Source organism: Rhizobium sp. 16-488-2b (assembly GCF_017741815.1).
GTDB lineage: Bacteria > Pseudomonadota > Alphaproteobacteria > Rhizobiales > Rhizobiaceae > Rhizobium.
Genome location: NZ_JAGHMF010000034.1, coordinates 57,672 through 288,357 on the forward strand (window position 1 = coordinate 57,672; position 230,686 = coordinate 288,357).

206 protein-coding genes and 2 pseudogenes (2 of these 208 only partly in view) are annotated in these 230,686 nt (G+C 61.7%); 84 read left to right on the forward strand and 124 right to left on the reverse strand.

Annotated features, from left to right (window positions below):
- From J5286_RS23760 to J5286_RS23770, 3 genes are all read right to left on the reverse strand, one after another.
- Window positions 1–3,143 carry the 5' portion of an efflux RND transporter permease subunit gene (locus J5286_RS23760; RefSeq protein WP_209192207.1) on the reverse strand. It extends 22 nt beyond the left edge of the window, so the window shows 3,143 of its 3,165 coding nt (coding positions 1–3,143); it begins with the start codon at window positions 3,141–3,143; its stop codon lies beyond the left edge, outside the window.
- A 13-nt stretch (window positions 3,144–3,156) separates the two neighbouring features.
- Window positions 3,157–4,353 carry an efflux RND transporter periplasmic adaptor subunit gene (locus J5286_RS23765; RefSeq protein WP_209192209.1) on the reverse strand — a complete coding sequence of 399 codons (1,197 nt, stop codon included), beginning with the start codon at window positions 4,351–4,353 and terminating at the stop codon, window positions 3,157–3,159.
- A 161-nt stretch (window positions 4,354–4,514) separates the two neighbouring features.
- Window positions 4,515–5,279, reverse strand: a complete 765-nt coding sequence (locus J5286_RS23770) for an SH3 domain-containing protein (protein WP_209192211.1) — start codon at window positions 5,277–5,279, stop codon at window positions 4,515–4,517.
- Between the two features lie 251 nt (window positions 5,280–5,530).
- On the opposite strand from J5286_RS23770, the gene J5286_RS23775 reads away from it, so the two are divergent.
- The 4 genes from J5286_RS23775 to J5286_RS23790 all read left to right on the forward strand — a co-directional run bounded on the left by J5286_RS23775 (window position 5,531) and on the right by J5286_RS23790 (window position 8,750).
- On the forward strand, window positions 5,531–6,232 hold the full coding sequence (locus J5286_RS23775) for a DUF3313 domain-containing protein (RefSeq protein ID WP_209192213.1): 702 nt from the start codon (window positions 5,531–5,533) through the stop codon (window positions 6,230–6,232).
- A gap of 108 nt (window positions 6,233–6,340) precedes the next feature.
- Window positions 6,341–7,060, forward strand: a complete 720-nt coding sequence (locus J5286_RS23780) for a response regulator (protein ID WP_209192214.1) — start codon at window positions 6,341–6,343, stop codon at window positions 7,058–7,060.
- On the forward strand, window positions 7,061–8,398 hold the full coding sequence (locus J5286_RS23785; protein WP_209192215.1) for an ATP-binding protein: 1,338 nt from the start codon (window positions 7,061–7,063) through the stop codon (window positions 8,396–8,398).
- 91 nt (window positions 8,399–8,489) lie between these two features.
- Entirely contained in the window at window positions 8,490–8,750 is a 261-nt protein-coding gene (locus tag J5286_RS23790) for a hypothetical protein (RefSeq protein ID WP_209192216.1), read from the forward strand.
- A gap of 115 nt (window positions 8,751–8,865) precedes the next feature.
- Here the strand turns inward: J5286_RS23790 and J5286_RS23795 are convergent, their stop codons facing one another.
- Both J5286_RS23795 and J5286_RS23800 read right to left on the reverse strand, forming a co-directional pair.
- Window positions 8,866–9,186, reverse strand: coding sequence for a hypothetical protein (locus tag J5286_RS23795; RefSeq protein WP_209192217.1), 321 nt, complete (start codon window positions 9,184–9,186; stop codon window positions 8,866–8,868).
- Between the two features lie 119 nt (window positions 9,187–9,305).
- Window positions 9,306–9,545 (reverse strand): cysteine rich repeat-containing protein, encoded by a 240-nt coding sequence (locus J5286_RS23800; RefSeq protein WP_209192218.1) that lies wholly within the window; start codon window positions 9,543–9,545, stop codon window positions 9,306–9,308.
- Window positions 9,546–10,014: 469 nt separating this feature from the next.
- Between J5286_RS23800 and J5286_RS23805 the strand changes: the two genes are divergently transcribed.
- The 9 genes from J5286_RS23805 (at window position 10,015) to J5286_RS23845 (ending at window position 17,851) form a co-directional block, all read left to right on the forward strand.
- A complete protein-coding gene (locus tag J5286_RS23805; RefSeq protein ID WP_209192219.1) occupies window positions 10,015–11,451 on the forward strand; it encodes a GntP family permease in 1,437 nt (478 codons plus the stop codon).
- Between the two features lie 97 nt (window positions 11,452–11,548).
- On the forward strand, window positions 11,549–12,127 hold the full coding sequence (locus tag J5286_RS23810) for a HupE/UreJ family protein (RefSeq protein ID WP_209192220.1): 579 nt from the start codon (window positions 11,549–11,551) through the stop codon (window positions 12,125–12,127).
- Between the two features lie 71 nt (window positions 12,128–12,198).
- Window positions 12,199–12,897 (forward strand): urease accessory protein UreF, encoded by a 699-nt coding sequence (locus J5286_RS23815; RefSeq protein WP_348529285.1) that lies wholly within the window; start codon window positions 12,199–12,201, stop codon window positions 12,895–12,897.
- Window positions 12,898–12,960: 63 nt separating this feature from the next.
- Window positions 12,961–13,482 (forward strand): YqhA family protein, encoded by a 522-nt coding sequence (locus tag J5286_RS23820; protein WP_112820696.1) that lies wholly within the window; start codon window positions 12,961–12,963, stop codon window positions 13,480–13,482.
- Window positions 13,483–13,587: 105 nt separating this feature from the next.
- Window positions 13,588–14,412 carry an urease accessory protein UreD gene (locus J5286_RS23825; protein ID WP_209192221.1) on the forward strand — a complete coding sequence of 275 codons (825 nt, stop codon included), beginning with the start codon at window positions 13,588–13,590 and terminating at the stop codon, window positions 14,410–14,412.
- Window positions 14,413–14,436: 24 nt separating this feature from the next.
- Entirely contained in the window at window positions 14,437–14,739 is a 303-nt protein-coding gene (gene ureA, locus J5286_RS23830; protein WP_018897749.1) for an urease subunit gamma, read from the forward strand.
- A gap of 10 nt (window positions 14,740–14,749) precedes the next feature.
- Window positions 14,750–15,055 (forward strand): urease subunit beta, encoded by a 306-nt coding sequence (locus J5286_RS23835; protein ID WP_037179617.1) that lies wholly within the window; start codon window positions 14,750–14,752, stop codon window positions 15,053–15,055.
- Between the two features lie 9 nt (window positions 15,056–15,064).
- On the forward strand, window positions 15,065–16,768 hold the full coding sequence (gene ureC / locus J5286_RS23840) for an urease subunit alpha (protein WP_112532952.1): 1,704 nt from the start codon (window positions 15,065–15,067) through the stop codon (window positions 16,766–16,768).
- 102 nt (window positions 16,769–16,870) lie between these two features.
- Window positions 16,871–17,851 carry an urea transporter gene (locus J5286_RS23845; RefSeq protein ID WP_209192222.1) on the forward strand — a complete coding sequence of 327 codons (981 nt, stop codon included), beginning with the start codon at window positions 16,871–16,873 and terminating at the stop codon, window positions 17,849–17,851.
- A gap of 48 nt (window positions 17,852–17,899) precedes the next feature.
- Here J5286_RS23845 and J5286_RS23850 read toward each other — a convergent pair whose 3' ends face one another.
- From J5286_RS23850 to J5286_RS23875, 6 genes are all read right to left on the reverse strand, one after another.
- Entirely contained in the window at window positions 17,900–21,046 is a 3,147-nt protein-coding gene (locus tag J5286_RS23850; protein WP_209192223.1) for an efflux RND transporter permease subunit, read from the reverse strand.
- Entirely contained in the window at window positions 21,043–22,080 is a 1,038-nt protein-coding gene (locus J5286_RS23855) for an efflux RND transporter periplasmic adaptor subunit (protein ID WP_348529286.1), read from the reverse strand. Before J5286_RS23855 ends, J5286_RS23850 begins: the two co-directional genes overlap by 4 nt.
- Before the next feature lie 377 nt (window positions 22,081–22,457).
- On the reverse strand, window positions 22,458–23,507 hold the full coding sequence (locus tag J5286_RS23860; protein WP_209192225.1) for a helix-turn-helix domain-containing protein: 1,050 nt from the start codon (window positions 23,505–23,507) through the stop codon (window positions 22,458–22,460).
- Window positions 23,508–23,885: 378 nt separating this feature from the next.
- Window positions 23,886–24,542 (reverse strand): helix-turn-helix domain-containing protein, encoded by a 657-nt coding sequence (locus J5286_RS23865; protein WP_209192227.1) that lies wholly within the window; start codon window positions 24,540–24,542, stop codon window positions 23,886–23,888.
- 395 nt (window positions 24,543–24,937) lie between these two features.
- Window positions 24,938–26,380 (reverse strand): metal-dependent hydrolase family protein, encoded by a 1,443-nt coding sequence (locus J5286_RS23870; protein ID WP_209192229.1) that lies wholly within the window; start codon window positions 26,378–26,380, stop codon window positions 24,938–24,940.
- A gap of 108 nt (window positions 26,381–26,488) precedes the next feature.
- Window positions 26,489–28,318, reverse strand: coding sequence for an SLC13 family permease (locus tag J5286_RS23875; protein WP_209192231.1), 1,830 nt, complete (start codon window positions 28,316–28,318; stop codon window positions 26,489–26,491).
- A gap of 330 nt (window positions 28,319–28,648) precedes the next feature.
- Between J5286_RS23875 and J5286_RS23880 the strand changes: the two genes are divergently transcribed.
- The 4 genes from J5286_RS23880 to J5286_RS23895 all read left to right on the forward strand — a co-directional run bounded on the left by J5286_RS23880 (window position 28,649) and on the right by J5286_RS23895 (window position 33,482).
- Window positions 28,649–29,761: an alpha/beta hydrolase gene (locus J5286_RS23880; RefSeq protein WP_245206512.1), complete on the forward strand. Its 1,113-nt coding sequence runs from the start codon at window positions 28,649–28,651 to the stop codon at window positions 29,759–29,761.
- Between the two features lie 139 nt (window positions 29,762–29,900).
- Entirely contained in the window at window positions 29,901–30,422 is a 522-nt protein-coding gene (locus tag J5286_RS23885; protein WP_209192235.1) for a DUF1269 domain-containing protein, read from the forward strand.
- 57 nt (window positions 30,423–30,479) lie between these two features.
- Window positions 30,480–32,294, forward strand: coding sequence for an SLC13 family permease (locus J5286_RS23890; RefSeq protein WP_209192237.1), 1,815 nt, complete (start codon window positions 30,480–30,482; stop codon window positions 32,292–32,294).
- Window positions 32,295–32,444: 150 nt separating this feature from the next.
- Window positions 32,445–33,482 carry an AI-2E family transporter gene (locus tag J5286_RS23895; protein ID WP_209192239.1) on the forward strand — a complete coding sequence of 346 codons (1,038 nt, stop codon included), beginning with the start codon at window positions 32,445–32,447 and terminating at the stop codon, window positions 33,480–33,482.
- A 19-nt stretch (window positions 33,483–33,501) separates the two neighbouring features.
- Here J5286_RS23895 and J5286_RS23900 read toward each other — a convergent pair whose 3' ends face one another.
- The 3 genes from J5286_RS23900 to J5286_RS23910 all read right to left on the reverse strand — a co-directional run bounded on the left by J5286_RS23900 (window position 33,502) and on the right by J5286_RS23910 (window position 35,687).
- On the reverse strand, window positions 33,502–33,807 hold the full coding sequence (locus tag J5286_RS23900) for a hypothetical protein (RefSeq protein WP_209192240.1): 306 nt from the start codon (window positions 33,805–33,807) through the stop codon (window positions 33,502–33,504).
- Between the two features lie 237 nt (window positions 33,808–34,044).
- Window positions 34,045–35,076 carry an NAD-dependent epimerase/dehydratase family protein gene (locus J5286_RS23905; protein WP_245206513.1) on the reverse strand — a complete coding sequence of 344 codons (1,032 nt, stop codon included), beginning with the start codon at window positions 35,074–35,076 and terminating at the stop codon, window positions 34,045–34,047.
- Window positions 35,077–35,102: 26 nt separating this feature from the next.
- Window positions 35,103–35,687: a TetR/AcrR family transcriptional regulator gene (locus J5286_RS23910; protein ID WP_209192242.1), complete on the reverse strand. Its 585-nt coding sequence runs from the start codon at window positions 35,685–35,687 to the stop codon at window positions 35,103–35,105.
- 207 nt (window positions 35,688–35,894) lie between these two features.
- Here J5286_RS23910 and J5286_RS23915 point away from each other — a divergent pair, with 207 nt between their 5' ends.
- Window positions 35,895–36,389 carry a GNAT family N-acetyltransferase gene (locus J5286_RS23915; RefSeq protein WP_209192244.1) on the forward strand — a complete coding sequence of 165 codons (495 nt, stop codon included), beginning with the start codon at window positions 35,895–35,897 and terminating at the stop codon, window positions 36,387–36,389.
- 23 nt (window positions 36,390–36,412) lie between these two features.
- On the opposite strand, the gene J5286_RS23920 is transcribed toward J5286_RS23915, so the two are convergent.
- The 10 genes from J5286_RS23920 to pcaD all read right to left on the reverse strand — a co-directional run bounded on the left by J5286_RS23920 (window position 36,413) and on the right by pcaD (window position 44,955).
- On the reverse strand, window positions 36,413–37,129 hold the full coding sequence (locus J5286_RS23920; protein WP_209192246.1) for an ABC transporter ATP-binding protein: 717 nt from the start codon (window positions 37,127–37,129) through the stop codon (window positions 36,413–36,415).
- On the reverse strand, window positions 37,110–37,874 hold the full coding sequence (locus J5286_RS23925) for an ABC transporter ATP-binding protein (RefSeq protein WP_209192248.1): 765 nt from the start codon (window positions 37,872–37,874) through the stop codon (window positions 37,110–37,112). The genes J5286_RS23920 and J5286_RS23925 overlap by 20 nt, the downstream gene beginning before the upstream one ends.
- On the reverse strand, window positions 37,871–38,878 hold the full coding sequence (locus J5286_RS23930) for a branched-chain amino acid ABC transporter permease (RefSeq protein WP_209192250.1): 1,008 nt from the start codon (window positions 38,876–38,878) through the stop codon (window positions 37,871–37,873). Before J5286_RS23930 ends, J5286_RS23925 begins: the two co-directional genes overlap by 4 nt.
- A 1-nt stretch (window position 38,879) precedes the next feature.
- Window positions 38,880–39,743 (reverse strand): branched-chain amino acid ABC transporter permease, encoded by an 864-nt coding sequence (locus tag J5286_RS23935; RefSeq protein WP_018897878.1) that lies wholly within the window; start codon window positions 39,741–39,743, stop codon window positions 38,880–38,882.
- A gap of 226 nt (window positions 39,744–39,969) precedes the next feature.
- A complete protein-coding gene (locus J5286_RS23940) occupies window positions 39,970–41,142 on the reverse strand; it encodes an ABC transporter substrate-binding protein (RefSeq protein WP_209192251.1) in 1,173 nt (390 codons plus the stop codon).
- Between the two features lie 125 nt (window positions 41,143–41,267).
- Window positions 41,268–42,317, reverse strand: coding sequence for a 3-carboxy-cis,cis-muconate cycloisomerase (locus J5286_RS23945; protein WP_209192252.1), 1,050 nt, complete (start codon window positions 42,315–42,317; stop codon window positions 41,268–41,270).
- A 58-nt stretch (window positions 42,318–42,375) separates the two neighbouring features.
- Window positions 42,376–42,990, reverse strand: a complete 615-nt coding sequence (gene pcaG, locus J5286_RS23950) for a protocatechuate 3,4-dioxygenase subunit alpha (RefSeq protein WP_209192253.1) — start codon at window positions 42,988–42,990, stop codon at window positions 42,376–42,378.
- A complete protein-coding gene (pcaH, locus tag J5286_RS23955) occupies window positions 42,990–43,739 on the reverse strand; it encodes a protocatechuate 3,4-dioxygenase subunit beta (protein ID WP_209192254.1) in 750 nt (249 codons plus the stop codon). Before pcaH ends, pcaG begins: the two co-directional genes overlap by 1 nt.
- Window positions 43,740–43,748: 9 nt before the next feature.
- Entirely contained in the window at window positions 43,749–44,153 is a 405-nt protein-coding gene (pcaC, locus tag J5286_RS23960; protein WP_209192255.1) for a 4-carboxymuconolactone decarboxylase, read from the reverse strand.
- Complete coding sequence (gene pcaD / locus J5286_RS23965; protein ID WP_209192256.1) at window positions 44,146–44,955, reverse strand: 3-oxoadipate enol-lactonase; 810 nt, start codon at window positions 44,953–44,955, stop codon at window positions 44,146–44,148. The genes pcaC and pcaD overlap by 8 nt, the downstream gene beginning before the upstream one ends.
- Before the next feature lie 93 nt (window positions 44,956–45,048).
- Between pcaD and pcaQ the strand changes: the two genes are divergently transcribed.
- Window positions 45,049–46,014: a pca operon transcription factor PcaQ gene (pcaQ, locus tag J5286_RS23970; RefSeq protein WP_209192257.1), complete on the forward strand. Its 966-nt coding sequence runs from the start codon at window positions 45,049–45,051 to the stop codon at window positions 46,012–46,014.
- On the opposite strand, the gene pobA is transcribed toward pcaQ, so the two are convergent.
- Both pobA and J5286_RS23980 read right to left on the reverse strand, forming a co-directional pair.
- Window positions 45,993–47,165, reverse strand: a complete 1,173-nt coding sequence (gene pobA, locus J5286_RS23975; protein WP_209192259.1) for a 4-hydroxybenzoate 3-monooxygenase — start codon at window positions 47,163–47,165, stop codon at window positions 45,993–45,995. The genes pcaQ and pobA overlap by 22 nt on opposite strands.
- A gap of 135 nt (window positions 47,166–47,300) precedes the next feature.
- Window positions 47,301–47,978, reverse strand: coding sequence for a GntR family transcriptional regulator (locus J5286_RS23980; RefSeq protein WP_209192261.1), 678 nt, complete (start codon window positions 47,976–47,978; stop codon window positions 47,301–47,303).
- A 158-nt stretch (window positions 47,979–48,136) separates the two neighbouring features.
- Here J5286_RS23980 and J5286_RS23985 point away from each other — a divergent pair, with 158 nt between their 5' ends.
- Window positions 48,137–48,811 (forward strand): GntR family transcriptional regulator, encoded by a 675-nt coding sequence (locus J5286_RS23985; RefSeq protein ID WP_209192263.1) that lies wholly within the window; start codon window positions 48,137–48,139, stop codon window positions 48,809–48,811.
- A gap of 15 nt (window positions 48,812–48,826) precedes the next feature.
- Here J5286_RS23985 and J5286_RS23990 read toward each other — a convergent pair whose 3' ends face one another.
- On the reverse strand, window positions 48,827–50,722 hold the full coding sequence (locus tag J5286_RS23990) for a bifunctional sugar phosphate isomerase/epimerase/4-hydroxyphenylpyruvate dioxygenase family protein (protein ID WP_209192265.1): 1,896 nt from the start codon (window positions 50,720–50,722) through the stop codon (window positions 48,827–48,829).
- A 206-nt stretch (window positions 50,723–50,928) separates the two neighbouring features.
- Between J5286_RS23990 and J5286_RS23995 the strand changes: the two genes are divergently transcribed.
- The 6 genes from J5286_RS23995 to J5286_RS24020 all read left to right on the forward strand — a co-directional run bounded on the left by J5286_RS23995 (window position 50,929) and on the right by J5286_RS24020 (window position 55,292).
- Window positions 50,929–51,759 carry a transporter substrate-binding domain-containing protein gene (locus tag J5286_RS23995; protein WP_112435479.1) on the forward strand — a complete coding sequence of 277 codons (831 nt, stop codon included), beginning with the start codon at window positions 50,929–50,931 and terminating at the stop codon, window positions 51,757–51,759.
- A gap of 98 nt (window positions 51,760–51,857) precedes the next feature.
- The gene (gene aroQ / locus J5286_RS24000; protein ID WP_209192266.1) at window positions 51,858–52,304 is read left to right on the forward strand and encodes a type II 3-dehydroquinate dehydratase; all 447 of its coding nucleotides are present in this window, start codon (window positions 51,858–51,860) and stop codon (window positions 52,302–52,304) included.
- A 28-nt stretch (window positions 52,305–52,332) separates the two neighbouring features.
- A complete protein-coding gene (locus J5286_RS24005; protein WP_209192268.1) occupies window positions 52,333–53,001 on the forward strand; it encodes an amino acid ABC transporter permease in 669 nt (222 codons plus the stop codon).
- Window positions 53,002–53,010: 9 nt separating this feature from the next.
- Window positions 53,011–53,652 carry an amino acid ABC transporter permease gene (locus J5286_RS24010; RefSeq protein ID WP_047514238.1) on the forward strand — a complete coding sequence of 214 codons (642 nt, stop codon included), beginning with the start codon at window positions 53,011–53,013 and terminating at the stop codon, window positions 53,650–53,652.
- 69 nt (window positions 53,653–53,721) lie between these two features.
- Complete coding sequence (locus tag J5286_RS24015) at window positions 53,722–54,450, forward strand: amino acid ABC transporter ATP-binding protein (protein WP_209192965.1); 729 nt, start codon at window positions 53,722–53,724, stop codon at window positions 54,448–54,450.
- 11 nt (window positions 54,451–54,461) lie between these two features.
- Entirely contained in the window at window positions 54,462–55,292 is an 831-nt protein-coding gene (locus J5286_RS24020) for a shikimate dehydrogenase family protein (RefSeq protein ID WP_209192270.1), read from the forward strand.
- A 33-nt stretch (window positions 55,293–55,325) separates the two neighbouring features.
- On the opposite strand, the gene J5286_RS24025 is transcribed toward J5286_RS24020, so the two are convergent.
- The 13 genes from J5286_RS24025 to J5286_RS24085 all read right to left on the reverse strand — a co-directional run bounded on the left by J5286_RS24025 (window position 55,326) and on the right by J5286_RS24085 (window position 67,643).
- Window positions 55,326–56,093 (reverse strand): anti-sigma factor family protein, encoded by a 768-nt coding sequence (locus J5286_RS24025; protein ID WP_209192272.1) that lies wholly within the window; start codon window positions 56,091–56,093, stop codon window positions 55,326–55,328.
- Window positions 56,090–56,617 (reverse strand): RNA polymerase sigma factor, encoded by a 528-nt coding sequence (locus J5286_RS24030; RefSeq protein WP_209192274.1) that lies wholly within the window; start codon window positions 56,615–56,617, stop codon window positions 56,090–56,092. The genes J5286_RS24025 and J5286_RS24030 overlap by 4 nt, the downstream gene beginning before the upstream one ends.
- Window positions 56,618–56,688: 71 nt before the next feature.
- A complete protein-coding gene (locus tag J5286_RS24035; RefSeq protein WP_209192276.1) occupies window positions 56,689–58,146 on the reverse strand; it encodes a YncE family protein in 1,458 nt (485 codons plus the stop codon).
- A 16-nt stretch (window positions 58,147–58,162) separates the two neighbouring features.
- On the reverse strand, window positions 58,163–58,654 hold the full coding sequence (locus tag J5286_RS24040; protein ID WP_209192278.1) for a DUF305 domain-containing protein: 492 nt from the start codon (window positions 58,652–58,654) through the stop codon (window positions 58,163–58,165).
- A gap of 76 nt (window positions 58,655–58,730) precedes the next feature.
- Window positions 58,731–59,174 (reverse strand): nuclear transport factor 2 family protein, encoded by a 444-nt coding sequence (locus tag J5286_RS24045; protein WP_209192279.1) that lies wholly within the window; start codon window positions 59,172–59,174, stop codon window positions 58,731–58,733.
- A 29-nt stretch (window positions 59,175–59,203) separates the two neighbouring features.
- Window positions 59,204–60,472 (reverse strand): epoxide hydrolase family protein, encoded by a 1,269-nt coding sequence (locus J5286_RS24050; protein WP_209192281.1) that lies wholly within the window; start codon window positions 60,470–60,472, stop codon window positions 59,204–59,206.
- 95 nt (window positions 60,473–60,567) lie between these two features.
- Complete coding sequence (locus J5286_RS24055; RefSeq protein WP_209192283.1) at window positions 60,568–60,921, reverse strand: putative quinol monooxygenase; 354 nt, start codon at window positions 60,919–60,921, stop codon at window positions 60,568–60,570.
- Window positions 60,922–60,970: 49 nt separating this feature from the next.
- Window positions 60,971–61,972, reverse strand: coding sequence for a zinc-binding dehydrogenase (locus J5286_RS24060; RefSeq protein WP_209192284.1), 1,002 nt, complete (start codon window positions 61,970–61,972; stop codon window positions 60,971–60,973).
- 58 nt (window positions 61,973–62,030) lie between these two features.
- Entirely contained in the window at window positions 62,031–62,786 is a 756-nt protein-coding gene (locus tag J5286_RS24065; RefSeq protein WP_112949331.1) for an SDR family NAD(P)-dependent oxidoreductase, read from the reverse strand.
- Window positions 62,787–62,953: 167 nt separating this feature from the next.
- Entirely contained in the window at window positions 62,954–63,895 is a 942-nt protein-coding gene (locus J5286_RS24070) for a LysR family transcriptional regulator (protein WP_209192285.1), read from the reverse strand.
- A 142-nt stretch (window positions 63,896–64,037) separates the two neighbouring features.
- Entirely contained in the window at window positions 64,038–64,586 is a 549-nt protein-coding gene (locus J5286_RS24075) for a YceI family protein (protein WP_209192286.1), read from the reverse strand.
- Between the two features lie 281 nt (window positions 64,587–64,867).
- Window positions 64,868–64,963 carry a pyrroloquinoline quinone precursor peptide PqqA gene (gene pqqA / locus J5286_RS24080; RefSeq protein WP_018897871.1) on the reverse strand — a complete coding sequence of 32 codons (96 nt, stop codon included), beginning with the start codon at window positions 64,961–64,963 and terminating at the stop codon, window positions 64,868–64,870.
- 148 nt (window positions 64,964–65,111) lie between these two features.
- Window positions 65,112–67,643 carry a membrane-bound PQQ-dependent dehydrogenase, glucose/quinate/shikimate family gene (locus J5286_RS24085; RefSeq protein WP_280638496.1) on the reverse strand — a complete coding sequence of 844 codons (2,532 nt, stop codon included), beginning with the start codon at window positions 67,641–67,643 and terminating at the stop codon, window positions 65,112–65,114.
- A gap of 93 nt (window positions 67,644–67,736) precedes the next feature.
- On the opposite strand from J5286_RS24085, the gene J5286_RS24090 reads away from it, so the two are divergent.
- On the forward strand, window positions 67,737–68,615 hold the full coding sequence (locus J5286_RS24090) for a LysR substrate-binding domain-containing protein (RefSeq protein WP_209192287.1): 879 nt from the start codon (window positions 67,737–67,739) through the stop codon (window positions 68,613–68,615).
- On the opposite strand, the gene J5286_RS24095 is transcribed toward J5286_RS24090, so the two are convergent.
- The 17 genes from J5286_RS24095 to J5286_RS24175 form a co-directional block, all read right to left on the reverse strand.
- Window positions 68,602–69,900 carry an amidohydrolase family protein gene (locus J5286_RS24095; protein WP_209192288.1) on the reverse strand — a complete coding sequence of 433 codons (1,299 nt, stop codon included), beginning with the start codon at window positions 69,898–69,900 and terminating at the stop codon, window positions 68,602–68,604. The genes J5286_RS24090 and J5286_RS24095 overlap by 14 nt on opposite strands.
- Window positions 69,897–71,474 carry a gamma-glutamyltransferase family protein gene (locus tag J5286_RS24100; protein WP_209192289.1) on the reverse strand — a complete coding sequence of 526 codons (1,578 nt, stop codon included), beginning with the start codon at window positions 71,472–71,474 and terminating at the stop codon, window positions 69,897–69,899. The genes J5286_RS24095 and J5286_RS24100 overlap by 4 nt, the downstream gene beginning before the upstream one ends.
- The gene (locus J5286_RS24105; RefSeq protein WP_209192291.1) at window positions 71,474–72,667 is read right to left on the reverse strand and encodes an amidohydrolase family protein; all 1,194 of its coding nucleotides are present in this window, start codon (window positions 72,665–72,667) and stop codon (window positions 71,474–71,476) included. The genes J5286_RS24100 and J5286_RS24105 overlap by 1 nt, the downstream gene beginning before the upstream one ends.
- A gap of 99 nt (window positions 72,668–72,766) precedes the next feature.
- A complete protein-coding gene (locus tag J5286_RS24110) occupies window positions 72,767–73,867 on the reverse strand; it encodes a BMP family ABC transporter substrate-binding protein (RefSeq protein ID WP_209192293.1) in 1,101 nt (366 codons plus the stop codon).
- Between the two features lie 46 nt (window positions 73,868–73,913).
- Window positions 73,914–74,834 carry an ABC transporter permease gene (locus J5286_RS24115; protein WP_209192295.1) on the reverse strand — a complete coding sequence of 307 codons (921 nt, stop codon included), beginning with the start codon at window positions 74,832–74,834 and terminating at the stop codon, window positions 73,914–73,916.
- Window positions 74,834–75,910, reverse strand: a complete 1,077-nt coding sequence (locus tag J5286_RS24120) for an ABC transporter permease (protein ID WP_209192296.1) — start codon at window positions 75,908–75,910, stop codon at window positions 74,834–74,836. The genes J5286_RS24115 and J5286_RS24120 overlap by 1 nt, the downstream gene beginning before the upstream one ends.
- Window positions 75,900–77,471: an ABC transporter ATP-binding protein gene (locus tag J5286_RS24125; RefSeq protein ID WP_209215387.1), complete on the reverse strand. Its 1,572-nt coding sequence runs from the start codon at window positions 77,469–77,471 to the stop codon at window positions 75,900–75,902. The genes J5286_RS24120 and J5286_RS24125 overlap by 11 nt, the downstream gene beginning before the upstream one ends.
- Before the next feature lie 223 nt (window positions 77,472–77,694).
- A complete protein-coding gene (locus J5286_RS24130) occupies window positions 77,695–78,393 on the reverse strand; it encodes a GntR family transcriptional regulator (RefSeq protein WP_209192300.1) in 699 nt (232 codons plus the stop codon).
- 200 nt (window positions 78,394–78,593) lie between these two features.
- Window positions 78,594–79,991 (reverse strand): LLM class flavin-dependent oxidoreductase, encoded by a 1,398-nt coding sequence (locus J5286_RS24135; protein WP_209192302.1) that lies wholly within the window; start codon window positions 79,989–79,991, stop codon window positions 78,594–78,596.
- A gap of 34 nt (window positions 79,992–80,025) precedes the next feature.
- Complete coding sequence (locus J5286_RS24140) at window positions 80,026–81,024, reverse strand: ABC transporter permease (protein ID WP_209192304.1); 999 nt, start codon at window positions 81,022–81,024, stop codon at window positions 80,026–80,028.
- 2 nt (window positions 81,025–81,026) lie between these two features.
- On the reverse strand, window positions 81,027–82,049 hold the full coding sequence (locus tag J5286_RS24145; protein ID WP_209192306.1) for an ABC transporter permease: 1,023 nt from the start codon (window positions 82,047–82,049) through the stop codon (window positions 81,027–81,029).
- Complete coding sequence (locus tag J5286_RS24150; protein ID WP_209192308.1) at window positions 82,039–83,589, reverse strand: sugar ABC transporter ATP-binding protein; 1,551 nt, start codon at window positions 83,587–83,589, stop codon at window positions 82,039–82,041. Before J5286_RS24150 ends, J5286_RS24145 begins: the two co-directional genes overlap by 11 nt.
- A 59-nt stretch (window positions 83,590–83,648) precedes the next feature.
- A complete protein-coding gene (locus J5286_RS24155) occupies window positions 83,649–84,665 on the reverse strand; it encodes a sugar ABC transporter substrate-binding protein (RefSeq protein WP_209192310.1) in 1,017 nt (338 codons plus the stop codon).
- Window positions 84,666–84,890: 225 nt separating this feature from the next.
- Window positions 84,891–86,147 carry an LVIVD repeat-containing protein gene (locus J5286_RS24160; RefSeq protein WP_209192312.1) on the reverse strand — a complete coding sequence of 419 codons (1,257 nt, stop codon included), beginning with the start codon at window positions 86,145–86,147 and terminating at the stop codon, window positions 84,891–84,893.
- 75 nt (window positions 86,148–86,222) lie between these two features.
- A complete protein-coding gene (locus J5286_RS24165) occupies window positions 86,223–87,263 on the reverse strand; it encodes a substrate-binding domain-containing protein (protein WP_209192314.1) in 1,041 nt (346 codons plus the stop codon).
- Between the two features lie 43 nt (window positions 87,264–87,306).
- A complete protein-coding gene (locus J5286_RS24170; protein ID WP_209192316.1) occupies window positions 87,307–88,353 on the reverse strand; it encodes an ABC transporter permease in 1,047 nt (348 codons plus the stop codon).
- The gene (locus tag J5286_RS24175; RefSeq protein WP_209192320.1) at window positions 88,350–89,831 is read right to left on the reverse strand and encodes a sugar ABC transporter ATP-binding protein; all 1,482 of its coding nucleotides are present in this window, start codon (window positions 89,829–89,831) and stop codon (window positions 88,350–88,352) included. The genes J5286_RS24170 and J5286_RS24175 overlap by 4 nt, the downstream gene beginning before the upstream one ends.
- 308 nt (window positions 89,832–90,139) lie before the next feature.
- Here J5286_RS24175 and J5286_RS24180 point away from each other — a divergent pair, with 308 nt between their 5' ends.
- Together J5286_RS24180 and J5286_RS24185 are read left to right on the forward strand one after the other, a co-directional pair.
- Window positions 90,140–91,186 (forward strand): substrate-binding domain-containing protein, encoded by a 1,047-nt coding sequence (locus J5286_RS24180; protein WP_209192323.1) that lies wholly within the window; start codon window positions 90,140–90,142, stop codon window positions 91,184–91,186.
- A 63-nt stretch (window positions 91,187–91,249) separates the two neighbouring features.
- On the forward strand, window positions 91,250–92,461 hold the full coding sequence (locus J5286_RS24185; protein ID WP_209192325.1) for an acyl-CoA dehydrogenase family protein: 1,212 nt from the start codon (window positions 91,250–91,252) through the stop codon (window positions 92,459–92,461).
- 63 nt (window positions 92,462–92,524) lie between these two features.
- Here the strand turns inward: J5286_RS24185 and J5286_RS24190 are convergent, their stop codons facing one another.
- Window positions 92,525–93,742, reverse strand: a complete 1,218-nt coding sequence (locus J5286_RS24190; protein ID WP_209192329.1) for an SfnB family sulfur acquisition oxidoreductase — start codon at window positions 93,740–93,742, stop codon at window positions 92,525–92,527.
- Between the two features lie 114 nt (window positions 93,743–93,856).
- On the reverse strand, window positions 93,857–94,816 hold the full coding sequence (locus J5286_RS24195) for a hydrogen peroxide-inducible genes activator (protein ID WP_209192331.1): 960 nt from the start codon (window positions 94,814–94,816) through the stop codon (window positions 93,857–93,859).
- Between the two features lie 178 nt (window positions 94,817–94,994).
- Between J5286_RS24195 and katG the strand changes: the two genes are divergently transcribed.
- Complete coding sequence (gene katG / locus J5286_RS24200; RefSeq protein WP_209192334.1) at window positions 94,995–97,169, forward strand: catalase/peroxidase HPI; 2,175 nt, start codon at window positions 94,995–94,997, stop codon at window positions 97,167–97,169.
- A 116-nt stretch (window positions 97,170–97,285) separates the two neighbouring features.
- Here the strand turns inward: katG and J5286_RS24205 are convergent, their stop codons facing one another.
- Window positions 97,286–97,477: a hypothetical protein gene (locus J5286_RS24205; protein ID WP_209192336.1), complete on the reverse strand. Its 192-nt coding sequence runs from the start codon at window positions 97,475–97,477 to the stop codon at window positions 97,286–97,288.
- 194 nt (window positions 97,478–97,671) lie between these two features.
- On the opposite strand from J5286_RS24205, the gene J5286_RS24210 reads away from it, so the two are divergent.
- From J5286_RS24210 to J5286_RS24220, 3 genes are all read left to right on the forward strand, one after another.
- On the forward strand, window positions 97,672–98,565 hold the full coding sequence (locus tag J5286_RS24210; RefSeq protein ID WP_209192338.1) for a fructose bisphosphate aldolase: 894 nt from the start codon (window positions 97,672–97,674) through the stop codon (window positions 98,563–98,565).
- A gap of 320 nt (window positions 98,566–98,885) precedes the next feature.
- The gene (locus tag J5286_RS24215) at window positions 98,886–100,967 is read left to right on the forward strand and encodes a methyl-accepting chemotaxis protein (protein ID WP_209192967.1); all 2,082 of its coding nucleotides are present in this window, start codon (window positions 98,886–98,888) and stop codon (window positions 100,965–100,967) included.
- A gap of 161 nt (window positions 100,968–101,128) precedes the next feature.
- A complete protein-coding gene (locus J5286_RS24220) occupies window positions 101,129–102,535 on the forward strand; it encodes an adenylate/guanylate cyclase domain-containing protein (RefSeq protein ID WP_209192339.1) in 1,407 nt (468 codons plus the stop codon).
- Between the two features lie 20 nt (window positions 102,536–102,555).
- On the opposite strand, the gene J5286_RS24225 is transcribed toward J5286_RS24220, so the two are convergent.
- A complete protein-coding gene (locus J5286_RS24225; protein WP_245206517.1) occupies window positions 102,556–103,290 on the reverse strand; it encodes a FadR/GntR family transcriptional regulator in 735 nt (244 codons plus the stop codon).
- Between the two features lie 288 nt (window positions 103,291–103,578).
- Here J5286_RS24225 and J5286_RS24230 point away from each other — a divergent pair, with 288 nt between their 5' ends.
- From J5286_RS24230 to J5286_RS31370, 9 genes are all read left to right on the forward strand, one after another.
- Window positions 103,579–104,559, forward strand: coding sequence for a substrate-binding domain-containing protein (locus J5286_RS24230; protein ID WP_209192342.1), 981 nt, complete (start codon window positions 103,579–103,581; stop codon window positions 104,557–104,559).
- A gap of 74 nt (window positions 104,560–104,633) precedes the next feature.
- Entirely contained in the window at window positions 104,634–106,160 is a 1,527-nt protein-coding gene (locus tag J5286_RS24235; protein WP_209192344.1) for a sugar ABC transporter ATP-binding protein, read from the forward strand.
- Window positions 106,161–106,171: 11 nt separating this feature from the next.
- Window positions 106,172–107,173 carry an ABC transporter permease gene (locus tag J5286_RS24240; RefSeq protein ID WP_112536412.1) on the forward strand — a complete coding sequence of 334 codons (1,002 nt, stop codon included), beginning with the start codon at window positions 106,172–106,174 and terminating at the stop codon, window positions 107,171–107,173.
- Between the two features lie 4 nt (window positions 107,174–107,177).
- Window positions 107,178–108,068, forward strand: coding sequence for an aldose 1-epimerase (locus J5286_RS24245; RefSeq protein ID WP_209192345.1), 891 nt, complete (start codon window positions 107,178–107,180; stop codon window positions 108,066–108,068).
- Between the two features lie 24 nt (window positions 108,069–108,092).
- A complete protein-coding gene (locus J5286_RS24250) occupies window positions 108,093–109,718 on the forward strand; it encodes a GMC family oxidoreductase (protein WP_209192347.1) in 1,626 nt (541 codons plus the stop codon).
- A 13-nt stretch (window positions 109,719–109,731) separates the two neighbouring features.
- The gene (gene dgoD, locus J5286_RS24255; protein WP_209192348.1) at window positions 109,732–110,880 is read left to right on the forward strand and encodes a galactonate dehydratase; all 1,149 of its coding nucleotides are present in this window, start codon (window positions 109,732–109,734) and stop codon (window positions 110,878–110,880) included.
- Window positions 110,881–110,891: 11 nt separating this feature from the next.
- Window positions 110,892–111,671 (forward strand): SDR family oxidoreductase, encoded by a 780-nt coding sequence (locus tag J5286_RS24260; protein WP_209192350.1) that lies wholly within the window; start codon window positions 110,892–110,894, stop codon window positions 111,669–111,671.
- Between the two features lie 105 nt (window positions 111,672–111,776).
- The gene (locus J5286_RS24265) at window positions 111,777–112,553 is read left to right on the forward strand and encodes a metallophosphoesterase (RefSeq protein WP_209192351.1); all 777 of its coding nucleotides are present in this window, start codon (window positions 111,777–111,779) and stop codon (window positions 112,551–112,553) included.
- 330 nt (window positions 112,554–112,883) lie between these two features.
- Entirely contained in the window at window positions 112,884–114,044 is a 1,161-nt protein-coding gene (locus tag J5286_RS31370; RefSeq protein ID WP_245206518.1) for a hypothetical protein, read from the forward strand.
- Window positions 114,045–114,091: 47 nt separating this feature from the next.
- Here J5286_RS31370 and J5286_RS24275 read toward each other — a convergent pair whose 3' ends face one another.
- Entirely contained in the window at window positions 114,092–114,793 is a 702-nt protein-coding gene (locus tag J5286_RS24275) for a GntR family transcriptional regulator (protein WP_018901644.1), read from the reverse strand.
- Between the two features lie 121 nt (window positions 114,794–114,914).
- Between J5286_RS24275 and J5286_RS24280 the strand changes: the two genes are divergently transcribed.
- The 7 genes from J5286_RS24280 (at window position 114,915) to J5286_RS24310 (ending at window position 121,323) form a co-directional block, all read left to right on the forward strand.
- Window positions 114,915–116,429: an aldehyde dehydrogenase family protein gene (locus J5286_RS24280; protein ID WP_209192352.1), complete on the forward strand. Its 1,515-nt coding sequence runs from the start codon at window positions 114,915–114,917 to the stop codon at window positions 116,427–116,429.
- A gap of 152 nt (window positions 116,430–116,581) precedes the next feature.
- The gene (locus J5286_RS24285; RefSeq protein WP_209192354.1) at window positions 116,582–117,532 is read left to right on the forward strand and encodes a sugar ABC transporter substrate-binding protein; all 951 of its coding nucleotides are present in this window, start codon (window positions 116,582–116,584) and stop codon (window positions 117,530–117,532) included.
- Between the two features lie 69 nt (window positions 117,533–117,601).
- The gene (locus J5286_RS24290; protein WP_209192355.1) at window positions 117,602–118,621 is read left to right on the forward strand and encodes an ABC transporter permease; all 1,020 of its coding nucleotides are present in this window, start codon (window positions 117,602–117,604) and stop codon (window positions 118,619–118,621) included.
- Window positions 118,621–119,358 (forward strand): ATP-binding cassette domain-containing protein, encoded by a 738-nt coding sequence (locus tag J5286_RS24295; protein WP_016554332.1) that lies wholly within the window; start codon window positions 118,621–118,623, stop codon window positions 119,356–119,358. The genes J5286_RS24290 and J5286_RS24295 overlap by 1 nt, the downstream gene beginning before the upstream one ends.
- A gap of 31 nt (window positions 119,359–119,389) precedes the next feature.
- Window positions 119,390–120,232 (forward strand): 5-dehydro-4-deoxy-D-glucuronate isomerase, encoded by an 843-nt coding sequence (gene kduI / locus J5286_RS24300; RefSeq protein ID WP_209192356.1) that lies wholly within the window; start codon window positions 119,390–119,392, stop codon window positions 120,230–120,232.
- Window positions 120,229–120,984, forward strand: a complete 756-nt coding sequence (kduD, locus tag J5286_RS24305) for a 2-dehydro-3-deoxy-D-gluconate 5-dehydrogenase KduD (RefSeq protein ID WP_209192357.1) — start codon at window positions 120,229–120,231, stop codon at window positions 120,982–120,984. The genes kduI and kduD overlap by 4 nt, the downstream gene beginning before the upstream one ends.
- Window positions 120,985–120,987: 3 nt before the next feature.
- The gene (locus J5286_RS24310; RefSeq protein ID WP_449090035.1) at window positions 120,988–121,323 is read left to right on the forward strand and encodes a cupin domain-containing protein; all 336 of its coding nucleotides are present in this window, start codon (window positions 120,988–120,990) and stop codon (window positions 121,321–121,323) included.
- A gap of 10 nt (window positions 121,324–121,333) precedes the next feature.
- Here J5286_RS24310 and J5286_RS24315 read toward each other — a convergent pair whose 3' ends face one another.
- On the reverse strand, window positions 121,334–124,444 hold the full coding sequence (locus J5286_RS24315) for an autotransporter outer membrane beta-barrel domain-containing protein (RefSeq protein WP_245206521.1): 3,111 nt from the start codon (window positions 124,442–124,444) through the stop codon (window positions 121,334–121,336).
- Between the two features lie 338 nt (window positions 124,445–124,782).
- On the opposite strand from J5286_RS24315, the gene J5286_RS24320 reads away from it, so the two are divergent.
- The gene (locus J5286_RS24320; protein WP_209192360.1) at window positions 124,783–125,700 is read left to right on the forward strand and encodes a DMT family transporter; all 918 of its coding nucleotides are present in this window, start codon (window positions 124,783–124,785) and stop codon (window positions 125,698–125,700) included.
- Window positions 125,701–125,756: 56 nt separating this feature from the next.
- Here the strand turns inward: J5286_RS24320 and J5286_RS24325 are convergent, their stop codons facing one another.
- The 12 genes from J5286_RS24325 to J5286_RS24375 all read right to left on the reverse strand — a co-directional run bounded on the left by J5286_RS24325 (window position 125,757) and on the right by J5286_RS24375 (window position 136,944).
- Window positions 125,757–126,062, reverse strand: coding sequence for a hypothetical protein (locus J5286_RS24325; protein WP_209192361.1), 306 nt, complete (start codon window positions 126,060–126,062; stop codon window positions 125,757–125,759).
- A 97-nt stretch (window positions 126,063–126,159) separates the two neighbouring features.
- The gene (locus J5286_RS24330) at window positions 126,160–126,798 is read right to left on the reverse strand and encodes a glutathione S-transferase family protein (RefSeq protein ID WP_209192363.1); all 639 of its coding nucleotides are present in this window, start codon (window positions 126,796–126,798) and stop codon (window positions 126,160–126,162) included.
- A 153-nt stretch (window positions 126,799–126,951) separates the two neighbouring features.
- Entirely contained in the window at window positions 126,952–127,347 is a 396-nt protein-coding gene (locus J5286_RS24335; protein WP_209192364.1) for a DUF1622 domain-containing protein, read from the reverse strand.
- Between the two features lie 46 nt (window positions 127,348–127,393).
- Complete coding sequence (locus J5286_RS24340; protein ID WP_209192365.1) at window positions 127,394–128,071, reverse strand: YoaK family protein; 678 nt, start codon at window positions 128,069–128,071, stop codon at window positions 127,394–127,396.
- 252 nt (window positions 128,072–128,323) lie between these two features.
- On the reverse strand, window positions 128,324–128,581 hold the full coding sequence (locus J5286_RS24345) for a formate dehydrogenase subunit delta (RefSeq protein ID WP_209192366.1): 258 nt from the start codon (window positions 128,579–128,581) through the stop codon (window positions 128,324–128,326).
- A gap of 3 nt (window positions 128,582–128,584) precedes the next feature.
- A complete protein-coding gene (gene fdhF / locus J5286_RS24350) occupies window positions 128,585–131,464 on the reverse strand; it encodes a formate dehydrogenase subunit alpha (RefSeq protein ID WP_209192367.1) in 2,880 nt (959 codons plus the stop codon).
- A gap of 228 nt (window positions 131,465–131,692) precedes the next feature.
- Window positions 131,693–133,249, reverse strand: a complete 1,557-nt coding sequence (locus J5286_RS24355) for a formate dehydrogenase beta subunit (RefSeq protein ID WP_209192368.1) — start codon at window positions 133,247–133,249, stop codon at window positions 131,693–131,695.
- Window positions 133,246–133,725: a formate dehydrogenase subunit gamma gene (locus J5286_RS24360; protein WP_209192369.1), complete on the reverse strand. Its 480-nt coding sequence runs from the start codon at window positions 133,723–133,725 to the stop codon at window positions 133,246–133,248. Before J5286_RS24360 ends, J5286_RS24355 begins: the two co-directional genes overlap by 4 nt.
- Before the next feature lie 158 nt (window positions 133,726–133,883).
- A complete protein-coding gene (locus tag J5286_RS24365) occupies window positions 133,884–134,780 on the reverse strand; it encodes a LysR family transcriptional regulator (RefSeq protein ID WP_209192371.1) in 897 nt (298 codons plus the stop codon).
- A gap of 113 nt (window positions 134,781–134,893) precedes the next feature.
- The gene (locus J5286_RS31375; protein ID WP_245206522.1) at window positions 134,894–135,181 is read right to left on the reverse strand and encodes a hypothetical protein; all 288 of its coding nucleotides are present in this window, start codon (window positions 135,179–135,181) and stop codon (window positions 134,894–134,896) included.
- Between the two features lie 162 nt (window positions 135,182–135,343).
- Window positions 135,344–136,204 carry an urea carboxylase-associated family protein gene (locus tag J5286_RS24370; protein ID WP_209192372.1) on the reverse strand — a complete coding sequence of 287 codons (861 nt, stop codon included), beginning with the start codon at window positions 136,202–136,204 and terminating at the stop codon, window positions 135,344–135,346.
- A gap of 35 nt (window positions 136,205–136,239) precedes the next feature.
- On the reverse strand, window positions 136,240–136,944 hold the full coding sequence (locus J5286_RS24375; RefSeq protein ID WP_018898090.1) for a GntR family transcriptional regulator: 705 nt from the start codon (window positions 136,942–136,944) through the stop codon (window positions 136,240–136,242).
- 399 nt (window positions 136,945–137,343) lie between these two features.
- Between J5286_RS24375 and J5286_RS24380 the strand changes: the two genes are divergently transcribed.
- The gene (locus tag J5286_RS24380) at window positions 137,344–138,129 is read left to right on the forward strand and encodes a transporter substrate-binding domain-containing protein (RefSeq protein WP_112533959.1); all 786 of its coding nucleotides are present in this window, start codon (window positions 137,344–137,346) and stop codon (window positions 138,127–138,129) included.
- A gap of 96 nt (window positions 138,130–138,225) precedes the next feature.
- A complete protein-coding gene (locus tag J5286_RS24385) occupies window positions 138,226–139,722 on the forward strand; it encodes an amino acid ABC transporter permease/ATP-binding protein (protein WP_209192374.1) in 1,497 nt (498 codons plus the stop codon).
- Between the two features lie 83 nt (window positions 139,723–139,805).
- Here J5286_RS24385 and J5286_RS24390 read toward each other — a convergent pair whose 3' ends face one another.
- The 3 genes from J5286_RS24390 to J5286_RS24400 are packed head-to-tail and all read right to left on the reverse strand — an operon-like array spanning window position 139,806 to window position 143,921.
- Window positions 139,806–141,518, reverse strand: a complete 1,713-nt coding sequence (locus J5286_RS24390) for an acetyl/propionyl/methylcrotonyl-CoA carboxylase subunit alpha (RefSeq protein WP_209192375.1) — start codon at window positions 141,516–141,518, stop codon at window positions 139,806–139,808.
- 4 nt (window positions 141,519–141,522) lie between these two features.
- A complete protein-coding gene (locus J5286_RS24395) occupies window positions 141,523–143,154 on the reverse strand; it encodes a 5-oxoprolinase subunit B/C family protein (RefSeq protein ID WP_209192377.1) in 1,632 nt (543 codons plus the stop codon).
- Complete coding sequence (locus tag J5286_RS24400; protein WP_209192379.1) at window positions 143,151–143,921, reverse strand: LamB/YcsF family protein; 771 nt, start codon at window positions 143,919–143,921, stop codon at window positions 143,151–143,153. The genes J5286_RS24395 and J5286_RS24400 overlap by 4 nt, the downstream gene beginning before the upstream one ends.
- Window positions 143,922–144,098: 177 nt before the next feature.
- Here J5286_RS24400 and J5286_RS24405 point away from each other — a divergent pair, with 177 nt between their 5' ends.
- From J5286_RS24405 to J5286_RS24430, 6 genes are all read left to right on the forward strand, one after another.
- Complete coding sequence (locus J5286_RS24405; protein ID WP_209192381.1) at window positions 144,099–144,782, forward strand: GntR family transcriptional regulator; 684 nt, start codon at window positions 144,099–144,101, stop codon at window positions 144,780–144,782.
- A 156-nt stretch (window positions 144,783–144,938) separates the two neighbouring features.
- Entirely contained in the window at window positions 144,939–146,522 is a 1,584-nt protein-coding gene (locus J5286_RS24410; protein ID WP_209192383.1) for a Na+/H+ antiporter, read from the forward strand.
- 161 nt (window positions 146,523–146,683) lie between these two features.
- Window positions 146,684–147,724 (forward strand): zinc-dependent alcohol dehydrogenase family protein, encoded by a 1,041-nt coding sequence (locus J5286_RS24415; RefSeq protein ID WP_209192385.1) that lies wholly within the window; start codon window positions 146,684–146,686, stop codon window positions 147,722–147,724.
- A gap of 111 nt (window positions 147,725–147,835) precedes the next feature.
- Window positions 147,836–148,393 carry a TetR/AcrR family transcriptional regulator gene (locus tag J5286_RS24420; protein ID WP_209192386.1) on the forward strand — a complete coding sequence of 186 codons (558 nt, stop codon included), beginning with the start codon at window positions 147,836–147,838 and terminating at the stop codon, window positions 148,391–148,393.
- Between the two features lie 42 nt (window positions 148,394–148,435).
- Window positions 148,436–149,626 carry an efflux RND transporter periplasmic adaptor subunit gene (locus J5286_RS24425; protein ID WP_209192387.1) on the forward strand — a complete coding sequence of 397 codons (1,191 nt, stop codon included), beginning with the start codon at window positions 148,436–148,438 and terminating at the stop codon, window positions 149,624–149,626.
- A gap of 6 nt (window positions 149,627–149,632) precedes the next feature.
- A complete protein-coding gene (locus J5286_RS24430; protein ID WP_209192389.1) occupies window positions 149,633–152,761 on the forward strand; it encodes an efflux RND transporter permease subunit in 3,129 nt (1,042 codons plus the stop codon).
- A 72-nt stretch (window positions 152,762–152,833) separates the two neighbouring features.
- On the opposite strand, the gene J5286_RS24435 is transcribed toward J5286_RS24430, so the two are convergent.
- From J5286_RS24435 to J5286_RS24450, 4 genes and pseudogenes are all read right to left on the reverse strand, one after another.
- Window positions 152,834–154,045, reverse strand: a complete 1,212-nt coding sequence (locus tag J5286_RS24435) for an MFS transporter (RefSeq protein WP_209192391.1) — start codon at window positions 154,043–154,045, stop codon at window positions 152,834–152,836.
- Between the two features lie 48 nt (window positions 154,046–154,093).
- Window positions 154,094–154,600, reverse strand: a complete 507-nt coding sequence (locus J5286_RS24440; protein WP_209192393.1) for a GNAT family N-acetyltransferase — start codon at window positions 154,598–154,600, stop codon at window positions 154,094–154,096.
- Window positions 154,601–154,717: 117 nt separating this feature from the next.
- A pseudogene (locus tag J5286_RS24445) lies at window positions 154,718–155,464 on the reverse strand (carboxymuconolactone decarboxylase family protein); the annotation flags it as partial.
- 726 nt (window positions 155,465–156,190) lie between these two features.
- Window positions 156,191–156,394: a cold-shock protein gene (locus J5286_RS24450; RefSeq protein WP_018896919.1), complete on the reverse strand. Its 204-nt coding sequence runs from the start codon at window positions 156,392–156,394 to the stop codon at window positions 156,191–156,193.
- Window positions 156,395–156,618: 224 nt separating this feature from the next.
- On the opposite strand from J5286_RS24450, the gene J5286_RS24455 reads away from it, so the two are divergent.
- The gene (locus tag J5286_RS24455; protein ID WP_209192395.1) at window positions 156,619–156,915 is read left to right on the forward strand and encodes a YkgJ family cysteine cluster protein; all 297 of its coding nucleotides are present in this window, start codon (window positions 156,619–156,621) and stop codon (window positions 156,913–156,915) included.
- Between the two features lie 221 nt (window positions 156,916–157,136).
- Here the strand turns inward: J5286_RS24455 and J5286_RS24460 are convergent, their stop codons facing one another.
- On the reverse strand, window positions 157,137–157,739 hold the full coding sequence (locus J5286_RS24460) for an outer membrane protein (protein WP_111565078.1): 603 nt from the start codon (window positions 157,737–157,739) through the stop codon (window positions 157,137–157,139).
- 344 nt (window positions 157,740–158,083) lie between these two features.
- Between J5286_RS24460 and J5286_RS24465 the strand changes: the two genes are divergently transcribed.
- Entirely contained in the window at window positions 158,084–158,971 is an 888-nt protein-coding gene (locus tag J5286_RS24465; protein ID WP_209192396.1) for a DUF6030 family protein, read from the forward strand.
- A gap of 11 nt (window positions 158,972–158,982) precedes the next feature.
- Here J5286_RS24465 and J5286_RS24470 read toward each other — a convergent pair whose 3' ends face one another.
- From J5286_RS24470 to J5286_RS24500, 7 genes are all read right to left on the reverse strand, one after another.
- Window positions 158,983–160,128 carry a serine hydrolase domain-containing protein gene (locus J5286_RS24470; RefSeq protein ID WP_209192397.1) on the reverse strand — a complete coding sequence of 382 codons (1,146 nt, stop codon included), beginning with the start codon at window positions 160,126–160,128 and terminating at the stop codon, window positions 158,983–158,985.
- 21 nt (window positions 160,129–160,149) lie between these two features.
- A complete protein-coding gene (locus J5286_RS24475) occupies window positions 160,150–161,181 on the reverse strand; it encodes a histone deacetylase family protein (RefSeq protein ID WP_209192398.1) in 1,032 nt (343 codons plus the stop codon).
- Between the two features lie 68 nt (window positions 161,182–161,249).
- A complete protein-coding gene (locus tag J5286_RS24480) occupies window positions 161,250–162,284 on the reverse strand; it encodes an ABC transporter substrate-binding protein (protein ID WP_162718083.1) in 1,035 nt (344 codons plus the stop codon).
- 22 nt (window positions 162,285–162,306) lie between these two features.
- Window positions 162,307–163,107: an ABC transporter permease gene (locus J5286_RS24485; RefSeq protein ID WP_209192399.1), complete on the reverse strand. Its 801-nt coding sequence runs from the start codon at window positions 163,105–163,107 to the stop codon at window positions 162,307–162,309.
- Window positions 163,100–164,020: an ABC transporter permease gene (locus J5286_RS24490; RefSeq protein ID WP_112950384.1), complete on the reverse strand. Its 921-nt coding sequence runs from the start codon at window positions 164,018–164,020 to the stop codon at window positions 163,100–163,102. The genes J5286_RS24485 and J5286_RS24490 overlap by 8 nt, the downstream gene beginning before the upstream one ends.
- Before the next feature lies 1 nt (window position 164,021).
- Window positions 164,022–165,122, reverse strand: coding sequence for an ABC transporter ATP-binding protein (locus J5286_RS24495; RefSeq protein WP_209192400.1), 1,101 nt, complete (start codon window positions 165,120–165,122; stop codon window positions 164,022–164,024).
- 117 nt (window positions 165,123–165,239) lie between these two features.
- Complete coding sequence (locus J5286_RS24500) at window positions 165,240–166,910, reverse strand: amidohydrolase (protein ID WP_209215388.1); 1,671 nt, start codon at window positions 166,908–166,910, stop codon at window positions 165,240–165,242.
- A gap of 162 nt (window positions 166,911–167,072) precedes the next feature.
- Here J5286_RS24500 and J5286_RS24505 point away from each other — a divergent pair, with 162 nt between their 5' ends.
- From J5286_RS24505 to J5286_RS24515, 3 genes are all read left to right on the forward strand, one after another.
- Window positions 167,073–167,963 carry a LysR family transcriptional regulator gene (locus J5286_RS24505; RefSeq protein ID WP_209192403.1) on the forward strand — a complete coding sequence of 297 codons (891 nt, stop codon included), beginning with the start codon at window positions 167,073–167,075 and terminating at the stop codon, window positions 167,961–167,963.
- 130 nt (window positions 167,964–168,093) lie between these two features.
- Complete coding sequence (locus J5286_RS24510) at window positions 168,094–168,495, forward strand: (R)-mandelonitrile lyase (protein WP_209192405.1); 402 nt, start codon at window positions 168,094–168,096, stop codon at window positions 168,493–168,495.
- Entirely contained in the window at window positions 168,492–169,193 is a 702-nt protein-coding gene (locus J5286_RS24515) for a RibD family protein (protein WP_209192407.1), read from the forward strand. Before J5286_RS24510 ends, J5286_RS24515 begins: the two co-directional genes overlap by 4 nt.
- 80 nt (window positions 169,194–169,273) lie before the next feature.
- Here the strand turns inward: J5286_RS24515 and J5286_RS24520 are convergent, their stop codons facing one another.
- Both J5286_RS24520 and J5286_RS24525 read right to left on the reverse strand, forming a co-directional pair.
- On the reverse strand, window positions 169,274–169,873 hold the full coding sequence (locus J5286_RS24520) for a nitroreductase family protein (protein WP_111565090.1): 600 nt from the start codon (window positions 169,871–169,873) through the stop codon (window positions 169,274–169,276).
- 179 nt (window positions 169,874–170,052) lie between these two features.
- On the reverse strand, window positions 170,053–170,286 hold the full coding sequence (locus tag J5286_RS24525; protein ID WP_245206524.1) for a hypothetical protein: 234 nt from the start codon (window positions 170,284–170,286) through the stop codon (window positions 170,053–170,055).
- Window positions 170,287–170,440: 154 nt separating this feature from the next.
- On the opposite strand from J5286_RS24525, the gene J5286_RS24530 reads away from it, so the two are divergent.
- Entirely contained in the window at window positions 170,441–170,692 is a 252-nt protein-coding gene (locus J5286_RS24530; protein ID WP_047503574.1) for a DUF982 domain-containing protein, read from the forward strand.
- 121 nt (window positions 170,693–170,813) lie between these two features.
- Entirely contained in the window at window positions 170,814–172,631 is a 1,818-nt protein-coding gene (locus J5286_RS24535; protein ID WP_209192970.1) for a bifunctional diguanylate cyclase/phosphodiesterase, read from the forward strand.
- Window positions 172,632–172,642: 11 nt separating this feature from the next.
- On the opposite strand, the gene J5286_RS24540 is transcribed toward J5286_RS24535, so the two are convergent.
- The 7 genes from J5286_RS24540 to J5286_RS24570 all read right to left on the reverse strand — a co-directional run bounded on the left by J5286_RS24540 (window position 172,643) and on the right by J5286_RS24570 (window position 181,237).
- Window positions 172,643–174,364 carry a glycerol-3-phosphate dehydrogenase/oxidase gene (locus J5286_RS24540; RefSeq protein WP_209192409.1) on the reverse strand — a complete coding sequence of 574 codons (1,722 nt, stop codon included), beginning with the start codon at window positions 174,362–174,364 and terminating at the stop codon, window positions 172,643–172,645.
- A 58-nt stretch (window positions 174,365–174,422) separates the two neighbouring features.
- Complete coding sequence (locus J5286_RS24545) at window positions 174,423–175,952, reverse strand: FGGY-family carbohydrate kinase (protein ID WP_209192411.1); 1,530 nt, start codon at window positions 175,950–175,952, stop codon at window positions 174,423–174,425.
- Between the two features lie 7 nt (window positions 175,953–175,959).
- Window positions 175,960–176,820 (reverse strand): DeoR/GlpR family DNA-binding transcription regulator, encoded by an 861-nt coding sequence (locus tag J5286_RS24550; protein WP_018896947.1) that lies wholly within the window; start codon window positions 176,818–176,820, stop codon window positions 175,960–175,962.
- 103 nt (window positions 176,821–176,923) lie between these two features.
- Complete coding sequence (locus tag J5286_RS24555; protein ID WP_018896948.1) at window positions 176,924–177,871, reverse strand: D-ribose ABC transporter substrate-binding protein; 948 nt, start codon at window positions 177,869–177,871, stop codon at window positions 176,924–176,926.
- Between the two features lie 86 nt (window positions 177,872–177,957).
- Window positions 177,958–179,010, reverse strand: a complete 1,053-nt coding sequence (locus tag J5286_RS24560; protein WP_047503584.1) for an ABC transporter permease — start codon at window positions 179,008–179,010, stop codon at window positions 177,958–177,960.
- Between the two features lie 23 nt (window positions 179,011–179,033).
- Window positions 179,034–180,584 carry a sugar ABC transporter ATP-binding protein gene (locus J5286_RS24565; protein ID WP_047503587.1) on the reverse strand — a complete coding sequence of 517 codons (1,551 nt, stop codon included), beginning with the start codon at window positions 180,582–180,584 and terminating at the stop codon, window positions 179,034–179,036.
- Window positions 180,581–181,237, reverse strand: coding sequence for a DUF2291 domain-containing protein (locus J5286_RS24570; RefSeq protein ID WP_111565095.1), 657 nt, complete (start codon window positions 181,235–181,237; stop codon window positions 180,581–180,583). The genes J5286_RS24565 and J5286_RS24570 overlap by 4 nt, the downstream gene beginning before the upstream one ends.
- A gap of 932 nt (window positions 181,238–182,169) precedes the next feature.
- On the opposite strand from J5286_RS24570, the gene J5286_RS24575 reads away from it, so the two are divergent.
- The 11 genes from J5286_RS24575 (at window position 182,170) to minE (ending at window position 192,122) form a co-directional block, all read left to right on the forward strand.
- On the forward strand, window positions 182,170–183,723 hold the full coding sequence (locus tag J5286_RS24575; RefSeq protein WP_209192412.1) for an FGGY-family carbohydrate kinase: 1,554 nt from the start codon (window positions 182,170–182,172) through the stop codon (window positions 183,721–183,723).
- A gap of 85 nt (window positions 183,724–183,808) precedes the next feature.
- Window positions 183,809–185,323 (forward strand): glycerol-3-phosphate dehydrogenase, encoded by a 1,515-nt coding sequence (locus tag J5286_RS24580; protein ID WP_209192414.1) that lies wholly within the window; start codon window positions 183,809–183,811, stop codon window positions 185,321–185,323.
- Between the two features lie 11 nt (window positions 185,324–185,334).
- Window positions 185,335–186,267 (forward strand): TIM barrel protein, encoded by a 933-nt coding sequence (locus J5286_RS24585; RefSeq protein WP_209192416.1) that lies wholly within the window; start codon window positions 185,335–185,337, stop codon window positions 186,265–186,267.
- Between the two features lie 63 nt (window positions 186,268–186,330).
- A complete protein-coding gene (locus J5286_RS24590) occupies window positions 186,331–187,266 on the forward strand; it encodes a sugar-binding transcriptional regulator (RefSeq protein WP_209192418.1) in 936 nt (311 codons plus the stop codon).
- Between the two features lie 42 nt (window positions 187,267–187,308).
- The gene (locus J5286_RS24595; RefSeq protein WP_209192419.1) at window positions 187,309–188,106 is read left to right on the forward strand and encodes a triose-phosphate isomerase; all 798 of its coding nucleotides are present in this window, start codon (window positions 187,309–187,311) and stop codon (window positions 188,104–188,106) included.
- Window positions 188,103–188,558, forward strand: a complete 456-nt coding sequence (derI, locus tag J5286_RS24600; RefSeq protein WP_018896957.1) for a D-erythrulose-4-phosphate isomerase — start codon at window positions 188,103–188,105, stop codon at window positions 188,556–188,558. The genes J5286_RS24595 and derI overlap by 4 nt, the downstream gene beginning before the upstream one ends.
- Window positions 188,559–188,916: 358 nt before the next feature.
- Window positions 188,917–189,759, forward strand: a complete 843-nt coding sequence (locus J5286_RS24605; RefSeq protein ID WP_449090032.1) for an alpha/beta fold hydrolase — start codon at window positions 188,917–188,919, stop codon at window positions 189,757–189,759.
- Window positions 189,760–189,945: 186 nt separating this feature from the next.
- Complete coding sequence (locus J5286_RS24610) at window positions 189,946–190,083, forward strand: DUF1127 domain-containing protein (RefSeq protein WP_111565103.1); 138 nt, start codon at window positions 189,946–189,948, stop codon at window positions 190,081–190,083.
- A 214-nt stretch (window positions 190,084–190,297) separates the two neighbouring features.
- Complete coding sequence (gene minC / locus J5286_RS24615) at window positions 190,298–191,020, forward strand: septum site-determining protein MinC (protein ID WP_112949416.1); 723 nt, start codon at window positions 190,298–190,300, stop codon at window positions 191,018–191,020.
- A 32-nt stretch (window positions 191,021–191,052) separates the two neighbouring features.
- The gene (gene minD / locus J5286_RS24620) at window positions 191,053–191,868 is read left to right on the forward strand and encodes a septum site-determining protein MinD (protein WP_018896961.1); all 816 of its coding nucleotides are present in this window, start codon (window positions 191,053–191,055) and stop codon (window positions 191,866–191,868) included.
- Window positions 191,865–192,122: a cell division topological specificity factor MinE gene (minE, locus tag J5286_RS24625; RefSeq protein ID WP_018896962.1), complete on the forward strand. Its 258-nt coding sequence runs from the start codon at window positions 191,865–191,867 to the stop codon at window positions 192,120–192,122. Before minD ends, minE begins: the two co-directional genes overlap by 4 nt.
- 58 nt (window positions 192,123–192,180) lie before the next feature.
- Here minE and J5286_RS24630 read toward each other — a convergent pair whose 3' ends face one another.
- Both J5286_RS24630 and J5286_RS24635 read right to left on the reverse strand, forming a co-directional pair.
- Window positions 192,181–192,411, reverse strand: coding sequence for a hypothetical protein (locus tag J5286_RS24630; RefSeq protein WP_209192421.1), 231 nt, complete (start codon window positions 192,409–192,411; stop codon window positions 192,181–192,183).
- Between the two features lie 224 nt (window positions 192,412–192,635).
- Window positions 192,636–193,736 carry a siderophore-interacting protein gene (locus J5286_RS24635; protein ID WP_209192422.1) on the reverse strand — a complete coding sequence of 367 codons (1,101 nt, stop codon included), beginning with the start codon at window positions 193,734–193,736 and terminating at the stop codon, window positions 192,636–192,638.
- A gap of 370 nt (window positions 193,737–194,106) precedes the next feature.
- Here J5286_RS24635 and J5286_RS24640 point away from each other — a divergent pair, with 370 nt between their 5' ends.
- Window positions 194,107–195,099, forward strand: coding sequence for a substrate-binding domain-containing protein (locus tag J5286_RS24640; RefSeq protein WP_209192423.1), 993 nt, complete (start codon window positions 194,107–194,109; stop codon window positions 195,097–195,099).
- Between the two features lie 51 nt (window positions 195,100–195,150).
- On the opposite strand, the pseudogene J5286_RS24645 reads toward J5286_RS24640, so the two are convergent.
- The 5 genes and pseudogenes from J5286_RS24645 to J5286_RS24665 form a co-directional block, all read right to left on the reverse strand.
- Window positions 195,151–196,412 (reverse strand): annotated as a pseudogene (locus J5286_RS24645) (ABC transporter substrate-binding protein).
- Between the two features lie 29 nt (window positions 196,413–196,441).
- Window positions 196,442–197,278 carry a carbohydrate ABC transporter permease gene (locus J5286_RS24650; RefSeq protein ID WP_047505309.1) on the reverse strand — a complete coding sequence of 279 codons (837 nt, stop codon included), beginning with the start codon at window positions 197,276–197,278 and terminating at the stop codon, window positions 196,442–196,444.
- Window positions 197,279–197,289: 11 nt separating this feature from the next.
- Complete coding sequence (locus tag J5286_RS24655) at window positions 197,290–198,216, reverse strand: carbohydrate ABC transporter permease (protein ID WP_047504204.1); 927 nt, start codon at window positions 198,214–198,216, stop codon at window positions 197,290–197,292.
- A complete protein-coding gene (locus J5286_RS24660; RefSeq protein WP_209192424.1) occupies window positions 198,209–199,372 on the reverse strand; it encodes an ABC transporter ATP-binding protein in 1,164 nt (387 codons plus the stop codon). Before J5286_RS24660 ends, J5286_RS24655 begins: the two co-directional genes overlap by 8 nt.
- The gene (locus tag J5286_RS24665) at window positions 199,369–200,205 is read right to left on the reverse strand and encodes a metallophosphoesterase family protein (RefSeq protein ID WP_209192426.1); all 837 of its coding nucleotides are present in this window, start codon (window positions 200,203–200,205) and stop codon (window positions 199,369–199,371) included. The genes J5286_RS24660 and J5286_RS24665 overlap by 4 nt, the downstream gene beginning before the upstream one ends.
- 301 nt (window positions 200,206–200,506) lie before the next feature.
- On the opposite strand from J5286_RS24665, the gene J5286_RS24670 reads away from it, so the two are divergent.
- The 4 genes from J5286_RS24670 to J5286_RS24685 all read left to right on the forward strand — a co-directional run bounded on the left by J5286_RS24670 (window position 200,507) and on the right by J5286_RS24685 (window position 204,627).
- On the forward strand, window positions 200,507–201,637 hold the full coding sequence (locus tag J5286_RS24670) for an ABC transporter ATP-binding protein (RefSeq protein ID WP_209192428.1): 1,131 nt from the start codon (window positions 200,507–200,509) through the stop codon (window positions 201,635–201,637).
- Between the two features lie 54 nt (window positions 201,638–201,691).
- Window positions 201,692–202,825, forward strand: a complete 1,134-nt coding sequence (locus tag J5286_RS24675; RefSeq protein WP_113236824.1) for an ABC transporter substrate-binding protein — start codon at window positions 201,692–201,694, stop codon at window positions 202,823–202,825.
- A gap of 144 nt (window positions 202,826–202,969) precedes the next feature.
- The gene (locus tag J5286_RS24680; RefSeq protein ID WP_209192430.1) at window positions 202,970–203,794 is read left to right on the forward strand and encodes an ABC transporter permease; all 825 of its coding nucleotides are present in this window, start codon (window positions 202,970–202,972) and stop codon (window positions 203,792–203,794) included.
- On the forward strand, window positions 203,794–204,627 hold the full coding sequence (locus J5286_RS24685; protein WP_209192432.1) for an ABC transporter permease: 834 nt from the start codon (window positions 203,794–203,796) through the stop codon (window positions 204,625–204,627). Before J5286_RS24680 ends, J5286_RS24685 begins: the two co-directional genes overlap by 1 nt.
- 22 nt (window positions 204,628–204,649) lie before the next feature.
- Here the strand turns inward: J5286_RS24685 and J5286_RS24690 are convergent, their stop codons facing one another.
- The 7 genes from J5286_RS24690 to cyoA form a co-directional block, all read right to left on the reverse strand.
- A complete protein-coding gene (locus tag J5286_RS24690; protein WP_348529901.1) occupies window positions 204,650–204,961 on the reverse strand; it encodes a hypothetical protein in 312 nt (103 codons plus the stop codon).
- Between the two features lie 142 nt (window positions 204,962–205,103).
- On the reverse strand, window positions 205,104–205,865 hold the full coding sequence (locus J5286_RS24695) for a histidine phosphatase family protein (RefSeq protein WP_209192434.1): 762 nt from the start codon (window positions 205,863–205,865) through the stop codon (window positions 205,104–205,106).
- An 89-nt stretch (window positions 205,866–205,954) separates the two neighbouring features.
- Window positions 205,955–206,707, reverse strand: coding sequence for an SURF1 family protein (locus J5286_RS24700; RefSeq protein WP_209192436.1), 753 nt, complete (start codon window positions 206,705–206,707; stop codon window positions 205,955–205,957).
- 50 nt (window positions 206,708–206,757) lie between these two features.
- Complete coding sequence (cyoD, locus tag J5286_RS24705; protein WP_018896978.1) at window positions 206,758–207,159, reverse strand: cytochrome o ubiquinol oxidase subunit IV; 402 nt, start codon at window positions 207,157–207,159, stop codon at window positions 206,758–206,760.
- A complete protein-coding gene (gene cyoC / locus J5286_RS24710; RefSeq protein ID WP_018896979.1) occupies window positions 207,156–207,776 on the reverse strand; it encodes a cytochrome o ubiquinol oxidase subunit III in 621 nt (206 codons plus the stop codon). Before cyoC ends, cyoD begins: the two co-directional genes overlap by 4 nt.
- Before the next feature lie 4 nt (window positions 207,777–207,780).
- Window positions 207,781–209,784: a cytochrome o ubiquinol oxidase subunit I gene (gene cyoB, locus J5286_RS24715; protein WP_209192438.1), complete on the reverse strand. Its 2,004-nt coding sequence runs from the start codon at window positions 209,782–209,784 to the stop codon at window positions 207,781–207,783.
- Window positions 209,785–209,833: 49 nt separating this feature from the next.
- A complete protein-coding gene (gene cyoA / locus J5286_RS24720; protein ID WP_245206558.1) occupies window positions 209,834–210,916 on the reverse strand; it encodes a ubiquinol oxidase subunit II in 1,083 nt (360 codons plus the stop codon).
- 440 nt (window positions 210,917–211,356) lie between these two features.
- Between cyoA and J5286_RS24725 the strand changes: the two genes are divergently transcribed.
- On the forward strand, window positions 211,357–212,688 hold the full coding sequence (locus tag J5286_RS24725; protein WP_209192442.1) for an MFS transporter: 1,332 nt from the start codon (window positions 211,357–211,359) through the stop codon (window positions 212,686–212,688).
- Between the two features lie 86 nt (window positions 212,689–212,774).
- On the opposite strand, the gene J5286_RS24730 is transcribed toward J5286_RS24725, so the two are convergent.
- From J5286_RS24730 to J5286_RS24775, 10 genes are all read right to left on the reverse strand, one after another.
- Window positions 212,775–213,242 (reverse strand): cyclic nucleotide-binding domain-containing protein, encoded by a 468-nt coding sequence (locus J5286_RS24730; protein ID WP_209192443.1) that lies wholly within the window; start codon window positions 213,240–213,242, stop codon window positions 212,775–212,777.
- Window positions 213,243–213,336: 94 nt separating this feature from the next.
- Window positions 213,337–216,051 (reverse strand): ABC transporter ATP-binding protein, encoded by a 2,715-nt coding sequence (locus J5286_RS24735; RefSeq protein WP_209192445.1) that lies wholly within the window; start codon window positions 216,049–216,051, stop codon window positions 213,337–213,339.
- 185 nt (window positions 216,052–216,236) lie between these two features.
- The gene (locus J5286_RS24740; protein ID WP_209192446.1) at window positions 216,237–217,376 is read right to left on the reverse strand and encodes a glycosyltransferase family protein; all 1,140 of its coding nucleotides are present in this window, start codon (window positions 217,374–217,376) and stop codon (window positions 216,237–216,239) included.
- Window positions 217,373–218,620 (reverse strand): glycosyltransferase family 4 protein, encoded by a 1,248-nt coding sequence (locus J5286_RS24745; protein ID WP_209192973.1) that lies wholly within the window; start codon window positions 218,618–218,620, stop codon window positions 217,373–217,375. Before J5286_RS24745 ends, J5286_RS24740 begins: the two co-directional genes overlap by 4 nt.
- An 11-nt stretch (window positions 218,621–218,631) precedes the next feature.
- A complete protein-coding gene (locus tag J5286_RS24750; RefSeq protein ID WP_018901200.1) occupies window positions 218,632–219,840 on the reverse strand; it encodes a glycosyltransferase family protein in 1,209 nt (402 codons plus the stop codon).
- Window positions 219,841–219,927: 87 nt separating this feature from the next.
- A complete protein-coding gene (locus tag J5286_RS24755) occupies window positions 219,928–221,100 on the reverse strand; it encodes an ABC transporter permease (RefSeq protein WP_209192447.1) in 1,173 nt (390 codons plus the stop codon).
- Window positions 221,100–222,098: an ABC transporter permease gene (locus tag J5286_RS24760; RefSeq protein ID WP_047504155.1), complete on the reverse strand. Its 999-nt coding sequence runs from the start codon at window positions 222,096–222,098 to the stop codon at window positions 221,100–221,102. The genes J5286_RS24755 and J5286_RS24760 overlap by 1 nt, the downstream gene beginning before the upstream one ends.
- 3 nt (window positions 222,099–222,101) lie before the next feature.
- Entirely contained in the window at window positions 222,102–224,012 is a 1,911-nt protein-coding gene (locus J5286_RS24765; protein ID WP_209192448.1) for an ABC transporter substrate-binding protein, read from the reverse strand.
- Complete coding sequence (locus J5286_RS24770; protein ID WP_209192449.1) at window positions 224,006–225,904, reverse strand: ABC transporter ATP-binding protein; 1,899 nt, start codon at window positions 225,902–225,904, stop codon at window positions 224,006–224,008. The genes J5286_RS24765 and J5286_RS24770 overlap by 7 nt, the downstream gene beginning before the upstream one ends.
- A 148-nt stretch (window positions 225,905–226,052) precedes the next feature.
- Window positions 226,053–227,396 (reverse strand): adenylate/guanylate cyclase domain-containing protein, encoded by a 1,344-nt coding sequence (locus J5286_RS24775; RefSeq protein ID WP_209192450.1) that lies wholly within the window; start codon window positions 227,394–227,396, stop codon window positions 226,053–226,055.
- A gap of 431 nt (window positions 227,397–227,827) precedes the next feature.
- Here J5286_RS24775 and J5286_RS24780 point away from each other — a divergent pair, with 431 nt between their 5' ends.
- Window positions 227,828–229,168, forward strand: coding sequence for a nucleotide sugar dehydrogenase (locus J5286_RS24780; protein ID WP_209192451.1), 1,341 nt, complete (start codon window positions 227,828–227,830; stop codon window positions 229,166–229,168).
- Here the strand turns inward: J5286_RS24780 and J5286_RS24785 are convergent.
- Window positions 229,158–230,333, reverse strand: coding sequence for a DUF3095 domain-containing protein (locus J5286_RS24785; RefSeq protein ID WP_209192453.1), 1,176 nt, complete (start codon window positions 230,331–230,333; stop codon window positions 229,158–229,160). The two genes, J5286_RS24780 and J5286_RS24785, sit on opposite strands and share 11 nt — an antisense overlap.
- A 317-nt stretch (window positions 230,334–230,650) precedes the next feature.
- Here J5286_RS24785 and J5286_RS24790 point away from each other — a divergent pair, with 317 nt between their 5' ends.
- Window positions 230,651–230,686, forward strand: partial view of a class I SAM-dependent methyltransferase gene (locus J5286_RS24790; RefSeq protein ID WP_111560949.1) — the 5' end (the start) only. The gene runs 444 nt beyond the window's last position; only the first 36 of its 480 coding nucleotides appear in the window; its start codon is at window positions 230,651–230,653; the stop codon falls past the right edge of the window.

Below are 230,686 nucleotides of genomic sequence, written 5' to 3' on the forward strand. Positions count from 1 at the left end.
TCGGCGTGTTGCAGCCCGGTTCGCCATGACAACAGGCCGCGCTCTTCCACCGACCGTATGATCATATAGAGCGCCGGCACGACGAAGACGCAAAGCATCGTCGAAACCAGCATGCCGCTGACCACGGAGATCCCGATCGACCGGCTGGCATTGGCGCCGGCGCCGGTTGCGAGAACGAGCGGCACCATGCCGAGGATGAATGCGATCGACGTCATCAGGATCGGCCGGAAACGCAGCTTGCCCGCGCTGACCGCCGATTCAAGCAGCGACTTCCCTTCCTTGATCCTGAGGTCGCGAGCGAATTCGACGATCAGGATCGCATTCTTCGCAGCAAGCGCGATGAGCAGGACAAGGCCGATCTGCGTATAGAGCGTGTTCTGCAGTCCGAGCGCCAGGAGAACCGCGACCGTGCCGGCAAGGGCAAGCGGAACCGAGAAAATTACGGGCAGCGGGCCGAGCCAGCTGCCGTATTGGCCGGCCAACACGAAATAGACGAGAACCAGCGCCAGCCCGAACGCGATGTAGATCTGGTTAACGGTCAGTTTCTCCTGATAGGAAATAGCGGTCCAGTCCGTGGTCGCGCCGTCTGGAAGCGCGGTGGCCGCCGCCTTGTCCATGATCGCCATCGCCTCGCCGGAGCTCACATCGGATTGCGGCCTGCCGACAACGGACATGGCGGGGTGGAGATTGTAGAGCGAGATCAGCGACGGCCCGATCTTTTCCTCGACGGTGACGATGCTGCCGATCGGCACTTGCGACCCCGATCCGTTCGGAACGGTCAGCCGTGCAATGCCCTCGGAAACGCTTCTGAATGAACCCTCCGCCTGCACATACACCTGGAACGTATGGCCGAAGCGCGTGAACTGGTTGACATAGGTCGAGCCGAGATAGCCCGAGAGCGTATTGAAGACGTCGCCGATCGGCACGCCGAGCGTGGCGGCCTTGGTCCGATCGATGCTGACGGCAAGCTGCGGCGCGTTGACGTTAGCGTTGACCTGCACGTTTTGCAGGCGCGGGTCCTTTTTGGCTTCTGTCGCCACGCCGTTGGCGATATCCGCAAGCCGCCCGAAGTCGCCGCTGCCGTCCTTCAATTCGACCATCATCGTGAAGCCGCCGGTGTTGCCAATGCCCTGGATCGAGGGTGGCGGAACGACCGTCGCGAAGCCGTCGGAGAGGTCGGACAGGCTCCTGGATATCTTCTGGTAGAGCGGCAGCAGCGCTTCCGATTTGCCCCGCTCGTCCCAGGGTTTCAGGACGATGTAGGCAAGGCCGGCGCTGGGAAGTGGCGCGTTGTTGTCGACCAATGACACGCCGGCGACGGTGATGACGTTATCGATGCCCGGCTGGTCCTTCAGCTTTGTCTGCACCTCCTTCAGCGCTTTATCGGTACGCTCGAGCGAGGCGCCTGCCGGCAGTTGCATGGCGGCCACGAGATAGCCCTGATCCTCGAGCGGCAGGAAGCCCGCCGGGACGCGCGACAGACCGACGAAAGCGAGTGCCACCACGATCGCGGTTGCTGCGGCAATCACATAGCGGAAGCGCAGCATGCGGGAGAGAAGGGCGGTATAGCCATTTTCAAGACGGTTGAAACCGCGATCGAAGAGCCTGAATACGATGTTGCGATGTTCGACCGGCTTGACGGGCCGCATCCAGAGCGCCGCCTGCACGGGCTTCAGCGTGATGGCGTTGATGGCGCTGATGACGGCCGTGCTGGCGATCACGAGCGCGAATTGCTGATAGAGCTTACCCGTCAGGCCGGGAAGGAAGGCCGCAGGCAGGAAGACCGAAACCAGCACGAGAGTGATGCCGATGATGGGCCCGAACAATTCCTCCATGGCCTTTTCAGCCGCCTTCGGGCCGCTCAGGCCATTGGACATTTGCCGCGCGGCACCCTCGACGATGACGATCGCGTCGTCGACGACGATGCCGATGGCGAGCACCAGCGCGAAAAGGGTCGACATGTTGATCGAGAATCCCATCGCGGCCATGGCGGCGAAGGCGCCGATCAGCGTCACCGGCACGGTGGTGGCCGGCACGAGCATCGCCCGCCAGTCCTGCAGGAACAGCAAGATGACGGCCAGCACGATGATGCATGCCTCGACCAGCGTTTTGTAGACCTCGTCGACTGCCGCGTTGACGAAAGTGGTGGTGTTGAACGGCACGGAATAGCTCAGGCCCGGGGGAAAGGATTTCGACAACTCGGTCATCCGCCCCTCAACCGCCTTGGCGACGTCGAGCGCATTGGCCTCGGGAAGCTGGCTGATCGCCAGCGAAGCGGATGCCTTGCCGTTGAAGCGGAAGACCTGGTGGTAGGATTTCGAACCGAGTTCGACCCGCGCGACATCCTTGATGCGGGTGATAGCGCCCGTCTCGCTGTTTGTCTTGACGATCACATCCTCGAACTGGTCGACCTGGTCCAGCCGACCGGAAATCTCGATCGGCGTTTGAAAACCCTGGCCGGTATCGACAGGCGGCATGCCGATCTGTCCACCGGAAACCGTCTGGCTCTGTGCCTGGATGGCGCTCACGACATCGGCGGGTTTCAGGCCGCGCGCCTGCAGCCTGTCGGCGTCGAGCCAGATGCGCATCGCGTAGTCGCCGGCGCCGTAGACCGTGACATCGCCGACGCCTGGAACGCGGGCAAGCGCATCCTTGAGATTGATCGTGGCGTAATTGGCGAGAAACAGGCTGTCGAATTTTGGGTCTTCGGCATCGAGCGTCACGAAGGCTAGGATTGAGGTCGAACGCTTGCGCACGGTGACGCCCTGCGACTGCACGGAACTCGGCAGCTGCGCATTGGCCGCGTCCACGCGGTTCTGCACCAGAATCTGCGCCTCATCGGCATTGGTGCCGATGTCGAAGGTGACGGTCAGATTGTAGGTGCCGTCGCTGGCGCTCGTCGACTGCATGTAGAGCATGCCCGGAACGCCGTTTACTTGCTGCTCGATCGGCAGCGCGACGGTATCCATGAGTGTCTTGGCGCTGGCGCCGGGATAGCGCGCGGTGACCTGCACCGTGGGGGGCACGATATCGGGATATTGCGTGATCGGTAGGCGCAGAAAGGCGATGGCGCCGATCAATATCGTCAGCAGCGCGATGACGTTCGCGAGCACTGGGCGCTCGATAAAGAAGCGGGAGAACATGATGGTTGTCCGATCAGTTGGCAGCCGGTTGGGAGGCGGCGGGCTGCTTTGCCTCGGCCTGGACTGGCGTCGAGGCATCTTTCTTCTGCACCTTGTCGCCGGGCCGGACGCCGGAGGCGGCATTGGTGATCACCCAGTCGGTCGCGGCCAAAGAGCCCTGGATCTGCTGCATGTCATCGCTGCGGTCGAGCGGATTGACCGCGCGCCGCTCCACGACATCGTCGCCATTGACCACTAGCACATAGCGGCCCTGCTGGTCGGTGCCGATGGCGGACGGCGGCACGAGCAGGGCGCCGTTCACCACGCCCAAGGGGATGCGCAGGCGCAGAAACAGGTTCGGCACCAGATCGCGGTTATTGTTCTCGAAGACGGCGCGCACGGAGAGAGTTCCGGTCTCTGCATCGGTCTGCGGCGCGATGTAGTCGAGCTTGCCCTTATGCGGGAAGCCGTCGTCGGCCTTGGTCGCGGCTTCTACCGCGATTGTCTCGACGTCCTTTGCCGTCAATCCACTGGCGCGGGCCTGCTTGCGGATGCGCAGCATGTCGGTGTCGGAGATCGCGAAGGAGACATGGATCGGGTCGAGCCGCACGATGGTTGCAAGCGTGGTTGGACTTCCGCTGCCGACGAGCGCGCCGACATCGGCCTGATGCTCGGTGACGAAGCCATCGAAGGGTGCCGTGACGCTCGTATAGCCCAGGTTGATTTGCGCCTCGCGCAGCGATGCCTTTGCCTGGTCAAGCTGCGCCTTGGCTTCGTCGCGACTTGCCCGCGCATTGTCGACATTGGCTTGCGTCGTGGTCGACGATTGCGACAACTGCTCCTGGCGGTCGAGTTGCACCTGCGCATTGTTGAAGCTTGCTTGCGTCTGCTCGACCGTTGCCTGGGCCTGTTGGAGTTGTGCTTCGTACTGGTCGGGTTCGATCAGGAACAGCCGCTGGCCAGCCTTCACCTCGGTTCCATCCTTGTAGTCGATGGATTTGAGATAGCCCGAGACGCGGGCAGTGAGCGCAACGCTATCGAGCGCCTTGGCGGTGCCCGTCTCATAGAGATAGCGTGTTACATCGGCGGATTGCGGCTGGATGACGGTGACCGATTTTACCGCCGGGGCCTGCGGCGGCTGATCGTTGCAGGCTGCAAGCGGCATCACGATGGAAAGCAGGATAAGGCCGCGTCCGCAGACGCTGGAGATCGTGTTTTGGAAGAGAGACATGCCAGCCTGCCTTTACGCGACAATGGTCGATTGAATTCAAGAACGGCCATGGTTGTCGCAAGTCGGGGTCGCGGTGGAATTACAGCTTTGTTGCAATTTGTTGCAGACGCTGCGGCGAGCCGCAGCGTCCTGTGCGCGATGTTTCCGCGTGATCTCTCCGCTCAAGGGCGATCAAAGCCACCGTGGCGGATCACGGTGTTTCCCCTCGGGCCGCGTGTGACCGAAGCGCCCGCGCACCGCTCGTCATTGCAGCCGCCGATCGCGGCCTTGCCGCCGCCGCGCGGGCCGTGGGTGACCGCGGCACCGCCGCAATTGCCATCCTGGCAACCGCCCGCGACGTGCCGTCCGCCGCCGCGCGGTCCGTGCGTAACAGCAGCGGCATCGCAGCCATTGTCGTTACAGCCGACGGCGACGGAGCGGGAATAGCCGCCATAGTAGCGGTTCCAGTGGCCGTACCACGGCTGCGCATGATAGTGGGCATCCCAATAGGCCACCGTGAAGGCGACCGTGGCGATGCCCACCGCCGGCACGACGGCTGCCGTCAGCACGGTCGGCTGCCCCTTATAGATCACCTGCACATAGCTGGCGGCGACCCAGCCGCGATAGCCGCCCCAGCCGATGTCGCACCACGACTGATCGGCGATGCATCCATAGACGGATAGCGACGCACTGCGGGGCAGCACACTGACGACAGGATAGCGCGTGCTGGGGCCGGCGCGCAGATTGACGTCGGAAAGCGCTATGCCACCAGTCGCCGCGAAGCTCTTGGTCACGCCGCCAAAGCAGATCAAGAACAGGAAGCTGATGGATAGCACGGCGATCAGCAAGCCATCCCGGACCCAGCCGGCCACTCGGTGGAGTTTGGCGGCGTGCGCGCCGGCCGTGGCAGCGGCGGTATGGCTGCCTTTACGTTGAACCGCATTCATTGGTGGATACCTTTCTCTGATGAGCCACGGTATCGAAGATGCGGGTCGATCTTTGATGCGCTATTGCAGATTTGCTTCCAAACATTACAGCCGGGCATCGCGGTAGATACGGCGTTTGAACGCGCCGTCCGTTGCGGCGGTAACAAACCGTAACAATTCGGAAATACCGGAGCAAACTCGGGGGCGCCTCTTGCCGGGCGCTGCCAGTTTGGATCCGTCCGCCGGCTTCTTTCCCCTGTCATGAGTGGAGCATGATCGCATTGCAGTGCAGAACGGGTGTTTTTACTCGACTAATGGTACTCGCGGCGGTTCTCTGCCTGGGCGCATCCTGCGCGACAAAGCCTGCCCGCTATCAGGATTTGGCCTCCAGTGCGCAACTGCGGGTCAATGGCGACAACGCGGATGGCCGCGTGCCTTTCAATACGGCGATCGAGCCGTCAGCGCTGAAAGCGTACACGTTCGTGACCCTCGATCCCGTCAGGATCTATCGCGGCAAGGACGGTCAGTTCGGAACGCTGTCAGAGGATGCAAAGAACGACCTTGCTCGTCATGCGGAAGTCCGCTTCAGAGCCGAACTCGCGCGACGCGGATTGCTCGCAGCTGCCGTCGGGCCACGAACACTGCGCTTGAAAATCACATTGACCGGCGTAGAGACGAATGTGCCCGTACTTGGTACTTCAACGAAGGTGACACCGGTGGGTTTCGCACTCAGTGGCCTTCGAAGTGTTCGTGACAAGGAAGGCCGTTTTACGGGCGCGGTCATTTATGCCGGGGAACTTTTCGATGCGGCGAGCGGAAGGCTGGTTTATGCGTTTGTGACGCGGCAATATCCCAATGCGCTTAACATACCGGCCGGCATCCTGCCTCTCGATGCGGCCTTGGCTGGTCTTGATCGTGGAGCAACCGTCACGGCTTCTTCGTTGCAATCCATGATGTCGGGTGCGAGCCGGTGAGCGATGCTCCTCAGGTTGCTAACCGAGTTGCGGGAGATCGCCTTCGCCAAGATGCCTGCCGGATTGCTGAATTCTGCCGCGGCTCGACCGTTAGATGAGGACCGAAATATGGATGAGACGCTAAAAATTCTGGTCGTCGAGGACGACCCAGAGATCAGGGATCTCCTCGATGAGTTCCTCACGAGCGAAGGATTCCTGGTGCACACCGCCGATAGCGCTGCATCCGCCGACAGGCTGATCGAGCGCAAATGGGCCGATCTGGTCGTCCTCGATGTCATGATGCCACGCGAGGACGGCTTCTCCTTCTGCCGCCGCATCCGTGCACGCTCGCAGGTGCCGATCATCATGCTGACGGCAAAGACGACCGATATCGACCGCATAGTCGGCCTGGAATTCGGCGCCGACGACTATCTCGGCAAGCCGTTCAATCCGCGTGAGCTGCTCGCGCGCATTCGCGCCGTCCTGCGCCGCACCTCGCCGGCCGGCGGGGCGCTGGAGGCGGCGAATGGTATCAAGCGCTTCGCGGGGCTGATCGTCGATCCCGAGGCACGTATCATTTCGACTGAGGATGGAACCGCCGTGCCGTTGACGACGACGGAATTCGATCTGCTTGCCTGCTTCCTCGATAGGCCGAAGCGGGTGCTCTCACGAGACCAGCTGCTCGATCTGACCCGTGGCGCGAGCGCCGAAACCTACGACCGGACGATCGACGTCGCGATCTCGCGCCTGCGCACGAAGCTCGCCGCCTGCCTGCCGCCGAACGTGCAGGTCATCACCACTGTGCGCAACGCCGGCTATCTCTTCAATCTCAATGTGACGGACGGCTAGATGAGCCAGTTCGGAATTCTCACACGCATTGCCCTCATCGTCACGGCGGCGCTGTTTATCGGCCAGATGGTGGTCCTGCTCTCCTTTCTCTGGCAAAGCGGACGCTCGCCCTTGCCGCCTTATGCGATCGCCGATCGCGTTGTTGCGGTTGTACGTCTTCTCGATGAGACGCCGCCGCAGGCGCGACAGCAAGTGCTTGACGTCGCCAATGCCCAGGGCTTCGGCGTGACTTATGCCCCTGGCATACCAGCCGACTTCAAGGACAATCTCAGCATCTCAAGGCTTCGTGTTGTCACCCAGGCGAAGATGGAAGACTACGCGCCGGGCCGCATCGTTCGAACCGGAGCCCGTATCAGTCAGGCCGATAGCCACGACGCCTTCACGATCACCTTCGTGGTGGGCTTGAAGAGCGGTGAGGTCGCGATCTTCACTATCTCCGACGAGACGACGCTCCGGATATGGAATGTTCCAATCGGCTTCCTGGGCGGCTTGTCCGGCATTGTTGTTGCTCTCCTTGCGGTGCTGGCGGTCGCGCGCGAAACAAGGCCACTGACGGAGCTTGCCCGCAGTATCGACGAGCTCGGAAATCGCGTCGAACCGGTCCCGGTCAAGGAGCGCGGCGCGCGCGAACTGCGTACGCTGATCCGCGCGATAAACAACATGCAGACCCGCATTCTGGCACTGCTCACCAACCGCACGCTGTTTCTCGGCGCGGTGTCGCACGACCTGAAGACCTACCTGACACGCTTTCGATTGCGCCTGGAAATGATGCCGGCCGGCCCGCATCGCGACCGGGCGGTGCTCGACGTCGAAGCGATGGAGCATCTGCTGAACGACGTCCTCCTCTTCGCCAGCGAATCCACAAGCACCGAGACGTCCGAAGAGATAACCGACATCAACGAGGCGCTGCCCTACTGTGCATCCGGCCTGGAGGACGTCAGCGTCGATCTCTCGACGGCACCCAAGGCGCTCAATGTACATATGCCAAGATCGGCAGTGTGCCGGGTGATCGACAACCTGCTTTCCAACGGCGTGCGTTATGGCAATCATGTCCACGCCTACACCGAACGGCGCGACGGTGTCGCCTGCCTCGTCTTCGAAGACGACGGCCCGGGAATACCGGAGGAGGACCTCCCCGTCGTCTTCGAGCCCTTCTTTCGCGGCGAGCCATCCAGAAATCGCGGCCATGGCGGCACGGGGCTTGGCCTTTCGATCGTCAAGCAGATACTGGATGCCCATGGCGGCAGGGTGGTGCTTTCGAACAGGGATACTGGTCGCGGCCTGCGCGCCATTGTCTTTCTCCCGCTTGCGCCAGCGCTAGGGGCGGTCACAGACTGAAACAATGTCGAATTAGGGCGGCAAATCCACCGGGCTATGTCTGTGCATCCCGACGCGGCGTGAGGCCGCGTCCCAAGCCAGGAGTTGCATCATGCCCAAGAAACCCAAGCGACGGTATCGACATCTGCTTCAGGACCCGTTGATCCGTCAGATGATGGCGGCGGACGGTGTGTGTCCGCGCGAACTCGAAGCGCTGTTGAGCGAGCTCGCCGATCGATTGCCGGACAGAGGAGAGGCCGGCTCGGCCACCTGCATCATGCTGCGCTCGAAAACCGGACACTCCCTCGACGAGCGGCATTCCGGCCCATGCAGCCGGTTTTTGAGAATGGGGTGTTCCCCGACGATGCATTGATCGCGGGGGGCAAAAAACACCGCAATCCGCTCGGATTGCGGTGTTTTCATATCACGGTCGGTCGCGAGATGGGAAAGGAGGCGAGGAGCTCGGCCGTGACTGAGCCCTCACATTGCTATTGCGGCAACGGACCGTGTACCTTCCATTTGAACTCATCATCGCCGTCCGATTGCTGTGACAGGCTAGTCTTGCGATCGGTCGCGACCAGGCAGTCAATGAGTTGATCGCGCAAACCATCGAGCGCGTTGGTGAAGACGCCACTTTCGCTTCTGAAGCTATAGGCAAGGTCGGCGACCTCAATGAACGCCGCTGCTTCGGATACGCACTGATAGTCTACGTCACCATCTTCGGCGGATGCAACTGATGATGTCATCGTGAGCGCCGCAAGAATGGTCGCGGCAAGAATTGTTCTGGAGGTGGTGCTCGATCGTTTCATGTGTGCTTCCTGACGTGGATTGTTTGTCGGGCATAAGAAACGCCGCTCGTCCCATCTTGTGGTCGGTGGGTCGGGAACGAGCGGCTTTGATCTCCTGGTGTGGACAGGAGAAGACGACGCTATTTCTTGGTCGCCAGCAGCTTGTCGATGGTTGTCGAGCACATGCCAGAGAGCTTGGCCTTGTTCTCCTTGACGCAGGCCATGATGCCTCCGTCACCCGGCTGGACGCCTGGGCATAGCTGCTGAATATCCTGCTTGCAGTTGTCGCGAAGCTCCATTTTTTGCGACATCGAAAGCTGCTCCTGGGCGGATGCGGTACCCGCGGAGGCGAGAAGGAATGCGATGATGTAACGGTTCATCCTGGATGTCCTTTGCTTGTGAAACGGTCCGCCACCACCCAAGCCCAGTTACTGCTGGCCGTTCGACGGCGCGGTTGGTACTCCGACACCCGCATGGCCAAGACTCGGATTTCGGTCTCATGTCAGCGAGCACGGCGAAACTGTTTTCGCGCTAAAGCCTCGCTATGCGATTTCAGAATTGTTTCTTATTGTTACGGAATGGCCATGACTTCCGGCAATCGGTCGCGCTCCAAAAGGCGCAATGTCCAATGTCTGCTGAGCAAGAAATCCCAGAAGTGAGCACGGTGTCCATTTCTTGCGCCGCCCCTAATCTTTGCGCGCGTGAGCGGTCGACACGTTCGCAGGGGTGGTTCATGAAACCCGAGTAAGGCCGTGAGTTGTGAGGCGCGTCATAGCTGCACCTAGACGGGCGTAAGCTTTTGGATCGCATGACATCTCCGCCTATCTGATCGGATTGAGAGGCGGATCCATGGGGCTGTTTGGAATTCTGCTGGGACTTGGATTGCTGATGTGGTTCGCCTATCGCGGCTGGAGCGTTTTGCTTCTGGCGCCTGCGGCGGCCCTCATCGTTGCCGCCGCCTCAGGCCAACCGTTATTGCCACACTGGACCTCGACGTTCATGGGCGGCACGGCGCGGTTTGTCACGCAGTGGTTCCCGATGTTCCTGCTCGGCGGCATCTTCGGCAAGATGATGGATGACAGCGGCTCCATCACGTCGATCGCCCGTTTCCTGACGGAGCGGCTGGGCGTGAAGCGAACCATGCTGTCGGTGGTGCTCGCCTCCGCCGTCGTCACCTATGGCGGCGTCAGTGTGTTCGTCGCCTTCTTCGTGCTCGTACCCATGGCGCGCGAAATGTTCCGCGCCGCGAACATTCCGGCGAGATTGATGCCGGCCGCGATCGGCCTCGGCGCGTTCACCTTCACCATGTCGGCGATGCCCGGTACGCCCTCGACCAACAACGCCATCCCGATGCCATACTTCGGCACGACGACCTTCGCCGCGCCCGGCCTCGGCATCATCGCCTCGATCATCACCTTCGCTTTCGGGATGTGGTGGTTGGCCCATATCGAGGCGAGGGCGCGTGCCGCCAATGAGGGATATACGGAGGACGAAACGCCTGTCGTCATCAGCGAAAAGGTGCGCGAACAGGCAACAACCTCGGGCGATTTCGACCCGAGCGAACTCAGCCACGGCAAGAAGAGCGACCAGGGGCCATCCTTCCTCTTCGCGGTGCTGCCGCTGATCGTTGTCATCGGTGTTAACTTCCTGATGGCGCTGGTGGTCTTGCCCCGGATCGACTTCTCCAGCGCGGAAGCAGCACTTGGCATCAATATCACCTCGACGATCGGCGTCTGGGCCGTCCTCATTGCGCTCGCCGCGGCGATCGTGACGGTGATCGGGCTGAATTACGGACGGCTGGGTGCATTGCGCGAAAGCCTCGACGCAGGCGCCAACTCGGCCGTCTTGCCGATCATGACCGTTGCCAGCCTCGTCGGCTTCGGCGCGGTGGTCGCGGCCATGCCGGCTTTCAACGTCGTGCGCGATGCCGTGCTGCAGATGCCTGGAGGCCCGCTTGTATCGCTGGTCGTGGCGATGAACGCGCTTGCGGCGCTAACGGGCACGGCGTCCGGCGGCATGGCCATCGCGCTCAACGCGCTCGGCGCCGAATATATGAAACTTGCGGCCGAACACGGTATCGATCCCGCACTCATGCATCGCCTAACGACGATCAGCGCCGGTACGCTCGATGCATTGCCACACAATGGGACGGTGCTCCTGCTGTTGCAGATCAGCAAGCAGACGCACTCGGGAAGCTATTTGGACATGGTGATGACCGTGATCGTCGGCGTCATCATCTCGCTTGTCGCGGTCTTCGTGCTGGGGTCGATGTTCGGCTCGTTCTGAAGAGGCCCGACCGCAGTGCCGGCATGAGTTCGATGGAGTGCCTGAAAGACTGGATGTCAATCGTTCCTATTCGACCAACCTTAGGGAGATTCGTGCCATGAAGAAGATGCATCTCTTGATCCTCGCGCCGATACTTATGGCGAGTACGCCGGCATTCGCGCATGTTGGCCCTGGTGATCACGGGTCATTCGTTTCCGGGTTCCTGCATCCGCTTTCGGGGCCGGATCATGTTCTCGCCATGGTCGCGGTCGGTCTGGCGGCGGTCATGCTCGGCAACCGCGCCCGGCTCGCTATCCCCGCGGCCTTCGTCAGTGTCATGATCCTCGGCTTTGTTGCAGCACTTGCGGGTATGCACCTGCCTTTTGTCGAGCCGGTCATTCTTGCCTCGGCCGTCGTCATCGGTCTGCTAGTCGCCGTTGCCCGACCGGCTTCACCCACGCTGGTCGCGGCCATTGTCGGCGGCTTCGCATTCTTTCACGGGCATGCGCATGGCGCCGAGATGGCAGGTGCGAACGCTTTTTCCTTCGGCGTAGGCTTTGTGCTGGCGACAGCATTCCTGCACGCCGTGGGGATGGGAATGGGTATTGCCGCCGGTCGCCTGACGCGAGGCACTGCCGCGTTGCGGATCGCCGGCGGAGCGACGGCGCTTGGCGGCGTGCTGCTGCTGGCGAGCTGAAGGGCATGGGCATTTGAAGCCTGAGGGCCGGTGTTTGATCCGGCCACGGGGGATCTTTTCGGGAGACTTATGTGACGTTTCAACCAACATTGGGTCAACCAGCATCGAGTAGTCTGCCGCTTCAGTTGCTTCGGCTGGTCAGCCCGAGCCAACCGGTTGGCGCGTTCGCCTATTCCCGTGGGCTCGAATGGGCGGTCCACGATCGGATCGTTCGCGACGAGACAACGGCCCGCGACTGGATCTTCAGGCTGATCGAACACAGCTACGCGGTCTGCGATGCCACGCTGTTCCTGCGCATGATGCATGCGCTCGAAGCCGATGATCGTGCGGCCTTCCTGAAGGCTGATGCATGGCTGTCGGCTGCGCGCGAAAGCAAGGAGGTGGAGCTGGAGGACAGGCAAATGGGCGCATCGATGCTGACGGTCCTTAGCGATCTCGGCGTCGCCTCCGCCAAGACCTTCGGCGGCAGGAAATTGACCTACCCGGCGGTCTTTGCCCTCGCGGCCACGCATTGGAAAATTGCGCCAGCAGATGCGCTTCGCGGGCTGCTGTGGAGTGCGGTGGAAGGGCAGGTATCGGCTGCCATTCGGCTGGTGCCGCTGGGGCATACCGCCGGCCAGCGCCTTCTGATCGCGGCGGCCGAGATCATCGAGCGCGCGGCGCGCACGGCGGAGACGACTGGTGACGACGAGATCGGCAATGCGGCGCCGGCAATGGCAATGGCAAGCGCATGGCATGAAACGCAATACAGCCGGCTGTTTCGTTCCTAGGCGCTGACTAGGCAAAACGGGCGGCGCCGGTGCAGTCAAATTGATCCGAGGAGGAAGAGTGCATTGATTTCGTTGTTCCGCGGCCTTCGCTCCATTCTCATACTTGCTGCCGCGGGTGTGCTGTTCGGTGCCTTCCTGATGTTCTGGGAGGCGATCTTGATGCTGGTGGAAACCTTCCGGATGACCCGGCTCAATCCGGATATGTCGGTCATCGTCTCGGTCCTGCGCGCTACCGACAAGATCCTACTGGGCATCGTGTTGATGGTTGTCGGCTGCGGCATCGCTCTTGGCTTTGCGCTCGATATTCCGCCGGAACAGCGATCGAGACTGCCGCAGTGGATGATCATCGATACCGTCGCAGAACTGAAGAACCTGTTCTTCCAGATGATCATTCTCTACCTCGTCGTGCATTTCGCGGCACAGGTGGGTGAAACGCAAACGCCTCCGCAATGGGAGGCACTGGTGTTGCCGGTGTCGGCGCTGCTTCTCGCAGGCGCGATGAAGCTGACCGCCAGCTCGCACCATCTTTCGGAAGAGACGCGACACGACAGAAGCGAGAAGCAGAAGCCGGGCGATCAAGCGTGAAGCGCTTTGTGCGATCACGCTCAGCTTTGAGCAGCACATGAAATGTCGAGGTAACAGAGGGACAGCAAGGGCCGCGAGGCCGGATTGGGAAAAGGTTTATCGCCGATGGCCGATGGTTGGCATGCCGAGCTAGATTTGTGGTTTGCGAACTCCCACGGGAAGACGCGTCTGATGCGTCGGCGCCATGTCGGGCCGCTGGCTGTGCAGCGCGCCTTCCACCCAGAGGAAGATGGCTCGGCTCATGTCTACATCCTGCATCCACCGGGCGGCGTGGCCGGCGGCGATGTTCTCAACATAAGCTGCGGCCTTGCGCCCGAGGCGCGCTGCGTACTGACGACGCCTGGCGCGACCAAGTTTTACCGCAGCGAAATCGGCACGAGTACGCAGCGCATACGGATCGATGTCGGCGCCGGTGCGGTCTGCGAGAACCTCCCGCAGGAGACGATCCTTTTCGAGGGCGCGGATGCCGCGATCAGCACAAGCGTGACGCTGGGCGAGGATGCAGCCTATGTCGGTTGGGATTTCGTCAGTCTCGGTCGCCCGGCTGCCGGAGAGGGGTTTGCAAGCGGCCGGCTTTCACAGCGTGTTGAGATCTTTCGCGGCCATGATCTGATCTGGTTCGAACGAATGGCGTTTTCTCACGCGCCTGATGTTCTGGACGCGCCCGTCTTCTTTGCCGGAAAGCCCATTGTCGGAACGATGGTCTATGCGGGGCCGGCGCTTGAAAACACCGTTCAGCATATCCGCGACGAACTCGGCGAGCAGGCGCGCGGCGTCTTCTCGGCCAGCCAGCTCGAGCGCGTGATCGTCTGCCGCTATCTCGGAAACCGCATGTCCGAGGGCAAGGCACTTTTTCTGCAAGCTTGGAGCATTCTTCGCGAACGCGGCCTGATGAAGAAGGCCGTCGCTCCGCGCATCTGGGCAACGTGAACAGCAAAACAAGGAGGCAAGCTCATGGAACTGCTACCGCGTGAAAGAGACAAGCTCCTGATCTTTACAGCCGGATTGGTCGCGGAGCGGCGCAGGGCGAAGGGTCTGAAGCTGAATTACCCCGAAGTCATCGCCTACATCTCGGCCGCCCTCCTGGAAGGCGCCCGCGAGGGGCGGACGGTGGCGGACCTTATGTCCTATGGCGCGACGCTGCTGACCCGCGAGGAGGTCATGGAGGGCGTGCCCGAGATGATCCACGACATCCAGGTGGAAGCAACCTTTCCTGACGGCACGAAGCTCGTGACCGTCCACAACCCGATTCCCTGAGGAGGCCATCATGATCCCCGGCGAATATTTCATCGAGAGTGGTTCGATCGACATCAATGCGGGCAGACAGACCCTGAAGGTCGATGTCGCCAACTCTGGCGACAGGCCGATCCAGGTCGGTTCTCACTACCATTTCTACGAGACCAACGAGGCTTTGCTGTTCGACCGCGGGCCCACGCGTGGCTTTCGGCTCAACATTCCAGCCGGTACGGCGGTGCGCTTCGAGCCTGGCCAGGAGCGAACGGTGGAGCTCGTGGCGCTCGACGGCAAGCGTGAGGTTTACGGGTTCAACGCCAAGGTCATGGGCAAGCTGTAGGAGGCTATGATGGCAACGATCACAAGGCAGACCTATGCCGATCTCTACGGCCCGACCAAGGGCGACAGGCTTCGGCTGGCCGATACCGAGCTCGTCATCGAGATCGAGGAAGACCGCACGGTCTATGGCGAGGAAGTAACCTTCGGCGGTGGCAAGGTGATCCGCGATGGCATGGGGCAGGGTCAGCGTCCATATGCCGAGGTCGCCGACGTCGTCATCACCAATGTCATCATCATCGATCACTGGGGCATCATCAAAGCCGATGTCGGCATCAAGAACGGACGGATCTCCGGGATCGGGAAATCGGGCAATCCGGATATCCAGCCGGGCGTCAACATCGTCGTTGGCGGCGCAACGGATGTGATCGCGGGGGAAGGCAAGATCCTGACAGCGGGCGGGATCGACACGCATATTCACTTCATCGCGCCGCAGCAGGCGGAAGAAGCGCTGGCGAGTGGCACGACGACGCTCGTCGGCGGCGGCGCCGGCCCGACCGTCGGCACGCTCGCGACCACGGTGACGGCAGGCCCGTGGGCAATCCACCGCATGCTAGAAGCCGCGGAAGCGTTGCCGATTAATGTCGGGCTGCTCGGAAAAGGCAATATCAGCCTGCCCGATCCGTTGCGCGAGCAGGTTCGCGCCGGCGTTGTCGGGCTGAAGCTTCACGAGGACTGGGGCACGACGCCAGCGGCGATCGACAATTGCCTGACGGTTGCCGACGAGATGGACGTGCAGGTGGCTCTGCACAGCGATACGCTGAATGAAAGCGGTTTCGTGCGCGACACCTTCGCGGCCATGAAGGGACGCACGATCCACAGCTTCCACACCGAGGGCGCCGGCGGCGGTCATGCGCCCGATATCATCACGGCGGCGGGCGAGGAGAATGTCCTCCCATCGTCCACCAACCCGACGAGACCCTATACGATCAACACGGTCGACGAGCATCTCGACATGCTGATGGTCTGCCACCATCTCAGCCCGCAAATCCCGGAAGACGTCGCATTCGCGGAATCCCGTATCCGGCGCGAGACGATCGCGGCGGAAGACATTCTCCATGATCTCGGCGTGTTTTCGATGATGTCGTCGGACTCTCAGGCGATGGGCCGTATCGGCGAGACGACACTGCGGTGCTGGCAGACGGCGCACAAGATGAAGGTGCAGCGCGGTCCGCTGCCCGAGGATAGCGGGCGCAACGACAATTTTCGCGTCAAGCGCTATGTCGCCAAATACACGATCAACCCGGCCCTGACCCATGGGTTCGCCGATCAGATCGGCTCCATTCAGGTCGGCAAGCGCGCCGATCTCGTGCTCTGGAAGCCGGCCTTCTTCGGCATCAAGCCGCAGCTGGTCCTGATCGGCGGCATGATTGCGATCGCGCCGATGGGCGATCCCAACGCCTCGATCTCGACACCGCAGCCGGTGCACTATCGCCCGATGTACGGCGTGCTCGGGAGGGCGCTCGGCTCGACGGGCGTCACTTTCGTCTCGCAGGCCGCACTCGACGATGGGATCGGCGAGAAGTTGAAGCTGTCCAAGCAGCTTGCGGCCGTCAAAGGAACGCGGACGGTGCGCAAGAAGGACATGGTTCACAACAATCTCACGCCGAAACTGGAGGTCGATCCGCAAAACTACAATGTGCGCGTCGATGGCCAGCTGATCACCTGCGAACCGGCGGATGTGTTGCCGATGTCGCAGCGATACTTCCTCTTCTAGACGAGGAAGCTCGGGCGTGAGATCGCGCCCGGGCCGGACCAACACGCCGCGGGAACGAGGCACGCTGTTCTCGTTCAGGCCGAGCCGAAGGAGCAGAGATCAATGAATTTGGATCGTTTCCGTGATCATCCGTCCCTGTTTTTCGTGGATTGGTCGCTGCGCGGCGTGGGCCAGGTCGTCTTCCAGAACAATCCGCTGTCGGGGCTGGTGATCCTCGCAGCGCTTGCGTGGAACTCTTGGATCTATGCCGCGATCTGCGTGCTGGGCGTCATCGCCAGCACGGCGACCGCGCTTGCTCTGAAGGCAGACAGAGCGGTGATGCGGGACGGGCTATATGGCTTCAACGGTGCGCTGGTGGGTCTCGCGCTCGTCGCCTTCACCAGCGAGGATTTTCGTACGGGCGCCATCCCGTCGGTGGCCATGGTCGTCTACCTCGTCTGCGCCGCCGCCTTCACGACCATGGCTTTCGCCAGCATGGGCGCGGTTCTGGCGCCATACAAGACCGCACCTCTGACCATGCCTTTCGTTCTCGTCGGATGGCTGTTTCTATTCGCGGTGCTGAAATTCGACGCGATCGATGCGGGGCCGATGGCCAAGCCCGTCTCCCCCGAACAGTTCTCCGAAGCGGTGCCTTATGTCTTTGCAACCTGGTACGAGGGGATAGGAACCTCGATCGGGCAAATATTCTTCCAGGACAACTGGATTTCCGGCTACCTTATCGTCATCGCGATCGCCTTGAATTCCCGCGTCAGTGCCGCGATGGGGCTGCTCGGTGCTATGGTCGGCACGCTGGTGGCGGCCGTCTATGGTGGTCCCGAGGGCGCGGTTCGCGACGGTCTCTTCGGCTATAACTCAGCGCTGACGGCGATGGCGCTTTGTGGTGTCTTTCTCGCCTTCAATTGGCGCAGCCTGATTTATGCGGTCTTCGGCGCAGTCATCTCCAGCTGGCTCTGGGCGTCCGTCGCCATTTTCCTCACACCGATCGCAATGCCGGTCCTGACTTCCACCTTCGTGCTCGTGACCTGGCTGATGCTCTTGGGGCAAGGCGCGTTCAAGGCGCTTGAGCCGGCATCCGCGGAGTAGCCCACGGCGCCTGAGGAGGGTCAGGCCGGATAGGGCCGGCGAAAGTATCTATTCCGCGGCGACGTTGCTGACCGGATCGGGTTCGACGCCGAAGAGCCGTTGCTTGAGCGTTTCGCGAATGGTCTGAACCACCAGGTAAAGAACCGGGATCACGACAAGCCCGAGCACGGTACCGAGGAGCAGGCCGCCTAGAACGGTGGCGCCGATTGCCTGGCGGCTACCCGCACCGGCGCCTGTCGCGATAACCAGCGGCACGACACCCAATATCGAGGCGAGTGCTGTCATCAGCACGGGTCTGAACCGTTGGGACGTCGCTTCGGAGGCCGCGTCCAGCGTGCTCATCCCCTCCTCGCGGCGCTCCTTGGCGAATTCGACGATCAGGATCGCATTCTTGGCCGCAAGGCCGATCAGCAACAGCATGCCGATCTGGGCGTAGATGTTGAGATCGATCCCGCCGACCACGAGCGCGCCCAGTGCGCCGACCACCGCGACCGCGACCGACAGCATGACGGCAACGGGCACACTCCAGCTTTCATATTGCGCGACGAGGAAGAGATAGGTGAAGACGATGCCGGCGATCAGAATGATCACGGTCTCGTTGCCCGATTGCTGCTCCTGAAGCGCGAGCCCGGTCCATTCGAAGCCGAAGCCGTCAGGCATGGTTTCATTGGCAAGGTTGCCCATGATGGTGAGTGCCTGGCCGGAGCTGGTGCCGGCCGCTGCCTGGCCGTTAATCGCGGCCGATGAAAACAGGTTGTAGCGGTTGACCGAGCTCGGCCCATAGATCGTTTGAATAGAGATCATGCTCTGCAGCGGAACGAGTTCACCGGACTGGCTGCGCACCCTGAGCCGCTGGATGTCGTCTATGCGTTGACGGTAGGCCGGCTCGTCCTGCAGCCGCACCTGATATACTCGCGAGAAGATGTTGAAGTCATCGACATAGGCCGATCCGAGATGTGCCTGCAGCGTGCTGAAGATCGCTGCCGGCGAGACGCTGTAGAGGTCGGCCCGCTTTCGGTCGATGTCGAGATAGACCTGCGGCACATCGGCGGAGAAAGTGCTGAACACGCCGGCAAGGCCGGGCGTTCGGTTTGCCTGGATGATCAGGTCGCGCATGACCTCGGCGAGCGCCTGTTGGCTCTGACCGGCGCGCGCCTGGAGGCGGAAGTCGAAGCCGCCTGTCGTGCCGAGGCCGGGGATGGCGGGTGGGTTGAAGGGCACGATCGACGCGGTGGAGATGGCCGCCAGTTGCGGGCGTAGCTTGGCGATGAGCGCGAAGGCGCTCTGGTCGGCGGGGCGCTCGCTCCATGGCTCCAGCGCGGAAATGATCATGCCGCTGTTCGATCCGCCCCCGCCGACCATGCTGACGCCAGCGATGCCGATCGTGTTGGCGATCCCGGGGGTCTGCTGCAGGAGAGCGCTGACTTGCGTAATCGTCTGCTGCGTCCTCTCCAACGAGGCGGCATTGGGAAGCTGCACGTTCATGAACAGATAGCCCTGGTCCTCGGCCGGCACGAAGCCGGTGGGCAGAACGCGGTAGAAGCCGTAGATCCCGCCGATAACGGCGACGAAGAGCACGCCGGCCAGGACGAGACGGCGGGCAAACATCGTAAACAGCCCGAGATAGAAGCGGCGGGAGGCCTCCAGGCCGTTGTTCATCCGCCCGAAAAGGCCCGTCTTGCGTTCAGGGGCGGGCCTCAAAATGAGGACGCAGAGCGCGGGGCTCAGCGTGAGTGCGTTGATCGTCGAAAACACCACGGTCACGAGGATGGTGACGGCAAACTGGCGGTAGAGTTCGCCGGTGATGCCAGCCAGGAAGGCCACCGGGACGAAAAGTGCGGCGAGCACCAGCGTGGTCGCGACGATCGGTCCGGTGACCTGCTGCATGGTGGCGAGCGTCGCGGCTCGTATGTCCATCGCCTTTTCGCTCATCAGTCGCTGGGCGTTCTCCACGACGATGATGGCGTCGTCGACCACGAGGCTGATTGCCAGGATCACGGCGAAGAGTGTGATCGTGTTCGCCGAATAGCCGAGAACATAAAGAACCGCGAAGCCGCCGATCAGTGAGACCGGGATGGTGAGCGTCGGGATGACGGTGGCGCGCCAGTCCTGCAGGAACGCGTAGACGACGGCCACGACGAGCACGAAGGTGATGGCGAGCGTCATGAAGATCTCGCGGATGGTTTCGCGCACGAAAGAGGTCGTGTCGAAGACGAGCGTGTAGGCCACATCATCGGGGAACTGCTTCGAAAGTCGCTCGACTTCGCCAAGCACGGCGTTCGACACCGCCAGCGCGTTGGCATCGGATGCCTGATAGACGACGACGGTCGCGCTCGGACGGCCATTCAGCGTCGAAGCCGTGTCGTAGGACTGGGCGCCGAGCTCGACCCGCGCGACGTCGCGCAGCCGGACAACACCGCCATCGCGGTTGCTGCGAACGATGATGTTGCCGAACTCTGCGGCATCCGCGAGCCGTCCGCGCGCCGTCACCGTGAGCTGTAGCTGCTGCCCGGTCATCGCCGGAGGCGAGCCGATCTGCCCGGCTGATGCCTGGGCGTTCTGGGCTCGGATGACGGTCATGAGGTCGGCCGCCGTGACGCCCAGCGCCTCCATGCGATCAGGCATCATCCAGATGCGCATGCTGTAGGTCGGCCCGAACACGGCGGCTTCGCCAACGCCGGGAAGGCGGGAGATGGCGTCGCGGATGTTGATCGTCGCGTAGTTGCTGATGAAGACTTCGTCGCGAGTGCCTTTCGGCGAATAGAGCGCAAGGCCGAGCAGCATACTCGACGAGCGGCTGCGCACCGTGACGCCCGCTTGCGTGACCGCTGCCGGCAAGCGGGGGGTCGCCAGAGCGAGCCGGTTTTGGACATTGACCTGGGCAATCGCGGGATCGGTCCCGGCCTCGAAGGTCACGGTCAGGCTGTAGGTGCCGTTGTCGGAGCTTGAGGAAGACATGTACATCATGCCCTCGACGCCGTTGACCTGCTCTTCGATCGGCGCGCCGACGCTGTCGGTCATCACCTGCGCATTGGCGCCTGGATAGCTGGCGGTAACCTGCACTTCCGGCGGCGTGATCTGCGGGAACTGCGCGACCGGGATCTGCATGAGCGAAACCGTGCCGGCGATAAGCATGACGACCGCGATCACCATCGCGAAGCGTGGGCGGCCGATGAAGGGAGCGGAAATATTCATTTCGCCACCGCCGGCTGGGACGCGTTCTTGTCCTCGATGATTTCGACCGTGGTCCCCGCGGCGACGTTCTGAAGCCCTTCGATGATGACGCTTTCACCACCCTTCAGTCCGTCCTCGACGATCCAGCTTCCCTCTCGCTGCTCGGAGACGCTGATCCTGCGTTCCTCGGCTTTCTTGTCAGCTGTGACCAGCATCACGTACTTGCCCTCACGGTCCTGCTGCACCGCCCCCAGCGGAACGGTGGGTCGTTCCTTCCGCGCGGTCTCGGAGACGACGACGGTCACGAACTGGCCCGGGATCAGCAGGAAGTCGCTGTTTGGAAAAACCGAGCGGACGGCCAGAGTACCGGTCCCCTCATCGACCTCGTTTCCGAGGAAGGCGATGGGTGCGTTCTGCGGATAGATCTGTCCGTTGGAAAGCCTCAGACGCGTCTGGTAGCGCTGGGCCAGCTCATCCTTGCTAACATTGCCGGCGGCTTCGCGCAGATCGAGCAATGAGCGGTCGCTCACCGAAAAGACCACCCTCACGGGATCCATCTGCACGACACGCGCCAGTGCGGGTGAGGCGGTGGTGATGAAGCTGCCCGGGGAAAAGGCAGCAGTTCCGATCCGCCCCTTCAAAGGCGCCACGATGCGGCTGTAGCTGAGATTAAGCTCGGCCTGCTTGACGGCTGCTTCCGCTGATTGCAGGTTGGCTGCGGCGGTGTCTCGCGCGGTTTCGCTCTGTTCGATCGTTGCGCGCGCAACGGTCTGGTTGAGGGACTGGTTGCGTACCATCTGGCGCTCGGCGTCGAGCAGTGTCGCCTTGGCGCGGGCAAGGTTGGCATTGGCGTCGGCGAGTGCGATCTCAAGCGCCCGGCTGTCGATCTTGAAGAGCTCCTGGCCCTCGTCGACCACGGCGCCTTCCTCGAACAGCCGCTGATCGACGAAGCCGTCAATCCGGGAACGGATGTCGACGGCATTCAGCGCTTCCACGCGCCCGACGAATTCGTGCTTCGGTGAAACGTCCTCAACTGCAACGGTGATTGTCGCCACTTTCGGCACATCCTGAGCCTGTGCGGTTATTGAATGCGAGGCTGCAATGACCGAGGCGAGAAAGACACCAGAAAATCTGCCAGGAATTCCCATCCGTCACACTCCTGAAAGCGTCAATGGCCATGGCCGAAGCGGTGGATGGAACGCGAGTTCAGACCTTCCGCTCCGACGGCAGCGCTCGAAGCTTATTTCTGCAGGGCATGGCCCGGAAAGCGGAAAATACCGTTTAAACAGTGGTTTCACGCTCATTGTCGCAGAAATGGATACTGTGCACGACGCTGGGATAAACTCAGCAACGAGCAAGTAGCCACGTTGTCACGAACGCGAACGACGCCGCGAGTGGTCCGGCGGGCTTAGGAAGATGTTTCCGGGAGCGGTTAAGAGCGGTTCGCTATATCGCTGCTCGCCAGCAGAGAGCTCCAAGGCGGGCCGCCGGCGAAATGGGCGGCGGAAAGTCTCGGCGCCTCGTTGATCTTCAGCCATCCGGTCTCGCGGGCTTCCTTAGGCGTCATCCCGAATTCGCGCCGGAAGGTTCGGCTATATGTCGATGGGTCCATGAAGCCCCATTCCTCGGCAATCAGCGAGATGGAGCGCCTGTCCGTGTCGTCGGAAAGGATGTCCCTGGTGCGCAGCAGGCGCTGGCGGCGGATGTAATTGGAGATGCCACCGCTTGGCTCGAAAATCCGATAGAGCCGGGACCGCGAGATGTTCAGATCGCGGCAAAGCTTTTCCGGCGATAGATCGCGCTTGGCAAGCTGCGCGGCAATGAGCTTCTTGGCGCGCGCCATGATCACGCCGTTGATCGGCCCCTCGGCTTCGGCAAGGTGATCGCGCGATGGCGCGAGGCAGGCGGCGAGCAATGTGGTCGTCGCGACCGCGATATGTTCGGCATCGCGCTCCATCCTGTTGGGAAGCGAGCGGTGCAGTAGCTGGAGGTAATCCACGATCAGCGCTGCCATCTCGGGGCGAATGGCGAGGTCATAGGGTTGCGAGAAAGCGAAGTCTCGGGGAAGCAGCAGCGCAAGCGCGCCATCGTCCTCGCCTTCCGCCTCGTAGGGCGCTGCAAGGCAATGCCAGTGCAGCTGGCCGGGGATGCTCGGGCCGCCATTGTCCGAGACCGTCAGCGGGACGCTGAGGATCCAGTGATCGAAAACGGGATCCTTCTTGTTGGTCCACCGACGGCGATAACCGGTGCCCCGGTAATCCAGCGACATCAGCGCAAGGCTTCCCAGCTGCCAGACCTGCTGATGCGCGGCGAAGGAGCTGAACTTTTCACGCAGCAGCGTGACATCCCCGAGATTGGAATTCCACGATCGGTAGAGATCAAACTGTTCGGCGGGGGGCGCGGCGGATGTGTCGATGTCGACGACGCATGTGAGGGGAGCTTGGGCCTCGTCCTTGCCGGCAATGTTGCTGTCGTGCTGCATGATCCATCCTGCTGTTGGGCATCTATGTCTGACAGAAGGTTGGTTGTGTGGAGGGGCGGATGTCGCGCGTGTTTAGAGGCACGGTGTGGCGGATCGCCAATGCGCTTCCAGCGTTCATAAGCATTACTCCTTGTTCGATGGCGATCACGAAGCGTCGGCTCATCAGCAATAAGGCGCTGGCCGAGACGAACGGGGAAGCACGTTGGTCGAACTTAGAAAGCTGAGTTCAGGCAGGACATTACTAGTTGCAATTGCGTGTCGACATCACGCAACTCTATTCATATGTTCCGGTTTGAATATATGCATTCCATCCCAATCCTGTGCAGAGTGTCCATTTCTGCCTCACCACGCGGAAGGAACGAAATCTCGCCAAAATCGTCAGTTGTCCATCGACATGCCAAGAGAGTTGCTGATTAGCAGCGTGTTCAATGTGGGATTGCTGCCACCTGCCTGATCCATCTTGAGCGAGCCCGGATGCAGCATTCCCTGCCAGCCCAGCGCCCGCACTTCCTTCGGCGACAGTCCGAATTCGCGCTTGAACATGCGGCTGTAGGTCGATGGATCGGTGAAGCCCATGTTCTCCGCGATCTGCGCGATCGAGTGCACATTGGCGCTATCGGCGAGTGCACGGCGGGTCTCAAGCAGGCGTTTTCGACGGATATAATTGGAGATTCCGCCAGCGGGCTCAAAAATCCGGTAGAGGCGCGAGCGCGATACGCCGACACTCTTGCACAGATACTCCGGGCTTAGGCCCGGGTCGGCAAGCTTGGCATCGATCTCCCTGATGGTGCGGGTCGTTATCACGGCATCGATGGGAGCCTGTGCCTGTGCCAGCTTGTCGTGCGACGGCGCGAGCACGGCTGCGAGCATGTGTATGGTCGCTTCGGCGACCCTCGCAACGTTGCTTCGGCGCAGATGAGTGAGATTGTGATGCAGCAGGATCAGATAGTCGGCGAGGAACTCAGCGTCGTCGTCCGCGATCTCCGGGTGGAGGGACGCATCAACCATGTTGTATGGCAGAAAGAGCGCGATCAACCGCCCCTCGCTTTCGCAGGCATGCGGCGCAGCGCGCGAGCGCGTGAAGTATCACATTCGATTGCGCATCTCAGCGGTTCGTCCGCGAAAGCCGCGGCGGATGTCGACCCCAATTCTACCCGTGCATTCATGATGTCGCTCCTTGAACACAAGACTAAGCAAGCATGAAGTGACCAGTATCGACGCAGGCGGTGGTGCCCTCGGAGGGAAGCTGATTTGCACCATGACGGCAATGTTGACTGTGTGCAGAAGGTAAACCTAAAGCGAAGATCACTAATACAATTCTTGCTATGTAAAAGGAAGACGCAAAGCGCGTCCATTTTCCCGGCTAACGTGTTTCCGGATGTGGGAGGAGCTGGGATCTGGCTCGCCCCGCTCGTGAAAGGTCCGCTGTGTTAAAGGCTGTTCTTGTGCAGCCGCCCATCCTTCATGATCGCCAGGAAATTCTTTTGCGGATTTTCGACCAGGGTCAGGTCTTCCGTCGGATTGCCATCGACGACCACCAGGTCCGCCAGAGCGCCTTTCTCGACAACGCCGAGCTTGCCGGGGTAAGGGTTGCGCATGTTGGAGAGTTCGAGCAGCTGCGCATTGCCTGATGTCGCCATCTGCAGCACCTCGGCGTTCTTGTACCAGTTGCTCAAATGGGTCAGCATGATATTCTGCCGTGGTCCGAGTTCCGGAGAAAAGAGCACGTCCGATCCCCAGGCGGTCTTGATGCCGTGCTTGCGCGCATATTGATAGAGCGTCGGGGTTCCGAGGAAGATCTGCTTGGCGCGCTCGACGCCGGGGCCGCTTTGAGACGCTGCGTCCGCCATCGTCAGGAAGGGCTGGGTGCTGAGCCACACACCCTTTTCGGCGATCATGATCGCTGTCTCCTCATCGATCAGATGAGCGTGCTCGATGCAGGTCACGCCCGCGCGCAGGGCGCGTTGAACGGCGCGGGTCGTGTAGGCGTGGAGGGCGACATAGGTGTTCCAGTCCGCAGCAACGCTGGCCGCGGCGCGCAGTTCGTCCTCGCTGAAGGTGATCATATCAAGCGGGCTGCGCGGCGATGAAACACCGCCGCCGCCGACGATCTTCACTTGTGATGCGCCCTGCAGAAGCTGCTCGCGTACCCGAAGCTGCAACTCGGCTACACCGTCGACGATCGCAGCGCCTCCAAAGAGTTCGCCGCTGCTTAGCTTGTTTCCGTCCCTCGGAATCTCGGTGGGAAGACGCAGGTCGCCATGCCCGCCTGAGGTGGTGATCATGGCGCCGGACGGATAGATGCGGGGTCCGGGGATGAGGCCGGCGTCGATCGCTTGCTTGAACGAGAACACGGGGCCGCCGAGATCGCGCACCGTGGTGAAACCGCGCATCAGCGTGCGCTCCGCTTCGGCGGTCGAGGCGGCGAAGACGATGCCAGGGTCCCCCCCGAGGAGCAGGTTGAGCGGCACCGCCGCGAAAATCGTGTGCCAGTGCGCATCGATCAGACCCGGCATGATGACGCCGTTTCGGCAATCCAGAACCGTCGCACCCTCCGGCGGGGGCGCACGGGAGCGATCGACATCGGCGATCTGGTTGTCGCTGATTAGCACCTGGACATTATCGACAACCGTGCCGGCCTTGCTGTCGAAGAGCCGGGCGTTGCTCAAGAGGGTCTTGTTTGGTTTGGCTGCCGTCTGTGCCAGACCCTGCGCGGGCAGGGCGCCCACCAGGGCGGTCGCGGCCAGGCCTGATAGCAGATCACGTCGTGAGAAGGCTTCCAGCCGGCGCGAGGCCCTCTGCAAGTCGGGATGCGAGCAGCCGCAGCCCGCGTCGTGAATAAGGTGGCGATACTTTTCTCCCATCCGCAGCATGGGTTTTCCTCCCTGATTTCTTTGCGTTGCGGCCTATCTGCGTGGCCGCGACATGACCTGTAATGACGCCCTTGAGGGCACAGAAAACACGATTGCATCGCTCTCGACCTAGAAATGCCAGATGAGCGGAACGATGAAGACGGCAATGACGAAGAACCAGGCAAGCAGCGGCAAGCCGAGTTTCCAATACTCACCGAAGGTGTAGCCACCGGGCCCCATGACCAAGGCGTTTGCCGGCGCTGCTATCGGCGTCAGGAAGGCTGCCGATGCCGCGACGGCGATGCTCATCATCACGGGACGCGGGGAAATGCCCATGCCGGCCGCCGCCGCAACCCCGACCGGGATCGCGATCAAGGCGGTCGCCATGTTGCTGATGAACTGTCCGAGCAGCGCGGTCAGGAGAAACAGACCCGCGAGAAGCATGGTCGGGCTGCTCTGCCCGAGAATATAGAGAAGGTGGTCGGCGGCGAGTTGCGCGGCGCCGGTTTCCGTCATCGCGGTGCCGAGCGGCTTCATCGCCGCGACGAGCACCACCGTCGACCAGCCGATCGCATTATAGGACTGCTCCGCTGTCAGGATTCCCGACAGAAGGATTGCTCCAGCCGCCAGCAAGCCTGCCACGGCGGGCGGCACCAGGCCGGTCGCGAGAAGGAGGATCATCGCAGCCGAGATCGCGGCGGTCCGCCTTGCGTCGCCGCCCATTGGCGCTGCTTGCCGGCGAACGAGATCCGGGGAGCCGACGGTCAGTACATCCGGGTCGCTGAGGCGCGTGTCCAGCGCCTTCCAGGTTCCCTGCAACAACATTGTATCGCCGGCGCCGAGCACGACCGCGCCGGTTTGGTTGTTCGCCTCGACGTCACCTACCGGCTCGCCCGCCTTCTGGACGGCGAGGACGATCAGGTCACCGCTCTCGGTCACCATGCCAGGAAAGACGCTTTGCCCTATCAGGCCCGATCGCGGCGGGATCGCCACCTCGGCCAGCCCCGATTTGTGGGTGAAGAGGATGTCGTCGGCGCCCGCCGTCTGTTCGCGGAAGGACAGGTGCGTCTCCGCCGCGAACTTCGCGACGATATCGGCATCGCCGCGCAGGAGAACATGGTCGCCTTCGGCGATGTGCGGCCTGCTGATCGGCCACGCCGTGTCGCCCTCGTGCACTGCTACCAGCTGCATTCCCTCGTTGCGCGCGACCTCGATTGCCGATGGCGTCTTGCCGACATAGTGGCAAGAGCCGCGAATGCGGAGTCGGTGGACGTCATTGCCCAATCCATATTGCTCGACCAGCGTGCGGGCGTGCCGGCTGAAATCCGCGGGGATGGCTGCGCCGTTTCGTTGCGGCAAAAGGCGCTGGCCAAGCAGCATGATGATCGCCATGCTGCCGAAGAGCAGCGGAAGCCCAACCAGCGCGAATTCGAAGAAGCCAAAGCCAGCGAAACCCGCGTCGATGGCGGCGTCGGAGATAAGGACATTCACCGGCGTACCGGTCAGCGCCAGCATGGAGCCGGCATGCGCCGCGAAGGCAAGCGGCATGAGAAGTTGCGAGGACTTTCGGCCAAGGCGGACTGCAATCACGATGACAACGGGCAATAGCGCCACGACGGCGCCGGTCGTCCCGACAAACATTGCCAGGATCGCCACGAGGCTCATCATCAAAACGAGAAAGCGGGTGCGGCTCTTTTCGCCTGCTGCACGGATCAGGTGCTTGCCGATCCAGGCGGTCACGCCGGTAATCTCGAGCGCCGAGCTGACAACGAAGAGCGTCGCGATGAAGATGACGACTGGATCGCCGAAGCCCGCAAGTGCCTGGTCGAGACTGAGGATCCCCGACGCCCATAGGGACAAGCACACCAGCATTGCGACAACCGCGACCGGCAGCCTGTTCCACACAAAGAGAACGATCGCTGCAGCGACGATGATCGCAACGAGGGCTACCGGACTCAATTCCACTATCCCTTTGAGAAGACCCGATCTTGAGGCGATTTCAAAGGCAATGATGGCCGATCAGAGCATATGAAATCGTCCCACAGGATGAGCCGGAGGATACTAGATGTCATGAGCCGGGCGTCCCGAAGCTACGCTGTGCGTCCCGGAGTATTCGGCCTTCATTCGATTTCGGGGCTGGCGCTATTGACCCCGCGTGAAGTCTGGAAACAGGTGAACGTGACGGGGCGCGGAGCGAGTATTTGTTATGGTGACCACGCGTGCTGGCAAAGCGGTCTCGTATCGCCGCCCTGACGTGCCGAGGTAAAGATGCGCTGGCGGCGGCTGTTCATGGTTTTGGCTCTCAACGCATGTCTTGTGACATGCGCCGGCCCGCAGCCGGGACTGCTGAGCGTGACCCATCCGGCAAAAGATGCCGATCAGATCACGCTCATCGCGGCGACGACGCGGGCGCCTGTCGAGGACCCTGCGGTTCTCTACGGCGGCGAACGGGGCACGTCCGTGTCCTATACCCGGATCGGGATTTCCGTTCCGCCAAACCGAAAGGCCGGCACGCTTGAACTGCCGCGCCGCTCTCCCGGCGATCCCGAACGCACCTTCGCCGCGACATCGGTAATCCCGATCAAGCGTGAAGATGTCGCCGCCGCGTTTCGTGCTCCAGGCGCCCACAAACGGCGCGCCTTTGTCTTCGTCCATGGTTACAGCACGACCTTCGATCGCGCGGTTTTCCGCTTCGCGCAACTCGTGCACGATTCAGATGCGGATGCTGTCCCGATCCTCTTTTCATGGCCGTCGCGCGGACGGTTTCTCGATTACAAGCGCGACCTTGATAACGCATCCTACTCGCGATCGGATCTGGCAAACCTGCTTGAGGCAGCGATCGACAGCCAATCGATCAACGAGGTGGTGGTGCTCGCGCACTCCATGGGCGCATGGCTCACGGTCGAGGCGATCAGGCAGGTCGCTCTGCGCCGCGGCGGCGTGCCGAGCAAGGTCTCTAGCCTCATCCTCGCGTCCCCGGATCTGGATGTCGGCGTCTTTCGCCGGCAGGTGGAGGATATGGGGCCGAAGCGGCCCAAGATCACGATCTTCGTCGCGCGCAACGATTTGGCGCTGCGCTTGTCGCGGTTCATTGCGCGCGGAGATGCCCGTCTTGGCGGCATCGACCCTTCGCAGGAAGACTATCGCCAGGCCCTCTCGGATTTGCAGGGCGTCACGGTGCTGGATTTGAGCGCATTGAGTTCGGGCGATCGGGTCAATCACGCGCTATTCGCGACCAGCCCCGAGGCCGTTCGGCTGATAGGCGATCGGCTGGTGCAGGGGCAGCAAATCTCGGACGCTGATGTCGCAAGGCCCACGACGGCGGTCGATGCTATCGGCGCCGCCGCGACCTTTGCGGTTGCCGCGCCGATACTGATCTTCGACATGGCGACCAGCCAATGAGACGCCCCGGCAGAAAATGGGACGACCGGCGCAATATTGGGATTCGCCGCGCATCATTATTGTCGCGGCAATTGCTAGCGTAGGTGCGGGGCGTGCGTGGGTATCGCCGACGGTCGACTTTCAGCAAAAGGGTGCGGACATGAGCGATCTGATTTTCATCGGGTTCCCAACGGAAGCAAAGGCCGAAGAGGTGCGGCAGAAGGTGCTGTCGCTGCAGCAGGAATATCTCATCGAACTGGAAGACGCCGTCGTCGTCGTGAAGAACGAGAAGGCGCAGATCAAGCTCAATCAGATGGTCAATCTCACTGCACGCGGTGCTGCCTCAGGCGCCCTGTGGGGAACGGTGATCGGCGCGATCTTCCTGATGCCTCTGGTTGGCACTGCGCTGGGTGCTGCTTCCGGCGCCCTTGCCGGCCAACTCAGCGATGTCGGCATCAACGATGAATTCATGAAGAAGGCGGCGTCGGCCTTACAGCCCGGCACGGCGGGGCTCTTCCTGCTCGTGCGCAAAATGACGACTGACAAGGTGCTGGCCGATCTCAAGGGCGTTGGCGGCGAGCTTTTGCAGACGTCCTTCGACGAGACTAGGGAAGCCGCCTTGCGCGAAGCGCTGTCCGCCGCCCAGGCAGAAGCGGATACGGCGCCAGCGGCAACCTCGTAACGCCGCCATGCATGGGAGGTTTCATCGATGCCGGCGCGCTAGACGGGGAGGCCCTGCTTGACCCCGATCCAGACGACCTGCTGCATCATCCTCGCGACGATCGTTCTTTTTGCGTGGAACAGGCTGCCCGTCATCGCCGTCGCCTTCGCGGCGGCGCTTTCACTATGGGCGACAGGGCTCGTAACGCTGGATCAGGCATTGGCCGGCTTTGGCGATCGCGCCGTCCTTTTCGTCGCCAGCCTCTTCATCGTCAGTGCAGCGCTTGAGAGAACCGGGGTTACCGCGTGGTGCGGGCAAGCCCTCATCTCGCTCGCCGGCCAGAACAACCGCAGCCGGCTTCTGCTCGTTCTCATGATTGCTGTCGGCTGCCTGACGTCGCTTCTGAGCGGCAGCGGGGCCGTGGCGGCTCTGATACCCGTCGCGGTGTTCGCGGCGGTCAGGTTAAACCAGTCGCCCGCGCAATTGCTGATGCCCTTGGCCTTCTCCGCCCATGCCGGGGCGAACCTGCTGTTGACGGGCGCCCCCAAGAATTTTCTCGTCTCGGAGGCGCTTGAAGATGCCGGGCTTGATGGCTTCGGCTTCACCGAGTTCGCCCTTGTCGGCGTTCCACTTCTCGCTGGAACCGTCTTTGTTGTCCTGGTGCTGGGCAAGTATCTGCTTCCCCAGCAGACGAATGCACGGCTGCCCGCCGATTTCAGCGGCCACGCCCAGACGCTGGTCGAACATTACGGCCTTGAGGATGGCCTCTTCCGGCTCCGCGTTCGCCGGGACTCGCCTCTCGTTGGGCTGCGCACTGACAAGATCGATCTGGGTGCTGCTAGCGACATACAGGTGATGGCCGTCCAAGCCGCCGCGTCCGGTCTTCCGGTGCGGGACAGGCCGATGGTGGCCGACGATTATCTGCTCGTGCGCGGCACCGCACAGGCGGTCGCCGAAATGGCCGCCCGCCTCCATCTGGCGGTTCGCGAGGATGCGCCGGTAGGGGGTGGCAGCACCGCATTCAATCGCAGGTCCGGTCTAGCCGAGGTGATGATCCCGCCGCGATCCAAGCTGATCGGTCAATCGATGTTTCCGGGTCTTGCGACTGAGAGCGGCGACCTCGTCGTCCTGGCGGTGCATCGCGGCGGCGCGGAGATCGACTATGCCAACCCTGAGCTCAAGGCCGGCGACACGATTCTGCTCGAAGGTAGCTGGGAAGCGCTCGATCTACGACTGGATGATCCCGATGTGCTCGTCGTCGATTCCCCCGATCTCGTTCGCCGCCATGCCGTGCCGATGGGGCCGGGCGCCAAGGTCGCGGTGGCGACGCTCATGGCGCTTGTCGTCATGTTGGCATCGAACATCGTGCCGCCTGCCGTCGCGGGCATCCTGTGCGCCTGCGTGCTTGTTGCTTCCGGCGCGATCACCGTCGAGCAATCCTACCGCGCCGTTCACTGGACGACGGTCATCCTCATTGGCGCGATGATGCCGATTTCGACCGCGATGATACAGTCAGGCACGGCAAAGTTCATCGCCGACGAACTGGTCTCCGTGCTCGGCTCGGCCGGACCGAGCGCTCTGGTGGCAGGTCTCTTCGTGCTCATGGCGGTGTTGGGGCAGGTCATGAGCAACACGGCGACGACGATGCTGGTTATTCCGATCGCAATGGCGGCGGCCTCCGCCATGCATATCCAGCCGCACCCGGTGCTGATGAGCCTCTGCATCGCCGGATCCGCATCCTTCATGACGCCGATCGCGACAACAACAAACATGATGGTGATGGGCGCGGGCGGCTATCGGTTCGGCGACTACTGGAAACTCGGCACGCCCCTGATGGCGTGGTTCTTCATCGTGGCCGTCTTCCTGGTCCCGCGAATCTGGCCATTCAACTAGGTGTCGGCAGGACGGCGGGCGGCCGCGACCAGTTCATCATCACGCAGATTAGAGACGTCAGGCATGCTTTTGGGACAGGCAACCGATTGCTCGCCCAATGATATTTGTGAGGATGGTCGCTCGAAGGCAATCGGAGGGGATGTCGACTGGATGAATAGCCGAGCGGTTATCACTCTCCTGGCGATCCTTGCTGCGATAGCGGTCTTGTGCGTTCTCCGGATGGCTGCCAGCGTCTTCGCTCCCGTTGCCGGCGCGCTTTTCATCATCGGTCTCGTCTGGCCGCTCCAGCAGAGCCTGCAAAGGGCTCTCCCCAAGCTGTTGGCGCTTGCGGTGGTGGTCGCGGTGATCGTCTGCGTTTTCATCGCTCTCGCCTCCATATCCGCCTGGGGCTTCGGGCGCATCGGCCGCTCGGTCGTCGGCGATGCCGCTCGCTTCCAGCTGCTCTATGGCGATCTCGTCCAATGGCTCGACGGGCACGGCATCGTCATCGCCGGCGTTTGGGCGGACTACTTCAACTTCAGTTCGCTGCTCCGCGTGCTGCAGAGGGCGACGGCTCGCTTGAACACGATGATCTCCTTCTGGATCGTCGTGGTCGTTTATGTGCTTTTGGGGCTGCTCGACACAGAGGCCGTCGCGCGCAATATTCGAAAGGCTCTGAGCGAAGAGAAGGCCGACGCAATCATCGGCGGCGCGTTGCAGACGGCAGCCAAGCTGCGGCGTTACATGGCCGTGCGCACGGTGATGAGCCTTGCCACCGGCACGCTCGTCTGGGCGTTGTCCGCGCTCTTCGGGCTGCGCTTTGCCGCCGAATGGGGCGTCATCGCCTTTACGCTGAATTATATCCCGTTCATGGGGCCATTCGTGGCAACGTTGCTGCCAAGCGCTTATGCCCTTGCGCAATTCGGCTCACCGGAAGCCGCGATCCTCATCTTCGCTGGGCTCAACATCATACAATTCGTCATCGGAAGCTATATCGAGCCGCGCGTTGCGGGTTACGCGCTGGCGATGTCGCCATTCCTGGTGCTGTTTTCGGTCTTTTCCTGGTCGTTCGTCTGGGGTGTGTTCGGCGCCTTCATCGGCGTGCCGATCACGATCGCGATCCTCACCTTCTGCGCACGGTTTTCCTCGACGCGTTGGATAGCGGAAATCCTGGGCGCGCCGAGCGAACGTGATGGCAAACTCCAATAAAGCTATGTTGAACAGATGGCTATCGGCGCAGCCTTGTCATGCGGATCACGCGGCCTGTGTGGGCGCTCAGCGCAATCTCGAAATCGCTGCTGCCGCGCCTTCCATGATAAATGAACACTCGGCCGCGGCAATCGACGCGCCGGACATTGCGAAAACCGCGGTTCTGAAGGAGTTGTTGCCCTTGTCTGCAACTGATCGCGCGGCCGAAGTTGAGATCGGAACCGACGTGAATGTTGACGGTCACGGCATAGGCCGGAGTCGGCGGCGACGCTGTCAGCGCCATCAAGGAAGCCAATGCAAACGCAGTCCATATGTTCAGGTGCATCCTGTCTCTCCATCAATGAAAAGCTCCGCGAGATATTTGCCGCACTGAAGCCTTGTCAATGAGTGACCACGGCATGCCGCCGCATTGGGGACGCGGCGCCCATCTCCTGGACGATTGACGCATAAGGAATGGTTCATTGGCGAGCTCTGCGGGCCACGCTCGCTGCGACCTTGTTTCCTGCGCGGCAAGGCGCATTGGATCAAGACGGGCACACCAGACAATGAACGCGCTTGAAGATTACCAGTGCTGATCGGTTCGAAGCTCTCCCAACCCCTGTTCCCTTGAGATCACCGGCCTATAGTCGAGTTCTCGTCGGGCTTTGCTGATATCGAGTGAAATCTCCACTGCCGACGTTGCATAGGATTGCAACGTCAACGGGGGCACGATCTTGCCACCAGACAGACGGGAAAGCAGGTCACCGATCGCCGCGACAGTCCTGACGACGCCACGCGGCACGGACTTTTCGGTTACACTCAGCCCTTGTGTTTGCAGCAGCGCCGAAACGAAGGTCCGGAATGCGACAGGCTCTCCATCGGAGATGAAGTAAGCTTCGCCGCCACGCCCATTCGCGAGCGCCTGGTCTACGGCGACGCAGAGGTTGGCGATATGGGTTGTCGAGGTCAGGTAATTGCCACCGCTGATCCAAGCGAATTTGCCGGATTGTGCCGCGTCGACTAGAGCAGGCAGAGCGGTCGTATCGTCGCGACCCCAAACGAATCGGGGACGCAGAACGACTACCGGCAATTCCAGGGAATTGAAATCCAGAGCGATCCGTTCCGCCGCCGCCTTGCTACGTGAGTAACCGCCCGCGAACTTGCGGGGCAGAGGCAGGGTCTCGTCCACGTTGACCAAGGGCTTTCCGGTGGCGAACACCGATTCCGTGCTGAGATGAACGGCCTTTCTGACGCCAGACGCACTGGCAGCCTCCATAACGGCCCTTGTGCCCGCTTCGTTCACCTGCCGCTGGCGCTCGGTGGCGGGGCCGTGGTCGGTATCCGCAGCCGCATGTACAAGTGCCTCGCAACCAACCATAGGCGCAACGAGATCGCCACCCAGAATATCGCCGCGATGGGGAATCGCGCCGAGTGTCCGTACGACCTGTTCGGATGCTTCGCTGCGAACAAGAGCCACCACCTCGAATCCGCGCGCGACGAAGTGTCGGATCAGGTTGCGGCCGACGTAGCCGCTGCCGCCGGTTACAAATATCCGTCTAAACGGGACGTACTTATCCGTGGCCGCGGCGGCTGCGGCAATGCTTTTGTCAATCATGTCGTACACCTAATGTGCTGTTGGGATCAGTTCGCGGATGTCTCGGGGATATCCGCTTCTCCGGTCTTGGCCGTCACGAGCCAGTTGATCTCTCGAAGAAGCCTTCGTCGCTCGTCCGGAGCAAAGTGATGGAAATCGAGATGCTCAAGGAACTTCAGCCCCTCCAGAGCGAGATAGGCGAGAAGCGCGCCACGCGGAGATGGCGACGTTTCGAGAATACGATCGACCGTCGCTGCCTGATTGTCCTGCATCTTCCCGCGCAGCTTTGCATCCAGCGCAAGCGCAGCGCTCAGGTTTAGCGCAACGGCACGAAACTCTTCTGGAGGTGGCTCTGCAGCAGCAGCGATGCGACCGCGAATTGCTCGATCGGCTTCATCGGGGAACTGCGCTTCGAGCCCGGCATGGTGAGCATTATCGCGCTCGAAGGCGCGGTCGACAACGGCCTCGATCAGCGCCTGCTTCGACTTATGGTCATAGAGGACGCTCGCCTTGGTGACCTCAGCCTCTTTGGCGACAGCGTCCAATGTCAGGTTCGCGGCACCATCTCGCCCGACCACACGTTCCGCGGCATCGAGTATGGCCTGTTGATCAATGACGCGCTTTCTTCCCATATGTGATCTCCATTTGTTTCCGACCGGATGGTTATAAAAAGAGTTCACTGCTGTCAATGGCCTGGTAGATGACGATCGCAAACGCACGCGTTTACATATCCGACACAAGCGAGCCCAAAAGACGCGTCCCCGCGCCTGCTCACACGCCGTCATGGCGCAGCCATCCGAAAGTTGCTAAGCAAACCGGGAAACCGATAGGACTACACCATGACCGCCAGCCCCTCCTTCCGCCACGCTGTTCCAGCCGATGCTGCACGATGCTTTGAGATTGAAACGACCGCCTACGAAGGCGATGAGGCGGCGACGTTGGAGAAGATCGCCACACGCATCGCGCAATATCCCGAAGGCTTTTTGATCCTTGAGGCGGAAGGCAGGATCGCGGGCTTTATCAACAGTGGTTGCGCATTTGACGTTGTCATGTCCGACGAGGCGTTCAAGGAGCTAATTGGCCACGATCCGGCGGCGCCGAATGTGGTCATCATGTCGGTGGTTGTGGATCCGGCCGAGCAGGGCAAGGGCTATTCTAAGCTGCTCATGCAACGTTTCATCCGGGAAATGCGCGACGCTGGCAAGAAGAGCATTCATCTGATGTGCAAAGAGCAGCATGTGGCCCTCTATGCGAAGATGGGCTACCGGTACACGCAGCCATCCGCCTCTGATCATGGCGGCGTGGCCTGGCACGAGATGGTCATGGACCTTTGACAGAGCGCCGAAAGGCGCTCATCTCAGTGCAGGCCGCCCACACCCAGTAGCCGCTCGACGGCGTCGTGGTCTTGAGCCAGCGCCTGCGGCGTGCCGCTCCATGCCAATCTGCCACGCTCAAGGATGATGACCTGATCAGCGAATTCCAGCGCGCTCTGGATGCGCTGCTCGACGAGCAGGATGGTCATGTCGCCCGTCCGCGCGAGTTCGGCGAAAGCGGACATCAGTTCCTCGCAGATGACGGGCGCCAGGCCCTCCAGTGGCTCGTCCAGCAACAGCACCGAGGGGCGGCCGAGAATGGAGCGGGCCGTCGAGAGCATCTGCTGTTCGCCGCCGGAGAGCTGGTTGCCGAGATTGCGGCGGCGCTCCTTGAGGCGCGGAAACATCTGGTAGGCTTCTTCGATCGCCGTCTTTGGGCGCCCCTTGAGCCCAACGAAGAGGTTCTCCTCGACTGTCAGCGTCGGGAATATGCAGCGTGCCTGCGGCACATAACCCAGTCCCTGGTGTGCCCGCGCAGCACTCGGTATCGCCGAAACGTCGGCGGAGCCCAGGCGGATGCGACCATCATAGCGCTTCGTCTGTCCCGCGAGCGTTGCGAGCAACGTGGTCTTGCCCATGCCGTTACGGCCAAGCACGGCAAGGCGGGCACCGGCCGGTACCGAGAAGGAAACATGTTCGATAACCCGCGTCGGGCCGTATCCAGCCGACAGGTTCTCGACCTCAAGCGACGTGGCTGGCATTGGCATAGCTCCCGAGATAGGCCTCGCGCACGCGGGCGTCCTTGGTGACATCGGCGGGCGAGCCGTCGAAAATGATGGCGCCGGCGGCGAGCACGATGACGCGCTTGGCGAAGCGGAAGACAAGGTCCATGTCGTGCTCGATCATCAGCACGGCAAGATCGGCGGGCAGGTCGGCCAGCGCCTGTTCTATGCGTCCCGTATCGCTCTGCGGTACGCCGGCCGCCGGTTCGTCGAGCAGCAGCACCTTCGGTTTCAGCGCCATGGCGACGGCGATCTCCAGCAGGCGCTGCTGGCCGTAAGCGATCTCGTTGACCTTGCGGTGCATCAGGTTATCGAGGCCCAGCGTGTGCAACATGCCGGTCACCTCGTCCATGACATCAGGCATCGACAGGAAGTTGCCGAACATCCGGCCCGTGCGTCCATCTCGCTGCAGGATGGCGAGCGCGACATGCTCGGCGGGCGTCATGTCCTGAAAGAGCCGGGTGACCTGAAACGAGCGGACCAGCCCGCGCTTGACGCGGCCGGCCGCATCCACCCGCGTGACGGTCTCGCCGCCCAGCCAGACATCGCCGGAATCAGGCGCCAGATTGCCGGTGACCAGGTTGACGAAGGTGGTCTTGCCTGCGCCGTTCGGTCCGATCAGCGCGACGCGATCACCTGGATGCATCGAGATCGAAACGTCGTTGGTGACGGCCAGACCGCCGAAGGATTTCTTCAGGTTGGCGACTTCAAAGACGGCGTTCATTCGGCGGCCTCCTTGCGTCGCGAAAGCAGCGCCGCGGCCGTTCCGTAGATGCCCTTCGGCGCGAAAAGAACGACGAGGATCAACAGCGCGCCGACCATGGTCAGCCAGTGGAAGGGATTGGCGGCCGAGACGTAATCCTCGAAGAGCATGAAGATGACGGTTCCGGAGAGCGCGCCGAACAGCGAGCCGGTGCCGCCGAGCACGAGCATGACGAGGCTCTCGGCCGAAAGCGTGAAGGACAGGCTGTCGAGGCCGACGACCTGCGTCGAGATCGCCGTCAACGCCCCGCCGACGCCGGCGACGGCGCCCGATATCACATACATCTTCGTCAGCGCGACCTTTGGCGATGCGCCCATCGCCTTGATGCGCAGCGGGTCTTCCTTGATGCCGCGGCAGAGCATGCCGAAGGGAGAGCGCACCAGCAGACGCAGCAATACGAAGACGACGAGGAGCAGCACGACGCCGAAGACATAGGCGGTGTGGCCATAGAGATCGAACTCGAAATAGCCGAGCAGGGGATCGGTGGAAATGCCGGAGAGGCCATCGCTGCCGCCCGTCCAGGACGAGGCCTTGTTGGCGAACTCATGGAAGAGGTTGATCAGTGCGATCGAAAGCACCAGCTGCGGCAGCCCATGGGCGCGCAGGATGATCGCGCCGCAGATCAGCCCCGCAACCGCGCCGCTGACGATGCCCGCCAGCGTCATCAGCAGCGGATCGGTGATGCCATAATGAGCGGACACGATCCCCGCTGCATAAGCACCGCTGCCGAAAAGGGCAGCGTGGCCAAGCGTTGCAATGCCGCAATAGCCGGTGACGAGGTCGAGCGACAAGACCAGCAGCGCAATGGCGATGATGCGCGTCAAAAGCGCCAGGTTGTCGGGAAACAGCAGGTAGCCGATGGCGGCAAGAAGGATGATTATGGCGATGCCCGCGAGATCGCGACCTGCGGAGCGGTAGCGTCGGGCGGAGGCAGCGGTCGTGTCGGTATTCATGGCGAGCGTCATCCTATTTCGCCCTTCCGGCAAAGCCACGCGGGAAGATGCAGATGATGGCGATGACGGCGAGGTAGAAGAAGAATTCACCGAACTCGGGCATCAGATAACGGCCGGTCGTGTCGATGCCGCCAAGCACCAGGCAGGCGATCAACGCGCCGGGGATCGAGCCCGCGCCACCGACTGAGACGACGACCAGGAAGGTCACCATATAGCGCAGCGCGTAGTAGGGCTCGACCGGCAGCAGCTCGGCGCCGACGACGCCACCGAAAGCCGCAAGCCCGACCGCGACCGCGAAGCTCAGCGCGTAGATGATCTCCGTGCGCACCCCAAGTGCGGCTGCCATCGCGGCATTGTCGACCGAGGCGCGCAGCTTCACGCCGAAGCTCGTCCGCTCGATCGTGAACCAGAGCGCGACGGCGACGCCAAGCCCGCAAACGATCGCGAAGAGGCGGTGAACGGGAATGGTGCGGAAGCCGAGATTGGCAGAGCCCTGCAGGCTCTCGGCCAAGGGAATGGTTTTAAGCGTCGGCCCCATCGCATAGTTGGCGATGCCGATGATGCAAAAGGTGATGCCGATCGTCATCAGCACCTGCGTCAACTCGGGTGCGCCGTAGATGCGGCGATAAAGGAAACGCTCCATGGGAATGGCAATGATGATCGTGCCGACCACGGCTGCAATCACGCCGATGCCATAGCCGAGCCCAAGGTCGCGCACCGCATAGGACGCGATATAGCCGCCGATCATCGCGAAGGCGCCGTGCGCCAGATTGACGACTCGCATCAGGCCCATGGTCACCGAAAGGCCGATCGAGATCACGAACAGCACCATGCCATAGGCGAGCGCATCGACGGCTATGCTGAAGACAGTTTGCATGGGTTGGCGTGGTCCTTGTACCATATTGTGCGACGACGAGCAGGCGCTGTGCCGCGTAGCCTTTTTCGGCCTGCCGGCACCCCGAGGTCGAGCCGCTTGTCTTGACCCGTCCTTCGGCCCCGAAGGACGGAAGGGATGTCAGGCACCGCGTTCACTTCCCCTCTCCCCAGCGGGGAGAGGGTAGGGTGAGGGGGCTACGGACGCAAAGGTCCGCCAGCCGCGTTGCTCACTTCAAAGCGGCAAGCCCCGGATCGCCCTGCTTCTCGAAGGTCTGGATTTCCTTGTTGATGAACTTGCCGTCGTCACCCTTGGCAACCTCGCGCAGATAGATGTTCTGTGTGATGTGGCGGCTTTCGGGATCGATCGAAACGGGGCCGCGCGGGCTTGTCCAGGCAAGGCCCCTGACCGCGTCGACAGCCTTTTGCGCATCCTGTTTGCCGCCGGTCGCTTCGATCATCTTGTAAATGACATGCATGCCGTCATAGGCGCCGACAGCAGGGAAGGTGAGTTCGGCCGGGTTGCCGATCGCCTTGCCGGCTGCTTCGACGAACGCCTTGTTCTCAGGGGAATCGTGCGAGACAGCGTAGTGGAAGGTGGTGAGGATGCCGAGTGCTGCATCGCCGAGTGCCGGCAGGTCGGATTCCTGCGTCAGGTCGCCGGGGGCGAAGAGCTGGATATTGGCGCCCTTCAGGCCGTTCTCGTTATAGGCCTTCACGAAACCGAGCGTCGTCGGGCCAGACGGCAGGAAGGCGAAGACGCCCTGAGCGCCGGAGTCCTTGATGCGCTGCATAATCGGGCTGAAATCATTGGTCGCAAGCGGCATGCGGATCGCCTCGACGACCTCGCCGCCTGCCTTCTCGAAGCCCGCTTTGAAGGCATTCTCGGCATCGACACCCGGCCCGTAGTCGCTGACCACGGAGATGATTTTCTTGACGCCCTTGTCGAAGGCGACCTGCGCCATTGGTGTCGATGTCTGCCAGGTGGTGAAGGAGGTGCGCACGACCAGTGGGCTCTTGGTGACGATCGCCGAGGTCGCGGCGTTCATGACGACGAGCGGCGTGTTGGCCTGCTTCAGGATCGGCGTGACGGCCATCGCGTCAGGAGTGAAATAGAAGCCGGCCAGATACTGGACCTTCTCCTTGACGACCAGCTCCTGGGCGAGCGATTTGGATTGCGCGGGGTCAGCCGCGGGGAGATCGCGATAGATGATCTCGACCGTGTTGTCGCCGACCTTCTTTCCATTGGTCGCCATGTAGGCGTCGATCCCGGCCTTGAAGTTCTTGCCCTGCAGGGCGAACGGACCGGAAAACGGGCCAACCACGCCGACCTTGATCGTGTCGGCATAAGCGCCCGAACCCATGAGCAGGGCCGCGGCGGCGGCCAGAAGCAGCTTCCTCATTCTATCTCTCTCCCTTTTAGGCGACTCCAACGCCTTCTTAGCGCGCGGCTAAAGTTCTCAGGCCAGTCTGTCATGCGAAACGGTAATGTAAAATGAAATAAATGCCATAATTCATACTCCGCAAGTTATGTATCGGCGGTGCCAAGCCGGCTTATATTGCTCGCCAGTTCGTGCACCAGGCGCAGTGCCGCGCCGGTGGCGATCGCCATTTGCGGCAGCACCAGCCATTCAAGTGTCCACGCAGCACCGGAGCGCTCCTGTTCGTGCACCATTGAGTGGTGGATCGCGGAGATCTGCGTCGCGTTGAAGCGCGCCAATGCCACCAGCGTCTCGGCCGCGACGGGGTTCTGCTTGTGCGCCATTGCGGATGACCCGCCGCCCCCCGTCAGTCCGATCTCGTCTCCGGCCTGGGCCATCAGCGCGACGTCCTGGCCGAACTTGCCGAGGCTGCCTGAAATCTGGGCAAGGAGACCGGCAAACTCCGCGATAACGGCCCGTTGGCTCTGCCATTGCTGGATATCGAAAAGCCCAAGTTCCTGCGCCAGCGAGCTACGCACCGCTGACGCCTTGTCGCCGAGTTTATCGAGCGTGCCGGCCGCCCCTCCGAACTGCAGCGGGAAGCGCAATCCTGTCAGCGTCTCGCGGTAGCCGCCCAAGGGCGCATGCCATGCGCGCAGCCGGTCGGCAACGGCGATCGGGATTGCCGCCTGCATTCGGGTCCGGCCCATCAGCGCCCTATCACCGAAGGCTTGCCGCAGTTCCGCGAAACGCAGCTCAAGTGCCGCCAGACGGGCCGCGAAAACAAAAGCGACGGGCTTCAACCTCAGCATCAGGCTGGTATCGATGACGTCCTGGCTGGTGGCGCCGACATGGACATGAGGAGACGCATCGCCAGTGGCCGTGCGCAGTTGGCGAACGAGCTCGGGAACGACGACGCCGTCGCGGGCAGTGGCGGCGCGAAGAGCGGGTAGGTCGGCCTTGAACCCGGCGCAGGCGGCCGAAATCCTCTGCGCGGCGGGCTCAGGGATGACGTCATGGGCTGCCTCGGCGCGCGCGAGTGCCGCCTCGAATTGCAGCATCGCGCGAATATCGGCCTCGCCCGTGAACCAGGCCGATGTCTCCTCGTCGCCGACAAGGCCGGAGAGAAAGGGGTGGTCGAAGGCAGTCGCGCCCATGTGTCATCTCATCGTTCGTGGTCATCAGCGGCTGTGGAATGAACGGTCCCGCGCCGTCTCATATGTCGAGAAAGACGGTCTCGTTCTCGCCCTGCAGCCGGATATCGAACGTATAGGTAGAGCCATCGCGCGCGGCAATAAGCGTTGCGACGCGATCCCTGTGTTCGATGCGCTGAAGCAGCGGGTCGGCGCCGTTCGCCTCGGCTTCCTCCGGAAAGTACATGCGCGTCTGCAAACCGATATTGATGCCCCGCGCGACGATCCAGAAGCTGATATGCGGCGCTTGCCTGCGCCCGTCCTTGAAGGGAACCTTGCCCGGCTTGACGGTGTCGAAGCTATAGACGCCATTCTCGGCGCGGGTCGGGCAGCGGCCCCAGCCGGTGAAATTCGGATCGGCGGCGCCGCGCATTTCCGACGGGCTGTTATAGAGCCCGGCGCTGTCGGCCTGCCAGATCTCGATGACGGCATCGCGCACCAGCGCGCCGGCGCCATCGAAGATGCGGCCGGTGACGGTAATGCGCTCGCCTGTTGTCTTGTCGTTGACCATCGCGACGCCGAGATCGCGTTCATAGACGCCGCCAATATCGCAGAAATTCGGCGTCAGGCCGATATGGACGTAAGGGCCAGCCGTCTGCGAAGGGGTTTCCTTGAGATAGCGCAATTCCTGAGCCATCAGTTGCCCTCCAGCTTGTTTTCGAACATCGTCGAGCGACGGCCGCGAAGCACGATGTCGAACCTGTAGGCTCGGCTATCCATAGGGATCGTATTGCCCCAATCCATCGGCGCGATCAGCTGTTCGATGGCGGCCTGGTCGGGGATCGTTCCGACGATCGGACACTTCCAGATCATCGGGTCGCCTTCGAAATACATCTGGGTGATCAGGCGCTGCGCGAAGCCGTGGCCGAAGATCGAGAAGTGGATATGCGCCGGGCGCCAGTCGTTGACGCCGTTCGGCCATGGATAGGCGCCCGGCCTCACCGTGCGGAAAAAATAGCGGCCATCCTCATCGGTGATCGCGCGCCCGCAGCCGCCGAAGTTCGGATCGATCGCCGCCAGATAGCTTTCCTTCTTGTGGCGGTAGCGCCCGCCGGCATTGGCCTGCCAGAACTCGACCAGAACGCCGGCCTGCGGCCGGCCGCGTTCGTCGAGTACCTGTCCATGGACAATGATGCGTTCGCCGATGGCGCTTTCGCCCGGCTTGGCGAAGTTGTGGAGGAGGTCGTTGTCGAGTTCGCCGATCATCGCATGGCCGAAGACGGGACCCGTGATTTCCGAGATCGTGCCGTCGAGCGAAAGAAGCGCGCGCTTCGGCGAGCGCAGAACCGAGGTCTTGTAGCCGGGCGCATAGGCAGGCGGATGCCAGCTGAGGTCGCGGGCGAAGAAGGCGCCCGTCTCGGGCTTGCGGTTCGGTATTTCGGACATGACTTCCTCTCAAGCCGCCTTTTCGGCGTCCATCTGTTCGAAGACCTGCTTGGCGATCTTGATCGCGTGATTGGCGGCCGGGACACCGGCGTAGATCGCCACATGCAGCAGCGCTTCGCAGATGTCGTCTCGGCTGGCCCCTGTATTGGCGGTCGCGCGCACGTGCATGGCCACCTCATCGTCCTGGCCAAGTGCCGCGAGCAGCGCGATCGTGACGATCGAGCGCTCGCGCTTGGTCAACCCCGGGCGCGACCAAACGTGACCCCAGGCGGCTTCGGTGATCAGATCCTGAAACGGCTTGTCGAATGCCGTCGAAGCGGCTTCGGCACGATCGACATGGCTGTCGCCCAGAACGGCGCGGCGGGTCGCCATGCCTTGCCTGTAGCGCTCGGAGGCAAGCGGAGTATCACTCATGAGCTTTTCCATCTAATGCGAAGTCGATGAATGCGCGGATCACCGCCGTCAGCGCCTCGGGCTGCTCGACGCAGGGAATATGGCCGGCATCGCGGATGATTTCGTAGCGGGCGTTGGGGATCAGCTGTGCCAGCGATTTGACGAGGTCGGGCGGCGTCGAGCCGTCCTGGTCACCGACGATGCAGATCGTCGGCACGGCGATCGCCTTCGCCGCTTCGGTAAAATCGGCATCACGCACGGCGGCGCAGGTGGCGACGTAGCCGGCGACCGGCTGGCGGACGAGCATGTTGCAGTAGCCGTTGTAGGCCGTGTTTTCGGGGCGGCGGAAAGCCGGTGTGAACCAGCGCTCCATGATGGCATCGCACATGCTGTCGATGCCATTTTGTTCGATGGCCGAGATGCGCGCGTTCCAGCTGTCGGCGGTGCCGATCCTGTGGGCGGTGTCGCAGAGGATGAGAGCGCTGACGAGATCAGGCCGCTGCCGGTAAAGCGACTGGGCAATCAGCCCGCCGACCGAGAGGCCGCAGATGATGGCCTTCTTGATCTCAAGCGTTTCTATGAGGCCGATCAGGTCCGATGCGTGGTCCTCGATCGTGTAGGGCGTCGGGCCGACATCTGAGAGGCCGTGGCCGCGCTTGTCGTAGAGCAGAATGGCGAAATCGCCTGCCAGCCGGACGATCACGTCGCGCCAGATGCGGAAATCGGTGCCAAGCGAATTCGCAAAGACGAGAACCGGCTTGTCGGCCGGACCGCCGATAACCTGGTAGTGGATCGCGATGTCGTTGACGCGGGCAAACTGCACTGGAAACTCCTCCTGACAGGAAATTGAATGTTTAATCTGGTTAGGTAAAATGATATTTCGTGGCGATCCTATAACTCTAGAGTTATGTAAGAGATGATCGACAGCCGCATAAAGTTCCGCCATCTGCAAACCTTTGTCGAGGTCGCGCGCCAGAAAAGCGTGATGAAGGCGGCCGAGCTGCTGCATGTCAGCCAGCCCGCCGTGACCAAGACGATACGAGAGCTTGAAGGTGTTCTCGGCGTGGAAGTCTTCGAACGCGACGGACGCGGCATCAAGATCACGCGATACGGCGAGGTTTTCCTGAAACACGCCGGCGCGGCGCTGACGGCACTGCGGCAGGGACTCGATTCTGTCACGCAGGAGCGGATCGGCGATGCGCCACCGATCCGCATCGGCGCCTTGCCGACCGTATCGACGCGGATCATGCCGCGGGCGATGAAGCTGTTTCTGAAGGAAAACACCTGGAGCCGGCTGAAGATCGTCACCGGCGAGAACGCCGTGCTTCTCGAGCAGCTTCGTGTCGGCGATCTCGACCTTGTGGTGGGGCGGCTTGCGGGGCCGGAAAAGATGACCGGATTTTCCTTCGAGCATCTCTACTCGGAGCAGGTGGTCTTCGCGGTGCGCGCCGGCCATCCGCTGCTCAAGGCCAGGCAGTCGCATTTCAATGCGCTCGGTGACTACACGATCCTGATGCCGACCCGCGCGTCGATCATCCGCCCATTCGTCGAGGGGCTTCTCATCGCCAATGGTGTGCCCAGCCTTCCCAACCAGATAGAAACGGTCTCAGACAGCTTTGGCCGCGCCTTCGTGCGCGCAAGCGATGCCATCTGGATCATCTCCGCCGGCGTCGTCGCCAACGATATCGAGGATGGCGCGCTGGCGGTGCTGCCGATCGATACGAGCGAGACTAAGGGCCCCGTGGGCCTGACCATGCGCAACGACGCCATCCCGTCGCTGCCGCTTTCGATCCTGATGCAGACCATTCGCGAGGCGGCTAGGGAGGTGGCGGTCGGCCTGCCCAGCTCAAAGCCGGACGCTCAGAAGGGTAATCCGACGTAGTTTTCGGCCAACACCGTCGCCGCGGCTTGCGAATGCGTGAGATAGTCGAGCTCCGCCTCCTGGATCTTCTGGCCGAAGTCGTCGGTATCAGGGAAACGATGCAGCATGGTCGTCATCCACCAGGAGAATCGGACTGCCTTCCAGACACGCGACAGCGCCCGCTGCGAGTAGGCGTCGATGCCGGCACAAGAACCCTCGGTGTAATACTCAGAAAAACCCGAGAAAAGGTAGTGCACGTCGCTCGCCGCAAGGTTCAGCCCCTTGGCGCCTGTCGGTGGGACGATATGGGCGGCGTCGCCAGCGAGAAACAGCCTGCCGAACCGCATCGGCTCGGCAACGAAGGAGCGAAGCGGGGCAATCGACTTTTCGAAGGACGGCGCGGTCTGCAGCGCTTCCGCATGATGCGTGGGCAGGCGGCGGCGCAGTTCGTCCCAGAAGCGGTCGTCGCTCCAATCCTCGATTTTCTCGTCGACGGGAGCCTGGATGTAATAGCGGCTGCGGGTCTGCGAGCGCATCGAACAAAGCGCGAAGCCGCGCGGATGGTTGGCGTAGACAAGCTCATGGCTAACAGGCGCGACATCGGCCAGAATGCCGAGCCAGCCGAAAGGATAGACCCTCTCGAAGGTGCGGATCGACCGCTCCGGCACCGCCTTGCGGCTAACGCCGTGGAAACCGTCGCATCCGGCGATGAAATCGCAGTCGATGCGATGGGTCACGCCATCCTTCTCATAGGTCACGTAGGGAGTTTCGCTGTCGAAATCGTGTGGCGTGACGTTGGTCGCCTCGTAGATCGACATCGCCCCGCTGGCCTCTCGATGCTCCATCAGGTCGCGCGTCAATTCCGTTTGACCATAAACCATGACGCGCTTTCCTCCGCTCAGGCCGGCGAGATCGATGCGATGATCACGGCCGTCGAAAGCGAGCGAGAAGCCGTCATGGAGCAGCCCTTCGGCATGCATCCGGGTGCCGGATTTTGCCCTGTCCATGAGCTCGACCGTGCCTTCCTCCAGCACGCCCGCCCGCACGCGGCCGAGAACGTAATCCTTGGCCACACGGTCGAGTATGACGTTGTCGATACCGGCCTCGGTCAGCAGTTGGCCAAGCAACAATCCTGCCGGCCCCGAACCGATGATGGCAACTTTGGTACGCATGTTTCCTCCCAGCAGTCCTCAGAGTCGTAGGTTAACGAGGTATAGGCAATAATGGAATGCGTGCGTTATCTGGCCGTTGCGCGATGACTGCACAGAAATGGGTTGGCCATTGTCCGGTGGAATTTTGCTCAGCCCTCAGCTGTCCTGCTTCAGCAGACCGCGCGCCAGCGCATGCTCGACACCGCCTTCGATATGAGCGGCAAGGATATTCTTGGCCGCATCGGCATCGCGTTCGAGCGCAGCATCGAGAAGCGCCTGATGCTCGCGTGCCGCTACGTCGCCTCGGTAGGATAGAGCGACCATCTGATAGCGCAGATACTTGTCGAAGATGACTGAGTGCGTTTCGATCAGGAGCTTGGAGCCACAGGCCGAAATCAGCGCCTGGTGAAACTCCCAGTCGTATCGTTTCCAATCCTCGGCCCGGCTGGCATCACCGGTCGCCATCAGCCGCTCCAAGCTCGCAAGCTTGTAGTGGGCGGAGACTAGGCGCGCCTCCCACTCCATGTCGCCTTGCGCGAAGGACTGCTCCAGCGCATGCGTCTCAAGGAGCAGCCGCAAAGCGGCGATCTCCTTGAGATCGGTAATCGAGACGGGACAAACCTGGAATCCGCGCTGCCCTTCAGCAAGTACTAGCCCTTCCGAGGAAAGACGATTGAGGACTTCCCTGAGCGTGCTGATCGATGTTTCGTAGGATTCCTTCAGCGCATCCAGCTTCAATTTCTGGCCCGGTGCGAGCCGGCCGAAGATGATGTCGGCACGGATGCGGCGGTAGCTGCTTTCCGCGATTGTCTCGTTTTCTGTCTGCTGCAACATCCCGATGCTCTGTTATTTCGATGCGAACTTTGCCGTGCACGTTACCCCATTGTCACAGCCGCTGAAATCCTATCCTCTGCCATATTTAAAAAAGACATAGGAAAGGCAATCTGCTGTATGATTTTCCAAATCACGGCGACTGGAGCCCGCGTAACGCAATGCTGAAGAAAACGGAAGAGACGGCCGAAACCGTCAGCGAGGTCGTGTTTCGGCAGATCCGCCAGGATATCATTTCCGGCATCTTGCCGCCCGGATCCAAGATCAAGCTGGAGCAGGCGCGCGAGCGTTATTCGATCAGCGTCTCGCCGCTGCGGGAAATCCTCAGCCGCCTGACAACGGAAAATCTCGTCGTCGCCGAGGGGCAGAAGGGCTTCGAGGTCAGCCCGGCGTCGCGCCGTGAATTGCTCGAACTTGCGGACCTCCGGGTGGTGCTCGAAACCCACGCGCTCGATCTCGCTTTCGCCGCTGGCGATCTCGAATGGGAGGCTTCGATCGTCGCGGCGCATCACAAGCTGGCGGCCGCGGAACGGCGGCTTCTCGCCGGTGATGCCTCGCGCACCATTGAATGGGTTCGCTATGACTGGGAGTTCCACCAGGCGATCGTCTCGGCCTGTAACTCAGCGACGCTGATGGCGACGCTCTCTTCGGTCTTCGACCGCTTTCTGCGCTATCACATGCTGGCCGAAAGCTTCCGCGGCAAGCCGGTGGTCGAGGATCACCGGGCGCTCTTCGATTTCGCACTTCGACGCGATGCTGAGCAGGCCAAGGCCGTGATCCACCGACATGTGCATAGTGGGGTCGAGCACATTCTGAAGAGTGGTATCGTCGCCTGATCGCATACGCGAGACTTAGTCACTATCGCGCGGCAGGCCCTCGGGGCGCATTTGCTTTTTCAGCGCGGCGATGCGGAAGATGGCATTGGCCGCTCCATAACCCCGATAGCCCTTGCGCTCGACGATCTCGAAGAAGAAGCCCTCACCGTATGTGCCGCTGTAGAGCTGGAAATATTCGCCGTGCTCGTCGCGGTCGTAGAGAATGTTATATTCTTTTAGCCGCTCGGTGAGATCGGGATCCAGACCGAAGCGCGCTTCCACGTCGCCATAATAGTTCGGGGAAATGTGTAGCGGCTTGAAGCCTGCCTTTCGCAAGGTCTCGGCGGTGGCGAAGATATCGTCGGTGCTGAAGGCAAGATGCTGGATGCCCGAGCCGAATTTTTCCGCGATGAAATGACCGGCGAGCGTCCGCCTGTTTTCCGCGCCGTTGAGCGTGATCCGCAGCGATCCCTCTTCGTTCTCGACCACCTGGCTGCGTACGACACCGCCGGGATCGATGATATCGACCATCGGCGTTTTCTCGGTCGCGAAGATCGAGGTATAGAAGAGCAGCCAGGTCAGCATTTCGTCGTAGGCGACTGTCTGCGCGATGTGGTCGATGCGTAGCAGACCCGCGCTCGAGGCCGATAGCTGTTCGTCGACGGGAATGAAATCGACTTCCGCGAAGCGTCCGAGCGGCGACGCCTCGTCGATCAGATAGACAATACCGCCCCCGACGCCGCGGATCGCCGGCAGCTCGAGTTCGCCTTCGGCGACCGGTTGCAGGAAGGGTTCGGCATTGAGTGCCACCGCGCGCCGGTGGGCCTCCCTGGCATCGTCCACCACGAGCGCGAATGCATAGGCGAGCGTCCCGTGGACGGCGTATGCCGCATTGGCGAAGCCCGCCTGGTCGATATTGACGAGAATGCGGATGCCGCCCTGCTCGTAGAGGCTGACCTCCTTGCTGCGATGCTTGGCCGTCTTGCGAAAGCCCAGCACCTCAAGGATGCCGATCAGCTCGGCCGCATCGCCTTCATCGGCCGTGAATTCGACAAAACCGACACCTTTCACCGTCGCGCGCGGCGGCATGGGCTTTCCAATCGGGTTGTCGCCGCCGAGGCTACGGCGCACCTGATCGCCCAGATAGATCAGCGAACGATGGCCGTCGGCCGCGATCTCGCGCGTCGAGCCGCCACGGAACTGGTCGTTGAAGATCTCCAGCGAATAGTAGCCGTCATACCCGGTCGCGGCGATCGCGGATGTAAAGGCGGTCACCGGCAGGTCGCCTTCACCGGGCATGTTGCGGAAGTGTCGCGACCAGTAAAGCAGATCCATGTCGATCTGCGGCGCGTCCGCCAGCTGTACGATGAAGATCTTCTCTTTCGGGATCGAGCGGATGGAATTGATGTCGATCTTGCGCGACAGGCTATGAAAGCTGTCCAGCACCAGGCCGATATTGTCGTGGTCGGCACGACGCACAATCTCCCAGGCGTCGCGGTGGTCGTTGATGTGGCGCCCCCATGCCAGCGCCTCGTAGCCGACGCGCAGTCCGCGTGCCGCTGCGCGTTCGCCCAGTTCGCGGAAGTCGGCGGCGGCGCGGTCGAGGCCGCCGAGCGAGGCGGAAGAGACGTTCGAGCAGACGAGCACGAGGTCCGTGCCAAGCTGCTGCATGATATCGAACTTGCGTTCGGCGCGGTCGAAGGTGCGGCTGCGCAGCGGTTCCGGCATGCCCTCGAAATCACGGAATGGCTGGAACAGCGTGATCTTCAGGCCGAGATCGCGGGCCATCTTGCCGACATCGGCGGGGCTGCCGTCAAAGGCCAGGAAGTCGTTCTCGAAAATCTCCACGCCATCGAAGCCCGCCCGCGCGATCGCTTCAAGCTTCTCCGGCAGCTCGCCGCTGATCGAAACCGTCGCTATCGAGGTTTTCATCTCGCTTATCCTCCCTGGCCGATATCGTCGTGATAATCATTATGACGAATGTCGTGAGAAGTTCAATTCAACGTTTGAAAATAGAAGTCTCATACGATTTGAAAAAACTATGTTGATTTATCGGTCCGTGTCAGGCAGTTTTGGTCTCACAGTCGGAGGAGAAGGAAGGCTGTGGGGTCGCAACGACCATTGAGGAGGAGAAAAAGATGTTGAAATCCATGTTGTCACGTCGCAACGCCATGCTTGGCGCGGCCGCTCTGCTCACCGGCATCGCGCTGGCTCAGCCGGCCGCCGCCGTCACCCCGGAAGAAATCAAAGCCCGCGGCAAGCTGATCGTCGGCATCCAGGGCGATAATCCGCCATGGGGCTTCGTTACCAGCGCCGGCAAGCAGGACGGCTTCGATGCCGACATGGGCGCGCTCTACGCCAAGGAACTCGGCGTCGAGGTCGAGTTCGTGCCGCTTGAGGTCAACAACCGCATTCCCGCGCTGACGTCTGGTCGCGTCGATGTTCTCTTCGCGACGATGGCGATGCTGCCGGACCGCGCCAAGGCGGTTCAGTTCAGCCAGCCCTACAATGCCAATGCCATCGTGCTGATCGGGCCGAAGAACAAGTCGATCAAGACGAATGACGACATGGCCAACATGACCATTTCCGTGGCGAAGGGCGCTGCACAGGACACGCAGGTCACCAAGAATGCACCGGCTTCGGCCACCATTCGCCGTTTCGACGGCGATGCAGCCAGCGTCCAGGCGCTGGTATCGGGGCAGGCCGAGGCCCTCGGCGGCAACATCTTCTACATGGATCGCGTCGAGAAGGCGCGTCCCGGCGAATTCGAGAACAAGCTCGAGTTCCAGAAGCTCTACAACGGCGCCTGCACCCGTCTGGGCGAGAAGGAAATCAACGCCTCGCTCAACACCTTCATCGACAAGATCAAGGCAAACGGCGAGCTGAAGAAGGTCTACGACAAGTGGATGAAGGTCCCCGTGCCTGAATTCCCGGCGAGCCTCGAAGGCATTCCCTTCGCGGCAAATTAAGCCCTTCCTGATGGGGCGATGCGACGGCGGCGTCTTGAAGGCGGCCGCCGCCGCTTTGCCGCGGCGATGAATGTCTCGTGCCGAACGCGGGAGCGATGATGAGCAAGACGATCTTTGTACTGAACGGGCCGAACCTCAATCTTCTCGGCCAAAGGGAGCCGCATATCTATGGCTCGACGACGCTCGCCGAGATCGAGCAGCGCTGCACGGCCAAGGCGCGCGACCTCGGCTACGAGGTGGATTTTCGCCAGACCAATTTCGAGGGAGCGCTGATCGAAAGCATTCACGAGGCGCGCCAGAAGGCTTGCGGGATCATCATCAACCCTGCTGCCTTTACATTCACCTCGATCGCGCTTCTCGATGCGCTGAAGACCTTCGATCCGCCGAAGATCGAACTGCACATCTCCAATGTCCATGCCCGCGAGAGCATCTACCACAAGTCCCTGATCTCGCCGATCGCGACGGCGATCATGATCGGCTTCGGTGCGGATGGGTACGAGCTGGCGATCCAGGCCATGACGCAGCTGGTCGCTCGCAGCCGCTGACCGGACAGGAAAGGCCAGAAACAAGCCCATGAACTACACACTGGACTTCACGCCTGTCATCGACGGTCTGCCAAGCCTGCTGCTTGCCTGTCTCGGTACGTTCCTGCTGGCGATCTCAGGCATGCTGCTTGCGGTCCTGATCGGCATCGGCGGCGTCATGCTGCGCGATTCCCGCTTCAAGCCGATACGCTGGTTGGTGATCGGCTTCGTCGAGATCATCCGCAACACGCCGTTTCTGGTGCAGATCTTCTTCATCTATTTCGCCCTGCCGCTCGCCGGCATCAGGCTCGATCCGACGCCGACGGCGATCATCGCGCTCGGCATCAATGGCGGCGCCTACGCGATCGAGATCATTCGCGGCGGGGTGCAATCCATCCCCGCGGGCCAGAAGGAAGCCGGTCTGGCGCTTGGCCTGCACAAGGCGCAGGTCTTCCGTTTCATCGTGCTGAAGCCGGCGCTGAGGGCGATCTATCCGTCGCTTACCAGCCAGTTCGTGCTTTTGACGCTGTCTACCAGCATCTGCTCGGCGATCTCGGCCTACGAACTGACCTCGGTCTCGCAAAGGATCGAGTCGGAAAGCTTCCGCAGCTTCGAGGTCTACTTCACGGTCACGGTTTTCTACCTCGTGATCTCCTGGGTGATGATGCGCCTCTTCGGGCTCTTCTCATCCCGCTATTTCAATTACCCGGTCAAGTAGGAGGCTCCCATGGGTCGCGATGAATTCATCTTCCTGCTGATCGGCCTGAAATGGACGGTGGTGTTGTCCGTCGTCGGTTTCATCTGCGGTTCGATCGGCGGGCTCATAATCGCGCTGCTGCGGACCTGCGGTCTGCCGCTTCTGGAAAGGTTGACAGCCGGCTACATCGCGGTGTTTCAGGGCACGCCGCTTCTGATGCAGCTTTTCGTCGTCTATTACGGACTGGCGCTGGTGGGCCTGAAGCTGGATGCGTGGGTCGCGGTCGCAATCGGTCTCACGCTGCATGCCAGCGCCTATCTCGGCGAGATCTGGCGCGGCTCGATCGAGGCGGTGCCGCGCGGGCAGACCGAGGCGGCCAAGGCGCTCAGCATCAAATACGTGTCGCGCATGAAGGACGTGATCCTGCCGCAGGCGATCCGCATCTCGCTGCCGGCGACGATCGGCTTCCTGGTGCAGTTGATCAAGGGGACATCGCTCGCCGCCATCGTCGGTTTCACCGAGCTCACGCGTGCCGGCAACATCATCTCCAACCAGATCTTCGAGCCGCTGACGGTCTTCGGCATCGTCGGCATCCTCTATTTCATCATGTGCTGCCCGCTGACGATCCTCGGTGCCCGCCTCGAGCGGCGCTTCGCGATGTCGGCGCGCTGAGTGCGCCTGCCTGTCCGGGAGAATTGAACCATGACCACTGTGTCGATGACGACGACCACCACCGAGCCGATGATCCGCCTGGCGCAGGTCGAGAAATGGTACGGCGCCTTTCAGGCATTGCACGACATCAACATGGATGTCCGCCAGGGCGAGCGGATCGTGCTCTGCGGCCCCTCGGGCAGCGGCAAATCAACGCTGATCCGCTGCATCAACCACCTGGAGAGCTATGAGAAGGGCGAGATCCGCGTTGGCGGCACGCTGCTCGGACATCGCTCCAAGGATATCGACGCCATCAGGCGCGACGTCGGCATGGTGTTTCAGCAGTTCAATCTCTTTCCGCATCTGACCGTGCTGCAGAATTGCATGCTGGCGCCGATGCGTGCGCTCGGCCTTGGCAAGGCGGAAGCAGAGGAGCGCGCACGCAGCCTGCTCGACCGCGTCAAGATCCTCGAACAGGCCGAGAAATATCCGGCGCAGCTTTCCGGCGGCCAGCAGCAGCGCGTGGCGATTGCGCGTGCGCTCTGCATGCGGCCGAAGGTGATGCTGTTCGACGAGCCGACATCGGCGCTGGACCCTGAGATGGTCAAGGAAGTGCTCGACACGATGATCGGCCTGGCGGAGGAGGGGATGACGATGATCTGCGTCACTCACGAGATGGGCTTTGCCCGCCAGGTCGCCGATCGCGTCATCTTCATGGCGAGCGGCGCGATCGTCGAAGAGGCGCCGCCCGCCATATTCTTCAGCAATCCGAGGCACGAGCGCACGCGCAAGTTCCTCGGCGAAATTCTGCGTCACTGAAAGTTTTCGGCATGATTTCCGGTACCACCAGGATCATCGCCCATCTGGGCTATCCGACGGAGACCTTCAAGTCGCCGCTGATCTACAACCCTTACTTTGAAAAGCACGGCATTGATGCCGTCGTCGTTCCCATGGGCTGCCGGGCCGAAGACTTTCCGGATTTCCTGAGGCTCGTGTTCCGCCTGTCGAACATCCACGGCGCACTGATCACCATGCCGCACAAGGTGACCACCATGGGCCTGCTCGACGAACTCTCGACGCGCGCCCAGGTCGCCGGCGCCTGCAACGCCATCCGGCTGGATGAACGTGGCCGGCTGATTGGCGACATGTTCGATGGCGAGGGTTTTGTGCGCGGCGTGCTGCGCAAGGGCAGGCGGGTGGCTGGCGCCGATGTCCTCGTCGTCGGCTCCGGCGGCGTCGGCTCGGCGATCGCCGCATCGCTTGCCGCTGCCGGCGTTCGAAGGATCGCGATTTTCGACGCGAACACGGCAGTCATGGACGGGCTGATGGGACGGCTTCGCCAGCATTATCCCGACGTGGACGTCACGGCCGGCTCGCGTGATCCTGAAGGGTTCGACATCGTGGTGAACGCGACGCCGCTCGGCATGAAGAGCGACGATCCGCTGCCGATCGATGTGTCGCGGCTGTCTCCGTCAACCTTCGTGGGCGAGGTCGTGATGAAGCAGGAGATCACGCCGTTTCTTGAGGCGGCGCGGGCTCGCGGCTGCGACTTCCAGGTGGGCACCGACATGCTGTTCGAGCAAATCCCCGCCTACCTCGAATTCTTCGGCTTCCCGACCACAACGGCTGATGACCTGAGATCCGTTGCCCGTATAGGCTGATATTGGTCGGGCTGCGAATGAAGCCGCCGCAAGTCAAATCTGTGACCGTATCTCGTCAGCGATCGTATGGAGGTGTTCCGAGCCGATTGCGCCGACGAGGCTATAGCCGAGGCCGTTCCTGGCCCAGCTCCATCCGCGAATGTCGTGCTGGTCGCTTGCCACCATGGGCTTGTCCTGATCGACCTGCATGCGCCGGGTCAGCATCACCAATCGGCTGCCCTTGTCATCGTCGTACATGAGCATGAACCCGGATCCATGCGGCGTCGGAACCACGCGGCCGCCCATCAGCCGGTAGCCGGCCTTGCTGAGATCGGGGATGATGGCCGGACCACCGATCGTCACTGAAACCAGGTTTTTCAGATCGTCGCTGCCATCGGCCCTGACCTCGATCGGTCGCAGGCGATCAGCGGCAAACGCGCTGTAACTCGCTGATGCTTCCTGGGCCAAGGCGGCGACGCCTTCCGTCGGAGGCATGCTGTAGCCCTTCAGCAGCCAGCCGCCAGAGGCGCCGATCGCCAATAATACGACGGCAGCGGCCACCATTGGAGCAATCCGAATTTTGTTGGTCGGGCGCTGTCTCTCGATGATGCTGGCGAGGTTCAGCCGGCTTGGGATCGGTTCGGCCGCGATCGGAGCCAGGGCCGATCTAAGCGCCGCAGAACCCTGCTGATAGGCGGAGACACGCTTCGCGGCATCCTTATTCGTTTCAAGGAATGAAGCCACGTCCTGATGCCGTTCTGCATCCAGGGCGCCATCGACGAAGGCCTGAAGGTCATCCTCGTTGATCGGTCTATTCGTCATTTGACCCTCCGGATAAATGGACCAACAGGTTTGGCGCTCGTTGGTTTGGTCTCAAGGATAAGCCTCAGTTGCTCCCGTGCGCGAGACAGGCGTGACATCACGGTTCCGACGGGCACGTCGAGGACGGTAGCCGTCTCCGCATAGCTCAGGTCTTCGACCGCGACCAATAGCAGGATGCTCCGATAGTCCGGCGGCAGCCGCTCGATGGCCGCAAGAACGTCCTGGCCAAACAACGTGCTGTCCTGGCTGGCGTCCACCGCCGCGGTCGTCTCCGGCATCTCCTCGATCGTGACGATGCCCGCGCGTCTGACGTCCTGGCGTATTTTGTTGACCGCGAGATTATGCAGGATGGCGAATACCCAGGAACGGGCATTTGCATCGCGTCGACGCGTCCAGTTCATGACGACCCGCTCGAGGCAATCCTGGACGATATCATCAGCCGCTTCGCTATCGCGGATCAGGCCGCGCGCGTATCGCCTCAGCGCCGGGATCATCGGCTCTACCTGCGTCAGCAGATCATCCATCTCTCAAATCCTCGGGGTTGAATGGCCCGCAGTCAAGCTGCGGGCCATCTGTTTATGCCAGTCGGGTCACGTCAATCGCCTTGCACCTGCAGGACCTTGCCGGGCTTGCCGTCGACCGATGAGGCTACGACGATATACCTGCGCTCATCCTTGTGCTTGGATTCGACGATCTGCCGGATCGGGCCGACCGCGTTGACGATTGCCGAGCCTGCCGGGTTCGTCATGAAGTTCGACAAGCCCTGAAGCGGGCCGCTGCCATCGGCCTTGTCGGAGAGTGCCAGCACGTACATCGTTTTCGGTTCCAGCCCGGTCACGGATGCTTGGAGCACCTGCGTCAGCCCCTGGTCGAAGAGCGTAACGCTCGTCGGCGCCATCTTGTCCTTGTCGCCCTTTGCCGACAGCGTCAGATGAGCGGCGACGCCCGCGGTGCCGAGCGGCTGCAGGTTCTGCATGCCGTCGCCTTCAGGAACCGCGTTGGGCACATAGTTGACGGCCTGCGCCGCCTGGCCGATCGGGATCGTTGCGATGACCTTGTTGGTCAGCGTGTCGATCGCGGCCATCGCATCGGCGTTTTCAAGGCCGACATAGACGCGCGTGCCGTCGCCGGAGGGCCAGACACCGTGTGGCAGGTTGCCGACGGGGATCGTCGCGACCTGTTCAAAATTGTCGGTGCGGAAGACCTTCACCTCGTTGAGGCCGCCGACGGTGATGTAGGCGAAGCTGCCGTTCTTGTTGGTGACGAGGTTGACGTGGTTGGTGATTGGGCCCGTATCGATCGTCTTGATCAGATCGAAAGGCGGCTGGGCATTGAAGACCTGAGTCTTGCCGATGTCCTTCAGTGTAAACCAGACCTGCTTTCCATCCGGCGATGCCGCGATATTGGGGCAGAAGGGGCTTGCCTGCTTCACATGGCCGACAATTTGGTGATCGCCGACGGTGACGACGACGGTCTCGGGATTGAAGGACGAGCAGATATAGCCGTACTTGCCGTCAGGCGAGAAAATCTGCATGCCGGGACCTGCCGGCACCTTGATCTGCGTCTTCTCCTCGAAGGTGGCGGCGTCGATAACGGAGATATAGTCCTCGCCGCGGACCGTCACCCAGACTTCCTTGCCATCGGGCGTATAAAATGCCTCGTGCGGCGAGCGGCCGACATAGGTGGTGTGCTTCACCGCGTTCGTCGCGGTGTCGATGAAGGTCACCGAGTTCGAGCCGATCGAGACCACCGCGATGGTCTTCTTGTCTGGCGAAAAGCCCATGCCGTGGACCAGAACCTGGCCCTTGTAGAGCGGCGAGAGGTTGCCGGGCTGGGGGTCGCCGAGCTTGATGACGCCGAGAAGCTTGTTGATCGCGGGATCGGTCACCGACACGGTGTTGGAGAATTGCTCGGCGGCGTAGACGCGGTCCTTGCTGCTGACGGGAATGTCCGGATCAACGGCGGCGAAGGGCGCCTGTCCGGCGAAGGCGGAAAAAGGCAATAGCATGCTGCCCGCCAGCAAGCTGGCGGCAAAAGATGTACGAATGTTCATTGGGAGGACCTTTGGGTTACATCTTCATGTTGGGGTCCATGCCCTGCATGGTCTTGCTGGACGTGGATCCGGTGGGGGTGGTCTCCGGTGCGACCTGGGTTGGGGCCGCTTCGGATGGGGGGAGCGGATCGCCGATCGCAAGCTTCATGGCCGCGATCTCCTGCTGCTGATCCACGATAATCTCCTGCGCGATGCGCTTGAGCTGCTCGTTCTTGCCGTATTTGAGGACGGCTAGCGCCATCTCGATGGCGCCCTGGTGATGGGGCGTCATCATCGCCACGAAGTCGTGGTCGACATCGCCTGATGGCTTGACCTCCATGTCCGCCATCATCTTGTTCATGGCCGCGTCGTTCTCCGCGAGATAGGCCGCCTCGGGACCGGCGTCGTCCATCTGCATCGCCGAATGATCGTGCTGCGAGGGATCATGGGCGAAGGCGGCGCAGGCGCCCGCCGTCGCGAGGATCGTGGCCGCAAGAGCCATCGACTTTCGTGAGGACCAGAGGTTCATCGGCTTCTTCCTTGTTGTTGCATTGACGTAGACACCCGGGCGGCGCTTCTATTCCCGAGGGGAGCAAATTATTTTCTCACGCTTGCTGGAGGGACCCGCCAAGGTTGCCCAACACGCCAAGCTGGCCGAAGATGATCGTCGCGGCGGTGTAGCAATGGAAGGACGTCACCTTGCCATCCTTCAAGTGGAAGACGTCACAGCATGGTGCGTGCATTTCCTTGCCCGTCGCCGCAATCGTTCCCGCCGCCAACGCGAGAGGGCCGGTATGGGTGCCGTTGAGCGTCAGTTCCACGACGACCACGTCGTCGGTCGCGTAGAAGTTTCCGAGTTCGCGATGCATGTCATGGAAGGCGGTGGCGTAGATTTCGACCGTCTTGCCGATGTCGGCGCCGTAATATTTCGCGCCGGCCGACACGTCCCAGAAATAGCCGCCCTCGGCGAAGAGGGCGACGAATGCCGCCACATCCTTCACCTCTGCGGTCCGGTAGAGTTCGCGGATGATTTCTTCGTTGGTAGGCATGTTGTTTCCTTGGCTTTGCTTGAGCTGGATCAGCGGATGGATTTGAAGGCCTTGCGCATTTCCTGCGCGAAGAGGTCGGGCTGTTCGAAAGCGGCGAAGTGACCGCCCTTGTCGACCTCGTTCCAGTAAAAGAGATTGGGCCAGTGGGCTTCAGTCCACGCCTTTGGCGCGCGGTAGATCTCCTTCGGAAAGATCGTGGCTGCCATCGGCAGTTCGATCCGGCCGGCGTCGAAGCCGCCGCCGTTACGGGCGTTTTCCCAGTAGATTCGGGCGGACGAGGCGGCCGTGTCCGTAAACCAGTAGAGCGAGATGTCATCGAGCATCTCGTCGATCGTCAGCGCGTCTTCCGGCTCGCCGCGGTTGTCCGTCCAGGCCTGGAATTTCTCGTAGATCCACGTTGCCTGGCCGACGGGCGAATCCGCGAGCGCATATCCGATCGTCTGGGGCCGCGTCGCCTGCTCCTTGAAGTAGCCGAACTGGTCGTTCGCGAACTTCATCGCCGCATCCATCGCGGCCTTTTCCTCGGGCGTCGGGTTCTCTGGGAATTTCTCCGGAAAGACCAGCGGCCAATTCACATGAGCTGCCACCAGCCCTTCGGGGCGGACATGTCCGAGCGCATGGGTGACGCCTGATCCCCAGTCTCCGCCTTGCGCAACCCACTTGTCGTAGCCGAGGCGTTTCATCAGCGTGGCCCAGGCATTGGCGGTCCGAACGACAGTCCATCCTTCCGATGTGGGCTTGTCGGAGAAGCCGAAGCCGGGCTGCGAGGGAATGACGACGTGGAAAGCGTCCTCAGCCGAGCCGCCGTGCGCGGTCGGGTCGGTGAGGGGGCCGATGACCTTGAGGAACTCGACGACGGATCCCGGCCATCCATGCGTCAGAATGATCGGCAGGGCGTTCTCATGCTTCGATTTCACATGGATGAAATGGATGCCAAGACCGTCGATTTGGGTGCGAAACTGCGGAAACGCGTTGATGCGCTTCTCGAATTTCCGCCAGTCATATTTGCGCTCCCAATAGGCGACCAATGATTTCGCCTTGTGGAGCGGAACACCTTGCGACCAGTCCGAGACGGTTTCCTGATTGGGCCATCGCGTATTCTTGAGGCGGCGCTTCAGGTCATCGATGGCGGCTTGCGGAACGGAAACCTTGAAAGGCGTGATCGCTTCGGTTGCCGGCGGAAGCAATAGCTCCTCCTGCGCCGCAACCGACTGGGATGTCAGCGAGGCTACGGCGGGTGCTGCCAGGGCGAATTGAAGAAGGCGCCGGCGCGTTGCGACGGTCGATGGATCGGTCATTTCTTATTCCTCGATTTGATTGCTGTTTGAGCCCGCTCTCAAGCGTTTCGGGATCGGAGGCGTCCGCTTAGGGTCACGATCCGATCCACAGAGTGTCAGGAGACGCGGCCGCGCGGGTCATCGATGTGCTGCTTTGCAACATCGTAGCGGATACCCTGTCGGTCGAGGATCCGGACATTCTTCACCACAGTGCTCAGGGCCTTGAGGAAAATCGGCGAGTTCTCATGCGCTTCGTAGGCGGCCTCGTCTCTCCAGCCCTCGACAAGGTGGAAGGTGTTCGGATCCGTCAGATCCTGCGCGAAGGCGTAGAAGACGCATCCGTCGATCTCGGCTGCCGCCTTCATGTCAGGGATCACCGCGTCGATGAAGGTCTGTCGATCATCCGGATGGACGCGATAATAGGCGCTGACGAGCATGTTCGTCGGCAGTGTCTTGTCGTGGTCGGCCATGGCCGTTTCTCCTTTGGCTGGCTGATGATGTATTTCCGTTGCGCGGCGCCTAGCGCGACGCGATTAGAACCGTGCCGGATTTGCCTGGCTTCTCGACCAGCGCGGCAGCCTTGCCGACATCCGCGAGATCGAAGGTATGCTCGACCTGAAAGAGCTCCGGCTTGCCGGCTGCGAGCTCAAGCGCGAGCTTAAGATCGGCCTTGCGGATTTCTGCAGGCAGGCCCGCCCATCGCCCGACCGTCACGCCCGATAGGCGAATGTCGCGTGTCGAAAAGTAAAGCGCGGGAACCGAGATCGGCTGCCCGGAAAGGTCGCCGTAGGACACCAGGCTGCCGCCTTGTGAAAGCAGGCCGACCGCCGCACTGGCAGTCTCGCCGCCAACAGGGTCGAGTACGACGCCGATGGGATGGCCGTCGGCGGCCGCAAAGACCTTGTCCTGCCAGCCGGGCTTGTCTGTGGAAACCACCGGCAGATCAGGAAATACGACGTTGAGTTCGTTCACGCCGGCTTCCCGTCGGACGACGCCGACGACGTCGAAGCCGCGATCGAGCAGCAGCCCGATCACCAGTCTGGCAACGGCGGATCCGGCGGCGGTGAGAACGACGACGTCGCGGCCCGGCTTTGCGCCGGATGTCTCGACGGCCCGCAGGAGAAGCGCTGTCGTCAGTGGGTTGACGTGAAGCTGTCCTGCGGCTTCATCCGATACGTCATCAGGAATTTCGGTGACGTATTCAGCCGAGACGATTGCCTTTTCGCTCCAAGCGCCTCGGCCGGGGAAGAATGCGACGCGGGTGCCCGGCTTCAGATCGACGCCACTGCCGGCTTCCTCGACGATGCCGTAGCCCTCGAAGCCGACGCGCACGCCCTCCTTCGGCAGCGCTGCTCCCGGCTGATAGCGTCCTGCTATACCGAGAAGGTCGCCGTGGTGGACCGGCCGGAGAAGCACCCGGATCAGCACTTCGTTGTGGTCTGGATGTCTGGGCTCTTCGACGTCGACTGCCTGAAGAACGTCCTCAGGCTTGCCATGCTTGAAATAGACTGCGGCACGCATCGCGAGCTCTCCTTGAGAATGAGAAGTGGAGCGGCTGTTCGCCGCTCCTGTTTTGCGGTTAGACCTGGGCCTGACCACCGTCTGCGAAGAGCTCGGCGCCGTTGACGAAGCTTGCATCGTCGGAAGCGAGGAACAGAGTTGCCTTGGCGATCTCCTCGGACTCACCGACGCGGCCGAGCGGGATGCGCGAGGCGAGATAGTCGAGCAGGCCCTGCTGCTGCTCCTTGTCGTCGCCGGCAAGCTCGACGAGGCCGGGGGTGCGTGTGGCGCCGGGCGAGACGACGTTGACGCGGATTCCGGTGCCCTTGAGATCAAGCGCCCAGGAGCGGGCCAAGTTGCGGACGGCAGCCTTGGAGGCGGAGTAGACGGAGAAGGCAGCCGTGCCTTCGGTGCCGGCGGTCGAGCCGGTCAGCACGACCGATGAACCCTTGCCCAAAAGCGGAAGTGCTTTCTGCACGGTGAAGATCACGGCCTTCACGTTGCGGCCGAAGGTGTCGTCGACCTGTTCCTCGGTGATCTGGCCAAGCGGAAGCATGCTGCCGCCGCCGGCGTTTACGACGAGGGCGTCAAGGCGACCCTGTTCCGCTTTCACCTGGGCGAACAGCTTGTCGAGATCAGCATTGCTCGAGGAGTCGGCTTGTACGCCAACCGCGCCATGGCCGATCTCGGCCACTGCCTTATCGAGCGCATCCTTGCGGCGGCCGGTGATGTAGACGCGAGCGCCTTCGGCGGCGAAGAGCTTGGCGGTCGAGAGGCCGATGCCGCTGGTTGCTCCGGTGACGACGGCGATCTTGTTTTCAAGTCTGTTGGTCATTTTACTCTCCTGATGCTGGGCGCGCGAAAGGGTTCAGCCCGAATGCGCGGCCTGTTGAAGTTCTGAAACTGTTCGGGAGGTGGCGTTGGCTGTTGGCCTCGTCGCCGTCCGATGAGGAGAAGTTAGTTCGTCAGCTTTGCGGCGAGAAGCCGCTCAGGGTGGAGACATTATCCATGGGGATGGATGGTCTCCGTCGTCACATTGCGTCTGGCATCGACGGCTTCGAATACTTTCGCCGCCCACTCCGTGAAGGCGCGCAGCCGCGGGTTTGGAAAACGGTCGGCTGGGTAGACGAGGTGCAGCGGATGATTGTCCGGCTTCCACTCAGGCAACAGTTCGACCAGCGCGCTGCTCTCGAAGTGCGGTCTTGCGAGAAAGCCGAAGCTCTGGCCGATCCCCAGTCCCGACAGCAGCGCATTCAAATGCGCGGTGCTCTCGTTGACGGAAATGCCGCTGGAAGTCGGGAGATATTCGCTTCGCTCATCGCCGCGTTGAAACCGCAATGGAAATCGCTTTCCGGATGAGGCGGAGAAGTAGCTGACGATCCGATGCTTCTCGATATCCTCCGGCCGCTCCGGCAACTGGAGACCATCCAGATAGCTGGGTGACGCGCAAATGACGTAGTCCAACTCGCACAGTTTCCGCGCCTTCATCGATGAGTCACCCAGCGCCCCGCCGCGGATGACACAATCGATCCCCTCACTCACGAGGTCGGCGGGTCGATCGCTGACGCCGAGCATGAGATCGATATCAGGATACTGGTGCTGAAAGTCGGAAAGCGCGGGGATGAGGATCTGGTTTGCCAGAACGGAGCCGATATCGACGCGCAGCTTTCCCTTGGGCGCGCTGCGGGAGCCGGCGACCGTGCCGTCCATGTCATCAAGATCGGCGAGTAGCTTCAGCGCGCGCTCGTGATAGGCCACACCCTCGGTGGTCATCGTGACCGACCGCGTCGTGCGCTCCACGAGCTTTGTCCCGAGATGCGCCTCAAGATCCTGCACAAGCTTGCTGACGGAGGAGCGGGGCAGGTTCAGCGTGTCCGCCGCCTTGGCAAACGAGCCAGCCTCGGCGACGCGGACAAATGTTCGAATGGCGAGTATCTGATCCACGTGAGCCCTGGCTGGTGCTGGTTAGATGATCACCATCTATACCGGATCGCTGAGCTCCGTCATGCAAGTTATTGCTCGATTTGGATAATCCTGCACCATTGACGCGTCCATCGCGGTTCGAGCACGACGGATGCGATCTGGTTCATTTTGCTGGCGTCGCCTCGTGCGGGCCATCGGCGGCTTGAGGCGGCTGCAGTTCCGTCTCGATGAGGACGGTCACCAGGTCGCCGATCGATTTGATCTTCGGCGCAAGGCCCCAGTCACTTCGCTTGAAGGTCATTTGCGCGGAGAAGCCGATCTTCGGCGTGTCGACTGCGGGTTGCCGCGCCATCGAGCCGTTGAAGGTGACGTTCAGCACGGCTGGATGTGTCTCGCCGCGAAAGGTCAGATCGCCCGCGACCGTGCCATGGTGCGGATCGATGACTTTGATTTCTTTTGAAACGAAGCTGATCGGCTTGCCGGCGAGAAACCGGTCTTCAGTGCCGATCTCCTTGTCGAAATCCTCGCGCTCGGGGAAGGGGAAGTTCGTCTGGACGGACAGCGGGTCTATGGTGGCGGCCACGGAGGATGTCTCGGGGTGTTCCGCGTTCCAGTTCAGCTCGGCCGTCATGCGGGTGAAGCGGGCGGTGTAGTTGGAAAGGCCGAGATGGTTGACCTTCCAGATCACGCTCGAATGGGCAGGGTCCGACACATAGGCACCGATGGCGCGGGGTCGCGTTCGGGCTGTGCGGCCCAGACGGAGCTGGAGAAGAATGTGGCCGCCGCGACGAGGGGCAGAACGATCCGGTTCAATGACATTCAATTCACTTTCAATTCGCGGCCTGAGTTCGGTGGCGGCAGCGGAGCCGCGTGCGCTCGCTTTAGGATCAACGGGCGGCAGGTTCGGTTGCCGGCGACGGCATCGATATGCGTCATCATTCAAACACGCAACGCCGTCGCCGGCAGACTTAGCGAGATGGCATGTCCGGTTGCTTAGAACAGGATCGGCTCACCGCCATCAGCCGGTGCATAGCGATTGATTTCCATTCCGCAGCTGACTTCGATGAACTTCGGGGCAGACCATGTCATGGGGGTATTCCTTTCGAATTTGATTTCAGACACCGCTGATCTTGCGAGCGGTGGCCACAATGCGACGGCAAGACGCTCTGTTTCGCCGCGGCGGTTCATGCACATCCACCCGCCCGACGCTCAGTCGAGCAGGTGGAAATCTCAGAGGTTACTTCGGCAATGCGAACGCGATCGTCTCGTCGCCATAGGACGTGCCGAGCGCACCATGGCCACCAGCGGTGATGACCACATACTGCCTGCCATCCTCACCAATGTAGCTCATCGGGTTGGCCTGTCCGCCGGCGGGCAGGCTGTAGCGCCAGACTTCCTTGCCTGTGTGGGCATCGAATGCGCGCACGTAGTTATCCGTGGTTGCGCCGATGAACACCAGGCCGCCCGCGGTTGCCAGCGAGCCGCCAAGGTTCGGCGTGCCTGTGGGCAGCGGGAGGTTCTGCGTCAGGCCGAAGGCGTTGTTCTTGCGAGCATTGCCGAGCGTTTTACGCCAAAGCACCTTCTGCGTCTTCAGGTCGATCGCCACCATTTGGCCCCATGGCGGTGGGACGCAAGGCACCATGAAGGGGCTGAGCCATGCGCGCAGGGTCGCCAGGTAGGGCGTGTTTTCCTGCAGGCGCACATCGAGCTTCTGCGCATTCTCGCCGCCGCTGCTCTTCTGCTTCAGCAGTTCCTTGCCATAAGGCGTGTTGCGGTCGACCAGCTGGAAATAGAAGGGCATGTTCATCGTGTTGACGTACATGACCTTGTTCACCGGATCGACCGAGGCACCGCCCCAGTCCGTCACACCGTCGAAGGCCGGGTTGCCGATCGAACGCGTCGGGCCGATGGGCGTGAAGATGCCTTCGCTGCGCGCACGGGCGAAGTCGATGCGGCATGCGAGCTGATCGATCGGCGTCGCGCCCCACATGTCCTGCTCGGTCAGTTTTTCCGGGACCAGCGAGGGCATGCCAACCGGAACCGGCTGGGTCGGTGAAACGGGAACGTTGGGTGCTGCGCCGTTCTGCGCAAAGGGCATTTCCTTGGTCTCGACCAAAGGCTCGCCTGTCGCGCGGTTGAACATGAAGACCTCGCCCATCTTGGTAGTCTGGATGAGGGCCGGCGTGCCATCAGGCATGTCGAAAAGCGACGGGCCAACCGGCACGTCAAAGTCCCACATGTCGTTATGCACGAGCTGATAGTGCCAGCGCAGCTTGCCGGTCGTCACATCAAGCGCGACAAGCGAGGTGCCGAACTTGTTGTCGAACGGACGGCGGAAGGCGGTGTAATAATCCGGGGCAGCGTTGCCGGTACCCAGATACACCATGTTCAGCTTGGCATCACCGGTGATGGTGCCCCAGACATTCGGCGTGCCCTTGGTGTAGACTTCACCCTCCGGCAGGCGGCCGGGCAGAGCGTCTTCCGAGCGGCCGACATCCCAGGCCCAGACCTGATGTCCGTCGAGCGGATCGAAGGCGCGTACGACGCCCGAGGGTTCGTCCGTGGACATGTTGTCGATGACGCGGCTGCCGACGACAAGGCGGTCGTTCATGACCAGCGGGGTGGAGGTCGAGACCTGCCAGCCACCGCCCCAGGACTTGCCATTGTCGTCCTTGCCGGTCTGGTCCTTGAGGTCGATGAAGCCGCCGTTGCCGAAGCCTTCGCAAATCTGGCCGTTTTCGGCATCAAGCGCATACATGCGTCCGTCCATGGTCGGCGCGAAGACGCGGGTCTTGCAGGTATCGGCCTGAGGGGCTTCGTAGTAGCTGACGCCCCGGCACACGATGTACGGGTTGGTGCGCGGCAGCTTGGGATCGAAGGTCCATTTCACCTTGCCGGTCGTGGCGTCGGTGGCAATGACCCAGGAATGCGGCGTGCAGCTGTAGAGCGTGTTGCCGACCTTGATAGGCGTCGATTCCGAGTGATACTCACGGCCTTTGCGATGCACTTCAATGTCGTCAGGCAGGTCGCCCGAATGCGAGCTCCAGGCCACCTGCAACTTGCCGACGTTATCAGGCGTGATCTGGGCCAGATCGGCAAAGCGGCTCTGGCCGGCGTCATTGCCGTAATGCTGCCAGTCGGTCGGGGGCATCGGTGCAGCCTGGGCTGCCATCTGCGTGGTCTCGCCCGAAGCGGGGCCATATGCGGCGTAAAGGATCGCGCCCGCCAGGAGCACGGCAACGACACCCGTCGCTGCCTGGAAGCCACGCCAGAAACGCGGGCTCGCGGCTTTCACGCCACGGCCAAGGCCCGGCAGGAGGAAGGCGGCAAGCAGAACGCTTGGCGCAAAGAGGCGTACCTCGAGCTTCCACGGGTCGAGCCCGGATTCGACGAAGCTCCAAACCAGCGTCAGGGCCCAGGCCACGAAATAGATGATAAAGCCGGAATTGCGACCGCGCGCCACTTGGACGCCGCTGGCGACCATCAGGAGACCGACGATAAGATAATAGAAGGTGCCGCCTAAGGTCACCAACCAGCCGCCATTCGCGGCAAAGTACAAGCCCAGGAGCGATAACACCGCTCCGAATATAATCTGCGCGATCTTCGCGCCTCTATTAGATAACAAGATTGCCTCACAGAAAGACGATGCCTTGCGGCAAAGGTCGGCGTGATTGGAAGGCCCGCGCAAATTGACGCGGGTCAAAGTGACGCCGCGTTTTGCGCCGTTGACATTGTCTGGACAAGCAATGATGGCCGCAGGTGAAAACATATCCGGCCAAGTGAAATTTTCTCATTTCGCTTTCGCAAGGTGACAAAATGTCCTAGCGGTGCCGCGACTACGGAACAGACGGATCGACAACTGATGAAGCGGATTCCAATCGGCGGGCTGCCGGCTTTCGAGGCTGCGGCGCGGCACCTCTCGTTCAAGCTCGCCGCGAAGGATCTGAACCTCTCGCCCAGCGCCGTCAGCCATGCGATCACCAAGCTCGAGCGCGAGATCGGCACGCTGCTCTTCGACCGCAGCCATGGTGAGCTGCGTCTAACCGCCGATGGGCTGATGTTTCAGCGGCCCGTCGTGGAGGCGATGGCGCTGTTGCGTGGCGCGATGGAAACGCTGTCCGCCCGCCAGTCGCTGGTGTTGCGCCTTCATTCATCCCCGAGCTTCGCGGCACAATGGCTGGCGCCGCGCCTCAACCGGTTTCTGATCGACAATCCGGGTTTCGAGGTGACGATTTCAGCGGACACCAAGCCTGTGCATTTCGCCCAGGACCAGTTCGACGTCGATATCGTCTATGGCTTGAACGGCCACCACGAGGGACTGGTCATCCATTCGCTTGGCACGGTGGAAGTCCAGCCGATGTGTACGCCGGAAATGGCACGACAACTTCAAACGATCGAAGATATGCATCGCGTGCCGCTGATCCGCAGCATGATCAAGAATGTCAGCTGGTCGGACTGGTTTCACGCCAACGGATCCACAATGCCACGCCAACCCGCGCTCCGCTTCGATCGCAGCTTCATGGCGATCGCGGCGGCGGCTGACGGGATGGGCGTTTGCCTTGAGGCCGTTAAGCTGGCCGAACGCGAACTGTCGAGCGGCCGTCTCGTGCAGCCATTTGCAGGGCGAGCGGTGGCGTTGACCGAGGCCAACCACTTCCTCGTTTATCCTCAGCGCAACGAGATGCGGCCCGTGGTGCTTGCGTTTCGCGATTGGCTGCTGGCAGCGGTTAACGACGGTTAGACTTAGGTGGCAATGACGGATGTCCGACCGATTGTGTTGCGCTCGGCCTATGAATTTTAGGATTTCCATTGTGGAAACTCTGGCGACCGCTTTTCCATCCGGCGACAACGCGGCCGATTTCACGCACGGCGGCTCTCGGTCCCTTTGCGTCGACGAGGATGATCGTGGCTTCGCTACCCACGACAAGTCCGTGCGGAACGTCGAGCTGGCGCGCGGCGGATCGCGCGACCATGTCGAATACGTCTGCGATCTCGGCGTCGCGTGAGAGTTGTGCGACGTTGGCATAGAGATTGGCCATCCGCATCAGCGAAGCGTCTCCATAGGGCGTGAAAGGGTTGAGGACGTTGTTGGTCGCGATCGAGGTGACGACGCCATGCGCGGCGAGGATATGAGCGGGGGCAACGCCGCGTGGCACCAGATGGTCGTGGCCGCAACCATTCAGGAAGAGATCGGTGGCCGGCAGGATTGTCAGGGCGATTCCTGCTTCGGAGAGGTTGTTTGCAATCTTGATGACTATGGCCTGCGGCAATGCCGAGAGGTTGGTGACATGACCGATCGAAACCCGGCCTTGCCAGCCGTGGTGTTTCGTGGCTGCGATAACGGCCGGCAGGTCGGTCTTGTTGGGGTCGAGGCTGAAGTCGAGATGGAAATCGACGGCGACGTCGTGTTTCACCGCGAGTTCGAAGATCTTGGCGATGTGGGCTTCGGGATCGGGGTCGGTGTAGGGGCAGCCACCAATCAGATCGGCGCTGCCGGCAAGTGCCGCGTCGAGCATGTCCAGCGTTTCGGGCTCGTTGGTGAGGCCGTCCTGCGCGAAGGCGCAGATCTGGATGTCAATTGCGAAGGCGTAATCCGCCCTGATGCGCTTGATAGCCTCAAAAGAGCGGAAACCGGCGCGGGGGTCGATCTCGACGAAGGTACGCATCCGCACAGTGCCATGCGAGATCGCCTTTTCGACGACGCGGGCGGCTCGCTCGTAGACGTCGTGCTCGGTGAAGCCGGGCTTGGCGCGCGCTGTCTCGCGCACCGCTTCGGTAAGCGTTCCCTCGCAGATCGAGCAGCGATCGAGGATGCAGGCCTTGTCCAGATGCACATGCGTATCAACGAAACCGCCGAACGCAAAGTTGCCTTTGCCGTCGAAGCTCAAGACTGCATCACAGCGGAAGTTTGATTCGATCGCGGCGATCAGGCCATTACGCACCGCGATGTCGGCGAGAGCACCATCTTCCTCCAAGCGAACATTGCGGATGACGAGGTCGAAGAGATTATCTGGGAGGCTGCTCATAGGCCGATCGCTCCGCCATCGCTGCGGGGATCGTGCGCTGCTTCCATTTGTCCGTCCTCTTGGATGCGGATGATGCCCGCTTGGCCGCCAAGGGGACTGAGGGGGGCGATGGTCGCGACTTCGTGGCCCAAGGAACCGAGTGCCGCTAGCGTGTCGGCGCCGACATTCTCTTCGATCTTGAGATTGTCGCGGCTATCGGAGAAGGTGCGGCCGAGCAGGAAGCGCGGCCTCGAAAGGGCTGTCAACGGATCAAACCCGTGGTCGATCAACAGGCTGAGCAGCAGTGCCAGCGTCTGCGGCTGGCCATCGGCCCCCTGTGTTCCGTAGACCAGATGCGGGCGTCCGTTTTTCAGCGCCAGACCGGGGTTCAGCGTGTAGAAGGGTCGCTTGCCGGGCTGAATGAAATTCGGGCTCGGAGGATCAACGCTGAAGGCAGCGCCGCGGTTCTGCCAGAGAATACCAGTGTCGCCGGCGACCACGCCGCTTCCCCAATCGAAATAGATGCTTTGCAGCAGGCAGGCGGCCCGGCCATCGGCATCGACTGCGGCGAGAAGCGCCGTGTCGCCTTGCCGGTAGGGTGCAGGCCACTCGGCGGCGCGGTTGGGATCGACTGCCGCGGCCTTTCTGGACAGGCGATCTGGATCGAGAAGGATTCTCGTGGCATCGGCGCCGAATTCCGGATCCGCGATCAAATGACGGTCGAGGAAGGCCTGTTTCACGGCTTCCACAAGGGCATGGTAATAGGCGGCGCTGTCCGGTGACTTGTCCTTGGGCGCCAGTTGCGAAAGCACGGCCATGATGCCAAGCGTCGTCACGCCCTGCGTTGGCGGTGGCGGTGCCAGCAGAACGGTGTCGCCATAGGAGAGCCGCACCGGCTCCACCATGCCGGTTCGCGTCGCCGCGAGATCGGCGGCCGTCAGTGGTGAGCCTGTTGCAGCAAGACCTCGAGCGATCCGGTCTGCCAATGCGCCCTCGTAGAATTCCCTGGCGCCATTCGCGGCGATGGCCTTGAGGGTTTGTGCCAAAGCCGGCTGGCGCTGGATGCCATCTCGCTGAAAGAGCTCCCGAAAGCCCGGCCACGTCTCGGATTCGCCGGCGCGAAAATTGTGCCAGAACGTCTGCGACGGGCTGATGGCAAAGCCGTCGTCGGCGAGCGCTATGGCGTCGTCTAGCAAAGTGGCTAGCTGCTCGGAGCCGCCCCAGACTGTCGCCGAGTGATCAAGCACCTTCTCCCAGCTGTCGACCAGGCATGCGGTGGTCAGCGTGGAGGCTGGACCGCGTGGCGGGATTGGGCCATCGATATGGGCACTCGCGGCGGCCTGGCCGATGCCGAGGAAGGTGTGTGCGTCGCCATCCCGGTCGCAGACCATCCAGACGGCATCACCACCGAGACCGCAGAAATGCGGGTAGGTGACGGAGAGGGCGCCGCCCGCGGCGACCAGCGCCTCGATCGCATTTCCGCCGCGCGCCAGCACCTTGGCCCCGGCCTCGCTCGCCGCCCAATGCGGCGTCGTCACCATGCCGTCGCGCGATTGCGCGACGGCTGTTTCGGTCTGCCGGCTCCGGTAGTTCATCAGCGGACCACGGCTCCGTTCTCTGCAACCAGCCGGCCTTCCTTGAAGACGCGACGGGGCTTCGGAATGGCGACGACGGCTTCCGGGATGTGCTCGGCCGCAAGCGTCACGAAATCGGCCTTGGCGCCGATGGCGATGCCATAGCCCTCGAGATTGAGTGCCTTGGCGCCGCCTGCGGTCACCACGTCAAACGCGGCGGCGAGTTCCGTATCCGTGTAGAAGCCCGATCGGTAGGCGATGATCTCGGCGCGGCGCAGCATGTCGCCATCGCCGAAGGGCCACCAGGAATCGCGGATATTGTCATTGCCGGAGAAGACCGTGACGCCGGCCGCGCGCAGCAGCGCCACCGGCGGGAAGTTGTGGTTGCCAGGCGCGTTGGTCATGATCGCGACGCCACTCTTGGCAATGAGAGCGGCGATCTTCTTGATCGCATCGGGTCCGAGGTCGCCGAGACCATAGGCGTGGCTGACGGCAACATGGCCCTGCATGCCGAGTGCTGTCGTGCGGGCACAGATTTCCTCGATGGTCATCGCGCCCATCGTGCCAGCGTCGTGGAGATGGATATCGACGTCAACGCCGCGCTTTTCGGCAATGCCGAAGACCACGTCGAGGTGCCCCTTGATATCGCGGTCGAAGGAGAGCGGATCGAGCCCGCCGACGAGATCGGCGCCCATGCCGATCGCCTCGTCCATCAGCTCTGGTGTGCCGGGGCTTTTCAGAATGCCGCTCTGCGGAAACGCCACCAGCTGGATGTCGATGATATCCTTGTAGGCCTCGCGTACGGCAAGGATCGTTTCCAGCGACTTCAACCCGACCGAACCATCGACCATGACATGGCTACGCATCTGCAGCGCTCCGTTTGCGATACAGAGATCGAGCTGCTTACGGGCGCGCTCGTCCATAGGTGCTGCGGCCGCCATGTTCTCGGCCTGGAAGGCCACGCGCTCGTGCACGTCGAAGCCGTTGGTGCAGGCTTTGTGCGGGATCCATTTGTCGCCGTAGAAGCTGGTGTCGAGATGGATGTGCCCCTCGACGAAACTCGGGACCAGAAGCGCGCCGGCAATGTCGACGGTGGTGGCGGCGGCCGCGCTCGTGCCGGCCTTGTTGATCGCCGTGATGCGGCCGTCCGAGACGAGGATATCGTTGAGCGTGCCGTCGGCCAGCTTGGCGTTCGTGAACAGTGTTTCGGTCACCGGGGTCTCCCTTGATGTCTTTGTTCTATCGTCATTTGCGATGCTCCTCCCCAATCCTGAGGGGAGGAGCGATGTCGTTCAATCGGCGCGGCGCGTCGATCAGTTCTGCGGCAGGGTGCCCTGCACGCCTTCGATCAGCCAGGTCATGCCCTTGATGTCGGCATCTGCGAGTTCCTGACCCTTGGCGACCTTCACATCACCCTTCTGATCCTTGATCTCGCCGGCAAAGGGCTTCAGCTTCCCACTGATGATCGCGGCTTCGGCGGCCTTCATTTCGGCGGCGACCGATTCCGGCAATTCCGAGTTGCTCGTCGTCATCTTGACGTAGCCGCTCGGTCCGAGGCCGAGCCAGCGGCTTTCCGGCTTCCAGTCACCGTCAATCACGGCCTTGGCGGCGTTGATGTGAGCGGCACTCCAGTCCAGTTCGAAGGATACGAGCTGCTTCTTCTTTACATAGGCGGAGAAATCGCCGGTCGAGCCGATCGACCAGACGCCTTTCTCCTCGGCGGCCAGTCCCTGCACCGGCGTGTTGGGGCTGCCGGAGATGACGTCGGCGCCCTGTGCGATCAGTGCCGCGACGGCGTCCTTTTCCTTGCCGGGATCGACCCAGGCATTGGCCCAGACAACCTTCAGCGTTACATCGGGGTTGACCGAGCGGGCGCCGAGCAGAAAGGCGTTGAGGCTGTAGATGACCTGTGGCACCGGGAAGGCGCCGACCCAGCCGAGCACGTTGGTCTTGGTCGTGCGGCCGGCGGCGATACCGGTGAGGTAGGTGCCCTCATAGTGGCGAGCCTCGAAGACGCCGAGATTGTTGCCGGCCTCGATGCCGGCGCAGCATTCGAAATGCGACTTGGGTAGCATCGGAGCCAGCTTCTTCAGCGAGGCGTATTGTGAGAAGGTGGTACCGAAGATCAGCTTGTTGCCCTGTGCAGAAAGCTGGCGGAACAGGCGCTCGCAATCCTGCACCTGTGCGATGTTTTCAAGCACCGTCACCTTCACCTTGTCGCCGAATTCCTTTTCGAGCGATTTCCAGGCGTTGGCCTGGAAGTATTCCCAGCCGGTATCGGAGATGGCGCCCATATGAATGACACCGACCTTGAGAGGCTCTTCGGCGGCGAAAAGCGGTCTGGCGCCCGCGCCGATCGCAAGCGCGCCGGCGGCGCTGGTTCTCAGGAAGTCGCGTCTGGAAAAAGTGGTCATTTCGGTTCCCTCTGTTAATGTTTGATCTGGACGATGGACGGTTGCTTCAGCCCTCGGCGGCAAATGGTTTGCCGAGGGAAGCGGGGACGTTGAGGCGCATCAATGCGGCGTTGCGCGAGATCAGCACCAGCACGACGATGGTGACGAGATAGGGAAGGGCGGACATGAGTTCCGACGGCAGGCCGATGCCGGCGCTCTGGGCAAAGAGCTGCGCGATGGTAGCGCCGCCGAACAGATAAGCGCCAAGGAAGCAGCGCCCCGCCCGCCAGGTGGAAAAAACCACCAGCGCCACGGCGATCCAGCCGCGCCCGGCGATCAGCCCCTCGGTCCACAGCGAGGTGTAGACGATCGAGACATAGGCGCCCGCGATGCCGGCGCTGGCGCCGCCGAACAGCGTGGCGAGATAGCGGATCGTGTTGACGGGATAGCCGAGCGCATGCGCGGATGTGGGCGATTCACCGACTGCGCGCAGGATTAGTCCGCTGCGGCTGCGGTTCAGGAAATACCAGACGCCGGCGAAGAAGGCCCAGGACAGCCACGTCAGCGGATGAAGCTGGCCGAGAACGACGCCCAGCAGCGGGATTTTTGCGGCAAGCCTTGATGCTCCCGAAGGCTCCATCACGATCGCCATGCCGATGTAGGGCTTGCCGATGAACGAGGCGAGGCTGGTTCCGAAGATCGTTAATGCCAGCCCGACCGCGATCTGATTGGCGCGGAAGCCGACGGCAAGAACCGCGAACATCAGGGCGAGCAGCATGGCCGCCAGCATCGCCGCGAAGACGGCGAGCCACAGGCTGCCCGTCGCCATCATGACGATGAAAGCGATCACCGCGCCGATGACCATCATGCCCTCGACGCCCATGTTCAGCACGCCTGCGCGTTCTGCGACGAGCTCGCCGAGTGCTGCGTAGATCAGGGGCGTGCCGGCAACGAGCGTGGCGACGAGAATGGGAAGAATCTGGTCCATCAGGTGGCGGCTCCCTGCCGGTTGGAGGACTGGAAGCGAATTCGGTACTGAATGAAGACATCCGTCGTCAGCAGGAAGAAGAGCAGCGTGCTCTGCAGCAGACCGGTGATCGAAGACGGCATGCCAAGCGACATCTGCGCGACATCGCCCGAGAGGTAGAGCAGCGCCATCAGGAGCCCGGAGAGCAGGATTCCGACCGGGTGCAGCCGCCCGAGAAAGGCAACGATGATCGCCGCATAACCGTAGCCCGGCGAAGCGGTCGGGAAGATCTGTGCAAGCGGGCCGGCGATTTCGCCGACGCCTGCGATGCCGGCCGCCGCACCGGTTGCCAGCATGCCGATCCAGACCGCGCGGCTGACGCCGAAGCCGGCATAGCGGGCGGCACCTTCTGACAGCCCGGTGACCTTGAGCTGGAAGCCGGCGAAGCTGCGGTTCATGAACAGCCAGCCCGCGACAACCGAGCCGAGCGCGAAGAGCACGCTGACATTAGCGCGGGTATCCTCGATCAGGATCGGGAAGAGGGCATCCGGCGCCAGCGGCTCCGACTGCGGGAAGTTGAACCCGGCCGGGTCACGCCAGAGGCCGAAGATCAACCAGGACAGCCAGAGTGCGGCGACGTAATTGAGCATCAGGCTGACCAGGATTTCGCTGGCATTGAACTTGACCCGCAACAGCGCGGGGATGGCCGCCCAGAAGATGCCGCCGAGGGCGCCGGCGACCACCATCAAGGGCAAAACCCACCAACCGCCGGCCGGCCCAAGCTTTAACGCGACATAGCCGGCGAAGATGACGCCCACTGTCAGCTGCCCTTCCGCGCCGACATTCCAGATGCCGGCGCGAAAGCCGATCGCGAGCCCGACGCCGATCAGCACCAGGGGGGCGGCCTTGATCAGAAGTTCGCCCAAACCGTAGAGATCGGCGAGTGGCGCGGTCAGGAAGGTGATCAGCGCTTCAAGTGGGTTTTGGCCGGCGAGGGCAAAGAGCACCATGGCAACGATCGACGTGAGCGCGATCGCGATGACCGGCGACATCAGGATCATCATGCGCGAGGGATTGGGGCGCGGTTCAAAGCGCATGGGCGAGCTCCTTGCTGGCGCGTTCATCTGGCTCGCAGCCGGCACTTTGGCCGGACATGGCCATACCGATCGCATCGCGATTGGCGGCGGCGATCGGTATGGCCGCCGTCAGCCGGCCGCCGGCGATGACGGCGATCTGGTCGGAGATCTCGAAGAGTTCGTCGAGTTCCTCGGAGATAACGACGATCGCCGCACCCCGATCGCGCAGGTCGAGCAGCGCCTGGCGGATGACGAGCGCTGCGCCGACGTCAACGCCCCAGGTCGGTTGCGAGACGATCAACACGCCCGGCTCCTGCAGGATCTCGCGGCCGATGATGAACTTCTGAAGATTGCCGCCCGACAGGCTGCCGGCGCGCGCCTGGGCGCCTGACGTCCTGACGTCGAAGGCCTTGATGCAGCGCTCGGCATAGGCCTTGACGCGATCGAAGCGGATGAGGCCGGCGCGAACGGCGCCGTTGCGATTGGCAGTGAGCAGCACATTCTCCAGGAGCGGCAGCGAGGGGACCGAACCCTGCTTCAGCCGATCCTCGGGAACGGAGCAGAGGCCAAGCCGCCGCCGGCCGGCCGGATCGCGGTGGCCCGCCGCCGTACCGTCGATAGCGATCGTTTCGGCGTTTGATAGCGGCGTTTCGCCCGAGAGTGCTGCCAGTAACTCCTGCTGGCCATTGCCCGAGACGCCGGCGATGCCGAGGATCTCGCCACCGCGCACCGCAAAGCTGATGTCGCTGAGCGCCGTTCCGAATGGGTCCTGCGTGGGAAGCGTTAGGCCGGAAACGCTGAGACGTGTCTTGCCGGCCGATGTGTCGCCGCGATGGCTAACGCTCGGAAGATCGGCGCCGATCATCATCCGGGCCATCGAGGCCGGGCTTTCCTGCCTCGGATCGCACATGCCGGTAACCCGGCCGCCGCGCAGGATCGTCGCCGTGTGGCAGAGATCTCGGATTTCGTTCAGCTTGTGGCTGATATAGAGAATGCTGCATCCCTCAGCCGCGATCTGGCGCAGCGTGACGAAGAGCGTTTCGACCGCCTGCGGCGTCAGCACCGAGGTCGGCTCGTCGAGAATGAGCAGGCGCGGATTTTGCAAAAGTGCGCGGATGATCTCGACCCGCTGCCGCTCGCCGACCGACATCGTATAGATATGCCGCTCCGGCTCGACCGGCAGGCCATAGCGCGCCGCGACCTCCGCGATCCTTCTCGAAAGCGGTTCGATCGCCGGACGACCCGGCAGCGCCAGCGCGATGTTTTCGGCCACCGACAACGTGTCGAACAGCGCGAAGTGCTGGAATACCATGCCGATACCCAGCTTCTGCGCATCGGCGGGCGAGGCGATCGACACCTCGCGCCCATCCCACAACAGTTCGCCGGAATCTGGCCGAACCATGCCGTAGATGATCTTCATCAGTGTCGACTTGCCGGCGCCGTTCTCGCCGACGACGGCGTGGATCTCGCCCGGACGGACGCAAAGGTCGATCCCGTCATTGGCGACGACGGCCGGATAGGCCTTGCGGATCCCTCGCAACTCGAGGCGGTGTTCGGTATGTGGCGATATCGTATGTGGCATGATGACAATCTTGGCTACGTGATCTCTATAATCACGTATGCAACATTGATGCCAGTCCGTATCGATAAGCGCGTTAAACGCCGCGATAAAGCCCTATAAGTATGTATTCATTGAGATAAAACGAGCGCTGCGTTGAATGGCGTCCAAAAAGGTGCAGAATCGTGCACGGTTTTTCGTCTACATAAAACGCAAAATCATGTATACGTGATTGAAAAAGCGGCAGTCAGCCCGCGGCGCGAGCGGAGAAGCGGGAGAGGATCGAGCCGAGGTCAGGCTCGGCGGCAGGCTCGTCCTCGAATAACGCCCGGCTTTCCACTGACGAGAGGTGATCGTCCATCAAGCGCTCGGCAGCCACGATATCCCCCTTCTTGAGCGCGGCGATGAGGCCGGAGTGCTCGCTGATGGCGCATTCGCTCGAATGCGGGCGGCTGTACATGGCAAGGATCAGCGAGCAACGCGACACCAGTTCGGAGAGATAGCGTTCCAGCAGCGCATTGCCCGCAAGGTCGGCAAGTTTCAGATGGAATTCACCGGCGAGCCGCGTCGAAAGCCGGACGTCACCCTTGGCATGGGCGGCTTCTTCTTCCCGCACGTGCTCGCGCAGGCTCTTCTCGATGGCCGGGCTCCAGCGCTTGGCCACCGCTTTCATGACTTCGCGTTCCAGCGCACGGCGCACTGCGAATGCATCGCGTGCTTCTTCAAGGCTCGGCTGAGCGACGGTGGCGGTGCGCTTGTGATAGGTATCGACCAGCCCCTGCGCCTGCAATTTGGCCAGCACGGCGCGCACCAGCGTGCGGCTCATCGAGAAGTGCCTGCCGATCTCATCCTCCGGCAGCTTGGTGCCGGCCTTGATCGCCTGCTCGATAATGGCCTGTCTGAGGGTGCGATGGGCGATGTCGACCCGGTCGGAATTCGATGACATGGGACTTCAATGAATGTTTCGATGACGTATACGCTATATCGTCATCACGCGTACAACAAGTCTGACCTTTCGCAGGTTTAGTTTGGCACCATTTCGCACACGGCCTTTGCCGAACTCGTAGGCGAGGGCGCCCAGGGCGTCTGCGTGGGCGAAATTTTGCGTATGTGTTCAGCAATCCAGGCTTGACGGCTGCAAGGCAGCTAGGCTCGTTGTGATTGCCGCGTATCTCCCATCTCAAGATAACGATAGCGCGCGCCGGGATGCGGGGCCTGCAATCTCGCACCCTGAGCGAACAGCTTTTCCCGCAATGTGCCCTGGCGATAATCCTTCTTGTAGACACCGCGCTTCTGCAATTCGGGCACGAGCAGATTGACCGCGTCCTCGAAGCTTTCGGGCGTGATGGCATAGGCGAGGTTGAAACCATCAACATCGGTATCCTCGACCCATTCCTGCAGCAGATCAGCCACCGTCTGCGGCGATCCCACAAAGACCGGGCCGAAGCCGCCGACGCCGACCCAGTCGGCCATTTCGCGCACCGACCAGACCTTATCAGGATCGATCGTCGTGAAGGTCTCGACGGCGGATTGCACAGCGTTGGTGTAGCGGTGGCGGAGCGGCTCGTCGGGCGAGAACTGGCCGAAATCGATGCCCGTCCAGCCGGAGATCAGCGCCTGGGCGCCCTCGAAGGAGGCGTAGCGGCGATAGTCGTTGAACTTCTTCTTCGCTTCCGCATCGGTCTCGCCGAGGATGACGGTCTGAAGATTGAAGGCGAGGATCTCGCGCGGATTGCGGCCGGCGCGTTCTGCTGCCTCGCGGACATTGGCGACATAGCGCTTCAGCACCGGCTTGGAGGGCGCGGCGACGAAAATGCACTCGGCATGCTCACCCGCGAAATCCTTGCCACGGCTGGACGCGCCGGCCTGATAGAGCACCGGCGTGCGCTGTGGGGAGGGTTCGCTGAGGTGGATGCCCGGCACCGTGAAATGCTTGCCGGAATGACCGATCGGATGGACCTTCTCCGGATGGGTGAAGATGCCGGCGGCGCGATCGCGAACCACGGCGTCATCTTCCCAGCTGCCCTCCCAGAGCTTGTAGCAGACCTCCAGATATTCCTCCGCCAGATCGTAGCGGTCGTCGTGCTTGGTCTGGGCGGATTGCCCGATGTTGAGCGCACCGCTGTTGAGATAGGAGGTGACGATGTTCCAACCGACGCGGCCCTTTGTCAGATGGTCGAGTGTCGAGATGCGACGGGCGAAGGTGTAGGGATGCTCGAAGGAGAGCGACGCCGTCAGCCCGAAGCCGAGGTTTTCCGTGACATAGGCCATGGTCGGGATCAGCTGCAGCGGGTCGTTGACCGGCACCTGCGCGGAATGTCGAAGAGCCGCATCGACATTGCCATTGAGCACATCGTAGACGCCGAGCACGTCGGCGATGAACAGGCCATCGAACTTGCCGCGCTCCAGCGTCTTTGCCAGATGCACCCAATAGTCCATGTCCTTGTAGGTCCAGGACTTGTCGCGCGGATGTCGCCAGAGACCTGGTGACTGGTGTCCGACGCAGTTCATGTCGAAGGCGTTCAACCTGATTTCACGGCTCATGTCATTCTTCCTGCATATGTCGGGCGCGCGCCAATCAGGCGCCACCGGTCTTTCGGTTGATGAAGCTGAAGGCGAGCACGGCGAAGATGAGCGTGCCGGTGCCGACCTGCTGCCAGTAGAAATTCAGCCCGGTAAGCAGCAGCCCGTTGGCGACGATGCTGAGGAACAGTACGCCGAGCACGGTGCCGGCGATATTGGGGCGGCTGAGCGGCGAGAGCGTCGTGCCAATGAAGGTCGCGCCGATCGCGTTCAAGAGAAATGCGTTGCCGGAGGAGGGGATGTAGACCGTGACCGTCGCCGTCAGGATCAGGCCGGCGATGGCGGCGATAATTGCGGTCAGAATGAAGGTCACGGCGACATGCCGGCCAAGGCCGATGCCGGAATAGCGCACCACGCTCGGCTGGATGCCGATCGCGAGAACCACGCGGCCGAAGCGCGTGCGGGCGAAGATGAATGCGGCGGCGGCGATGACAACGATCGCGATCAACAGCGGCAGCGGAAAGCCTGATATCGTGCCGTGGCCGATGAAGCGGAAGGCGTCGGGAACGCCCGATGGCGGCAGATAGACCGGATTGCCGCCATTGGTCAGCAGTTGCTGGACGCTGCGACCGATGAACAGCGTGCCGAGCGTCGCCAGAAACGGCGAGACGCCGATGCCCGAGATCAGCACCGCGTTGAAAGCGCCGACGACGGCACCAGCGGCAAGGCCGCCAAGTAGACCGACAGCAACCGACTGCCCGGCAAGGACCAGCGAGACGAAGGCAAAGCTTGCGAAATCGACCGCCGTGCAAACCGAGAGATCAATGCCGCCGGCCGATACCGCGAAGGTCATGGCCACGGAGACGATCGCAAGCAGCGTGAAGTTGTTGACGAGAAGGCTCTGCAGATTGCCTGCCGTCAGGAAGGTCGGCGTTGCCACGGAGAATGCGGAGAAGACGGCGACGAGCGCCAGGATCAAGCCGTATCGCGCGAGACCGGAGAGCACACGATGATGCCACGGCGGGACGGGAGAGTGGGTGGCCGAAAGCGACATGGTCATATCTCCCGCTTGCGCAGCAATGTCGTGGCCGAGACGACGATCAGGATGAGAATCCCCTGGACGCCGCTAACCAGCGTGCTGGAGAGGTTGAGCAACTGAAAACCGTTGACGAGGAAGCCGACGAGGAGCGCCGAAAGCAAGCTACCTGTTATCGTCGGTACGAGCCTGCGGGAGAACACTGCGCCAAGAAGCGCCGTGACGACAACGGGAAGCAGCATCTCGCTCGACCCCGTCGTGCTGCCGCTCAGATAGGACACCGACAATATGCCGGCGATGCCACCGCACAGGCCACTCGCCAGGAAGGCTCCTGCCAGCAGGCGCTTCAGCGGCAAGCCGGCAGCGCGCGCGGCATCGGGGAATTCACCGATCGCATAGAGCCGGAGGCCAAGAGGTGTGTATTGTACGATCGCGGTCACCACTGCGGTGAAGCCGAGCAGCACATAGGCCAGAACAGGAATGCCAAGCGCGTCGGAGGCTGATAATGCCGTCAGGAAATCGGTGGATGCGGGAACGACCGTATTCTGGGTGAGTACCAGCTCGAGGCCGGCCACGACATTCATCACGGCAAGCGTCGCAAGAAGCGGTACGATGCCGGCGAAGACGACGGCGGCGGCATTGACCGCGCCGATCGCCAGCCCCGTCAGCAGGCTTGCGGCAACCGCCGCCGGATCGCCGTAGCCAAGCTGCGTTACCGTCGCGTAGACGGCGGCGCTGAGGCCCATGTTGGCGGCGAGCGAGAGGTCGATACCGCCGGTCACGACATTGGCGCCGCCGGCGACAAGCACGATGGTCAAGCCGATCGCGAGCACGCCCGAGATGGCTGACTGGCCGAGCACGTTGCCGATATTGCCGATGCTCAGAAAGTAGGGCGCGGTCAGCGAGAAGACGGTGAGGATGACCGCGAAGGCGATCAGCGAACCGAAGCGCAGCGACGCCGCTGCCAGATTGCGGGCGGAGCGTTCCTTGCTCTGCTTGGCGGTAAAGTCGGCCAGATCGCCGATGTGGATGTCAGCCGACATGGCGTAATCTTTCCGAGGCGCCGGTCGATTCCGCCAGCACTTCATCCGTTGTGGTTTCCGAGGAGATGAATTCGCGCGTCACGCGGCCGCGAAACAGCACCAGGATCCGGTCGGTGATCCCAATCAGCTCCGGCAGATCCGAGGAGAGAACGATGATGCCGGCACCGCGTTCGGCCAGTTCGCCGATCAGCGTGTAGATCTCGACCTTCGAGCCGATGTCCACACCGACGGTCGGCTCGTCGAGAAGATAGATTTCCGAGTGGCGGCTCAGCCACTTGGCGATCGCTACTTTCTGCTGATTCCCGCCCGATAGCGTGCGCACCAGCGCATCTCGGCCGGCGGTCTTGATCTGCAGGCGCTTGATGAGATCGTCGCTGTCGCGCCTCTCGCGGTTGCCGTTCAGCACGCCCAGGCTGGTGTAGCGATCAAGGCTCGCGAGCGTGATGTTTTCCGCGACGCTGAGATCGAGCGCGACGCCGTGGCCGCGGCGATCTTCCGGCACCAGTGCGATCTGCCTGACGACGGCAGCCTGTGGCGTGCGCGCCCGATCCGCCGCGCCCGCGACCTCGATGTGGCCAGACTGCGCGCGCTCCAGCCCGAACAGGGTTCGTACGAGATCCTTGGCGCCGGAGCCGAGCAGTCCGGTGATCCCGAGTACCTCGCCGCGCCGGACCGCGAAGCTGACGTCGGAAAACCGGTTTGTGGCGGTCAGTCCCTCGACGTTGAGAACCTCTTCGCCGAATTCTACCCGTCGCTTGGGAAACATGTCGGCGATATCGCGCTCGACCATCAGTCGCGCGATGTCGTTGGCCGATGTCTCGGCAATCGGTGTGGAGGCCACGTCGATGCCGTTGCGGAGCACGGTGACGTTTTCGCAGAGCTCTTCGATTTCGTTCAGATAATGCGAGATGTAGATGATGGTGACGCCTTCGTCGCGCAGGCGACGGATCAGGCGGAAAAGGATATCGGCCTCGCGCCGGACAAGAGCCGCGGTCGGCTCGTCGAAAACCAGCACCTTGGGATGATCAAGCAATGCGCGCGTAATCTGGACGATCTGCTTCTCGGCAGTCGAGAGCTCGCCGATCAGAGCGTGCGTGGGCAACTTGATGCCGAAATAATCGGCCAGCGTCTCGTTCGCTTGCCGCTGCATCTTGCGGCGATCGAGAAAGGGTGTTCCCGGAAGGCGCGGTTCGCGGCCGAGAAACAGCGCCTCGCCGACGGTGAAGGTCGGAACGAGCAGGCGGTCCTGGTGGATGAAATGAATGCCGTGGGTCTCGGCCAAATGCGGCGTCAGGTGATCGATCCTCTGGCCCTCGATCTCGATCGTGCCTTCGTCCTGCTGATGCAGGCCGGCGAGGATCTTGATCAGCGTCGATTTCCCCGCGCCGTTCTGCCCGACGAGGCCGTGGATCGTGCCGCGCTTGATCGCCAGCGATGCACCGGCCAGCGCCTGCGCGCCGCCGAAGCGCTTCACGATGCGGTCGAAGCGGATGATATCGTCAGGCCGCCTGGCGGGCTGCGGAGGAAGTATTGCCGTCATGTCGGAAACCCCAGTGGAGACAAGGGTGACACGGCTGCTGCCGCATCACCCGTCCGCAATCAGCCGATGCCGAGCTTCTTGGTGACGTCGTTGACGTTGGCCTTGTTGGCGAGCAGCGCCGGAACGTAAGTCTCGCGCGGCAGCGTCTGGCCGGCGAGCAGCCTGGCGACATTGCGGATCGCCGTCCGGCCAATCTCGGCCGGCTGCTGCGCGGCGTTGGCGCCCGCCGGCGAATTCGGGTCTGCAACGAGCTGCAAAACCTCGGGGCTTCCATCCACGCCGTAGGTGCGGATCTCGGTGCGGCCGGCGGCGGCGAGCGCCTGCGTCGCGCCGAGCTGGGGAATATCCCAGGCCGACCAGATGGCCTTGATCGAGCCCTTCTCGGGATACTTGTTGAGGATCGCGGTGATCTGCGTGAAAGCGTCCTGAACCGTGTTCGGGATCACGTCGCGCAGTTCCGGCTGGATGATCTTCACCTTCGGGAAATACTTCACGACATTGACCAGCTGGTCGTAGCGGATCGCGCAGGGCGTCACGCCGTAGAAGCCGTTGAAGACGACGATGTTGCCTTCGGCGCCGATATCGGAGACCAGCTGCAGCGCCAGATCCTTGCCGATGCCCCAGTTATCCGATGTCGTGTTGTTGATCGAGTTGGTCGAGCCGACGTCGACGGTGAGAACCGGAATGCCCGCGTCGCGCGCCTTCTTCAGCCAGGGGTCGATGACGCTGAGCGTGCCGAGAATCTGGACGATCGCATCGGGCTTCTGCGCCACCAGCGTCTGCAGCTGCGCGACCAGCTTTCCGTCGTTGCGGCCGGCATCCACCGCGATCGGCTCGCCGCCAAGGCGCTTCACTTCCTCGATCTGGGCATTGTAGGCCTGCAGGTCGAAATAGTGGTCGGTGCCCGTGGCGCTGATGGCGATGCGCTTGCCCTTCAGGGAAAGGCCTTCGTCGTCTGCGGCTGCTGCGGTGCCGGCGCTCGCAAGAAGGCTGGTGCCGGCGAAGGTCGCGCCAGCAACGGCTGCGAACTTCAGGATTTCGCGGCGGCCGAGGCCGGAAAAGGTGTTTTCAGTCATCTTGTTGTCCCTCAATGATCAATATCCATAGAATATGTAGATTAAATGGAATTGAGAGGAACGCTTTTCCAAAAGGCGAGGTTGGGAGGAAATGAACGGGAGGAAGGATGGCGTGTCGCTAGACGTTTTCGACGGCAGCGTTGAGGTCGACCAAAGCGAGATGCAGCGTGGAAATTGGCGGCCGAATCTGGATCGGCCGCCAGCGGTTTCGAGGCGCTAGAAAGCTCAGCCGCCGTACTCGATGATCTCCAGGCCGGCATTGTAGTCGGTCGCGTAGATAAGGCCCGAGGCATCCACGAAGACGTCGGCGGACTGGATCACCTGTGGGCGGCCGGGGCGCTTGTCGGTCATGGCTTTCGGCGCGGCGGGAACCAGCGCGCCGGTCTCTACGGGACGATAGGGATCGGAGATGTCGAAGGCACGGATGCCGGCATTCTGCCAGGTCGCGAAGATCAGCGTCTCGGACACGAACGAACCAGGGCGGTTCTCATGAAGATTGTGCGGTCCGAAATGGCCGTCCTTCTTGGTGTAGTCGACTTCATCGGGGATAGGGAAGGTGGAGATACTGACCGGGTTGGACGGCTCGCGGATATCGAAGATCCAGGTGTGTTTGCGGCCGTCCTCTTCATTGTCGGCCACAGCCTCGTCGGCCACGACGAGCAGATCGCGTCCGGGCAGCGGCAGCGGCGAGTGGGTGCCACCGCCATAGGGCGGAGACCAGTTGCGGTGTGCGATCAGCTTCGGCGCGGCGTGGTCGGATATGTCGAGCAGCGTCAACCCACCGTCGCGCCAGCAGGCGTAAGCCGTGTTGCCGGAAACCAGCGCGTGATGCAGCGCATAACGCTTGCCCTTGGGTGCCGTGGAGGTTTCGCCGGCCGCGCGGTTCATGCCCGGCAGCCACCAGCGCCCGACGATTTCGGGGCGCGTCGGATCGGCGAGATCGATGGTCACGAAAATGTAGTCTGAGAAGCCGTCGAGCAGCGCCGATGCATAGGCATAGCGGCCGCCGACATACCAGAGGCGATGGAAACCGACGCCCTCGACATCCAGTTGACCGATCCTGCGCGGCGTGTGCGGCGTCGAGATATCGTAGACGGTCATGCCGGCCGTCCAGGATCGGCCTGTCTTGCGACCAGCGACGGTCTCGCCGATCGATTTGGTGTAATAGTCCTTCTCGCTGGAAAACGTCTCGACATCGGCGAAGAGATCGAGCGCGTTGATGACCAGTAGCAGATCGCCATGCGTCTGCAGATGAATGTTCCAGGTGTTTGCGGGAGCTGGAATGTAGGTGACCGCGCCCGGCCGCTTGGGATCGCGTACATCGACAATCGAGAAACCCTGCGACCAGGGATGGGCTACATAGGCATGGCCGCGATGCACCATCAGCTGCAATCCATCGCCGCGTCCGCCAATGTCGGAATGCCCGATCAGCTTCATGTTGCGGGCGAAATCCGGGCGTGGAAGATCGAGGCTGTTAGCCATGTGGTCACCTGTGAAATCTGAATTGAACATAGAAAAGCGCCGCCTCGACGGGCGGCGCTTGACTGTCTCGAATGCTTAGTTCAGCGGCTGGATCCACGGCGCGGTCGCGGCATCGCTCTTCAGGAAGGCGGGGAACTTCTGCTGCAGGTCCTCGATCTTGGTGATCTTGTTGTCGATGAGATCATCACGGGTCACCAGCGTCGGCTTCAGGAGCACGGAGCGGCCCGGAAATTGGCCGGCGATATCGAGCGATACGGCGCGGACCGAGACTTCGCCGACGACGGCGGCGTTGGTGGCGGCGGTTGCGACCCAGGCGCTGTCAGGCTCGATCATCAGCTGGATATCGGCCGTCGAGGTGTCGACGCCGTAGATCTTCACCTTGTCGGCGACGCCGAGCTCGTCGATCGCCAGTTTGGCTCCCTTGGCGAATTCGTCCCAGGGCGTGAAGATCACCGAGATATCGGGGTTGGCGCGAAGTACCGCCTTCGTCTGGTCGGCCACGGAGGCAGGAACCGTATCGTTGACCACGCCCCACACCGCTTTTTCAGTCAGCTTGTGCTTGGCGACGAAATCCTTCCAGACGGCATAGCGGCGATCGAGCGGCGCGAAGCCTGCGACATAGACGGCGCCGCCGACGAAGCCGTCGCCCTTGTCCTTGACCGCCTGCTCGAGCACGAGGCTCGCCATGTCCTTGTCGCTTTGCTCGATCTGCGGGATCGCCGGGTTGTCAAGGTTGACGTCGTAGGCCACGACCTTGATGCCGGCATCGAGCGCCTTCTGGGCAACATCCTTGAGCACTTCGGGCCGCCCGTTGTTGATGATGATGCCATCGACGCCAAGGTTGATCGCCTGTTCGATCAGCGTGCGTTCCGTGTCGTTGTCGTTACGGGCCTGGGAGATCGTCGTCTTGATTCCAAGGGCATCCGCCTGCCGCTTGACGCCCGCCTCGAAGGCCTGCAGCCAGTCGCCGCCGCCGAGATAGCTGACGACCGCGATATTGACCTGGCGCTTGTCGAACGGCGCGGGCGCGCCCTCAATGCTGGCCGCGAGGCTGGAGCTTGCAAGCAGTGCGCCCGAGATGAGCGCGGCGGCGAAGGATTTCAGTGTGGTCTTCATAGGTCAGCCTCTCCTTGGGCTATGGCGTGTCATTCGTGTTCGTTCAGGGATTGGCGCGGCCGAGGCCATAGGTGAGCGCGAGCGCGCCCGCCAGCACGGCGCCCTTGACGAAATCCTGGGTGTAATAGGGCGCATTCAGCATCGTCAGGCCGTTGAGCAGCACGCCGACGAAGACGGCGCCGACGATCGTGCCGAGCACGTTCGGGCGGCGAAGGCCCATGACGGTAAAGCCGATTAGCGATGCCGCGACGGCATCCATAAGCAGCGAACCGCCCGAGGACACGTCGCCACGCCCGACGCGGGCGGCAACGATGATGCCGCCGAGCGACGCCAGCGTTCCCGAGATCACGTAAGCCAGCGTCTTGAGACGCGTGGTAGACGCACCGGCGAGCCGGGTCGCGACTTCGTTCCCGCCCGTGGCGAACAGCAGCCTACCGATGCGCGTGCGCTCCGTCAGGACGTAGAGAACCACCGCGACCAGGATCATCAGGACGACAGCCACCGGAACGGTGCCGCCGATGCTGTAGCGGCCGATCAGCAGGAAGCGCGGATCGTAGACGCCGGGTGCCGTCGAGCCATCAGGCAGGATGAGGCCGGCCGAGATCGAGCGACCCGCGGTAGGGATCAGCTGCAGGCCTGAGAGCAGGAACATCATCGACAACGTCGCCAAGAGATCCGGCACCTTTAGCCGCACGATGACGAAGGCGTTGATGAGGCCGATGAGCGCACCGAAGGCGAGCACCAGCGGAACGGTCGCGAAAGCGTCGAGGCCTAGCACGATCATCGCGTAGCTGGCGGCCATGACGCTGGAGGCGGCGACCGCGCCTATCGATAGATCGAAGCCGCCGACGGCGAGCGTGACCGTGACGCCCGCGCCTAGAATGGCAACCACTGACACGGCCTGCAGGATGCTCATCAGATTGTTGATGTTGATGAAGGCAGGCTGTGCGGCGGTGAAGCCGATCACCAGCGCGATGAGGAGCAGGAAGACCGCGCCGGAGCGGGTCACCGCAGCCACGCGGCTCAGAAACGGACCTGTGCCCTGCGGCGAAGGTGTCTCGCCAATAGTTTCATCCTGGATGGAGCTCATGCTGGAATTCCTTCGGCAGCGGTATGGTCTTCGTGTTCTTGCGCAGGGCGGACGCTGTGGTGATCGATGATGAGGATGCGATCGGCGACCTCGAATGCCTCTTCCGGATCGGAGGTCGCGATCAGCGTGGCGCGATCGCTCCGTCCCCTGATGGCCTCGATGATGTCCTGCCGGGCGCCGACATCGACGCCCTGGAACGGCTCGTCGAGCAACAGCAGCCGGCTCGGCTCTGCTTCCCAGCGGGCAAGAACCGTCTTCTGCTGGTTGCCTCCGGAAAGGGTCCATATCGATGCGTCGGGACCGGAGGCCTTGATGCGCAGCCTCTTGATCGCCTGCTCCGCCTCACGTCGTTCGCGGTTGCCCCATAGGAAACCCCGCGGATACCATTTGCGCAGATGCGGCAGGCTGATCGTCGCCGCCACGCTGTTTCCTGGCCAAGACGGCGGCATGAGGGAAGAATGGTGCCGATCCTCGGCGGCCATGACGACACCGGCCGCAATCGCCGCGGCAGGACCGTTCGGGCGGTAGACTTGGCCGTCGAGCGTCATGGTCCCTGAGGCCAGCGTTCCGGTGCCGAAGATGGCGGACAGCAGCCGGCTCTTGCCGGCGCCGAGCACGCCGGTGATGGCGACGACCTCCCCCTCGCGGATGGATAGGTCGAATGGCGTGCTGGTGGCGAGAAGCTTGGTGTTTGCCATCTCGAAAATGACGCGGCCATTTTCCGCACGTACGCCCGGCCGCGCTGACTCCAGTTTTCGTCCGATCATCGTCTCGATCGCGGCGCTGAAGTCGATCGGTTTTTCGAAGGCGCCGACGACGCGGCCGCCGCGCATGACGAGCGCCCGATCCGCAATCGCCTGCAGGTCGGCGGTCCGGTGCGAAATATAGAGAACGGCGAGACCCTGCGCGCGCAGGCGTAGCAGGATCTCGAACAGCCGCTGGCTTTCCTCGATCGACAAACTGGCCGTCGGCTCGTCGAGGATCAGCAGGTCCGCCTTGTTTGAAAGGGCACGCGCAATCGCCACCAATTGCCTGTCGGCGGCGCCGAGGTCGGCGAAATCGCGGTCAAGCGGCAGTTCAAAGCCTACGGCGTCCAGCATGGCCTTTGCCTGCACGCGGACAACTCGTCTTGAGACGAAGAACGGCTGGCTGCGGTCGGCGAAGCGATTGAGGAGCAAGACATCGGCGACCGTCAGCCCCGGTGCGCCGACCAGATTGGTTGATTGGTGCACGGTCACGATGCCCCGCGCTGCTGCTTCCGCCGGCGTTCGCGGCGCAAAGGGCCGGCCATCAAGGGTGACGATACCGCCATCGGCGGAGAGCACGCCGGAGAGGATCTTCACGAGTGTCGATTTGCCTGCACCATTCGCGCCCATGAGCGCGACGATCTCGCCGCGGGCGATCGATAGCGAGGCACCAGACAGCGCACGCGTTGAGTCAAAGCTTCGGGATAGATTTTCAACGGAGAGCAGAGACATGGACGAACTATTGGTGAGAGGGTCGAGAGGCGAAGTTGGGGAGCATCGCCTTGATTTAAATGTATTTTACGCGCGCTACTTCGTCTTGAATTGCCCTCAACGAAACCGGCTTCATTGACGACAAGTTGCACCGGAACCCGGTGTCGCGACAGGCAAAGCGTTTCCCGCCCTGCACGCAAACCGCACAAAGTTTTTCCTGTTCAGCGGAAATATCGGAGCAATTTGTCTACTAAAAACGTAGAAAATATACCCTAATGAAAATGCGGGAGAAAAGCCGCGGACAATTTTGACCTTTTGAGGAGCGCATCATGAAGACCTTCACCCGCCTGGCGCTTTCTGCCGCCGCGATCTCGTTCGTCGCCTTGAGTGGTGCTCACGCCGAAGGGTTGGCTGGCGCGCCGGCGCCATTCGACAAGGGCGGCGTCAAGCTTGCCCTGATCAGCTACATCTCGGCAGGCGACTTCTTCCAGGCCTATCAGGCTGGCGCACAAGCGCAGGCGAAGGCGCTCGGCATTGACTTGCGCGTCTTCCCCGGCCGCCAGAACGCCGCCGAACAGCGCGAGCAGATCCTGCAGGCCGTCAACCTCGGCGTTCAGGGTATCGTCGTTGACCACGGTCTGCCGGAATCGCTCGGCGACGTCGTGCAGCAGGCGCTCGACAAGGGCGTGAAGGTTGTCGCCTTCGACGTCAATTTGAACAATCCCAAGATACCGCAGGTCGAGCAGAGCGATCGTGAGCTTGCCAAGCAGGCGCTCGAACAGGCGGTCAAGGAAAACGGAGCGAGCTTCAACGCCGGTTACGTCTATGTCGCCGGTTTCGCGCCGCTCGACCGCCGCAACGAGGTCTGGGAAAAATTCAAGGCCGATAACAAGGGCGTTGTCGAGAAGGCGCGCTTCGGCAATGTGAGCGACACGACCGCGACATCGACGGCGGACCAGGCGAAGGCGGCGCTGACGGCAAATCCCGACATCAGCGTCGTCTTCGCTCCCTATGACGAGTTCGCGCGCGGCGTGAAACTGGCGGCCAACGACCTCGGCATCGCATCCAAGCTGAAGATCTATTCCGCCGATGTCTCCACCGCCGATATTCAGGAGATCACCGAGGAGGGAAGCCCCTGGGTGGCGACCGTCGCGACCAATCCTGCCGTCGTCGGCGCCGTATCCATTCGCGCCGCGGCCCTGCAGATTGCCGGCGAAGAAGTTCCCCACAACATCACGGTGAAGCCGACCCTGTTGACGCAAGCGGCGCTGAGGTCGGCGAACGTCAAGACGATCGAGGATCTCGCGAAGAAGCTGCCCGAGTTCAACACCAGCGATGTGGTGACCGCTCCCTGGATCCCGGCGAAGCTTTTCTGACCGCAGGCACGCCAGTCCGGCAGATCACCTGCCGGACTGCTCTATTCTCAATGGGAGTTTTCGATGAGCCAATCCAATGTCATTCATGTCGCGGCGCGAGGCGCGACAAGGGCCGAGCTTTTCGCGCGGGCGGAGGAGATTTCAGCCGACCTCGCGAGCCGAGGCGCCGAACTCGACCGTGACGGCCGCCCGCCGCTCAAAGAGATCGTCAAGCTCAAGAATGCGGGGCTGCTCAACGCGCTGCACGCCCCGGCAATCGGCGGAGGCGGCCTCGACTGGGTCGACGGCTTGAAGCTCGTTCGCATCCTGGCCCGTGGAGAAAGCTCGATCGGACAGCTGCTCGGCTATCACTTCGTCAACAGCCAGTACATCTACTGGGCGATCGAGGACGCGGCTCGCGCCAATGCACTTGGGACCGAAACGGTCGCCAAGGGCCTCTACTGGGGTGCCGCCGTCAATCCTCGCGATCCTGGCCTCACGCTGACGCGACGCGGCAACGGCTATGTGCTGAACGGCCGCAAGTCCTTCTCCACGGCGGCGCGGATCTCCGACTATATCAACGCCAATGCCACGCTGGACGGAAAGATCGCGAGTTTCGCTGTACCCACTAATCGGCCGGGCTATATCGCCAACGACGACTGGGACAATATCGGCCAGCGTCTCTCCGACAGCGGCAGCGTCGAGTTTCGGGACTTCCCCGTTTACGAGGAGGATCTGATTGGCGCACCGACGGAGGAGGGAGCAGCACCCGCGGTGCTGGCAAGCTTCAACACACCGCTGATCCAGCTTGTTTTCGTGAACTTCTATCTCGGCACCGCCGAAGGTGCTCTTGCGCAGGCGGTCGACTATGTCAGGACGACCACGCGCCCCTGGGTCACGTCGGGTGTCGCCCGCGCACAGGACGATCCCTACATCCTCGAGCGTGTCGGAGAGTTTACGGCGTCGGTGAAGGCCGCCGCTGCCTTGGCGGATCAGGCGGCCGGTGCGGTCCAGGCTGCGCTGTCTCGTGGCGCCGACGTCACGGCGCGCGAGCGCGGGGAAGCGGCCGCCGAGGCCTATGCCGCCAAGGTGCACGCCACCAATGTGTCGCTCGACATCACCTCCCGCGTATTCGAGCTGACAGGTGCCCGCTCGACGGCGCAATCCTATCGTTTCGACCGCTACTGGAGAAATGTTCGAACGCACACGCTGCACGATCCCGTCTTCTACAAGGCCAAGGAAGTCGGTGAGTTCGTTCTGAACGACAAGATCCCCGAAGTCAGCCTCTATAGTTAAACAGTGGTCCTCCCGACCCTAGCTAGATAGCCCCGTCGCTCGCGGCGGGGCTATCTTCGTCGATCAGAGCGCACCGCTTCGTGGTGGTATTGCGCCGTTGAGATGATAGTTGCCGACAACATGGTATTTCCAGCGCACCGGATCGTGCAGCGTGTGCGTCCTTGCGTTACGCCAGTGGCGGTCGAGGTTGAGCCCGGTGCTCGTGGATGCCGTGCCGGCAAGTTCGAAGAGCGCGTTGGAGGCGTCGAGCGCGATCTCCGATGTCAACACTTTCGCCGCTGCCACGGCGAGTGTCGCTGCAACGACGTTCTCTTCGGTCGTGTCGATCTGGGCGATGTCCACCTTGTTTCCAGCGCGTTCGACCAGCGCGGACGCCGCCTCCAGCCGGATGGCGAGCTCGCCGGCCTTGGCGATGGTCAGCGGATCGTCGGATGCCCTGGTGACACCGCTGTCGGTCCAAGGCCGCGATCGTGTCTTCACGAACTCGATCATTTCTGAGAAGGCTGCGCGCGCAATGCCAAGATCGATCCCGGCGTGGATGATCTGCCCCACCGAACCGATCGTCGTCGGGCGCTCGAAACCTTTGTGATGGTGCACGACGGCATCGGCCGGGACGTAGACATTATCAAGCACGGTCGTGCCGCTGCCGGTCGTGCGTTGCCCGAAGCCATCCCAATCATCGACGATCTCTACCCCATCGCTTCCTTTCTGCACGAAAGACATTGTCAGTCGATCGTTCTCGTCCAATGCGAAAACCGTGATCCAGTCGGCAAATATGACGCCGGTCGAATAGAACTTGCGGCCATTGATACGATAGCCGAGCCCGTCACGGACAATTCGGGTGTTGTAGTGGCCGACAGTCTTGGTGCCGCGCTCGGACAGCGCGTTGCCGAACCGGTCGCCGGCAAGCGCGCGTGCGAAGAAGAAGCGTTTCTGTTCTTCGGTGCCATCCGTTCGAAGCGCTTCAAGAATGTAAAAATGATTCTGGGGGATCTGGCCGATCGATGCGTCTGCTTCGGCCAGAATGGCGGTCACCTCGGCAAGCACGCCGTTTGAGACGTCGATGCCGCCATATTCGGGGGGAACAGTAATTGCCAGAAGACCTGCGCGCGATAAGGCATCCAGCTCACGGTGAGGAAGCAGGCGCTCCTGATCGCGCAGGGAAGCGTCGATTTTGAAGCGTGCTGCCAGCGTCCGCGCGGCCGAGATCGCTTCTTCTTCGCTGGTCAGATGCGTCGTCACGTCCCCAATCCCGTCCTTCTGATGTGATATCTTGTCCATCTCTCTCTCCAAAGCCGATGAGATAGGGGTGCAAGATGTCTCGATTAAAAAGAAGAATATTAAATCTATAAACTAATGGCGCAATGAAATGTCTTTGCGCCGTCGCATGGCATTTCAACCCGCAAGGGTAAGCCGCGACGATGCCTGGTCGCGCACGCCGGGGAGCCCGCCAAATTCCCGCGTCTTGCGGGTGCCTGCGTCGCGAACAATCTCTGCGATTGCGTGGAACTGAGAGGCCAGCGGATTGGTCTTGCGCCAGACCATGCCGATGTTGCGGAAGGGGCGGGGCTCCAACAGACGAAACACGCTGACATCGGCCGAGCGCGTTTCCGTACGGACCGCCATCTGCGGCAGGAGCGTCACGCCGATGCCGGCGCCGACCATCTGAACCAGCGTGGTGAGAGAGCTTCCTTCCATCAATTCGCGCGGGGGTGCGGCGGCGATGTTGCAAAACGAGAGCGCCTGCTCGCGGAAGCAATGTCCTTCCTCCAGCAAGAGGAGACGCATCTCATGTAGCATTTCCGAACTCGGCACGGGTTTGTCCGCGTCCTCGATAGGGCGGACGAGAACGAACTCCTCGTTGAATAGCGGAACCTCCTCAAGCGTCGGTTCGGACACGGGGAGGGCGACGATTGCTGCGTCTAATCTCGCCTCGTACAGATCCTCGATCAACCGCTGGGTTACCGCCTCACGTGGACGCGGATCAAGCCCGGGGTAACGCTGCGTGAGCGTTTTGATCACATCGGGCAGAAGATAGGGGGCAATCGTCGGAATGACGCCGATGCGAAGCCGGCCCGAAAGCGTCGTCTGCGTGGCGCGTGCGAGGTCGGCGAGGTCGTCGACCGAGCGCAGGATGGCACGCACGCGCTCTGCAAACTCCTCGCCCAGGCTGGTCAGGCGGATCTGCCGGCCACCGCGCTCCACGAGCGGAGCGCCGATCAGTTCCTCAAGCTCGCGGATCTGCACCGATAGTGCAGGTTGCGAAATAGCACAGGCCTCGGCGGCGCGGCCAAAGTGCCCTAATCGCGCAAGGGCCTCAAAATAACGCAGGTGTTTCATGGATAGACCAATCATAACCAAAACCTATCAGCCTGTTCAGAATATACAATTGGAATTTATCGACGGCGTCCCTTACTTCCTATCTCGGGACTTGAGCCAGACAGCTGGTTAGGTCACCCCGCGCAGCATTTCTTGCGCAAGGAACAATTGGCACGCGACGCCAACCCGAGTTCGAATTTTAGGGAGAGTGAACGTGGACACAAAGACACCATCGGCCGGCAAGTGTCCGGTCATGCACGGCGGCAACACGGCGCTTGGCAAATCGGTCACGCAGTGGTGGCCGAACGCGCTGAACCTTGACATCCTGAGCCAGCACGACACCAAGACCAATCCGCTCGGCAAGGATTTTAACTATCGCGAAGAGCTGAAGAAGCTCGATGTAGAGGCGCTAAAGAGCGATCTGCGCGCACTGATGACCGAAAGCCAGGAATGGTGGCCGGCCGACTGGGGGAGCTATGTCGGTATGATGGCGCGCGTCACCTGGCACGCGGCCGGTTCCTATCGCGCGGCAGACGGTCGTGGCGGCGCCAACACCGGCAACCAGCGTTTCGCTCCGCTGAATTCGTGGCCGGATAACGTCAACACCGACAAGGGCCGCCGCCTTCTCTGGCCGATCAAGAAGAAGTATGGCAACCGGATTTCCTGGGCCGACCTGATCGCGCTTGCAGGCACGATCGCCTATGACGTTGCCGGCCTGAAGACCTTCGGTTTCGGTTTCGGCCGCGAAGATATCTGGCAGCCGGAAAAGGACGTCTATTGGGGTGACGAGCAGGAATGGCTCGCGCCGAGCGATGGTCGCTATGGCGATGTCGCCAAGCCAGCTACGCTGTCGAACCCGCTCGCGGCCGTCCAGATGGGTCTGATCTACGTCAACCCCGAGGGCGTCAACGGCAAATCCGATCCGCTGGCCACCGCCGCGCAGATGCGCGAAACCTTTGCCCGTATGGGTATGGACGACGAGGAAACCGTGGCGCTGACCGCCGGCGGTCATACCATCGGCAAGAGCCACGGCAACGGTAACCCCGCCGACCTCAGCGCCGATCCTGAGGCGGCTGGTCCGGAAGCCCAGGGCCTCGGTTGGATGAACACCAAGGGCCGCGGCATCGGCCGGAATACCGTCGTGTCGGGCATCGAGGGCGCCTGGACCACTGAGCCGACCAAATGGGACAACGGCTTCTTCGAAATGCTGTTCAAGCATGAATGGCATCTGGTGAAGAGCCCGGCAGGCGCCACCCAGTGGGAGCCGATCTCGATCGCCGACGCCGACAAGCCTGTCGACGTGGAAGACCCGAGCATCCGCCTGAACCCGATGATGACGGACGCCGACATGGCGCTTCGGGTAGACCCGATCTACCGCGAGATCTCGCTGCGCTTCCGCGACGATTTCTCCGCGTTCTCGGATGCCTTCGCTCGCGCCTGGTTCAAGCTGACCCACCGCGACATGGGCCCGAAGGCGCGCTACATCGGCCCCGATGTTCCTTCGGAAGACCTGCTCTGGCAGGATCCGATCCCGGTCGGCAGCACGAGCTACGACGTTGCAGCCGTCAAGGCGAAGATCGCCGCATCCGGCCTCTCCGTCGCCGACCTCGTCAGCACGGCGTGGGACAGCGCCCGCACCTTCCGCGGTTCGGACAACCGCGGCGGTGCCAACGGTGCCCGCATTCGGCTGGCGCCGCAGAAGGACTGGGCCGGCAACGAGCCTGAACGCCTTGCCCGTGTTCTCGCCGTGCTCGAACCGATCGCTGCCGCAAGCGGCGCTTCGGTTGCCGATGTCATCGTTCTCGCCGGTAACTACGGTGTCGAACAGGCCGCCAAGGCTGCTGGTTTCGACATCCAGGTGCCGTTCTCGGCCGGCCGTGGCGACGCCACCGCCGAACAGACCGATGCCGAGAGCTTCGCACCGCTGGAACCGCTGGCTGACGGTTTCCGCAACTGGCAGAAGGAGCACTATGTGGTCAGCGCCGAGGAACTCCTCCTCGACCGCGCTCAGCTGATGGGCCTGACCGCACCTGAGATGACGGCGCTCGTCGGTGGCCTGCGCGTCATCGGCGCCAACCACGGCGGCAGCAGCCATGGCGTCTTCACGTCGAAGGTCGGCGCGCTCACCACGGACTTCTTCGTTACGCTGACGGACATGGCCTATTCTTGGGTCCCGACCGGCCGCAACTCGTACGAAATCCGTGATCGCAAGACCGGTGCCGCCCGCTTCACCGCGACCCGCGCCGATCTCGTCTTCGGTTCGAACTCGGTGCTGCGCGCCTATGCAGAAGTCTACGCCCAGGACGACAGCAAGGAGAAGTTCGTGAAGGACTTTGTTGCTGCCTGGGCGAAGGTGATGAATGCAGACCGCTTTGATCTGACCGCCTAAGGCGCAGGGTCTACTTACAGACCTCGAAAAGAACCTCCCCGCTTGCGGCTTCATGCGGGGAGGTTTTCCGTTTCATGGGGCGGATATCGTCGTGTCTATCGACGTAGAGCTGCCCGTTAGCCTTTGCCACCACTTGCTGGCTGCACCGCCGATTTGGCGGTGCTTTTATCCTTGCTCGGCGATACCTTGTGAGCGGGATCTGTGCCTGCATGCTCGCGTGCATGGGCTTCGGGTCCAGCAACGATCACACCATTCTGATCTTCGTCCACATGCTCTTTCGCCCGGCGGTTTGTGACGTCCTTGGCCATCGTCTCGGTCTCCTTTCGCGATACCTCGCACGTTAATGACCGGCAACGAGCCTTGTTCCATGCGGCCGCAGAAAGCGTCGACACAAGGAGGTGGCCGTTTGCTTAGGAATATGAGACGTTGCTTTTGCACCGGGTTGCTCAGCCTGGTCGGAGGTCGTCTTCCGAGACGTGCGAAATGCAGCAGGGAGGAAATAATGCCAGATGCAAGAATGATGTCCCAGATGGCTGAAAAGGCGGGTTTTATCGCTGCTCTCGATCAGAGCGGCGGATCGACGCCGGGCGCTTTGCGCCTCTACGGCATTGCGGATACGGACTACGGCAATGAAGATGAGATGTTTCGCCTGGTGCATGAGATGCGCGTGCGCATCATGACCGCGCCGGCATTCTCAGGCGACAAGGTGATCGGCACCATTCTTTTCGAAAGAACCATGGACGGAGACGCCGAGGGCAAGCCGGTTCCCGCGTTTCTCTGGGAAGACCGTGGTGTCGTTCCGTTTCTCAAGGTCGACAAGGGACTGGCAGCCGAAGTCAATGGCGTTCAGGTCATGAAGCCGATGCCGGAGCTCGACGGCTTGCTGGAGCGGGCCGTCAAGAAGGGCATCTTCGGCACCAAGATGCGCTCCGTGATAACCCACGCCAACCGGGCCGGTATCGCCGCCGTCGTGCACCAGCAGTTCACCGTGGGGCAGCGCATCATTGGCCACGGCCTCGTTCCGATCATCGAGCCTGAGGTCTCGATCAAGAGCCCGACCAAGCGCGAGGCGGAGGTGATCCTGCGCGAAGAAATCCTGCGCGAACTCGACGCTTTGCCGGCGGATCAGAAGGTCATGCTCAAGCTTACGCTGCCGAGCGTCGACGACTTCTACAAGCCGCTTGTCGACCACAAGTCGGTCATCCGCGTCGTCGCCTTGTCGGGTGGCTACAGCCGGGCAGAGGCTTGCGAAAAGTTGAGCCAGAACCGCGGCATGATCGCAAGTTTCTCAAGAGCGCTGGCGGAGGATTTGCGTGTCACGATGAGCGATGCTGAATTCGATCGCAATATGCAGGAGGCCATCAATCAGATCTATGCGGCAAGTGCCGTGAAGTGAGGTCGAGGCAGCCACCATTTGGATCGTCTGATGGTCAGGGATAAGGGCGTTTGATCGACTGGGGATTGCTTCCCATTCGATCGAAAGTCTGACCCAGGCCCTATCCGGCGCGGCTTGTGAAACGCCATTTGGCTTATCTGAGCAGCCAAAGTTGAGTTGCTAAAAGGCTGCGCGCGCCAGGGTTACTTTCTTTGCAAAATCACGAAACTTTCATCCCCGGTTTGTGAATGCTTAACGTCATAGGTGATGTAAGCGCCGGACAAAATTGCCGGGGGTGTGTCGTGACCTTTCTTTCAAACTTGAAAATTGCCCATCGCGTGATGCTGCTTGCTTTGGTCGCACTGATCGGGATTGTCGCGATTTCCGCCATCTTCATCGGTCAGCGACAAGTCGAGGCCCGCTATCGCCAGACCGCCGACGGTTTGGCAAGACAGCAACGTGATATCGCAACCGCGCGGGACGATATTCGCGATACCCTGCTGTGGGAAAAGGAATTCCTTCTCACGCGGCAGCTCGGCACAATCGAAGATTTCGACAAAGCCCTCCAAAGGGCTAACTCGGTGATTGATCGCCTGAAGGGTGATGCGCAGCCCCAACAGGCTGCGAAGCTTGAGGCTTTGAGTGGCGCGCTGCGCGCCTATGCCGGTACGTTTTCGGCGCTCGTGGCAAAGGACAAGGAATTGGGACTTGATCAGTCCCAGGGCCTCGAAGGCGCCATGCGCGAGGCTGTGCACTCGATCGAAGGCCAACTCGAAGGCGTGGCGGATGCCGAGCTGAAGGCAAGCATGTTGATGATGCGGCGACACGAGAAGGATTTCATTCTGCGCCGAAATCCGGATTACCTTGCCAAGCACACCGCTGAAGTCGCGACGTTTACCGAACTGATGAAGAAGGCCTTCCGGCCCGGCGCACAGCGCATGCGCGCCACCGAAGCGCTCTCGGTCTACCAGAACGCGTTCCGGCTCTACGGCAAGGCGACACTTGAGGAGGCCTCCGCGCGGGAGGCGGTCAGTGCCGCCTATTCAGCGGTGCAGCCGGTGCTTTCCGACATTATCGAAAACTACGCCGCGGCAGAGACCGCGACGCTTGCTGAGAATGATCGCGTCGGTCAGCGCAATATCACGATCGTGATTGCGTTGATCGCCGCTGCGATCGGTCTAATCCTGCTCAGCGTATGGCTGATCGGCCGCTCGATCAGCGGGCCGATCCTGATGATCACGGCGGCGATGCGCCGGCTGGCCGATGGAGACACGCAGCAGACTGCGCCCGGTGCCGCAAGGCGCGACGAGGTGGGTGCCATGGCGAAGGCACTCGAAGTGTTCCGGCAGCAGGCGATTACTGCCGCCGCGCTTGAGGCTGAGGCTGTCGCCGCCCGCAGGGATGCAGAGGCGAACCGCGCTCAAATGCAGGAACGGGCCGAAACGCTGGCACGCGAACGACTGCTGCAGGCAACCGGCGACCTTGGCGCCGGTCTCAAGCGACTGGCGGCTGGCGATCTCTCCTTCCAGCTTGTGGAACCCTTCGCACCGGACTTTGAGAGCCTGCGTGGCGACCTGAATGCGACGTTGAGACAGCTGGCCGAGGTGATGGGCGAGATCATGCTGTCCAGCCATTCCATCGACAACGGCACCCAGGAAATCAGCAGCGGCGCAAGCCAGTTGGCGCAGCGAACGGAACGCCAGGCAGCATCGCTTGAGCAAACTGCCGCAGCACTCGACGAGATAACGGCCAATGTCTCGAATGCGACGAAGCGTGTCGAGGATGCCCAGCAGGTTGCGCGTGAAGCCAATGACAGCGCGTCGAAGGGGGCCGTCCTTGTCGATGAGGCGGTCTCCGTGATGGAGCGGATCGAAGGGTCGTCGAAGCGGATTGCAAGCATCATCGCAACGATTGATCAGATCGCTTTCCAGACCAACCTGCTTGCGCTCAACGCCGGCGTCGAGGCGGCCCGTGCCGGCGAGGCCGGACGTGGGTTCGCTGTCGTGGCACACGAGGTTCGCGAACTGGCGCAGCGATCTGCTAATGCGGCCAAGGAAATCAAGGCTCTGATCGACGGTTCGACGCTGGAAGTGGAAGAAGGCGTGCGCGCCGTCAGGGATACGGGCGAGGCCCTTCATGGCATCGGCAGGCACGTTGTCGCCATCAACCAGCATATGGAGGCGATCGCCTTGTCCTCGCGCGAACAGAGCATCGGTTTGGTCGAGATCAACACGGCCATGAACGGCATGGATCAGGACACCCAGCAGAACGCCGCCATGGTGGAGGAGAGCAATGCCGCCTCCGCTGTGCTTGCAGGAGAAGCCAACCGCCTGCGCGAACTCGTCTCGGTATTCAAGGTCACTGCCGATAACAGGTACGAGCCGGCTACTGAGCTGCGGTTGGTCGGCGGCGGGCGGCGCTAAGCTGGGTCGCTCGCGTGGTTGCGGATCAGTCAGCTCGAGCAGGAGCGGCTGAGCCCGTAGCTTCACTCACATTAGCGATACTCGATGTATTCCCTGCATCGGCGTGATATGATGACTCCATTGGCGATGTCCGCTGTCGATTGTCCATATGGAATAGTCACATGAGCGATGTCGAGACCTTGTTCGCCGCCCTGCGACAGGCGGCTGACTCAGAGGCTGTCGCGTGCATCGAGGCGGCCGTCGCGCGTGACGCTGATCGCGACCTAAATCGTATCAACGTGCTCGCCTTTGCTTGTAGACACCAGCTTAGCGAGGAGCGCACGATCGCCGCATTTCTGCATGCGGCGCGTCTCGGCATCTTCGACATGACATGGAACGTGCTCTGTCCTGGCTGCGGCGGGGTGCTCGATACCGGGGCAAGCCTCAAGGGTGTCGTCCACGATGTCTATCACTGTGGACTATGTGCCGCCGGTTATGAGCCGACGCTCGACGAGATGGTGGAGGTGACATTCACCGTGAACCCGCGGGTGCGTCGCATCGCTGCGCACGATCCCGATCTCCTGCCGCCGCTCGAATATTATCGGCAGATGTTCTTCAGCTCCGGCGTCGATCTGCCTGATGATCTCGAAGAAAAGTTCGCGCCTATACAAATGGAGATGATCGACCTGTCTCCCGGCGAAAAGGCCTTCGTCTCGCTTCAGTTGCCCGCTCAGTTCGTCATCATTTTCGACGCTGTCACGCACTCGGCGCAATTTATCGATGTCCAGGGCGAGCCCACCAGCGAGCGTCAGTCGCTGTCGATGGTCATCACCCAGAGCCATGCGCTCAACGAGACGATCACGCTGCGTCCCGGCCTGCTCCGGCTGGCGCTTGAGAACCACACCGACCGCAGAGTGGTGCCGAATGTCTGTGTCGCCGGCGACGAACTGCATGATCTCCTGGGACGTCGGCGACCGTTCCTGACAGCCAAGCGCCTGCTGACCAACCAGAGTTTTCGCGACATATACCGGACCGACACGCTCGACGTCGATCAGCGTCTGAAAATAACCAGCCTGACTTTCCTGTTCACCGACCTCAGGGGATCGACAGCACTCTACGAGCGCGTGGGCGACATCGCCGCATTCGATCTCGTCCGGTCGCATTTCCGCGTTCTCAACGAGATCGTCGCCTCCGAGACAGGCGCAGTGGTTAAGACGATAGGGGACGCCGTGATGGCAAGCTTCCCGACACCCGATCGCGCCGTGGCAGCTGCCTTGCGGATGCGCGAGGCCATGCTGCGCCTGAACGCCGAGCACGGCGCAGACGATCTTCTCCTGAAGATCGGCATCCACGAGGGTTCGTGCCTCGCGGTTAATCTGAACGATCGCCAGGATTATTTCGGCCAGACGGTCAACATCGCCTCACGTGTCCAAGGTCTCGCCGACCCGAACGTCATCATGACCACGGAGGCCGTGGTGCACGACAGCCGTGTGTCGGAGATGCTCAGGGAGCTGAGCGTTCATTCCGTGTCGCGCATGGCCGCGCTTCAAGGCATCGGTCGTGAGGTCAAGATTTTCGCCCTGTCCTGATCGCTGCCAGCCTATCCTGTTCAGGACGGGCGCTTCAGGGCCTCTGTAATCTCGGCGCGCGCGACGCCGATCAGCGTTTCCATCGCCCGGCGGGCATTGTCTGGATTGCGCATGCGGATTGCCTCGAGCACGTCCTGGTGCTTCTGGATCGCCTGCTCGTGCGATTGGCTCGCGCGGTTGGTCAGCCGGAAACTGGCCAGCAATGCTGCGCGGATCGCGCTGGCGAATTGGCGGTAGACCCAGTTGCCGCTGGCATTGATGATCGCCGTATGGAACTCGAGGTCGGCGCGGCTCCATTCCTCGTTGTCGCGGGCGTTCGCATCGACCATATCCTCGAAGGCCTGGGCGATCCGGGCGAGTTGCTTGGCGGTGGCTTTCGTCGCCGCATGGGCGGCGGCGGCGGGTTCGAGCAGTTGCCGGGCATCGATCAGCGAGGTGTAGAACGCCTCGTCGCCGCCGATTTCAAGCATCACGTCGAGCACCAGCGGGTCGAGATAGTTCCAGTTCTCTCGGTGCAACACGATCGTCCCGGCGCGGGTGCGCGAGCGCACCATGCCGAGCGCGCCGAGATACTGCATGGATTCGCGCAGGCTCGTGCGGCTGACGGCGAATTGTTCGGTCAGTTCCGCCTCATTGGGCAGCGTCGAACCCTCGGCGAATTCGCCGGACACGATCATGTGCACGAGACGCGACAGCAGGGACTCGCGAACGGTCCTTTTTCCACGGGAGGCAATCTCGACGCCACCTTCTGTCAACTTCCTGTCCGTTTGCGGTATCGCCACAGATTTGTCTCCGATTCCATCGGTCTCAGCTTGCTGCCAGCCAAAGACCAGTCAAGCGTGAGTGTCGAAAAATACGATTTATAGGCGCAACTGTCCCCCGCTGAGAAATCTTTAGCACAGGATAGCTGTATAAAAACACATCTTATAAAAAATAAATCCTATTTATATTGACATTAGTAAGACCAGGAATATGGTTGGCGTGGCTGGAGGAGCCGGGCGGGTCCGCGTTCCTGACACCATCAGATCTCAAGGGAGGGAGCGATGAAGCTCATTACGCGCGCCACCATGCTGGCACTTGGAACATTCGCGGCAGCCGGGCTCTCGCCCGCTTTCGCACAGGACAAAGACCTGAAAGTCGGCGCGATCTATATGGATGCCCAAGGCTTCTACGCCGGCGTCCGCAAGGGCATCCAGACCGGTGCCAACGAAGCCGGCCGCAAGCTTGATGTCATCGAAACCAATGCGCAGGGCGACGCCAGCAAGGAATCGTCCTTCATCGATTCTCTCATCTCTTCCGGCGTTCAGGCGATCATCGTTTCCCCGGTTTCCGCCGATGGTTCCTCGCGCGCCATCCGCCGCGCGCATGACGCGGGCATCCCTGTCGTCTGCTACAACACCTGCCTGAACGACGCCGACATGAAGGAGTACATCTCCGCCTACGCCGTCGGTGATCCCTATGATTTCGGCCACAAGCTCGGCGAAGCCGCCGCTGACTATTTTATCGCCGAGAAGAAAGACGCACCGAAGATCGCCGTTCTGAACTGCGAATTCGTCGAGGTCTGCGTGACGCGCCGCAAGGGCTTCGAGGAAGCGCTGAAGGCCAAGGTGCCGGGCGCGCAGATCGTGGCCAACCAGGAGGGCGCGATACTCGACAAGGCTGTCTCCGTCGCCAGCACCATGCTGTCGTCGAACCCTGATATCGATGCATTCTTCGGCGAAGCCGGCGGTGCGACACTTGGTGCGGCGCGTGCCGTCAAGAGCCAGGGCAAGGCCGGCCAAGTCGCGGTTTTCGGCGGTGACATGACGACCGAGATCGCCCAGGAACTCTCCGACTTCACGGTCATCAAGGCTGTTGTCGACATCTCGGGCCAGGGCCTCGGCAAGCTGGCGCTCGCTCAGGCAATCAAGTCCGTCGATGGCCAGGCGCCTGCCGACATCAAGGTTCCCTACGACATCGACGTTTACAAGTCTTCCGAAGACGGCAAGGCCTGGCTGAAGGCCCATGCCGACGGTATTCCGTGAGGCCCAGGGCCTGAGTTTCGCGACAATCGAGGCCGCCAGGCGACTGGCGGCATCTTTCATCGGTGGAAAGTTTCATGACACAGACATCACGTTCGCCCGAGTTCGCTCATCGTCCGATCGCATCCATCAAGGGGTGCACGCGCCGCTATCCCGGCGTGCTCGCGCTCGACAACGCGACATTCCAGGTGGCCGGCGGTGAGGTGAGGGCGCTGCTCGGCAAGAACGGCGCGGGCAAGTCGACGCTGATCCGCATGCTGACCGGCGCGGAAATTCCAGATAGCGGCACCGTCGAGGTCGATGGCGAGGAACTGCGCCACTCTGGCTCCGGCCGTGCGCAGGACGCCTTCGATAAGGGCGTTCGCGTCGTCTACCAGGAACTCAGCCTTGTTCCGGGCATGACGCTCGCCGAAAACCTGTTTCTTGGACGCTGGCCGCGAAAGAGCGGCGTTATTCAGTATTCGCGGATGGAGGCGGAGGCGTCCGAAGCGATGGGCCGGCTCGGTCTCGACCGCGCGCCTAACACGCTGGTGGCAAGCCTGAGCCCCGCCGAACGTCAGCTGCTCGAGATCGCGCGCGTTCTCCTAGGAAAGCCGAAGCTCGTCATTCTCGACGAGCCGACGAGTTCGCTTGCTGCGGCCGAGGCCGAGAAGGTCATGGCGGCGGTCACGCGCATCGCGTCCGAGGGCATCGCCGTCATCTATGTCAGCCACCGCATGAACGAGATCCGCCAGATCGCGCATTCGGCCACCGTCATGCGTGACGGGCGCATCATCGACACCGTCGACGTGAAGGGCGCTGACACGCGCGAGATCGTCCGGCTCATGCTGGGTTCGGAAGGATCGCAGGCGGCGGCGCTGGAAGACAGAAGCCAGGAAAAGACCGTGCTTGAGGTCCGCAACCTCGTGCTGGCACCGAAGCTGAGCTCGGTCTCGTTTCACCTGAAGGCGGGCGAGGTTCTTGGCATCGCCGGGTTGCTGGGCGCAGGCCGGACGGAACTGCTGCAGGCACTCATGGGTGTGCGGCGCCAGGATCAGGGCGATGTGCTTGTCGACGGCACGTCAGTCCGGCCCGGCCACTACAAGCGCATGCTGTCGCGCGGTTTCGGCTACACACCGGAAAGCCGCAAGGAAGAAGGCATCGTCCCGCTTCTCGGCGTCGACGAAAACACGCTTGCGACAAACTTTTCCGGCGTCAGCAAAAGCGGCGTTCTCTCGGCAAGGATGATGGCTGAGGCGACGCGCAAGGTCATCGAACGGCTGCACGTCAAGACTGCGCGCACCGATACGCCGATCGGCACGCTGTCGGGCGGGAACCAGCAGAAGGTCGTTATCGGCCGCTGGGTCTATGCCGACAGCCGCGTTTTGCTGCTCGATGAACCGACCCGGGGCGTCGATGTGGAAGCCAAGGCGCAGATCTATGCGATCATCCGCCAGCTTGCGGCCGAAGGGCGCAGCGTCATCTTCGTCTCCAGTGAGATCGAGGAATTGCCGCTCGTCTGCGACCGCGTGCTGGTCTTGCGCGACGGAACGCTCTGCGAAGAATTCAAATCACCAAACATCGATCAGGACGCCTTGATGGCTGCCTGCATCGCCGGACATTGAGGAGAGACGCGATGTCACTCGACCAGGCTGCAACGTCAGCATCATCAAGCAAGAAGTCGGGCTTCAGCTTTTCCCAGCACATGAACGAGCTGAGCCTCTTCGTCGCCATCGTCGTTCTTTATGTGGTCTTCACATCGACGGCCAACGGCTTCTTGTCCTTCAACAACCAGATCAACATCCTGCGCGACGCCGCGACGATCGGCATCGCGGCCTGGGCGGCGACCTTGATCATCATCGCCGGCGAGATCGACGTCAGCGTCGGGCCGATGGTGGCGTTCATTTCGGTGGTTCTGGCGTTCTTGCTGCAATGGGGCGTGCCGACGCCGGTGGCTTTCGCGCTGTCGATCGTCATCGGCGCACTGCTCGGCTCGATCGCGGGTGCCCTTCGCGCCTATTTCGACGTTCCCTCCTTCGTCGCGACGCTTGGTCTCTGGAGCGCGCTTCGCGGAACCGCGCTGTTCGTCACCGACGCGCTTCCTGTCTCGATCGGCCGCAACGACACGCTCGACGCGCTCGACCGTTCCGTGCTCGGCATTCCGCCGGCCGCAATCATCATGCTGGTCTTCTTCGCGATCTTCGCCTTCGTCAGTCGCAAGACCGCTTTCGGGCGCTCCGTCTTCGCTATCGGAGGCAATGCGCATGCAGCGTTCTTGAGCGGCATCAGCGTCTCGAAGATCCGCGTGGCGCTGTTTGCGATCGCCGGCGCCATGGCCGCCATCTCGGGCATTCTTCTTGTCTCCCGCTTGGGCTCGGGTAACGCCACTGCGGCGAACGGGCTTGAGTTCGACGTTATCGCGGCCGTGGTCGTCGGCGGCACGTCGCTCTCCGGCGGGCGGGGCTCCATGCTCGGCACGCTGCTCGGCGTTCTCGTCATCACGCTCATCGGCAACGGTCTTGTCCTGCTCGGCATCAATCCGTTCTTCCAGCAGGTCGTGCGCGGTCTCATCATCGTCATCGCCGTGCTCGCCAATATCCAGGCGATCAAGCGTAGCATGTCGCGCAACAAGGGCTGATGCGATGACCGTACTCGATCTGAAATCCGGATCGCTTTCGCTTCGCGTCTCGTCCAACGGAGGCCTGGTCCTGGGCTTCTGGAAGGAGACGCAGGGCGAAAGCGTACCGCTCCTGCGCCCGGCGCCATCGATGGAGGCGGACGCACTCTCGTCCGCCTGCTATCCGCTCGTTCCCTTCGGCAACCGCGTCCGCGACAACCGCTTCGTCTTCGAAGGGGCGGACTATCGGTTCGAGCCGAACACCGAATGGGACAGGCATTATCTCCACGGCGAAGGCTGGCAGGCCGATTGGACGATCGATCGGCAGACCGATGATATGGTCGAGATGAGCTTCGCCCATCGCGGCGGTGCGACACCTTACGTCTACCGCGCAAGCCAGCGCTTCGCGCTCGACCCGTCCGGCCTGACGATGACGCTGACGGTCGACAATCGCGGCGAAGAGGCCATGCCCTTCGGTCTCGGCTGGCATCCTTATTTCCCGATGACGCCGAAAACGACGCTTCAGGCGCGGTCGCAGAAATTCTGGACCGAGGTCGAGGGCTGGCTGCCGGGCGAGCGGACGGATATCCCTGCTGATCTCGACTTTAGCGCGCCGGCTGAGCTGCCGCATCGCTGGGTCAACAATGGCTTCGAAGGCTGGGACGGCAAGGCGAAAATCGCCTGGCCCGAGCGGCGGACCGCCTTGTCGCTTGAGGTCGACCCCGTCTTCAAGCACGCCTTCGTCTTCGTGTCCGACACCGGCTTCGATCCGAGCTTCAAGCGTGATTATTTCTGCTTCGAGCCGATGACGCACCTGGCGGATGGCCATCACCTCGCCGATCTTGGTGATCTGAAGGTGCTGGCGCCGCATGAAAGCCTCTCGGGCAGCGTTCGTCTGCGCCCCGAGGCGATTTGAGACTATCAAGACCGGAGTTGGTGAATGTCCGCGAAAGACCGTTACGACTACATCATTATTGGCGGCGGAAGCTCCGCCTGCGTGGTCGCGGCCAAGTTGGTGCGAGAGGGGAAGGCGAAGGTTCTGATGCTTGAGCGGGGGCCGGCGAAGGCGAACCCGATCATGCATTTTCCGGCCGGCTACATGAAGTTCCTCGCAAAGGATACTTATCTCGCCATGCACCAGACAAAGCCGCAGCCGCAGCTCGACGGGCGCGGACCGATCGTGCCGCAGGGCAAGGTTCTGGGCGGCGGCAGTACGGTCAACGCCATGGTCTACATGCGCGGCCAAGCGGCCGATTTCGATCTGTGGAACGAGCTTTCCACGCCTGAGGGATCGAACGACGATGCCTGGTCGTACCGGGACCTATTGCCGTACTTCAAGGCACAGGAAGACAACGACCATCTCGCTGGCGAGTTTCACGGCGTCGGCGGCCCGCTGAAGATCTCCCATCTCGGGCATACCAGCCCGATGACGCGGACCTATGTGAAGACGCTCCAGGGCATGGGCATTCCCTACAACCCGGATTTCAACAGCGCCCGGCAGTTCGGCGTCGGCTTCATGCAGCACACGATCGACTGGAAGACGCGCAAGCGTTCGAGCGCCGTGGACGCCTTTTTGGCACCTGTAATGAACGATCCGCTACTGACCATCGAAACGGGCGCCACCGTCACCTCGCTTGATATGGACGGCGACCGTGTCACCGGCGTGCGCTACATGCAGAACGGCACGCCGAAGCACGCAGAAGCCGGAAACGAGGTCATCCTGGCGGCCGGCGCCTACCAGACGCCGAAGCTGATGATGCTCTCGGGCATCGGCCCCGAAGACGAGCTGAAGCGCCATGGTCTGAAGACGACCGTCGCGTTGTCAGGCGTCGGCAGAAATCTGCAAGATCATTACGAGTGCCCTGTCGTCGCGACCACGAAGGGATCGTTCGGCTATTACGGGCAGGATCGCGGCTGGCCGATGATCAAGGCCGGGTTGCAATATCTCATGTTCAAGTCGGGCCCGGTGTCCACCACCGGCGTCGAAACCTGCGCCTTCTACGATCCTGATGGCAACAACGAGCGGCCGACCATCCAGATGTTCTGCGTGCCGACGGTCTATCTCGATCGCGATGTGATGGGCACCGATCCGGGCGACGGGGTGACGATCAACTCGCTGCTGCTTCGTCCCAAGGCGCGAGGTTCCGTCACGCTGTCGTCGAGCGACCCCTTCGCCAACCCAATCGTCGATACGCAGATTTTCGCGCATCCCGACGATCTGCGACTGACGATGGCGAGCTTCCGCTTTGCCCGCACGGTGCTCGATGCGTCTCCGATGAAGGAGCTCATCGACAAGGAAATCTTTCCCGGCCCCGACGTCACCAGCGACGATGCCATCTCCGCCCATTGCAAGCGCACCGTCAAGACCGGCTACCACCCTGTCGGAACCTGCAAGATGGGCGCGGACAGCGATCCGGAAGCCGTGCTCGACACGCAATTGCGGGTCCGCGGCACGCGCGGCCTGCGCGTCGTCGATGCCTCCTTGATGCCTGCCATTGTCAGCGGCAACACCAACGCAGCGGTTCTCGCCGCCGCCGGCAAAGCCGCCGACCTCATTCTCAGCTAACGCGAGTAAGACCATGAAGATAACAAAGCTCACGACCTATATCGTCCCGCCGCGCTGGCTGTTTTTAAAAATCGAGACCGATGAAGGTATCGTCGGCTGGGGCGAGCCCGTGGTCGAAGGCCGGGCGCTCACCGTCCAGGCGGCGGTTCATGAACTCGAGGACTACCTGATCGGCAAGGACCCGTTCCTGATCGAGGATCACTGGACGGTCATGTATCGCGGCGGCTTCTATCGCGGCGGCGCCATCCACATGAGCGCCATCTCGGGCATCGACCAGGCGCTGTGGGACATCAAGGGCAAGGCGCTCGGCCAGCCCATCCACTCGCTGCTCGGCGGCCAGGTGCGCGACAAGATCAAGGTCTATAGCTGGATCGGCGGCGACCGGCCGGCCGACGTCGCCCGTAATGCGAAGGACGTGGTCGCGCGCGGCTTCAAGGCGATCAAGCTCAATGGCTGTGAGGAAATGCAGATCGTCGACAGCAATGAGAAGATCGACAAGGCCGTCGCAACAATCGCGACGATCCGCGAGGCGATCGGGCCGAATGTCGGCATCGGCGTGGATTTCCACGGCCGCGTGCACAAGCCGATGGCAAAGGTTCTGGCCAAGGAACTGGAGCCCTACAAGCTGATGTTCATCGAGGAGCCGGTCTTGTCCGAGCACCGCGAGACGCTGAAGGAGATCGCCAACCATTGCTCGACGCCGATCGCACTGGGCGAGCGTCTCTATTCGCGCTGGGACTTCAAGTCCGTTCTTTCGGATGGCTACGTGGATATCATCCAGCCGGATCTGAGCCACGCTGGCGGCATCACCGAATGCCGCAAAATCGCGGCGATGGCAGAAGCCTATGACGTCGCCGTCGCGCCGCATTGCCCGCTCGGCCCCATCGCGCTCGCCGCCTGCCTGCAGCTCGATGCGGTCAGCTACAATGCCTTCATCCAGGAGCAGAGCCTCGGCATCCACTACAACAAGAGCAATGACATTCTCGACTATATCTCCAACAAAGAGGTGTTCCACTATGCCGATGGCTTCGTATCGATCCCACAGGGGCCTGGCCTTGGCGTCGAGGTGGACGAAGCCTATGTGATCGAGCGTGCGAAGGAAGGCCACCGCTGGCGCAACCCCGTCTGGCGTCACGAGGACGGCAGTTTCGCCGAGTGGTGAGGGTATCAGTCATGTCCAATCGTCTGCTCGACAAACGTATAATGATTACCGGCGCGGCGCAGGGCATCGGCCTTGCGATCGCAAATGCCTTCGCGCGCGAAGGCGCCAGCCTGTTTCTGATCGATCGCGACGAGGCGTTGCTTCAGGAGGAAGCGGCGAAGCTGAAGGGCGAGGGGTACCAAGTCGGCGCTCGTTCGGCCGATATCACCGATGCGAAGGCGATCGTCGCGGCTGTCGCCGAGGGGGAAGCCGAGATCGGTCGGATCAACGCACTGGTCAACAATGCCGGCGTCAACGTGTTCTCCGAGCCGCTGGACACGAGCGACGAGGAATGGAACCGCTGCTTCGACATCAATCTCAAGGGTGCGTGGAACTGCTCCAAGGCGGTTCTGCCCGGGCTGATCGATCAGGGAGGCGGCGTGATCCTCAACATCGCCTCGACCCACGCCTTCACCATCATCCCGCATACCTTCCCATATCCACTGGCAAAGCATGCCCTGCTTGGCATGACCAAGTCGCTGGGGCTCGAATACGCGCCGAAGAACGTCCGAGTGAATGCGCTCGCGCCCGGCTATGTCGCGACCCAGAAGGTCATCGACTACTGGAACGGCTTTCCCGATCCGGAGGCGGCGAAGGCCGAGACGATGAAGCTGCATCCCAATGGACGCATCGCCACGCCGGAGGAGATCGCCATGGCAGCGGTGTTCATGATTTCGGACGAATGCCCGTTCATGAATGCTACATGCCTGACGGTGGATGGCGGCCTAAGCGTTCAGCAACATCCTGCCTGATCCCTACCTACCTAAGCACCTTGCGTTAGCATCGGCCGGTAGCATAGACCTGTGTCGTGTCAAACGTCAGCGGGGCGATATATGCCCCGGGAGAAAATGCCCGATATGACTGATCATGCGCCGTCCGATATCTATGCAGTTGGTGACATTCATGGACGCGCTGATCTGCTTGAGGCTCTACTCAGCCACATTGCCACCGTCTCCAGTGAACGCCGATCGAAGCCGATCATGATCTTCCTCGGTGATCTGATCGATAGAGGCCCGCAAAGCCCCGCTGTGCTTGATCTGGTCGCCGCCACACTTGAGCAGTACCCCGGTTCGCATCTCATCCTCGGCAACCACGACTTCTATCTGCGCTCATTGCTCCGCGAGGAATTGTCCCCCGCGGACGCCGTCAACTGGATGGATTGGGGAGGTGTCGCAACCGTCAGTGCCTATTCCCGGCGGCCGGTGCCGGATTTCAAGGGTATTGCCGCGGATATCCGGAGCGCGTTCCCGCACCATGCCGTTCTGCTCGACAACGCGCTGACTTATAGGCACATCGGCAGTTTCTGTTTCGTGCATGCCGGAATCCGTCCCGGCCTTCCATTGGTGGAACAGGACGAATACGACCTGCGCTGGATCCGGGCAGGCTTTCTCGACCACGTCGACCCGTTCGACCATATTGTCGTGCATGGCCATACGATCACAAACTCGCTGCATCCCGAAATCTACGACAATCGTATCGCGCTCGATACCGCAGCATACAGAACCGGTCGTCTGAGCGCTGCGGTTATCCGGCAAGACAAGCTGTCGCATTTCGTCTGCACGGCGCTGAACGCGCGTGGGGCGATTTCAGTCGAAGAGCGGCCTGCCAGCGATATTGTTCGCGCTGCTTCTTGACCCAGAAGCGAAGTCTATTGGAGATCGGTCGCAGGCCGACCGATCTTATGGCACGCAACGAATGTCCCGTTTGCGGCCACTTCCGGGTTGTTGAACCCGGTTGAAGGCGTACGGCCGGCCGTTCGTTAAAGTTTCGTTAGCCACCTTGATTGGCGCCCTACCGACCTCGGGAACCGACTGGCAGCTTGGAACTTTATCCCGACATGGTTGTTGGAAGGTTGTAGATCACGCTCGATCACGCTCAAAACCATCTGAAGTGCGCACTTCCGCTTTTGACCTGGACCTTTGGCCCTGGTGCTCATGCCCTTTCAGGACATAACGGAGGAAAAAATGATGTACTTGAAATCGACGATTGCCATACTCGCTGCCGGCTGCGCCAGCGTCCTCGTTCCGCCACAGGCAGCGGCGTTTGACGTCGGAGGATCGAACGGCATCAGCATCAACGGCAATGGCGGCGGGCTCAACGTGTCGATCGGCGGCGCCAACGGCGTCAATGCCACGGTTGGCGGCGGCTCGAACCTCGCCAATGTCTCCGTCGGCGGAACGGGCGGTGTGAATGCCGATGTCGGCGGCAATTCGACCGGTGGCGTTGGCGTGAATGCGACGGTCGGCGGTGCCAGCGGCATCAACAGCGCCACCACGGTCGGCGGCAGCAATTCGTCGGGCGGCCTCGGTGTCGGAACGACTGCGACGATCGGTGGAGCGAGCGGCGTCAACGCCGATGTCGGCGCAACCGTCGGCGGGTCCAGCATCGCGAATGTGGATGCCGTGGTCAATGTTGGTGCCGGTGACAACACGCTTGCCGATGTCAACGCCAATCTCGGTGTTGGCGGCACCTCCGGCGGTAGCGGCACAAACAGCATCGCCGATCTCGGAACAAACGCCAACATCGGCGGCGTGAATGGCGTCAACGCGGATGTCGGTGCGACGGTTGGCGGATCGAACCTCGCGACTGTCGGCGCTATCGCCAATGTTGGGGCGGGCGACAATACGCTCGCCGACATAAACGCCAATGTCGCGGTCGGTGGGGGCTCAACCGGAAGCGGTTCGACAAGCGGCGGTCTAGTTGACGCTGACGTCACAGCGAGTATCGACGGTACGAATGGTGTGAACGCTGGTGTTGGTGCAAACGTTGGCGGGTCCGGCCCCAGTGTCGCTGCCATGGCCAACGTCGGTTTGGGTGATAACACGCTAGCCGAAATCAGCCTCGCAATCCCCGGTTCCGGATCGGGGGGCACGGATCCAGGTACACCAGGTGTCCCCGGTACGCCTGGAACACCTGGCAATCCCGGAGGCCCCGGCGCAACCAATCCCGGCGATGATGTCAATGGCGATACCGGCGGCGACCGCAGCCGCAGCCTGGCGATGATCAACGACATGTCCGCCAGAGACCGCGCCAAGGCCAAGGCTAGCTGCAAGGACGTTGTACGCTCCGGCGGCTTCGAGGCAGGCCTCGTCAGCCTCTGCAAAATGGTGATGGCAAGCCGCTGATTTCGCTGAAAGTCAAAAGGGCGTCGGTTTCGACGCCCTTTCTGCGTTCACTCGAACAGATCGGGATGATCCGCTTCGATCTGCGGCAGGTCCGACAGGATGCCATTGAGGTGCGCGCGCATGGCGGCTACCGCGGCATCCGCATCACGCCCATCGATCGCCGTGATGATCGCCTCATGCTCGGTGATCAGCCGCATCATGGAATCGGGGTGGCGAAGCTGCAGATTGCAGACGCGGTCCATATGCGCTTTGATGTCGGCGATGGCGCTCCAGGCAAGGCTGCAGCCGGCGCCTTCCGCAATCGCGATATGGAACTGCTCGTCCTCGCGCCGGAACGCGTTGTGGTCATGCGCCTCCATCGCCATCCGCTGCTTGCCGATGATCGTGTCGATCCGCCGGCGCGTCCAACTGTCGAAGCTCTCGCTGGCGCGCCGCGCGACGGCGGTCTCCAGCGCCTCGCGCACGAAGCGCGCCTCCATCATCTGCCGTGCCGAGATCCGGACGACGACGGTTCCCCTGTTGGGGCGCACATCGACCAACTTTGATCTACCGAGCGCGATCAGCGCCTCGCGCACCGGCTGGCGCGAGACACCCATGCGGGTCGCGATCTCCTGCTCGGAGAGCCGCGTTCCCGGCGCCAGTTCCAGCTTGATGATCTGCTCGCGCAGGTCGCGTTCCACCTGGGCCGCAGCGGTTTCGCCGGTCTCAATCTTCAAGGATTCGAGGTTCATGTCTTTCGTCGCCGTCATGCGTTGACATCCAATTTAAACCACCATACAGTACCATACAATTCAAACGCAACATAAATCCGGTGGTCTGAAACCGGGTAAAAAGGGAGGGCCGGCACGATGTGTCGGCTTTAAGGGAAACGTGCTGTCCAATTTCATTGCGCCTGATTCCAGTGATCCGCGGCTGAACATTAAATCCCGCTACCAGATGCTTGTCGATGGCAAGTCGGTGGATGCCACATCCGGCCGCACGATTGACCGTGTCAGCCCCGGTCACGCGGGCGTCGTCGTCGGCACGTGGCCGGAAGCCTCGGCCGATGATGTGCGTTTGGCCGTTGCCGCCGCCCGCCGTGCCTTCGATACCGGCCCGTGGCCGCGCATGTCGGGCGCGGAACGCTCGCGCCTGATGTTCAAGGTGGCCGACCTGATCCTCAAAAATCAGGAAGAGCTTGCGCTGGCCGAAAGCCTCGAAGTCGGCAAGCCGATCGCCCAGGCGCGCGGCGAGATCGGCTTCTGCGCCGACCTCTGGTCCTATGCCGCAGGCCAGGCGCGCGCTCTGGAAGGCCAGGCTCACAACAACATCGGCGATGATCGCCTTGGTCTGGTGCTGCGCGAAGCCGTTGGCGTCGTCGGCATCATCACGCCGTGGAACTTCCCCTTCATCATTGCCTCCGAGCGCGTGCCGTGGGCGATTGGCGCGGGCTGCACCGTCGTCCTCAAGCCGTCGGAATTCACCTCCGGTACCTCGATCCGCATGGCGGAGCTGGCGCGTGAGGCGGGCATTCCCGATGGCGTCTTCAACGTCGTCACCGGCTACGGCGATCCGGCCGGCCAGGTGCTTGCCGAAGATCCCGGCGTCGACATGGTTGCCTTCACCGGTTCGGTGCGCGTCGGCACCAAGCTTGGCGAGATCGCCGCGCGCAGCGTCAAGCGTGTCGGGCTGGAGCTCGGCGGCAAGGGTCCGCAGATCGTCTTTGCCGATGCCGACTTCGAGGCTGCCGCCGATGGCATCGCCTATGGCGTCTATCACAATGCTGGGCAATGCTGCATATCCGGCAGCCGGCTCCTGGTTCAGGAAGGCATCCGCGACGCTCTGATGGAGCGGCTGCTCGACATCTCGCGCAAGGTGACCTTCGGCGATCCGCTGAACGACCGCACCAAGATCGGCGCGATGATCTCCGAAGCCCATGTCGGCAAGGTTCATTCCTACGTGGAAGCCGGCATCGCATCGGGCGCCGAACTGCTGCTCGGCGGCGAGCGCGTCGGCAAGGAGAAGGGCATCTATTACGCCCCCACCGTGTTTGCCGGCGTGAAGCCCGAGATGTCGATCGCCCGCGAGGAGATCTTCGGGCCGGTGCTGTCGACCTTGACCTTCAAGACCGCGGACGAGGCCGTGGCGCTCGCCAATGCCAGTGAGTTCGGGCTTTCCGCCTCGGTCTGGTCGACCAATCTCGAAAACGCCATGCAAAGCATCCGCCGCATTCGCGCCGGCCGCTGCTGGATCAACAGCGTCATCGACGGCACGCCGGAGCTGCCGATCGGCGGCTACAAGAAGAGCGGTCTCGGCCGCGAACTCGGCCGCTATGGCTTTGATGAATATTCCCAGTTCAAGGGCGTGCACGTGACGTTCGGGCGACCGGCGCCGTGGCTCGGCTGACAGGGGATTAAAGGATAGGGCGTTTCCGCTTTTGGGAGAAGGCGGGACGTCTGGGAGGAAAATCTCGGCCGGCGTGATCTTTGGTCGGAGCCCGCCAGCCGAGACTTGGGTCTTTCGACCCACATTGCACATCCATAAGGGAGGATACGCAAATGAAATTGACCAGGTTGAAAACCGCAGCACTCGCCGCGGGTATCGCCACGATGATGACATCTACGGCATTGGCCGCCGACGTCAAGGCAACGATGATCATCTATCTCGATCCGAGTGTCCAGTTCTTCAACCCCGTGGTGAAGGGCGCCAAGGATGCGGCGGCACAGTTCGGCGTCGATCTCGACGTGCAATACGCCAACAACGATCCAGTTCGCCAGAACGACCTGATCGAGAGCGCCACGGCCGCTGGCGTCGATGGCATTGCCGTTGCCATCTCCTCGTCGGATGCATTCGACGAAAGCATTTGCGCGGCCGTCAAGGCCGGCATCGTCGTTATCGGCTTCAACAATGACGACCTCGAAGGCGCCAAGGGCAATTGCCGCCAGGCCTATGTCGGGATGAACGAATTCTCCTCCGGCTACGAGCTCGGCAACCGGATGATCAAGGAATTCGGCCTGAAGTCCGGCGACGTCGTCTTCAACCCGCGCGAAATCCCCGAAGCGAGCTTCGCGGTCGCGCGCGGTGGCGGCATCGAGAAGGCGATGAAGGAAAACGGCATCAAGGTCGAGACGGTTCGCGCCGGGCTTGATCCGGCCGAGGCGCAGAACATCATGGCGCAGTTCCTGATCGCCAACCCCAACGTCAAGGCCGTGTTCGGCACGGGCTCGGTCACCTCGACCGTCGGCGCCGGCGCCATCAAGGATGCGGGCGTCAAGGTCCCGTTCGGCGGCTTCGACCTCGCGGTCGAGATCGTCAATGCGGTCGAGTCAGGCGCGATGTTCGCGACCATGGACCAGCAGCCCTACCTGCAGGGCTATTACCCGATCGCCCAGATCGCGCTCTCTAAGAAGTACGGGCTGACCCCGACCGACGTCGACACGGGCCAGGGCGCCTTCCTCGACAAGTCGCACATCAGCTCGGTCAAGCCGCTGATCGGCAGCTTCCGCTAACCGCGTTTCGCGGGAGCCTGCCGGCCAAGCCGGCAGGTTCTCCGTCTCCAATCGATCGAGTACCAGACCGTGACACCAATTCTTGATACAAGTGCCGCGCCCCGGTCGCGGACGCAGAAACAACCGATGATCCGGCAGATCATGGCAATGCCGGCAGGCGCGATCTTCCTCGTCTTCATGACGCTGCAGATCGTCTGCATCGCAGGCGCGCTTCTCTATCCCGATCAGTTCCGCTACCTCTCGCCGCAGAACCTGACGATCCTGATGAAGGCTATCCCCGTGCTGGGCTGCCTGGCGCTCGGCGCCGGTGTGCTGATGATCGCGGGCGAATTCGACCTTTCCATCGGCTCCGTCTACACCTTCACTGCCATCCTGATGGCAAGCCTCGTCGGCGCCGGAATGAGCGCCTTCATCGCCGCCCCGCTCGGCGTCTTGGCCGGCATCATGATCGGCTTGCTCAACGGCCATATCACGCTGCGCTTCGGGCTGCCGTCCTTCATCGTGACCCTGGGTGGTCTGCTGTTCTGGCGCGGCGCGGTGCTCCTTTATAACGGCGCCGTCCAGGTCCGCTTCGATCCCGAGCCGATCTTCACCAGCCTGTTTTCCGGCACACTGCTCGGCATCAACGCCGCCTTCATCTGGATCGTTCTCTTCGTCGTCGGCTTTCACTACCTCGTCCACCGTCACCGCTTCGGCAACCATGTGTTTGCCACCGGCGGCAATCGCGGTGCTGCGGAAGCGATCGGCATCAACACAAACCGCGTCAAGCTCGTGGCCTTCGCGATCGCGGGCGCCATGGCGGCAGTGGCCGGCATCATTGCAACGGCGCGCGTTGGCAGCGTACAGCCGGGGCAGGGCGCCGGACTTGAACTCCAGGCAATCGCCGCCTGCGTCATCGGGGGACTGTCGCTTCGCGGCGGGCGAGGCTCGATCATCGGCATCTTCCTCGGCGTGCTCCTGATCCACACCATCACCGACGTGCTGCTTCTCTTGCGTGCGCCGGGCTTTTATCTCGACATGTTCATCGCGACGCTGATCGTGCTGGCCGCCATCTTCAACCATCTTATCGAGCGGCGAGGTCTTGCGTGATGTCGGCCCCCAATCTTCTTGAACTGCACAACATCTCGAAAAGCTTCGGCGCGCTGACCGCGCTGCGCAATCTGAGCTTCCATATCGGCGAAGGCGAAGTGGTGGGGCTGCTCGGCGACAACGGCGCCGGCAAGTCGACAACAGTCAACCTGATCTCCGGCATCCACAAGCCGACGGACGGCTATCTCAGCGTCGACGGCAAGAAGACGGCATTCACCTGCCGGTCGGATTCCGCCGATGCCGGTATCGAAACCATCTATCAGCATACGGCGCTGGTGGATTCGCTCTCGATCACCCGCAACATCTTCATGGGTCGCGAACTCACCGATCGCTTCGGCTTCCTGCGCCAGCGCGAAATGCGCGAGATCGCCATGGAGGTGCTGCAGAACGCGGTCCATATCTCCGGCATCGATAGCCCCGATACGCTGGTCGGCAATCTCTCCGGCGGACAGAAACAGGCCGTCGCCATCGCCCGTGCGGTCTATTTCAAGAAGCGTGTGCTGCTTCTCGACGAGCCGACCTCTGCGCTCTCGGTGCGCGAGACGGAGGCGCTCCTGAACCAGGTGCTGAAGCTCAAGGCGGAAAACGTCTCCAGCGTGCTCGTGACCCACAACATCTACCACGCCTATCAGGTCTGCGACCGCTTCGTGATCATGAGCCACGGCACCAAGGTGTTCGATGTCGACAAGGCGGACACGACGATCAACCAGCTGACCGAATATGTCGTGCTCACCTGATCCCACCCAACAGACAGAAGGGGCATCGCCCGTGACCATTTCAGTATCAGTACGCCAGGTCGTCGGACCTGAGGATGCCGCAAGGCGTGACACGCAGGGCCTGCGCGACGGCTTCGTGATCGAGAACCTGTTTCGCTCTGGCGAGGCCAATCTCACCTACAGCCATCTCGATCGCATGATCGTCGGCGGCGTGGTGCCGGACACCAAGCCTATAGAGATCGCCGCAATCCCTGAGACCGGCACGGAGCGCTTTCTCGACCGGCGCGAGGCTGCCATCGTCAATATCGGCGGCGCCGGTACCGTCAGCGTAGGGGGTAAGGCTTACGAACTCGGCTTCCAGGAAGCGCTCTATATCGGAATGGGTGAGGGGGCCTTGAGCTTCGCCAGCAAGGATCCGGCCGCGCCTGCGCTCTTTTATCTCCTGAGCGCGCCAGCGCATCGGACCTGCCCGACAGTGCACATCACCCGTGAGATGGCTAGGAAGGTGGTTGTGGGTTCTGCGGAAGAATCCAACGCCCGCACCATCAATCAATATGTCCACCCTGATGTCTGCGACAGCTGCCAGTTGCTGGTGGGGCTGACCATGTTCGAGCCGGGTTCGGTCTGGAACACCATGCCGGCACATGTTCATGATCGCCGAATGGAGGTCTATCTCTATTTCGGCATGCAGGAGCAGACGCGCATCTTCCATTTCATGGGCGAACCCCGCGAGACGCGCCATGTCGTCTTGAAGAACCACGACGCGGTGCTGTCGCCCGGCTGGTCGATCCATTCGGGTGCGGGAACCGGCCGCTACGCCTTCATCTGGGCCATGGCCGGCGATAACATGAGCTTCACCGACATGGACAAGGTGCCGATGGAAGACCTGCGATGAGCCTTTTCGATCTCACCGGCCGCTGGGCCATCGTCACCGGTGCCAATACCGGTATCGGCCAGGCCATCGCGGTTGGCTTGGCTGATGCGGGCGCCGACGTTGTCGGCGTCGGCCGTTCGGCGATGGACGAGACAGCGGACGCGGTCACATCGACGGGGCGCCGGTTCGTATCGCTCAAGGCGGACCTGTCCGATACCGGGGAGGCGAAGGCGGTTGTCGAACGCGCCCTTGCCGCCGGCGCCTCGCCCGACATCCTCGTCAACAACGCCGGCATCATCCGCCGCGCTGATGCGCTGGAGTTTACGGAGGAGGATTGGGACGCGGTGCTCGACACCAACCTGAAATCGGTCTTCTTCCTCTGCCAGGCCTTCGCGAAGGCCGCGGTCGCGCGGCAATCGCCGGCAAAGATCATCAACATTGCCTCGCTCCTCTCCTTCCAGGGCGGCATCCGCATCCCGTCCTATACGGCGGCGAAAAGCGGGCTTGCGGGGATCACCAGGCTGATGGCGAACGAATGGGCCTCGAAGGGCATCAATGTGAACGCCATCGCGCCCGGTTATGTCGAAACCAACAATACCGAGGCGCTTCGCGCCGATGCCGAGCGCAGCGCCGATATCCTCAAGCGCATCCCCGCCGCCCGCTGGGCGAAAGCCGAGGATATGGTGGGCACGGCTGTCTATCTGGCGTCGCGCGCTTCCGATTATGTTCATGGTACGGTGCTGCCGGTCGATGGCGGCTGGCTTGCCCGATAGGAGATGATAATGGCCGATCACTACACCCTTCCCGATGACATCACCTGGACCGAAGTCGCGCCCGGCAACCGCCGCGCCGTACTGTCCCATCGCCCCGAGGCGATGCTTGTCGCCTTCCGCTTTGAACCCGGAGCGATCGGCGCGCTGCATTCACATCCGCATACGCAGGTGAGTTACGTCGCCGAGGGCGCCTTCGACGTCACCGTCGATGGCGTCACGACGAGGCTCGATGCCGGCTCGAGCTTCATTGTGGCACCTAATCTCGTGCACGGCGTCGTTGCCGTTGAGAAGGGACTGCTGATCGATACCTTCACGCCACGGCGCGATGATTTTCTATAGAACCGCGGGCCTAGAAGCTCGTTACGAGGTTCATCTGGATGGCGTTGGAGCGGAGGCCTTTGCCAAACGCGCCGGAGTAGCTCAGCGTTAGCCGCGAAGACTTGGAAAGCTTCGCGGCAACGCCGATCTCCGCCACGACGGAATCGCGGGGCATTTCCGTGCCCGCGATGATGAAGGGTGAACTACCCGAAAACGTCATTCGGGAATAGGGCGTTACATCACCCCCGATATGCCGCCAGCCCAGCAAGCCTGAAACCGAAAGAGGCAGTTCGCTTTCCGGCCAATCCATCGCCCAGCGCAATCCGACCGTCGACGAGGTGATCGCGGCGTTTCCACCTGTTACCGAGAGCGCGGCATCGCCACCCTGCTCCTGAAAAGCATCGGTATCCAGATTGATGTAGGCGAGATTGGCGAACGGCTGAACCTTGAGTGCGTCCCACTCGTAGGTCCACGAAAGATCCGCGAGAATCTGGCTGGTGGCGCTCGCATAATTTGCGGAGAGCTGGTCCGCAAATGTGCCGAATGCGATATCACGCCGCGTGGATGCTTCGTTGTGGGCATAGATGGCGCCGCCGGCGAATTGCATTGGGCCGAGGTCACCCATGGCATAAAGGCCGGCGTAGTAGGAATCCGTGCTTACCTTATCGAACGATTGTTGACCGTAGCCGACCACGCCGCCGACCCGCCAGTGATCGGAGACCGGCGCATCGGCCCCGAACAGGGCGCCATTGAAGCGCGCATCGATCCCGGCCGCGTTGTCGCCGCCTGACAGGACGTTGGACGACAAGAATCCGGAGGTCCAGAAGGTTGCGTCGGTGTCTCGCTGATGTGGACCCCAGGCGATCTCGTCGAGGATCGCTTCGCGCGGAAGGCGGCTTTGCCATAGCAACGCGCTTTTCAGAGAGGCATGGGCTTCGCCGCTCAGTTGCGAAAAGGCACTCGCGGCAGTGGCGGAATCGAGCGATAGGACCGCGTCGTAGACGGCGCGGCCTGACCCCAGCGCTTCGACGGCCGCAGCGGTTGCCCGGCCATTTGCCGTGTCGGCCACGTCCGCGAATTGCACGCCGTTGCGATCCAGCCGCATGTCGATGGTGGTGGCGTCGTATATCAATGTTGGCGATAGAAATGCGAAATCGCTCGTCACGGTGTCGAACGTACCGGTTATGCTGCTGCCGTTCAGGATCGTATAGCTGGTTGCTGCCGCATAGTTGCCGGCTGCTGCCTTGACGGCAAGCGTTCCCCCCTGGATGGAAATGGTGCCCGTTGCATCCACCCGGTCGGAAAGGCCGCTCGCCGCGATATCAACCTGGTAGGTGGAGCCCGTGGCGAACGTCACGTCGCCACTGACGCCAAGCGTTGCGATCCCCGGGCCCGGCGTCAATATGCCGCCTGCGTTCACGAGGATGCCGCCGACAGTGCCGGCGCCGGAGAGCAGGCCGCCCTCGTCGATGTCAACGATGCCCGATATGGAGCCATCGTTGACTAGCGAGCCGCCGGAGACCGTGGCAGCGCCAGATATCGCCCCAGTGTTGGAAAATGTCCCGGCATTGTTTTGCAGCGCTGCAATTGTTCCGTCGTTTGCCGCGATGCCGGAATTCGTCACCGCCCCGGCTGTCGCGCCGCTATTGTTGATGAAGGTGCCGGCGGCGCCGACATCGACATTCGCCAATGTCGCGTTGTTGACAACGTTGCCACCGGCCACGGTGATCAGGCCCGTAACCGCTCCACCCGCGTTGTTGGTGAATGTCCCGCCGTCGTTCTGTACGGAGGCGATCGTCCCTGCATTGGTGACGGTCCCGGCGTTCCTGACATCGCCGGCGGTGGCGCCGGTGTTGTTGACGAAGGCTGCTGCGGCGGCGACATCGGCATCGGTGATGACGAAGTTGTTCGTGACCGTTCCGCCTGCGACGGTGGTCGTCCCGACGACCGTGCCGCCGGCGTTGTTGGTGAAGCTGCCTGCGGTGTTGGTCAGGCTCGCGATGGTGCCGGCATTGGATGCAGTGCCGGCATTGGTGACGGTGCCTGCGGTCGCCCCACTGGTGTTGGCGAATGTGCCGGCCGTGCCGACATTGACGTTGTTCAGGCTTGCATTGTTCGTGACGCTGCCGCCGCTGATGTTCGTTCCGCCGGTAACGGTTCCGCCGGCATTGTTGGTGAACGTCCCGCCGTCGTTCTGCAGGGAGGCGATCGTCCCAGCGTTGGTGGCAGTCCCAGCATTTCTAACAGCGTCTGCTGTTGCTCCGGTGTTGTTGACGAAGCTTGCGGCCGCGGCGACATCGGCGTCTGTGATCACGAAATTGTTCGTGACAGTTCCGCCTTCGACGATGGTCTTTCCGGTTATGGTTCCGCCGGCGTTGTTGGTGAAGCTGCCTGCTGTGTTCGTGAGGCTTGCGACTGTGCCGGCATTGGAGCCGGTGCCGGCGTTCGTGACAGCGCCAGCTGTTGCACCACTATTGTTGACGAAGGTCGCCGCGGCGGCGACATCGGCGTCGGTGATAACGAAGTTGTTCGTTACCGTTCCACCCGAGACGGTCGTCTTTCCCGTCACTGTGCCATCGTTCGTGAAGCTGCCTGCTGTGTTCGTGACGTCGCCGACGGTTCCCGCGTTCGACGCGGTGCCGGCGTTCGTAATCTCGTCGATGATCGCTCCGCTGTTATTGACGAGCGTTGCGCCTGTGGAGACGTTGACCTGACCTGTGGTGCCGTTGTTCGTGAGTGCGGTTCCGGTCCCAACGATTGCGCTGCCGAGTGTACCGTTGACGGAAACATTGCCATTGTTGAGATTGAGCTGACCGTTGAGCTGGCCATCGAGGGAGAGGCTGCCGCCATCGAGGCTGACGTTCGAGTTCACTACGCCGCCGCTGTTTATGCTGACGCTACCTGACGTGATCGTCGTGCCATTCGTGCTGGTCAACACACCGGTGTTGCTAATGGTGACGTTGCCGCCATCCACATCAAGATGGCCTACCGTCACGTCGTTCGAGACTTGCGGAGAGCCCGCGTCGACGCGGGCTGTATCGTTGGCATCGGGGGCAGCAGGGGTCCAGTTTGACGAATTGCTGAAGTCGTTGTCAGGGTTGCCACCGGCCCAGGTGGATTGCGCAAAGCCATGGGTGGGCAATGCGATGGACGCCAGCGCCGTAAATAAGCCTAGACGGCGAGAAAATGCCGGGAATAGTTGTCTCATCTGCAGGCCGACGCTTAGCGGACACCCGCCTGACGTCAGCGGGATGGTTAACAATTCCTATCGGCAGCGTGGTTAACGAAGGTTAAATTGTTGGCGGTGGCGGCTATTCATCACTGGATTATCAGAATGGCTGCTTCTCCGCTTGCAACATGGTTTGCCGCCGGAGTAAGCATCTGCCGATCAAATGGGCATCGACGTGGTGCGGCAAATCGTGAACAAGATTGTCGCCGGAACCTCGTCACGGAATGGCGTCACGGAGCGCCTTTAAAATCATGAACAGGCAGGCGGCTCTTGTCGCGGGCGGAAACGCCGTTTTGGTTGGTATCGTCCTGATGCTCGTCGGCGATTTCATGTTCGCCCTCAACGACGCCATGGGCAAATGGCTCGTGGCGAGCTTTTCCGTCGGCCAGGTTCTGCTCGTTCGCTCGCTTGGCGCGTTTTTCGTGCTCGGGCCGATGTTGTCGCGCCAACCGATCGCCTCGCTCTATCGAGTGGAGAAACCGCAATGGCAATTGGTGCGCGTGATTCTCGCCACCGCCGATACCGGGCTGTTCTATGCTGCCGTTGCCTATCTTCCGCTGGCCGACGTCATGACGTTCTACATGGCCGGTCCAATCTACGTCGCGGCGCTCTCGCATTTTCTCCTTGGAGAACGGATCGGCTGGCGGCGCTGGCTGGCGGTCCTGATCGGCTTCTTGGGTGTCGTCATCGCGCTGCGCCCATCTTCGGCCATGCTATCCTGGCCTTCGATGTTTGGCCTCATCGGCAGCATTTCCTTTTCGCTCACCCTGGTGCTCGGTCGCGTGCTGCGATCGACGCCTGATGCCACGCTCGTGACGTTGCAGACGCTTGGATGTCTCGCTGTCGGGGCGGTGCTTAGCGTCGGAAGTTGGAGTGCGTTTAGTGGAGCCCAACTACTGGCGTTGTTGCTGCTCGGTGTCGTGTCCTGTTCTGCGCATCTAATGATCACGCGCTCGCTGAAGCTCGCACCCGCCTCGCTGCTGGCGCCGCTTCAATACACTTTGCTGCTATGGGCGATCCTCTTCGGCTGGATGTTCTTCGGCGAGTTTCCCGATCGACAGACGCTGATCGGCGCTGCTGTGATCGTGCTGGCGGGCTTGTTCATCTTCCACCGCGCCAAGGTGAAGGATGTCGAGCCGCTGGTGCCGAACGATGCGAGCCATGGGTAAGGATTGGCCGTGGATCTGCCAATCTAGTGCAAAGCTTTCAGTATGCGATGTACGCACTAGATCCCGGATCCATCAAGCTGCAGCATGTCGTCACCTTCCCAAGGGGAGGGCAGCGAGCTTTGGCCGACATTGGCTGAAGGCATCGGCATCCAGCATTTCAGTTCCGGATCGGGATATTCGATGATGCGACCGGGCGCGGAATCGGATGAGCGCCAGCCTTCCGAACCGAACCGATCGCCGTTCGACCAGTAGGCAAGATCGACCTGAGCCGGTCCCTGTTCGGACGGATGGATCGTCACCAGAATCCGGCTGCCGTCCTTCGGCGCGCTTGCCATGTGGCGCCACTGGTTTGCGTTTTCCATCATCGTCCTCCCACATTGCTGCAATTCACAAGTGTGGCGTCGCCGTTGAAAACGTCAACTCAAACTTCGCGAAATCCCCTCGGCAATTTCGCCAATTTCAAACTGGGAGTGGCGGCATCGGCGGCGCGTCGAGCCCAGCAAACGGGTCACGCCACGCGTCGATGTCATTCAAGCGATCCGACCAGCGCTGGATGGCGGGATAGTCCGAGATCGGCAGTTTCGCGGCATCGTTGAAAGGCAGGAAGGTTGCCATGCGAAAATCCGCGAAGGAGATCGCGTCGCCAACGAGCCACATGTGATCGGCAAGCTCGGCCTCAAGCAGGGCCGCCGCCCTGTGGAACTGCTTCAGTCCGATTTCGACCTGCGCTTCGTCACAGGTGCCAATCCCATAACGCGGTTTCGTCCCGCGCTCCCAATGGACCGCGTCACACGCCTTCACGAAATTATCCTTTGCCCAACTGATCCATCGGATCATCTCCGGCTCGTCGTCATCGGTGCGCCAGAAATTCGACCCGGTATGCCGGGACAGATAACAAGCGATCGCGTCGGTCTCCCATAGCGATCGTCCGGGGCGTTCGAGGATCGGAAGGAGGAGATTGGGATTAAGGGGGAGGTATCGTTCCGATTGCCCGGGCTCCAGAGGAGCAGCGAACTCAAATTCGATGTTTGCGTCCAGATGCCTGGCAACGGCAACGGCGAGACGTGGGTTTGGATTTCTGCTGAAATAGAGCTTCATGCCGGTCTCCCTTCAGTGCTTTGCCCGTCTAGGACGAACGAGGATCTGCCTTGCCGACACTATCGGATGACAATCCCGTCCGGCGGACCTGGCGAAGGAGCGGGATGGTCGAAGATTATTCAGTTTTAAGGTCGACTGTAATATCGCTTGCCGTCAACGGCTTTCCGCGCTGCTTTTCGACGCCCGCGACCACGGCCACTGACCGTCGATCTCGGCTTCGAGAGAAAAGCTCAGGAACGTCCTGATCATAACGATCAGCCCGAGCAGGCCGACGCTTTCCCATGTCAGGGGCGAGATGATCGTCGCGATGATATCCGCGCCGATCAGGATTTCGAGGCCGAGCAAGATGCCGCGTCCGAGGTTCGCGCGATATCTGTCGTAGGCGTCATGCTTCGCGGAGGACATCAGATCTCTAACGTAACTCACCGTCGCGACAACCACGCCGATCAGGATGACGCCGACGCCGAAGAATTCGAGGCCCGATGCCATGGGCTTGAGGATCGGAGCGATCAGACTTGCTAATCCGCCGACTTCGCCAACATTATCCATTGCAGCAATCCTTCCGCTTTTGTCCGCTAGTCGTGGGTCAAAAATCTTATGCTTCGGCACCTGCGGTGCTGGCGAAGAGAGCGATCGTGGCCAGGATGGCTGGCAGGGTGAAGGCTGCAGCCGGAGCGAACATGTAACCGGCGGCACCGAGGCCGCAGCCGAGGGCGAATGTGATAACCGCCGTGCCCATTTTCACGATCCGCGCCTTTAGCGCAGCCGTCTCTTCCGATTTCGCGCTGACCAGGAGGTCGGCGAGGTCGAGCATGATCTGCGTTGTCGTCCCGGTCATCAAGGTGGACGGGGGCGCCTTCGACAGGTGTGCCCTGTGAAGCCCGTTCTGAATGGCCATCGCGGAAACAAGAGCAAGTCCAACGACAAGCGTCACGATGTTTTCGTCCGCGTGAAATGGTCCATGATAGAGCGCGAAGATCGCTACACCGGTGAGAAGAGCCAGCTTCACGATCAGCATCGGGCGGATCGGGGATCGATCGGCAGCCTGCAATTTCAAGCAGGCCAGACGCGATGCGAAGACGACGAAACAGAATACGGGAAGTGCCAAAAGCTTCGATAATGCTCCGCCCAGACCGAGTGCCGCCGTTGCGCCAAGCGTGACGAAGTTCCCGGTGACGTGGGCGGTGAACAGACCCGATAGCGCGAGAAATCCGAGCGTGTCCACATAGCCTGCGTTGAAGCTCAGGAGTTGGGGGAGGGAGGGCAGCTTCATGATCTCAATCTCAATTCTTCTCAAGTGGCGACGAACTGAACGGCGGTTTGAAGCCGCCTTGGCGAAGCTCGCGTTCGTCTGATGAGGAGATATTGAAGGGAAGTGCCTTGGCGAACAATTGCACGAATGATTTCGATTTAATTGCGCTAGATGCAATTATCGATCCACCCTCGGCCCCGCGCACTGAGGTCTCTCGGCGATCGAGTGCCACCTTCTAGCGCGCCGTTATTTGCACCGGCCAGGTGGTGTTTGTCAGACGGTCGTCTCAGTCCTGGGTGTCGTCTTCGACACCGGCCGTTTGATCAGCGGCACAGCCTGCAACACCAAGGGGCTCAGCCCGTTTTTATCCTGCTCCAGTATCTCGAACAGTTGCCGGCGCATGCGCGGCTCCCAGAACTTGTTGATGTGCGAGGCCACGCCTTGCGCGGCCTCGGCTTCCGGCTGGGTCGCGAAGAATCCTGCGATCTGGTTCGCCATATAGACAAGCTTATCATGGGTGCCGTGTGACATCGCTTACTCCGCCGCTTCGAGCTTGCCCGAGATCCGTCGGCTCTGCCGCGCCTGCTCGTCGTACTCGACCTGCCAATCCGTCGGACCGTTGGACGGTGAGACCTGGACCGCGGTCACCTTGTACTCGGGACAGTTGGTGGCCCAATCGGAGAAGTCGGTGGTGATGACGTTGGCCTGCGTATCCGGATGATGGAAGGTCGTATAGACCACGCCCGGCGAGACGCGATCGGTGATCAGCGCGCGCAGCGTCGTATCGCCCGATCGGCTCATCAGCTTCACCCAGTCGCCATCGCGGATGCCGCGCTGTTCGGCATCATGCGGATGCACCTCCAGTCGGTCCTCGGAGTGCCAGACGACATTCTCGGTGCGCCGCGTCTGCGCTCCGACATTATACTGGCTGAGAATGCGTCCTGTCGTCAAAAGCAGCGGGAAGCGCGGGCCGGTGCGTTCGTCGGTGGCGATGTACTCGGTGCGGATAAACTTGCCCTTGCCGCGCACGAAGCCATCGACATGCATGATCGGCGATCCCTCGGGATGCGCCTCGTTGCACGGCCACTGAACGGAGCCCATCTTCTCCAGATAGTCGTAGGAGACCATTGCGAAGCTCGGCGTCGTTACCGCGATCTCGTCCATGATCTCGGACGGATGCTGGTAGTTCCAGGCAAGGCCCATCGCCTGCGCCAGCTTCTGCGTCACTTCCCAGTCGGCATAGCCGTTCTTAGGGCTCATCACTTTGCGCACGCGGTTGATGCGCCGCTCGGCATTGGTGAAGGTTCCGTCCTTCTCAAGGAAACTCGAGCCCGGCAGGAAGACATGCGCGTAATTCGCCGTCTCGTTCAGGAAAAGATCGTGGACCACGACGCATTCCATCGCCGCCAGCCCTGCCGCCACATGCTTGGTGTCAGGGTCGGACTGCAGGATATCCTCGCCCTGGACATAGAGCCCCTTGAAGGAGCCATCGACGGCGGCGTCCAGCATGTTGGGAATGCGCAGGCCCGGCTCGTCACTGATTTTGACGCCCCAGAGCTTCTCGAAGATATCGCGCGTCGCGTCGTCGGAGACGTGGCGATAGCCAGGTAGCTCGTGCGGGAAGGAGCCCATGTCGCAGGAGCCCTGCACATTGTTCTGGCCACGTAGCGGGTTCACGCCGACGCCGGGACGGCCGATATTGCCCGTCACCATCGCCAGGTTGGCGATCGCCATGACCGTCGTCGAGCCCTGGCTGTGCTCGGTCACGCCAAGCCCATAATAGATCGCGCCGTTGCCACCGGTGGCGTAAAGACGGGCAGCGCCCCGCAGCATATCGGCCGGCACGCCGGTCAGCGCCTCCGTTGCTTCCGGGCTATGGTGCGGCTCGGCGACGAAGGCCGCCCAGTCCTCGAACTCCGACCAATCGCAGCGCTCGCGGATGAAGCGCTCGTCGAACAGGCCCTCGGTGACGATCACATGCGCCAGCGAGGTCATGACCGCGACGTTGGTGCCGGGTTTCAGTGGCAGGTGATAGGCGGCCTCGACATGCGGCGAGCGGACGATATCGGTGCGGCGCGGATCGATGACGATCAGCTTGGCACCCTGGCGTAGCCGCTTCTTCAGGCGCGACCCGAAGACCGGGTGCCCGTCCGTCGGGTTGGCGCCGATGATGACGACGACATCGCTCTTTTCGACGCTGTCGAAATTCTGGGTGCCCGCCGAGGTGCCGAAGGCCTGGCCGAGGCCGTAGCCTGTCGGCGAATGGCAGACACGCGCGCAGGTATCCACATTGTTGTTCTGGAAGCCGGCGCGCACCAGCTTCTGCACGAGATAGGTTTCCTCGTTGGTGCAGCGCGACGACGTGATGCCGCCGATCGAATCGCGACCGTACTGGTATTGGATGCGACGGAACTCAGAGGCGACGTGCGCGAAGGCCTCGTCCCAACTCACTTCGCGCCAGGGGTCGGTAATCTTCTCGCGCACCATCGGGTTCAAGATGCGGTCTTTGTGGCTGGAATAGCCGTAGGCGAAGCGGCCCTTGACGCAGGAGTGCCCGCGGTTCGCCTGCCCATCCTTCCACGGCACCATGCGCACCAGTTCCTCGCCGCGCATTTCCGCCTTGAACGAACAGCCGACACCGCAATAGGCGCAGGTGGTCACCACGGAATGCTCCGGCTGACCGATCTCGATCACCGACTTCTCGGTCAGCGTCGCCGTGGGGCAGGCTTGCACGCAGGCTCCGCAAGACACGCATTCCGACGAGACGAAATCCTCGTGCATGCCGGCCGAGACGCGGGAATCAAAGCCGCGCCCTTCGATAGTCAGCGCAAACGTGCCCTGTACCTCCTCGCAGGCGCGCACGCAGCGCGAACAGACGATGCATTTGGCCGGATCGAAAGTGAAATAGGGGTTGCTCTCGTCCTTCGGCGCCCATTTGGCATTGAGCCCGCCATTGTCGCGCGCCTTGACGTGGTTATCGCCATCGTAGCCGTAGCGCACATCGCGCAAGCCAACGGCGCCCGCCATGTCCTGCAGCTCGCAGTCACCATTGGCGGCACACGTCAGACAGTCGAGCGGATGGTCGGAAATATAGAGCTCCATCACCCCGCGACGGACGTCCTTGAGCCGGTTCGTCTGCGTCGACACCACCATGCCCGCCGCAACCGGCGTGGTGCAGGACGCGGGCAGGCCGTTACGTCCCTGGATCTCGACAAGACAGAGCCGGCAGGAGCCGAAGGCGTCGATCATGTCGGTGGCGCAGAGCTTCGGGATCTCGATGCCTGCATCCATCGATGCGCGCATGATGGATGTACCCTCTGGCACGGTCACCTGGTTGCCGTCGATGGTGAGCGTCACCATGCTCTCGGACGTGGAGGCCGGCGTGCCGTAGTCGATTTCATGAACGAGGGACATGGTGTGCCTCCGTGAGAGAATGATCTGCTGTCGTGGATGGCGCGAAGACCCCTCCCCAACCCCTCCCCACAAGGGGAAGGGGCTTCACTGCGGCGCGGTCATCGCACCGCAGCGGCTCTCCCGCATGTGGACGTGTCGAGACGAGAATGGGAAGGGCGCAGCATTCTAAGCCCCTCCCCCTTGTGGGGAGGGGTTGGGGAGGGGAATAGACGTTAGATGCAGCGCTCATCATTCCGCAGCCTCCACCATCGGCCCCGGCGCGAAATCGTCAGGAAAATGCGTCATCGCGCTCAACACGGGATAAGGCGTGAACCCACCCAGCGCGCAGAGCGAACCAAACTTCATCGTGTTGCAGAGATCGGCCAGCAGCGCGCGGTTCTTCTCCGGCTCGATACCGCTGGCGATTTTGTCGGCCGTTTCCACCCCGCGCGTCGAGCCGATGCGACAGGGCGTGCACTTGCCGCAGCTCTCGACCGCGCAGAACTCCATCGCAAACCGCGCCTGCTTCAGCATGTCGGCGCTGTCGTCGAAGACGACGATACCCGCATGGCCGATCAAGCCGTCTTTCGCGGCAAAGGCTTCATAGTCGAACGGCGTATCGAACAGCGCGCGCGGGAAATAGGCGCCCAACGGCCCGCCCACCTGCACCGCCTTGACTGGCCGCCCCGATGCCGTGCCGCCGGCGATGTCGTCGACGATCTCGCCCAGCGTCAGCCCGAACGCCACCTCATACAGACCGGGATGCTTCACATTGCCGGCGATCTGCAACGGGATCGTGCCGCGAGAGCGGCCCATCCCGAAGTCGCGATAATGGGCAGCGCCCTTGTCCATGATCACAGGGACGGAGGCGAGCGAGATCACGTTGTTGATCACGGTGGGACAGTCGAACAGGCCCTTGTGCGCCGGCAGCGGCGGCTTGGCGCGCACGATGCCGCGCTTGCCCTCCAGGCTGTTCAATAGCGCCGTTTCCTCGCCGCAGACATAGGCGCCAGCGCCGGTACGGATCTCCATCTCGAACGCCTTGCCCGAGCCAAGCACCGACGGCCCGAGCACGCCAGCGCGTCCCGCGACCTCGACCGCCTCGGTCATGGCGGCAATCGCGTGCGGATATTCTGAACGGATATAGACGAAGCCCTTGGTCGCCCCGGTCGCCAGCCCCGCGATCGCCATGCCCTCGATCAGCACGAAGGGGTCGCCTTCCATGATCATCCGGTCGGCGAAAGTGCCGCTGTCGCCTTCGTCGGCGTTGCAGACGATGTATTTGCGTGCACCCGGCGCATCGAGCACGGTCTTCCACTTGATGCCGGTCGGGAACCCCGCGCCGCCGCGGCCGCGAAGACCGGAAACGGTGACGTCCTTGACGATATCGGCCGGCTGCATGGAAACGGCGCGGCGCAGACCAGCCAGGCCGCCATGTGCCTCGTAATCGGCAAGCGAGAGCGGATCGATCACACCGCAACGAGCAAAGGTCAGTCGTGTCTGTCGCTTGAGAAACGCGATCTCCTCGACCGCGCCAAGACAGAGCCGGTGATCGCCGCCCGATATCAGGTCGGCATCGAACAACGCCGCGACGTCGCGAGCCTTCACCGGGCCGTAGCCGATCCGCTGGCCTGCGACTTCGACCTCGACCAACGGCTCCAACCAATGCATGCCGCGCGAGCCATTGCGCACGATGACCGCATCGAGATCGCGATCGGCGATCTCCCTGGCAACCGCATCAGCCACCTTGTCTGCGCCGAGCGCCAGTGCGGCCGCATCGCGCGGAATATAGATCCGGACACTCATCGGCGTGCCTCCGCGATAATCTCCTCGAGATCGGCGACATCGACCCGGCCATGAACCTCTCCATCAAGCATCGCCGATGGAGAGCACGAACAGAGCCCGAGACAGAAAACCGGTTCCAGCGTGATCGCCCCGTCAGGCGTCGTCCCGTGCCAGTCGATCCCCAGCATCGCCTTCACCCGCTCGGCCAGACGGTCTCCTCCCATCGCCTGGCAGGATTCGGCGCGACAGAGCTTCAGCACATGCCGGCCGGCCGGGTGGTTGCGATAATCGTGATAGAAGGTGACGACGCCATGCACTTCGGCCCGCGACAGGTTGAGCCCATGCGCGATGACGGGAAGCGCCTCCTGCGGGACGTAACCGAACACGTCCTGGATCTCGTGGAGGATCGGCAGCATCGGGCCTTCGAGCGTCTTCAGACGATCGACGATCTCACGCACCTGGTCGGAAATATCGCCGTTGGCGACACGAATATTCATCAGCGGCCCTCCCAGACCAGCAGCGACGTTCACGGACGTTCGGCAAGCCCCTCCAGAAGCCTTCGGCCGACGATACGGGACCGTCAAATCATTATAGAACTTTCTCAGGGAAGGACGAAGCGATCAATAAAGCTGTCTCGTCAGTCGATAGGAATTTCCTATTGAAGGTCCGGCTTCTCTATGAGGATGCGCGCCTCGTGCAGGAGCGCCGAGACCAGTGGCGTGAAGGGCTCACGGTGGGTCGCGACCAAGCCGACGACATGATGCGCCTGCGGCTCGACAATCGGGATCATCCGGATTTCGGCCGGAAAGCCGAACGATTTCGCAACATTGCGCGGCATGATGCTGGCCCAGCGACCGGTGCGAACGTGCGAGAACAGCACGATCATCGAGTTGGATTCGAGCGTCGGCTGCGCCGTGGCGCCTGCTTCTCCCAGCAACTGGTTGATAATTCGCCTGTTCTGCATATCGGCTGTCAATAGACAGAGCCTGATATCGCCGACCTCTTTCCAGGTGACGCTTTCGCGATCGGACAGCGGGCTGCCGGCAGCGGTGATGAGGTTATACTGTTCGGCATAGAGCGGAACGCTGGTCACACGCCCGAGTGGCTCGTTCTCGAGATAGGTGATGCCGGCGTCGATCTCGAGATTCTCCAGCATGCTCAGCACCTGCAGCGAATTGCGCGAGACGATCGAAAAGGTGACGTCGGGATGGCGCTCCTGAAAGGGCGCCGTCAGCTGCGGCAGCATCGACAATGCGGTCGGGATGGCGGCTATCCTTACATGACCGGCAAGGCCAGCGCGGGCCGCGCGCATTTCCTGGCGCATGGTGCGGGCGTCCCCAACGATCCGGCGGGCCCATTCGAGCACGCGCTGCCCCTCCGGGGTCAAACCCTGAAAGCGCGAGCCACGCTGCACGAGGATGACCCCGAGCTGGTCTTCCAGCTGGCGAATGGCGGCGGAGAGGGAAGGTTGCGATATGCCGCATTCCTGGGCGGCACGGCCGAAATGCTTTTCCGTGGCGACGGCGATGAAGAATTCCAGTTTGTCGATCATGCGGCCTCCCTGCCGAGGGCAAGCTTACCGCCGCAAGATCAAATGGTGAAGAGGCTGGAATTCCGTCCGAGACCTGCCATGCGCGAGGCATGGCAGGTTGGTGGCTTCGTCCCTTAGTTACAGACTCGGACTGACTCCACGTGAGACCCACCATCATAAGCATTCTGGACCTCGCGATCCTCATACCAGCAACGCGGACGCGGCGGAGGCGGATCGACGTAACGAGGGCCGGAGTTCGCGATGGCGCCACCGATCAGTCCGCCAACGACACCTGCGGCAACACCGCCGGCGATAGCGCGTCCGGTGTTGTCATGATGATGGTGATCGCGTGCCATCACCGGGTTGAATCCTCCGACGAGCACGACTGTTGCAGTAAAAACTGCGGCTAGCGTTCTTTTCATCGGACTGCTCCTTTCTGAAAAACCATGGTAACTCAACGTCGCAAACGCGGATTGGTTCGATCTTTGTAAGGACCAGCAGGCGGGCTAGAGTGTGAGCCTACCTAAAACAAAGCTCCCGCGAACAGGTCGCGGAAGCCTTATCGTCAAATCTATCTCTGTGGCTCAGAGGCCGTGCGTACCGTCGTAACCGTTGACCGCGGGCGCGCTCCAGCCTTCCGGCAGATGAGTCGGCTTGTAGATCTCGACCACAAGCGGATAGCAGGCAACCGCGTCCGAGGAATGCTCGGAGGAGCAATCGCCGCCGGGGCAGGCCGACATGCAGCCGAGGAGATCGATCTCGGCGAAGAATTCGAGATAATCGCCGGGGCGAACCGGGCTGGCCTTCATGAAATACTGTCCGGTATCGCGCGTGAAGCCGGTGCACATGAAGACGTTGAGCACGTCGTGAATGTAGGTGCCGGCCTCCTGCAGCGACTTACCGGTCTGAGCGGCGAAGGCGCGCGTCAGGTTGGAGTGGCAGCAGTGGTGATACTGGCCGCCATTGCTGAGCAGATTGTGCGTGTAGGGATCGCAGCGCGTGCCGATGACGTCGTGCACCGAGCCGCCGAATTCGTCGAAGCCATACCAGTCGAGCGTGTCGTGGGTGATCGTCGCGATCGGGCGCAGATAGGGCATGTTGGAGAAGAGCTGGTCGCCGAGGCCGACATGGGTGCCGTTCAGCGCCCGGGTCTTGCCGGTGAAGAGGCGTTCCTCGAGATTGTTGGCATTGAAGAGGTTCAGATCGCCCACCTGCGAGCCCTCGCTGGAGAGGATGCGGCAGAAATGACCGGCCGGCACGGTCCAGCAGGCCGCATCACGCGGCGGCACGACCACGCGCTCGACGAACTCCAGATCGTCGCGCAACGCGCGATATGCCGCGAGGTCCGGGCGGGGTAGTGTTTCAACGGGATAACAGATGACCGGCTTGATGGCCTTGCGGCTCGCTGCGTCTTCCGGTGCACTGGTAATCGGCTGGGGCTTCATCCCTCATTTTCTCCTGATATGCGGGCGGGCTGCCGTCAATCGGCGGGCGTCGCCAATGTCTTCTTGGGGCGGGGCAGGCTCTGCGCGCGGGCAGCTTCCAGCACCACGCGTTCGGATTCCTGCAGATAGAGCTCAAGTGCACGGGTGGCTGCCGTGCGGTCGCCGTCGCAGAGTAGGCCGCAGATTTCGACGTCGCGCGCCACCCACGGTTCCTGGAATCGGCGGGCATCGGGCGCCATAGAGAAGGCGAGGCGGGCCTGGGCGGCGACCGTTGCGAACACGTCGTTCAGCCGCGGGCTGCCGATGAAATCGACGATCTGCTGGTGAAACTCCAGCGATGCAGTGCCGCACTGCTGCCAGTCCTTGGCAAGTGCGGCGCGCTGCACGGCTTCGACGCGGGCGACAAGCTCGGACATCGCTTCCTGCGAGGCATAGGCGCTGCAGGTGACGCCGCGCAGCTCAAGCGTCATGCGGATCGCGTAGATCTCGCTGATCTCCGTGGAATTCAGCGCCCGCACGGTCGCACCGTAATGCGCTCGATGTTCGATCAAGCCTTCGGCAACCAGATCCCGCAGCGCCTCGCGCAAGGTATTGCGCGAAACGTTCAGCGCTTCCGCCCACACGACCTCACGCAGCGGCGCGCCGGGCGCGAGCTCGCCACGCAGAATCTTGTCGCGCAGCAGGCCGGCGGCAGTCTGCGTCAGCACAAGAGGTCGGTCCGGGGGATTCTGGTTGGTCAATATGGCCTCCTTGGTGATTTATTTTTGTTGAACAACTTACGCATGTCAAGAGAGGTGAAGTGCGCATGCCGGGATGCTGGCGATGAGGCGAGGGCAGGTCCGACGCGCTATGCGCTGGAGGTCCCGCTTTCCATGATTGCCAGATCCATGTGCCTCCTGCTTCGGAACCGGATATGCTGTTGCGACGTATTTTTCGGCGAACTGAGATGTCGCCGTTGATGAATCTCGCTTTATCTCGTTATTTCAGTCGCTTGTCAGTATTCCGTCAAGTACCTTCGCCGGGATGCGGATGGCCGACCTGCTCGAAATCAGCCCCTTGATGAAACTTTATGCATCGAGGGGGATTGCAATCTCATAATTGTTCAACAAAAATGAGCCATCAATCGAGAGGAACAGTCCATGAAAAAACTCCTTGCTGGTCTCATCATGTTGGCGGCGCCCCTGACGGCGGCCCATGCGGAAACGCTGAAGATCGGTGTCGATCTCACCTATCCGCCCTACAACTACTTCGACGACGCCAACCAGCCCGCCGGCTTCGACGTCGAGCTGATGAAGCTGATCGGCAAGAAGACCGGCAGCGATGTCTCTTTTCATGACACCCGTTTCGAGAACCTGATCCTCGGCGTCTCCAGCGACCAGTTCAACGTCATCGCCTCCACGCTCTACGTGACGGCGGCGCGCGCCAAGCAGATCGACTACATCCCATACATGAAGACGGGCGTCTCGATCGCGGTCTCGGCCGCCGGCGGCCAGAACTTCACCAAGCCGGAAGAGCTTTGCGGCAAGCGTGTCGGCTCGATCAAGGGCGCTGCCTGGATCCCCGAACTCGAGAAGCTGAACACGACGGTTTGCGCCGCCAGCCCGATCGATTCCCGCGAATTCCCGACTTCGCCCGAGGCCACCCAGGCCGTCATGTCCGGCGGCGTGGACGCCCAGCTGGAAAACTCGGCGGTGCTCGCCGATGCCGCCAAGAAGCTGAACGGCCGTCTGAAGGTCACCTCCACCGAACAGCTCTATCCCGTCATCGTCGGCTTCGGCGTGAAGAAGGGCAACACCGAGGTCGCATCCTTCCTGCGCGATACGCTGGCGAAGCTCGACGGCGATGCCGATTACGAGGCGCTGTTTGCCAAGTATGGCGTGGCGAAGTCAACCGAAACCGAATTCAAGGCGGCTGTCGGGCAGTAAGCGTTCCGGGCGGGCGCCGGTGAGGCGCTCGCCTGACTGATCAACACAGGAATGCGCGGCGCTTCGGCGCCGCTGCTCTTTTGGGGATACCCGCCCATGAACTTCGACTGGAACTACCTCTTCAGCCTCCTGCTTTATCCGGACTTCTGGCGCGCAACAGCGCTTGTCGCCTGGCTCGGCGTGCTGACCTGGGTCATCGGAACCGTGCTCGGCTTCCTGCTGGCGCTCGCCCGGCAATCGAGCCTGCGCGCGGTGCGCTGGTTCGCAAAAACCTATATCTGGCTTTTCCGCAGCCTGCCGCTGCTGGTGCTGCTGATCTTCGTCTACAACATGCCGCAGTTCATGCCGGCGCTCGGGCCGGTGCTATCAGTGCCCTTCTGGGCCGGGCTGATCGCGCTCGTGATATCGGAGACAGCCTATCTCGCGGAAATCCACCGCGCCGGCCTCATCGCCGTCGATCCGGGGCAGCATGAAGCGGCGCATGCGCTCGGCGTCCGCCCCGTCGGCAAGTACCGGCATATCATCCTGCCGCAGGCAATCCGTGTGGCGTTGCCCTCGCTCGGCAACGAATTCATCACCATCGTCAAGCTAACCTCGCTTGTCTCGGTCATCTCGCTCGCGGAAATCCTGCTCGTCGGCCAGCGGCTCTATACCCGCAACTTCATGGTCATCGAAACGCTGGTCGCGGTGTCGTTCTACTACGTGCTCGTCGTCTCGATCTTCAGCTTCTTCCTGGCGCGCCTCGAGGGTCGCCTTGACATATCCAGGATGACCGGCGCCGAGATCGCCGTGCCGGCAGCCGTCGCCCAGGCAAGCGCAGCGGGCAGCGAACGCCGCGTCGGTGAAGAGGTCGTGGTCGGCATCGATGCCATCAGCAAAAGCTTCGGCGACAAGCGCGCTCTGTCTGACGTGTCGCTTCAGGTGCGCAAGGGCGAAGTGCTCAGCATCATCGGTCCGTCCGGCTCGGGCAAGACGACGCTCATCCGGACGATCAACGCGCTGCAGGACATCGACAACGGCCGCATCACGCTCGACGGAAACGAGTGGATCACGGCCGACGCGAAGGGATACCGCATGGTTCCCGACTTCCATCATCGTGTCACCTGTCTCGGCATGGTGTTCCAGTCGTTCAACCTCTTCCCGCATATGACGGCACTGGAGAACGTGACGTTTGGCCCACGCTATCACGGCAATCGCGACAAGCAGGCGGTGCGCGCAGCGGCGATGAACCATCTGGCCCGTGTCGGCCTGGCGGCGCATGCCAACAAGTACCCGCACCAGCTCTCGGGTGGCCAGAAGCAGCGCGTGGCGATTGCCCGCGCGCTCGCCATGGACCCTGAGATCATGCTGTTCGACGAGCCGACCTCGGCGCTCGATCCGGAACTGGTCGGCGAAGTGCTGCAGGTGATCGAGGGCCTTGCCCGCGAGGGTATGACCATGGTCATCGTCACCCACGAAATGCGCTTCGTCAGCCGCGTCAGCGACCGCGTCGTGATGATGGAAAACGGCCACGTCGTCGTCAACATGACGGCGGACGAACTGGAAAGCTCTCCGGCCGACAGTCGCATCCAGCAGTTCATGCGGCAGAGCTGATCGCTCAATTATCGTCTGAACAGAAGAAAGCCGGCGGATCGCAAGACCCACCGGCTTTCCTGTTTTGAACTCTGCCTTTTCTCTTACGCGATGATCGCCAGCTCCGCGCCAAGAGCGACGCTGTCGCCCACCTTGGCACTGAGCTTGATCGTGCCAGCCTTAGGTGCGGCGACGCGCGTCTCCATCTTCATGGCCTCGATCACGGCAACGATCTCGCCTTCGGTAACCGTCGCATTGTCCTCGACCAGCCACTGCCGGAACGTGCCTGGAATAGGCGCTGTTACGGCGCCTTCGCGCTGTTGGGATGCCTGAGGTGCTGCTGTCTGCGGGGCGGCGGCTAGGCCGGAAAACAGTGCCGCCGACAAGCCGATCTCGTGGCGCTTACCGTCGATCTCGATGAAGCTGCGGATGAGGTTGCCGTCGGCAGGCTCGATCCTCGGCGAGGAGGCGACGCCACGGAATTCTGTCTCGATCCAGTTGGTGAAGACCTTGAAGCCGTCTTCGCCGGTAAAGTCCTTTTCCTCGAGAACGGCACGGTGGAAGGGCAGCACGGACGCCACGCCCTCGATACGGAACTCGGCAAGTGCGCGCCGCGCGCGAACAAGCGCTTCCTCGCGGGTGGCGCCGGTCACGATCAGCTTCGCCATCATGGAATCATAGAGGCCGGGGATTTCCGAGCCGCTCTCGACGCCGGTGTCGAGGCGGATGCCGGGACCTGATGGTGCGCGGAAACGCGTGATGAGACCCGGCGTCGGCAGGAAGCCACGGCCCGGATCTTCGGCGTTGACGCGGAATTCGAAGGCGTGGCCGCGCGGCTCGGGCGTTTCCGTCACCGAGAGCGGCTCGCCATCGGCGATCCGCAGCTGTTCGATGACGATATCGATGCCGGTGGTCTCCTCGGTCACGGGATGCTCCACCTGCAGGCGCGTGTTGACCTCGAGGAAGGAGATCGTGCCGTTTTGCGAGAGCAGGAACTCGACCGTGCCGGCGCCGGTATAGCCCGCCTTGGCGCAGATCGCGCGGGCAGCGTCATGGATACGCTGGCGCTGCTCTTCGGTAATGAAGGGAGCTGGCGCCTCTTCGACGAGTTTCTGATTGCGGCGCTGCAACGAGCAGTCGCGGGTGCCGAGCACGACGGTGTTGCCGTGGCTGTCGGCGATCACCTGCGCTTCGATGTGGCGCGGCTTTTCCAGGAACTGCTCGGCGTAGCATTCGCCGCGGCCGAAGGCTTCGACAGCCTCGCGAACAGCGGAATCGAAGAGTTCGCCGACTTCGTCGATATGGTGCGCCACCTTCATGCCGCGCCCGCCGCCGCCGAATGCGGCCTTGATCGCCAGAGGCAATCCGGCTTCGCGGGCGAAGGCGACTGCCTCGGCGGCAGAGGCCAGCGGTCCGGCGGAGCCCTTCACCAGCGGTGCGCCGACGCTTTCGGCAATCCGCCGCGCCTCGACCTTGTCGCCGAGCGCCGTGATGACGTCAGGCGCTGGGCCGACCCAGATCAGGCCGGCATCGATGACGGCTTGCGCGAACTCCGCGCGTTCCGAGAGGAAGCCATAGCCAGGGTGGACGGCGTCGGCGCCGGCGCGCTTGGCGATCTCGAGGATTTTCTCGATGTTCAGATAGGTGTCCGCGGGGCGACCGGCGCCGAGGCCATACGCTTCGTCGGCAAGTTCGGCATGCAGCGAGCTGGCGTCGGCATCCGAATAAATCGCAACCGAGGCGACGCCATAGTCGCGGGCGGCACGGGTGATGCGGATGGCGATTTCGCCGCGATTGGCAATGAGCAGCTTTTTCATGAAATCAGTGTCCTGTTTTGCTCGGAGCCGAGGCAACGTCCGCGCCGGCGATGACCTCGCGCGGCTCGAAGGCGGAGATCGGATTGAAACGGATACGGGCGCCGATCGGGATCTGGCCGGCGAGGTCGAGATGGTGGCTGGCGACGACGCCGATGACCGGATAGCCGCCTGTCAGGGGGTGATCGGCAAGAAAGAGCACGGGCTGCCCGCTATGCGGCACCTGGATCGCGCCGAGTGCCGTGCCTTCGGAGGGCAGTTCCGCATTGTCGGAACGCTCGATCGCCACCTTACCGTCGAGGCGCATGCCGACACGGCTGGACTGGGGCGTCACGTCCCACTCCTGCGATGTCAGCGTGGAGACGCCCTGCTCGGTGAACCAGTCAGTGCGCGGACCAAGCACGATATCGAGCGTCACGACTTCGCCGGCACGCGGCAGGCGCCGCTCCATGGCGTCGGCCGGCATGACCGCAAGTGATCGCCGCTCGGCCGGAACCAGGATATCACCGGCCGCGATCGGCGCCGGGCCAACCTTGGCGAGAGTGTCGGTGGCCGCCGATCCGAGCACCGGCTGGACCTCGAAGCCGCCACGCAGGGCGAGGTAGCTCATCATGCCCTCGGGCGGAATGCCCAGCACCAGTTCGTCGCCGGCATCAAGGGCGATCGGGCTTGCGAAATCTGCGCTACTCTCGCCACCAGCCGCCGTACGGATCGTCAGCGGGCAGGGGGCGCCGGTTATGGCGACAGTGACCGGCCGATCGGCCTTGAAGGTGAAGCCCCCGAAGAGCACTTCGATCACGGCGGTATCGCGCGGATTTCCGAGGCAGCGATTAGCCTCGATCATCGCCGTGCGGTCGAGCGTGCCGGATTCCGAGACGCCCTGGCTGGCGAGACCCTGTCGGCCGAGATCCTGAAAGAGTGCCGGACGATCCGCGCGGGTGACCAGCAATCCGGCTTTCTGTGCCGGAGCGTCATTGACTGACGGCTTGGGTGAGGAGACCGGGACGACAGCGCCCTTGGCGATGTCGCGAAAGCGCACGCGATCGCCGGGCGCCAGCAGCGCGGCGCGCTCCCGCGTCGTGTCCCACATCGCGAGCGGCGTCTTGCCGAGCAGCTGCCAGCCGCCGGGGCTGTCGGATGGGTAGATGCCGCCGAACTTGCCGGCGATGGCGACCGACCCGGCGGGGATTTTTACTCGGGGGCTCTTGCGCCGGGGTACATCGAAGCGTGGATCGTCACAGGTCATGTAGGCGAAGCCGGGGGCAAAGCCGGTGAAGGCGACGGTATAGGTCGCCTCGGTGTGGCGCTGGATGACCTCTTCGACCGTGCAGCCGAGCATCTCGGCGACATCGCCAAGGTCTTCGCCATCATAGGCAACCGGGATCTCGAACAGCTCTCCGCCTCGGGAGGACCGCGTGGAGAGGTCGAGGGCGGCGATCTTTTCGTAAAGCCCTGCGGCGTTCGTCAGCCACGGATCGAAGCGCACCATGACGGTGCGTGCGCCCGGGATGACTTCACGCACGCCTTCGAGCCCTGCCGCCAAAAGGGCATCGAGCAGGGTCAGGGTGGCGGCGATGTCGTCGAGCTCGACGAGGAAACTGTCGCTGCCTGAAGGCAGGAAACGCAGGCGCTCGCTCATGACGACATATCGACGAAGGACTTGAGCTCGACGCCGCGTGCTTCCAGCGTCTGCCGAAGCGTGCGGGCGATCGCGACGGCCGCCGGCGTGTCGCCGTGAATGCAGATCGACTGCGCGTCGAGCGCGATGTCGGTTCCGTCGATCGCCACCACGCGCCCATCGTTGACCATGCGCAACATGCGCTCGGCGACGGCTTGCGGGTCGTGGATCACCGAGCCTTCCAGGCGACGGCTGACGAGGCTGCCATCGACGTTATAGGCGCGGTCGGCGAAGGCTTCACAGACGACAGTCAGCCCGGCTTCACGCGCTTGTTCCACGATCGGCGCGCCGGCCAGCGCCATCAGCACAAGGTTCGGATCGATGGCCTTGATGCCTTCGATGACATCGGCGGCCTGGCGGGCGTCATGCGCGATGGTGTTGTAGAGCGCGCCATGCGGCTTCACGTAGCGCACTTTCGTTCCCGCCGCCTTCGCCAGCCCCTGCAGGGCGCCGATCTGGTAGATCGTATCGCCGACGAGTTCGGCGCTCGACGGATCCATGTTGCGCCGGCCGAAGCCGACCAGGTCGCGGTAACCGATATGGGCGCCGACCGCGACACCGCGCCGCGTCGCTTCCTTGAGCACCGTCAGGATTCCCGCGGGATCGCCGGCGTGAAAGCCGCAGGCGATATTGGCGCTGGTCACCGTCGCCAGCATGGCCGCGTCATCCCCCATCGGCCATGGGCCGAAGCCTTCGCCTAGATCGCTGTTAAGATCGATTGCCGCCATGGTCCATCTCCATTGAAAATACTGACGTCACGGATTATTGTTCAATAAAGCAATATCAATTGTTGAACAATATGCGCGACGCGATTTTTGAAATGTGCTGTGGAATGGGTGATCAGCCCGATCCGGATGCTGCAGATCGATATGGTGTCTCGAACAAACGCGGAAAGGGCATCGACAATGTGTGCGGCGATTGCTGAGATGGAAGACGAGCCGCTCACGGCACAGATTGCGGGAAAGATCCGCGAGATGCTGATCTCGGGTGAGCTGGCGCCGGGCGCCAAGCTTTCCGAACAGCAGATCGCTGCCCAGTTCGGGATCTCGCGCAACACGCTGCGCGAAATATTTCGCCTGCTGACGAGCCAGAACCTGCTGGTTCACATACCCAACCGCGGCGTCTTCGTCGCCACGCCGGGCGAAGCTTCGGTCGTTGATATCTACAGAGTGAGGCATGTTATCCAGAAAGGCGCCGTTCGTGCCGCTGTCCGTACGCACCCGGCGTTAGCGCGCATGAGGGAGCTCTTGGCCCGGACAGAGGCGTCGCGAGAGGCTGGCGATTGGCGAAGCGTCGGCACGATCAATATGGAGTTTCATCGCTCGATGGTCGACCTATGCGATAGCCCTCGACTAAGCGCATGCTTTGAGCTCGTTTTGGCGGAGCTGCGGCTGGTGTTTGCTCAGTTCGAGGACACCGCGCACCTGCATGACCCGTACATTGCCTTGAACTGCGAGCTTCTTGCATCTCTCGAAGCTGGCGACATCGAGGCGGCACTGGATCAGCTGGACGCCTATCTGGTGCGCTCGGAACGATCCGTTCTCGCGATTCTCCAGCGCGTGAAGTTGAGGCATTGGGCGCGCGATTGACGGCAGAAATCCAGTCCGTCCTTCGAGTATTGGCAGGCGATTTCCGATGAGGTTAACTGTGCTGCGGTAGCACCGCCGCGCCTGTACATAGCAAGCGGGTCGGCGCAGGTCGCGCGACTTCGTGCGGTGCGGACAATGGCTTCGGCGGGGAGGAACATGGATAGCACGCATCTCTTTGAACTTGTGATCGCAATGTTCGTGGCGATCATCGCGCTTCACTATCTCGCCCATCGCCTAGGGCTGTCACCGTCGGTCGCGCTTCTTGCTGGCGGTGCGCTTCTCGCCTTTCTTCCCGGCCTACCGGCGATCACGGTCGATCCGGAACTGGTGCTGGTCATATTTCTCCCACCGTTGCTGCTCGATGGTGCCTGGTCCATCGCACTCGAACGGCTGCGTCGTCATATGCTCGGCATTGCCTCGCTCGCGATCGGTGCCGTGTTCTTCACCACCGCTGTGATCGCCGTGGTCGTCCATCTGCTGATGCCGTCACTGCCATGGGCCGCGTGCGCGGCTTTGGGGGCGATCGTTTCGCCGCCTGATGCCGTATCCGCACGCGCTGTTCTCGAGCGGGTGAGGCTGCCGCGTCGGCTGCAGATACTGCTTGAAGGCGAAAGTCTTCTCAACGATGCGAGCGGTCTGGTTCTCTTTCGGTTCGCCGTGGCAACGGTGGCGACCGGTGCCTTCAGCGCACTTGATGCTGTCGGTACATTCGCTCTGCTGGCGGTGGGCGGTGCTGCCGTCGGGATTGTCGTGGGAACCATCTGGGTCAAACTCATTCGTCGACTGCAAGATGACTATCTGATCATCGCCTCCACGGCATTGCTGTCCTGGGTTGCCTACCTTCTTGGAGAGCAGCTTCATGTATCCGGCGTCATTGCGACGGTCACGACGGGGCTGATCGCGTCCTGGCATCAGCACACGGTTCTTTCGGCTGCGACGCGGATGCGGGGAACGTCGTTCTGGACGGTCGTCATCTTCCTGATGGAAGCTGCGGTCTTCATCCTGATTGGCCTGTCGCTGAGGGACGTGATCGAGCGCGGTGGTGGCTTTGGCGCAGTGATCGAATCCATGGCGTTTCCGGCCGTCGTCGTTCTCGTTGCGCTGGTGCTGGCGCGATTCCTTTGGGTGTTTGGCGCCGATCTTGTTGTCCGTCTGTGCAATTCCGCTGGCTTTGCGAAGACCGTTCCGTTGGGCCTTGGAGGAGCGTCCGTGCTTGGTTGGGCGGGTGTTCGCGGTGTCGTCACGTTGGCGCTCGCGCTGAGTTTGCCGCAAGACTTTCCAGAGCGAGACTTCATTCTGATTACGGCTTTCGTTGTGATCGCCGGTACAGTGCTCATCCAGGGGACGACGCTCGGCAGGGTGATCGCGTGGGCTGGGCTGGGAGAGGCCGAAACGGAGCGCGCTCCGATGACCATGAGCCAGGCGGAGGCTGCGATGGCGCAGGTGCAGTTCTCAACTGTGCAGGGTCTGGCGTACGATGAGGCCGGCACATTGATCCATCCGCAACTGCTGAAACGATACGAACACCGCGCGACCGCGATCGTCGACTACGCGGCTCGTACGGAGGACTATGTGCCGATGCTGCAGGCGCATTTCGACGTTGTTCTCGAAGCCATTGCGGCTGGCCGCAAGGAACTCGTTCGCCTTCATCGCGCGGGTGAGATCGATGACGAGACCCTGCGTGAGCTCGAACGCGACCTCGATCTGGAGGAGCTAAGCTCGATCTCCGCAAAGGCTTGAAACAACGAGAAATCTCGAACTGAAAAGTCCGGCGGGTGTGTGCCGCCAGTGCGCAGGCAGGCTTTGTAAAGGCTTTAGATTATTATAGCGTGACAAAGCGATCATGCCGCCCGATGCCTTGAAAAATCGGGTGAGCAATATGAACTCCAAGGGAATTCATCATGAAGGCCATGTATTACGAAGCGTTCGAACAGAAGCCCGAGATCCGGACGCTTCCCGATCCTGCGCCGACGTTCGGCGGCGTGGTGATCAGGGTAGGGGCGACCGGGCTGTGCCGCAGCGATTGGCATGGCTGGAAGGGGCATGATCCGGATATCCAGCTGCCGCATGTGCCCGGCCATGAACTGGCCGGCGAAGTGGTAGCGACAGGCAAGGGCGTGATGCGCTTTAAGGTCGGGAATCGTGTCACCGTGCCTTTCGTTTCGGGCTGCGGCCATTGCGCGGAATGCCATTCCGGCAACCAGCAGGTTTGCCCTAGCCAGTTCCAGCCCGGTTTCACTCATTGGGGTTCGTTCGCCGAATATGTGGCGATCGACTACGCCGATACCAATCTCGTTACCCTGCCGGAAGAAATCGATGACGCGACGGCCGCCAGCCTCGGCTGCCGGTTCGCTACGTCCTTCCGCGCCGTTGCCGATCAGGCTCGTACCGGCCCAGGCGACTGGGTGGCCGTGCACGGCTGCGGCGGTGTCGGCCTGTCGGCTATCATGATTGCCACAGCGCTTGGTGCCAACGTCATCGGTATCGATTTGACAGAGGACAAGCTGGCGCTTGCTCGCCAATGCGGCGCCGTCGCGACCATCAACGCTGGCAGCGTGCCGGATGTGGTGGAAGCCGTGCGTGAGATCACCAAGGGCGGCGCGCATGTTTCGATCGACGCGCTTGGCCACCCGACGACCTGCTTCAACTCGATCAAGAATCTTCGTCGCCGCGGCCGGCATGTGCAGGTCGGCCTCATGCTCGGAGAGCATGCGACGCCGCAGATTCCGATGGCGCAGGTGATCGGCCATGAGCTTGAGATCTATGGCAGCCACGGCATGCAGGCGTGGCGCTACGACGCCATGCTGACGATGATCACATCTGGCAAGATGAAGCCGCAGCAGCTTATCTCCAAGAAGATAGGCCTTGCCGAAGCCATTCCCGAGCTGATGACCATGGACAAGGCTGAAACGCCCGGTATCGCGGTCATTACCAGCTTCTAGAACTGCTCTCGGCATTGCACTGTATCGAGCCGGCGAATTTGCAGTGCAGCAATTTTGCGCTTGCATTTAAAGACGACCGTTCGTAAATAAATCGCCGAACAGGAGCGTGCGATGGGCCGTACGAGAAAAATCAGCGAAGATGACATCCTCGATGCTGCCGAGCGCGTCGTTGTGCGCCTGGGTGCCGCCGGCCTCTCGATCGATGCCGTCGCCCAGGAGGCTGGTGTCAGCAAAGCGAGGGTGGTCTACGACCACAAGTCCAAGAGCGGATTGCTGGAGGCGCTCGTCGACCGCAAATTCAAAGCTGATATCGCGCATGTCGAAGAATGCGTGCAGGCAGCCAAGGATACGCCGCATCCGGAGCTTTTCGGCCGCATCGCTTCAGCCGAGAGCACAATTGATGACACCGATCGCGCCGTTGCGATGGCGGTGAGTGCTTCGATGGCAAGCGGTGACAAGCTTCAGGAGACCATGCGGGAGTGGTGCGATCTCGATCTGAGAAAGATGGCGGAGGGCGCGCGGCCGAAGGCAGCGCTCATGGCCTACCTGGCGCTCACAGGCTTCTTCTGCACGGAGCTTTTTACATTTCATACGTGGCCGGAGGTGGAGCGGCGTGAGATTCTCGACGGCATACGGTCAATCTATCTCTCTTACGCCGACAAGACATGACGCACCCTAAGGGGTGCGGTGCAATTCAAGAAGGAATACGGAATGCAGCGTAGTAGAACGGCGCGCCTGAAGCTGTGCCTGATTGCCACCACTTTTCTGATTGCCGCATCTGGAGCCGCGTCGGCTCAAGAGGGAGCCGCGATGCCACCGCCAGCGGTCGGCGTTGTCGAACTCAAGGGCAGGGATGTACCTGTTGTCAACGAGCTTCCTGGCCGCATCGCCGCGACCCGTATCTCGGAGGTGAGGGCGCGGGTCTCCGGCATTCTGCAGGAGCGTGTCTTCGAGCAGGGCGCAACGGTGAAGAAGGACGATGTTCTCTATCGCATCGATCCACGCCTGTTCAAGGTTCGCGTCGCGAGCGCGGAAGCGGCCCTTCAGCGCGCCAAGTCGATCGAAGACAATGCGCGACTGCAGCTTGAGCGCCAGAAGAGCCTTCGTGACCGCAATATCGCATCAGGTATCGATTACGACACCGCGGCCGTTAATCTCGCTCAGGCAAGCGCCGATGTCGCTTCCGCCGAGGCAGGTCTCGACGAGGCAAAGATCAATCTCGAATACACCGAGGTTCGGGCGCCCATCTCCGGCGTGATCGGTGCCGCTCTGGTGACAGAAGGCGCGCTGGTGACAGCCGATGGAACGTCGAACCTGGCGCTGATCCAGCAGGTCGATCCTGTTTACGCCGATTTCACGCAATCGGCGCAGGAACTGCTGAACCTGAAGAAGGCCGTGGCTGCCGGCACACTGGCGAGCACGGCGCCAGGCGAGGCGCGTGTCGAACTGGTCTTCGACGATGGCTCGCTCTACGCCGAGCCCGGCAAGCTTCTATTCGCGAACGCCAATGTCGATTCCAACACCGGACAGGTGACGCTGAGGGCGGAATTCCCGAACAAGGCGAGCGACCTGCTGCCCGGCATGTATGTCCGCGTGCGGATCGAGCAGGCCGTCAAGCACAATGCCGTCACCGTTCCCCAGCGCGCGGTCATCCGCAACGATACCGGCCAGGCGCAGGTCTATGTGCTCGGGGCCGACAATGTCGCGGAACCTCGCAAGATCACGCTCGGCCAGGCGCAGGGCTCCGAATGGCTCGTCGAGAGTGGCTTGAAGCAGGGCGAAACCGTGATCGTCGATGGCGTCCAGAAGGTTCAGCCGGGTGGGAAGGTGGCGCCTGAGGCCTGGAAACCCGCCGATCCAGCGACGAGTTCGTCTCAGCAGCCCGCGAAGGCACCGGAGTAATCGATCATGGCACAACTTTTCATTCGCAGGCCGATTCTGGCCTGGGTCTTCGCGTTGTTCATTTCCATCGCCGGGATCATCGCCATCCCGTTCCTGCCGATTGCGCAGTATCCCAAGGTCGCGCCGCCGCAGCTGACGATCTCCACGGCGTATCCTGGCGCATCGCCGCAGGAAATCTATCAGGGCGTGACGCGCCAGATCGAAGATGAGCTGAACGGCGTTGCCGGCCTGATGTATTTTGAATCGACCTCGGACAATTCCGGCTCGGTCAGCATCAACGCTACTTTCCGGGCGGGAACCAACATCGATCAGGCATCGGTCGATGTCCAGAATGCGATCCGCCGCGTCGAGGCGAGACTGCCCGCCACCGTGCGTACGCAGGGCGTGACCGTCGAAGAGGCAAGTTCCGGGTTCTTGATGATCGTCTCGATGACGTCGACCGACGGCAGTCGGGACGAGGTCGAGCTCGGCGATTATATCAATCGCAGCGTCATCGGTGAAATCCGACGCATCGATGGTGTCGGTCGTGCCCAGCTCTTCGCCGCACAGCGCGCTCTGCGTGTCTGGATCGATCCCGACAAGATGGTCGGCCTCAACATCAACACTGACGATATCAACGCGGCGATTACTGCGCAGAACGCACAGGTGGCGGCGGGACAGATCGGAGCAAGTCCGAACCCCATCACCCAGGATCTGACGGCTACCGTTCTCGTCCAGGGTCAGCTGGGTACGCCGGAACAGTTCGGCGAGATCATCCTGCGCGCCAATCCCGACGGCTCCACGGTTCGGCTAAAGGATGTCGCCCGTATCGAGCAAGGCGCGGAATCCTACAATTTCACCAGTCGCCTCAATGGTCAGCCGTCAGCGGCGCTGGGCATTCAGCTGTCATCGACCGGCAATGCCGTTGCGGTTTCCGCGGCAATCAAGGCCAAAATGGACCAGCTGAGCCGCTTCTTCCCGAAGGGCGTCGAGTACAGCGTTCCCTACGATACCAGCCCGTTCGTCTCTGCTTCGATCGAGAAGGTGATCCACACCCTGCTCGAAGCGATCGTCCTCGTCTTTATCGTGATGTTCGTGTTCCTGCAGAACTTCCGCTACACCGTCATTCCGACGCTCGTGGTACCGGTGGCGCTGCTTGGCACCTGTGCCGTGATGTATGCGACGGGATTTTCGATCAACGTCTTGACCATGTTCGCGATGGTTCTTGCGATCGGCATTCTTGTCGATGACGCAATCGTCGTCGTCGAAAACGTAGAACGCATCATGGCCGAGGAAGGGCTGTCGCCCAAGGCGGCAACGCGCAAGGCGATGGGGCAGATTACCGGCGCCATCCTTGGGATCACGCTTGTTCTATCGTCAGTCTTCATTCCGATGGCCTTCTTCCCGGGATCGACGGGTATCATCTACCGTCAGTTCTCGCTGACGATGGTCGTATCTATCCTGTTCTCGGCCTTTCTGGCATTGTCGCTCACGCCTGCACTTTGCGCGACCTTCCTGAAGCCGATCAAGGGCGGTCATCATCAAAAGGGCGGCCCGGGCGGTTGGTTCAACCGCAAGTTCGAGCAGCTGACCAACGGATATGCCGCATCCGTCACCGGAATGGCGCGTCGCGCCGGCCGCATGATGGTCGTCTATCTCGCGCTCGCCGTCGGTCTCGGTTACCTGTTCGTCAACCTGCCGACATCCTTCGTTCCCGACGAGGACCAGGGGTTCCTGATCGTCGATATTCAGGGCCCGCCGGAAGCAAGCGCGAACCGCACGATCGAGTCCATCCGCAAGATCGAAACGATCTTCAAGGCGGAGCCGGCCGTTGCCAATATCGTTGCCATTCAGGGCTTCAGCTTCTCGGGTAATGGCGCCAATGCGGGTCTTGCATTCGTCACGCTTAAAGACTGGTCTGAGCGCGGCGAGGGCAACTCGGTGCAGGACATCGCCAACCGCGCCAACATGCAACTCTTCGCACTGAAGGATGCGACCTCCTTTGCTCTGTCGCCGCCACCAATCGAGGGCTTCGGCACAACCGGCGGCTTCTCCTTCCGTCTTCAGGATCGTGCGGGCCTCGGACAAGCGGCGCTCGCACAGGCGACGGCCGAACTGATGGCGAAGGCCGCGCAAAGCCAGGTCGTGACCGGCGTGCGCATGGAAGGACTGCCGGATGCCGCACAGGTTCTCTTCGTCATCGACCGCGAGAAGGCCAACACCTTCGGCGTGACGTTCGCGGACATCAACAACGCGATCACGGCCAATCTTGGGTCTTCCTACATCAATGACTATCCGAACAGGGGACGAATGCAGCGCGTGATCGTGCAGGCGCAGGATCGCAGCCGCCTGCAGATCGAGGATGTGCTGAAGATCAATGTCCGCAATGCCAGCGGCGGCATGGTTCCGCTGTCGTCCTTCGCGATCGCGCAGTGGCAGAAAGGCCCGCCACAGATCGTCGGCTACAACGGCTATCCGACCGTGCGCATCTCGGGTGCGCCGGCGCCGGGGCAATCGACCGGTGCGGCCATTGCTGAAATGGAACGTCTGGCGTCGGAATTGCCTGAAGGCTTCGGCTTTGAATGGTCCGGCCAGTCGCTGGAGGAAATCACATCGGGCAGCCAGGCGCCGTTCCTGTTCGGCCTCAGCATCCTCTTCGTGTTCCTGCTCCTCGCGGGCCTCTATGAGAGCTGGTCCATTCCGATCTCGGTCATCTTGGTCGTGCCGCTAGGCGTGATCGGCTCGGTACTGGCGGTCATGCTGCGCGACATGCCGAACGACCTCTACTTCAAGGTCGGATTGATCGCGATCATCGGTCTGTCGGCGAAGAACGCCATTCTGATCGTGGAGTTCGCGAAAGACTACTATGCCGAAGGCAGATCGCTGCTGGATTCGGCCGTTGGCGCCGCCAAGCTGCGCTTCCGACCGATCGTGATGACGTCGCTTGCCTTCACGCTCGGCGTCGTCCCCTTGGCGATTGCCACCGGGCCAAGTGCCGCCAGCCAGAACGCCATCGGAACGGGCGTGCTCGGCGGCATGATCTCAGCGACCGTACTCGCGATCTTCTTCGTGCCCGCCTTCTTTGTCTTCGTCTTGAAAGTGATGCGGACGAAAAGGCCTGTCGAGGATGAGGACGTCGAAGAGACGCGTGGCTGATGCTCCACGCCAAGTGCGCGCGGCACGAAGGTCGCGCGCACAGATATCCCTGCAGCCAGACGGGGCTGAGAACTATCCGCTATGTCCGTGCGAGACTTGGATATGCCGGCGCTGCACCACCCACATAAGGAAGGCGAAGCAGATCAGGGCCATTGCGCCTGACATGATGGCCGTCCAGCCGCCAAGCTCCCAGAGAAAGCCCGCCAGCAGGGAGCCGAGCGCGCCGCCGAAGAAATTACAAGAAACGAAAGCGGTGTTGAGGCGGCTGCGGGCTTCAGGCTCCACCGAGAAAATGCGGGTCTGATTGAGCACATTGTTGCCCTGGATCGCGACGTCGAAAAGCAGCACCGCGACGGCGACAGCCACAATGCTGGCAGTCCCGGCGGCGCTAATCCCAAGCGAAACAAACGCCAACACAAGCGCAGCCCCTGTGCCAGCTGCGGAGTATCCATTATCGTGCAGCCAGCCGACACGTCGTGCGGCAAGCGAACCGGCCAGGCCGACAATACCCATGAGGCCGATCTGGCTGAGCGAGTACGAGAACGGCGGCGCGCTCAGCAGGAAAGTGAGGCCTGTCCAGAACATGGTAAAGGTGCAAAAGCCAATGGTGCCGATGGCCAACGTCACCTGCACGGATCTATGCTTGCGGACGACGGTGGGTACCGAGGCAAGCAGCCGCCCATAGGCGATACGTGGCCTTTGGTTCTCAGCCGGTAGCACGCGCGTCAGCAGAACCGAGAAAGATGCAGTTGTCGCGGCGGCGAGAAAATAGACGGCACGCCAGCCGAAGGCGTCCGCGATGACGCCGCTGATCGTGCGTGACAGCAGGATGCCGATGAGGATACCGCCGACGATCGTTCCGACCGTTCGCCCACGCTCCTCGGCGCTGGAAAGGTCGCTTGCGAGCGGAATGAGCAACTGGCCGGCTACCGTCGTCAGGCCGACAGCGGTGAGAGATGCCAGAAGCATCACATAAGAGGCTGCCAGCGCCGTAGCGAGCAAAGCCAGGGCGGAGAGAAACATCACGAGCGGGATCAGCCGGCGCCGGATTACCACGTCACCGAGTGGCACGATCATAACGATACCCAGCGCATATCCGATCTGCGTGGTCGTCACCAGGGCGCCTGCCGAGCCGATCGGCACATCGAGGGATTTCGCGATCGTGGCAAGCAGAGGCTGTGCCCAATAGAGGTTGCCGACTGCGGCGCCGCCGACGATCGCAAATAGCCAGGTCATCCCGCCCGAAATGCTTTTCGGTGCTGATGGAAGTTCGGTTGTCGACATGTCATTTCCTGGAGAGCAGTTTGAAGGGAGACGTGATAAAGCGCTCGGCTAGTCTTTTAGCTCGCGGGTCATTTCGATCATAGTCGCTCGGAAGCCGAGAGCTGCGAACAATTGTTGTGCCGTCTTGTTCTGGTGAGCCGTGGACAGGACAACGCGTTCTGCGCCACGTGCCGTGATTTCGGACAAGATGGCCTGGAGAAGTGAACGTCCAATGCCTTCGCGTCGACGAGACGCATCAACGAACAGATCGTGCACGACGCCTGCAGGACCACGCAAAGCCATATAATCATGACCTTCGATTTCCCCGTAGACGTAGCCCAGCAATATGCCGCCTTGTTCTGCAACGAGGATGATTGCGTTCGGGTCGTCGATCTTCCTCCCCAGGAAACGGGCATAGCCTGACGGTGTGGCTCTTGTTGTTTCAATGAAGCGTTGAGGATCGAGCTTGTGATGAAGTGCCACGAGAAGCGTGCCAAACGCGCCCATGACCTGAGCGTCCAGCGGCAAGGCGTTGCGAATAATGAGCTCGGATGAGGCTGAGGCGGTTCTCTTCATTGGTCCCTGAAGCCCGTACGATGGTCGGCGGGGTCGTTGGTGACGATCTATTCTATATCGTTCGATAACGTCCGCCAGCCGATCTCTGTCTGTTATTTCATGACATCATTCGCCCGGACGTGTTTCGAACACCCGCTTGAGCACCGGCACGGCCGACATCGCTCTTGGCCACCCGGCGTAGAAGGCGACGTGGGTGACGACTTCAGACGCTTCGCTATTGGTCAATCCGTTGTCCATCGCGCGGTTGGCGTGGAAGGGAAGCTGTTCAGCTTGCCCCATGGCGATGAGCGCTGCCATCGTGACAAGGCTGCGGTCACGCGCGCTGAGATCGGGCCTCTGCCAGAGATCGCCGAACAAGACGCGGTTGGTGAGATCGGCGAGCGCCGGTGCTGTCGGCGCGACGCCGGCATTGACGCTGGCCGTGCGCGCTGCTTCCGCGGAAACTTCCAGTTCGATCCTCGCAGCGTCGCTGTCCGTCACCGGCGCAACGCATCGTTCGTCGAATACCTTCTTGGTTTCCATCACGGCCGAGATCGCGTTCGGCCATCCGGAATAAAAGGCGAGATGCGTGATCAGCTCGCCGATCTCGGCCGGTGTGACGCCGTTGTTCAGCGCCCGGCGAACATGTGCGCCGATCTGCACTGTCCTTCCAGTCGAGACGATCGCTGAGACAGTAATGAGACTGCGATCGCGCGGCGTGAGTTCGGCTCGTTCCCAGACTTCGCCGAAAAGAATATCGTCAGTGAAGTGTCCCAACCCCGGAGCGACCTCATAGACGGCCGCCGGCGCGGCGGGCTTGCGATCCTGTGCCTCGCTTTCGGTTGCTAGGGCCGTCATTGCAAAGCTCGCGGTGATGTTTTTCATCTCGGTTCCTCTCAATGCTGATCGCCCTATACATGGTGGCTGCAATGCCCCGGATTAGATCGTCACAACCGAATGGGTTTATATTCTCGGTTCATAGATCGGCGCCGGTCCGAGCCAATGGACGGTTTGAGCGATCTCCCGGCCTGAAAGATGCGTTCCATCAATGGGTTGCAGGTGATTCAGCAGGGGTGCGGGACGATTGCACGGTTGCGCATTCAAGCGACGGCGACTCAAGGCTCCGTGAAAAGCTAGATATAGCTTCGAGGAATCCACCAGCCAAAAGGATATTCCCTGATCGGTTGAAATAGGTGGCGCCCATTATCGGCTCGGGCCGAGGAAGTGGTCTTCGCACGGTGAACCATGGCCTTGGTCCAAACTCGAAGACCCGTTTCCGGCCTGGTGATCCCGCTTTGCTTGGGACTATGCTTGACGATCGTGTCTACACAGGCGTCGCGATGGGCCGCGCTAACAAAAAGTTAATAGGAAGTGAAACTAGATCGACGTTAGCTGCGTATTGGTTTCCATAATGGCATGAAATCGCGTGGAGCAGCAGTTGCGTCGTTTAATTATTGTGCTTGGTATACTTACGTTACTCGCGTGGATTGCGACTTTTTATATAAGCTCCATCTACCGTTAGTATTGGTTTGCTGCCATCAGTGGCAATCACCTTCGAACTTGATCCAATCTGCCGCGCGGGGCGGCAGATTGGACGCTTCAAGCGCTCGATCAGAGGATGGAGACGTTCTCAGCCTTCGACTTGCCGGTCTTGCGGTCCTGACCGAGATCGAAGCTGACCTTGTCGCCTTCGCGAAGCGAAGCGCCGCGCGGCAGTGCCGTGATGTGAACGAAAACGTCGGTTCCGCCGTTTTCTGGCGTGATGAAACCGAAGCCCTTGTCCTCGTTGAAGAATTTAACTGTACCCTCAGGCATGGATATTCCCTTTTAAGTGTTTTGCTTGCAATGGCGACGCGAACCTATAGTGCTGTGGCGCGTCCATCAACTCCCAGCATGCGTCGAAGCCATTTCATTTGCATGAAATATAGGATTTTGGCCGGTATGCGGCTCAGTTCGGCGTGCAACACGGGCGACAGCGCTAAAATCGACAGAGTCTCGTTGCATCCTGCGCAGCGTATTCTCCGGAAAAGAGAGCAACGATGACCATTTCAGCCGATTTCGATTGTCAGACCTGCGGCGCTTGCTGTTCGTATTCGTCAAGCTGGCCCCGATTCTCCACTGAATCGGATGCCGATCTCGACCGCTTGCCCGCCCGTCTTGTTGCGGATGACCAGACAGGCATGCGCTGCCATGACAACCGCTGCTCGGCCTTGGATGGCACCGTGGGCTCCAGCACATCATGCCTGGTTTACGAGATCAGGCCGCAAGTGTGCAGGGACTGCCTTCCGGGTGACGGCGAATGCCTGGAGGCGCGCGCCGCCTTCGGTTTCCGTTAACGAGGCGGCTCCTTCGTTCAGATATCGTCGCAGCGCGTTAAAAAAGAACGCGCCGATCGGGAGCTCGCTCCGCCATCAAACACGATATCTGCGAGAATTCATGTCCCGATCAGAGCGAGGTCTGCGGTGATGGGGCTTGATAGCGCAAGGTCGAGCAGGAGGTGCTCTCAGCTGCATCGCGTGGCAGGATGGCGCCGTCATCGACGCCATCCTTGCCGCTCTTAGAAGCTGACGTTGAGGCCGGCCTTGAGCGTGTGGTCGTGGACGTTGCCGGTCGTGCCGACACCGTTGGAGAAGGTGCGCACGCTGTTGGTGATCGTGTAGTTATATTCGACGCGAGCCGAAACATTGGACGTCAGCTTCTGCTCGACACCTGCGCCGAGGATGTAGCCCGGCTTCCAGCCGTCGGGGCCGGCGATGTTGCCGTTGTCGCGGAAGTTGGTCATCGCAAAGCCGGCCGTTCCATAGATCAGCGTCTGGTCGATCGGTGCGCCGACCTTGCCCTTGGCGCTCAGGCGGTGACGCTCCTTGAGCTTGCCGTCTTCCACTTTCACGCGGCTGTCGCCGAGGTAAGAGGCTTCGACTTCGCCGCCGACGACCGCGCCGCCAACCATGGTGTTGTAGCCCGCCTGTCCGCCGACGCTCAGGCCCTTGTTGCCGGAGAAGGGGTTGAGGTTCGGAGAGGCCATGCCGCCGTGAACACCGGCGTAGGCGCCTTCCCAGCTGCCGGAAGACGGCTGGTCGTAGGAGCCGAAATCGGCGGCGAGAACCGGCGAGGCAAGAAGGCTGACGGCAAGGGCTGCCGCGAAGTGTTTGATACTCATGATACGCTATACTCCATACGCATTGCTACGCACCGTCGAGCGCGTGAGCATTTACTCATTGAACCACGTCATTGGGATGCAACGCGCGCGAATGCCGCATTGCCACGATCGTCCATCTCTAATTTTCACGATTTCATAAATAGTTTCTTAACTTGCCGGCCAATCGCACGGATGTGATTGCTGGTGTATTCCCATCGCTCAAAGCGTGGGACGGATGGTAATGCCGACCGATTTTTTCGCGTTGCAGCATGAATTCGCGATCAAGAGATTGCCAATTCGAATGTATTGAACCATTGTGAACATGAGCTTTAACTTATAATCCAGCCGCGAAGGTGATGGATTTGGTGAGTGATGCATCACAAGAACAGGTGAAAGTGCCGTTGCGGAACAATATCCGCAGGTCCGTATGGTCGATATTCTTCCTCATCCTGCCGTGCTTCGCGGCTGCTGCGCTGTTTCTTGGCGATCCTCAGCGGTTCGAACACCTCTTTCGTTATGTCGGCGTTCAAATCTTCGATGAACCGCCACAGCCGCCCATGATTGTCGAGCCGGCCGCGACGTCCACGCTGCCGGCGGCGCAACCGGTAGACATCCCCTTTCGCTTGATCGAAGCCCCAGAACCCAACGTGGCGGCCCAGTTCCTGCGCATGTGGCGGGTATCCGGGCCTACCGTCTGCAAGGCGCTGCGCGATGCCGGTATAGAGACAAGCGAATGGCGCGCGCCCTCGATGCGCAGCACCAGCCACGAATGCTATTTCCAGCGCATATACAAAAAGAACGACGTTCGGCCGCTTAACTCGGTGTTCCTGAGGGTCAAAGGCAATGCGAGCGGCGACATCGTGGAAATCCGGGGAAGGCTCGTCGGTCCGCCGACGGACGCGGAGGGGCGGTTGGACGTCGGTCACATGAAGATATTCGAAACCTTGGTCCGGCAGGCAGGGTGGCGTGATTTCCAGGACGCGCTGGCGCCCATACGTAGTCTTCGTGATTTCGAAAACGAGCGGTTCGGAGCCTATTTCAGTTTCAGGCGCGATACCGAGAGCCAAGACAGCTACAATTTCATGCTTGTCGTTGCTGCCGGTTCCGGACCGCAGACACGCACCAAGGCCTACTTCTCGCCGGAGCGATGGGTCGAGGCGCCGGATCCGCGCATTACCGAACTCTCCTTGCCGATCAGCCAGTTGGCATCGAAGCAAGGTGTGTATCGCCAGCAGGGCGTGGCCTCCCGCTGACCGGCAGCGCGCTATGCACAGATTGCCCGCATCATTCGCACGATCGCGTGGTCTAGAGACGGATCAACCGGCAACCGCTGCGACGACAGCTTGACGATCACAGTTTCGCTCTCCGGGTGTATCCAAATCCATTGGCCATGAATGCCGATCGCTGTCAGTTCTCCGGCGCCAGTCTCGTACCAGTAATTGCGGTAGCTTCCCTCCGGAAACAGCTCCAGCTGATCGCCGTTCTTCCATGCCTCGCGGCGCTTGCGCGACCAGAGGCCAGCGATGAAGTCCTCTGAAACGATCCCGGCGCCGCGTCTGCGGACAATATCACCCACCAAGGCAAGATCCGGTGCGGTGGCTGAAATGCCGCCCGCCGCGCGCGCGGTGCCGATACGGTCGACGGTGACCACGGCATCCGCTCCGGCGCCGATTGCCTTCCACAGGTGGTCGCTGAGCAGCGAGGCGAACCGCGCTCCAGCGGCGCGTTCGAGAACGATGCCGGCAAGGTCGGTGTTCGGCGAGCGGTAGGCGTGGCGCTCGCCGTGTGCTCCGGTGCCTTTGCCGATGGCGCAGATGAATGACTTCAGATCTGGTGCTGGATCGCCAGGCTTTTCAGGATTCCATCCTGTGGAGCGGCGATAGCGCTCGAAACCCCCTGATGTGTCGAGATAGCTTTCCACGAAATCGACGCTGACCTCCATGTCGAACAGCTGCTGCACCGTGGCATCCGCATAGGCTGAGCCGCCGACCTCGGGCACATAGCGGCTGATCGGGCTTTCGAAGGACAGCAGGCCTCCATCTGCAATAATTCCGCCGAGCAGTCCGGTCAGGGACTTGGAGACGGAGAATATGATGTGGGGGCGCATTGGATCGGAATGAGGCGCGGACCAGTCGGCGATAACGCGTCCGTCTTTCATGACGACGAATTCGTCAGTTTCGCTTTCGGTGAGAAAGTCCGGCAGCAATGACGGTGCACCTTTCAGCCCTGTGAAAGAGATGCCTGACAGCGCACCGAGGCCGATTGGCCCGGTGCTGTCTCCGCCACGCGCGCCCGGGATGATCGCTGAGGGGACGATCTCGCTGACATGCTCGAAGGACCACCGGCTGTATGGGACGGTGCGCCAATTGGCGAGTGTCACGTCCGCGCGATTGAAGAGCAGCTCAGGCATTCCGTCACTCCCCGCCGGCAATCAGGCGCCTTCGAAACCGGTCAGCACGCTGACTGCGTTGACGCCGATCTCCTCGACGGCATAGCCGCCTTCCATGACGAACAGCGTCGGAAGCCCGAGCCTGGCGATCCGCTCGCCGATCTTGGAGAAGTCCTCGGTCCTGAGCTTGAACTTGCTGATCGGGTCCTTTTCGAACGTATCGACGCCAAGCGAAACGACCACCACATCAGGGGCGTAGGCAAGCAGCTTGCCGCAGGCGTCGTCCATCGACTGGCTCCATCTGGTCCAGTCGGTGCCGAAGCGCATTGGGTAGTTGAGGTTGAAGCCTTCGCCGGCGCCGATACCACGCTCGTCGGCATGGCCGAGGAAATAGGGGTACTCCTGCATCGGATCGGCATGCAGGTTGATGACCTGCACATCATCTCGCGCGTAGAAAATCTCCTGCGTGCCGTTGCCGTGGTGGTAGTCCACGTCGAGGATCGATACCCGCTTGGCGCCGTTGTCGCGCAGCCATTGCGCGGCCACGGCGGCATTGTTGATATAGCAATAGCCGCCCATGAAGCCGGCGCCGGCATGGTGGCCGGGCGGGCGGCAGAGCGCGAAGGCGGCGCGTTCGCCGGATTGCACCAGGCCGGCTGCCGTCAGCGCCACGTCATGGGAAGATTTGATCGCATCCCACGAGCCCTCGACGATGCCGCAACCGGCGTCGAAGGAGTAGTAGCCTAGCAGGCCATCGATGAAATCGGGAAGGACATCGCCGCGCAGGCCGCGTGTAGGCCATGTGAATGGCAGCGCCGTACCGGTCCGTCCCTCCGCCGTCCATCGGTCCCAGATCTTCGGCAGGAAATCGAGATAATCCTTGCGGTGAACCCGCGCCGCTGTGGTGAGATTATGCTCCGCCGGCTCGATGATCGCGCCGAGTTCGACCGCCGCGACCCGGGCGGCGATATACTCCGCCCGCGATGTCAACTCGAAGCCGGGCACGATGTCGCCCGCCACAAGCTCAAGCTGGTTGGCATGCCCGCGATGGCGGGGAGAGAAGACGGTCTTCATCAAAACATCCATTCGCTGGAAAATGGTGGCACCCCGCACCATCGACGGGCGGGGTACCGAGATCGGGCTTACTTCTGCAGCTCGGTCCAGATCTTCGTGTAGAGCGCCTGAACATCAGGCGGGCAGGTCTGGGATGGCACGCCGACGGACGCGAATTCCGCCGGGATGGTGATCTCGGGCGCATTCTTCATGTCCTCGGGCATGAACTTGTCGGAGCCGGCAATGCCGTTTGCATAGCGGTGGAAACCGGAATTCATGCCCGCGTTCTCAGGATCCATCATGAAGTTCTGGAACAGTTTGGCGTTCTCGACATTCTTGGCGTCCTTGAGGACGGAGAGATTGTCGCTCCAGTTGACGAAGCCTTCCTTGGGATAACCGAACTTGATCGCGGGGTTCTTGAGGCGCTGGCGGAAGGCCGAGCCGTTCCAGTCGCTCGATGCCGCGAAGTCGCCCGAACCCATCTTCTCAATGGTGCCATATTCCATCGCCACCCAGTCGGGCTTGGCCTTCAGCAGCGTGTCGCGCACTTTCTTGAGTACGGCCAGATCGCCGGTGCACTTCTTGCCGCCATTGTAGAGCACGGCCGCGTCGATGACGTCGGTCATTTCGGGGACGACGTTGACCTTGCCCTTCAGCTCGGCCGGCGTGTCGAAGATGATGCCCCAGGTGTTGATGTCACCCTTGTAGACGTCTGTATTGACGACAGTGCCGACAATGCCCATCGCCCACGGAACGGTGTATTTGCGGCCGGGATCGAAGTCGGGATTGGCCCATTCCTTGGCGACGTTCTTGAAGTTTTCCATCTTGTCCGGATCGGTCTCAAGCAACAGACCCTCGGAAATCCAGATCGGAATGTAGTTCTGCGAGGGCACGACCATGTCGAAGCCGGAGCCACCCTGGCGGACCTTGGCAAGCGCCGTGTCGTTGGAATCATAGTCAGTGATCGTCACCTTGACCTTGTACTTGTCCTCGAACTTCTTGATCATCTCAGGGCTGGTGTAATTGCCCCAGTTGTAGATGTTGAGCTCACCCTCGGCATGGGCGAGGCCCGCGGTGCCAAGGAGTGCCGCCATAAGGGCGATTGTCGAAGTCATCCGTTTCATGCGCATGTTCCCTCTCTTGTTTTCAGGCACGTTTTCGATTGACGACAAAGAAGATGGAGACGACGAGGATCGACAGGCCGAGAAACAGCGTCGAGATCGCGTTCATTTCGGGCGTGATGGAGCGGCGGATCTGGCCGAGCATGTAGGTCGGAAGCGTATCCTGGCCTGCGGATTTGACGAATTCGGTGATGACGACATCATCGAGCGAGATGACGAAGGCCAGCATGAAGCCGGCGAGAATGCCTGGCCACAGCAGCGGCAGCGTCACATGGCGGAAGGCCTTCCACGGCGTGGCATAGAGGTCGGCCGCCGCCTTCTCAAGCGTCAGGTCCATATTCTCGAGCCGCGCGCGGATCGGCAGATAGGCAAAGGGGATGCAGAAGGCTGTGTGGGCGGCGATGAGGTAGCCGATGCCGGCGTAACCGGTCCAGATCTTGATGCGCGCGAAGAAGATCAGAAGCGCGACGGCGGTGACGATCTCGGGGATCATCAGCGGCTGGTTGATGAATGCATACTTCATCGTCAGGCCGCGATAGGGCGCGGTGCGCGTGGTCGCAAGCGCCGCCATCGTCGCCGCGATCGTCGAGACGACGGCGGCGATTGCCGCGATCTGCAGCGAGCGCAGCGAGGCGTCGATCACCTGCTTGTTCTCGAAGGCCTTCTGGAACCAGCGCAGCGATATGCCGTCGAACGACGCGAGCGACTCGCCGGCGTTGAACGAATAGAAAACCAGCACGCCGATCGGCAGATAGAGAGCCGCGAAGCAGATCATCGCGATGGTGGTGAAGCCGCACTGGCGCTGGATGGAGAAAGATCTAGCCATGCCGGTTCTCCTGCCCGCCCGCGTTGCGCACATAGAAGAGCAGGGCGATCATCACGATCATCATCAGCGTGATCGACAATGCCGAGCCGAGCGGCCAGTTGCGCCCTTGTCCGAACTGCAGTTCGATCAGGTTGCCGAGCATCAGGTTCTTGCCGCCGCCGAGAATGCTGGGCGTCACATAGGCGCCGAGCGCCGGGATGAAGACGAGGATGGAGCCGGCGATGATGCCCGGCTTGACCAGCGGAATGATGATCCGCCGCAGGACCTTGAAAGGCGTGGCGTAAAGATCGTATCCCGCCTCGACCAAGCGGAAATCGATCTTCTCCATGCTGGCATAGAGCGGCAGGACCATCAGCGGCAGGTACACATAGACCATGCCGGTCAGGATCGCGCCGTCAGTAAACAGCATCTGGATCGGCTTCGAGATCAGCCCGAAGCGCATGAGCAAGCCGTTGATCAGCCCTTCATTGCGAATGATCTCCAGGATCGCGAAGGTACGGATCAGGAGGTTTGTCCAGAAGGGGATGGTGATCAATAGCAGCCAGAGCTCGCGGGTCGTCTCGCGGCGGGTGGCGATGAAATAGGCGGTCGGGAAGCCGATGGCGAGCGTAAGCAGCGTGGTGGCGAGCGATAGCACGACAGAGCGGATGAAGATCGAGACATGAGCGTCGGCCAGAGATAGCGAACCGTCGAAAATGTCCTGTTGCAGCGCGACGTTGATCCAGCCCTCGATGGATGGCACCCAGACGACGTCGCCATAGGGGCCTGGCGTCAGAAACGAATAGGCGACAACGATCAGCAGCGGCCCGCTGGCGGCCGCGAGAATGATCAGCAGGGCGGGTAGCGAAAGAAGCCAGCGCGTCCGGATGTCCCGGCTCTTTTCCGCTTCGATCACATCCGCCACATGGGTCATTTCAGCTCCTCAGCACCCTGGCGGCATTGGGCTCGATCGCGATGCCGACCCTGTCACCCTCGGCGTACCGCGCAGCCTGCAGCGGCTTGTTCTGCTCTCGCAGCGTAAACAGCGTCTCGTTGTCGGCGAGGCGGACGTGATAATGCGTATCCGTGCCGAAATAGACGATCGTCTCCAGCGTGCCCGTCATCTGGCAGCGTTCATGATCCGCCGGCCCGCAAAGGGCCGCGTGTTCCGGCCTGAGCACCAGGGTGACCTCTCCGTCATCGGAAAAATTGCTGGGCATCGTCGCCGAAATGCGGCCGGCGGCGGCGGTTTCCACCTCCGCGATCCCTGAATTCACCGCGTGAATGCGCCCCTTCAGAAAATTCGTCTCGCCGATGAAGTCGGCCACGAAGCGGTCGGTCGGCGCATCGTAGATCTCGCGCGGGTTGCCGACCTGCAGGATCTTTCCCGCCGACATCACGGCGATGCGGTCCGACATGGTCAGCGCTTCCTCCTGGTCGTGGGTGACGAAGATGAAGGTGATCCCGGTTTCGGCTTGCAGGCGCTTCAGCTCAATCTGCATGTCCTTGCGCAGCTTGTAGTCCAGCGCCGACAAGGGCTCGTCGAGCAGAAGCACCTTCGGCTGCGGCGCGAGCGCGCGGGCAAGCGCCACGCGCTGCTGCTGGCCGCCCGAAATCTGGCTGGTGCGGCGGTTGGCGAGCGCTTCCATCCGCACCAGCTTCAACATCGCCGCGACCCGGTCGCGGATCTCCTGCTTCGGCCGGCCGAGCATGGTCAGGCCGAAGCCGATGTTTTCGGCAACCGTCATGTGTGGGAACAGCGCGTAGGTCTGGAAGACCGTATTGATCGGCCGCTTGAATGGCGGCATCGCGGCGATGTTATCGCCGTTCAGCATGATCTCACCTGATGTCGGGTATTCGAAGCCGGCGATCAGGCGCAGGAGCGTTGTCTTGCCGCAGCCGGATGGCCCGAGAAGGGTGAAAAACTCATTCTGCCTGATGGAAACCGATGCGTCGTCTACCGCGGAAAATGCGTACTCACCAAAGCCGAACACCTTGGAAACACTGCGAATCTCAATCGCGTTCAATCCCGCCATATGCGGCCCACTCGTGGTTGCTGATGCTGCTGTTCCCGCCTTTTCGGCTTTTGGCTAGGTGACCACACGCGTTCTGCGTTGACAACCAGATTTTACGCTTCCGGTAGAAAATATTTATCAATCGGAAAAACTAATATACCCGCCGCAGATAGTCGTGACCGGCTTGACGGTGTCGAGATCATCGGGGTCGATCGCCTCGATATCGCTGTCGAGAATGACGATATCGGCCAAGTAGCCTTGCCTGATCATGCCCTTGCGATCTTCCTTGAACTCGGCGTAAGCGCCCTCGACACAATAAGCGGCGAGCGCTTCCGGCAGCGAGAAAGACTGGTCGGGATCGCTGTCGCTCCATTTCTTGCGCGTCACCGCCGCCTTGAGGCCTACGAGCGGATCGATCGGCGAAACCGGCCAATCGGATGCGAAGCAGATATGGGCACCGGCGTCCTTCAGCGTGCGCCAGGCGTAGCTGACCGGCCAACGCTGCTTGCCGATCCGCGAGATCGTCGGCTCCAGTGGCAGGCCGGCGCATCCCGGCGGATGGGGAGGCTGCATAGAGGCGATGACGCCGAGTTCGGCGAAACGCTTGATGTCGTCTGGATACACAACCTCGATATGTTCGATGCGATGGCGGCTGTCGCGCGCACCATTCTCTTCGCGCGCCGCCGCGTAACCATCAAGCACTGCCCGCACAGCGCCGTCTCCGATCGCGTGGACGGCAATCTGCAGGCCCCGCCGATCGGCCTCGACGGCAACCGCGCAAAACGCTTCGGGCGTGAATAAACCCTCACCGCGATCGCCTGGCTTGTCGGCGTAGGGCTCGACCATCACGGCGGTGCCGCTTTCGATCACGCCGTCATAGAAGAGTTTGACGAGGCCGGAAGAGAGCCAGTCGCTCTTGTAGCTGGCCGCCATGTTCGAGGCCTTATCGAGCATGTCGAGTGACATGAAATTCTTGAAATGGAGGGGGATCTGCACGCGGCAGGGCAGGTGGCCACCCTCCTTCTCTATCGCGGCGAGCAGCTGCAGCTGATAGAGATTGCCGTCCATATTCTGGACGGTGGTGATGCCATGGCGGGCGCAATAGGCAAGGCCCGTTCGCATCACGGCAATGTCCTGCGCCCACTGGGCGGCATCCGGATATGGCTCAGGCTCGCCGCCGGTCGAGAGGCCGAGCCGGTAGCGATCGAAACCGCCGGCGGCCTGAAGCGGGCTGAAGGCTTCCATTTCGCGGAGCTCGCCGGTGGCAAATCCATCCGCGCCCATCACAACCTCGTTGCCGGGCCTTAGGTCGGCGCCGTGGAGAATGCCCACCAGCTCAAGCGCAACAGTGTTCGCCCAGGCCGTATGATGATCGGGCGCGAAGAGAACGAGCGGCTGATCTGGCAGGATGGCATCCAGGTGTTGGCGGGTCAGCGGCTCTGCTTCGCCAAGAATATTGTAGTCGGCGCCCTGTGCGAAAAGCACCTTCTGCGTCCGCCGGCCCTGCGCGTAGTCACGGATGGCCTCGGTCAGCGCGGCCAGTCCCGTCACGCCCTTGAGCTGAAGATGATCCAGCTCGGCGGCACCGGAAAACAGGTGCATGTGGTTTTCTGAAAAGCCCGGCAGAACCGTTTTGTTGTGCGCGTCGATCACTCGCGTGCTGGGGCCGCGATGGGCCTCTATCTCCTCGCCGGTGCCGACAGCGATGATCTTTCCATTGCCAAGCGCCACCGCTTGGGCGTCAGGGTAATGGGGATCGAGGGTGAGGACGCGGGCGTTGATTACGATGATGTCGGCCGTCGATGTCATGGGATGCTCGCTGCTGAAGGAATGCATGCGAGCTAAACCGATGACGATGATGAATTCAACCGGCTTTCGCGCGGCCTGACCGCGCAACGATGAAAATAATCACTGGTGATATCCATGTCTGCGATGCTAGGTTCGGGCTCAAATTATACTATGGATTCATGGATGAAGCGCGACGAACTCGGAGACCTTGCCGCTTTTCTGGTGGTAGCTGAAGAGCGCAGTTTTACACGCGCGGCGGCCCAACTCGGCACATCGCAATCCTCGCTCAGCCACACGGTTCGCCGTCTCGAAGAGCGGATGGGCGTGCGCCTGTTGACGAGGACGACACGCAACGTGTCGCCGACGGAGGCGGGCGAGCAGCTCGTAGAAACGTTGCGGCCCGCATTCAACGATATTCGCGGACGTATCGACGCTTTGAGCGCGATGCGGCAAAAGCCCGCCGGCACGATCCGGATCACGTCGAGCCGGCATGCCGCCGAGACCATTCTCATGCCGGCGGCCAAGCGGCTGATGGCCGAATATCCCGATATCAGCATCGAGATTTCGATCGAACAACGGCTGATCGATCTGGTGACCGAACGCTACGATGCCGGCGTCCGGTTGGGGGAACGGGTCGAAAAGGACATGATCGCGGTCAAGATCGGGCCGGAGCTTCGGATGGTGGTCGCCGGATCGCCCGAGTATTTCGAGCGGCACCCGAAACCAATCACGCCGCAAGACCTGACGCATCATACCTGCATCAACCTGCGGCTTCCGACGCTCGGCGGCCTTTACGCCTGGGAGTTCGAGAAGGATGGGCGACCACTCAACGTGCGCGTCGAGGGGCAATTCATTTGCAACGACGTGCCGATGATCATCGACGCGGCGCTCAGCGGGCTGGGGCTGACATGCCTGCCGGACGATCACTTAGGCCAGCTGATCCAAGAAGGGAAGCTGATCGAGGTTTTGGGAGACTGGTCGCCACTGTTTCCTGGCTATCACCTCTATTACCCGAGTCGTCGTCTCGCATCGCCAGCCTTCGCGCTCCTCGTTGACGCGCTGCGCTATCGGTGAGGCGCGCGACCAATCCGTTTTATGAATCGCTCGCATAGCGCTATGCGCAACAATGCACCTAGTCGATGGCAGACGACTGGCCTATTTCGCTCGATAAAACGGCAACGAAAACGCTCACAGGAGTGCGACAGTGGAAATTACTAGAAGCGGCGCAATGGCGTCGGCGAAAGGGCCGGATGACTATTTCACCGGTACTGTTCGGCTTGATGCGCGGTTCAACGGCAGCGGAAATCTGAGCGGAGCGACCGTCACCTTCGAGCCAGGTGCGCGCACCGCTTGGCACACGCACCCGCTAGGGCAGACATTGATCGTGTTGTCGGGGCTCGGCTTGGCTCAGCGTGAAGGTGGGGAGATCGAGGAAATCCGACCTGGCGATATCGTCTGGTTCGAGCCTGGCGAGAAGCATTGGCACGGCGCTTCACCCAACTGCGCAATGAGCCATCTTGCGATCGCGGAGATGAAGGATGGGTCCGCTGTCACCTGGATGGAGAAGGTCACGGCTCGGGATTACGCGGGTCTGAGCGCGTCATGAAGCCATACATAATCTGCCACATGATGACTTCGCTCGACGGCGGCCTGCATCCGAGCCGCTGGACGGCCAGTCCGGATGGAAATCGCGCCGTATGGTCGGCGACCTACGAGACGATGCACAAGCGTTTTGGCGCGGATGGGTGGCTGGTCGGCCGCGTCACGATGGCCGAAATGTCGAAGGCCGGCCCGCATGCGCCGGCCGGACCATTCGAGGTCGACCGATCGCTGCATATTGCCAAGCCGGATGCCCAGAGCTTTGCCATTGCCATCGACCCGCACGGCAAGCTGCATTTCAGCAGCGGTGATTTTGATGGCGATCATGTGATCGTGTCGCTCGGCAAGGATGTCGCTGATCAGCATCTCGCCGAGCTCGTTGCCGATGGCGTGTCCTATGTCGTATCCGACGGTGACGAGATGGATCTCGCCGGCTTGTTGGAAACATTGGCACGCGAATTCAATATCCACCGTCTGCTCCTGGAAGGCGGAGCGGCGGTCAACGGTTCGTTCTTCGCGGCGGGACTGGTCGACGAACTGAGCCTGCTGATGGCCCCTGCCGTCGATGCGCGCAAGGGAAGCGACCGGTTCATCGAATTCGGGCAGGATGGTTTGGCGGGCAAATGCGAGCTTTCGCTTCTCTCATGCGACAAGCTGGATGACGGCATGTTGCACTTGACCTACGCCGTAAAGGCTTCGCGTTAGGCGCATTGGTATAGCGCGTTGTGTCGAGCTACTGCTTTGGCAAATAAACCGGCGGCGCATGACGCCGCCGGCAGATATTATCAGCCGAAGACCTTGAAGCGGTCGCTGTCGTCCATGAACGCCTTTTCGCCGAAGGCGGCGGAGTTGGCGCCGAACGGCATCTGCGCGCGCAGCTTCCACGAGGCCGGGATGTTCCACGCGGCTGCGATCTCGGCGTCGGCCAGCGGGTTGTAGTGCTGCAGGCTGGCGCCGATGTCGGATGCGGCGAGCGCCGACCAGACGGCGAACTGAGCCATGCCGCTCGACTGTTCCGACCAGATCGGGAAGTTGTCAGCGTAAAGCGCGAACTTTTCCTGCAGGCCCTTCACGACGTCTTGGTCTTCAAAGAAGAGAACGGTGCCGGCACCTGCGGCGAAGCTGTTGATGCGCTTTTCAGTCGATTCAAACGCGTCGGCGGGCACGATCTTGCGCAGTGCGTCCATCACGAAGCCCCAGAGCTTGTCGCTCTCGGCGCCGTAGAGAACCAGAACGCGCGAGCTCTGCGAGTTGAAGGAAGACGGCGTGTGCTTGACGGCTTCCTGGATGAGCTTGGTGGTTTCTTCCTGGGAGATCGGCAGGGTCTTGCCGAGCGCATACTGGCTGCGGCGCTTCTTGATGGATTCAATAAGAGTATTGGTCATGTGGGGCGCTATCCTTTTTCGTATATGCGGCCACCCTGCTGCTGGGAGGAGCAGCGACATGCGGCCGGCAAGAAGGGATAGTGCATGCGAACGGATATGCATATTGCGTTGCATCAAGCGCGCGAGATTTTTTTGCTCCATCGCGATCTTGTGACCGTTTCGCCCGTGCCTCCCGAAGGCTATGACTTTAGCGGCAACTCGTCGCGCGCCAGCCGCGCGAGCTCTTTCTCGTCCTGCACGCCGAATTCAAACCAGTCGATCAGCGCCTTGGCGGTCGCCTGACCCCGGTCACTGCTCACGTTGCAGTTCTGCTCAAGGCACCATTGTTTGAGGATGCGATCCAGCATCTCCATTGCTTCCGATGTCAGCGCCTCTTTTGGCCAATCCGTCTTCGTCATCGCATCCACCCCCATTTCGCACCACCGTAACGCGTATCCGCCGGGGCGCTATGACCGGCAAAGCACAGCCGCGCAAAATCGTCGCCGACCGTCCGGTATCGACGATGACGTTCAAATATTGGAACGCCACAACCGGACGTGCGTTAACCGGTATCGGAGGTATTGCGTTATGGACCCGAAACGATGGAGTCGGCCGATCTACTTCCAGGCGAGCAGATACGGCGAATTTCGAACAGTGACGAATACAAGCGAGGCCGCCACGGCGTTGAATACGGCGTGGCCAATCGCTCGCGGGCGCAGTCTGAAGACCGCCAAGCGCACCTGCCAGCAGGTTCTAAGCGGCAAGCGACCGCCATCCGAGGCCAGAAATGCCTTCATCGCGGCGGCTGTCGAGGCCAATGTTTACGTCAAGGAACGATAGCCGGAGCAGAAATCAGAAAAATCTTATTTAGGTAGAGTGCAAAGATAGAAGTTTAATGATGCATTCAATCCGATTTGAACACGAGCGTGCCACTATGGGTTTCGTAATCTCGAGTGGGACAATCATGCTGACGCTGCAGAATGCCATTCTTGAAATGATCGCCAAGGGCGAGCCGCTCGGCGCCGTCGTCCATGATCTTTGCACGCGCGTGGAAGCCGCCATCCCCTGGACGGTCTGTTCGGTGCTGACGGTCAAGGATGGCCGAATGCATCCGCTTGCCGGGCCATCGCTGCCGCTCACCTATTCGCAGGCCGTGGACAATCTGGCCATAGGCCCTCTGGCCGGCTCCTGCGGGACGGCGGCCTATCATGGCGTGCCGGTGACTGTTACCGACATCGAAAACGATGCGCGCTGGCAGGACTTCAAAGCCATGGTTCTCCCCCTGGGCTTCAAGGCCTGCTGGTCGACGCCGATCATGAGCGGCGATCGGGTTCTCGCGACCTTCGCCTTTTACTTCCGTGAAAAGCGCGGGCCCAGCCAACTGGAACGCGATGTGGTGGATGCATGCGTGCATCTTTGCGCAATTGCGCTGGAGAGAAACGAACGCGCGCTAGAGCGCGAGGCACTGACCTACACGGATGCCCTGACCGGGCTGCCCAATCGCGCGCGGTTCAACGAGGTGCTCAAACAGCAGCATCGATCCGAAGATCGAAGCTGGGGCATGCTGCTTGTCGACGTCGACAACTTGAAGCTGGTGAACGACACGTTCGGTCATGGCGCGGGTGATGCGCTCATTCAGGTCGTGGCACGGCGCATGGCCGCCACCATGCCGACCGAAACAACGTTCCGATTGGGGGGCGACGAGTTCGCGGTCATTCTGCATGACGGCCCGGAGCCGGACCTTGCCGCGAAGGCCGAGGACATCCTGCGGGAGATCAAGCGGCCGGCGCAGTGCGATGGCCATGTGATCTTTCCGGCGGCCAGCATTGGCGGCGCAATCGCCGAGATCGACGACACGCCCGAGCAGGTCCGGCACAATGCCGATGTGGCACTCTACCACGGCAAGGAGCGTAACCGTGGTCAATACACGGCCTATCATACGGGACTGGGGACATCTCTGACGCGCCGCTTCCGCGCCATCCGCGACGTCAGTGTCGCGCTGGCGCAGAACCGCATCGATGCTCACTACCAGCCGATCCTTCGCCTCGACACGCGCGAGGTCGTCGGCTTCGAGGCCCTCTGCCGGATGACCACGCAGGCCGGAGACGTGGTTTCGGCGGCGAACTTCCATGATGCGACACTGGACGCCCAGGTGGCGTCCGAGTTGACCGAGCGCATGCTGTCGCGCGTTGCAGCCGATGTTAGGCGCTGGCTGGATATGGGCCTGCCGTTCCAGCATGTCGGCATCAATCTGTCGGCGGCCGATTTTCATGCCGGTCATCTTCAGGAGCGGCTGTGCAGCGCGTTTGCGGCATCAGGCATACCGCTGAAGCACGTCATCATAGAGGTCACGGAATCGGTCTATCTCGGCCAGGGCGATCATGTCGTGGCAAACGAGATCAAGGCGATGCGGTCCAGAGGGCTGCGCGTCGCGCTCGACGACTTCGGGACCGGCTTTGCGTCGCTGACGCATCTGCTCACCGTTCCCGTGGATATCATCAAGATCGACAAGTCATTCGTCGATCGTCTCGTGCCCGGCGACGCGGGTGCGGTGATCATCGAAGGCCTGATGGGGATCGCCGAGAAGCTCGGCATTCGCGTCGTGGCCGAGGGAATAGAAACGGAGATGCAGGCCGAACACCTGCGCGCGCTCGGCTGTCTGTTGGGGCAGGGCTATCTGTTCCACAAGGCGGTCGATCGCCATTCGGCGGCCTGGCTGTTGCGGGAGTTCGGCCAGCATCCGACGTCCGACGAGCAGGCGATGTCACGTCTCGCATAGGACGGCGATAATCAGGCCGTTTTTCTGAGGTCCTGCCCGTGGAAATCCGCAAGCGTTGTCACGACATCCTCGATCTCTTTCTCCATGCGCGCAGTATCCCAGCCGAGCGCTTCGGCGGTAACCTTCGCCATGTCCTGCAGGCCCGCCATCGTCAACGCGCCTTCGATCGCGATCGTGGTTCGGCGAAGGACGATGTCGGAGAGATGGACTACGAACTCCTTTCTGGCGATCCAGTCGATCTCGAGCAGGCTGTAATGGTCCGCATCTGAAAGCCGTTCGCTGTCGCGGTGAGGGGACGTTGCTTCGTGATCGAGGATCGCGGATGCCGTGGTGCCGTATCGCAATAGGAGCGTCTCGGCGCGCTTCATATCGATACCGTTCTTCTGTGCGGCGGCTGCTAGCCAAGCCCGACGCTGAGCGGCGTCACCAGGAAACTGGCGTCCGCCACCGATAGCCAGTTGCTGCGTCGATTGGCGGCGTGTGCGCTGGAGGCGTTTGAGCGCGAGGTCGGCGACCTCCTCGGAGAAGCCACGAAACGTCGTCCATTTTCCGCCGACCAGCGAGACGACAGGGAAGGGACGCTTCGCCGTCGCTTCCATCACCGGCGCCGAGTGATCGCGGCTGATTAGACCGGGCGACGAGGCGTCGGAGGCCGGTAGCGGGCGAATGCCGCTATAGGTATAGACCACCTGATCGCGGCTGAAGCGCAGAGAAGGAAGAAGGGAGCGTACGCTCTCGAGGAAATATTCGATCTCCGGCTCCTCGCAGCGCACGTTTTCCGGATCGCTGGCCGGTATGTCGGTCGAGCCGACCATGGCGAGACCCAGATAGTCGTAAACGAGGCAGATGCGGCCATCATCCGCCTCGAAGTAGATCATGTGTCCGTTGAGGCTTTTCACCAGTTCCGGATGGTCGAGCAGGATATGCGAGCCCTTGGTGCCGCCGATCAGCTTCGAGGGCGCGTTGAGCGAGGCGTTGGCATGATCGATCCATGGTCCGGCGGCGTTGATCACCAGCTTCGGCCGAACGGAGAACGTCTCGCCATTGGCGCGCTTTAAGGTCAGTACGCCGTTTTCCGATGAGACCAGCGTCGTGAAGTTGGTGGCCAGCGCGTGCTCGTTGGCCTGCAGCCCGTCCGCCACGAGTTCGTAGACCAGGCGCTCCGGGCGGCTGATCTTGGCGTCGTAGTAGATGCCGCCCGCGACGATGGCGGGCGTGACATGCGGCATCTCCTTGAGCGCCTTCTTCTTGAACAGAAAGCGATGGTTCGGCATCACCCGGTTGCGGGCGCCGAAGAAGTCATACATCCGTAGACCGATCTTGACGAGAACGGCGCCGCGGCTGCGCGGTGCAGTGGTCGAGCCGGTCAGTGTCCTCAATGCCGCCCAGATGCCGCGCGTCCAGGAGAATACTGGAATGAAAGTCGGCAGCGGCTCGACGCAATGCGGCGCGTTGCGCAGCAGCAGGTTGCGCTCCAGCGTGGATTGCGCGACCAGGCCAAACTCGCCCGTTTCCAGATATTTCAATCCGCCATGGATCAGCCGCGAGGGCGCCGAACTCGTGCCCGAGCCGAAATCCGCCTTGTCGACGATCAGGCAGTCGACACCCTGGACGCAAAGATCGCGGAAGGTTCCCGCGCCGTTGATACCCGCGCCGAGGATGACGACGTCAATATCCTTGATCGCGCCGAGGTCTTGGAAACGAAGCGTGTTGGCGGCGGAAATGTCGATCATCTGAAATCGTCCTGCTGAATGTCATTTGCAACCGTGCCCGGCGGGCGCGGTTCGTATCTCAAGCGGATGGCTTGCCTGCGGTGAGCTTGCCGATCTTCGGCCAGATGGGCGCCATGGCATCGGCGATCTCGCGGAAGAGGTCGTAGCGCTCCTGGTATGCGGCACTTCGCGCCGCATCAGGGTAGCAGCGATGCGCGATGGCCGCCGTGTCGCGTGGATCGTTCCGAGGGCTTGCATAGAGACCGGCGCCCGCTCCGGCGCAAAGGGCAGCACCCCAAGCGGCCGCTTCGTCGGTCTCGGTGACCGTCGCCGGCATGCCGAGGATGTCGGCGAACATCTGCACCACGCGCTTGTTGCGCGAGATGCCGCCGGCAAGGCGCGCCTCGCTGAAGGTGAAGCCATCCCGCAAGGCGTCGACATGGATGCGATGGTTGAAGGCGATGCCCTCGAGCACGGCACGCAGCATATCGCCGCGATTGTGCCAGCCGCCGAGACCGAAGAAGCCGGCGCTGGCGGCAGCGCCATAGGGCGAGCCGAAGAGATAGGGATGGAAGAGGGCTGTCAGCGGGCGCTCGAAGGCGGCTTCGATCTCCGGGGCGAGCAGCGCGTGGACCGAGCCGCCGGATGCCTCGACACTCTGGCGCTCGCTGGCGCAGAGCGTATCGAGGAACCAGTCGTAGTTGGCCGTCGATGCCGGCGAGATCGACATGTTGTTCCACTGGCCGGGTTCGATGGCGTTGCGGCAGAACCAGCGGCGGTCCATGCGCGGATGCGGCGACAGCGTTTCGTTGATGGAGTAGGTGCCGGCAATCACGGCAACGACATCATCCGCATAGCCGCCGGAGCCGAGCGCGGAGGCTGTCACGTCATGCAGCCCGGCAACGACGGGCGTTCCGACGGCGAGGCCGGTGCGTTCGGCGGTTTGCGCAGTCACGTAGCCGATGATCTCGTCTGAGCGGGAAATCGGCGGCAATGCGGAAACCATCTCCTCGATGCCGAACAGCCTCAGGGCATCGAGATCGTAATCCTGCGTCCGGACGTTGGTGAAGGAGGTGCTCGCCTCGGTGCGATCTGTGCCGATGACGCCGCTCAGGCAGAACCGCAGCCAGTCCTTGCACGAGAGGATATGGCCGATCTCCTTGTAGCGTGCCGGCTCGTGTTTCTTGATCCAGGCGAGCAGTGCAGAGGGCGCCGATACGTGCGGGACCTGGCCGGTCAGTTCCAGCGCCTCGTCGGCGAGCGGGCTGGCAAGCCAGGCCTCGACGATATCGACGGAACGGCTGTCGAGCGACAGAAGTGCGCGGCCGAGAGGGGCGTTGGTCTTGTCGGTGAGGTAAATGCCGTCGCCATGCGCGGTGGCCGCGATTGCGGCGATGTCGCTGGCCGGGCGGCCGCTGAGTTCGATCGCCTCGCGAATGGCATCGGCCGTCTGTGTCCAGAGTTCGTTCATGTCGCGCTCGACATGGCGCGCATGCGGCATGAACTGGGTCACGCGGCGGCGGGCGACCGCGATCGGCGTTCCGTCGACGTCGAAGATCACGGCCTTGGTGACGGTGAGGCCGCTATCTATTCCAAGCAGACTTGGCATTCAGGCTTTACTCCGGCTGATGTGGTCGCAGACGCGCCTTGTCCTCTCGCGCGATGATCACGTTGATATCGCGTGATCGCATGCGGTCGATATGGACGGCGGGCGTCTTGTCGTCGACGATGATGACGTCGAATTCGCTGAGGGCTGCGAAGCGATGCAGGGCGCGCCGCTCGAATTTGGTGTGGTCGGCCAGGAGGACGCGCTTGGCGGCGCAGTCGAACATGGCGCGTTTCGTGTCGACCATCTCGGGCGACTGGTGAAAGACCAGATCGTCGGTGATCGCCGACATGGAAATGAAGGCGACGTCGGCGCGCAGACGGTGGATCTCGTTGACGGTGGTGCGGCCGACGAAGGCGTTGCACCAGTTGTAATATTGCCCGCCGAGCGCCAGCAATGTCAGGTCCTGCATGCCCTTCAATGCGTTGATCAGTGTCAGCGAGTTGGTGATCGCCGTGATCGGAACCTTCGCGGGCAGGTGGTCTGCCATCGGCAGTACGGTGGTGGAATCATCGAAGAAGATCGCCTGTCCCGGCTCGACGAACTGCATGGCGGCCGCAGCGATCATGTTCTTTTCCGCTGATTGACGGCCGGAGCGATAGACGTCGCTGGATTCGATCAGGCTGGAGGCGGCGGCCGTCACCACGCCGCGCGTCTTGCGAAACAGGCCGCGGCTGACGAGGTCGTCGACGTCGCGATGCGCGGTCATCAAGCTGATGCCGAAGCGATCGGTCAGATCCTCGATCCGCATCTGTCCTTCCGCCATCACGGCCTCGGCGATCATCTGCCGGCGCACGAGCTGACGCGTCTGCCGGCTGTCGCTTGGAAGTTCGTCGATGGGGAGCGCGCCTGCGCCTATCTTCTGTGTCACGATGGCCTCTGCGCTCGGACGACTGGTGTGCGCGTTGTATCGCGAAGATACGCAACTGTGGAGGAAAAAGGGGGCGCCTCAGCGAGGCGTCCCCTTCCGTGTCTTACTGCTCGAGAACGAAGGGAGCCGTGTACTTGTCGACGTTGTCCTTGGTGATCAGCAGGCAATCGAAGAGCTGCTTTTCGCTTTTGGCGCCGGTGCTGCCGTTCTTGATGACATTGTCGGCCTGCTTGACGGCTTCTTCCGAGAACACGGCGACCGGCTGCAGGACGGTGTACTGCAGATCGCCGGCCTTGATGGCGGCTACCGCGTCAGGCGAGCCGTCGAAACCGCCAACCTTGACGTTTGCCAGCTTGCCGGCTTCCTTCAGTGCTGCGATCGCGCCGAGAGCCATTTCGTCGTTGCCGGAGATGACGCCGATGATGTCAGGGTTTGCCTGGAGCATCGACTGCATCTTGTTGTGGCCCTGGGTACGATCCCAGTTGGCAACTTCCTTGGCCGACTTCACGAGGTCAGGATACTGGGTCAGAACCGACTCGTAGCCGTTCGAGCGCGTTGCGGCGTTGTTGTCGGAAGGAGAGCCGAAGAGTTCGGCATACTTGCCCTTGTCGCCGACAGCTTCAACCCACTGCTGCGCACCAATGGCCGCACCCTGTGCGTTGTTGGAAACGAGCTGTGCCTTGGCCAGGCCTTCCTGGTTGATTTCAGCGTTGACGAGGATGACCGGGATGCCAGCGGCAACGGCCTTCTTGACGGCGCCAACCGAACCATCGGCGTTTGCCGGGTCGAGGATGATGGCAACCGACTTGTTGGTGATCGCGGTGTCGATCAGGTTGCTTTCGGTGTTGGTGTCACCCTTGTGCGCGCCGACGGTTGCGGTGTAGCCGAGCTTCTCAGCAGTTGCCTTGGCAACGTTGCCTTCGGTCAGCCAGTAGGGGTTGGACGGGTCGTTGACGATAACCGTCATCAGGCCCTCAGCCCATGCCGAGCTTACGAAGATCGGCGCTACGGCAACAGCTGCCAGAAGAACGCGCATGCCCTTTTTAAACATAATCTCTCTCCCATTGATGAGTTCGTGTTGTGCCGGCTTCCCGGCGGTGCTTTCCGCAATGTTGCGGAGAAGTTCGGTGGCGTGCGTCAGGAGGATTTGACCCGACGCCCGTATTGGATGCTGTTCATGAGAACGGCGAGAACGATGACCGCGCCGGTGAAGACAGTCTGCCAGTAGGCCGAGACGCCGATGATGACGAGGCCGTCCGACAGGAAGCCGATGACGAAAGCGCCGAGCATGGTGCCGCGTACGGTCCCCCGTCCGCCGGTGAGCGCAGCACCGCCGATGACCACGGCAGCAATCGCCGTCAGTTCATAGGTCGTGCCCGCGGTCGGACCGGCGGACGTCAGCTGGGAGGAAAGGACCAGACCGGCAATGGCCGCGCAGACGCCGGAGAACACGTAGACGAGGATCTTGACGCGCTTGACGGGAACGCCGGAGAGTTCGGCGGCGCGTTCATTGCCACCGGACGCGTAGAGCCAGCGACCGAAAGCGGTCTTGCTGAGCACGATGCCGCAGATGATGGCGAGAGCCGCAAGCACGAGCACGCCGATCGGAATGCCACCGAGACGGTTGAAGCCGAGCCAGTCGAAGCCGGTATTGCCGAGTTCGGGGCGGCCGCCGAGATTGTTGTAGGTCAGGCCGTTCGTCATCAGCAGCGCGATGCCGCGGGCAACGTAGAGAACGCCGAGCGAGGCGACGAAGGCCGGGACCTTGAGATAGGCGATCAGCACGCCATTGACGGCGCCGACCAGCGCACCCATCGCGCAGGTCAGGACCACGACCGCCCAAACCGGCGTGTAGAGAATGACGCCGAAGGTGGGAAGCTGTACGCCCTGCATCAGGAAGCCAGCGATACAACCGGCGAGACCCAGGGTCGAGCCGACCGAAAGGTCGATGCCGCCGTTCAATATGACGAGCAACATGCCGATCGCCAAGATCCCGAAGATCGCCACGTGCGAAGCCATGATCAGGAAGTTGTTGAGGCTGAAATAGTAAGGCGACAGGAAGGAGAAGACCGCGATGATGACGATCAGCGCGAAGAACGCGCGACCTTCCAGCAGCAGGCGAATGATATTGAAATCCCGCCGTGGCCCGTTCGAAACTGTCTTTTTGTCGTTTGCTTCAGTGACTGACATAATCAGTGCTCCATAATTCCGGGCTAGTGCGCGACCACTGCTTCGCCAGAGGCGGCCATGATCTTTTCCTTGGTGACGTCAGAGCTGAACTCGGCGGAAATCTTGCCGCGATGCATGACGATGATGCGATGTGCGATGCTCAGGCATTCGGCGACTTCCGAGGTGGAGTAGATCACCGCCAGCCCCTGCTTGGCGCGTTCGGCCAGAAGCTTGAACACCTCGGCCTTGGCGCCGATGTCGATGCCTCGGCTCGGCTCGTCGAGCAGGATGACCTTCGGATGCGTCGCCAACATCTTGCCGATGACGACCTTCTGCTGGTTGCCGCCGGAGAGCGAGCCGATGGCTGCCGCGCCTCCGTCGGTCTTGATGTGAACCTTGCGGATCGAATCCGTGACCAGTTCCCGCTCGCGGCGCCCCGAGGTGAAGAGCCCCTTGGTGAAGGCGCCGATGCTGGCAAGCGACAGGTTGGTGCCGACGGTCATCGTCTGCACCAGGCCGTCACGCTGGCGGTCTTCGGGAACGAGGCCGAGGCCGCTTGCAATGCGGTTGGCGATGCTGAGGCCGGCGACGTCCTGGCCTTCGAGAAGGATATGGCCACCGCTTGCGTGCAGGCGTCCGGCCACGCATTCGAGAAGCTCGGTACGCCCGGCGCCCATGAGGCCATAAATGCAGACGATCTCACCGGCGCGGACATCGAGCGACAGGCGGTCGACCGCGTTATAGGCAGCACCGGAAGGGCCGGGAACGGTGAGTTCCTTGATCGAGAGCGCGACCTTGCCCATCTCATAGCCGGTTGGCGGGCTGCCGAGATCGAAGTTCTCGCCCACCATGTTGCGGACGATCCATTCGAGATCGATGTCCTTCCGTTCGGCATAGGCGGTCATGGTGCCGTCGCGCAGCACAACGGCATGGTTGGTGATCTGCAACGCCTCTTCGAGGTGGTGCGAGATATAGACGATCGAGACGCCGCGGCTGGTGAGATCGCGGATGACCTTGAAGAGCACTTCGACTTCGGTGGCGCTCAGCGCCGAGGTCGGCTCGTCCATGATCAGGATACGCGAATTGACCGACAGCGCGCGGGCGATTTCCACAATCTGCTGCTGGCCGAGGCGGAGATCCTCGACGGGGGTCAGCGGATCGATATCTTCTTCCAGCTCTTCGAGCAGCGCGCGGGTCTGGCGTTCTTCCTCGGCGAAATCGACGGTTCCCGCCGTGATGATCTCGCGGCCCATGAAGATGTTGTCGCGGACGCTCAAGTTGGGCGCCAGGCTGAGTTCCTGGTGGATGATCGAGATGCCGCATTCGCGAGCATGCGTCGAGGACACGAAGTTGACGGTCTGCCCGTCGAGAATGATCTCACCCGATGTCGGGCGAACGACGCCTGACAGAATCTTCATCAGCGTCGACTTGCCGGCACCATTTTCGCCGAACAGCGTGGTGACCTGGCCGCGATGGATGTCGAAGTTCACGCCCTTGAGGGCCTGCACGCTGCCATAGGTCTTGGCAACGTTGCGGGCGCTGAGCACGACCTCACCGATCTCACCCTTGATCTGGCGTTGGCTTGCCTGGCTCATTTGACTTCAACCTTGACGGGGGTGACGAGCCAGTTCTTCGGGTTGATGAGCTTGAAGACGCCGGTAACCGTGACCGTCTTGCCGGTGAGCTGCGTGGGGTCGACGCTTCCGAGCACTGCCTTCTTCATCTCGTTGTTGATCGCCGAACCGGCATCCTGGTACTCGATCTGATTGGTGAACTGGCCGAACTCGATCGTACCCGTGGCATCGCGAAGATCGGTGCCGTTGATCGCCGGGCCGGTCTGCATGCGAATGACGACTTCGGGCGGCAAGCCATCGACCTTCACCTCGTTGATGTTGCCCTTGCGCTCGCCGACGACGCCGGAGAAGGAGACCGGCAGGACCGGGCCTGTGGTCGTTGCGACGCCGTATTTCTCGCCCGCCGCCTTCTTGTCGGCGAGGGCGGCCGGCGCAAGCTCGGCAGCTGGAACAGCGCGCTTCTCGACATCAGCCGCGATCTTCGGGAACTGCTCCACGCCGTAGGTTTCCGAGGAAAACGCCTGCTGGCGCACGTCGTTTTCGGAACCGATATGGACAACCTTCGTGTCCAGCGCGATCGCACCGACGACAACCACGACGGCCGCAATGCCGACCGCGATTTTCAGTTTGCCGCTCTTCGGCTGGGAAGCCGCGTAGTCCGTTTCTATGCTCATTTTCTGACAACCTTCGGCGCGAGACCGGATTTCCTGTTGAGGGAAAGAAAAGGGGATGAGGGATTATCGACGTCGCGACCGGTCGGTCGGGCGACAATCCTGTGTATTGGCCAGTATGTTGGCTGGAGAGTTGGCGAGGAGGCCGCCATGCGGCGATCGCGCGTCGGGGCGGAAGTGCTGGCGGGACGCCAAGCCATGTCTGGAAACAGAAATTCGCACCGTCGTGATCCTCCTCAATAACCCGGCGTTTGTTTCTCCTCCAACCGCCAGGCGCTTCACGCAGATACCGTGTCAGCCCGTGAGCTATGGTATCGCCGTGTTATCAATGGCAGTAAAGATGTTATAAAGATTGCACCTTGTCAATCGGCCATTCGGTGGCGTTTTTCGTTTTAGGCGATGTTGATGGTTGTAGATAACGATCGGGCTGGCGCGCGGAGAGGGCGGTAACAGGGCAACGTTTTGTAATCTCTTGCGTTACCGCCGCATGCGCAACCAAACGTGTGACGAGATCACAAGTTATTGATATTAGTGTATTTGCTTGAGATCTACTCTGGCATGCGCGTTGGCGCTGAGGAGCATCCTCGCCGTACTTGCGCAATGGCGCTCAGTCGAGCGCTTCGCCGATCGTGTCTATTTGATGGTTCGCATTATAGCTGAAAAAAATTGCGACAACAGAAAAAAAATTCATTTGCAGTGATAAGTTTGTGTTATATTCTGCATGAAACGAAAATCCGGTGCTTGCCGGTTTCCGGTTGCTGCCCGAGGCGAGGTCTTTCAGTCTGATCTCACGAGGAGCAGTCGCAATGCGACGTACTTGCCTGAGTGGTGGCGCTTGGCGCGGTCCATCGGCGGTCGTCTGGGAGGAGTGACCATGAATGGGATGAGGATGCCGTATCCAGCGGCATGTATTATCGTGGCCGACGAGGCTTTCGATGTCTGAACGTGGACAGATCATTATCGGTATCGATGCCGGGACCTCGGTTATCAAGGCGGTTGCCTTCGAGCTCTCCGGGCGCCAGATCGCGTCCGCTTCGGCGCGCAATCAATATGCGACCGGCGATGACGGTTCGGCGACGCAGTCTTTGACGCAAACCTGGACCGACTGCGTGACCGCGTTGCGCGGCCTCAGTGAAAAAGTGCCGGGCCTTGCGGAGCGCACCGCGGCCATTTCCGTGACAGGGCAGGGCGACGGCACATGGCTCGTCGGCGCCGACAACCGGCCGGTTGGCGATGCCTGGCTCTGGCTCGATGCGCGTGCGGCGCCCACCGTGACGCGACTCAGCGCCGGTGAAGGCAATCGCGCCCGCTTCGAAGCGACAGGGACCGGCCTCAATACCTGCCAGCAAGGCGCGCAGATCGCCCATATGGACCGCAATCAGCCCGATCTTCTCGATCGCGCCGAGGTCGCGCTTCATTGCAAGGACTGGCTCTATCTCAATCTCACGGGCGTCCGCGCCACCGACCCCTCGGAAGCGAGTTTCACCTTCGGCAATTTCCGCACGCGGCAGTATGACGACGCGGCGGTCGATGCGCTCGGACTGTCCCGCCGCCGGTCGCTGTTGCCTGAAATCATCGATGGCACCGAGGTCACTCATCCGCTGTCGGCCGATGCGGCGCGGGCCTGTGGGCTTCTTGCCGGTACGCCGGTCAGTCTCGGCTATGTCGACATGGTCATGACCGCGCTCGGCGCCGGCGTGCGCAGCGCGGGTCAGAACGCCGCCTGCTCGACCGTCGGCTCCACCGGCGTTCACATGCGCGCCAAGGCGGTGGCCGACGTGCAACTCAATGCCGAGGGCACGGGTTATGTGATCGCCTTGCCGATGCCAGGGATCGTTACTCAGGTGCAGACCAATATGAGCGCCACGATCAACATCGACTGGCTGCTGCAAATGGCCGGCTCGCTGATGGCCGATGGCGGCAAGACGGTATCGCATGCCGATCTGATCGCCCGCATCGACAGCTGGTTCGCTGAAAGCCGGCCCGGTTCGGTGCTCTATCACCCCTATATCTCGGATGCCGGCGAGCGTGGCCCCTTCGTCAATGCCGCTGCCCGCGCCGGCTTCACCGGCCTTTCCATGCGCCACGGCTTTGCCGATCTGTTGCGCGCCGTCGTCGAGGGTCTCGGCATGGCGACGCGCGATTGCTACGCGGCGATGGGCGATATGCCTGACGAGCTCCGGATCACCGGCGGCGCGGCGCGTTCGCGCGCACTTCGCGGTTGCCTGTCGGCGGCGGTCAATGCCCCGGTCAGGGTGTCCAGGCGCGAAGAGGCGGGTGCTGCCGGCGTTGCGATGATGGCGGCGGTCGCGATCGGCGCCTATCGTAACATGGACGATTGCATTGCCGAATGGGTGACGCCGCTGCTTGGCGAGGCCGAAGCGCCCGACAGCGAGCAGGCAGAACGCTTCGAGCGCCTGTTCAAGGCCTACGTGATGGTGCGCGAGGCGGTAGCGCCCGCCTGGGATCAGCTGGTCGCCACGCAATAGACGGAAATCCCGCGCCGGGCCGCGACTGATGCGCGGCCGCGCTGAATGAATGTGTTGATGCAAAAGCATCCGAAGGAGCATGTTGATGACTGAGTCCGGAATGGTGGATCTGTTCGTGATCGGTGGCGGAATCAATGGCGCCGGCATCGCCCGCGATGCGGCGGGCCGCGGCCTGAAGGTCGTTCTGTGCGAGAAGGACGATCTGGCGCAGGGGACATCGTCGCGCTCCGGCAAGCTGGTCCATGGCGGCCTGCGTTACCTCGAATATTACGAATTCCGGCTGGTACGCGAGGCGCTCATCGAGCGCGAGGTGCTGCTCAACGCCGCCCCCCACATCATCTGGCCGATGCGCTTCGTGTTGCCGCACTCGCCGCAGGATCGCCCGGCCTGGCTCGTCCGTCTCGGCCTCTTCCTTTACGATCACCTGGGCGGTCGCAAGAAGCTTCCGGGCACCCGCACGCTCGATCTGCGCCGTGACCCCGAGGGCACGCCGATCCTCGATCAATACACCCGCGGCTTCGAATATTCCGACTGCTGGGTCGACGATGCGCGCCTCGTGGTGCTCAACGCGGTCGATGCCGCCGAGCGTGGCGCCGAGGTTCTGACCCGTACGGCAGCCGTCTCTGCCCGCCGCGAGAACGGCGGCTGGAGCATCACCACCAAGAATAGCGTCACCGGCGAAACCCGCAATTTCCGCGCCCGCTGTATCGCCAATGCGGCGGGCCCGTGGGTGTCAGATGTCATCGGTCGCGTGGCCGGTGCCAACAGCAGCCGCAATGTCCGGCTGGTCAAGGGCAGCCACATCATCGTGCCGAAGTTCTGGGCGGGCTCCAACGCCTATCTCGTGCAGAACCACGACAAGCGCGTGATCTTCATTAACCCCTATGAGGGCGACAAGGCCCTTATCGGCACGACCGATATTTCCTACGAAGGCCGGGCCGAGGATGTCGCGGCCGACGAGAAGGAAATCGAATACCTGCTCACCGCCGTCAATCGCTACTTCAAGGAGAAGCTCCGCCGCCAGGATGTGCTGCACAGCTTCTCCGGCGTGCGTCCCTTGTTCGACGATGGCAAGGGCAACCCGTCAGCCGTGACGCGCGACTATGTCTTCGATCTCGAAGAGACCGGCAACGCGCCGCTTCTCAACGTCTTCGGCGGCAAAATCACCACTTTCCGCGAACTCGCCGAGCGCGGCATGCAGCGCCTGAAGCATATCTTCCCGCAAATGTCCGATAACTGGACGGAGCACGCGGCACTTCCGGGCGGCGACATGCCGAAGGCCGATTACGAGACCTTTTTCAACGGTCTGAAGGAAACCTATCCCTGGATGTCGCGCACGCTCGCCGGGCACTATGGCCGTCTCTACGGAACCCGCACCCGCAAGATCGTCGGTGATGCAAAAGGTGTCGAAGGGCTTGGCCGTCACTTCGGTGGCCATCTCTATGAGGCCGAGGTTCGCTATCTCGTCTCGTCCGAGTGGGCGCTGACCCCTGAGGACGTGCTGAAGCGCCGCACCAAGCACTATCTGCATCTGAGCGAGGCCGAGCAGGCCGCCTTTGCCGACTGGTTCGCCGGCGCGAATCTCGTTGCGGCCGCCTGAGGATACCGATCATGGCATTAACCCTTTCCTTGAATACCAACCCGCTCGTCAATCGTTTCGCCGAGCCGGATGACCTGATCGAAACCGTGGCGCGGAATCTGCGCATCCGCGACCTGCAGTTGACCCACGAGTTCATCAATCCAAGCTGGCAGGCGCCCGTCATCCGTAGGCTGACCCGCAACATGTCGGCGGCGCTCCAGCGCACCGGCGTCAGGGTGACCTCGGGCATGACCGGGCCCTACGGCCGCCTTAACCACTTCGGCCATCCCGATGCCGATGTCCGTCGCTACTATGTCGACTGGTTCAAGACTTTCGCCGATATCACCGCCGATCTCGGCGGGACCTCGGTCGGAACGCAGTTCGCGATCTTCACCTACAAGGATTTCGACGATCCCGCGCGGCGCGAGGAATTGATCAAGATCGCCATCGATTGCTGGGCCGAGGTTGCCGAGCATGCGAAATCGGCGGGCCTCTCCTACGTTTTCTGGGAGCCGATGAGCATCGGCCGCGAGTTCGGCGAGACGATCGCCGAGTGCATGAAGCTGCAGGACCGCCTGACCGCCGCCAATATGGCCGTGCCGATGTGGATGATGGCCGATATCGACCATGGCGACGTGACGTCGAGCAACCCCGATGACTTCGAGCCCTACGCCTGGGCGCGCGCCGTGCCCAAGGTTTCGCCGATCATCCACATCAAGCAGAGCCTGATGGACAAGGGCGGGCATCGGCCGTTTACGGCCGAGTTCAACGCCAAGGGCCGCATCCAGCCGCCGGAGTTGCTCAAGGCATTTGCCGAGGGTGGGGCCAAGGATAACGAGATTTGCCTCGAGCTATCCTTCAAGGAGCGCGAGCCGAACGACCGCCAGGTGATCTCGCAGATCGCCGAAAGCGTCGCGTTCTGGGCTCCCCACATCGACACCGGCATCGCCGACCTGCATATCTGACCGAAAGGCGAATCGAAAAAAGAGGCGGGATATGCGCATGGCCAAATCGGGAGAAGACTGTCGATGAACGATCCGGAAGAATCGCTTGCGGTGCGAGCCGCCTGGCTGCATTACGCCGGCGGATTGACGCAGTCCGAGGTGGCCAAACGTCTCGGGCTGCCCTCGGTGAAGACGCACCGCCTGATCGCGCGCGCCGTGGCCGAAGGTGTCGTCAAGATCAGCATCGAAGGCGACATCATCGAGTGCGTCGCGCTGGAGAACAGCCTCTCCGAACGCTTCGGCCTGCAATATTGCGAAGTGACGCCCTATGTCGGCGAAGACGAATCGATCTTTCGAACGCTCGGCCTTGCCGGCTCGAACTTCCTGAAGCGCGAGATCGAGCGCGGCGACAATGCCGTGATCGGGCTTGGCCACGGCCGCACGCTGTCGACAGCAGTGCATCTTTTGCCGCGCGTCTCCGCCCGTGACCTGCGCTTCGTCTCGCTTCTCGGCGGCTTGACCCGAAATTACGCGGCCAACCCCTACGACGTCATGCACCGCATTGCCGAAAAGACCGGCATGCCTGCTTATGTCATGCCCGTTCCCTTCTTCGCCAACACGGCCGAGGACCGTGAGGTGCTTCTGGCGCAGCGCGGCGTGAAGGAAGTGATGGACCTCGCAAACACCGCCACGCTGAAGCTGGTCGGGCTCGGCACTGTCGATACGCAAGCGCAGCTTGTCCAATCGGGAATGATCGAGGCGCGCGAGATTAAGGAAGTGGCGGCTGCCGGCGGTGTCGGCGAAATCCTCGGCTACTTCTTCGATTCCAACGGCCGCATTCTCGACACCGCGCTGACCGAGCGAACGCTCTCGGCAAGCCTGCCGCAGCCGAGGACGGAGCGGCTGGTGGCAATTGCGGGCGGCGGCGGCAAGGTCGAGGCGATCCGCGCTGTTCTGCGCAGCGGCAGCCTCCACGGGCTCATTACCGACGAACGCACGGCCGAGGCGCTTCTGCGCTAGCGGTACGATCAGACAAGACCAAGACAGGAAATAGGATTGCACATGGCCAACTCACCGCGTTTCTGGATCGGCACCAGCTGGAAGATGAACAAGACGCTTGCCGAGGCGCAGAGCTTCGCGAACGGCCTCAAGGCTGCGGATGGCGCGCGCGATCCGCGCATCCAGCGCTTCGTCATTCCGCCCTTCACGGCGGTGCGCGAGGTCAAGGCCATGCTGGCCGACACCTCCGTAAAGGTCGGCGCGCAGAACATGCATTGGGCCGATGATGGCGCATGGACCGGCGAGGTGTCGCCGGTGATGCTCAAGGACTGCAATCTCGACATCGTCGAACTCGGCCACTCCGAGCGGCGGGAGTTCTTCGGCGAGACCGACGAGACCGTAGGCCTCAAGACTGAAGCGGCCGTTCGTCATGGTCTGGTCCCGCTCATCTGCATCGGCGAGACGCTGGCCGACCGCGAAAGCGGCCGTGCCGCCGAGGTACTTGCAACCGAGGTTCGCGGCGCACTTTCCAAGCTGACCGGCGCGCAGAAACAAGCCGAGATCCTGCTCGCCTACGAGCCGGTCTGGGCGATCGGTGTCAACGGCATTCCGGCTTCGGCCGAATACGCCGATGCGCGCCAGGCCGAAATCATTGCCGTTGCAGAGGAGGTGCTGGGTCGCCGCATTCCTTGCCTCTACGGTGGGTCGGTCAACCCCGGCAATTGCGAAGAACTCATCTCAAGCCCACATATAGACGGGCTTTTCATCGGCCGTTCGGCCTGGAACGTCGAAGGTTATCTCGACATCCTCGCGAAATGCGCCGCCAAACTTGACGCCAAACTCGAAGGAGAAAAAGCATGAAACTGGCAATCGCAGGAGACAGCGCGGGCGAAGGCCTCGCCAAGGTTCTCGCCGACCATCTGAAGGATCGCTACGAGGTGTCCGAAGTCTCGCGCACGAGCGCGGGCCCGGATGCATTCTACGCCAGCCTTTCCGACCGCGTGGCGTCGGGCGTGATCGACGGCACCTATGACAAGGCGATTCTTGTTTGCGGCACCGGCATCGGCGTTTGCATCTCCGCCAACAAGGTCCCCGGCATCCGCGCCGCGCTGACCCACGACACTTATTCCGCAGAGCGCGCCGCGCTGTCGAACAACGCCCAGATCATCACCATGGGCGCGCGCGTCATCGGACCTGAACTCGCCAAGGCCATCGCCGATGCGTTCCTGGCGCAGACCTTCGACGAAAACGGCCGCTCCGCCGGCAACGTCAAGGCAATGGACGAACTCGACGCGAAGTACAATCAGCGTTGATAGACTGAGAGATACGGCCCGCGCCTGGCGGGCCGTATCCTCCATGAGCGCGTCGACCAAGTCCGCGTTCATGCCGCAGCGGCACTTCTGTCGTCTGCCACGATTCTCCGCACGAATATCCAAACGTCACTGAAAACGACAATCGCCAAGCGCGTCGTTTCCATAAGCTCCTGACATCAAAGGGCGGCGTAGCCGGCTCTGATGATTTGAGACGGAGCGCCCTGTGGCAAACGAATTTTCATTCCCGCTTTCTCGCCGCCAAGCAATGCTTGCCGGAGCAACGATTTCATTCGCGATGGCCACGCCGGCCTTCGCCGCGAAGCAAAAGACATCACACACTGCAAAAGGAGCAACTCCCATGGCCGGAAACTTTGTGAAGACGAAAGATGGCGTTGAAATCTTCTTCAAGGATTGGGGTCCGAAGGACGCCCAGCCCATCGTTTTCCACCATGGCTGGCCGCTCTCGTCCGATGATTGGGACGCGCAAATGCTGTTTTTCGTCAGCAAGGGCTACCGTGTCGTCGCTCATGATCGTCGTGGCCACGGCCGTTCCGCGCAGGTAAGCGACGGCCATGACATGGACCACTATGCCGCCGATGCGTCCGCCGTTGCCGAACACCTTGATCTGCGCAACGCGATCCACATCGGTCACTCCACCGGCGGCGGTGAAGTTGCTCGCTATGTCGCCAAGTATGGTCAGCCGCAGGGACGTGTCGCCAAGGCAGTGCTGGTCAGCGCCGTTCCCCCGTTGATGCTGAAGACACCGGGCAACCCGGATGGCACGCCAATGGAAGTCTTCGATGGCTTCCGCGCGGCGCTAGCCGCCAACCGCGCCCAGTTCTACATCGACGTCGCCTCCGGTCCCTTCTACGGGTTCAACCGGCCCGGCGCCAAGGTATCCCAGGGCGTGATCGACAATTGGTGGCGGCAGGGCATGATGGGCTCGGCCAAGGCGCACTATGATGGCATCAAGGCGTTCTCGGAGACGGACCAGACCGACGATCTGAAGGCGATCAACGTGCCGACGCTGGTGTTGCAGGGCGATGACGACCAGGTCGTGCCCTACAAGGATGCCTCGCTGCTGCAGGCGAAGCTTTTGAAGAACAGCACGCTGAAGGTCTATCCCGGCTTCTCGCACGGCATGCTGACGGTGGATGCGGATGTCATCAACCCTGATCTGCTGGCCTTCATCAAGGCCTAACCGGGTATCGATCAATCGCCCTGGCGCATGCGGCCGGCTCATGTCGTCGGCTGCGCACGCCAGGGTGCGCATTTGCCTTTCCGGCAGGACCGATTGCGATTCTCGGATGCCTCTTATGCAAATTTATCTCTGCTCATTATCCGGGCAATGAGATAAATAATTGGGCATTCAAAAAGGAGAAATGCAATGAAAATCGCCAACAGGATTGTCGAGTATTTTCAGCTCGGCAAAGCATACCGTGAACTTTCCCGCCTTGACGACGCTGCCCTCAAGGACATCGGTGTTAACCGCTCCGATCTGAAGCGCCGCGTATACGGTCGCTGATCAAATCACTACCTGATTGCTTCCGATGGGCCTGCTTAAGCGGGCCTTTATCGTTTCTGGGTCTTTCACAACACGAATTCGGGGTGTTTCATACTGCCGTTCCGCCCTCGAAAAAGCCCTGTCTTCGACGCCTCTCGCGGCCGGCTGAGACACCCGCGTTAATCTTTTGTTAACCAATTCATCGTTAATAAATCTCAACGATTTCTTAACGTAGATGACCAAATTGCTAACAGACGCCCGCTCCATCCGTATCAAGGGCCGCTCATTTCTGGCGGTGATGCTTTCGCCGGACCTGCCGCTCGATGACTGGCTGGTACGGCTGGATGATCTGGCCGCGCGCTCGGCCGGCTTTTTCCTCGGGCGCCCTGTCGTGCTCGATATCAGTGAGCTCGAAGTTGACCGCGCGCAGTTGAAGGAGCTGATCGCGGCGCTCGGCGAGCGCAATGTCAGCATTATGGGCATCGAAGGCGGGCGTCCTTCGCTGATCGGACCAGGCATGCCGCCGGCGCTCAAGGGCGGGCGTCCGGTTTCCGATTTCGAAATGCCGCAGAACGAACCTGTTCTCGAAGCGCCACGCAAGCCTGACGCAATCGAGACGCGGCAAACTCCGCAGTCACTGGTTATCCGGGAGCCGGTTCGCTCCGGGCAGTCGGTGATTTTCGCGGAAGGCGACGTGACCATCATCGGGTCGGTCTCATCGGGCGCGGAAGTCATCGCTGGCGGCTCGATCCACGTCTACGGTGCCTTGCGTGGACGGGCGATGGCGGGGTCGTTGGGCAATGCCTCGGCGCGCATCTTCTGCCGCAGGCTCGAGGCTGAACTGGTTGCCATCGATGGCATTTACAAAATGGCGGAAGACCTGGAGCCGGGGCTTCGCGGACAAGCAGTCCAGCTCTGGCTGGAAGACGACGCGATCAAGGCCGAGAAACTTAGCTGAGCCCAGGTTGGCCAGGATATTAGGAGAGAAAGATGGGGAAAGTCATCGTCGTCACTTCAGGCAAGGGCGGAGTTGGAAAGACAACCTCCACCGCGGCACTTGGAGCGGCTCTTGCGCAGAGAAACGAGAAGGTCGTCGTGGTCGACTTCGACGTTGGACTTCGTAACCTCGATCTGGTGATGGGCGCCGAGCGCCGGGTCGTCTACGACCTGATCAACGTCATCCAGGGCGACGCCAAGCTGTCGCAGGCGCTGATCCGCGACAAGCGCCTCGAAACGCTTTTCCTTCTTCCGGCCTCCCAGACTCGCGACAAGGACAATCTCACGGCAGAGGGCGTCGAGCGCGTCATGGCCGACCTGAAGCGGCATTTCGACTGGGTCATCTGCGATAGCCCTGCCGGCATCGAGCGCGGCGCGACGCTTGCCATGCGCCATGCCGATGTCGCCGTCGTCGTCACCAACCCTGAAGTCTCGTCGGTTCGCGACTCGGACCGCATCATCGGCCTGCTCGATTCCAAGACGCTGAAGGCCGAACGCGGCGAGCGGATGGAGAAGCATCTGCTTCTCACCCGCTACGATGCGAACCGCGCCGAGCGTGGCGACATGCTCAAGGTCGACGACGTGCTGGAGATCCTCTCCATCCCGCTGCTCGGGATCATTCCTGAAAGCATGGACGTTCTGCGCGCTTCCAACATCGGCGCTCCGGTCACGCTCGCAGATAGCAAGAGCGCGCCCGCGATGGCTTATTTCGACGCCGCACGCCGCCTGGCCGGTGAAGAAGTTGCGATGACGGTGCCGGGCGAGAAGCGCGGTATCTTCGGCAAGATTTTTGGAAGGAAGGCCGCATGAGCATTTTTCGGCTTTTTGGAAAACAGAGAACAGCACCGGCGGCCCGCGAGCGCCTGCAGGTGCTCCTGGCTCACGAGCGGTCGTCGACCGGCTCTGATCTGATTACGGTTCTGCGCGAAGAAATCCTCGCCGTCATCGCTAAGCACGTGCAGGTCGACAACGACCGCGTGCATGTGAAAATGGATCGCGATGAGCATATGTCGATCCTCGAGATCGACGTCGAGATCCCGCTGAACGCAGCCCGCGCTGCCTGAGCAAGAATAGGGGAGGCGGCACATAACGTGCCGCTTTCAAATGACGGTGTGGCGGACTTCAGTCCTGTGGACCGCCAGGCTGCCAGTTGTTTTTGGCCAGTTCCCACTCGCCATCGGCGCCGATCTCGACGCGTTTGTTGCCGCGGTAGAATATTGGCGTGCCCGACTTCTTATCGATTGCGAAGCGGCTCGGCGAAAACTTCGCCTTCTCCTTGCCGTCCAAAGCAAGCGTCAGCGCTTCCTTGAATTTCCCGTTTTTGCATAGTGCCATGAACTGGGCTTCATTCATCGGAGCACTCCTTATCGACGCGTGCCGTTGTTTGACCGACCTACGCGGCCGCAATGGTTGTGAGCAGTGACCTACTGCAGACACATGGCGTTCCGCAAGCCGAATGTCACCTCAGCTTCCGCCCGCGATCATGCGCCGGGCCGCCGATGAACGGGGCGGATGGCTTCGCCCCATCACCGCTCTGCCGATGCCTGTCCCTATAAAGGCATGCGAGGTCGCCCCGATCAACCGGCCATCAGCCCGGTGACGCCTCGCCTCCAGTAGCCGGCAGCCAGCGTCTGGTCTCGTCCGTACGACAGCGTGTCGCGCCAGTATTCGCGGATCTCCTTGGTGGCCTCGTTCTCGGAGGCAAACCAGCCAAAGCTCGAGACACCCTTGGGCCACTCCACCGCGCGGATCGCGCGGACCAATTCGCCGTGCTCGCCACCAGGAACGCCGTTGCGGTGGATCCAGCGAAGCTCGATGCCCTCGGGATGGGTGATCGGCTGCTCGTCGGTTGCCTGCGCCACTTCGACGAAGGCATGGCCACGCGCATCGGCCGGCAGCCGCTCCAGGATGCGGCTCAACGCCGGCAGGCCGGTCTCGTCGCATCCCATGATGTACCAGTCCGCCGGCCTCACAGGACGGCCGAGCGGGCCCATAATGCCGACCTCGTCGCCTTCTTTCGCATGCATGGACCAGCCGCATCCGACACCTTCGTGCGCGCCATCTCCATCACCGTGGACGACGAAATCGACGTCGATATAGCCTGCCTTCGCGTCCATCTCGCGAATGGTGTAGACGCGCGCGACAGGCTTGCGCTCCTCCGACGGCCAGAATGTCAGACCGTTCGGTCCGGCGATCGGCCACACCGGCTCGGGAACGTCCGCCGTCGGAAAATACATGCGGATGTGCATGCTGCTGGGGTTGTCGAAGCGCTCGAGGTTGCTGCCCGTCAAACGCACGCGTCTCATGCCCGGCGTGACCTGCCAGGCGCGCTCGACGCGCATCAGGCGGAAAGACGAGAGTGTCGTGTCGCCGGCGAGGTCGCCCGTCCAGACGAATTGCGGCTTTTCGCTCTTGGCATAGAGCTCGACGGCAACGCCGAGAAGCTCCTTGGCGCGGCGAAGGCCCTCTTCATCAGGCGACGAGGCTTCCATCGTCAGCTGCTCGGGCGTCATGTCGAAGCGCGCGGAGGCGAAGGGGAATTCGAAGGTCACACTGTCATCGGTCTGCACGACGGCGGCATCGAAGCTCGCCAGCCGGTCGACGATCAGATGCAGATATTCAGGCAGCTTCAGCAGGCGGATGTCAGTGCTGCAGCGCAATCGTTTGGGTTCGGTCATCGGGTATCACCTCGGGTAAACGACCGGGGAATGGCAAGCCATCCCCGATGGGACATCGGACACCCCGATCCCGCCCGTGGAATGATCCCGAAGCTCGCTTTGCTGCCATTACCTTTTGTACCTGCCCTGAAGTGCGGATGCACGGACCGGTATAGGCGACGTTTCACCGGTTTGCTATACCCAGGCCGGCTTTAGACGTCCGCCAATTTGCCAATCCGCAAGGGGATGGGCGAATTCGGTTGATCGGTTGGGGAGGCGCTTGCCGGGCATATGAGACAAGGTGCAACCGCGCGTATTCTTGCGCGTAGTTCGCCATCCCTGCTAAAGCCGGCTGCGGGAGGCTCTGTCCGAGAACGCGGGAAAACGATCCATGGCGACACTACGCCAAGTTGCTGAACGTGCGGGCTGCTCCACGGCGACGGCGAGCCGCGTTCTGAACCATAGCGGGCCGGTCAGCCCCGCAATGGTCGGCAAGGTGCGCAAGGCGGCCGGCGAACTCGGCTATCGCACTCCGGGCGCCACCGCCAAGGGCGGCCGGCGACCCGTGATCGGCGTGCTCGTACCCAGCCTCACCAACCCCGTCTTCGCCGCATCCCTGTCGGGTATCCAGAACCGCATGCTGAGCGCCGGTCACAGTGTGCTGATCGCCCAGTCCAACTACGATCCGCTGCAGGAAGCGGATGCCGTTTCCGGCCTGATGAGCGAAAGGCCGACGGGATTGATCCTGACCGTTTGCAACGGCCTGACCAGCCAGGCGCTGCTTGGCGATCTGCCGCCGACGGTGCTTCTGCACAATCTGCCGACGGAGCGGCATCCGGCTGCCGTGACGGTCGATAATTTCGCCGCAGGCCGTGATCTCACGCGCTATCTGCTGCAGATGGGACACGAGAGGATCTTGTTCGTCTCCGGCAGCTTCGCCGCCTCCGACCGCGCCGCGCGCCGCTATCAGGGTTATCTCGAAGCCTTGCGGGAAGTCGGCAAGCCGCCGCTTGCTGCCATGCAGATCTCCTTCGTCTCGGAATACGACCAGATCGACATCCTGACCGCCATCCGGGACGGTCGCCCGACCGCGATCATCGGCTCCAATGATCTTCTGGCGCTGGGAGTAATCGCCGCGCTGCGCCGCGAGGGTCTGTCCGTGCCGCGCGACATATCGGTGGCCGGCTTCGATGGCATCGTCATCGGCCGGCTGATCGATCCACCCCTGACGACAATGAACATGCCGGATGCCAGTATGGGCACGACGGCGGCGTCGCTGCTTCTCGATATGGTCGAGAACGCAGCGCCAGACCGGCATCTCGAACTCGCCTATTCGCTGCACAAGGGCGGGACCGTGCGGGATTTGAACAAACCATCCAAATAGAAAGAGCCGCCGCACGAGGTGCGACGGCTCGATAGGACCATCCGGTCGCGCTTAGCTGCGCGGCAGCATGCCTTCGACGTCGGCGGCTGCGTCGTCGAGCGCTTCTTTCGGCGCCGACGACTGGTCGACGATGCGCGAGAGGTTGTCGACGATCGTCTGGGTGACGCGGACGCCGTTGGAGCCCGGGAAGGCATACCACGGAACCATCAGCGGCATCTGCTTCAGGCCGGCCTGGAACAGCGGGTTCTTGGCGTAGAAGTCACCGAGATAATCAGGCGACTTGGCGGCCAGCTCGTTGTTCGGAACGTAGCCGGTGCCGGGTACGACGACCGAGGCACCATAAGGGCCGGCCGCGAACTTGGCGAACTTCCAGGCGGCTGTTTAGCAGCATCCTTGGTCAGGATGACGACGGCGTTGCCGCCGGTCGGCAGGTGGCCCTTGGCGGGGTCGAGCAGCGGCAGCGGAGCGGTGCGCAGGTCGAACTTGTCGCCGACATTCTTGATGGTGTTGCGCAGCGCGCCTGTCGTCTGGAACTCGAAGCCAACCTTGCCGGCCGCGAATGCCTGCTCGCCGGCAGACTTCGTGAACACGGGCAGGCCGCCTTCCTTGACCATGCGCTCGATGACTTCGCCGGCCTTCTGGCCTTCCGGGCCGTTGAAGGTGACCTTGCTTTCGTCTTCGCTGAGCATGGAGCCGCCAGCACCGAACAGCAGCGCTGAGAACATCCAGTCGTCGCCCTGCCAGCGGAAATCGATACCATCGACGCCGTTGCCGAGCGCCTTGATCTTACCGCCGAGCGCGATCACTTCGTCCCAGGTCTTCGGCGGGTTCTCGGGGTCGCCACCGGCGGCCTTAACGAGATCGGCGTTGTAGTACATGATCGGGGTCGAGGTCGCGAAGGCGAGGCCGATCTGCTTGCCCTTGACCTGGGCGAGCTTCAGGATCGTGTCCGAGAAGCCCTGCTCGGCCATGTTGCCGTCTTTCTTGACGAGCGGGCCAAGGTCGACGGCGACATCGCGCTCGTCGATCATGCGTAGGCGGTTGAGGCCGATGAAGGTGAGGTCGGGCATTTCCGACGTGCCGACCTGGCGAAGGATCGTCTGGATACCTTCTTCATAGGTCGCCGACGGGCTGGCGAACTGGATCTTGATATCAGGGTTTTCTTCCATGAACTTCTTCGAGATCGTGTCCATCACGTCCTTGAAGAAGCCCGGCATCGGGTAGTGGACCGTCAGCGTCGTCTCGGCGAAAGCCGGTACGGTTGTCGCCATCGAGATGGCCGCTGCGGCGAGAAGCTGGGTGATACGTTTCATCGCTCGTTCTCCTGGGTTGAGGCGACCGGTCAGCCTTTGAGACCGGTCATGGTGATACCCTCGACGAAGCGCTTCTGCGCGAGCAGGAATGCGGCGACGAGGGGAAGGGTGATGATCATGGTGGCGGCCATCAGCGCGCCGTAGTCGTCACCGGCCTCGGCGGCGCGGAAGTACATCAGGCCGAGAGGCGGCGTGGCGTAATCCTGCTTGGTGATGACGACGAGAGGCCAGTAGAGGTCGTTCCAGTGGGCGACGACCGAAAAGATCGAAAAGGCGGTAACGGCGGGCCAGGCATTCGGCACGATGACGCGTGCGACAATCCCGAGTTCCGACATGCCGTCCAGACGCGCCGCATGGATCAGATCGTCGGGCATGGACCGGAAGAACTGAAGGAACATGAAGATCGCGAAGACCGAGATGGAGAACGGAGCCACCAGCGCGGTGTAGCTGTTGAGCAGCGACAGGCTGTTGAAGCCGACATAGAGCGGCAAGGCGGTCGCATGGATCGGCACCAGCAGGCCGAGCATGACAAGCACCATCATCAGCCGCGCCGCGCGGAACTTCAGCTTCGCCATGGCGTAGGCGCACGGAATGGCAATCAGCACCTGGAAGAAGAAGATCAGCCCGCAGACCAGCACGCCGTTCCACAGCAGCGTCCCCATCGGCACGCGGGTCAGCGCCTTGGTAAAGTTGGCGACGTAGTAGAAATTCGTCGGGATCAGCGACAGAGCGGAAGTAAAGATCTCGCTCTGCGCCTTGCCTGCCGTCGACAGCATGAAGACATAGGGCGCCAAGAACAGCAGCGCTCCGAAAGAAAGGAGTGCCAGGCGGCTGATGCGGCCGAGAGTCCACCGGTTGGCGGTCATCGTATTCGAGCTCATGAGTAGTGCACCCGGCGGTCGAGAACATTGTACTGGAGGAAGGTGAGCACCATCAGGATGGCGAGGAACACCACGGTCATCGCCGAGGCGTAACCGACGCGCAGATAGACGAAGCCTTCTTGGTAGATGCTGAAGAGCAGCACCTCGGATGCGTGGTTTGGCCCACCTTGAGTCAGCGTCTGAACGGTTTCGAAGACCTTCACCGAGTTGATGATGCTGATGGTCGTGACGAACAGCGTCGTCGGTCCGAGCATCGGCCAGGTTACCAGACGGAACCGATCGAAAGCCGAGCGGGCGCCATCGACTTCGGCAGCCGCATAGAGCTCACGTGGAATGGCGGTGAGGCCGGCGAGGAAAAGCACCATGTTGAAGCCGACCGACTGCCAGACACCGATGATCGACAGGCTGTAGAGCACGGTGCTGGAGGCTGCCAGCCAGTTGGGGCCGGGGATGCCGACCAGCGCCAGCAGGCTGTTGATCGGCCCGATGGTCGGGTGGAAGAGATATTGCCACACGGTCGCCATCGCAACGATCAGCGATGCCACCGGCAGGAAGTAGACCGTGCGAAAGAAGCTGCGTGCTGTCGTCTCGCTTTCGATCAGCAGAGCGACGACAAGACCGAGGACGATCGAAACAGGTGCCACGATCGCCGTGTAGCAGGTCGTGTTCCACAGAGCCTTGCGGAAGGCGCGATCGTTGATCAGGTGCGCATAGTTCTCGAAACCGACAAAGCGGAACTTGCCCATGCCGAGCTCGAAATCCGTGAAGCCGAGCAGAACGACGGCGACTACCGGCAGAAGCACGAAAACAAAGATCAGGATGATGGCGGGCAGTGCCAGAAGCCAGGCGGTGCGCGCTTCGTTGCGTTCGCGCGCTGCCGTGGTCTTGCGCGCCGCGGGTGCGTCCATGGCGATGCTAGCCATGAGCCTTCTCCAGCGTTGCGTCGATCGTAATCGGGCTCGCCTTCAGGCGGCTGCCATCCTCGGCGAAGACCATGGCCTTGTCCGCCGACAGCGAGAGAGCAACGGGCATTCCAGCCGAGACGCCGCTGGCCTCTGCCGGCGAGAGCTTGGCGATCATGATTTCGCCGATCGCGTCGAGCTTGCAGTAGAGGATAACCTCGGAACCGAGGAACTCGATGCGCTCGACCTTCGCCGCGAGACCGTCCTCACGACTATCCGCCAGACGGACAAATTCGGGACGGATCGCCAGGCTCACCGGCGTGCGACCCGAAACCGGGGTGTGCAGGCCGAGCCTGACGCCACCGAAGGACACCATGCCGCTTTCGGCGAGCGCCGGTACGACATTGATGCGCGGCTGGCCGACGAAGCGGGCAACCTCGATATGGGCGGGGTCATCGTAAATGACCTGGGGACTTGCCAGCTGAAGCAAGTTGCCGCCGATCATCACAGCCACGCGGTCGGCCATCGACAGGGCCTCGGCCTGGTCGTGGGTGACGTAGACGGTCGGCACGCCGGCGCGCCGATGCAGTTCGACGATCTCGCCACGGGCGTGGACACGCAGGTTGGCATCGAGGTTGGAGAGCGGCTCGTCCATAAGAAAGACGCTCGGATGGCGCACCATGGCGCGCGCCAGGGCCACGCGCTGGCGCTGGCCGCCCGACATCTGGCCGGGCTTTCGGTCGAGCAGGTGGTCGATCTTCAGCGACTTCGCCATTTCGGCGACATCACGCGCGATCGCCGCGCTGATAGCGCGCTGGCCCGGAAGCATGGAGCCGACGAATGGCAGGCGCTGTGCACCGGAGAGGCGGCGCATGGCGAGCGGAACGGCGATATTCTGGCCGGCCGTCAGATGCGGATAGAGCGCGTAGGACTGGAATACCATCGCGATATTGCGATCGGCAGCGGCGATCGCCGACATGTCCTCTCCACCGATGATGATCTGGCCCTGATCGGCATGGTCGAGGCCGGCGAGGATGCGCAGCAGCGTGCTCTTGCCGCAACCCGACGGGCCGACCAGTGCGATGAACTCGCCCGGCTCGACGTCAAGGCTGACGCCCTTGAGGATGGCGTTGCCGGAGAAGGATTTGGTGATGCCGCGAAGGGAAAGCGCGCTCATTCCGCTCGCTCCCGCTGCTTCTTCGGCGCTGCCTGCGGATAGACCTCCTCCACGACGTCGTCGAGGAAGTAGGCGGTCATCCCAGGTACCGCGACCAGTTCGGTGGTGACGTCGTCGCCAAGCTCGTGCACGGCTGCACCCACGAGGCGTTCGCCAGGCATTTCGCGCTCCATCGTGTCGAGGATGAAGGCTGTCGGCGGCGCCCAGACGACGGAGGTCTGGCCGAATTCGCCCTTCCACGTCCAGTGCAGGTGGCCGCTGCCGAAGAGCGCGACGTCGTGGGCGGCGATTAGGTCGTAGAGCTTGCGGCGCTGTGTCGGGCGCACGCTCCAGTAACCGGTGTCACCTTCATTGGCGTCGTCCACGAACAGCGGCTTGTGCGCGAAGATCGCCACACGGCGGTCGCCGCGTTCGGCGAGCGTCTTCTGCAGCCAGTCGAACTGCGCCTGCTCTTCCGCGTCCTCAAAGCCCATCAGCAGGCTGTTGAGCCCGATGATGCGCCACTCGCCGATGTCCTTGACCCAGTAGTCGGGGCCGACGAGATTGCGCCAACGCGCCAGACGCTCCGGATTGGCCGGCTGAGCGGAGCCCGGGAGGTGGCCGACATCGTGGTTGCCGGGAACGATCAGCATGGGGATCGACACCTGGCGCATCAGATCCATGGAGAAGACCAGATCTTCGTCCTTGTCTGCGCCGTCAACGCTGAGATCGCCGGTGTGGACGACGAGGTCAGCGCCGGTTTCCTCGATCCAGCGGACCAAGGGCGCCCAGTTGCCGTTGAAATGCGGCTTGTTGGGGCTCAGATGTGTATCGGTGATATGGATGATCTTCACGGCGCTTCTCCGGTTCCAAGCCGCCGGCCAACTCAGGCCAGCGACGTCTTCCGGCGCCTCTTTAGAGCGATCATGTGTCGTGGGCGTAACACGGCTTTCCAACCGCGTTTCATTTTCGTCATCGAATTGTCACCGCGCATCCGGGCCGCTTGTTAGTGCCTGAGATCAGGGCCAAAACCGCGCAAGGATCATCCATTCGATGCAGTGGATCGCGAGAAGGCGGCAACCGTCATCTAACTGTAAAGGAAACATTCTAACTAGCTCCTGGGCATATTGCACAGCTGTGCAACGGAGTTGAAAGATGAGCCAAGGCGCGTTTCTGGAATTGCGGTCGGTTGCCTGCAGATATGGCAACACGCAGGTTCTGGAGGACATAGACCTCAATATCGAGCGCGGGGAATTCGTCGCCTTGCTGGGGTCTTCCGGCTGCGGAAAGACGACACTGCTGCGCGTTCTGGCCGGCTTCGTGACGCCGTCCTCGGGATCGGTCTCCGTGCGCCATCGCGAGGTGACGCACCTGCCGCCGGACAAGCGCGGCATGGCGCTCGTCTTCCAGTCCTATGCGCTCTGGCCGCATATGACGGTGGCGCAGAACATCGGCTACGGTTTGAAGCTGAAGAAGGTCCAGCGCAGCGAAATCGACAAGCGGGTCTCTGCCATGCAGTCCCTCCTGGGGCTGGATGGGCTGGGCGCACGCAAGCCGGCGGCCTTGTCCGGCGGCCAGCGGCAGCGCGTGGCGCTCGGCCGTGCGCTCGCGGTCGATCCGGAGATCCTGCTGCTTGACGAGCCGCTCTCCAATCTCGACGCCCGCATAAGGCTCAGCGTTCGCCACGAGCTCCGCGCGCTGCAGAAGCGCCTCGGTATCACCGCCGTTCACGTGACGCATGACCGCGAAGAAGCGATGGTGATGGCCGACAGGATCGTGATCCTCAATGCCGGCCGGATCGCCCAGCAGGGCACGCCTGAAGAGGTCTACAACCGGCCGGCCTCAGCCTTCGTCGCGGCCTTCATGGGCGCCGAGAACGTGATCTCGCTGACCGGCGCGCCCGATGGCAACGACTTCGTTATCGCTGCGGGCCCAACGAATGCCGCCGGCCATGTCGCTCTGATGGGGCGAGACCTCGTGCAAGGCACAGTCGAGGCGCGCTTCCGGCCGGAAGCGGCGCAAATCCTCTCCGCCGAGACCGCTGTTGTCGGGTCGGGCGTTACGCTCGATGGCGAGATCGCAGCCGTGAGCTATCCCGGCGGCCATTGGCGCCATGCCGTTCGTGTCGGCGACCGCGAGATCATGGCCGACGCGACGCGTGCATTCGAGCCAGGCGAGCGCGTCCGCGTTCATGTGCCTGCTGACGCCCTGTTTCTCTTCAATTCGCCGAGCACCGAGCCGGCAAACGCCATTTCCCGGGCTTCGCCCGGGAAAGTCCACGCCTGACCTTTTGATGCCTGACTTTCAGAACCTCACATTTTCATAACAAGGAGAAGCCTGATGCAGAGATTGACGTATGCCGCTATCGCCATTGCTCTCGCGACGTTGCCGGTAAAGGCCGAAGAGCTTACGGTTGCCACCGCCGGCGACCAGAACATGGTCGATTACATTAACCAGTATCTCGGGCCGTTGTTCGAGAAGGCCAATCCGGGCGACACGGTTCGCGCCGTCGGCACCGGCCCCGGCGATGCGGGCTCGCAGAAGATCCTCGAGCGTTTCGACGCGCAGGCAGCGGCCGATAGCAAGGTCTGGGACGTCGACGTTGCCGTCGTGCACGAAAAGTTCGCCGGCCCCATGGTCCAGAAGGGTTACCTCGAGAAGTATCGCGGCAACATCGATACCGGCAAGCTCGTGACCCGCGGCAACGCGAAGAACGCGCTCGGCTCTGATGTCGATGGCTTCGTCATGCCGATGTTCAACAGCCAGACGGCGATCGCCTATAACCCGGCGCTGGTTCCGAACCCGCCGAAGAGCTACGCGGAACTCGCCGAATGGGCAAAGGCCCACCCGAAGCAGTTCGGCTATAACGGCATCAAGGGCGGCGCTTCGGGCGTGTCCTTTGTCATGGGCTGGGTCTATGCCTTCGGCGGCGGCGATGCCAACAACCTGATGACGGGTCCGTTCAAGCAGGAAGAAACCACGAAGTGGGACGGGGCCTTCAAGAGCCTGGCCGACTTCACCAAGAACGCCACGCTGACGCCTGGTAATGCCGGCACGCTCGACCTTCTCAGCCGTGGCGAAATCGCCATGGGCCCTGTCTGGGTCGACATGTTCTACAGCTGGCAGGCCAATGGCCAGCTGCCGCCGGAAATGAAGCTGGTGCTGCCGGCACCGGGTATGCCCGGCCAGCCGATGCATTATGTCGTTCCCGAAAAGTCTGGTCACAAGGCGCTTGCCGAAAAGTTCATCGCGCTCGCCACCAGCCCGGAAGTTCAGGCCGAAGGCATCGTCAAGCGCTTCAACTGGTATCCGGGTATCGACGCCAACTTCGTCAAGCCGAAGCTCGACGACGCAACCTGGAACAAGCTCTTCGTCGACATCACGCCGGACGATCTCGCCAACAACGGCAAGCCTTTCCCGATCGCGCCTTACAATACCGCGATCCTCGAAGCCTACGAAAAGTCCGTAAAGTAAGCATGCGAACCGCCTTCTCTCCCGGGGGAAGGTGGTTCGATGGACTGGATGAGAGGTGGCACGCGGTGTCGCCGTCCTTTCGGCGGCGCCGGTCTTTGTCACCGCCTCCTCTCATCCGCCTCGCTCGCGTCTCAAGGTCGTAACATGTCGAAACGCCTACTTGGTCTCCTGCTTGTCCTGCCCGCGCTGGCGGTCATTGCAGCCCTGTTCATTCTTCCGCTGATCATGTCGGCGGTGGGCGCCTTCAGGGTGGAAGGCGGAGCGCTCGGCTTCGACAATTTCGTCAAGACCTTCGATCTCTATACCAGCGATATCATCTTCACCGTTGTCATCGTCGGTCTCTCGACCGTGCTGATCGGCCTCGGCTCGATCGCGATCGGCGGCTATCTGACGCTCGGCGAACATCCGCGTGCCGTTGCGATCCTGCGCTGGCTCTATCGCTGGCCGATGTTCATTCCGTTCATCGTCGTCGGCCAGATCCTGCGCACCTTCCTCTCGAAGAACGGAATGATGAACAACACCGCCGTCAGCCTTGGCCTGATGACGCCGCTCGATGCCGTGAGTTTCCTCGACTGGCGCGGCATCGTCATCGCCTTCGTCTGGAAGCAGACGCCGTTCGTGGCATTGCTCGTCGCCGGTGCGATGGCGTCCATCAATCGCGACACCATCGAGGCCGCCCGCAATCTCGGCGCGTCGAAATTACGGCTGCTGTTCGAGATCATCGTGCCGCAGGTCGCCGTCACGCTCACTGTCGGCCTGATCCTTTCCTTCGTCACCATGATGTCGGTGCTTTCGGTTCCTTTGATGATCAACGCGCAATCGCCGACCATGCTTACCGCCGATATCGCTTTCCGCGTCAACGCCTATGGCGACTACGGCGTCGCGAATGCGCTCGGGTTGGTCTCGCTGGTGCTGGCGTCATCCGTGGCCTGGATTTATCTCCGCCAAAGCCTGAAGGAGCGCGCGTGATGACGACGGGTTCTCGATCGCGAGCCTCTCTCGCCGCACTGTGGTGGGTGCCACGCGGCATCGTCTTCGGACTGATGGCCTTCTTCATCTTTGGCCCGCTCGCCAATCTGGTCTTATGGACGGTCGCGGAGAAATGGTATTTTCCGCACAGCCTACCGCTGGAATACGGCTTCACCTCCTGGGTGAAGGTCTTCGCGCCGCGGGGCGGAGCGCTGGATTCGCTGCGCAACTCGCTCGTCGTCGCGGTCCTGACTGTCATCGTCTCGCTGCTGCTCGCCATTCCGGCGGGGTATGCGCTGGCCCGGCTGAAGCTGCCGCTGCGCAGCGCAATCCTGCTCGCCTTCCTCATCCCGCAGGCCTTCCCGAACCTCACGGTCTACGTGAATGTCGCGCGCATCTTCTACGAGATCGGCCTCAATGGCACGATCCCAGGCGTCGTCCTCGTGCATGTCTCGCATGGCCTCGTCTACGCGGTGTGGATCGCCACCGCGGCCTTTTCGGCGATTGATGCTGAACTGGAACAGGCAGCGCGCGTGACCGGGGCAGGGGCCTTGCGCACCTTCTTCGATATCACGCTGCCGCTCGCCGCTCCCGGCCTGATGGCAAGCGCGATCTTCGTCTTCCTGGAAAGCCTCGATGAGTTCACCGGCAGCTACTTCGTCGGCGCACCCGATGTGAACATGCTGCCGCTGCTGCTCTACACGACGGCGTCGGGCGGCAACTATCAGATCGCCTCGATCACGGCGCTGCTGCTGCTGATCCCATCGCTTGTCTTCATGCTGATCGTTGAGCGGTTCCTGAAGGCGGACGTGCTGTCGCGCGTCGGACACTGAGGCTGCATTTTGGCGGCGATGGTCACGAGGTCGCCGGCGCGACCTTGTAGACGTCGTCTCCGACGAAGACGATGACATAGCCGCCACGCCCGGCTGCGTCCGTCGCCCATGCGGTTAGCTGGGTGGCGTATGACTCCTGGCGCCACGCTTGCGGGTGCTCGGGATCGACAAGCACCGTGAGCTGATCGCCCTGGCCATAGACCATCATCTTCGCGACTGTCGGGTCCCATTCCGGACCGAGCTTAGGGTCTGTCATCCACGCGCAGAGAAAATCCCGGCAGAGATCCGGGCGATCGTCGTAGATGCGGCAGCCTTGGTCCATGACGCAGTTCACGCACGGCTCATTCGCAGGCTTCGAGAGCTGATCGATCTCCGGCAGCCGACAGCACAAAGTGCAGGTGCCGCAGGAGCGGGGTTCCGTACCAGATGTTATGACTTCGATCATCGCAGGCAACGAGTCCTCACATGTCCGCAAATCACGTCCCACTCCCTTCAGGAGTATCGCGCCTCGTCGCGATCGTGACCTGGGCGCCATAGGCCTCCCGCATCTCGCTTTCCTCGCCCGGCCGGCGATCGGCGGCGTGGTGGAGCAGCGTCGATGCGTATCCCGCAGCATGGGTCCCCTCGATCAGCGTCACGTCGGCATTGCCGGGATTATAGGATCGCTCGAACCAGTCGACCGGTTGCTGCAGGAAGTTCATTTCGAATGCCCGGTTCGTGACGCCGTGGCCGACGATGATGACGGCGTCGTCGCCATCGCGGGCGTCGTGCAGTGCCGTCTGGATAAAAAGGCGCATCCTCTGGGCGACATCGGCACGGCTCTCGCCATCCGGCGGCCGCGCGTAGAACTTTCCGCTGTTGTTGCGCAGCCGCGCCCATTTCTCGAACTCGTCGGGAAATTTTTGCCTCTGCTCCGCGTGGTCATAGATCTCGGTGAAGAGGCCGAAATCCTGCTCGCGCAACAGATAGTCTTCCCGGACCTTGCCTATGAGGTCAGGCGGCAGAACCTCGAGCAGCGCGTCCTTGGTCTGGCGCGTTCTCAAGAATGGCGAATACCAGATCTGCAGCTGTCTAACGTCGGCCAAGGTTCCGAGGTGGGAAGCTATCACCTCGGCGGCACCGATGGCCTGCCGGTGTCCCCATCTGGTCAGCGGGACATTGTGATCGCCGAACTGGCCGTAAGCCCGCTCATCAAGATTGCCGAGGGATTCGCCGTGGCGAAGGAGAAAGATGCGCATCATGCGGCCCGGATTGTCCGAAATGGAATGGCGGTATCATGACGGGTACGGCCCCCCAGGGCAACGCCGGGGTGCCGGGGCCCGACCCGTTATCGACGCCGGCGCAACTCGCTGCGCAGTACGAAAACCAAGAGGCCGGCCACCATGGCTGCCAGCGCGAACCAGGTCAGCGCATATTGGAGATGGTTGTTGGGGAAGCTGACCTGCGTCAGCCCGCCGACGGGAAAACCACCCGGATTGGCCGTAGCATCGGCATCGATGAAGTAAGGGGCGATATCAGTCACACCACGCTTGGCGGCCATCGCGTCCACGTCACGCGAATACCAGCGGTCGTTTGCCGGGTCGTTCGACTTGATGAAGGTACCGCCCGGCTCGTTGAGGCGGAGCAAGCCGGTAATCTTGACGGGGACGGAGACCTGGCCGTCGAGGCGCGTATTCACATCGCGCTTGTCCGTCGGCACGAAGCCGCGGTTGATCATCACGGATGTGCCGTCGGCGAGCGTCAGGGGCGTGATCACCCAATAGCCGGCGCCAAGCGTCGTCGCCGCATAGACGAGGCTCTCCTTGTCGTTCTGCAAGGTACCTTCAGCCGTTACGCGGCGGTATTCGTCATTGTCTTTTGTGATGTTTCCCCAGTCAGCGCGGGTGGGGGCGGCCACCGCTTCGGCATGGATGCGCTGATCGACACGTGCGATCAGATCCAGTTTCCAGGCGCGGCGTTCGACCTGCCAGACACCGAGCGCGAAAACCGCGCAAATGACGACGACGAGGAAGCCGCAGAAGATCGTGAGTGCGATCGCCGAACGACGTTTTGGAGCTTGTTCTGCAGGGGAGTTTGTCAAGGTCTTAAACCGTAACGGGCGGCGTTGCCGCCGCCCGTCCATTGTGCCCGTCAGGGCATGTTTTTCATCATTTCCGGGTTCATCGGCATCATGTTCGTATTGAGATGATGCATGACCCAGAGCGAGCCGGAGAGTGCGATGACCACGAGCAGGATCGTGAAGATCAGCGCCAGCAGCGTCCAGCCACCCTCGGAGCGAGAGTTCATGTGCAGGAAGAAGATCATGTGAACGACGATCTGGATCACGCCGAAAATCATGATCAAGGCAGCGGTGACAGCCTTGCTGTCGAAGACGCCGGCCATGACGAGCCAGAACGGAATGGCCGTCAGGATGACCGATAGGACGAAGCCGATCATGTAGCTCTTGAAGCTGCCGTGCGCTGCTTCATGCCCATGGCTGTGCCCATGATGGGCTTCGTGAGCATCCTCGTGTGCGGGTGCGTGCGAACTCATCCGAGTACTCCCATAAGATAAACAATCGAGAAGACGCCGATCCAGACCACGTCGAGGAAGTGCCAGAACATAGAAAGGCACATCAGGCGACGCTTGTTCTCGGGGATCAGGCCATGCATCGAAACCTGCACCATCAACGTCACCAGCCAGATGATGCCGAAGGTGACGTGCAGACCGTGGGTACCGACCAGCGTGAAGAAGGCCGACAGGAACGCCGAACGCTGCGGGCCCGCACCTTCGTGGATCAGGTGGATGAACTCGTAGAGTTCGAGCGCGATGAACACGGCGCCGAACACGCCGGTGACGGCGAGCCAGAACAGTGTTTCAGCCTTCTTCGCCCGCTCCATCTGCAGCATGGCGAAGCCATAGGTGATGGAGGAGAGGAGAAGCATGGAGGTGTTGATCGCCACCAGCGGCAGATCGAAAAGATCTGCCGGCGACGGGCCGGCCGCATAATTGCGGCCGAGAACGGCGTACGTGGCGAACAGGATCGCGAAGATCAGGCAGTCGCTCATCAGGTAGAGCCAGAAGCCCAGCATGGTGCTGTTTTCCGGATGATGCTCTTCCGTCAGGTAGAATTCGGGCTTCTCAGCCGTATCGATTGCAGAGTTGCTCATGATGTTACACCTGCTCGGCAAGCAGCTTGGTGCGCTTGTCTTCCGTTTCCACGACTTCCTCTACGGGGATGTAGAAGTCACGCTTGTAGTTGAACGTATGACCGATGGTGATCACGAGCATGGCGACGGCCGAGAGCACGACCAGCCACCACATGTACCAGATCATCGCGAAGCCGAAGACGACGCTCAGAGCACCGAGGATGACACCGGTACCGGTGTTCTTCGGCATGTGGATCGGCTTGAAGCCTTCCGTCGGACGGACGTGGCCGCGGGCCTTCATGTCGTACCAGCTGTCATGATCGTAGACGATCGGCGTCAGCGCGAAGTTGTAGGCCGGAGGCGGCGACGAGGTCGACCACTCGAGCGTACGGGCACCCCACGGGTCGCCGGTCGTGTCACGCAGCTCTTCGCGCTTCAGGAAGCTGACGACGAGCTGGATCAGGAACGAACCGATGCCGAGCGCGATGAGGAAGGCGCCGAAGGCAGCGATGATGAACCAGATCTGCAGCGACGGATCTTCGAACTGCGACATGCGGCGGGTTACGCCCATCAGGCCGAGCACGTAGAGCGGCATGAATGCGAAGTAGAAGCCGACCAGCCAGAACCAGAAGGACATCTTGCCCCAGAACGGATCGAGCTTGAAGCCGAAAGCCTTCGGGAACCAGTAGGTCACGCCGGCCATCAGACCGAACACCACGCCGCCGATGATGACGTTGTGGAAGTGGGCGATGAGGAACAGCGAGTTGTGCAGCACGAAGTCGGCCGGCGGGATAGCCAGCATGACGCCGGTCATGCCGCCGATGACGAAGGTCACCATGAAGCCGATCGTCCACAGCATCGGCACTTCGTAGCGAATACGACCGCGATACATCGTGAACAGCCAGTTGAACATCTTCGCCCCTGTCGGGATGGAAATGATCATCGTGGTGATGCCGAAGAAGGAGTTCACGCTTGCGCCCGAACCCATGGTGAAGAAGTGGTGCAGCCAGACGAGGTACGACAGGATGGTGATGACGACGGTGGCGTAAACCATCGAGGCGTAACCAAACAGGCGCTTGCCGGTGAAGGTAGCGACGACTTCGGAGAAGATACCGAAGGCAGGCAGCACGAGAATGTAAACCTCCGGGTGACCCCAGATCCAGATGAGGTTTACATACATCATCGGGTTGCCACCAAGGTCGTTGGTGAAGAAGTTTGTACCGGCGTAACGGTCGAGCGACAGCAGCGCGAGCGTTGCGGTCAGGATCGGGAAGCTGGCGACGATGAGGATGTTGGTGCAGAGCGAGGTCCAGGTGAAGACAGGCATCTTCATCATGGTCATGCCGGGCGCGCGCATCTTCACGATCGTTGCGATCAGGTTGATACCCGACAACGTCGTTCCGATACCGGCGACCTGCAGGCCCCAGATGTAATAGTCGACACCGACGCCTGGGCTATATTCGACGCCCGAGAGCGGCGGGTAGGCCAGCCAGCCGGTACGAGCGAACTCGCCGACGAAAAGCGACATCATGATCAGGACCGCGCCGGCTGTCGTCATCCAGAACGAGAAGTTGTTCAGGAAGGGGAAGGAGACGTCGCGTGCGCCGATCTGAAGCGGAACCACCAGGTTCATCAGGCCGGTAACGAACGGCATGGCCATGAAGAAGATCATGATGACGCCGTGGGCCGTGAAGACCTGGTCGTAGTGGTGAGGCGGGAAAATGCCGGGATTGCCGTTGAAGGCCATCGCCTGCTGGGTACGCATCATGAGGGCGTCGGCAAAGCCGCGCAGCAGCATGACCAGGGCAAGAATGACATACATGATGCCAATCTTCTTGTGGTCGACGCTGGTGAACCACTCTTTCCAGAGATAGGTCCAGAGTTTGAAGTAGGTGATGAGACCGAGGACCGCGATCCCGCCGACCACGACCGCGCCAAACGTGGCGACGAGAATCGGCTCGTGATAGGGGATTGCCTCGATCGTCAACCGGCCGAAGATCAACTTCAGAAGGTCAGGATTGGAAAACATGGAGTAACCCGTTCATTGGTGTCTTTTAGACGCAAAGCGCCAGGTTGAATTATTTGGTCGCAGCAGGCGCGCTCGCGTCGGACGACGGCATGGTATGGCCGTCGTGCTGCATGGTCGTACCGGACATGGTCATGCCGGGCATGCTTTCCATGTTGTCGGCGCCATGGGCGGGGGCATCGCCTGCGGCAGCTGGCTCGGGAAGGTGGATGCCGTCGATCGGCTCACCGTCGAATTTCAGCTTGTCGCGGTTCTCATGGCTTTCCTTGCCGGCGCCGCCCATCATGTCGATGTGCATCATTTCGCTCATGCACATTTTGCCGGGGGTGGCGCACATGTTCAGGATCGCGTTGTAGAGATCCTTGTCGGCGGTGGCGAAGTAGCGAACCGGCTCGCGCTCGCTCGGACGTTCGAGCTTGAGATAGGCGTCGCGGTTGAGTGCGGTGCCTTGGTTCTTGACCTGAGCCACCCAGCTTTCGAAGCCTTGCTGGTTCATGCCGTGGAACTTGAAGCGCATGTGGGAGAAGCCGGCGCCGCTATAGTTCGCGGAGAAACCGTCGTATACGCCTTCCTTGTTGATGACGGCGTGCAGCTTCGTCTGCATGCCGGGCATCGCGTAGATCTGGCCAGCAAGCGCCGGGATATAGAACGAGTTCATCACAGACGACGCGGTGATCTGGAAGTTGATTGGAACATCGACGGGAGCCGCCAGTTCGTTGACGGTTGCGATGCCCAGTTCCGGATAGAAGAACAGCCATTTCCAGTCGAGAGCGACGACCTGGACGGTCAGGGGCTTTACGTCGGCGGGAATCGTGCGCTCCGCATCGATGCGGTCGAGCGGACGGTAAGGGTCGAGCCTGTGCGTGGTGATCCAGGTGATCGCACCCAGCACGATGATGATCGCGAGCGGAGCGGACCAGATGACCACTTCGAGACGCGTGGAATGATGCCATTCCGGATCATACGTGGCGGAGGTGTTCGACTGGCGGTAGCGCCAAGCGAAAAACAGCGTCAGACAAATCACCGGGATGATGATCAACAGCATCAGCAGGACTGATACGATGATCAGGTCTCGCTGTTGCATGGCGATATCGCCGGAAGGCGACATGACCACCAGGTTACATCCTGCGAGCATGAGGAATAGCGGCAGAATGACGAGATGGCGGGAAAACTTTGACAGCTTTTGCACGTCGTTATTGCTCTTTTTGTTTCGTCCGATCCGCGACTAAAGCACTATAACTTGTAGCAACATGAGGTGTTTGGTCGCAGCGCAGCAGAATTGCCGCAGTGCGGGATACGACGGAGCGCGTGCGATGTCAAAAACTTGAAGCGCCGAAAAGAGGCATTTTTCGCACGCCGCCGCATTCGTGCAACTATATATCCCCCAAAGCCGCTTCGGCCACCGTTCAGGGCCTTATTTTAGCGTTCTCGCGCACAATTCTTCATGTGAAGCTAATTTTCGAAGGCGGTGATAAACTATTTCTGCATTCCACCCTTGATAAGCACGACAGTTAGTTCAAAATCTTACCTGAGACGCTTTGCCGCAAGCGTCTTAACGAGGGAGGCGTTTTGAATATGGCTACTGTGACTAACTATGGTCCTTCGTCCACGTCCATGGAACGTGACGCGAGACAAATTCATGCTGATAAGCCGGTTTCGCCGGGCAGCATTGCAATCGGTGTCGTCATTGGACGCACATCCGAATTCTTTGATTTCTTCGTCTACGGGCTGGCCTCGGTGCTAGTCTTTCCGCAGCTTGTCTTTCCGTTCGCGCCGGACAGGTTGACAGCAACACTTTATTCCTTTGCGATCTTTTCGCTTGCATTCCTGGCACGTCCAGTTGGGTCGGTGGTCTTCATGACGATCGACCGCTTGTACGGCCGCGGCACCAAGCTCACCATCGCCCTTTTCCTGCTCGGAGGATCCACCGCATCCATTGCGTTCCTGCCGGGTTATAACGAGATCGGCGTTTGGTCGATCGCGCTTCTGGCGCTGTTCCGATTGGGGCAGGGTTTCGCGCTCGGCGGCGCATGGGACGGCTTGGCGTCGCTCTTGGCGCTAAACGCGCCAAAGAATCACCGCGGCTGGTACGCGATGATCCCGCAGCTTGGCGCGCCCATCGGCTTTGCGCTGGCCAGCCTGCTGTTCGGCTATTTCGTGGCCAATCTGTCGTCGCAGGACTTCCTCAGCTGGGGCTGGCGCTATCCGTTCTTCGTGGCTTTCGCCATCAACGTCGTCGCGCTCTTTGCGCGCCTTCGTCTGGTGATGACGAAGGAATTCGGCACGGCACTGGAGCAGCATGAGCTCGAAGCGGCCCCGATTCGCGACGTCGTGCGCATCCACGGCCGCGATATCCTGATCGGCGCCTTCGTGCCGCTGGCAAGCTTCGCGATGTTCCATCTCGTCACGATCTTCCCGCTCGGCTGGATGAGCCTTTACGGCGACCAGCCGATCGGCGCCTTCATGCTGGTGCAGACGGTCGGTGCCATGGTCGGCATCTTGGCGATCATCGCCTCCGGCCTGATGGCTGACCGTATCGGTCGGCGCGGACAGCTGGCGGTTTGCGCGGTGCTGATCGCGATCTTCAGCTTCGTCGGTCCGATCATGCTGGGCTCGGGTTCGAATGGCCACGATGCCTTCGTGATCATCGGCTTCGGCGTGCTCGGCCTGTCTTTCGGCCAAGCCACGGGTTCCATCTCGTCGCGCTTCGGCCGGGGATATCGCTACACCGGCGCGGCGTTCACGTCGGACCTGGCATGGCTCGTCGGCGCCGGCTTCGCGCCGCTCGTGGCACTCAGCCTGTCCAGCCGCTTTGGCCTGACCTTCGTCGGCTACTACCTGCTGTCGGGTGCAATCTGTACGCTGGCCGCCTTGGCCTTCAGCCGGGCGCTCGAACAGCGCGACTGATTGATCGCCGCCAATAGAGAAAGCCCGCCTGAACCAATGTTCGGGCGGGTTTTTTGCGTTTGATCACAAACAGCTAAGGTGATGACTTAATTCACCGCTTCCGGCTTCTTTGCCGCGCGCGCTGCGGTCAGTTCGGCAGTCGTATGGTTCAGGCGATCCGCGAGGACGCGCATGATCTCGACGGCCATCTCGGGAAAGTCGCTCAGCAGCTTCAGGAAATGCTCCTTGCTGATGCGCAGCACCTCAAGCGCCGACGTGGCGCGAACGGTTGCGGTACGTGAGACGTCGCAGAGGATCGCGATCTCACCGACGATGGAATTGGGATCGACGTCCGCAACCTTGATGTCGCCGGCGGGCGAGCGAACGAGAATATCGGCTGTTCCTGAGAGCACCACATAGGCTGCGTCGCCCGGGTCGCCTTGTCGGAACAGATCCTGACCGGCGCTATATGTCATGCGGTCCGAGGTAAAGGCCAAAAGTTTGAGCTTGGCTGGTGCAATCCGTGAAAAGATCGGCACGCGCCGCAGCATCTCGACTTCGTCTCTGAGCAGCATGAGCTTATTTTCTCCCTGCGCGCTCGTGGCGCGCTTGCTAGAATGACGTGCGTCCTTTTTGGCAGGACGTCACTTTTGTAGCCCCTGTAGAATATTACGATAACAGTTCCTTGAACATCCCGTTCTGTTCGGAAAGTTCCGGAAAATTGCCGGCCTCGACCAGGCTTCCACGGTCGAAAAGCAGGATCCGATCGAAAAGCGCGGCCAGTCTGGCGTTCGAAAGAACCCATACGATCGCCGGTCGCTCGCCCTCATGATGCAGATCGTTGAGGAGGTTGTTGGTGATCTGGTCCTGCACGCGCTGATCCAGCGCCGACAGCGGCCGGTTGAGAATGATGTAGTCGGAACGCCTGAGCAGCGTTCTTGCGAGATTCAGCTTCTGGCGCTGGACCATTGTCAGACGCTTGCCGCCGGAACCGACATCGAACTCAAGCCCGATCGATAGGACGTCGTCGAAGAGATCGAGCGTTTCGAAGAGACCGACCATGATCGAGCGGATGCTCTCGGACGCGTCGGCGCGCTGATAGGCGATACGTCCGAAAAGAACATTGTCCATCAGGCTCGCCGACGAGATGAAGTGCTCGGGATCGTAACGCTCGATGACGGCGGCGAGATCATCCGGAATATTCTCGTGGAACTGCTTGCGCGCGCTGACGATCTTGGCTGTCAATTCGTCTGTCAGGAGACCGAAGCGGTGGCGGGGTTCGATATAGGCGAAGCTCAGGCGGATGATGGCCGAGCGCTCTTCCGGAGTCGCGTCGTCGAACTTCCTGCTGCTGAGCTTCTGCAGTAGCGCCTGATAGGTCGGAATGTCGTCCGCCGTCATGAAGGTCAACTGTTGGAAGAACGGGTGGTCCGGCGGCAGGTCGTGGAAGAGTTCAACCGCGTTTTCGGCGATTTCCAGGCCCATGGCGTAGAGATCGTTACTCAGTCCCGTTTCGCGGAATAGCGTCTGGAAATAGGGATGCGCCGCAAGGCGGCGGTTGTTCATGATCGGCCTTCTCATGGAGCCGAAAAGCAGATTCTCGCCGACGGTGGCCTGCGCGTTGTAGCTATCGAAGTCGAAGGGAACGACGATGTTGCCGAGCTCCGACTGCTGCATCTTCTCGCGCAGCGCGGCACGCAGATCGACGATATGTTCGGCAAGCTTGATGTGGACGTGCGTATCGACAGTCGAGCGCAGCGCGAGATCGAGAATGTCTTCGGTGATCAGCACGGCGTCGAGCGCCGGGCGCATGGCCGTCAAGATATCGCCCGGACCGGTGGCGCCCGCCGCGTGGTAATCCACCCAGTCGCTGTTCGGATCAAGCGTCGGGTTGCCGGCCTTGATCGCTTCGGCGGCATGCCACTTGGCTTCCTGGGCCGTCTGCTCGTCATAGTCGGGATCCTTCAGCGGCGCGTGCTTCAGGCCATAGAGAAGGTTGTCGCGGAGCGTACCCTGGAAGAAATAGAGATCGGACGAGGCATAGGAAATCCTGCGGCCCGAAACCGATTCCGGTAGCTCCAGCAGATCCTTTCCGTCGATGGTGATGCGGCCCGAGTTGGGCCAGACCACGCGGCCGAGCGCCTCGGCGAAGGCTTCCGCTCCGCTCGAATTGGGCCCAACGACGGCTACGGTCTCGTTTGGCTTGATTTCGACGGAGACGTGATCGATCAGCTTTGCGCCGCTATCGTCGCTGACGGCAAGGTTGGTAACGACGATGGGTGCGGCCAAAGCCGGAACCTCTTCGATGGCGACCTTGTGGATGCTGTCGTCGATCAGCGGCTCGACATTGAACTGCTCGTAGACCTGTTGGTACTTGACCTGCACGTCCTGGCGCATCTGATCCCAGTCGATCAGTTCCTTCAGTGGTCCCGGCAAATCCTTGTAGGCGCTGATGACGGCCACGAGCTGTCCAATATCCAGTCGGCCCTGGAGCGCCAAGTAGCCGCCGATCGCGTAGAACAGGAACGGCGTTACCTGTGCGAGGAAGTTGTTCAGGAACTTGACCAGGAACTTCCACTGATAGAGATCGTAGCGGATCGAGAAGATGAGCCCAAGGCGCGCGGCGATGTCGGCGCGTTCCAGGTTCGATGTGTCGTTGCCATGGATCGTGCCGATGCCATCGACGATCTCGCCAACGCGGCCGGAAAGCTCGCGTGCTGTCAGCTGCCGCTGGCGACCGAGCTCCAACAGCCGCTTGCGCATGCGGGGAATGACGACGGCCTGAACGCCGACGATCGCAGCCGCAATCATGCCTAGCCAGAAGTTCTGCACGATAATGAAGGCGAGCGCCGTCAGTGCCTGGCCGCCGAGCAGGGCAGGCGAGACGAAAGCGTCCCCCGTGAAGCCGCCCATAGGCTCGACTTCATCCTTGATCATGGTGGCGATTTCAGCGGACTTCACGCGCTTGAAATGATTGGGCGGGAAGCGCAGAACCCGATCGATCAACTGAAAGCGGATGCGCCGCAGCATGCGCTCGCCGAGCCGACCCTTGTAGGTGTTAATGTAAAACTTGAAGAGGCCGTTGAGGACGACGAGCGCCAGGAAAACCAGGCTGAGCGCCATCAGCATCTGCTCGCGACCGAGCTGGATGCCCTGGAAGAACTCCACCTTCCCGATCAGCGGAAACGTGTAGGAAAGATGCATGAAGGTCTGCGTGGCGCCTTCACCCTCGAAGCCTGATCCCTGAATAGGTCCGTTGACGATCTGCTTGGGCAGGTCGAACGACAGAAAGTACGGCACCATCGAAAGTGCGACCACCGCCAGAATCCAGAGCTGCTGCAGCCGCGTGTTCGACCAGATGTAGCGCGCGAGGCTTTTTTCCATTGCTAACCGTCGATTGTCTGGAAAATTTGAGACATCAATCCTGCACGAGAGGGCGGTGGTACCGAGAACAGGATCATGCTATCGGATCGCTCAATAAAAACAACGCGAAGCGACGTGTATTGCTGGACGCCGATTCACGCGAGAGTCTGTTTTATATCACATGATTTTCATAAAGGGCGAGAGTTTCACGCGAGCATAGCGCGAATGATTTCGGCCGTTCGTCTGGCGCCTTCTAGATCGATATCAAGATCGGCTGCGCGACGCTTGGGAGCCGCAAGTGCTGCGCTCACCGCCGTCGCCACATGATCCGCCGTCAGCCCCTTTTCGGGCAACAACTCGGCCAATCCGAGCTTGGCAAGCCGCTCGGCCCTGACGGTCTGCTCCGTCTCCCCGCCTGCGACGAACGGGATCAGGATCGGCCGACAGTCGGTCCGCAAGAGGTCGCCTACCGTGTTGTAGCCCGCCTGCGAAATGGAAACGCGCGCGGTGGAGAGCAGAGAGGGGAAATCCTTGCGGAACCGGACGAGCGTGACGTTGGATGGGATCGCTTGCGACAATGTCACGAAATCCGTCTCCGGCAGGTTCGGGCCGCTGATCAGCAGCCAGCGCAGATCGGCGGGCAGCATCTTCGCGGCTTGGCCGGCTGCGTTCAACAGCTCCATCCCAACCGCGCCGCCACCGGCGGATGCGATAATGTCGAATGTCTTCGATGCCGGCTCGGGCGGCGGCGGCGCCACGATCCCGGTATAGGAGACCTTGTCGGCTATATCCGCGGTCAGCGGGAAGGTGTCTTCGAGGCGGACGAAGTCGGGATCGCCGTGAACGAGCACGCCATCGAAATGCGCCTGCACCAGACCGACGGTCTCGGCGTCGCGCCCAGCCTTGCGGTTCTCCTGCAAGATGTCGCGCACCGAGCTCAAGAGCTTCGGTCGCGGGCTCGACGCTTCGATGGCTTTGATCAAAGGCAGAAGTTCAAAGCGCATCTGCCTGCGTCCAAACGGAAAAGCCTCGATGATGACGACGTCGGGGCGCGCATCGTGAAACGTTTGCAGCAGCAGGTCGCGTCGCCGGTCGAGGAAATCCTGGTCGACTGCAATGCCCCGTTCATCGGCGAGCCCGGAGAAGCCGGCGTTGCTGGCCACCACCGGCGGCAATGCCACCGTCTTCAAGCCGGCCGCCGGGAAGCCCGCAACCGGCAGGCCACCGGTCACGACAGTGACATCGAAGCCGTCATTCTGCAGGGCATTGGCGATGCGGCTTGCGCGCGCGATATGGCCGATACCGAGCAAGTGCTGAACGTAGAAGAAGACCCTCGGAGCGCTCATGATGCTTTCTGCCACTCCTGTTGGAACAACTGGCTGAGCTGAACGATGCTGGCATTGTAGTCGAAATGGCTGCGCACGCGCATCTCGGCGGCGTCGCCCAGCCTCTGCCGCAAGGCGGGATCGCGAATGGCTGTCTCGAGCGCCTTCGCCAGCGCATGGGGATCATCGGGTTCGACCAGCAGCCCATTCTCGCCGTCGACCAGTAGCTCCGGCACGCCGGAAACCGAGGTCGAGATGCAGGGCAATCGCTGGCTGGACGCCTCGACGAGAACGTTCGGCAATCCGTCGCGATCGCCATTGGCGGCGATGCGGCAGGCAAGCGCGAAGAGATCGGCGCGGCGATAGTGATCCAGCACGTCTTCCTGGGCGAGCGCGCCCTTCCAGGTGATGCGCTCGGAGAGCTTGAGTTCGCTCGCCAGCGCCTTCAGCTTGGCCAGTTCATCACCGCCGCCGATATGCTCGAAACGCCAGTTCAGATCGCTGGGCAGGAGCGCAAGCGCACGCAGCAAGGTGTCGTAGCCCTTCTTCTCCACCGCGCGCCCGACGCTGAGTAGAAAGACGGGGTTCGTCGGGTCGCTGCCATCCTGGCCGGATCGATCGCCGGGGAAATGGCCGAAGCGGGCGAGATCGAGGCCGTGATAGCTGAGATACACCGCATCCTTGCGTGGTGTCAGCGTGCGCATGTGCTGGTAGCCGTTGCGGGTGCAGGTCACGGCCCAGCGGGCGCTGGAGAGCTTTTCCGTCAGCTCCCAGTCGGGCGATGTCCAGATATCCTTGGCATGGGCCGAGCAGGTCCACGGCACCCCGGTCAAAAGGCTCGCATATTCTGTGACGGAGGCGGGGGTGTGGATGAAATGCGCGTGCAGCCACTCTCCGCCATCCGGCCATTCATGGGCGAGCACCATGGCCTGGCCAAGCCTGCGAAAGCGATTGCGCGAGATATCGCGCGGCAGGTCCTTGAAGAAGCGCTTCATCAGCGCGCCGAAGCCCGGCTTCCTGAAGCTGGCAAACAGCCCCTTCAACACCCTGAGCGGCTCTTCGTGCAGATATTCCGGCAGGTAGACGACCCGCGCCTTGATCTCGTCGTGGACGGGATGGCGCTTCTTGTCGGTCGGGCGGCGCATGGAGATCAAGGTCAGGTCGAAACCGGCCTTTTCGAGCCCCAGCAATTCCTGTGCGATGAAGGTTTCCGAAAGGCGTGGATAGCCCTTCAGGACGACAAGCAATTTCCGGCGTGGCGGCAATGATACGACTTTCACTCGGCGCCGACGACGGAAAGGTGGCGGCCACGGTTGTCGAGCCAGCTGCCCACCGTCTCGGAGATATGGTTGAGGCCCTCAAGCCGCATGTTGGATCCGCTCATCGAGGGCGGCTGGCGGTGCGGCAGGCGCTTCAGCGCGTCGGCCATGACGGCGGCGTCGGCCGATGCTTCCGGCAGAAGCATCTCGACAAGGCCAAGGTCGCTGGCGCGCTGCGCGCGCAACAACTGCTCCTCGCGCGGCTTGACGCGGGGCACGATCAGCGCCGGCTTGTCGAAGGAGAGGATTTCGCAATAGGTGTTGTAGCCACCCATAGCCACCACGCCGGCCGCGCCGGCGATCAGCTCTTCCATGTTGTTGTCGAACTCGATCACCTGGATGTAAGGGATCTTCGATCCCTTCTGCACCAGCGTCGTGCGTTCGGCGACCGGCATGTAGGGACCGAGCACGACCAGCGCCTTCTGCTGCAGGGTCGGGTCCTGCTCATAGGCGTTCATCACGTCGTGCACGAGATCGGAGCCATCGCCGCCGCCGCCCGTCGTGACGAGAATGTAATCGTCGCTGCGGGCATTGATCGAGGTCTTGTTTGCCGAGACGCTGCGCTGCAGGAAGCCGACGAAGTCCATCTTGCGGCGAACACTGGCGGGCACATCGAGGCCGACGAGCGGGTCATAAAAATCAGGCGGGCCGTAGACCCAGATCGAATCGTAATATTGGTCGATCTTCTGCATCACGCCGTTCTTCTTCCACTCGGCGTCGAGCAGGTGAGGGGCGTCCATGATCTCGCGCAGGCCAAGCACCAGTGTCGTGCCGCGCGCCTTCAGATAGTTGAGCGTCTCTTCGACCTCGCCCTTCAGTCCCATCGGCTCCTTGTCGACGATGAAGATGTCGGGCTGGAACGTTTCGGCCGTGTGGCGGATGATCGATTCGCGCATCTTCAGCGTATCCTGAAGATCGATATGGCTTGCCATCGACGTATATTCGCCATTGCGCAGCTTGATGACGCTCGGCACCTTCACGAAGTCGACGCGGGCGCGATAATCGAACGCACCGGCGATCGTCGCACCCGAGATGATCAGGATGTTCAGGCCGCGATAGTCCTCGACCAACGCATGCGCGATGGTGCGACAGCGTCGCAGATGGCCAAGCCCGAACGTGTCGTGGCTGTACATCAGGATGCGTGCGTCTTCCAGGCGCCGGGCCATGGACATTCCTTCCGGGCTATACATCATCTAGCACCGCCGCTTTCAACGGCGCTGGCGACCGATCGGGGGAAGATCAGTCGTTGGCCGTTATTTGTAGGGATCAGCCGCATCGCGCAACCCGTCTCCCAGAAAGTTGAACGCCAAAATCACCAAGACCACAGGTATAATCGGGAAAAGCAACCACGGATAGAACGCAATAACACTTACGCTCTTGGCTTCCGTGAGCAGAATGCCCCAGCTGGTGATCGGCGGGCGAAGGCCAAGCCCAAGGAAGCTTAGCGCGGTCTCGCCAAGGATCATGCTGGGAATGGAAATCGTCGCCGAGGCAATCAGGTGGGACATGAAGCCCGGCACGAGATGCCGCCCGATCACGCGCGGGGTACTGGCGCCCATCAGCTGGGCGGCCTGCACGTAATCCTCCTCGCGCAATGCCAAGAGCTTGGAGCGAACGGCACGCGCTAGACCGGTCCAGTCGATGATGCCGAGAATGATCGTGATGCCGAAATAGATGACGAGGGGGCTCCACGTCACCGGCATGATCGCCGCCAGCGCCATCCACAAGGGCAGGCTCGGAAGCGATTGCAGCACTTCGATCAGACGTTGCACGATCAGGTCGAACACGCCGCCACGATAGCCCGCAAGGCCGCCGATGACGATGCCGAGGCAGAAGCTGATCGAGATACCGATCAGGCCGATCGTCAGCGATATGCGGGCGCCGTAGAGAATGCGCGAAAGCACGTCGCGGCCGAGCCGATCGGTCCCGAGCAGAAACATCTGTCCGCCCTCGGCAGGGCAGACCATATGCAGGTTGGAATCGAACACGCCCCAGAACTTGTAGGCATCGCCGCGGCAGAAGAAGCGGATCGGCTGCACATCGTCAGGCTTGTCGCTGTAGAGCCGGTGCAGCGTATCCATATCCAGCGACATGGTGCGGCCATAGACGAACGGCCCGACGAACTTGCCGTCATTGAAAAAGTGCACACGTTGCGGCGGCGAATGGATGAAATCGACGTTCTTGGTGTGCAGCCCATAGGGCGCCACGAATTCCACGACGATGATCATCAGGTAAACGGCGATCAGGAAGACCGCCGAGGCCAGCGCCAGGCGATGCTGCTTGAATTTCCACCACATCAGCTGCTTTTGCGAAGCAAGGTGGATGCGCGATTGCGCCGCCGTCATCGTTTCAGTCGCCATCGGATCGAATGGCGCGGTCGAGACATAATGCGGCATCGGGGCGCCGGGTGGGGGCAAGGGCGACATTATTTGGTGCTCCTGCCTTGGAGGCGAATACGCGGGTCGAGGAAGCCGAGGGCGATGTCCGAGATCAGCACGCCGATGACATTCAGGAAGGCCAGGAACATCAGGAACGAGCCGGCAAGATACATGTCCTGGCTCTGAAGCGCCTTGATCAGCATCGGGCCGGTCGTCTCAAGCGACAGCACGATCGCGACGATTTCCGCGCCCGATATGATCGAAGGCAGGATCGAGCCGATATCGGCGACGAAGAAGTTCAGCGCCATGCGCAGCGGATACTTGAGCAGTGCGCGCAGCGGATGAAGACCCTTGGCGCGCGCAGTCACCACATATTGCTTCTGCATCTCGTCGAGTAGATTGGCGCGAAGTCGTCGGATCATGCCTGCTGTGCCTGCTGTGCCGACGATGATCACGGGGATCCACAAATGCGAGAGGATCGATCTCGCTTTCTCCCAGCTCATCGGCTCTGCGAGATATTTCTGGTCCATCAAATGGCCGATCGAAACCCCGAACCAGATGTTGGCGAAATACATGAGGATCAGCGCCAACATGAAGTTCGGAATGGCGATGCCGAGCAGGCCGAACAGCGTCAGGCCGTAATCGCCCCAACTATACTGATGGGTCGCGGAATAGATGCCGATCGGAAAGGCGATCAGCCAGGTCAAAAGGATAGTCGCGAAGGAGACCAGAATGGTCAGCCACAACCGGTCGCCCACCACTTCGGAGACCGGGAGTTGGTATTCGAACGAATAGCCGAAGTCGCCATGCAGCATGCCGCCGACCCAGTAGAAATAGCGGACCACGGCCGGCTTGTCGAAACCGTACTGTTTCCTGAGTTCCTCGATCTCCTGCAGGTTGGCGTTCTCGCCCTGCGCGCGCAATTCGGCGATCTGGCTTTCGAAGAAGTCGCCAGGCGGGAGTTCGATGATGGTGAAGACCAGCGCCGAGATGATGAACAGCGTGGGCACCATGGCGGCGATGCGCCAGAGGATATATCTCAACATCGCTCAGGCCTCCTTGAACCAGAAGGTGTCTGGCATGTAGATGCCGAGATAGGATGTCGGGTCGAAGCCATAGAGGCCCTGCTCCGGCACGTTCTGCAATTTCGCCGATTTCAGAATGGGTTGCAGCGTGCTGTTGATCAATCCGATCGAGAAAACCTGCTGCGTGTAGAGCGACAGCATCTGGTGCCAGATCGCCTGGCGCTCCTCGAAGTGAGCGGTCGCGCCCCAATGGCTGAGCAAGCTGACGAGCTGCTCGGCCTCCGGCAGATCAGGCGCGGTTCCAGCCTGCCCGGCTGACAAATGATACATGCCCCAGAGAGGCCATTGCAGCTGGTCGTCCATGGTCGGCGCCAACTGGCTCGGCGACATGTCGGCGGTCGCCACCCCGTTATCGATGCCGAACCAGATCGACATCATGATACGCCCGCTCATGGCGCGATCACGGAAGACGTCGCGCTGCGAGGTGCGGGTGTAAAGCGCAATGCCAACCTCGCGCCAGTGATCACGCACCAGTTCGAGCACGTCGGTGTCGAGATTGCTTTCGCCAGCGGTTTCCACCGTGATCTCGGCGCGGCGCCCGTCCGGCAGCAAGCGGATGTCTTCGCTGTCGCGCTCCGTCAGTCCCAGTTCATCGAGCAGGCGGTTGGCTTCATCAGGATCATGGGCGATGAAAGCATCGGCATATTCCTGCTTGAACAGCGGACTATCCGGAAGCACGGTGTCCGCGCTCGGCTTGCCGAGACCGTAGAACGCCACCATGTTGATTTCGTGCCGATCGACGGCCAACGAAAGCGCGCGCCGGAAGCTTGTCTCGCGGAAAAGCTTGCGCCAGACATCGTCGGCGCAATTGAGGTTGGGCAGCAGTGCCACCCGTGAGCCGCGCACCTGTTTCCAGAGATTGACCTTCACCGGGAAGCGCTTTTCCGCATCCTTGAGATAGGTGTAGTCGTTGAAATCGACGCCGGTGGCCTGCAGGTCGGATTCGCCCGCGCCCGCTTTGGCGGCAATGATCGAGGACGAGCTGACGCTCATGATGAAACGGTCGACATAGGGCAGCTGCACGCCGTTCTCGTCGATCCGATGGAAGAACGGATTGCGCACGAAGACGAACTGCTCGGCCGGCGGCGGCGTCGTGTTGACCCATGGATCGAGCGACGGCAGGTCGGGGTTTTCAGGGCGAGAAGCGCGCGACATCTTGATGTGCAGATCGGCCCATTTCTTGACCCGGTTCTGCTTCATCAGCGCGGACAGACGAAAGTCGTCCTGATACTTCTTGTGGAATTGCTTGAGATAGTGCCCCGGCCCGAAAATGACCAGCGGCAGCGGGCCGGCAAGCGCTGGCATGAAATTCGGGTTCGGCCGATCCCAGGTGTAGCGTACGGTGAGGGGATCAAGCACCTCGAAGCGCGGCAGGTTTCCGTGCGGGCGAAGCTCCAGCGCGCCACCTCCCGGCGTCAGGTCCTTGTTGAGGATGACGTCTTCCCACCAGTAGCGGAAATCATCCACCGTAAACGGCGACCCGTCGGACCAGCGATGGCCTTCGCGCAGATGGAAGGTGAAGACGGAGTCGTTTTCCGAGGTGAAGCCCATCAGGATGTCGGGCTGGAACTGCAGCTTGGTGTCGTAGCCGATCAGCCTGGAATAGCCGTAGACCGTCATGTAGCGGATGTCTTTCGCGCTGCCGATGATCGTACGCACGGTGCCGCCGTAAACGCCGGGCTGCCGCCCGGTTGCCTTCATGTTGATGATCCTCGGATGGGTCGGCAGGCGCTCCACCATCGGCGGGATGCGATCTGCACGCAGCCAGTCGCGCAGGAATTCGGGCTCGATATCCCGATCGCCCACTGCTTTCGCCAGTGATGGCGAAATCGCCGCACCAACCAATCCGCCGATGAAACCCCGACGCGTTACCATGCGCGCAACTCCTTCACATCGGCGCCTTTTCGCGCGCGCACGAAATGCCCGTTGCCGAGATCGGCATAATCGAGTTCCGATGCGTCGTCGTGTTCGGCGGTAAAGGTCACGCCCCAGTTCTGCTTGTCGGCAGCGCCGTTCCTGCGCAACGCCTCGAAGTCGAGCGGGCGGTCGAGATCGGGGAAGGGGACCGCTGCCAAGAGTGATTTGGTGTAGGGGTGGACGGGATCGCGCAGGATGATCTCGCGCGGCGCTATCTCGACGATGCGGCCCTTGCACATGACGGCGATGCGATCGGCCATGTAGTCGACCACGGCAAGATTGTGCGAAATGAACAGATAGGTGAGCCCGAGTTCCTTTTGCAGATCCTTCAAGAGATTGAGGATCTGCGCCTGAACCGAAACGTCGAGTGCCGAGACAGGCTCGTCGAGAATGATGAGCTTCGGTCCGAGTGCAAGTGCGCGCGCGATACCGATGCGCTGACGCTGGCCGCCAGAGAAACTGTGCGGGTAGCGATTGAGGTAGCGCTTATCGAGCCCGATCGCGCCCATCAGCGCTTCGACCTTGCGATTGCGCTCCGCGCTGTCGCCGCGATCGTGGATCTCGAGCGGCTCGGAGAGAATATTGCGAACGGTCATGCGTGGAGACAGCGAAGATACCGGATCCTGGAAGACCATCTGGATATTGGTTCGCAGCTCCTGCAGATCATCGCCGGTAACGGACAGGACATCGACGACATCCTTATCGTCATTAAAGATCACCGAGCCGCTATCCGGCGCCATCGCCCGCATCAGGATCTTGCTGACGGTAGTCTTGCCGCAGCCGGATTCGCCGACAAGGCCGAGGCATTCGCCGCGACGAATATCGAAACTGACGTCGTCCACCGCCCGGACACCTGCATCATCGCGCATGCCGAATAGGCCGCGGTTGCGTGTCTTGAAGGCCTTGGTCAGATTGTTGACCGACAACAGCACTTCGGGGCCTTCAAGTGCCATCTTGGCCTTTTTCTTGCCGAGGAGGGACTCGAGGTTGACAGGCACGTCGCGCAGCGCCTTCAGGCGTTCGCCTTCCTTCATGTCGAAGTGCGGAACGGCCGCCATCAGGCCCTTGAGATAGGGGTGCTGCGGATTGCGGAAGATCGATTCCACCGGCCCGGCTTCCATGATCTCGCCATGGTAGATCACCACGACTTCGTCGGCCATGTTGGCGACGACGCCGAGATCGTGGGTGATCAGTAGCATTGCCATGCCGAGCTTGTGCTGCAGATCGCGGAGCAGTTCGAGAATCTGTGCCTGGATCGTCACGTCGAGCGCGGTCGTCGGCTCATCGGCGATCAGCAAAGCGGGGTTGCAGATGAGCGCCATGGCAATCATCGCGCGCTGGCGCATGCCGCCCGAGAGCTCGAAGGGGTACATGTCGAATGTGCGCTTCGGATTGGCGAAGCCGACGAGGCCGAGCATCTCCTCCGTCTTTTGCCGCGCTTCCTTTTTCGTCGCGTCTGTATGGATTAGCAGCGACTCGCTGATCTGGTTGCCGACCGTGTGCAGCGGCGACAGCGACGTCATCGGTTCCTGGAAGATCGTCGCCATGCGGCGGCCGCGCAGATCGCGCATCTCTTCGCTATCACGCGAATATTTCAGGATATCGGTGGCTTTACCGTCCAGCGGGTCGGTGAAGAGAATGCTTCCCGATGCCTGCGCGGGATTGGGCAGAATGCCCATGATGCTCTGGCTGATGACCGACTTACCGGAACCGGACTCGCCAACCAGCGCCGTCACCTTGCCGGGCAAAATGCGCAAATTTGCGTTCTTTACGACACGCAGTTTGTCGCCGAAAACCGAGAATGAGATATCCAGATTTTCGATGCGCAGCAGATCGGACGCGGACGCCATACCAATGAAATTCCCCAGTTTTCTTCGTTCCCGTTACGAAGACACTAGCGTACGGCAATCAGGGTGTCCAGTTGATGACGAACACATTGAAATTGGGGAGATTTCCGCAGTTTTCTTCGGCCCGACCCAGATGGCCTGTCCTAAGCGGTTATTGCATGAACTTGTCGGCCGTTGGCGCCTTGGCGTGCTTGCGCGCATCGCGGTGCAGGAGGATGACTTGCTCGGCCTCTGACAGCGCGTCCTGAGGCACATCATGGAAGGTCTCATCCGTGTGCAGATGCGGGGTCGGTGCATGCGGCTGCAGCACCGTGATTTTCTGGCGCACACCCCGCAGTTTTTCCTCGCCCAGCGTCGTCCATTCACCGCCGCAATAGCCGGCAAAGGCCTGGCTCGCCACGACTTCGCGCGAATATTTCTTGGTCAGCGATTGCAGCCGCTGCACCTCGTTGACGGCGGAGCCGAAGGCGGAAAACGTCAGTCTGTCCTTCAGGCCGACATTGCCGAACATAACATTACCTACATGCAGGCCGATGCCGTAGGAAATCTTGCCGAGGCCATTGGCCTGCCGCTCGCTGTTGAGCTCGGCGACCCGCGACTGCGCCTGGTGAACGGCAGAAAGTGCCGACTGACAGGCGATTTTCGACGGGTCCTTGTGGCGGCCGCAGGGGTAGACGGCCAGAAAGCCATCGCCGATGAAGCTCAGAATCTCACCGCCATTGCGGTTGAAAGGTGCCGCGATCGCATCGAAGAACTGGTTCAGCGTATCGATGTAATTCTGCCGGCCTTCCTTTTCGGCATAAACGGTGGACTGGCGCATATCCCCCATGACGAGTGCTGCGCGGATGGTTTCGCCGTCGCCGCGTCGGATCTGGCCGTTCAACACGCGCTTTCCCGCATCGCCGCCGAGATAGGTGGTCAGCATGTTGTTGGCGAGCTTGCCGAGCACGGCCATCTTGGCGGCAACGGCGAGGTGATTCTGCATGCGCAGCAGGGCGTCGATCATGTCGTCAGAAAAGCCGGAATGGCTGTCCGTCGACCACGAACCCATCATCCCCTGCACCGAGCCATCGCCGAAAGGCTGCACGAAGGCGAGATAGTCGGTAATCCGCTCAGCGCGAAGATCGGCGAAGACGGGGAACTCCACAGGGCCGTCCGCCGGGATATGGCGACGGATATGTTGCAGATTGTTGTCGAGGAGATAATAGTAGGGGCTCTGCAGGAAGCGGTCCGGCTTCTGCCCCGCCGCGTGGCGATACCCTTCGATCGTCACGCCGCTTGCTCGCCGCCAGGTGAAGCTGAGCGCATCGTACAGGGGATGCAGCATCGAGAAAGTCAGGTGGACACGCGCGATCGGAAGGCCGGCGGCCGCGATGCGCTCGCAAAAGCCGCGAACGATGTTTTCGAGATCGTCTCCCGCGAGCGATGAATTCGTCAGCCACTCAGCAACACGGTCCAGTAGAATTGAAGAAACCCGAGTATCGATCGCGCCCATGCCTGCCAATATCCTCATAAGGCGCGTCACCCCCCCCCGAAAAAACGTCGGATAATCGTCCAGCCGCACCACGTGCGCCAGGCGAAATAAGGATGAACGAGCAGAATTATTGTGTCAACGATCCGCCAAAGCGGCGGAGGTACCTGTCAGGCCACATGAATGCGGCCGGATAAGCTGCCTTTTGATGGTTGGTTATACACTCTAGATAGGTCCGCCATCAGCGCGAGACAATGGGCGCGGACCAAATTCCGCTGCTCCGTCAAATGTCTGCGGGAAGCCGAGCCATTTTAGCAACACCGCGACGAACGGCCCATCAGATGGCGCTCCGCGTTCACGTTCGCGTCAGTTGTCCAATATGGCGTTTGGCGGGTTTAATTCGCCGCGATCTTACACTAGATCAGAGTTCCTTTCTGTTTCAGGCGAGACCCGCTTTGCAAAGCACCTCTGTATTCGACGATCTTTTCAACAAGATCGAGACACGCACGGCCCGCGCCGGTATCATCGGCCTCGGCTATGTCGGCCTGCCGCTCGCCATGGCGATCGCCCGTAGCGGCTTCTCGGTCACCGGCTTCGACGTCGATCCGAAGAAGATCGTCGCCATCGATGCGCGCAGCTCCTATATCGATGCGGTCACCAGCGCCGACCTGCAGGCTCAGATCGATGCCGGCCGCTTTGCCGCGACGACCGAATTTGCCAGCCTAGCCGAGTGCGACGTCTTCGTCATCTGCGTGCCGACGCCGCTCACGAAGCACCGCGATCCGGATCTGTCCTTCGTCGAGGCGACATCGCGCACGATCGCCGAGCATCTCCGCAAGGGCCAACTCGTCGTGCTGGAATCGACGACATATCCTGGGACCACCGATGATGTGGTGAAGGTCATCCTTGAGAAGACCGGCCTGAAATCCGGGAACGATTTCTTCGTCGGCTTCTCGCCGGAACGGGAAGATCCCGGCAACCAGCACTTCAACACGGCCACGATCCCCAAGGTCGTTGCCGGCGACGGCGCACAGGCTCTGTCGTTGATGTCGGCTTTCTATGGCGCTGCCGTGAAGACGGTGGTCCCGGTGTCGTCGAATGCGACCGCCGAAGCAGTCAAGCTGACGGAAAACATCTTCCGGTCCGTCAATATCGCGCTCGTCAACGAGCTGAAGACGGTCTACGCCGCCATGGGCATCGATGTCTGGGAAGTGATCGATGCGGCCAAGACCAAGCCGTTCGGCTACATGCCGTTCTATCCGGGGCCGGGGCTGGGCGGTCACTGCATCCCGATCGATCCCTTCTATCTCACCTGGAAGTCACGCGAATACGAACTTCCCACGCGTTTCATCGAGCTCGCCGGCGAGATCAACTCGGCGATGCCGCGCTATGTGGTGGGCAAGCTTGCCGAAGCGCTGGATATCCGCGTCGGCAAGGCGCTGAGCCGTTCGCGCGTTCTCATGATCGGCCTCGCCTACAAGAAGAACGTCGCGGATATTCGCGAGAGCCCATCCTTGCGGCTGATCGAGGTGATCGAGGAACGTGGTGGCCGCGCGGATTATCACGATCCGCATGTGCCGGAGATTCCATCCACGCGTGAGTATCAGGCGCTGAAGGGTCGTCAGTCCGTAGAGCTTAGCGACGAGGTGCTTGCCGGCTATGACGCGATCCTGATCGCAACGGATCACGACGGCGTCGACTACAAGCGCCTTGCGGAAAGCGGCGCGCTGATCGTCGATACGCGCAACGTCTTCGCTCGGCTCGGGATTGCCGCCGAGACCATCATCAAGGCGTGACTTCGTCGATTGACAGCGTCTTGCCGGTCATCTGGCTGGCGGCGACGGCGTAGCCGCCGCTTGCTCCGTCGATGAAATGCATATGATCGCGCGATAGCGGCGTCGGCACGAAGCAAGTCATCAGTGCCGATGTCTGGCTGTGAAGGCCATAGCGCGCGATGCCGTCGGCTTGTGCCTTCTCCAAAAGTGCCCGGATCAGACCGAGGCGATGCGCATCGATGTCGAGCGTCATCTTCAGGCCATCGTCGAATTTGCGAAAGTCGGAGTTGCCGGCGACGTCGCGCTTGTAGAGCCGCGCATCGAAGGTGCCGAACTTCAGGTTTAGCTTGTGCAGGATCACGGTGAGCGCGATCTGCAGCATGATGATAATTCGCTGCCGCAGCCGCCCCGCATGCGGCGCCGTCGCCCGGACCTCCCGGTTGATACCTTTCAGCGAAAAGCCAAGTGCCGGCCCATCGGCCGGTACCGGATGCGCGTCGCGGCTCTGCTCGGCGGAGATAGCGACCACGTCGCTGACCAGCTGCCGGAATTCCGGCGTCACACCCCGCTCGCCCGGCACCGCGATGATCGAGGCGATTTCGCCATTGCGGGATTCGATCGGGTTCCAGCGACAGGAGAGACCGGTCAGATCCGGACGCGTGCCCGCCGGCGCCGGCTCGATGGCGTAACGCCCTTCCTTCATCTGCCTCTCGGCCCAGTTGCCGCCACCGCCCGCAAACATCGCGTAGCTCACAAACGGGCTTGCGGAATATCGGGCGACGCGAACGTCCAATCCCTCGCGCCTGACGTCGCTGAGCGGCACCAGCGCAATGCGCAGCGTCAGCTGCAGATCTTCCTCGGCCCATCGCTGAGCCGCGGCAAGCGCCTCGCGCGCCGCCGTTTCCATCGAGCCAGGCAAGGCGACGATCGCTCCATCTCCGCCGAAAACGAAGGGGTAGTCGCCCTTGCCGAGCGCGTTGAGCACAGCTGAGATGACGCTCGCGCCGGCCATGTTCACGTCCTTGTAGCGGCCATCCATGATAGCCTGCGTCGACCCAACGATATCGGCAACCGCCAACACCCAATCATCAGGCAGGCGGCGATAATTGTTCGTATCTGTCACGCCCTCGAATTGGTCGAAGACTGGCACGCTGGCGAAGAAGCTGTCGTCGGAGATTTCGTTCATACGAGAGTTAGAACAGACAGGCCGATCTGCGGCAATGGCATTTTCGGCGCGGACCGATCTTGGCCAATTCCAATTCTTCGCGCGGGGGGCGAAGACAATAACCTTCATGTGAGTTTGCCGTATGCTGGCGCATGTCGGCTTGCACGCTCGGACCTTTGCCGCTAGCTCTGTCGCCAACGTACACGCCTGCAACGCGTGGCTGCGGAACCGCAAACTATAGCCTTTGCGGTAATGCGCTCACGGCAGGCATGCATCCATCCCACAAGCGCGATGTCTTCGCATCCGCTCTCAAGAACTACGAACGGACACAGTCGCAAATGAGCCGCCTCGACAGCTTCATTCGCCGTTTGACG

Excerpts from the sequence above, each read along its gene's own strand:
- J5286_RS23765 (WP_209192209.1), bottom strand. The coding sequence starts at position 4,353 with ATGTCTCTCTTCCAAAACACGATCTCCAGCGTCTGCGGACGCGGCCTT.
- J5286_RS23770 (WP_209192211.1), bottom strand. The coding sequence starts at position 5,279 with ATGAATGCGGTTCAACGTAAAGGCAGCCATACCGCCGCTGCCACGGCC.
- J5286_RS23775 (WP_209192213.1), top strand. The coding sequence starts at position 5,531 with ATGATCGCATTGCAGTGCAGAACGGGTGTTTTTACTCGACTAATGGTA.
- J5286_RS23780 (WP_209192214.1), top strand. The coding sequence starts at position 6,341 with ATGGATGAGACGCTAAAAATTCTGGTCGTCGAGGACGACCCAGAGATC.
- J5286_RS23785 (WP_209192215.1), top strand. The coding sequence starts at position 7,061 with ATGAGCCAGTTCGGAATTCTCACACGCATTGCCCTCATCGTCACGGCG.
- J5286_RS23790 (WP_209192216.1), top strand. The coding sequence starts at position 8,490 with ATGCCCAAGAAACCCAAGCGACGGTATCGACATCTGCTTCAGGACCCG.
- J5286_RS23795 (WP_209192217.1), bottom strand. The coding sequence starts at position 9,186 with ATGAAACGATCGAGCACCACCTCCAGAACAATTCTTGCCGCGACCATT.
- J5286_RS23800 (WP_209192218.1), bottom strand. The coding sequence starts at position 9,545 with ATGAACCGTTACATCATCGCATTCCTTCTCGCCTCCGCGGGTACCGCA.
- J5286_RS23805 (WP_209192219.1), top strand. The coding sequence starts at position 10,015 with ATGGGGCTGTTTGGAATTCTGCTGGGACTTGGATTGCTGATGTGGTTC.
- J5286_RS23810 (WP_209192220.1), top strand. The coding sequence starts at position 11,549 with ATGAAGAAGATGCATCTCTTGATCCTCGCGCCGATACTTATGGCGAGT.
- J5286_RS23825 (WP_209192221.1), top strand. The coding sequence starts at position 13,588 with ATGGCCGATGGTTGGCATGCCGAGCTAGATTTGTGGTTTGCGAACTCC.
- ureA (WP_018897749.1), top strand. The coding sequence starts at position 14,437 with ATGGAACTGCTACCGCGTGAAAGAGACAAGCTCCTGATCTTTACAGCC.
- J5286_RS23835 (WP_037179617.1), top strand. The coding sequence starts at position 14,750 with ATGATCCCCGGCGAATATTTCATCGAGAGTGGTTCGATCGACATCAAT.
- ureC (WP_112532952.1), top strand. The coding sequence starts at position 15,065 with ATGGCAACGATCACAAGGCAGACCTATGCCGATCTCTACGGCCCGACC.
- J5286_RS23845 (WP_209192222.1), top strand. The coding sequence starts at position 16,871 with ATGAATTTGGATCGTTTCCGTGATCATCCGTCCCTGTTTTTCGTGGAT.
- J5286_RS23850 (WP_209192223.1), bottom strand. The coding sequence starts at position 21,046 with ATGAATATTTCCGCTCCCTTCATCGGCCGCCCACGCTTCGCGATGGTG.
- J5286_RS23860 (WP_209192225.1), bottom strand. The coding sequence starts at position 23,507 with ATGCAGCACGACAGCAACATTGCCGGCAAGGACGAGGCCCAAGCTCCC.
- J5286_RS23870 (WP_209192229.1), bottom strand. The coding sequence starts at position 26,380 with ATGCTGCGGATGGGAGAAAAGTATCGCCACCTTATTCACGACGCGGGC.
- J5286_RS23880 (WP_245206512.1), top strand. The coding sequence starts at position 28,649 with ATGGTTTTGGCTCTCAACGCATGTCTTGTGACATGCGCCGGCCCGCAG.
- J5286_RS23885 (WP_209192235.1), top strand. The coding sequence starts at position 29,901 with ATGAGCGATCTGATTTTCATCGGGTTCCCAACGGAAGCAAAGGCCGAA.
- J5286_RS23895 (WP_209192239.1), top strand. The coding sequence starts at position 32,445 with ATGAATAGCCGAGCGGTTATCACTCTCCTGGCGATCCTTGCTGCGATA.
- J5286_RS23900 (WP_209192240.1), bottom strand. The coding sequence starts at position 33,807 with ATGCACCTGAACATATGGACTGCGTTTGCATTGGCTTCCTTGATGGCG.
- J5286_RS23905 (WP_245206513.1), bottom strand. The coding sequence starts at position 35,076 with ATGATTGACAAAAGCATTGCCGCAGCCGCCGCGGCCACGGATAAGTAC.
- J5286_RS23910 (WP_209192242.1), bottom strand. The coding sequence starts at position 35,687 with ATGGGAAGAAAGCGCGTCATTGATCAACAGGCCATACTCGATGCCGCG.
- J5286_RS23915 (WP_209192244.1), top strand. The coding sequence starts at position 35,895 with ATGACCGCCAGCCCCTCCTTCCGCCACGCTGTTCCAGCCGATGCTGCA.
- J5286_RS23920 (WP_209192246.1), bottom strand. The coding sequence starts at position 37,129 with ATGCCAGCCACGTCGCTTGAGGTCGAGAACCTGTCGGCTGGATACGGC.
- J5286_RS23925 (WP_209192248.1), bottom strand. The coding sequence starts at position 37,874 with ATGAACGCCGTCTTTGAAGTCGCCAACCTGAAGAAATCCTTCGGCGGT.
- J5286_RS23930 (WP_209192250.1), bottom strand. The coding sequence starts at position 38,878 with ATGACGCTCGCCATGAATACCGACACGACCGCTGCCTCCGCCCGACGC.
- J5286_RS23935 (WP_018897878.1), bottom strand. The coding sequence starts at position 39,743 with ATGCAAACTGTCTTCAGCATAGCCGTCGATGCGCTCGCCTATGGCATG.
- J5286_RS23940 (WP_209192251.1), bottom strand. The coding sequence starts at position 41,142 with ATGAGGAAGCTGCTTCTGGCCGCCGCCGCGGCCCTGCTCATGGGTTCG.
- J5286_RS23945 (WP_209192252.1), bottom strand. The coding sequence starts at position 42,317 with ATGGGCGCGACTGCCTTCGACCACCCCTTTCTCTCCGGCCTTGTCGGC.
- pcaG (WP_209192253.1), bottom strand. The coding sequence starts at position 42,990 with ATGGCTCAGGAATTGCGCTATCTCAAGGAAACCCCTTCGCAGACGGCT.
- pcaH (WP_209192254.1), bottom strand. The coding sequence starts at position 43,739 with ATGTCCGAAATACCGAACCGCAAGCCCGAGACGGGCGCCTTCTTCGCC.
- pcaC (WP_209192255.1), bottom strand. The coding sequence starts at position 44,153 with ATGAGTGATACTCCGCTTGCCTCCGAGCGCTACAGGCAAGGCATGGCG.
- pcaQ (WP_209192257.1), top strand. The coding sequence starts at position 45,049 with ATGATCGACAGCCGCATAAAGTTCCGCCATCTGCAAACCTTTGTCGAG.
- pobA (WP_209192259.1), bottom strand. The coding sequence starts at position 47,165 with ATGCGTACCAAAGTTGCCATCATCGGTTCGGGGCCGGCAGGATTGTTG.
- J5286_RS23980 (WP_209192261.1), bottom strand. The coding sequence starts at position 47,978 with ATGTTGCAGCAGACAGAAAACGAGACAATCGCGGAAAGCAGCTACCGC.
- J5286_RS23985 (WP_209192263.1), top strand. The coding sequence starts at position 48,137 with ATGCTGAAGAAAACGGAAGAGACGGCCGAAACCGTCAGCGAGGTCGTG.
- J5286_RS23990 (WP_209192265.1), bottom strand. The coding sequence starts at position 50,722 with ATGAAAACCTCGATAGCGACGGTTTCGATCAGCGGCGAGCTGCCGGAG.
- J5286_RS23995 (WP_112435479.1), top strand. The coding sequence starts at position 50,929 with ATGTTGAAATCCATGTTGTCACGTCGCAACGCCATGCTTGGCGCGGCC.
- aroQ (WP_209192266.1), top strand. The coding sequence starts at position 51,858 with ATGAGCAAGACGATCTTTGTACTGAACGGGCCGAACCTCAATCTTCTC.
- J5286_RS24005 (WP_209192268.1), top strand. The coding sequence starts at position 52,333 with ATGAACTACACACTGGACTTCACGCCTGTCATCGACGGTCTGCCAAGC.
- J5286_RS24010 (WP_047514238.1), top strand. The coding sequence starts at position 53,011 with ATGGGTCGCGATGAATTCATCTTCCTGCTGATCGGCCTGAAATGGACG.
- J5286_RS24015 (WP_209192965.1), top strand. The coding sequence starts at position 53,722 with ATGATCCGCCTGGCGCAGGTCGAGAAATGGTACGGCGCCTTTCAGGCA.
- J5286_RS24020 (WP_209192270.1), top strand. The coding sequence starts at position 54,462 with ATGATTTCCGGTACCACCAGGATCATCGCCCATCTGGGCTATCCGACG.
- J5286_RS24025 (WP_209192272.1), bottom strand. The coding sequence starts at position 56,093 with ATGACGAATAGACCGATCAACGAGGATGACCTTCAGGCCTTCGTCGAT.
- J5286_RS24030 (WP_209192274.1), bottom strand. The coding sequence starts at position 56,617 with ATGGATGATCTGCTGACGCAGGTAGAGCCGATGATCCCGGCGCTGAGG.
- J5286_RS24035 (WP_209192276.1), bottom strand. The coding sequence starts at position 58,146 with ATGAACATTCGTACATCTTTTGCCGCCAGCTTGCTGGCGGGCAGCATG.
- J5286_RS24040 (WP_209192278.1), bottom strand. The coding sequence starts at position 58,654 with ATGAACCTCTGGTCCTCACGAAAGTCGATGGCTCTTGCGGCCACGATC.
- J5286_RS24045 (WP_209192279.1), bottom strand. The coding sequence starts at position 59,174 with ATGCCTACCAACGAAGAAATCATCCGCGAACTCTACCGGACCGCAGAG.
- J5286_RS24050 (WP_209192281.1), bottom strand. The coding sequence starts at position 60,472 with ATGACCGATCCATCGACCGTCGCAACGCGCCGGCGCCTTCTTCAATTC.
- J5286_RS24055 (WP_209192283.1), bottom strand. The coding sequence starts at position 60,921 with ATGGCCGACCACGACAAGACACTGCCGACGAACATGCTCGTCAGCGCC.
- J5286_RS24060 (WP_209192284.1), bottom strand. The coding sequence starts at position 61,972 with ATGCGTGCCGCAGTCTATTTCAAGCATGGCAAGCCTGAGGACGTTCTT.
- J5286_RS24065 (WP_112949331.1), bottom strand. The coding sequence starts at position 62,786 with ATGACCAACAGACTTGAAAACAAGATCGCCGTCGTCACCGGAGCAACC.
- pqqA (WP_018897871.1), bottom strand. The coding sequence starts at position 64,963 with ATGACATGGTCTGCCCCGAAGTTCATCGAAGTCAGCTGCGGAATGGAA.
- J5286_RS24085 (WP_280638496.1), bottom strand. The coding sequence starts at position 67,643 with ATGTTTTCACCTGCGGCCATCATTGCTTGTCCAGACAATGTCAACGGC.
- J5286_RS24090 (WP_209192287.1), top strand. The coding sequence starts at position 67,737 with ATGAAGCGGATTCCAATCGGCGGGCTGCCGGCTTTCGAGGCTGCGGCG.
- J5286_RS24095 (WP_209192288.1), bottom strand. The coding sequence starts at position 69,900 with ATGAGCAGCCTCCCAGATAATCTCTTCGACCTCGTCATCCGCAATGTT.
- J5286_RS24100 (WP_209192289.1), bottom strand. The coding sequence starts at position 71,474 with ATGAACTACCGGAGCCGGCAGACCGAAACAGCCGTCGCGCAATCGCGC.
- J5286_RS24110 (WP_209192293.1), bottom strand. The coding sequence starts at position 73,867 with ATGACCACTTTTTCCAGACGCGACTTCCTGAGAACCAGCGCCGCCGGC.
- J5286_RS24115 (WP_209192295.1), bottom strand. The coding sequence starts at position 74,834 with ATGGACCAGATTCTTCCCATTCTCGTCGCCACGCTCGTTGCCGGCACG.
- J5286_RS24120 (WP_209192296.1), bottom strand. The coding sequence starts at position 75,910 with ATGCGCTTTGAACCGCGCCCCAATCCCTCGCGCATGATGATCCTGATG.
- J5286_RS24125 (WP_209215387.1), bottom strand. The coding sequence starts at position 77,471 with ATGCCACATACGATATCGCCACATACCGAACACCGCCTCGAGTTGCGA.
- J5286_RS24130 (WP_209192300.1), bottom strand. The coding sequence starts at position 78,393 with ATGTCATCGAATTCCGACCGGGTCGACATCGCCCATCGCACCCTCAGA.
- J5286_RS24135 (WP_209192302.1), bottom strand. The coding sequence starts at position 79,991 with ATGAGCCGTGAAATCAGGTTGAACGCCTTCGACATGAACTGCGTCGGA.
- J5286_RS24140 (WP_209192304.1), bottom strand. The coding sequence starts at position 81,024 with ATGTCGCTTTCGGCCACCCACTCTCCCGTCCCGCCGTGGCATCATCGT.
- J5286_RS24145 (WP_209192306.1), bottom strand. The coding sequence starts at position 82,049 with ATGTCGGCTGACATCCACATCGGCGATCTGGCCGACTTTACCGCCAAG.
- J5286_RS24150 (WP_209192308.1), bottom strand. The coding sequence starts at position 83,589 with ATGACGGCAATACTTCCTCCGCAGCCCGCCAGGCGGCCTGACGATATC.
- J5286_RS24155 (WP_209192310.1), bottom strand. The coding sequence starts at position 84,665 with ATGACTGAAAACACCTTTTCCGGCCTCGGCCGCCGCGAAATCCTGAAG.
- J5286_RS24160 (WP_209192312.1), bottom strand. The coding sequence starts at position 86,147 with ATGGCTAACAGCCTCGATCTTCCACGCCCGGATTTCGCCCGCAACATG.
- J5286_RS24165 (WP_209192314.1), bottom strand. The coding sequence starts at position 87,263 with ATGAAGACCACACTGAAATCCTTCGCCGCCGCGCTCATCTCGGGCGCA.
- J5286_RS24170 (WP_209192316.1), bottom strand. The coding sequence starts at position 88,353 with ATGAGCTCCATCCAGGATGAAACTATTGGCGAGACACCTTCGCCGCAG.
- J5286_RS24175 (WP_209192320.1), bottom strand. The coding sequence starts at position 89,831 with ATGTCTCTGCTCTCCGTTGAAAATCTATCCCGAAGCTTTGACTCAACG.
- J5286_RS24180 (WP_209192323.1), top strand. The coding sequence starts at position 90,140 with ATGAAGACCTTCACCCGCCTGGCGCTTTCTGCCGCCGCGATCTCGTTC.
- J5286_RS24185 (WP_209192325.1), top strand. The coding sequence starts at position 91,250 with ATGAGCCAATCCAATGTCATTCATGTCGCGGCGCGAGGCGCGACAAGG.
- J5286_RS24190 (WP_209192329.1), bottom strand. The coding sequence starts at position 93,742 with ATGGACAAGATATCACATCAGAAGGACGGGATTGGGGACGTGACGACG.
- J5286_RS24195 (WP_209192331.1), bottom strand. The coding sequence starts at position 94,816 with ATGATTGGTCTATCCATGAAACACCTGCGTTATTTTGAGGCCCTTGCG.
- J5286_RS24205 (WP_209192336.1), bottom strand. The coding sequence starts at position 97,477 with ATGGCCAAGGACGTCACAAACCGCCGGGCGAAAGAGCATGTGGACGAA.
- J5286_RS24210 (WP_209192338.1), top strand. The coding sequence starts at position 97,672 with ATGCCAGATGCAAGAATGATGTCCCAGATGGCTGAAAAGGCGGGTTTT.
- J5286_RS24215 (WP_209192967.1), top strand. The coding sequence starts at position 98,886 with ATGCTGCTTGCTTTGGTCGCACTGATCGGGATTGTCGCGATTTCCGCC.
- J5286_RS24220 (WP_209192339.1), top strand. The coding sequence starts at position 101,129 with ATGAGCGATGTCGAGACCTTGTTCGCCGCCCTGCGACAGGCGGCTGAC.
- J5286_RS24230 (WP_209192342.1), top strand. The coding sequence starts at position 103,579 with ATGAAGCTCATTACGCGCGCCACCATGCTGGCACTTGGAACATTCGCG.
- J5286_RS24235 (WP_209192344.1), top strand. The coding sequence starts at position 104,634 with ATGACACAGACATCACGTTCGCCCGAGTTCGCTCATCGTCCGATCGCA.
- J5286_RS24240 (WP_112536412.1), top strand. The coding sequence starts at position 106,172 with ATGTCACTCGACCAGGCTGCAACGTCAGCATCATCAAGCAAGAAGTCG.
- J5286_RS24245 (WP_209192345.1), top strand. The coding sequence starts at position 107,178 with ATGACCGTACTCGATCTGAAATCCGGATCGCTTTCGCTTCGCGTCTCG.
- J5286_RS24250 (WP_209192347.1), top strand. The coding sequence starts at position 108,093 with ATGTCCGCGAAAGACCGTTACGACTACATCATTATTGGCGGCGGAAGC.
- dgoD (WP_209192348.1), top strand. The coding sequence starts at position 109,732 with ATGAAGATAACAAAGCTCACGACCTATATCGTCCCGCCGCGCTGGCTG.
- J5286_RS24260 (WP_209192350.1), top strand. The coding sequence starts at position 110,892 with ATGTCCAATCGTCTGCTCGACAAACGTATAATGATTACCGGCGCGGCG.
- J5286_RS24265 (WP_209192351.1), top strand. The coding sequence starts at position 111,777 with ATGACTGATCATGCGCCGTCCGATATCTATGCAGTTGGTGACATTCAT.
- J5286_RS31370 (WP_245206518.1), top strand. The coding sequence starts at position 112,884 with ATGATGTACTTGAAATCGACGATTGCCATACTCGCTGCCGGCTGCGCC.
- J5286_RS24275 (WP_018901644.1), bottom strand. The coding sequence starts at position 114,793 with ATGACGGCGACGAAAGACATGAACCTCGAATCCTTGAAGATTGAGACC.
- J5286_RS24285 (WP_209192354.1), top strand. The coding sequence starts at position 116,582 with ATGAAATTGACCAGGTTGAAAACCGCAGCACTCGCCGCGGGTATCGCC.
- J5286_RS24295 (WP_016554332.1), top strand. The coding sequence starts at position 118,621 with ATGTCGGCCCCCAATCTTCTTGAACTGCACAACATCTCGAAAAGCTTC.
- kduD (WP_209192357.1), top strand. The coding sequence starts at position 120,229 with ATGAGCCTTTTCGATCTCACCGGCCGCTGGGCCATCGTCACCGGTGCC.
- J5286_RS24310 (WP_449090035.1), top strand. The coding sequence starts at position 120,988 with ATGATAATGGCCGATCACTACACCCTTCCCGATGACATCACCTGGACC.
- J5286_RS24320 (WP_209192360.1), top strand. The coding sequence starts at position 124,783 with ATGAACAGGCAGGCGGCTCTTGTCGCGGGCGGAAACGCCGTTTTGGTT.
- J5286_RS24325 (WP_209192361.1), bottom strand. The coding sequence starts at position 126,062 with ATGGAAAACGCAAACCAGTGGCGCCACATGGCAAGCGCGCCGAAGGAC.
- J5286_RS24330 (WP_209192363.1), bottom strand. The coding sequence starts at position 126,798 with ATGAAGCTCTATTTCAGCAGAAATCCAAACCCACGTCTCGCCGTTGCC.
- J5286_RS24335 (WP_209192364.1), bottom strand. The coding sequence starts at position 127,347 with ATGGATAATGTTGGCGAAGTCGGCGGATTAGCAAGTCTGATCGCTCCG.
- J5286_RS24340 (WP_209192365.1), bottom strand. The coding sequence starts at position 128,071 with ATGAAGCTGCCCTCCCTCCCCCAACTCCTGAGCTTCAACGCAGGCTAT.
- J5286_RS24345 (WP_209192366.1), bottom strand. The coding sequence starts at position 128,581 with ATGTCACACGGCACCCATGATAAGCTTGTCTATATGGCGAACCAGATC.
- fdhF (WP_209192367.1), bottom strand. The coding sequence starts at position 131,464 with ATGTCCCTCGTTCATGAAATCGACTACGGCACGCCGGCCTCCACGTCC.
- J5286_RS24355 (WP_209192368.1), bottom strand. The coding sequence starts at position 133,249 with ATGAGTGTCCGGATCTATATTCCGCGCGATGCGGCCGCACTGGCGCTC.
- J5286_RS24360 (WP_209192369.1), bottom strand. The coding sequence starts at position 133,725 with ATGAATATTCGTGTCGCCAACGGCGATATTTCCGACCAGGTGCGTGAG.
- J5286_RS24365 (WP_209192371.1), bottom strand. The coding sequence starts at position 134,780 with ATGATCGACAAACTGGAATTCTTCATCGCCGTCGCCACGGAAAAGCAT.
- J5286_RS31375 (WP_245206522.1), bottom strand. The coding sequence starts at position 135,181 with ATGAAAAGAACGCTAGCCGCAGTTTTTACTGCAACAGTCGTGCTCGTC.
- J5286_RS24370 (WP_209192372.1), bottom strand. The coding sequence starts at position 136,204 with ATGAAGCCCCAGCCGATTACCAGTGCACCGGAAGACGCAGCGAGCCGC.
- J5286_RS24380 (WP_112533959.1), top strand. The coding sequence starts at position 137,344 with ATGAAAAAACTCCTTGCTGGTCTCATCATGTTGGCGGCGCCCCTGACG.
- J5286_RS24385 (WP_209192374.1), top strand. The coding sequence starts at position 138,226 with ATGAACTTCGACTGGAACTACCTCTTCAGCCTCCTGCTTTATCCGGAC.
- J5286_RS24390 (WP_209192375.1), bottom strand. The coding sequence starts at position 141,518 with ATGAAAAAGCTGCTCATTGCCAATCGCGGCGAAATCGCCATCCGCATC.
- J5286_RS24395 (WP_209192377.1), bottom strand. The coding sequence starts at position 143,154 with ATGAGCGAGCGCCTGCGTTTCCTGCCTTCAGGCAGCGACAGTTTCCTC.
- J5286_RS24400 (WP_209192379.1), bottom strand. The coding sequence starts at position 143,921 with ATGGCGGCAATCGATCTTAACAGCGATCTAGGCGAAGGCTTCGGCCCA.
- J5286_RS24405 (WP_209192381.1), top strand. The coding sequence starts at position 144,099 with ATGTGTGCGGCGATTGCTGAGATGGAAGACGAGCCGCTCACGGCACAG.
- J5286_RS24410 (WP_209192383.1), top strand. The coding sequence starts at position 144,939 with ATGGATAGCACGCATCTCTTTGAACTTGTGATCGCAATGTTCGTGGCG.
- J5286_RS24415 (WP_209192385.1), top strand. The coding sequence starts at position 146,684 with ATGAAGGCCATGTATTACGAAGCGTTCGAACAGAAGCCCGAGATCCGG.
- J5286_RS24420 (WP_209192386.1), top strand. The coding sequence starts at position 147,836 with ATGGGCCGTACGAGAAAAATCAGCGAAGATGACATCCTCGATGCTGCC.
- J5286_RS24425 (WP_209192387.1), top strand. The coding sequence starts at position 148,436 with ATGCAGCGTAGTAGAACGGCGCGCCTGAAGCTGTGCCTGATTGCCACC.
- J5286_RS24430 (WP_209192389.1), top strand. The coding sequence starts at position 149,633 with ATGGCACAACTTTTCATTCGCAGGCCGATTCTGGCCTGGGTCTTCGCG.
- J5286_RS24435 (WP_209192391.1), bottom strand. The coding sequence starts at position 154,045 with ATGTCGACAACCGAACTTCCATCAGCACCGAAAAGCATTTCGGGCGGG.
- J5286_RS24440 (WP_209192393.1), bottom strand. The coding sequence starts at position 154,600 with ATGAAGAGAACCGCCTCAGCCTCATCCGAGCTCATTATTCGCAACGCC.
- J5286_RS24450 (WP_018896919.1), bottom strand. The coding sequence starts at position 156,394 with ATGCCTGAGGGTACAGTTAAATTCTTCAACGAGGACAAGGGCTTCGGT.
- J5286_RS24455 (WP_209192395.1), top strand. The coding sequence starts at position 156,619 with ATGACCATTTCAGCCGATTTCGATTGTCAGACCTGCGGCGCTTGCTGT.
- J5286_RS24460 (WP_111565078.1), bottom strand. The coding sequence starts at position 157,739 with ATGAGTATCAAACACTTCGCGGCAGCCCTTGCCGTCAGCCTTCTTGCC.
- J5286_RS24470 (WP_209192397.1), bottom strand. The coding sequence starts at position 160,128 with ATGCCTGAGCTGCTCTTCAATCGCGCGGACGTGACACTCGCCAATTGG.
- J5286_RS24475 (WP_209192398.1), bottom strand. The coding sequence starts at position 161,181 with ATGAAGACCGTCTTCTCTCCCCGCCATCGCGGGCATGCCAACCAGCTT.
- J5286_RS24480 (WP_162718083.1), bottom strand. The coding sequence starts at position 162,284 with ATGAAACGGATGACTTCGACAATCGCCCTTATGGCGGCACTCCTTGGC.
- J5286_RS24485 (WP_209192399.1), bottom strand. The coding sequence starts at position 163,107 with ATGGCTAGATCTTTCTCCATCCAGCGCCAGTGCGGCTTCACCACCATC.
- J5286_RS24490 (WP_112950384.1), bottom strand. The coding sequence starts at position 164,020 with ATGACCCATGTGGCGGATGTGATCGAAGCGGAAAAGAGCCGGGACATC.
- J5286_RS24495 (WP_209192400.1), bottom strand. The coding sequence starts at position 165,122 with ATGGCGGGATTGAACGCGATTGAGATTCGCAGTGTTTCCAAGGTGTTC.
- J5286_RS24500 (WP_209215388.1), bottom strand. The coding sequence starts at position 166,910 with ATGACATCGACGGCCGACATCATCGTAATCAACGCCCGCGTCCTCACC.
- J5286_RS24505 (WP_209192403.1), top strand. The coding sequence starts at position 167,073 with ATGAAGCGCGACGAACTCGGAGACCTTGCCGCTTTTCTGGTGGTAGCT.
- J5286_RS24515 (WP_209192407.1), top strand. The coding sequence starts at position 168,492 with ATGAAGCCATACATAATCTGCCACATGATGACTTCGCTCGACGGCGGC.
- J5286_RS24520 (WP_111565090.1), bottom strand. The coding sequence starts at position 169,873 with ATGACCAATACTCTTATTGAATCCATCAAGAAGCGCCGCAGCCAGTAT.
- J5286_RS24525 (WP_245206524.1), bottom strand. The coding sequence starts at position 170,286 with ATGGGGGTGGATGCGATGACGAAGACGGATTGGCCAAAAGAGGCGCTG.
- J5286_RS24530 (WP_047503574.1), top strand. The coding sequence starts at position 170,441 with ATGGACCCGAAACGATGGAGTCGGCCGATCTACTTCCAGGCGAGCAGA.
- J5286_RS24540 (WP_209192409.1), bottom strand. The coding sequence starts at position 174,364 with ATGATCGACATTTCCGCCGCCAACACGCTTCGTTTCCAAGACCTCGGC.
- J5286_RS24545 (WP_209192411.1), bottom strand. The coding sequence starts at position 175,952 with ATGCCAAGTCTGCTTGGAATAGATAGCGGCCTCACCGTCACCAAGGCC.
- J5286_RS24555 (WP_018896948.1), bottom strand. The coding sequence starts at position 177,871 with ATGTTTAAAAAGGGCATGCGCGTTCTTCTGGCAGCTGTTGCCGTAGCG.
- J5286_RS24560 (WP_047503584.1), bottom strand. The coding sequence starts at position 179,010 with ATGTCAGTCACTGAAGCAAACGACAAAAAGACAGTTTCGAACGGGCCA.
- J5286_RS24565 (WP_047503587.1), bottom strand. The coding sequence starts at position 180,584 with ATGAGCCAGGCAAGCCAACGCCAGATCAAGGGTGAGATCGGTGAGGTC.
- J5286_RS24570 (WP_111565095.1), bottom strand. The coding sequence starts at position 181,237 with ATGAGCATAGAAACGGACTACGCGGCTTCCCAGCCGAAGAGCGGCAAA.
- J5286_RS24575 (WP_209192412.1), top strand. The coding sequence starts at position 182,170 with ATGTCTGAACGTGGACAGATCATTATCGGTATCGATGCCGGGACCTCG.
- J5286_RS24580 (WP_209192414.1), top strand. The coding sequence starts at position 183,809 with ATGACTGAGTCCGGAATGGTGGATCTGTTCGTGATCGGTGGCGGAATC.
- J5286_RS24585 (WP_209192416.1), top strand. The coding sequence starts at position 185,335 with ATGGCATTAACCCTTTCCTTGAATACCAACCCGCTCGTCAATCGTTTC.
- J5286_RS24590 (WP_209192418.1), top strand. The coding sequence starts at position 186,331 with ATGAACGATCCGGAAGAATCGCTTGCGGTGCGAGCCGCCTGGCTGCAT.
- J5286_RS24595 (WP_209192419.1), top strand. The coding sequence starts at position 187,309 with ATGGCCAACTCACCGCGTTTCTGGATCGGCACCAGCTGGAAGATGAAC.
- derI (WP_018896957.1), top strand. The coding sequence starts at position 188,103 with ATGAAACTGGCAATCGCAGGAGACAGCGCGGGCGAAGGCCTCGCCAAG.
- J5286_RS24605 (WP_449090032.1), top strand. The coding sequence starts at position 188,917 with ATGGCCGGAAACTTTGTGAAGACGAAAGATGGCGTTGAAATCTTCTTC.
- J5286_RS24610 (WP_111565103.1), top strand. The coding sequence starts at position 189,946 with ATGAAAATCGCCAACAGGATTGTCGAGTATTTTCAGCTCGGCAAAGCA.
- minC (WP_112949416.1), top strand. The coding sequence starts at position 190,298 with ATGACCAAATTGCTAACAGACGCCCGCTCCATCCGTATCAAGGGCCGC.
- minD (WP_018896961.1), top strand. The coding sequence starts at position 191,053 with ATGGGGAAAGTCATCGTCGTCACTTCAGGCAAGGGCGGAGTTGGAAAG.
- minE (WP_018896962.1), top strand. The coding sequence starts at position 191,865 with ATGAGCATTTTTCGGCTTTTTGGAAAACAGAGAACAGCACCGGCGGCC.
- J5286_RS24630 (WP_209192421.1), bottom strand. The coding sequence starts at position 192,411 with ATGAATGAAGCCCAGTTCATGGCACTATGCAAAAACGGGAAATTCAAG.
- J5286_RS24635 (WP_209192422.1), bottom strand. The coding sequence starts at position 193,736 with ATGACCGAACCCAAACGATTGCGCTGCAGCACTGACATCCGCCTGCTG.
- J5286_RS24640 (WP_209192423.1), top strand. The coding sequence starts at position 194,107 with ATGGCGACACTACGCCAAGTTGCTGAACGTGCGGGCTGCTCCACGGCG.
- J5286_RS24650 (WP_047505309.1), bottom strand. The coding sequence starts at position 197,278 with ATGACCGCCAACCGGTGGACTCTCGGCCGCATCAGCCGCCTGGCACTC.
- J5286_RS24655 (WP_047504204.1), bottom strand. The coding sequence starts at position 198,216 with ATGGCTAGCATCGCCATGGACGCACCCGCGGCGCGCAAGACCACGGCA.
- J5286_RS24660 (WP_209192424.1), bottom strand. The coding sequence starts at position 199,372 with ATGAGCGCGCTTTCCCTTCGCGGCATCACCAAATCCTTCTCCGGCAAC.
- J5286_RS24670 (WP_209192428.1), top strand. The coding sequence starts at position 200,507 with ATGAGCCAAGGCGCGTTTCTGGAATTGCGGTCGGTTGCCTGCAGATAT.
- J5286_RS24675 (WP_113236824.1), top strand. The coding sequence starts at position 201,692 with ATGCAGAGATTGACGTATGCCGCTATCGCCATTGCTCTCGCGACGTTG.
- J5286_RS24680 (WP_209192430.1), top strand. The coding sequence starts at position 202,970 with ATGTCGAAACGCCTACTTGGTCTCCTGCTTGTCCTGCCCGCGCTGGCG.
- J5286_RS24685 (WP_209192432.1), top strand. The coding sequence starts at position 203,794 with ATGACGACGGGTTCTCGATCGCGAGCCTCTCTCGCCGCACTGTGGTGG.
- J5286_RS24695 (WP_209192434.1), bottom strand. The coding sequence starts at position 205,865 with ATGCGCATCTTTCTCCTTCGCCACGGCGAATCCCTCGGCAATCTTGAT.
- cyoD (WP_018896978.1), bottom strand. The coding sequence starts at position 207,159 with ATGAGTTCGCACGCACCCGCACACGAGGATGCTCACGAAGCCCATCAT.
- cyoC (WP_018896979.1), bottom strand. The coding sequence starts at position 207,776 with ATGAGCAACTCTGCAATCGATACGGCTGAGAAGCCCGAATTCTACCTG.
- cyoB (WP_209192438.1), bottom strand. The coding sequence starts at position 209,784 with ATGTTTTCCAATCCTGACCTTCTGAAGTTGATCTTCGGCCGGTTGACG.
- cyoA (WP_245206558.1), bottom strand. The coding sequence starts at position 210,916 with ATGCTCGCAGGATGTAACCTGGTGGTCATGTCGCCTTCCGGCGATATC.
- J5286_RS24725 (WP_209192442.1), top strand. The coding sequence starts at position 211,357 with ATGGCTACTGTGACTAACTATGGTCCTTCGTCCACGTCCATGGAACGT.
- J5286_RS24730 (WP_209192443.1), bottom strand. The coding sequence starts at position 213,242 with ATGCTGCTCAGAGACGAAGTCGAGATGCTGCGGCGCGTGCCGATCTTT.
- J5286_RS24735 (WP_209192445.1), bottom strand. The coding sequence starts at position 216,051 with ATGGAAAAAAGCCTCGCGCGCTACATCTGGTCGAACACGCGGCTGCAG.
- J5286_RS24740 (WP_209192446.1), bottom strand. The coding sequence starts at position 217,376 with ATGAGCGCTCCGAGGGTCTTCTTCTACGTTCAGCACTTGCTCGGTATC.
- J5286_RS24750 (WP_018901200.1), bottom strand. The coding sequence starts at position 219,840 with ATGGCCCGGCGCCTGGAAGACGCACGCATCCTGATGTACAGCCACGAC.
- J5286_RS24755 (WP_209192447.1), bottom strand. The coding sequence starts at position 221,100 with ATGTCGCCCTTGCCCCCACCCGGCGCCCCGATGCCGCATTATGTCTCG.
- J5286_RS24760 (WP_047504155.1), bottom strand. The coding sequence starts at position 222,098 with ATGTTGAGATATATCCTCTGGCGCATCGCCGCCATGGTGCCCACGCTG.
- J5286_RS24765 (WP_209192448.1), bottom strand. The coding sequence starts at position 224,012 with ATGGTAACGCGTCGGGGTTTCATCGGCGGATTGGTTGGTGCGGCGATT.
- J5286_RS24770 (WP_209192449.1), bottom strand. The coding sequence starts at position 225,904 with ATGGCGTCCGCGTCCGATCTGCTGCGCATCGAAAATCTGGATATCTCA.
- J5286_RS24775 (WP_209192450.1), bottom strand. The coding sequence starts at position 227,396 with ATGGGCGCGATCGATACTCGGGTTTCTTCAATTCTACTGGACCGTGTT.
- J5286_RS24785 (WP_209192453.1), bottom strand. The coding sequence starts at position 230,333 with ATGAACGAAATCTCCGACGACAGCTTCTTCGCCAGCGTGCCAGTCTTC.